A 226783-nucleotide genomic window follows, 5' to 3' on the forward strand; every position below is an offset into this window, starting at 1 on the left:
GTCACGCCGGTCTCCTGGATCGAGACGTCGCCGGGGGTGAGGTACTGGGCGATGGTGAGCTTGAGCGCGGAGAGATCGGGGAAGTCGTAGAGGACCTGCACCGAGCCCTTGCCGAAGGTGGTGCGGCCGATCACCACGGCGCGATCGAGGTTCTTGAGGGCGCCGGAGACGATCTCCGAAGCGGAGGCCGAGCCGCCGTTGACCAGCACGGCGATGGGCAGCGTCTTCTCGAGGGCGTCACCGCTGTCGGTGGCCCGCTTCACCTCGCGGAGCTTGTTGCTCATGCCCACGGTGGTGACGATCGAGCCCTCGTCGACGAAGAGGTCGGAGACCTGGATCGCCTGCTCGAGGAGGCCGCCGGGGTTGCCGCGGAGATCGAGCACGAGGCCCTTGATCTTGCCGCCCGCCTCGGCGCGCATCGCCTTGACGGCGTTCTGCACGTCGCGCGCGGTGTTGCCCTGGAAGTTCTTGATCCGCACGTAGCCCACGTTGCTCGAGAGCAGCTTGTGGACCACCGACTCGATCTCGATGATCGCGCGCGGGATCGACATCACCCGGGGCTCCTTCCAGCCCTTGCGCGCCACCATGATGTCGATCTTGGAGCCCGGCTTGCCGCGCAGGCGCTCCACCGCCTCGGAGAGGTCCATGTTCACGGTGGACTCGTCGCCGATGCGGAGGATGCGGTCCTTCGGCTTGATGCCGTAGGTGAAGGCGGGGGTCGGGTTCTCGGCGGTGCCCTTGAGCACCTTGACCACGGTCAGCTCGCCCTCGCGCATCGAGATGACGAAGCCGAGGCCGCCGAACTCACCCTTGGTGTTGAGGCGCATCTCCTTGAAGTACTCGGGCTTGAGCAGCACCGAGTGCGGATCCAGGGAGGAGAGCATGCCGTTGACCAGGGCGTACTCGATGTTTCGCAGGTCCTCTTCGGGGTGGCCGGCGTCGAGGTTCTTCTGGACGAAGCCCATCACCTGCCCGAGGCGGAGGCTCATCTTGAAGATCGAGTCGACGTCCGTCACCGAGAAGGACGCGGTCTTGCCGCCGACGGTGACCTTGACCGCGCCGGTCTTCACGTCGCCGTCCACCATCACCTCGGGGATCTCCTTCTCCACCGAGTCGAGGGCGTCGACGAGCATCTGCTGCGGGCTGATCCGGGAGGGATCGAAGTAGTTCTCCTTCACGAGGAGGACGACCCGGTTGAAGATCTTGAGGGAGGCGAGGTCGTGGGACCCCTCCTCCTGCGAAGCGGGGGAAGCGGCCCGCGCCTCGGAGAGGACGGGCACGAGGCGGTTCCCCGCAGCGAGACTCCACGCGCCAACGAGGGCGACGAGGGCTGCCGCACGGGCGGCGATTCGGATCATCCTGGGAGCTCCCGGCATCTTGGAAGGTTCGCTCGCGGTCTACCGTGGCGAGTCCACGGCACGATCTCTTGGATCATAGGCAGGGGATCGGGCGCCCTCAAGGAACATGGGCGCACGAACCCCAACCCGGAAAGCCAACAGCGGGTCCCGCGGGAATCCATCCCGAGGTCCCGGTTGCCGGCTGCAACACGCGAATCGACGCAATCCAACCCGGAAGGCGAAAGAAGGCCGCGGGCCCGCTCGAAGGGCGAGCAGCGGCGTGCGGGCGCTGCCTCCGGCTACGCGGGGCGGACCCCGGGTGCGTTCTGCTCGCACCAGGCGATCACCCGGGCGACGGCGCCGCGGCCCTCGTGTTCCTCGAGCTCCTGGATCCCCGTGGGCGAGGTGACGTTCACCTCGGTGAGCTTGCCGCCGATGACGTCGATCCCCACGAAGACGAGTCCGTCGGCCCGGAGCTGCGAGGCGATCGTGCGCACGATGCGCAGATCGTCCTCGTCCAGCGCAGTCCGCGCAGCGCTGCCGCCGAGGTGGAGGTTGTTCCGCTCCTCGCCGGCGCCGTGGACGCGGAGCACCGCGCCCAGCGGCTCGCCGTCGAGGAGGAGGATGCGCTTGTCGCCTGCTGCGGCCTCGGGGAGGTAGACCTGCGCCTCGCAGCGCGCGCCCCGGGGCGTCGCCGCCTCGAGCAGGGCGTTGAGCCCCCGCATCCCCCGCTGCGCGAAGAGGATCCCCTCGCCTGCGTAGCCGGCGAGCGATTTGAGCACCACCTCGCCGTGCTCCTCCACGAAGGCCCGGAGACGGGCCCTGTCGGCGGTGACGAGGGTGGTGGGGCAGACCTCCGGGAAGCGGAGCGCGTAGAGCTTCTCGTTGGCGGCGCGCACGCCTGCCGGATCGTTGAGCACCCGGCAGCGCGCGGGATCGACCCGCTCCAGGATCCAGGTCGCCTCCACGTAGCGGTCGTCGAAGGGCGGATCGGTCCGGAGCCAGACGATGGGGAAGCCGGAGACCTCCCGCCAGCTCGCCTCGCCCTCCCAGCGGAAGGCGCCGCCGCTCGTGGGGACGGCGACCGGCCGGGCCCGGATCACCGGCGTGCCGCCCTCCAGCGAGAGATCGTCCGCCGAGGCGAAGAAGGTGGCGTGGCCCCGGGCCCTCGCCTCGCGCATCAGCGCCCAGGTGGTGTCCTTGTCCGGCGCCGCCTTCTCCAGCGGGTCCATCAGGAAGAGCATCTCCACGGCTGGCTGCCTTTCGCTTGGGAGCAACGCCCCTCCTATAGCGGGGCGCGGCGCCGTCGTCAGCGCTTTGGTGCGCCGCCGCCCGCAGGGATGCCGCCTGCAGCACGAAGCTCGTGGAAGAGGATCGTCGCCCCCACCGTCGCCGCCGGGATGAAGAGCGTGTTGAGCACCGGCACCCACAAGAGCAGGTAGACCGCCGCGCCGAAGCCGAACGTGGTCGCCGGATGGGCGCGGAGGGTCCGGGCCACCTCGCGGAAGCGCCAGCCGAAGCGATTCGCCGGGATGTCCAGGTATTCGAAGGCGAGCCAGAAGATGGTCCAGGCCACCGAGAGCAGGCTCCAGGCTGCGTGACCCGCGCCGGGTAGGAGCCAGAGCGGCAGGAGCAGGGCGTGGCCTGCGAGGAGGAGGCTCACCCGAAGCACCGCCTTGCGCACGCCGGCGGCGGCCTCCGCAGCGAGACGCCCGAGCCCCCCGGCGCCCGGGCCCTGCAGGCCGAGGTGCCGCTCGGTTGCCTCCACCAGCGGATCGGCGAGGGGCGCCGTGACCACCGCGGGCACCGCGGCGACGCCGACCACCAGTCCCACAGCGCCGAGGGCCAGGGCGGCGAGGTACCAGAGCGCCACCAGCCACCCCTCGGGCCTGGTCCAGAGCGCCCCGAGGGCTACGGGCACGCCGAGCAGCAGCCCTGCCACCAGGGCGAGGAGGGAGAGGGCGGTGATCGCCGCCATCGCCAGCGCCCAGCGCCGCAGGGCGGGCACCGCGACGACCAGGTGCAGGGCGTGGAAGGGCAGGGCGAATCCGCCGCCGAAGCCTGCGGCTCGAAGCGGGGCTGGTAGGGGAACGCTCATCGAAAGGGCAGAACGCGCGAAACCGCAGGAACGTTCATACATCCACAGCCACGCCCAGTCGTCCTCCGATTCTTGCTCCCCAAACCTCGCCCCGCTACCTTCCGCCGCCCATGTCCCTCGACCTCGACAAAGACAGCAGCCCGCCGATCTCCTCCCTCGACGACCTGGTCGCGATCTTCCGCCGCGCGGAGCGGCCGAAGAGCGACTGGAAGGTCGGGATGGAGCACGAGAAATTCGGCTTCCTGGGGACCACACCCGAGCCCGTCCCCTACGAGGGGCGCCGGGGGATCCGCACGGTGCTCGAGCGCTTCGAGCGCTACGGCTTCACCCCCTGGGCGGAGGAGGGAAATCCGATCGCCGGCCGCGGCGCCGGGGCCACCCTCTCCCTCGAGCCCGGTGGCCAGCTCGAGCTCTCCGGCAGGCCCTACACCTCCACCCACGCCTGCAGGGACGAACTCCTCCACCACATCGCCCAGGCGAAGGCCATCGGCGCGGAGCTGGGGATCTCCTGGCTCGGCGTGGGCTACCGCCCCTTCGGCACCACCGGCACCGCTCCCTGGATGCCGAAGATCCGCTACGGCGTCATGCGCGAATACCTGCCCACCCGCGGCAGGCTCGCCCTCGACATGATGCTGATGACCTCCACGGTCCAGGCGAATTACGACTTCGACTCCGAGGAGGACATGGCCCGCAAGATGCGCGCGGGCATGGCCGTCTCCTCGATCGTCTCGGCGATCTGGGCCAACTCCTTCCTCGTCGACGGGAAGGATTCCGGCTACGCCAGCTACCGCTACGGCGTCTGGAACGAGGTCGACCCGGATCGCTGCGGCCTGCTCTCCTTCGTCTTCGATCCGGACTTCGGCTACCGGCGCTGGGTCGAGTACGCCCTCGACGTGCCGATGTTCTTCGTGCGGCGGGCGGGGCGCTACATCAAGGCGAACCACCTCACCTTCCGCCGCTACATGGCGGAGGGGCTCGGCGAACACCGCGCCACCATGGGCGATTTCGAGGACCACCTCACCACGCTCTTCCCCGAGGTCCGGCTGAAGACGGTGATCGAGGTCCGGGGGGCGGACGTCGCCGACTCCGAGATGAACGCGGCGCTGGCGGCGATCTGGAAGGGGATCTTCTACGACGCGGACGCCTGTGCAGCAGCGGAGGCCCTCACCGCGGGGATGCGCTTCGAGGAGCGCCTCACCCTGCAGCGGGACGTGGCGCGCCACGGCCTGCGGGCGAGCTGCAGCAAGGGCGGCGTCCTCGACCTCGCCAGGGAGCTCTACCGGATCGCTGCTGCCGGGCTGGAGCGCCAGGCCTGCCGCAACGCTGCGGGGGACGACGAGCGGGTGGTGCTGCGGGCGATCGAGCAGGTGCTCGAATCGGGCCGGTCCCCTGCCGACGTGTGGCGGGCGCGCTGGAACGGCGACCTGGGCGGGGATCCGGCCAAGCTGATCGCGGCGATGGCCTACTGATCGGCAGCACGACCGTCGGAACGCGGCACGCCCGGCTCCTCGGCGAGAGGAGGCGGGCGTTCTCGCACGCAGCTTCAGCCGTTGCGGCGTCTGCTGGCTGCTGCGGCCCTGGGGGCGGCGGCGCGCTTCGGGGTGGCGGTGCTCCGCGCCGCGGTGACGCGGCGGGCCCGCGGCGTCTCCGCCGCAGCGGTGCCGCGGCGCGTCCTGCTCGCCCGGACGAGAACCGGCTCCCCGATCGTCACCACCGGATCGCAGCGCCCCTCGACGAGGAGGGTCGCCTCCCCGCGGAAGCTGTCGATCACGGCGAACCCGGCGTTGCGGCGCCGGGGCCGCACCATCCAGCGGACCTCCTGGCCGGTGCGGACCGTGGTGGAGGCGGCGCCATGGGAGACCACCGCGATCCGGCCGTCCACGAAGATCATGCAGAGGGCGGCCTTGTCGGTGGAGGAGAGTTCGATGTTGTGCTCGCGGCTCATGCGAGCGAAGACGCGCCAGCCCGGAATTTCCCTTCAACCGGCGCGTCGATTTTCTCACGCCCTGTGAATCCGCGGCCTTAGCCGCGCTTCCGCCCCTCGAACCAGCCGGCGTCCACCTGCACCTGCTCCGGGATGCGCTCGCGGCGGGCCCGCGCCTCCTCCCGCCGCACGCTGTAGCGCAGCGGGAAGTCCGCGGGCAGCTCGAGGTTCCGGGGCAGGTAGAGGGTGGCGCAGGCGGGGCCGCCGCCGGCCTTGCCGAAGAGCTCGAAGAGCGGCAACCGCCGCACCGCGAGCCCCTGCTCCCGGAGCATCCCCTCGAAGCCCGCGCTCACGCCGTCGGGCACCAGCACGCCGCGCTCCACCTGCCGGGAGTTGCCGGCGTACTGAGCGACCGCGTCCTCCCTGTCGATCGGCAGGATCGCCCCGGCCTCGAGCGCCGCGGCGACCCGGGTAGCGCCGTCGCCCCAGAGACCGCCCGCGTAGTGCACCAGCCTGGCGCCGCCCGCAGCGGGCCTGGCGCCGAAGTGGACCGTGTCGCCGTGGAAGTGGGGGTAGACGAGCTCCGCGTAGAGCCGCGCCCCTGCCGGCACCCCTGCGAAGTCGGCGGCGTATTGCACGCCCTCCCGCACCGAGCGCTGGGTCTTCGGGGTGGTGTTCTGGTCGTAGTGGCCGGGCACCGTGTAGGTCAGCACCACCCGGTCGCCGACCACCGCCACGTCGGCCATCCCCTCCCAGCGGTGGGGATTCTTCGCCACGGAGAGCTCGTAGCCACCGGCCTCCGCCATCCTGGCGAGGAGGCGCCGGTAGTAGCCCTCCTCCTCGAGGCGGTGGGTGAGCATGTGGGGCAGCAGCGCCCGCATCTTCCGATCCTCGATCACCACCCAGGGGCCGTTGGCGGCGAAGACCCTGCCGGTGAGGACCTGGTCGATCTGGCCGAGGTGGGCGCCGCCGGCGAGGGGCTGGATGTTGCCGGCTGCGTCGACGCGCAGATCGCCCTGGTCGAGGAAGGGGTCGTCCTCCGGCTCGAAATCGAAGAGGGCGTCGCCGCCGAGGGCGAGGATCCCCTCGCAGACCCCGAGCCACTCGTCGTAGGCGGTGCGGGGCGAGTAGCTGAGGTGGGCGACCTCGCTCTTGTAGTTCGCACCGGCCTTGTTGACGGTGACCGGGACGGGCGGGCGGACCACCAGCAGGGAACCGTAGACGTCGTCGAGCACGTTGCGCATGGAGCCTCCCCTTCTCGGTTGCGCCACCTCCCTTAGCAGATGGGAGCGACGAAGGGGCCGCAGCGTGCTGCCCCCGGCGGGTCTTCGGCCGAAATGGAAAGGCCGCCCCGGGGGGCGGCCTTCGCTGCGGTCAGATCAACTCGTAGACCCGCTGCAGGGCGCGGTCGAGGCCGCTCGGATCCGGCCCGCCGGCCTGGGCGAGATCGGGCTTGCCGCCGCCCCTGCCGCCGACCTCGGTGGCGATCTGCTTGATGATGTCGCCGGCCTTGATCCCCTTGGCCACCACGTCCGGGGTCACGGTGACGAGGAGGACCGCCTTGCCGTCCGCCTCGCCGCCCAGGGCGATGAGGCCCGAGCCGATCTTGTCGCGGAGCTTGTCGGCGAGGTCGCGCAGGTCGCGGGCGTCGCCCTCGGCCCTGGTGGCGAGGACGCGGATCCCCTTGATCTCGCGAGCCTGGGAGAGCAGGTCGCCGGATTTGGCCGCGGCGAGCTGCTTGCGGAGGGCGTCGAGCTCCTTCTCCAGATCGCGGGTGCGCTTCTGCGAGGCCTCGATCTTCTCGGCGAGGTCCTCGGGGGCTGCCCGGAGGAGCGCCGCGGCGTTCCGGAGCTCGCGGTCGCGCTGCTGCACGTACTGCAGCGCGCCCTCGCCGCTCACCGCGACGATGCGGCGCACGCCTGCTGCGATCGACGACTCGCTCTGGATCTTGAAGAAGCCGATGTCGCCGGTGCGGGCCACATGGGTACCGCCGCAGAGCTCGCGGGAGGCGGGGTGCACCTGCACCACGCGGACGCGGTCGCCGTATTTCTCGCCGAAGAGCGCCACCGCCCCGGAGGCCCGGGCCTCGTCGAGGGTGAGCTCCTCGGTGCCGGCGCCGGCGTTGTCCCGGATCATCCGGTTGACCCGCTCCTCGATCGTCTCGAGCTCCTCGGGGGCCGGCGCGGCGAAGTGGGTGTAGTCGAAGCGCAGGTAGTCCGGCGCCACCACCGAGCCCGCCTGCTTCACGTGCTCGCCGAGGACGTCCTTGAGCACCCGGTGGAGGAGATGGGTGGCGGAGTGGTTGGCGCGGATCGACTGCCGGCGCTCGCCGTCCACCAGCGCGAGGAGCTCCTCGCCCTCGTGCACCGTGCCCGAGACCACCTTGCCGCGGTGGACGATGAGGTTGGCGGTGGGCTTCTGGGTGTCGTGGATCTCGATCCGCAGCTCGCCCCTGGCGCCGTCGACCGCGGGGCCGGTGAGCGCGCCCTGGTCGCCGACCTGGCCACCGCTCTCGCCGTAGAAGGGGGTGCGGTCGAGGATCACCTCGATCTCCTCGCCGGCCTGCGCGGTCCGGACCCTGCCGCCCCCCTTCACCAGGGCGAGGACCCTGCCGCGGCCCTCGAGGCCGTTGCCCTCGTAGCCAGCGAACTCGGTGTCGCCCAGCTCGTTGGCGAGCTCGAGGTAGAGCGAGCCCACCGCCTCCTGGCCGGAGCCGGCGAAGGAGGAGCGCTCCCGCTGCTCCTCGAGGGCGCGGTTGAAGCCGTCCTCGTCGATGTGGAAGCCGTGCTCCGAGGCGATGATCCGGGTGAGGTCCACCGGAAAGCCGTAGGTGTCGTAGAGCTTGAAGACCACGTCGCCGGGGAGGATGGGATCGCCGCCCTTGCGGGAGTCGATCTCCTCGTTGATCAGGGTGAGGCCGCGGGAGAGGGTGCGGCGGAAGGACTCCTCCTCGTTGCGGGCCACCTCGAGGATGAACTTCTCGCCGTCCACGAGCTCCGGGTAGGCGGCGCCCATCTCGGCCACCACCGCCCTGCAGACTTCGAAGAGGAAGAGCTTGTCGAGGCCGAGGCGGGTGCCGTGGCGAATCGCCCGGCGCATGATCCGGCGGAGCACGTAGCCGCGTCCCTCGTTGGAGGGGAGCACGCCGTCGCCCACGAGGAAGGAGGTGGCGCGGGCGTGGTCGGCGATGACGCGGAGCGAGGTCTTCTGATCCTCGGTGGCCCCGGCGTAGTCGAGGCCCGCCAGCTTCGCCGCAGCGGCGATCACCTTCTGGAGGAGATCGGTGTCGTAGTTGGAGCGCTTGCCCTGCACCACCGCGGCGATGCGCTCGAGGCCTGCGCCGGTGTCGATGGACGGGCGCGGCAGCGGCTTCATGTTGCCGTCGGCATCGCGCTCGAACTGCATGAAGACCAGGTTCCAGATCTCCAGCCAGCGATCGCAGTCGCACGCGACGCCCTGGCACCTTCTGCCGGCCTGCTCCTCGGCGCAGGCGATGTCGGCGCCCTGGAAGTAGTGGATCTCCGAGCACGGGCCGCAGGGGCCGGTGTCGCCCATCATCCAGAAGTTGTCCTTGAGGCCGAGCCGGATGATCCGCTCCTCCTCGACCCCGGCGACCTCGCGCCAGAGCTTGCCCGCCTCGTCGTCCGCGGGGATGGCGTCGGTGCCCTCGAAGATCGAGACGGCGAGCCGCGACCGGTCGAGGCCGAGGGTCCCGGTGACGAACTGCCAGGCGAAGTCGATGGCGTCGCGCTTGAAGTAGTCGCCGAACGAGAAGTTGCCGAGCATCTCGAAGAAGGTGTGGTGCCGCGCGGTGTAGCCCACGTTCTCGAGGTCGTTGTGCTTGCCGCCGGCCCGCACGCACTTCTGGGCGGTGGTCGCGCGGCTGTAATCACGCTTCTCGCGGCCGGTGAAGACGTCCTTGAACGGCACCATGCCTGCGTTGGTGAAGAGCAGGGTGGGATCGTTGGCGGGGACGAGGGACGAGCTGCGGACGGCGCGGTGCCCGCGCTGCTCGAAGAACTGCAGGAAGGCCGAGCGGATCTCGGCGGCGGTGCGAGGGGTGGACATGTCTTGCCTTGCAGGGAGTGGATCGGTCGAAAAGCGCTGGATGGAAAACCCGGCCGGACCCGCGTTCTTCCGCCCGCGGGCCGTCAAGAAGCGGATCCGATAACCGACGGCATCCGGAGCGTCAACGCTGTGGGGCGGGTGGCTCTTCTCCAGCTGCCTCCGCCTCCGCCGCCGCGGGGGCAGGCGCGGCGGCAGCCGGGGGAGCCGTCGGCGCCTCGACCTCCACCCGCCAGCCCTCGCCGGTGCGGACCATCCGGACCCGGTCGGTTTCGCCACCTGCCGTCACCAGCAGGGTGGCGGTCTCCGCCTGCTCCTCGACCACCTCGATCTTCTCGAGCGGCCGGGCGAGCTGCGCGCCCCCGAGGATCACCTGCTTCGGGTCGTCGGGGAGCGCACCGCCGGAGGCCTCGCTCCGCTCCTGCACGAGCTTCGTGAAGCGCTCGCGGGTCGCCGGGGCGAGGAGCTCCCAGGCTGCGTCGGCGTCCCGCTGCTGCACCTTCTCGACGAAGAGCCGGAAGGTGGCCTCGGGATCGCTGGTGTTTTCGCTGCAGGCGGCGGTGGCAGCCGCCGCCGCGAGGGCGAGGGCGAGAAGCAGGTTTCGCATGGCGGCCAACCTACCAGCATCAGGGGGCGTGGCGCCGCAGGAAGAAGGGGCTCGCCCGATAGGCGTCGATCGCCGCGCGGGCCGCCACCTTGAGAACCGCCGCGATCGGCACCGCTGCGAGCAGCCCGATGAAACCGAAGAGCTGGCTGCCCACCGCCAGCGCGACGATCACGATCGACGGTCCGAGCTGCACCTTGCGCCCCATGATCCACGGCGAGATCAGCGCGCCCTCGAGGGTCTGCACCGCGGCGAAGGCGACGACCACCCAGAGCACGTCGATCGGGTTGCCGCCTGCGAGGGCGAGGAGCGAGGCGAGCACGAGGGCGATGGCGCCGCCGAGGAAGGGGACGAGCTCGCCGAGCCCCGCGAGCAGCCCCACCACCAGCGCGAGCGGCACGCCGATGATGGTGAAGGCCAGGGCGTAGAGGGCGCCGGTGATCACCGCCACCAGCAGCTGGCCCCGGATGAAGCCGGAGAGCACCTCGTCGGCCTGGGTGGAGCGCTCGAAGAAGCGGTCGCGCCAGCGGGGGGGCACCAGGTCGGCGCTGCGGTCCACGAAGCGGTGGTAGCCGCGCAGCATGAGGAAGACGAAGATCGGCACGAAGACGATCGCCGAGGCCACGGTGCCCACGCCGCTCGCCGCCCGGCTCGCCCAGTCGGTGAGGGTGGAGGCGCCGGGGAGCGCATCCTGTGCCCGCTGCTCCAGCGAGGAGGAGAAGCGCTCGACGTCGTCCGCGAGGTTGGCGGGGATGCGGTCGCGCAGCCCGTCCCAGACGCCGCGGAGCTGCGACCAGGTCTCCCGCACCATCTCCGGCAGCTCGGCGATCTGCAGCGCCACCGCCGGCGCCATCAGGACCACGATGAGAGCGATGAGGCCCGCTCCGACCAGCGCCACGAGGAGGACGCCGGCGACCCGGGGCACGTGTTTGCGGTGGAGCCAGTCCACCAGCGGGAGCAGGGCGTAGGCGAGGATGGCGCCGAGGAAGAGCATCGTCGCCACGCCCGGGAACCAGAGGTAGACCACCGCCCAGATCAGGATCCCGAAGACGACGGAGGCCGCGAAGGCGAGATCCGCGTGGCGCCTGTCGAGGGAGGGGTTTGCGGGCTGCTCGTCCATCCCGCAAACGATGGTCACCGGCGGGGCGGAAGGCGAGGCCTGGCAGCCAGGTAGATCCAGAGGCCGATCGCGCCCAGGAAGAGGAGCGCCACGACCCAGGTGGTGCGCCCCACCACCCCGACAAGGCGGCGCTTCGCGTCGCGCCAGATCCAGACCACGCCGGTGGCGAGGAGGAGGCCCAGGTTCACCACCGCGGCGAGCAGGAGCGGATCGTCGTTGGCCTGGGCGAGGGTCCCGTCGATCGCCCGCGGCAGCAGGAAGTCGGCCCGCCGCAGCCACACCCAGACGATGCCGATCGCCGGTAGCGAGAGCAGGGCGATGAGCACCACGAGCAGGGTGTTGTCCCTGTCGCCGGGGCCGGGATGGAGGTCGGGCGCGTGCATCGCCCTGCCGACTAGCACAGCGCCGGTGCGCCGTCAGCCGAAGAGGGGGACGCCGCGGCGGCGGAGCTCGCCGAGGAGGAGCGGCATCGGCAGGCCGAGGACGTTGGTCCAATCGCCGTCGATCCGCTCGAAGAGCGCGAGTCCCCGGGCCTCGACCCGGTAGCCACCGGCGCAGCCCTGCCATTCGCCGGTGGCGAGGTAGGCCTCGATCTCCTCCGGACACAGCGCCCGCACGGTGAGCCGCGTCTCCTCGTTGCCGACGAAGGTCCCGCCGGGCCCGAGCACGGCGACGCCGCTCACCAGGGCGTGGGAGCGCCCCGCCATCTCCCCGAGCTGCGCCCGCGCCTCCGCCTCGTCCGCCGGCTTGCCCAGCGCACGGCCGCCCAGGGCCAGCACCTGGTCGGCGCCGATCACGATCGCCCCGGGGTTCCGCTCCGCCACCGCCCGGGCCTTCTGCATCGCGAGGGACTCGGCCTGTGCCACCGGATCCGCCGCCGGATCGAGCTGCTCCTCCACCCCCGGCGCCTCGCAGCGGAAATCGAGCCCCACCTGTTCGAGCAGGGCCCGGCGTGCCGGGGAGGTCGAGGCGAGGACGAGGGTGGGCATCGGAGCTCCTGGCTGGAGGGGTCACTGGCGCATTCACATTATTCGCGGCAGCCCTGCCCCGGATGGTAGCATTCGGCGGCTTCGCTGCAGGCCGAAGGGCAAGGGAGCAAGGTCCCGGGCGCCGGGGCCAAAGGGGGCAGGCGTCGCATGTGGCATCGAACGGATACCCACCGGTATCCGGTGCTCTACGTCGATGACGAACGGAACAACCTGACGGTCTTCCGTCTGGTCTTCTCCGACGAGTTTGCCGTGCGAACCGCCCAGAGCGGCGAGGAGGCCCTGGAGATCCTCGCGTCCGAGCCGATCGCGGTGCTCCTCGCCGATCAGCGCATGCCGGGGATGACCGGCATCACCCTCGCCGAGAAGGTGAAGGAGGCCCACCCCGAGGTGGTGCGGATGATCGTCACCGCCTTCGTCGACACCCGCGCCGCTCTCGACGCGATCAACCGGGGCGAGGTCTACCGCTTCATCTCCAAGCCCTGGCGGGAGGACGAGCTGCGGGCGGTCCTGCGCACCGCCATCGATCTCTTCGCCCTCGGGAGCATGGTCGGCGATCTGCAGCTCAAGATGCTCCGCAGCGAGCGGCTCGCCTCTCTCGGCTTCGCCACCGCAGGCGTCAGCCACGACATGAAGACGCCGCTGGGCACGGTGACGCTCGGCGTCGATCGGCTCGCACGGAAGCTGGGCAAGCTCGAGGAGGCGCAAGGCGCGTCGCCCCTCACCTCCGACATGCACAAGGTCCTCGCCGACTGCAAGGCAGCGGCGAAGCAGCTCAAATCGTTGATCGAGACGATCCGGGTCCACGCCAGGGAACAGCCCGCCCCCACCGAGCGGCTGCGTCCGGCGGAGCTCGCCGAGTCGACCCTGCGTCTCTGCCGCGCCGAGATCCTTTCGCGGGCGCAGCTCTCCTTCGAGCGGGACGAAGCGCCGCCCATCGTGGGCGACCCGGTGCAGCTCGGGCAGGTGCTCCTCAACCTGCTCGTGAACGCGGCGCAGTCGATTCCGCCGGGCGAGCCGGGGCGGCACCGGGTCCGCCTCCGCGTCGGCGGCAGCGAGGGCAGGGCGCTCCTCCAGATCACCGACACCGGCAGGGGCATCACCCCCGAGGTGCTTCCGAAGATCTTCGACCCGTTCTTCACCACCCGCACCGACGAGGGCGGAACCGGCCTCGGCCTCGCGATGGTCCGCGAGATCGTCGACCGGCACGGCGGCACGATCGAGGTGCAGAGCACGCTGGATCGAGGGACCACCGTCTCGGTCTTCCTCCCCGCCGCACCCCAGGACGCCTGACGCCGCTCTCGAAGCGTCACGATAAGGGCGACCGTTGCGGGATAGGATGCGCCGAAACCTCCACCGGAGATCCGGCGATGCCCGACCATCCCTTCTTCCGCGGGCTGCGGCCCACGCTCCACATCGCCCACCGTGGCGGCGCCCTGCTCGCGCCGGAGAACACGCTGGTCGCCTTCGGCGCAGCGGTGGAGCGCTACCGGACGGCGGTGCTCGAGACCGACGTGCAGGTGAGCGCCGACGGCGCCCTCGTCGTCTTCCACGACGACACCGTGGACCGGTGCACCGACGGCGCCGGCAGGGTCGACGCCCTCGACCTCGCGGTGCTGCAGCGCCTCGACGCCGGGTACCGCTTCACTCCCGACGGCGGCGCGACCTTTCCCTTCCGCGGCGCAGGCGTGCGCATCCCCACCCTGCGGGAGGCCCTCCGCGCCTTTCCCTCCCTGCGCTTCAACATCGACTTCAAGCCCGCCAGCGCCGACGCGGCGGGGGCCTTCGTCGATCTCCTCCGCGAGGAGGGTGCGGTGGAGCGGGTCTGCATCGGCTCCGAGCACGACGAGGTGGGCAAGGCCCTGGTGCGGCTCCTCCCCGAGGGCTGCCATTTCTACCCGCGGGATGCGCTCACCGCGGTGGTGATGGCGCTCAAGCTCGGGGCGCCGCCCCCGGCGGACGATCCCTGGCTCGTCCTCGACATGCCGCTCACCTACCAGGGGATGCGCCTCGTCGATGCCGACTTCGTGCGGGCCGCCACCGCCTACGGCCGCTGGGTGAACGTCTGGACCATCGACGACGAGGCGGAGATGCGGCAGTTGGTGCAGGACGGCGTCGGGGGCGTTATGACGGACCGGCCGGACCTTCTCCGCCGGGTGCTGGACGAGCGCCCGGCATGACCGCACGTTGCGGGGTGTTCCGGTAGCGCCGCGGCTCGCGGCCAACCGGCCCGTCGGGCCCTTCCGGAGGCTTCGGAGCAACGATGAGCGTGATGGTGGCGCAGTTTCTCAACCTGGTCTGGATCGTGGTGCTGGTCCGCGTGATCCTCTCCTGGGTCGTCCGCGACCCCGAGAACCCGCTGGTCCGCTTCGTGGGCACCCTGACCGATCCCTGGATGCGGCCGCTGTCGCGCCACCTCACCTTCGGTGGTCTCGATCTCTCGCCGATGGTGGTGCTGATCGGGATCCGGGTGGTGCAGCGGATGCTGCTTTCTGCCTAAGCCGAGCCGCAGGGTAACGTGAACCAGAAGGTGCTGCCCCTGCCGAGCTCGCTCTCCGCCCAGATCCTGCCGCCGTGGGCCTTCACGATCCCGCTGGCGATGGAGAGGCCGAGGCCGGCGCCCGCCCTGCCGCTGGCCCGGACCTGCCAGTAGCGGTCGAAGATGTGGAGGAGGTTCTCCGGGGCGATGCCGGGACCGGTATCCTCCACGCCGATCCGCACCTCGCCGGGAGGCAGGTTGGCGACCAGGCGCACGGTGCCCCCTGCCGGCGTGAACTTCAGCGCGTTGCCGAGGAGGTTGGAGAGGACCTGGAGCACCCGCTCCCGGTCGCAGTCGACCCTGCCGGCACCTTCGTCGATCTCCGCCACCAGGCGGAGCTTCTGCTCGCCGGCGAGGGGCTGGAACATCTCGAGGGCCTCGCCGACCAGGCTGCCGAGGTCGTGGCTGCTCCGCTCGAGCTGCAGCTCCTGCGACTCGATCCGCGAGATGTCGAGGAGGTCGCGGATCAAGTGGTTCATCCGCTCGGCGCTGCGGCGGATCCCCTCCGCCCGGTTGAGGATGCGTTCGCCGAGATCGCCGGGGGGTAGCTTCTTCTTCAGCACCCCGGCGTTGGCCAGGATCGAGGAGAGTGGGTTGCGCAGGTCGTGGGAGACGACCGCGATCATCTCCTCCCTGGCGCGGCTGGCGCGGGACGCCTCCTGGTAGAGGCGGGCGTTGTCCACCGCCAGCGCGGCGCGCTGCGCGAGGTCGGAGGCGAGGGCGAGATCCGCCGGCGCGTAGCGGCGGTTCGACTCGGCGAAGAGGAAGGTCATCGTCCCCAGGGTCTTGCCCGGCACCCGGAGCGGCATCACCAGGGCCGATTTGGCCCCGAGCTCGGTGAACAGCCCGGCGTCGGCGCCGCCCGCTGCCCGGTGGGCGGTGGGATCGTCGACGACGACGGGCTCGCCGGTCCGCAGCACCTGCCCGGCGCCGGGCTCGGCGCCGATGCGGACGATGCGCCGGCCCTTCTGGGCCGCGGCGATCTCGGCGCCGGCGGGGTTCCATTGCGCCATCGCCGATCGCTCCACCGCATCGGGGGCCACCGCGAGATCGACCCAGCACCAATCCGCGAGGTCGGGCACCGCGAGGCGCGCCAGGGTCTCGAGTCGCTCGCCTGCGTCGAGCGGCGCGGCGAAGAGGACCGAGCTCGCCTGATCGAGGAAGGCGAGGCGGCGTTGCGCGGCCTCCGCGTCGGCGCGGGCCTCCTGCTCCCTGGCGAGGAGGCGGGCGTGTTCCGCGTCGAGAGCCGCCCGCGCGGCGAGCTCGCCGATCGCCCGGGCCGCCGCTGCGACCAGGGCCCGGAGCATCACCGGGTCGACGCTGCTGGAGGCGCAGGCGACGGCGCCCACCACCTCGTTGCGAAAGAGGACGGGCACCGCCGCGAGGACGCGGTCGGCGACGATCAGCTCGACCGGCGCAGCCCGGGCGATCGCCTGCAGACCCACCGCATGCCAGGTCGGATCGCCTTCGAGGGTCTCGAAACCGGCGGGCCCGAGCTGCCGGGCGCCATGGCTGGTGTCGAAGAGGGCCACTGCCCCGCCCACCGGATCGAGACAGGCGTGGAGGAGCTCCGCGGCCCGTGCCCAGCCGACGCGCTCGAGGAGGGCGGCGCCGCGCACGGCTTCGTTCCGGCTCGTCTGGCTGGGAATGCGTTCCGTGTGTGCCAATTCCACCCTCGAAGCGCCCGGGAGAGCTCGAATTGTGGAACAGGTGGCAGCCAATTGAAATCCCGCCAGGGGGAGGGCTCAGACGATCTCTGTCAGCTGGCTGGCGATCGCCGGGAGGGGAAGGACCAGATCGGCGAGCCCCTCGTTGATGGCCGCGGCCGGCATCCCGAAGACGTCCGAGGTGGCCTCGTCCTGGGCGACGACGGTGCCGCCCGCCTGGCGGATCGCCCGCAGGCCATCCGCTCCGTCCCGTCCCATCCCGGTGAGCACCAGCCCCAGCGAGGCGGCGCCGAGGGAGCGGGCCATCGACTCGAAGAGGAAGGTGCCGGAGGGGCGGAAGCCGCCGATCGGCGGCGCGTCGGAGAGGAGCACCGCGCCGCCGTCGTGGGAGACGCCGAGGTGGCGGTTGTCCGGGGCGATGTGGACCACGCCGGGCTCGAGACGGGTGCCGTGCTGCGCCACCCGGACGTCGAGCTTCGAGGCGCCGTCGAGCCAGTGGGCGAGGCCCTCGGCAAAGCCGATGGCGATGTGCTGCACCACCAGGACCGGACGGGGAAAATCCCGGGGAAGCGCCGCGAGGATCTTGTGGAGGGCGGCGGGACCGCCGGTGCTGGCGACCACGCCCACCACCTCGGGACGCGCCGCCCTGCGCGGAATCGGCAGCGGGGGAGGCGAAGGCGTCGCCACCGGGGCCTCGCGGCTGCGGCGCACGATCTTCACCCGGGCCATCGCCCTCACGGTGGCGACGAAATGGCGGCTCTCCTGCTCGAATTGGGTGGAGCCGGGGCCGCCGGGCTTGGGGAGGATCGCAAGCGCGCCGGCCCGCAGCGCTTCGAGGGAGACCGCCACGTCGCGGACGTCGAGGCCGGAGACGATCACGATGGGCGTCGGCGCCTCGGTCATGATCCGTTTGGTGGCCTGGAACCCATCCAGATGGGGCATCTGGATGTCCATGGTGATCACGTCCGGTCTGTGGCGACGGGCGAGCTCCACCGCCTCTGCTCCGTCCTGCGCCTCACCCACCACCTCGACCTCCGGGTCGGCGGCCAGCAGCGCTGCGAGGAGGGAACGGGCGGTGGGGGAGTCGTCGGCGACCAGCGCGCGGATCATGCCGATCCCCTACAGGAGCTGTGCCACGGTGTCGAGCAGCCCCTTCTGATCGAAAGCGCTCTTCACGATGTAGGCGTTGGCGCCTGCCTGGAGCCCCCGGGCCCGATCCGCCTCGGTGTCGAGGCTGGTCACCAGCACCACCGGCAGATCCCGGAAGCGGCGGGAGCTCCGCACCGTCTCGGTGAGGGTAAAGCCGTCCATCCGGGGCATCTCCACGTCGGCGACGATGAGATCGGCGCCCTGTTCCTGCAGAAGCTGCCAGGCCTCGGCGCCGTCGACTGCGGCGAGGACCTCGTAGCCCGCTGATTCGAGGATGCTGCGCTCGAGGCTGCGGGTGGTGAGGGAGTCGTCGGCGAGGAGCACCCGGCGCCGCCGTTCCGCAGGGGGCGGGGCGAAGATCTCGGCGAGGCGACGCCCCGGCCTGCCGCCCAGGGTCGCGTCGACGAGGTCCGAGGGCTGCACGATCAGGGCGAGGGCCCCCTCCGGCAGGAGCGCCGCGCCGGAGACGAAGGCCACCCGGCGCAGCCGCCGCCCGAGGGTTTTGACGAGGACCTCGGTCTCGCCGTCGAGGTGCTCCACCGCGTAGGCGGCGCGGCGCTCCCTGGTTCCGATCACCACCACCGGAAACGACGCCTCGGGCACCTCGCGCTCCCGTTCCGGCAGCCCCAGCGTCCCGGCGAGGGAGGCGAGGGCCACCGGGCAGCCGCCGATCTCCACGACCTCGCGCCCCTCCAGCGTGTGGATCGAGTCCCGGGCGATCCGGGCCACGCGCTCCACCGCGCCGCCCGGGACGGCGAGCCGCTCGCCGCCGGCGCGGACCAGGAGCACCCGGCTCGTCCCCAGGGTGAGCGGCACGGTGAGGAGGAAGCGGCTCCCACCGCCGGGACGCCAGCCGAGGGAGACGGAGCCACGCAGCGCCTCGATGCCGCCGCGGACCACGTCGAGGCCGACGCCCCTGCCCGAGATCGCGTCGGCGGTGGACCTGGTGGAGAAGCCGGGGCGGAAGAGGAGCTGCGCCGCCTCGCTGGGACTGGCGGGCGCTTCCAGGCCCGCCCGCTCCGCTGCCCGGCGGATCGCGTCGAGGTCGACGCCCCTGCCGTCGTCCTCGACGCGCACCGCCACCTGATCGCCCCGGAGCTCCGCAGCGACGCGCAACGTGCCGTGGCGCTCCTTGCCGGCGGCTTCGCGTTCGTCCGGGGGCTCGATGCCATGATCGATCGCGTTGCGGAGCAGCTGGAGCAGCGGGTCCCGCAGCCCCTCGGCCACGGCGCGATCGAGGCGCACCGTGCCGCCCCGGAGCTCGAGGCGCACCTCCTTCCCCTCGCTTCGCGCCAGGTCCCTGGTGGCGCGCTCGAGCCCCTCGGTCGCCTGGGCGAAGGGCACCATCCGCACCTCGCGCACGCGGGTCTCGACGGCGCGGGCCACCCGGGAGAGCTCGCGGGCGTCTTCGGTCATGGCGCGCTCGAGGCGTTCGAGGCCGTGGGCGAGCTCCTCCACCGGCAGCGCCAGCTCGTCCAGCATCTCGCGCCAGCGTCCCCGATCGGCAGCCGCCGGGCGCAGGGCGGCGAGGCGCCGCTGCGCCACGTGGCTGCGCTGCGCCACGGCGCGCAGCGGCGAGAGCTGCGCTGCCCGCCGCTCGATCCGTCCCCTGCTGACGAGCAGCTCGCCGCTCCAGGCGACGAGGTCGTCGATCTCCTGGGTGGAGACGCGCAGGGATCCGCCGCGGGGGGCGCCTCCGGGCTCCTCCGCCGGGGGAAGCGGCGGCGGCGCCTCCGCGCGGCTGGGCGCAGCCGCCGCCGGCGCCGCTGCCCCGGGTTGTTCGAGCGCGGCGGCCAGCGCTCCCAGCGCCGCTTCGTCCACCGGCTCGCCGGCCCGCAGCGCCGCAGCGGTGCCCTGCAGCCGATCCGCCAGCTCCAGGAGCAGCTCCAGCCGCCGCCCGTCGAGCGGCGCCTCCCCGTCGCGCACCGCCCCGAGGAGCGCTTCGGCCTTGTGGCAGAGCTGCTCCACCGGCGCGAGGGCCACCGCCCGCGCGGCGCCCTTCAGCGCGTGGGCGATCCGCAGCATCGCGCGGACCGGCTCCGCCACCGGCGCGCCCGGATCCCGCTCGATCGCGAGCAGCTCGCGCTCCAGCGCCGCGCCCTGCTCGGCCAGCTCCTCGGCGAAGGTGGCGAGGAGCCGTCGCTGCAGCTCATCGATTCCCATGGGCCGCCTCGCGGCCAGCACCCAGCATCTCGCGAAGCCGGTTGCCGAGGTTGTTGAGATCCTGGGCCGCCTGCTCGGTCTGCTTCACCGCGTTGAGGTTGGCGGACGCCACCTGGTTGATGTCCTTGATCGCCTGGTGGATCTGCGAGAGGCCGAGGGTCTGCTGCTCGGTGGAGTTGGAGATCGCGGCGGCGGACTGGGCCACGTCCGCGATCACGTCGGCCAGGGTGGCGATGGTCTCGCCGGCGCGGCGCGCCGCCTCCATCGCGGCGTTCATGCTCTTCGACGCCTCCTCGGTGGAGAGCACCGCGCGGTTGGCCATCCGCTGGATCTCGCCGAGGATCCGCCGCACCTGCACCGTGGCCTTCTTCGATTCGTCGGCGAGGCCCTTCACCTCCGCAGCCACCACCGCGAAGCCCTTGCCGTGCTCGCCGGCGCGGGAGGCCTCGATCGCCGCGTTGAGCGCGAGGATGTTGGTCTGCTCCGCGAGCTCGGTGATGGTGGAGACGATCTCGCCGATCGCCTGGGTCTGCTCGGCGAAGGCGAGGATGCTCTCCGCCACCGAATCGGCGCGTCCCTTCGCGGTGTCCATCACGCCGACCACGTCCTCCACCGCACGGCGGCCGGTGCGCCCGGCCTCCTCGCTCTGCTGCGCGGAATCGGCCACGTTGCGCGCCCGCTCCGCCGCTTGTTCGGACGTCTTCTGGACCTCGTCCACCGCGGTGAGGGTCTCGTAGACCGCCGCTGCCTGTTCCTGCGCGCCTGCCGCCTGCTGCGTGGCGCTGGCGAAGATCTGGCCGGAGGCGGAGGCGACCCGCACCGAGGTCTCCTCGATCTCCGCGAGCAAGCCCTCGAGCTGCGCGCGGCCGCGCTGCTCCACGGCGATGTTGTGCTGTAGCTTGTCGGTCATCGTGTCGAAGGCGGCGCCGAGCTGCGCGATCTCGTCGCCGCCCGTGACGTCCGCCCGGAGGCCGAGCTCGCCGCCGGCGATGCGGTTGGCGGTGTCGGCGAGGCGGCGCACCCGCCGGAGCAGGCCGCGGAGGAGATAGGAGACCGCGGTGAAGACGGCGATCGACGCGAGGCCGAAGACGATCTGCAGGCCGCGCAGCCGGTCGAAGTTCGCGTTCATCGCCCGCTCGGCCGCCTCGACTCCCTCGCCCACCCGATCGACGAAGCGTTCGAGGAGCACGACGACCTGTGCCCGCGCGTTCTCGGCGGCCTGCCGGTCCGGGGCGTCGAGCAGGGCCTGGAGCCCGGGCCGGACCTCCTCGCTCCAGGCACGCTGCCGGCTCTCGACGGCGGGGGTCACCGCCGGATCGATCGCGTGCGTGATCGCCTCGGCCTGCGATCCCTCCTGCAGCGCCCGGAAGCGCAGGTCCATCGCTTCGAGCAGCGCCCGCAGCCGGGCAGCGGCGTCCCGCCGCCGCTCCGTCTCGAGGCGGGGGTACGCTTCCGCGAGGTAGAGCATCTCGTAGACGAGCGCGGGGCCCCGTGCGCTGAGCTGGAGCCAATTGGAGTCGTTCCGGATCTCGCGGGCGAGATGGAGGTTCGCCAGCACCAGCAGCAGCGCGAGCAGGAGCAGGCCTGCGTAGGCGGCGCCGAGCTGGAGGCCGAGGCCTCTCGACAGGCGGATGGGGGTGCGCATCGCGTCTCCGTTTCTGGTCAGCCCACGAAGAGCCGGGGATCGTGGAGGAGGCCCTGGGTGTCGAGGACCAGGAGCCCGCCGGGCGCGAGGCCGCGGACCAGCTCCTCCCGCGAGAGCGAGGTGGCTTCGATCGCGGCCTCGTCCACCGCGATCACCTCCTCCACCTCCTCGGCGAGGAGCGCCATTTCGGCGTGATCGCCGCCGATCACCACGAGCCGGTCCGCTGCGTTGCGGGTGTCGAGCCCGAGGACCCGGCGCAGGTCGAAGGCGGCGAGGACCTCGCCTCGGTAGCCGAAGACGCCTGCGACCTGCGGCGGCACGCCGGGGACCGGGGCGAGATCGCGGCGGCGCACCACCTCGATCACGTCGCCGGCGGCGAGGGCGTAGCGCTCGCCGCCGAGGCGGACGACGAGGAGCTCCCGCGCGGTGGCGGCCTCCTCGCGTTCCGCGGAAACGGCGGCGAGGCGGCGCGCCCGTGCCCGCAGGAGCGCCTCGCTGGCAGCGGGATCGCGGCGCCCCTCCAGCGCCTCGCCGAGGGCGTGGAGCCGCTGCCGCAATGCTGCCCAATCCACCTCCGCCATCTCCGCTCCTGGCGCTCCCGGGGGGCGCTACTCGAGGGCGGCGAGCTGCTGCTCGGCCACCACCCGGAGCCGGCCCGCCTTCTCGCCGTCGGAGAGCGGAACCTGCGCATCGGGCGGCGTGGCAGCACAGAGATCCCGCGCTCGTTCGAAGGCCCGCCGTGCGCCGGCGGTGTCGCCGCGGCGCCGCAGCAGCGTGCCGCGGAGGAAGTGGCCCATCACCAGCGAGGGGTCGAGGTAGAGCAGGGAGCGCACCGCCTCGAGCGCCTGCGCGTCGCGACCGAGATCCGCCAGCAACACCGCCCGGAGGTGGACCAGCTCGGTGGCGAAGGGATGGCGGGCGGTCGCCTCCTCGGCAACCCGCAGCGCCCCGGGGAGGTTGCCCCCGTTGGCCAGCGCCCGGATGTGGAGGGCGAGGCTGGCGGGATCGCCTGCGTCGGCAGCGAGGAGCGCCGCCTCGTCGTAGCGCCCGCCAACGAGGGCCTGGCGCGCAGCCTCGCCCGGCGCCGGCTTCTCGAGCGGCGGCGGCACGGGGGCCTGCCGGCGCTGCGGCGGTGGTCGTGGTGCCGGGGCCTGCCGCTGCAGCGGACGGGGCGGGGGCGACGCCACCGCGCGCGCTGTTGCCGGCAGCTGCGGCAGCACCCGCTTGGCCGCCGGCGGCTTCCTCTCCTTGCCGATCGCCGGGCGCCGGTAGAAGATCCCCTCGGGTCGCAGCTCCACCGCGAAGGGCGCGCGGGCGCCCAGCGGTGGATCCGAGGGGCCGGTGACGAGCCAGCCGCCCGGGGCGAGCGCCTCGTAGAGGCGCCGCGCCACCTGCGCCACGCCCTCCGGGCCGAAGTAGATGAGGACGTTGCGGCAGAAGATCAGGTGCTGGCCCCGGGGGTAGGGATCGCTGGCGAGGTTGAGCATCCGGAACCGGACCCGGGCGCGGATCGTCGCGGCGAGGCGGAGCCTCTCGCCCTCCTCGTGCAGCCACGGTCGAACCCAGGCCGCGCCGGGGCCGCGCAGGGACCAGCGCCGGTAGAGCGCCTCGCGGGCCCTGGCGAGGGCGCCGGGGGCGATGTCGGTGCCCAGCACGGCGCTGCGGTGGCCGATCCCCTCCCGTTCGAAGAGGATCGCCAGCGAATAGGCCTCTTCGCCGGAGGAGCAGCCGGCGCTCCAGGCCTGCAGCTCACCGTCCCGGAAGGTGGGGATCACCAGGCGGCGCACCATCTCGAAGTGCGGCAGGTCGCGGAAGAAGTAGGTCTCGCCGACGGTGACCTCGTCGAGGAGCGGATCGAGCGGGAGCCTGCCCGCCGCGAGCTGCGCGGCGTAGATCGAGGGGTCGGCGATCCCCGCCTGCACCATCGCCTTGCGGGCCGCGCTCTCGACCCGCTCGTAGCGGGTGGGCTCGATCGCGAGCCCTGCCCGCACGCGGAGCACCCGTGCCACCTGGTCGAAGGGCCGCTCCATCTACGGCACCCGACCTCCGAGGAAGGCGGCCAGGTCGGCGAGGAGGACCAGCGGTTCCGCCTGCGCCGGAACCCAGGCGACGCCCGGCGCCGCGGGGCCCTGCTCCTCGAGCCGGCTCTCGTCGATGGTGCGGAGCTCCAGGGCCCTGTCGACCCGCAGCGCCGCGAGACGCCCGGCGACGTCGACGAGGATCAGATGCTCGTCGGGATCGACGGGGCGGGGGGCGAGGCCGAGGGCGTTGCCGAGGTCCACGACCGGGACGGCGGCGCCGCGCACGGTGATGGCGCCGTCGACGCCGACCGGGGCGCCGGGGAGCGGCGCCACCTGCACCATCCGCACGATCTCGCGCACGTCGCCCGCGGGGATCGCGCCCCGCCTTCCGCCCACCTCGAAGGCCAGCACCTCCATCCCCCTAGTCGTGGGGACGGGCGGTGCCGGGTGCAAGGATCGGCGGGCGTCAGGGAAGGCGCGGCGCGACGTAGCGGGCGAGGGCGAAGAGATCGTCCCAGTCGAGGTCGAGGAAGTAGACGGCCGTGGTGTCGGTCCGCGCGTCGCCGCGGCGGACCTCGCCGGTGACGGCGATCATCCGCTGCTCGTCGGGCAGCGGGATCTCCACCACCAGCTTCTCGCCGACGCGGTGGTTGCAGCCTTCGAGGAGCACGCCGGTCATCGAGAGGTCGCGGGCCTTGTGGACGAGGACCCGGCCCGCGTCGTGGAGTTTGACCAGGAAACCCGCGGGAACGCGGGGGTGGCGGCGGCCTACTGGCTCGGAGTACATGTGGCGCTCCCTTCAGGCTGACCCTGTTGGGAGAACGCTATCGCCGCCGGGGGGGCCGTCCATTTCCGCCCCTCCGTGGGGTTGTGGAGAAACGATTTGGAGCGCCAGTTCCTCTGCTACCTGCACGGCACGGACGAAGCGGAGTTCCTCCGGCGGATCGAAGCGATCGAGCCGGGGCTGGTGGTGCTGCCCGGCAAATACGCCGACACGGGAGACGCCTCGGCGCTCCTCGCCGATCCGGGCGCCCACGCCTTCCGTCCCGCGGTGCGATCGGTGCGGCGGCTCTACCTCGCCCACCGGGCCCACAGCAGGCAGCTGGTCCTCCACCAGCAGGGCGAGGGACCGAACCGGGGTCTGCATGCCCTCGACGAGCTCCGCTCCGAGGTGATGCAGCTCGAGTTGCCCGCCCCGGCCCACGGCAGGCTCGCACCCGCTCGCCTCTCCGCCAGCGTCCTCGCCTTCGAGGACTACGAGCGGATCCGCAAGGGAGCTGCCTTCGGGCGCTGGGTCGGCAGGGTTCTCCGCTCGCTGGAGGCGGCGCTGCCCCGCAGCTCCGTGGAGTTCGTCCACGTGGCGCCGGGGGCGGTGGCCTTCGCAGCGGGCGGGGGGCAGCTCACCTACCTGGAGGAGCACGTCCTCCCAGCGCCGGACGGGAGACGGCGCCAGGTGCCCCTGGAGCGGATTCGGGGCTGAAGGGGCCCGCACCTCGAGCGCCGGGGCCGGAGGTGGCGACGAGGCAGAGCGACCCCCCGGGGTTGGCCCGCTCGCAGACCGTCCACAACTTACCGATGCGGCGGGGGAAATGGAGGTCGCATGGGTATTCTTGCGTGGATCGTCATCGGCCTGGTTGCAGGCCTCATCGCTAAGGCGATCATGCCGGGCAAGGATCCCGGCGGATTCATCGTGACGACGCTTCTCGGCGTCGCTGGTGCGCTGCTGGGTGGCTGGATCGGCAGCGCGATCACGGGCGCGGGCCTGGAGGGCTTCTCCTTCTGGAGCCTCTTCCTCGCGGTGGTCGGCGCGCTGTTGCTGCTCGCGGTATACCGAATGGCGGTGGGCAGCAGACACCGTCGAGCGACGGTGTAGCGCGGCTGCGTAGGCCGGGCTTACTCGGACCCGCGGAAGGCGACTGCCTTCCGCGGGTTTTTGCGTTCAGAGCTCCTCCGCCCGCTCGCGCGCCTCGCCGGCGAGGGTCGGGTGGCCCTGCGCCAGGGCCGCGTCCGCGCAGCGGGCGTACGCGTCGCGGGCCCGCTCGGTCTCGTCGATGGCAGCGAGGGCGTCGCCCTGCGCCAGCAGCGCCGCGGCGTAGCTCGGGTCCGCGTCGATGCAGCGCTGCAGCGCCTCCACCGCCTCCTCGAAGCGCGCGACCTCGAGCAGGTAGCGCCCCAGGCTGAACCAGGGCAGCGGGCTTTCGGGGAACTCCTCGATCATCTGGCGGTACTGGCGCTCGCGCTCGTCCATCGCTTCCTCGTCGTTGTCGGTGGCCGCTCCTGCGACAGGCGGCGGCGCAACCTACCACGACGGAGGAACGAGAACGGCCGGCACCCAACGGTGCCGGCCGGCCTTTGCTGCGTCCGTGCCGCGGCGATCAGCCGCTCTCGTGCTCCGCGTGGAGATCGGCTGGGGTCACCACCGCGCCCGGTCGCTCCGAGGGAGGCGCGTGGAAGCCCTCCGGCAGCGGGATGTCGACCATGAAGAAGCGCCGATCCGGATGATCCCGCCGCAGCAGCGGCAGCGCCACGTTGTAGACGGGCACGCCGCCGAGGGTGCGGCCCTCCATGGTCCCGTAGTGGGCGTGGCCGTGGAAGCACATCGTCGGCCGGTGGTGATCGATCGGCTCGGAGAGGCGCGAGCTGCCGAGGAAGGGGAAGATCTCCGGGTTCTCCCCGATCACCGTGTCGCGCACCGGCGAATAATGGGTGATCGCGATCTTGATCGGCGCGTCGACCCGGAGGAGCGCGGTCTCCAGCTTGAGGGCCTCCTGCACCGCCTCGTGCACGAAGCCCTTGATCCCCTCCTCGCCGAAGCCCTGCAGCGTGGCCCTGTCGAAGCCGCCGCCGAAGCCCTTCGCCCCGGCGAAGCCCACCATGTGCCCCTTGAGCTCGTAGTGGTCGCCGTCGAGGATGTGGATGCCACCCTCCGCGAGGACGGCGCAGATCTCGTCGGACTTTCCGGCTTCGAAGTCGTGGTTGCCGAGAACGCCGATCTTCTTCGCCCGCACGCCGGACAGGGCCTCGGCCAGCAACTTCGCCTCGTCGACGTGCCCGTGATCGGTGAGATCGCCGCAGAGAAGGAGCGCGTCGCATCCCTGCTCGTTCACCGCATCGACGAGCCGGCGATAGTTGCCGTGTTTGCCGAGCCGGCAGTGCAGGTCACCTACCGCCGCGATCCGCAGCTTCCCGTCGATGGGCACGGAATCCCTCCACTTCCAGGGGCCGGGCGTCGTCGTAGCCCCAGTGCTTCACGTCCACGTCGTACTGCCCGCGGGCGAGGAGCATGCCGCGGCACAGCATCTTCCGCTCCGGCTCGTTCTTCTGCTTCGCGGCCCGGTCGAGCAGCTCGTTCCAGACCCAGTCCGGAACGTGGTCGCGCTGCCCCGGATAGGAGAAGCGGTACATCGTGAGGTGGGCGAGCAGCACCTCCCAGTGGGCGTCGAAGCGCCACATCATGTGCTTCCAATCCATCTGCTTGCCGCGCGCCAGGATGATGTGGTTCACGTCGGCGCCGTCGAAGCGCTCGCGCTCGCAGACGAAGGCCTTCGACCAGATGATCTCCTCGGGCGGCGCCACCAGGATCGGCAGCCCGTGGATCACGCCGGCGTGGGCCCGCGAGAGCCAGAGGTCGTCCACCTCCGCCACGCCGTTGCCGGAGCTGAAGATCAGATCGGCGAAATAGTCGTCGCTCGCGTAGGCCTTCGCGATCCAGACCGGATCGAGCACCGAGGTCTGGAAGCTCACCGATCCCAGGGCCTCCATCGCCCGATCCACGTCCTGCCGCCGCAGGAAGATGTCGAGGTCCTTGGTGTCCCGGTAGATGCCCGTGTACTGGTGCAGCGCGTAGGCGCCTGCGACCACGAAGGGGATCTCCGCGTTCTTCAGCGTCGTGAGCGCGAGCAGGTGCGCGCCGCGCTCGATGGCGGGACGCTGGTCCGGTTGCATCGGCGGCGGCGCCCGCTTCGAGCGGTGCGCATCTACCGCCTCGTGGGGGCCGGCCCCGGCCTGCTGCTCTGCCACGGTCTTCTCGTTGTCGACCTCTGCCACGCCGCCCTCCATGGTCCAGCGAGCCCAATCCCTCCGTGGAAGGTAGGGACGGCGGCGAGAGCCGGCACACGTCCGGCGAGGTCCTGCTATACGTGCCGCCGGTACGGCAAAAGAGACGAGGCGACGACGATGGAGAGGCTTCTCGATCCCCGGGCACAGGAGCAGGCGGTTGCACGTGTCCACGGCCGTGGCGCCCGCAGGGTGCGGGCGGGGCATCCCTGGGTCTTCCGCCCCGACCTCCTCGAGGCGGCGGCAGCCCCCGGCGGCGCCGTCGTCCGGGTGGTGGACGAGACCGGCAATCCCCTGGGCAGAGCCTTCCAGGCTGCCGGCTCGCGGATCGCGCTGCGCATGCTCACCCGCAAGGACGAGCCCTGCGACGAGGCCTTCTTCCAGGGGCGGCTCGAGCGGTCGCTCGCCTTCCGCCGGACGCTCTGGCCCGACGCCGACGCCGGCAGGCTGGTCCACGGCGAATCGGACGGGCTGCCGGGCCTCTTCGTCGATCGCTACGGCGACGCGCTCTCGCTGCAGACCACCAGCGAAGGCGCCGACGTGCTCACCCCGCTCTTCGTGCGCCTGCTGGTCGAGGCCCTCGCCCCCCGGGTGATCGTCGCCAAGAACGACACCAGCGCCCGGGATTTCGAAGGGCTGCAGCGGGGGCAGGGGCTCCTCCACGGCGGTCCCGAGGCGACGACGACCTACCACGAGGGGCCCAATCGCTTCGCCCTCGATCTCCTCGCCGACCTCAAGACCGGCGCCTTCCTCGACCAGCGCGAGAACCACGTCCACGCAGCGGGCTACATGCCGGAGGGCGGCACCGGCCTCGACACCTTCAGCTACCACGGCGGCTTCGCCCTCTCCCTCGCCACCCGCGCGAGCTCGGTGATCGCGGTGGAGGCCGACGAGCAGGCGGCGGCGCGGATCGGCGTCAACGCCCGGGCGAACGGCAGGCCGGTCGAGGCGATCTGCGGCAACTCCTTCGACGTGCTCCGGCAGTTCGAGCGCGAGGGACGCCGCTTCGACGTGGTGGTGATCGACCCGCCTGCGTTCACCAAGCGCAAGGGCGACGTGCAGGCGGCGGAGCGGGCCTACAAGGAGCTCAACCTGCGCGGTCTCAAGCTGGTGAAGCAGGGCGGCGTGCTGATCAGCTGCTCCTGCAGCGGCAAGATGACGCCTGCGCGCTTCGGGGCGATCCTCGACGCGGCGATCGCCGACGCGAAGCGGCCGGTGCAGCAGATCGAGCGGCGCGGCGCGGCGCGGGACCACCCGGTGCTCGTCGGCGTCCCGGAGACCGAGTACCTCAAGTGCTGGGTCTACCGGGTGCTCTGACCCTCGTTCCCCACCACCACCTCGAAGGGGATCTCGGCGGGCTGCGCCGCCTCGTCGGTGAGGAGGCGGAAGCTGCCGCTCCCCGCCGCGTCGAGGGTGAGCTCCAGCGCGCCGGACCAGCGGGTGCCCGGCTCGAGGATCATCGGGAGCTCGCCGGCGAGGGCCGGCTGCGGCCCCTCGGAGAGGACCTCGACGCCGGTGACGGTGAGGGCGGCACAGCCGTCGTTGGCGACAGCGAGCGGCACCGAGACCACCTCGTCCGCCTCGCCGACGAAGCGCACCGCCTCGCAGGGGCCCTCGCCGCCGCAGAGCACCTGGCTCCGGCCCGCGGCGGCGGCGACGATCTCCGCGCTCCAGGGCAGCTCCCGCAGCGATGCGCCCTCGTCCCAGCTGATGGCGATCGAGCCCCGCTGCGGACCGCTCGCCTCGAGGGGCGCGCTGTAGATCGCCGCGCTCCGGGCGGCGCCGAGGGCCTCGATCTCCAGCGAGGCGGGGACGAGGGCGACCGTCTCCTCCGCAGCGGCGAGCTCGACCAGCGTCGGGATCTCACGCTGGTTCGCCAGATCGATCCAGCTCCTGGCGACGCCGCCGGGGCAGGTGGTCCCGAAGTCCACCTCGTCCGGCGCCGCCACCACGCCGCCGGCTCCACCGCCGGTGCCACCGGTACCGCCCATGCCGCCGGTCCCGCCCGTGCCCCCGACACCGCCGACGCCACCCGCACCGCCGCCGCCACCGGCGCCGTCGGGATTCCCCACCTCGGTCCCCACGCAGGCGGAGGCGAGGAGGGCGAGGGCTGCGGCTGCGAGTGGGCGGCGGATCATCGTTTCCATCTCCGGAGGGGCAAGGGCCCCGTTCTACCAGCGAACGGGGGCCCGCCGCCAAGGTTCAGCGGCCGTACCGCAGCTCCCAGAGCCCTTTGGCTTTGGCCCCGAGCTCGATGAATTCGAGACGATCGGGGTCGCCGTCGGCGGTGGCGTCGCCGGCGATCTCGAGCAGATCGGCGAAGCGCGCGCCCTCCGCGAACTGGCTGCGCCGCAGGATCTCCGCGTATTCGGCCACCGCCGCAGCGAAGCGCAGGCTCTCGGGCGCCGCGGTGAACGAGGTGGCGAAACCCGAGACGGAGATGGAGCGCTGCAGCTCGGTGTCGGTGGAATGGTCGGGCTTCTTGTAGCGCAGGGAGACGGTGGCGACGTTGGCGGCGATCGCCCCGGGCTCGTGGACCTCCGGCTTCAGCTCCAGCTCGATGAGGGCGGTGACGTCGTGGCCCGATCCGATGTCGCCGGTGTCGACGCTGGGGTCCTCGAACTGCTCGTCGTCGATCGCGCGGTTCTCGTAGCCGAGGAGGCGGTAGCGGGCCACCGCCTCGGGATCGATCGCCACCTGGATCTTCACGTCCTTCGCGATCACCACCAGGGTGCCGAGCAGATCGCGGCGCAGCACCCGCTCCGCCTCCGCCATCGAGTCGACGTAGGCGTAGTTGCCGTTCCCCTTGTCGGCGAGCTGCTCCATCAGCGCGTCGTTGTAGTTGCCGCTGCCGAAGCCCAGGGTGGTGAGGTAGACGCCGCGGGAGCGGTACTCCTCGATGAGCGCGATCAGGGCGTCGCCGGTGAGGCCGACGTTCAGGTCGCCGTCGGTGCAGAGGATCACGCGGTTGATCCCGTCCTGCGCGAAGTGTTCGCCGGCGAGATCGTAGGCGCTGCGGATCCCCGCCTCGCCGTTGGTGGAGCCGCCGGACCGGAGCTGGTCGATCGCCGTGAGGATCGTCTGGCGCTCCGCCACCGCGGTGGGCTCGAGGACCACGCCGGCGGTCCCGGCGTAGGCGACGAGGCCGATGGTGTCGTCGGGCCGCAGCTCGTCCACCAGCAGCCGCAGGGCCGCCTGCACCAGCGGGAGCTTGTTCGCCTCGCCCATCGAGCCGGAGACGTCGACGAGGAAGACGAGGTTCGCCCGGCCCCGCTCGGGGGCGGCGAGCTCCTTGCCCTTGATGCCGATCCGCAGGAGCTGGAGCCCCTCGCCGAAGGGGGAGGGGGCGCCGTCGAGGTGGACGGCGAAGGCATCCGCAGCGTCGGCAGCAGGGGGCTCGTAGCCGTAGTCGAAGTAGTTGACGTACTCCTCGGTGCGCACGCCGGCGGAGACGGGGAGGGCGCCGGCGGTCACGTCCCGGCGCATGATCGCGTAGCTGGCGGTGTCGACGTCGACGCCGAAGGTGCAGAGGTTGTCCTCCGCCGGGTCGGTGAACTCGTTCTCGCCGTAGGAGGTGTACTGCTCGCCGTCCTGCCAGCTGCCGCCGCCCGTTCCTCCCGCGCCGCCGGCGCCGTTGCCGTCGCCGTTGGTGGGCCAGCCACCACGGCCTGCCAGGTCGCCGGCACCGTCCGCCGCTGCCTCCTCGTCCCCCATGCCGCACGCCGCGAGGGCGAGGGCTGCTGCCATTGCCGTCCAGAGCCGGAACTGTCGCATCGGTCTTCTCCTCGCACGGCGATTCGCCATGCCGCCAAGCATAGAGCCGCCCGCACGGCTGGCGACCTGCCGGGCGGCCCTTTCCGTATCCGAGCCGGAATACGCCCGGCGGCCACGTGCCCCGCCGGTGCGCATCCTCTCCTCGATGCGACGGATCCTCGCCTACTGCGATCTGACCGAGCGCTCCGACGCGGCGCTGCTCCGGGCCGCCCGCCTCGCGCAGCGCCAGGGGGCGGAGCTGGTGATCCTCCACGCCACCGACGGCGACGAGGCGGCGGCCCACGAAGCCCTGGCTGCAGGCCTCGCGGATCTGCCCCTCGAATGCCCGGCGGCGCTCCACGTGGTCCGGGGGCGCCCCTTCGTGGAGATCATCCGGGCCTCGCGCTCCCTCGACGCAGGGCTGGTGGTGGTCGGCGCCCTCGCCGAGTCGGCGGTCCGCGGCTTCGTCCTCGGCAGCACCGCCGAGCGGCTGATCCGCAAGGGCGACAGGCCGGTGCTCGTGGTGAAGAACCCCACCTGGCGGCTCTGGCGGCGGGTCCTGGTGGCCAGCGATTGCTCCGAGACCTCCCTCCGCGCGGCGCGGCTCGCCCTCTCCCTGCGCCCGGATGCGCAGATGACCCTGCTCCACGTAGTCGAGCCGCAGCCCGAGGCCAGGCTCCGCCGCTTCGGCGCCACCGAGCCGGAGCTCCGGGACCTGCGGGAGGAGGCCCTGCAGGCAGGGAGGCAGGCGCTCGATCGCTTCCGGGCCCAGCTCCCGCCGGAGGCCCGGATCGACCTGCTGGTCCAGCAGGGCAGCGCCGTCAACACCATCCCCGACGTCGCCAGGGAGCTGCGGGTGGGGCTGGTCGCCCTCGGGACCCACGGGCGCAGCGGCGCGAGCCACATGCTGCTCGGCTCCGTCGCCGAGAGCGTGGTTCGCGAGGCGCCCTGCGACACGCTCACCGTGCGCCCGGAGGCCTTCCGCTTCGAGCTGCCCTGATCAGCCGAGCAGCGCTTCCCTGGCGAAGGCGGGGAAGTCGGGCCAGCGGCGCTTCTCCTCGAGGCTCTCGGCGTCGAGCTCCACCACCGCGCACTCGCCGCCCTCGTCGCAGGCCTGCAGATCGAGGCAGACGAAATGGGCGCCGTCGACGATGGGCAGGAGCTCCCGGGGCAGCCCCTCGTCCCACATCGCCCGGGCCACCTGGTGCAGCGTCGCCCCCCAGCCTTCGGGATCCTTCGTGCCGAGGAGGAGATCGCCGTCGGCGAGGATCCCGCCGGAGCCGACCTCGAGCATCGCCTTGTAGGACGGCGGCAGGCGCACCTTGAGAAAGCGCTCCGCCGAGGCGATCTCGCCAGGCAGCGCCTCGTCGTAGAGCTCGTGATCGGGATGCTCGAGGAGCGCCTCGCCCACCGCACGTCCTTCGCTGGCGCCCATGCCTTCGCCTCCGCAGGCTTCGAGAAGCGGCGCTTCCTAGCAGATCGCGGCGCCGCTGCGAAGGCCTAGGCGAAGCCGCGCGGATCGGTACACTCCCGCCCGCCGCGCGAGCGGTCCACCCACCCTTCCCCCGCAGGAACCATGCTCGATCTCTCCGGGATGAACCCCCCGCAGCGCCAGGCCGTCGTCACCACCGAGGGCCCCCTGCTCGTCCTCGCCGGGGCGGGATCCGGCAAGACCCGGGTGATCGTCCACCGCATCGCGTACCTGCTGGAGAAGGGCGTCCCCGCCCCCCACATCCTCGCGATGACCTTCACCAACAAGGCCGCCTCCGAGATGAAGGAGCGCGTCGCCCTGCTGGTCTCCTCGCGCCGGGCGAAGGACCTCACCGTCGGCACCTTCCACGCCTTCGGCCTGCAGATCCTCCGGGCGGAGCACGGCCGCCTCGGCTACCCGAAGCAGTTCACCATCGCCGACGCAGGCGATCAGAACGCGCTGGTGAAGCGGGCGATGCGCGAGGTGCGCATCGACGATCGCTCCTTCGATCCGAAGCGGATCCTGGCGCTGATCTCGCTGGCCAAGGGCGAGGGGATCGAGCCGGGGCAGCCGATCTCCAAGCCCACCCGGCCCACGATCTACGGCGAGGAATACGAGCTCATCACCGAGGAGGTCTACCCGCGCTACGAGGCGGGCCTCCGGGCGATGGCGATGGTCGATTTCGACGACCTGATCGGCCTGCCGATCAAGCTCTTCCGCGAGAACGAGCCGCTGCGGATGCGCTACCACGATCGCTTCCGCTACATCTTCGTCGACGAATACCAGGACACGAGCCGCACCCAGCTCGAACTCACCAAGCTCCTCGGCCTGCCGCGGGGCAACGTCTGCGTGGTGGGCGACGACGACCAGGCGATCTACAGCTGGCGCGGCGCCGACGTGGACAACATCCTCCGCTTCCACATCCACTTCCCCGGCGCGAAGGAGGTGCGGCTCGAGCAGAACTACCGCTCCTTCGGCAACATCCTCGAATGCGCCAACGCGGTGATCGAGAAGAACGAGGATCGCAAGGACAAGCGCCTCTTCACCACCGCCGGCCAGGGCGAGAAGGTGCAGGTGGTCACCTGCCCGGTGGAGGAGGCCGAAGCCCGCTACGTCGTCAACGAGATCAAGAAATCGATCGAGAAGGGCAGGCAGCCCGGCGACCACGCGATCCTCTACCGCACCAACCTGCAGTCCCGCGTCTACGAGGAGGCGCTCCGGGCGGAGAACATCAACTACGAGGTGGTGGGCGGCACCGAGTTCTTCGATCGCCGGGAGGTCAAGGACCTGCTCGGCTACCTGCGGCTCTTCGTCAACAACCAGGACGAGGTCTCGCTCCTGCGCATCGTCAACTTTCCCGCCCGCGGCATCGGCGACGCCACGGTGGAGAAGGTGCGCCACCGGGCCACCCTCGAGGGCCTCGGCCTCCTCGCCGCCTTCCGCAAGGCCTCGGAGGGCGCCTGGCCCGAGCTGGAGACGCCGGCGCCGAAGATCGCGGCCTTCGTGGAGCTGGTGGACCGCTACTCGAACAAGCTGATCGAGGGGACCTCCGCCACCCAGATCGCCCGGGAGCTGATCGAGGAGATCGAGCTCAAGGCGGCGATCGCCGCGCAGGTGAGCTCCGCCAAGGCGGCGGAGCGGCGCATCAACACGGTGGAGAGCACGCTCGTCTCGCTGGAGCGCTACGAGAAGCGCGAGGGGAAGAAGGGCACCCTGGCCCAATACCTCGCCCAGCTCACCCTCGACCGGAAGGACGAGGAGAAGGCGCTTCCCGGCGACCGGGTGGTGATGATGACCCTGCACGCCTCCAAGGGCCTCGAGTTCCCCGTGGTCTTCCTCGTGGGCCTCGAGGAGGACCTCCTGCCGCACAAGGGGATCCAGGGGACGCCGCAGAACCTGCCCGAGGAGCGGCGCCTCGCCTACGTGGGCATCACCCGCGCCCGCGAGAAGCTCTTCGTCACCAGGAGCGCCGCCCGGGTGATGCGCGGCAAGGAGGTACCCCGCACACCCTCGCGTTTTTTGCAGGATCTTCCCGAGGGGGCGTACGAGGAGATGGACATCGCCGAGCCAAACGAGGAATCTGAGAAGCGCAGCGAGACGTTCTTCACCGATCTCATCGCCATGCTCTCGAAGGGTTCCTGAATGTTGTCCACAGGGACGAATCGAGAGACCGGTTGCAAGCGGCGATCGCTTGACAACATCCGGTCGATCCTCTAGTAAGCCCGCTTTCGTCGCGCCCGGTAGAACGGGCGAGGGCGGGGCATTGCGAATTTTTGGGGCCCACCGAGAGGTTTGCCCCCCCGAAGAAGCCGAGCATCTGGAGCCAGTCCGATGAACACCCACAGCGCCCAGAAGGGCGAGATCCGCCGCAAGTGGTTCGTGGTGGACGCCAGCGACAAGGTCCTGGGCCGCATGTCGAGCCAGGTCGCGTCCATCCTCAAGGGCAAGCACACGCCGCTCTACACGCCCTCGATCGACACCGGCGACTTCGTGATCGTGATCAACGCCGAGAAGGTGAAGCTCACGGGATCGAAGGAAGACAAGAAGATGTACTACCGCGTCGGCCTCCAGGGCCTGCCGGGCTCGCTCAAGGTCCGCTCTGCGAAGCAGCTTCGCGAGTCGCGCCCCGAGGATCTCGTCAAGAACGCCGTGCGCCGGATGCTTCCGCGCAACGCGCTCGGGCGGAAGATGTTCACCAAGCTGAAGGTCTACGCTGGTCCCACGCACCCGCACGAGGCCCAGCAGCCCCAGGCGCTCGAAATCCGGGCTTAAGGTAAGGGACGAACCATGGCCAGCGTCGAGAAGATGTACGCGACCGGCCGCCGCAAGGAAGCGGTGGCGCGCGTTTGGATTTGGCCCGGTGAGGGCAAGATCACGATCAACAACCGGGACATCGACGACTACTTCGGTCGTGCGACCTCCAAGCTCGTGCTGCGGCAGGCCCTCGAGGTCGTCGAGCAGCTCGACAAGGTCGACGTCCGCGTGAACGTCGCCGGTGGCGGCCTCACCGGCCAGGCCGGCGCGATCCGCCACGGCCTCGCCCGTGCGCTCTCCAAGCTGAACCCGGACTTCCGCCCCGTGCTGAAGAAGGCCGGCTTCATCACCCGTGACCCCCGCGCCGTCGAGCGCAAGAAGTACGGTCAGCCGGGTGCACGCAAGCGCTTCCAGTTCTCCAAGCGCTAGTCCGAAGGCCTTCACCGGCTTCGGATGTCCATGGTCCCTCCGGGGACCGTGGGGAGAAGGCAGGAGGTCGCTTCCCGATGGGAGCGGCCTCGTGCCGTTCCTGGGGCATCCGCTTGGAGTGAAGATTACCGGTTGCCCTGTGGTCGCACCTCGCGCTACAAGGCACCTACCTAACGGGGGGAGAGAGTCCCCCGCTAGCTTCGACCGGGGGGACGGAGCATGGCACGCTTGGGGGCACAGCCCGCGCACAGAGTCTGCGGGCCTCTTCTCGACGCAATCTGCAGCAGCAGCACGCAGCCTTCCGCGCTCGTCGATCCGGCGGGACGGGTGGTGAGCGCGTCGCCGCTCTTCGCCGCGATCGCCGATCGCGAGCCGCTTCTCGGCGGTTTCCTCGGCGACTGCGCGGTGCGCGCAGCGGCGGACGGCGACGCCTGGCTGGACGACGGCTGGCTCGTCGGCCGCGCCTCGGTCCTCACCGGCTCGGTGCTGGTCCTGGTCCAGCTCTTCGGCCCTGCGGTGGTCCGGGCCCGGGTCGCCAGGCTCTACCGCACCTCGCTCTCCGGCAGGGAAGGCGAATGCCTCGCGCTGGCGCTCGAGGGAGCGGAGAACGGCGCCATCGCCGGCCGGCTCGGCGTGCGGCCGGAGACGGTGAAGGTCCACCTCCGCAACGCCTACCGGAAGCTGAACGCCGGCGGCAGGGCGGAGATCCTCGCGCGTCTGGTGGCCTCGCCGTGAGCGTGCTGCGCGAACAGCTGGAGAACGTCCGCCGTCACCTCGGCGCCCGCACCGCGTGGCTCCTGCCCTGCACCGCGGGGCTCCTCGGCCTGGAGGCCCCGATCCGCTGCGGCGGGGGCGCCGAGCCCGGTCCGCTCGCCGAGCTCTTCGGGGACGCGATGCCCGTCCCCGGCAGGACCGGGGGCGAGCTGGCCCAGCGCCTCGCCACGCTCTGCGGCGAGCGGCGCAGGACAGGGGCCCGGCGGATGATGCTCCGGGTGGCCTTGCCGGAGGCCGCCGGCGCCCATCTGCTCCTCGAGCGCGGCGATCTGCCCACCGCCACCGCGGCCCTCGCGCTGGCGCTCGACGCCCTCGCCGCCTGCCTGCGCGCACCGCCGATCGCTGCGGAGACGATGGAGGCGATCCACTTCCTCGCCAGGGACGGGCGGCTCGCAGCGCTGCTCGATCGCAACGGGGCGCCGGTGGCCATCTCGCCGCTGCTGCGGAAGGTGCTGGGCGGCGACAGGGCCGGCAGGCCCTTCCTGCTCTCGGAGCAGCGCCTCGCCTTCTTCGCCCAGCTGCGCAAGCGCCTGCCCGCAACCGGCGACACGGCGTGCGAGGCGGAGGGCTTCGACCTGCCGGGCACGCTCCACCTCCAGCCCCTCGGCGACGGCGCCTACGTCCTCGCGGTGGTGCAGGGCGAGATCGCCAATGCGGCGATGCTGCGCAGCCTCTCCGACGGCGAGGTGACGCCCCGGGAGCTCACCTGCGGCCTCCGCCTCGCCGAGGGGATGAGCTACCGGGAGATCGCCGAGGACCTCGGCGTCTCGCCCGACACCGTGAAGCTCCACCTCCGGGCGCTCTACCAGAAGCTCGGCGTCGACGGTCGCGACGGCCTCGTCGCCCGCGTCGCCGGCCTCGCGCCGCCGCCGCCGCTGGTGCGGGCGATCACCCGCCGCGCCTGAAGCAGGGCCCCGGGCTCGTTCGACGGTGCAGCGTCCGGTGACAGGGCGCTGCACTGGTATGCCGGCGGCAACCTGTTACACTGCGCCATCCCATGCCTCTGGGAGTGAGTCGTCGATGGAGCTCAACGAGATCCTGCAGATAGCGCTGCGCGCCGGCGCATCGGACATCCACCTCAAGGCGGGGCTGCCGCCGATGTTCCGTGTCGACGGCGCCCTGCTGCCCTTGAAGGACGCGCAGCGTCTCCCGCCCGAGGAGATCGCCCGCATGGCCTTCGGGATCATGAACGACTTCCAGAAGGAGCGGTACAAGCAGTTCAACGAGTGCGACCTCGCCTACGGCGTACCCGGCCTGGGGCGCTTCCGCGTCAGCGTCTTCCAGCAGCGCGGCACCACGGGCATCGTCTTCCGCGTGATCCCCTTCCGGATCCAGAGCATCGAGCAGCTGATGCTGCCGAAGGTGCTCGAGAAGATCGCCCTGAGCGAGCGCGGCCTCATCCTCGTCACCGGCACCACCGGTTCGGGCAAGTCGACCACGCTCGCCGCGATGATCGACCACATCAACACGCACGAGACCAACCACGTCATGACCATCGAGGATCCGATCGAGTTCCTCATCCGCGACAAGCGGTCGGTCGTGAACCAGCGCGAGGTCGGCGTCGACACCGTCTCCTTCGGGCAGGCGCTCAAGAGCGCGCTCCGGCAGGATCCGGACGTGATCCTCGTGGGCGAGATGCGCGATCTCGAGACGATCGAGACGGCGCTCACCGCAGCCGAGACCGGCCACCTCGTGCTCTCGACGCTCCACACCCTGGACGCCACCGAGACGATCAACCGCATCGTCTCCGTCTTTCCGCCCTACCAGCAGAAGCAGGTGCGCCTGCAGCTCGGCGCCACCCTCAAGGCGGTGCTCTCGCAGCGCCTCGTCGCGAGGGCGGACGGGCGCGGCCGCGTCCCCGCGGTGGAGGTCCTGCTCTGCACCTCGCGCGTCCGCGAGCTGATCGAGGACAAGGACCGCACCAAGGAGATCCACGACGCGATCGCCCAGGGCCATCTCTCCTACGGGATGCAGACCTTCGATCAGTCGCTGATGCAGCTCCTCAAGGCCAACCTGATCACCTACGACGAGGCCCTGCGGCAGTCGACCAATCGGGACGACTTCGCACTGCGCCTCTCGGGCATCGCCTCCACCTCCGACTCGAAGTGGGATCCCTTCGAGGCCGCGGGCGGGCCGCCGCAGCAGCCCGCCATGCCGGTGCAGAACGCCGTGCCGCCGGGCTACGGCCAGATGCAGCAGCGCGCGCCCCAGGCCCGGCCCGCGGCGCAGCCCGCGCAGCAGCCCGGCGGCACCGCCGACGACGACTTCCAGATCGAGCGCTTCTGATGGAGGAGCAGCGGCGGCCCCGCCGCCGTTCGAGCTACGCCGGCGACGGCGTGGCCCAGCGGCGGCGCCCTGCTGCGGCCGGGGCCGGCCCCGCACGGCGGGAGCGCAAGAAGCGCGAGCCCCTGGGCGATCGCTACGAGCCCGCCCTCGAGCTCTCCTTCGCCTACATCGCCGCGCGGCCCCGCAGCGAGGCGGAGGTGCGCCGGCGCCTCGCCCGCGCCGAGGCGGCGCCAGCGACCATCGATCGGGTGATCGAGCGGCTCGGCGAGCTCCGCTACCTGGACGACGCCGCCTTCGCCAGGGCCCGTGCCGGCAGCCTCGCCAGGCGCGGCTTCGGCCCGCGGGCGATCGCCGTGAAGCTCTCGCAGGCGGGGGTTCGCGGCGAGGCCGCCCGGCAGGGCACGAGCGCGGGGATCGGCGAGGACGAGCGGGAGCTGGCCCGGGCCGCTCTGGAGAAGCGCCTCAAGGGCAGGGCCTTCGCCGCCCTCGACCGCAAGGAGCAGGCGCGGCTCGCCCGGTGGCTTGCAGGCAGGGGGTTCTCCCCCGGCGCGGTGCGGGCCGCCTGCGAGCGCGCCGGATCGTTTGACCCGGATTCTTCGGACGTGTAGGGGATCGCCGCCATGTGCACCCGCCTCGCGGCCACGCTCCTGGCCGCCCTCTGCATCGGTCTCTCCGGCTGCGCCTCCGACGGCGAGGTCGCGCCCGTCTCCTACCGCGACAGCGCCCAGCAGATGTACGAGGAGGGCCTCGAGCAGCTCGAGTCGGGCGACTACATGCAGGCGATCGCCACCTTCGAGGCGGTCCGCAATCGCTTCCCCTACGCCTCCTATGCAGCGCTGGCGGAGCTGCGGGTGGGCGACGCGGAGTTCGAGCGCGGCCAGTACCTGGCGGCGATCGACGTCTTCAAGAACTTCCTCAAGCTCCACCCCTCCCATCCCGAAGCGGACTGGGCGGCGTTCCGGATCGGCGAGTCCCACTACCGGGCGATCCCCTCCGACTTCTTCATCTTCCCGCCGCCGAGCCAGCGCGACACCACCGAGGCCCGCGCCGCCCGCACCACGCTCGAGGATTTCCTCACCGCCTATCCCGAGAGCAAACACGTGCCGCGGGCCCGTGAACTCCTCGAGGAATCGCTGCGGATCCTCGCGCGGCACGAGCTCTACGTCGGCGACTTCTACGCCAGCCGCGACAAGTGGCAGGGCGCCGCCTCCCGTTACGAATACCTGCTCCGCACCTATCCGAGCGTGGGCTACGACGCAGAGGCGACCTTCAAGCTCGTCGACGCGCTCCGCAAGCTCGAGAAGCCCGAGGAGGCCCTCGCGGCGCTGCAGCGCTACCTCGATCGCCACCCGGACGGCAGCGGGGTGGAGCGGGCGCGGGAGTTGATGCAGGAGCTCCGCGGCCAGCCGTGATCCGTCTCCTCCTCGTTCTCTTCGCGCTCGCTGGATGCAGCCAGCTGCAGAGCCCCGACACCCGCGCCAGGGAGGCGGTCGCCGCTGCGGCGGCGGAGGGGTTCTCCCTGCCGCTGGACGGCGCCACCCTCGACGTGCCGCCGGGGCGGCTCACCGCGATCTCGGTCACCACCGCGCCGCTCGGGGAGGGTAAGCTCCGCGGCTTCGCCCGGATCTCGCTCGAGGGGCGCCTCGACGGCATGCCCGTCTCCTACGTGGGCGACGAGCGTTTCGTGGTGGCCTGCGCCGGCAGGTGTGCCCTCGAGGGCCCGCCGGCGCCGCGGCTCGTGGCGCTGCTCGAGGTGCTCCTGCAGCGGCGCGCCGCCCTGGAGGCGGGGGATCGGGAGCGGCTCGCATCGCTCGCCGTCCCCGACGCGCGCCAGCAGATCGCCAGGGCCGATCTGCAGGCTGCAGCGGCGCGGCCCGTCGCCGGCTGGTTCATCCGGATCGATCGCGACGAGGCGATGGTCGGCGAGGCGGCCCCGGGCGCCGGGCAGCGGCAGCTTATCCTGCGCCACGAGCAGGGGAGCTGGCGGCTGGTCTCCGGCCTGCCCTGACGCCGGAGATGTGAGGCCCTGTCCCCATTGCAGCGCGTCGCGGCAAGGGGGTAGTCTGGCGCCTCTTCCAAGTACACGTGCAGCGAACCGCGCGCCGAGGAAAGACCGTGGGCACAGGCAGCAAGGCGTACGCGCTCAAGTTCATCTCCGGCAAATACCAGGGCGGCGAATTTCCCCTGAAGGCCGACAAGGAGATCGTCGTCGGCCGATCCGCCGATCTCGACATGGTCCTCGTCGAGGACATGGTCAGCCGCAAGCACGCGCGGCTCGTCTCCTCCGGCGGCAAGGTGGTCATCGCCGACCTCGGCTCCACCAACGGCACCTTCGTCAACGGCCAGCGGGTCGACGAGCTGGAGCTGAAGGAGGGCGACCGCATCCTCATCGGCACCTCGATCCTGAAGCTCGTGGTGCAGGGCGACGGCGCCCGGTCGATCGACGCCCAGGCGATGAAGAGCGGCATGGGCCACGCCACCCACTTCGCCGGCAGCGGCGTGATGAGCGGCCGGATCGACGAGGTCTCGATCCCCGATCTGCTCCAGCTCTTCGGCGCCTCCCACAAGACCGGCGTGCTGATCGTCACCTCGGCGGGACGCCAGGGCCGGATCTACCTGCGCCAGGGCAAGGTCTTCTACGCGGTGATCGACGAGAACCACGACGTCGGCCCCGAGAAGTCCTTCTACCGGATCGTCACCTGGGACAGCGGCACCTTCGAACTCGCCCGTCCCGAGGAGACCGACTTCCTCGTCGAGCTCGAGGACAGCACCGAATCGCTGCTCATGGAGGCGATGCGCCAGCTCGACGAGATGAAGCGCCTCGAGCTGCCCTCCCGCGAGACCAACCTCGCGCTCCACGTGCCGATGGCCCGGCCCCTGCGCGAGCTCGAAGGCGAGCTCCTCGACGTGGTGCAGCTGGTCCTCGAGGAGGGCTCCGTCGGCGGCGTCCTCGACAAGGCGCCCGGCAGCGACCTCGAGATCGCCGCGGTACTCAAGAAGCTGATCGACGCCAACGTCGTCCGCCGCGCCTGAGAGCGAAGATGCCCGACGCCGAGAAGCTCCGGCTCACCCGCTACAGCCACGGCGCCGGGTGAGCCTGCAAGCTCCGCCCGGCGGAGCTGGCGCAGGTCCTGCGCCGCCTTCCGATGATCGACGATCCCCGGGTCCTCGTGGGTAGCCGCACGAGCGACGACGCGGCCGTGTACCGTCTCGACGCGAAGACCGCGCTGGTGAGCACGGTCGATTTCTTCACGCCGATCGTCGACGACCCGCGGGACTTCGGCCGGATCGCCGCAGCCAACGCCTTCAGCGACGTCTACGCGATGGGCGCACGGCCGCTCTTCGCCCTCTCGATCGTGGGCTTCCCCCGGGACGACCTGCCCCTCGACGTGCTCCACCGGATCCTCGCCGGCGCCTGCGACGTGGCGCGGGAGGCGAAGGCGCCCATCGTCGGCGGCCACTCCATCGACGACAAGGAGCCGAAATTCGGCCTCGCCGTCACCGGCATCGTCCATCCGAAGAAGGTGCGCTCCAACGCAGGCGGCAGGGCGGGGGACGTGCTCGTCCTCACCAAGCCCCTCGGCACCGGCGTGGTCACCACCGGGATCAAGCGGGGCCTCGCCACCGCCCGCGAGGCCCGCGAGGTGACGAAGCTGATGCGCACCTTGAACCGCGCCGGCGCCGAGGTGCTGGCGCCCGTCTGCACCGCCCTCACCGACGTCACCGGCTTCGGGCTCCTCGGCCACCTGAAGAACGTCTGCGCCGCCAGCAGGGTCGGCGCCCGGATCGACGCTGCAGCCGTGCCCTTCCTCCCTGCTGCGCGCAGGCTCGCGGCGGAGGGCGTCGTTCCCGGCGGCACCAGGGCCAACCTCGCCTTCTATGCGAAGTGGGCGCGCTTCGGCGCCGGCGTGGACGAGGCGACGCGGCTCCTCCTCGCCGACGCCCAGACCAACGGCGGCCTCCTCGCCGCGGTGCCGCCGCGCAAGCTCAGGGCGGTGCTCGCGGCGCTCCCGACCGCAGCCGCCATCGGCGAGCTGGCCCCGGGTCCGGTGCGGATCCGGGTGGCGTAGGGCGGCTTCTTCGACGTGGGAAAAGCCCGTGTTATGGTGCCCGCCGCCATGAGGATCCGCCGCATCTTCACCACCCTGGCCCTCGCCGCAGCGGCGCTCGCAGCGCCCCTGGACGCCGCCGCGGCGCGCCCGGACGGCTCGCTGGTGGTGGTGGTCGATCCGGGGCACGGCGGCGACAAGGACGGGGCGATCGGCCCCGGCGGCCTCAAGGAGAAGGAGGTCGCCCTGGCGATCTCCCTGCGCCTCGAGGCGGCGCTCCGCGAGGCGGGCCACGAGGTCATCCTCACCCGCCGCGACGACACCGGCCTCGACCTCGGGCCGCGGATCCAGCTCGCCAACGAGCGCGGCGCCGATCTCTTCGTCAGCGTGCACGCCAACTCGATGCCCACCGCCGAGGCGCGGGCCCGCACGAGCGGCATCGAGACCTACTTCCTCTCCCCCGACGCCACCGACGAGGCTGCAGCAGCGGTGGCGCAGAAGGAGAACAGCGACGACGCAGCGGCGAACGCGCCGAAGGAGCTGGGCGCGGTGGGAATGATCCTCGCCGACCTCGCCCGCTCCGAAGCGCACGTCAATTCGTCGCAGCTCGCCTACGTCCTCCACGAGGCGATCGTCAAAGGCACCGGAGGCCACGATCGCGGCGTGCGCCAGGCGCCCTTCTTCGTGCTCGAGGGCGCGCAGATGCCGGCGGTCCTCCTCGAGGTCGGCTACATCTCCCACCGCACCGAGGCCAGGCGCCTCGCCGACGCCGAGCAGCAGGAGCGGATCGCCCGGGCCGTGGCCCGCGGCATCGAGCGCTTCCGCCGCGACGTGCTCCAGAAGCAGGCCCGCTCCACCCTGGGCGGCAAGCCTGGCGCCGCTGCGCTCCAGCCGTAGAAAGACGGCTCCATCTCCGGAGCGGATCGGGTAGGGTCCGGCCCTTCCGAGACCCAAGCCGCCCGCATCCCAGCGGCCGGCGCTTCGAGCGAAGAGGCCTCGCTCCCGGAGAAGAGATGCGCAAGAGCGGCCGCGGCCCGCGGGATCTCCGCAACGTCGAAATCATCCCCCACTACCTGCGCCACCCCGAGGGTTCGGCCCTGGTCGCCTTCGGCGACACCCGGGTGATCGTCACCGCCTCGGTGGAGGAGAAGGTGCCCTTCCACCTCAAGGAGAGCGGCCGCGGCTGGGTCACCGCCGAGTACGGGATGCTCCCGCGCGCCACCCACACCCGCAGCGGCCGCGAGGCGGCCCGCGGCAAGCAGGGCGGGCGCACCCTCGAGATCCAGCGGCTCATCGGCCGCTCGCTCCGTGCCGCCACCGACACCACACGGCTCGGCACCATGACCCTCACCCTCGACTGCGACGTGATCCAGGCGGACGGCGGCACCCGCACCGCTGCGATCACCGGCGCGTACGTGGCGCTGGCCCTGGCGGTGCGCAAGCTCCGCGCCGACGGGAAGATCAAGAAGGACCCGCTGCTCGCCCCGGTGGCGGCGGTCTCGGTCGGCGTGATCAACGGCACCCCGATGCTCGACCTCGACTACGACGAGGACTCCACCGCCGAGGTCGACATGAACGTGGTCGCCAACGCCGCCGGCGAGATCATCGAGGTGCAGGGCACCGCGGAGGGCAAGCCCTTCGCCCGCGGCACCCTCGACCAGCTCGTCGATCTCGGCCTCGAGGGGATCGGCCGCCTCGTCGAGGCGCAGCGCAAGGCGCTCGAGGGATGAGCCGCTTCGCCCTCGCACCGGAGCGGCGGCACCAGACCATCCGCCGCAACCTGAGCACCGTGGGCCTGGGGCTGCTGCTCTTCGTGGGCTCCCTCGTCGCCCTGCGCTTCCGTCCCGACCGCAGCTCGCTGCTGCTGATCTTCGGCGCTGCCGGCGCGCTCCTGCTGGTGCTGGGGCTGCGCCGCCTGGTGGTGGGGATCCGGCCGGTCACCCTGGGCAAGAGCGCCGTGTGGTTCGGCACCACCGGCGTGCCCCTGGAGCGGATCGAGGCGATCGAGGTGGCGGGGGATCGCCTCGTGATCCTGCGCGAAGGCGGCAGGCGCCACGAGGAGCTGCTGGCGGATCCGTCCCGCGCCGCCTCGGAGATCGCCAGGAGCGCCGGGCTCCGGCCGCCGCGCAAGGGCGGCCCGCAGCGCTGGGAGCGCCGCGCCGCGGAGACGACCCTGGCCGAGGAGAACGAAGCGTGAAGCTGCTGGTCGCCTCCGGCAACAAGAAGAAGCTGGCCGAGCTGCAGGAGCTGGCGCAGGGGCTGACGGTGGAGGTGGTCTCGCCGGCGTCGCTGGGCAAGGAGCTCCCCGAGGTGGAGGAGGACGGCGCCACCTTCGCCGCGAACGCGCGGAAGAAGGCGCTCGCCTTCGCCACGGCCTTCGGGATCCCCACCATCGCCGACGATTCGGGGCTCTGCGTCGACGCCCTCGGCGGCGCGCCGGGCGTCTACAGCGCCCGCTACTCCGGCGAGGAGCCGGTGCCGGATCGCGACGCGCGCAACAACGAGAAGCTCCTCCGGGCGCTGCGCGACGTGCCCGCGGCGTTGCGGGGCGCCTCGTTCCACTGCGCGCTCTGCCTCGCCTTCCCCGACGGCACCACCCGCGAGGTGGAGGGGCGCTGGCCCGGGCAGGTGGCCTTCTCGCCCCGGGGCGCCAACGGCTTCGGCTACGACCCGCTCTTCCTCCTGCCATCGCAGGGGAAGACCTCCGCCGAGCTCTCCACCGAGGAGAAGCACCGGCAGAGCCACCGGGGCAGGGCGATGCAGGCGATGCGGCCGGTGCTCGAGGCGCTGCTCGGGAACGAAGCAGGCCCCCACGAGGCGTAGGAGCGCTCTTCCCCCGGGTACTTCTCGCCTCCGGCGCGGGCCCCCCGGGTACTTCTCGCCTCCGGCGCGGGCCCCCCGGCACTTCTCGCCTCCGGCGTGGTTCCCCACGCCGGAGGCGATCACAGGCTACGCGCTAGCGGTTCCGGCGCTCGCCGGGCCGCTGCCCACCTTCCTCGCTGATCCCGCCGCCCGGCCTGACCGGCTCGCCCCGCGAGACGTCACGGCCCTGCTCCATGTTGCGCCCCTCGGTCTCCCGCTGCGCTTCGCGGCGCAGCTCGTCCGGCCTCTTCCCCTTGTGCTTCGCAGCCATCCCCCACGCTCCTTTTCGCGGCACTTTTTGCTCGCCGCACGAAGAAGCTGTGCACCGTTCGCTCGGCCGGTGAAGCGTCACGCGGGGGCGCCCTGCCCGTGCACGAGGAAGCGGACCTCGTCCCCGCTGGGGGCGAAGCGCCTGCGCATCACCTCGATCGCCGCGGGGTTCTCGTCCACGAGGAGGAAGCGCCTGCCGTGGCGGAGCGCCGCCTCGCCGGTGGTGCCGCTTCCCGCGAAGAAATCGATCACCAGGTCCCCGGGGCGCGAGGAGGCCCGCACGATCCGCTCGAGGATCCCCACCGGCTTCTGCGTGGGATAACCCGTCTTCTCCCTGCCCGTGGGGCTGACGATGGTGTGCCACCAGGTGTCGGTGGGGAGCTTGCCCCGGGCCGCCTTCTCCGGTCCCACCAGCCCGGGCGCCAGGTAGGGGATTCGGTCCACCGCCTCGATGTCGAAGAAGTAGCCGGCGGGCTCCTTCGCGTAGAAGAGGATGTTGTCGTGCTTGGCGGGCCAGCGCTTCTTCGACCGGGCGCCGTAGTCGTAGGCCCAGACGATCTCGTTCACGAAGCAGTCCCGCCCGAAGATCCCGTCGAGGAGCACCTTCACGTAGTGCACCTCGCGGTAGTCGAGGTGCACGTAGAGCGAGCCGCTCGGGGCGAGCAGCCGCCGCGCCTCCCGCAGTCGCGGCTCGAGGAAGCCCAGGTAGTCGTCGAAGCGGTCGCCGTAGGAGGCGGAGGAGAGCTTCTCGGTGCGGTAGCGCACGCCGCCGAAGCCGGTGCGATCCCCTTCGGGATCACGCACGGTCCGCAGCACCTCGCGCTTCTGCTTCTGGCCGGTGTTGAAGGGCGGATCGACGTAGACCAGCTGCGCGCAGCCGTCGGGCAGCTCGCGCAGCACCGCCAGATTCTCGCCGTGGATGACCTGGCCGCAGCCTTCGTGTCCGGACATGGCGGCGCACTCTACACGAAGGGGCAAGGGGGGAATCGCAACCCGGCGATCGGCGTTTCAACGACCCGAGGGTGAATAGCGCTTGCCTCGATCGCGGCTCTGCGCTACATCAGCCGCCGCTTTCGCGGGGTGTGGCGCAGCCTGGTAGCGCACCTGCTTTGGGAGCAGGGTGTCGGAGGTTCGAATCCTCTCGCCCCGACCATTTGCAGCAAACGCCAAGGGTCCCACGGGGCCCGGTGCGGAAGTTGAGCGCCAGTAGCTCAGTTGGATAGAGCAGCGGCCTTCTAAGCCGTAGGTCGAGGGTTCGATTCCTTCCTGGCGCGCCAAAATAGAATATCGAAGTTTGTGGTGAGCGTAGCTCAACTGGCAGAGCACTGGACTGTGACTCCGGGGGTTGTGGGTTCGAGCCCCATCGCTCACCCCATTTTGCAGAAGGCCGGAAGCAGCGGCCGCGTGCCGGGAAACCGGACGCAACGAGAAGAAGGCAGCTTCGAGGCAGGGCGGAAAAAAGCGGTTGACTCCAAGAGCCGCTTCGACTAAACCGCCACCTCGTTCGGGACGGAAACAGCGTCGCCGAGAAAAGCTGAGAAAAGTCGGGTGCGTAGCTCAATTGGCAGAGCAATGGACTCTTAATCCATAGGTTGAAGGTTCGATTCCTTCCGCACTCACCACTTTGGAAACCCCCTGCAGGCAACTGCAGGGGGTTTTCTTTTTTGCGCCGCCGGGAACCTTCCCGGTACCCGGGCGTTTCCTCGCACGAGACCTTTGACGGCAGCGTCGGGTCGTTCTATGGAGCGCCGCAAGGGGCAGGTGGCGGAATTGGTAGACGCGCTGGTCTTAGGAGCCAGTGTCGCAAGGCGTGAGGGTTCGAGTCCCTCCCTGCCCACCATATCGATCGATCGCCGAGGCGGCCTCCGGGCGCGCCTCCCGGCTGCGGCAGCCGGAATGGACCGATCCCTGCTGTGGTTGGGCCACCGATGATCCCCTACTTCGAAGTTCCGCCCCTCTCCCTCGGCCCCCTCGAGCTCCACGCCTTCGGCGCCCTCGCCGCGCTGGGCATCTACGTGGGCGCCCGCCTCGCGGCGAAGGCCGCGCGGACCATCGGCCCCGGCGACGACCTGCCCATCGTCGAGGCGGCCCCCTGGATGGTGGTCGGCGGCGTGATCGGCGGCCACCTCGTCCACGTCCTCGGCTACCACCCGGAGATCCTCGCCACCGAGGGTTGGACCTCGCTGCTCAAGGTCTGGGACGGCCTCTCCTCGATGGGCGGCGTGCTCGGCGGCCTGATCACCATCGTGCTCTTCTTCCGCTGGAAGCGGTGGCGGCTGATCCCCTCCTTGAACGCCCTCGCCCTCGGCATCGCGCCGGGCTGGGGCATCGCCCGCCTGGGCTGCTTCGCCGCCCACGATCACAAGGGCACGCTCACCGACTTCCCCCTGGCCGTGGCCTTCCCGGGCGGCGCCCGCCACGACCTTGGCCTCTACGAGGCGGTGCTCCTCTTCGCCATCGCCGGCGTGCTCTGGCTGCTCGCCAGGAAGCCGCGCCCCGAGGGCTTCCTCATGGGGGTGCTCGCCATCGCCTACGCGGTGCCGCGCTTCTTCATGGACTTCCTCCGGGCCACCGATCTGCCCTTCTCCGACGGGCGCATCGCCGGGCTCACCCCCGCGCAGTACACCGCCTTCCTCCTCGTGGGGATCGGCACCTGGCTGCTGGTGCGCTCGCGCAACCTCCCCGCGATGACGGTGGAGCGGCGGGCAGAGCAGGAAAGCGCCGCAGCGGCCTGACCCGCCCCGGCCTGCACAAGACGAAGGCGCCGAAGGTCCCCGCGGACCGCGGCGCCTTTTTCGATCCGGGGCGCGGCGAAAGCGGGGGTACTCCTTCCGCCGCTGGGGTAGGGTGGCGACCGTTCACCGCGCTTTCCGCGGGGTGGGGGAGAGCCCGCCGGCCTGCTTGACTTCCCGAAGGGCGGCGTCTATTCGGCGGCTTCTTTTAACTCCTCCTCCGATACTGCTACGAGGGTTTGGCTGATGAAGGTCAATGTCGAGACCGTCTCCCCGGTCGAGAAGAAGCTCCTGATCGAGGTCGATGCCGACCGCGTCTCCAACGAGCTCGAGCGCGCCTACCGGGGGCTCTCCCGCAGCGTGCGCGTGCCCGGCTTCCGCCAGGGCAAGGTGCCCCGCCGGATCCTCGAGGCCCGCTACAAGGACCAGGTCGAGCAGGACGTGGTGCAGCACCTCGTCGAGCACACCTGGCGCGAGGCGGTGGACGAGCAGGACCTCTTCCCCGTGGCGCAGCCGGTGGTCTCCCCCGAGCGCCTCGAGCAGGGCAAGCCGTTCAAGTACGAGGCCCGCGTCGAGGTGAAGCCCGAGGTCACCGCGAAGGATTACAAGGGCCTGGAGTACACGGGCACCGAGCCGAAGGTCACCGACGAGATGGTGAACGACGAGCTCGCCCGCATCCAGGAGAGCCTCGCCCAGCTCCAGCCCATCGAGGACCGCCAGACCGCCCAGGTGGGTGATTACGCGATCATCGATCACGAGGGCTTCCTCGGCGAGGAGTCGATCGAGGGTGGCAAGGGCACCGACGTCACGGTCAAGGTCGACGAGGGCTCGCTCCTCGAGGGCAGCGCCCCGATGCTCGCCGGCAAGAACGTGGGCGAGACCGTCGACGCCACCGTCGAGTTCCCGCCCGACTACCAGGACGAGAAGGTCCGCGGGAAGGCCGCCACCTTCAAGCTCACCCTGAAGAGCCTGAAGCGGCGCGACGTCCCGGCCCTCGACGACGAGCTCGCCAAGGATCTCGGCGGCGAGGCCAAGACCCTCGACGAGCTCAAGGCGAAGATCCGCGAGGGGCTCGACACCGCCGAGAAGCAGCGCGCCGACCGCGAGAACCGCGAAGGCCTGCTCAAGGCGCTGGTCGAGAAGAATCCGATCGAGGTGCCCAAGGCCCTCGTCGAGCGCGGCATCGACATGATGGTCGCCGGCGCCGCCGAGCGCTTCCAGCGCCAGGGGCTCGACATCCGCCAGATGGGGCTCGATTTCCGCAAGATCCGCGAGGATCTGCGCGAGAAGGCGACCCAGGAGGTCAAGGCGGCGCTGCTGCTCGAGGCCATCGCCGGGCAGGAGGGCGTCGAGGTCTCCGACTCCGACCTCGCCGACCACTACGCGAAGCTGGCCACCGAGGTGAACATGCCCGAGGCGAAGGTCCGGGCCCACTTCGAGAAGGACGCCGCCGAGATGAACGCGCTCAAGAACCGTCTGCGTGAAGAAAAGACGGTTGCGCTCCTGCAGCGCGAGGCGAAGGTTACCGGCTAGTCTTCTGCACGGTCCTACCCGAGCAGGAGATTCGAGTCCGCCCCCCGGCGCCCTCCGAGGCGCCGGGCCGCCCCTGGAGGAGAGCAAATGAGCTACATCCCGATGCCGTTCGTGGTCGAGCAGACGCACCGCGGCGAACGCTCCTACGACATCTATTCGCGCCTGCTGAAGGACCGGATCATCTTCCTCGGGACCCCCGTGGACGACGACGTGGCGAACGTCATCATCGCCCAGCTCCTCTTCCTGGAGTCCGAGGACCCGGACAAGGACATCAACCTCTACATCAACTCGCCGGGTGGCTCGGTGACCGCGGGCCTCGCGATCTACGACACCATGCAGTACGTGAAGCCGGCGGTTTCCACGATCTGCATGGGCCAGGCCGCCTCGATGGGCGCGCTGCTCCTCTCTGCCGGCGCCGACGGCAAGCGCTACGCGCTCCCCCACGCCCGGATCATGATCCACCAGCCGATGGGCGGCTTCTCCGGCCAGGCCACGGACATCGACATCCAGGCCAAGGAGATCCTCCGGCTGAAGCAGAAGCTGAACGAGATCCTCGTCCACCACACCAAGCAGCCCATCGAGCGGATCGAGAAGGACACCGACCGCGACTACTTCATGGGCGCCGGCGAGGCCAAGGAATACGGCCTGATCGACCAGGTCTACGTCCGCCACCACGTTCCGCCCGGCAAGGAAGGCAAGTAGGCCTTCGGGGCATTCGAGCGGGCGGGAGGACGGTACCTCCGGTTGGATGGACTGGCCTCCCCCCGGTTGTTACCCTCAATGGCATGTGCCGGGGATAGACCCTGGAAGCCGGGAGAGGTGGTTTTGGACAGGCGCGACAGCCACACGCTCTGCTGCTCCTTCTGCGGCAAGTCCCAGAAGGAGGTCAAGAAGCTCATCGCAGGGCCGACGGTCTACATCTGCGACGAGTGCATCGGTCTCTGCAACGACATCATCGCGGAGGAGATCGAGCACGAGGAGCGGAAGGACAAGAAGATCCGCATTCCGCGGCCCAGCGAGATCAAGACGGTCCTCGACGAGTACGTGATCGGCCAGGATCGGGCCAAGAAGATCCTCTCCGTGGCGGTGCACAACCACTACAAGCGGATCGAGCAGAAGGGGAACGCCACCTCTGCGGACGACGTCGAGCTCCAGAAGTCGAACATCCTCCTGCTCGGCCCCACGGGCTCCGGCAAGACGCTGCTCGCCCAGACGCTCGCCCGGCTGCTGAACGTTCCCTTCACCATCGCCGACGCCACCACCCTCACCGAGGCGGGCTACGTCGGCGAGGACGTCGAGAACATCATCGTCAACCTGCTGCAGGCCGCCGACCACGACATCGAGCGGGCGCAGAAGGGCATCGTCTACATCGACGAGATCGACAAGATCGCCCGCAAGAGCGAGAACCCGTCGATCACCCGCGACGTCTCCGGCGAGGGCGTGCAGCAGGCGCTGCTCAAGCTCATCGAGGGCACGGTCGCCAACGTCCCGCCCAAGGGCGGCCGCAAGCACCCGCAGCAGGAATTCCTGCAGGTCGACACCTCGAACATCCTCTTCATCTGCGGCGGCGCCTTCCACGGCCTCGACAAGATCGTCGAGCAGCGGCAGGGCGGCAGGAGCATGGGCTTCGGCGCCGAGGTGAAGAGCAAGCAGGAGAAGAACCAGACCGAGCTGCTGCGCGACGCGCAGCCGCAGGACCTGCTCAAATTCGGCCTGATCCCCGAGTTCATCGGCCGTCTGCCCGTCACCGCCACCCTCGAGGAGCTCGACGAGCCGGCGCTGGTGCAGATCCTCACCGAGCCGAAGAACGCCCTGGTCAAGCAGTACAAGAAGCTGCTCGAGATGGACGGCGTGAACCTCAAGTTCACCGAGGGCGCCCTCCATGCCATCGCCAGGGAAGCGCTGCGCAACAAGGCCGGTGCCCGTGGCCTGCGCTCGGTGGTCGAGGGTGCCATGCTCGACGTGATGTACGACATTCCTTCTCAGAAGACTGCGAGGGAGGTCGTCATCGGTGAAGACGTGATCGCGAAGAAGGAGAAGCCGCTGATCATCTACGAGCAGCAGAAGGCCGAATCGGCGTAGCCGGGGCGTTGGTTTCCCGGTCGAGCTTCGGCCGGCGCCCTTGCTGCTTCGTTCTGCAGCCAGGCCGCCGGCCGGTTTCGTTTCGGCCCGGCCCGCTTCGAGGGCGCACGGGGAAGGTTGTCACCAGAGGGCCTGTTCTCCTGAGGTTCGAAGCAAGCAGTCCGCATGAAGGGGGGGCGCCGGCAAGCCCGGAGCCCACCGCCAGCCCGAGAGGTCCTAGAGCACATGTTCTTCGGCAAAGACGACAAGAAGGGTGGCCCGGCGAAGACGCGCCTCGTTCCGCTGCTCCCGCTGCGGGACATCATCGTCTTCCCCCACATGGTCGTCCCGCTCTTCGTGGGGCGTGAGAAGTCCATCAGCGCCCTCGAAGAGGCCATGGCCCACGACAAGGAGATCCTCCTTGCCGCGCAGAAGAAGGCCAAGACCAACGATCCCGCCCCCGAGGACATCTTCGAGGTCGGTACGCTGGGGACGATCATCCAGCTCCTGCGCCTGCCCGACGGCACTGTGAAGGTCCTCGTCGAGGGCAAGAAGCGCGCCCGCGTCCGGCGCTACCAGCAGACCGAGAGCTTCTTCCTCGCCGAGGCGGAGGAGGTCGAGGAGATCTCCGAGCGCTCCGTCGAGCTCGAAGCGCTCATCCGCTCCGTGCACTCGACCTTCGAGGCGTACGTCAAGCTCAACAAGCGCATCCCGCCCGAGATGCTGGTCTCGGTGGCCTCGATCGACGATCCGGGCCGGCTCTCCGACACCATCGTCGCCCACCTCTCGCTCAAGCTGAACGACAAGCAGTCGATCCTGGAGACCGAGTCGGCAGCGAAGCGCCTCGAGAAGCTCTACGAGCTGATGCAGGGCGAGATCGAGATCCTGCAGGTCGAGAAGAAGATCCGCACCCGCGTCAAGAAGCAGATGGAGAAGACGCAGAAGGAGTACTACCTGAATGAGCAGATGCAGGCCATTCAGAAGGAACTCGGGGAGCGGGACGAGTTCAAGAACGAGGTGCAGGAGCTCGAGGAGCGGATCAAGAACAAGAAGATGTCGAAGGAGGCGACGGTCAAGGTCAAGCGCGAGCTCAAGAAGCTCAAGATGATGAGCCCGATGAGCGCCGAGGCCACCGTCGTCCGCAACTACATCGATTGGATCCTGACGCTGCCCTGGTACGACCAGACCAAGGACAAGCTCGACATCGGCGAGGCGAAGCAGGTTCTCGACGCCGATCACTACGGCCTGAAGAAGCCCAAGGAGCGCATCCTCGAGTACCTCGCGGTGCAGCAGCTCGTGGGCAAGATCAAGGGCCCGGTCCTCTGCCTCGTCGGTCCTCCCGGCGTCGGCAAGACCTCGCTCGGCAAGTCGATCGCCAAGGCCACCGGCCGCAAATTCGTGCGCCTCTCCCTCGGCGGCGTGCGCGACGAGGCCGAGATCCGCGGCCACCGCCGGACCTACATCGGCGCGATGCCCGGCAAGCTGATCCAGTCGATGAAGAAGGCGGGTTCGAACAACCCGGTCTTCCTCCTCGACGAGATCGACAAGATGTCGACCGACTTCCGCGGCGATCCGTCGGCGGCGCTCCTCGAGGTCCTCGACCCCGAGCAGAACGCCACCTTCGGCGACCACTACCTCGACGTCGACTACGACCTGTCGAAGGTGATGTTCATCTGCACCGCGAACACGCTGCACGGGATCCCCGGGCCGCTGCTCGACCGCATGGAGGTGATCCGCCTCGCCGGCTACACCGACCGCGAGAAGCTCCACATCGCCGATCGCTACCTGGTTCCGAAGGCGCTCGAGCAGAACGGTCTCGACGGCGTGGACGTGAAGTTCACCCGCCAGGGCCTGCTCGCCCTCATCCACCACTACACGCGCGAAGCCGGCGTCCGGAAGCTGGAGCAGGAGGTCAACGCGGTCGCCCGCAAGATCGCCCGCCGCGTGCTCAAGGTGGGCAAGGAGAAGAAGTTCGTCGTCTCCTCGAAGATGGTCCCGAAGTACCTCGGGCCCCAGCGCTTCAAGCACGGCATGGCCGAGGCCCACGACCAGGTAGGCCTGGTCACCGGCCTCGCCTGGACCGAGCTGGGCGGCGAGCTCCTCGTCACCGAGGTGACCGCCTTCCCGGGCAAGGGCAAGCTCATCATCACCGGCAAGCTCGGTGAGGTGATGCAGGAGTCGGCGCAGGCGGCGATGAGCTACGTGCGCTCCCGCGCCCCGGTATTCGGCATCGACCGGAAGTTCTTCGACATGACCGACCTGCACATCCACGTGCCGGAAGGCGCCATCCCGAAGGACGGTCCGTCTGCGGGCATCACCATGGCCACCGCGCTCATCTCGGCGTGCACCAAGGTGCCGGTGCGCAAGGACATCGCCATGACCGGCGAGATCACCCTGCGCGGCCGCGTGCTGCCCATCGGCGGTCTCAAGGAGAAGGCGATGGCCGCCTACCGCGGCGGCATCAAGACCATCCTGATCCCGTCGGAGAACGAGAAGGACGTGCGGGAGATCCCCTACGCGGTCCGCAAGATGCTGCAGATCATCCCGGTCGAGCACATGGACCAGGTGCTCCGCCACGCCCTGGTGCTAGACAAGCCGGACGAGTTCTTCCGGCCGATGCCGGTGGAGGACGGGGGCGCGCGTGTCCCCGCCGAGCAGGACGTCGCCTCCGAGCCGGTGATTGGCGCCTGATCCCTTCGCTGCCGCGGGGCCGGTTTGGCCGGCTCCGCGGCGGCGTGTTTCGGTTTGACGGAGAGGCGAGCGGCGCGGTAGAAAGCGCCACCTTTGACCGGGCGCATAGCTCAGCTGGTTAGAGCATCGTCTTTACACGGCGAGGGTCGTAGGTTCGAAACCTACTGCGCCCACCAGCTTTTGTGCGGTGTTAGTTAAGTCGGTTATAACGCCGGCCTGTCACGCCGGAGGCCACGGGTTCGAGTCCCGTACACCGCGCCACATGGAAGCCCCGTAGGTCTTGGATCTACGGGGCTTTCGTTTTTCTGCGGCGGGCGGGGAGCGAGGTTCACGCTCGACGGGCCCGTTCTGCCTCGGCTCTGCAGGTCGCTCGGGAGGTCGGGGCCCCTGCCGCCGTTTCTCTCTTGGCACATGGCCTCGAGATAGCGGCTGGTGTTATCTTCGAAGCCTATGGCAAGCACGGCGAGAAAGAGTGCGAGTCGCGACGGAGCGCGAGCGAAGGCCTTCCTGATCCGGCGGGCGTCCGCCGCTGCGATTCAGCGAGCGCTCGGTGTGACCGCCTCAGACCGCAAGCTCCTCGAGCGGGTCCGCACCAGGAAGGTTGCCGCTACGAGCGCCAAACGCTCTGCCGCCGAAGGGGCGACAAGCAGTCGCAGACGAGTCGCGGGTCCTAAGCGCACCACTACGTCCGCATCGGTCCGCGACTAGGTGTACGGGACAAACGTTCACGTGGCTGCTACGCTAGGCCTGCATGGGACGTCAGCGAACAGCGCCCGAGGGCCCGAACGTCTTTCTCATGTGCCATTTGACTCAGCGTATGAGCGACTTTTCACCGCACTCGTCTCGGGCCTGATCGCGCTCGGCTGCATCCCGCGTTGCGCTATGGAGATTGTGGAGTCCGGAGAAGGGCGCTTGAACCGGATCTACCGCCTTCTCGGTGAGTCGCAGTACTCGATCCACGACCTGAGCCGTGTCCAGGGAAGCACACGTAGACGCGAGGCCCGCTTCAACATGCCTTTCGAGCTCGGCCTCGCCTATTCGCTCAGGAAGGAGAAGCGCACGCACCAATTCCTCATCTTCGAGGAGGTGCGCTACCGGCTAACGAGGACCTTGAGCGATCTCAACGGCTTCGATCCCCAGATCCACGACGGGGAGCCGATGAAGATGCTGCGACTTCTGCGGGGGAGCTTCGTCTCACGCCATCGTCCCAGCATTGAGGACCTTCGTGCTGTCTACCGGGCTTCCCGATCGGCTGTCCGTGCGGCGGCTCGGCTCGAAGGTTTGTCGGTCTTCGACGCGGATGGCTTCCGCTTCCTCTCGGCGGCGGCCAGCCAGGAGGCCGCCGAGCGGGGACTCATCCCCGAGCGCTGACCGCTGTTGTACGAGCGAAAAGGGCTTTACAGCGCTGGTGTTGTTGGCTACAAAGCGCGTCGTTCCGGCAACGGAACGGCTTTGTGCGGTGTTAGTTAAGTCGGTTATAACGCCGGCCTGTCACGCCGGAGGCCACGGGTTCGAGTCCCGTACACCGCGCCAAATGGAGAACCCCGCTGGTAGCTGCCAGCGGGGTTTTTCTTTTTCCGGCAGTGAAGTCGCGCCTTCGTATCCCGCCTCGAATACGGCAAGTCGGGGCAGGGACTGCCCGGTGCCTTCCCGCTGCGGTAGGCTCCCCTCGATCGCCGGCAACGCTCCGTCGAGCGCCGGCCCCGAGGGGGTTCGCCATGTTGCTTCGTCTGCTTCCTTTCGCGCTCTCCGCCCTGGTGCTGTTGCCGTTCGCGGCGCACGCGGAGGAGATGCTCGTCGGCACCACCTGCAGCTCCACGGCGGACTGCCCGCTCGCCTTCGCCTGCGAGACGGTCGACATCCCCTGCTACGACACGCCGGTCGATTGCGAGTGCGCCCCCTGCGAGCCCGACACCGTCTGCGAGCCCTGTGATTGCGGCGGGCGCGAGCAGGGCGGCGGCGGTCCGGACTGCACGACGACGTCGGCGCAGCATTGCGTTTTCCGGCCGCAGAGCTGCACCGCCGATGCGGACTGCACCACGGCGGGCTTCGTCTGCCAGGCGCAGGAGGAGTGCAGCGGCGGTGGCGGCTGCGCCTGCCCCGGCTGCCCCGCAGGCGAGGAGTGTCCGCCCTGCGACTGCGACGACGTGCCGGACGAGGTCGACTGCGTGGTGACCGGCGGCTATTGCCTGCCGCCGCTCGACGCCTGTGAGAGCGACGCGGATTGCACGAACGGCTGGAGCTGCACCGACCTCGGCTACGGCGGCTCCTCCGACGGCAGCTGCGAGATCTGCGAATGCGTCTCCAGCGGCGGCACCGGCGAGCGCGGCGGCGACGACGAGACCGGCGGCGACGGCGGCACGGGCGGCACCGACGAGGGCGACTGCACCTGCAGGCCGTGCGAGGACGATTCGACCTACGCGGCCGAGAGCGTCTGCCTGCCTGCGGGCTGGGATGCGCAGCTCGAGGCGATGATGTCGCACGTCGGCGGTGGCGAGTACGGCGGCGGCGGCACCAGGGGAGAGGACAACGGCGGCGTCGGTGCACCGGAGCAGGCTGCCGGCGACGACGACCTCGAGGACGAGGAGGCGCCGCTGGGCTGCAACGCCGCAGGCGCCGGCGCGGTCTCGCTGCTGCCGCTCGCGACCCTCGGTCTGCTGCGTCGCCGCCGCGGCTGAGGCGTTGGAAGACGGGCGCGCGGTGCTGCCGCGCGCCCGTTTCAGAGCCGGTCGATCAGCCCCACCAGATCGGCGCGCACGCCGGCGGTGAGGAAGAGGAACGAGGCCCACGTCTCGACGGTGTCATCGGAGAGATCGACGCCGCCGCCGTAGACGCGGGTGCGCAGGAAGATCGATGCGTCGTTGCGCTCGTCGAGCGGCAGGCCGATCGAGAGCGCCACGTCGTAGAGCCCGCCATCCGCGTCGCCGATCCCGAAGCTCGACAGGCCGGTCGCCTCGAGGTGCGTGTAGAACGAGGGCGCTGGCCACCAGAAGATCCGGGTGGCCACCGCAGGCACGATCCCGATGTCGCTGCGCTGCGCGTAGGTCGCCCCGTCGCCGCTCCGCAGGGAGACGTAGGCGTTGCGGATCTGCAGCGCGCCGCCGACGTCCCAGGTGAAGGCGTCGCCATCGACCAGGCGGTAGAGGTACGTGCCGCGGTAGCCGTCGAAGGAGTAGGCGCTCTCTACCGTCTCTCCTGCTTCGAAGAGCGTTCCCCGGAAGTTGATCGACTCGTCGAGGGTGGCGGTGGTGTCGATCGGCAGCGGCGCCCAGAGCAGGACGAGCCCGTGGCGCTCCCAGGGCCGCAGCTCGAGCGAGAGGCGGAACGAGTAGAAGAGGTTCTCCTGCTGGTTCACGTCGGCGGCGTCGTAGGTCGTTCCCTCGACGCCGTAGGTGCCCTCGTTGAGCAGCACGTAGAAGGGCCCGTCCTCGAGCTCGAAGATCGCTTCCTCGAGGGGCGAGGCGGCGCGGGCGGGCAGGGCGGCGCAGAGCAGCGCCCCCAGGGCGAGCGGTCGCAGGAGCATCGGCGGATACCTCCGGCGCCACCATGGGGGCCGCAGGGCCGGGCGGCTTCTCCCCGGGCGGGTCGACGGGGCCTCTCCAGGAAGCGGCATCTCGTGCGGGGCGGTGCGTTCTTGCGCCTTTACAGCGCCCGGAATGTTCGCTACAACGCCCGCCGTTCCAGTGATGGAACAGCATGTGCGGTGTTAGTTAAGTCGGTTATAACGCCGGCCTGTCACGCCGGAGGCCACGGGTTCGAGTCCCGTACACCGCGCCACCTGGAAGCCCCGTAGGTCTTCGGACCTACGGGGCTTTCGCTTATCTGCGGCCCGGGAAAAGCGGTGGAAGAGAGTGCGGTAGATAGCGCCTTCGTCGTCGGGCCCGGCGGTGGCCGGTTCGGGGCCGCTCGCGGCTGTCGCCCGCATCGGCAAGGCCAGCACCGTCCCCTCCCGCAGCTCCACCTCGAGCTTCGCCATCTCCCGGCAGCGCGGCACCCAGCCTCGCGCGGTGCGCAGGTCGTGGAGGCGGCGGTCCCGGAAGCCGAGTCGTGCGAGGTGATGGCCGGAAGTTCCGGGTACTGGCGGTCGTAGATGTATGTACCCGTGAGCGCCTCGCCCTGCAGGCCAACAGGCACATCCTTCGTCTCTACGATCTGCATGAGACCGGCGGACCACGCGGCGCGTGGATGCAGCCACTGGATGTCGTCACCAACTTCCAGGAAATGAGACCAGACACGACCGTGGCCGCGATCAACGTGCTGCTCGAGCCAGATGCCGCCACGATTGCAAAAGCACGGGCAACGAACGCTCGGCTGCTGGAGGACTATCCGGCAGGCTTCGCCCTCGATGCCAATCACGCGCCGCACATCACCATTCTCCAACGGTTCGTGCGGGCGGCGGAGCTCGGCGAGCTAGCCAATGCCGTGGCTGGAGTGCTGCGTTCAGAGCAGGCGGCGAAATGGGAATGCAAGGCGACTGGCTACTATGACCTGGCTCACGAGAATCTCGGTTTGCTGGGAATCGTCATCGAACCGACCCAGGAATTGCGTCGACTACAGCAGAAGGTCATCGACGCCGTCGCCCCGTTCGCCGTGGAGAAGGGGACAGGCGCGGCCTTTGCGCCCCGCCCTGACGGCGGGGCGATCAGCCAGCCGACAGTGGAGTACGTGAAGAACTTCGTCGGCCCCCATACCGGCACGAACTATCACCCGCATCTCACCGTCGGCATCGGTACCCGTGCGTTCCTGAACGCCTTGCAAGTGGAGCCATTCGAGCCCTTCATCATCCGGCCCGTATCCGTGAGCCTCTACCAGCTGGGGGATTACGGGGTCGCACAAACAAAACTCCATGGCCTCCACCGCTAACTCCATGGCCTCCACCGCTGTTGATCCGCTCCCCTCCTGGAACGATGGTCCTGCCAAACGTGGGGTCCTCGTGTTCGTCGCCAGGGTGACGACTCGAGGATCGACCGATTTCTTGCCACAGTCGGACCGCATTGCCGTGTTCGACAACGACGGCACGCTCTGGCCCGAGAAGCCGATGCCGTTTCAGGCAGCCTTTGCCATCGACGAGCTGAAGCGATGCACCCGCACCGAGCCCAGGCTCGCTTCGGATCCCATGGTGCAAGCCGCCTTGTCCGGAGACCTCGAAAAGCTCCTGCAAGGCGATCACCTCGATGGCCTGATGCAGGTGTTGGCGCTCACCCATGCAGGCATGACGGTCGACGAGTTTCGCGACGCCGTAGAGGCGTGGTTCAAGTCGGCGAAGCACCCGCGATTTGGGAGGCCCTACGACGAACTCACCTACCAACCGATGCAGGAACTCCTGCGCTATCTGCGGGCAAATGGCTTCAAGAATTTCATTGTCTCCGGTGGCGGCGCAGACTTCATGCGCGTTTGGGTGGAGCGCGTGTACGGCATACCACCGGAGCAGGTGGTCGGTTCGACAGCACGGACGAAATTCGAGCTACGAGAAAGCGGGCCGGTGCTGACAAAGACACTCGATTATCTTTTCGTGAATGACGGGCAGGGCAAGCCATCCGGCATTCATCAATTCATCGGCCGGCGACCCACGGTCTGCGCGGGGAACAGCGACGGCGATCACGCGATGTTGCAATACACCACCCGCAACAACCCGGGCCCTGGTCTCGGCCTGATCCTCCACCATACCGACGACGTTCGCGAATATGCCTATGACGCCGAGACGCAGAGCAGCGGCAAGCTCGTCGAAGCCCTCGAGGAGGCACCCAGGCGCGGCTGGCTCGTCGTGGACATGAAGCAGGACTGGAACGCAATGTTCCACCGAGTTCACGGTTGAGCCTCGGGGGCTGTTCTGCAGGGCCGTGCCCGCGAGGGCCCAGAGCGCACTGGCCCCTCCTCCTGCGTAGATTTTCGAGTCCCGTACACCGCGCCACCTGGAAGCCCCGTAGGTCCTCGGACCTACGGGGCTTTTCCTTTGCCGGCCCGCGATCGCCTCAGAGCGAGCGCAGGTACTCCACCAGGTCGTTCTTGTCGGCCTCTGCGAGGCCGAGGCCGAGCGTCGCGTCGTAGTGGTCGACCACCGCGCGCAAATCGGCGAAGCGGCCGTCGTGGTAGAAGCCGCCCTTCTCCCTGGTGAAGAGGCCGCCGAGCGGCGTGGTGCGGTACATGCCGGTGGGCGAGCGGCTGGCGTGGAAGTCGTCGATGCCGATCTCCGCCGGGTCGTGCAGGTTGTGGCCAGGCTCGCTGAAGACGGGCGGCACGTGGCAGCTGGCACAGCGGCCCTGCTCCTCGAAGACAGCCCGCCCGCGCTCCGCCGCCGCCGCGTCGAAGGAGCCCGCGGGCGGCGTGGGGGCGAGCAGCGAGAGCTGGTAGACGTGCAGGGCGGGCAGGACCGCGGTGATCCGATCCTCCTCCGAGCGGATGTTGCCGAGGCCGAGCCGCGCCGCCACCGGATATTTCTCGGGATCGTCGAGACGCGGATCGTAGAACGTACCGAGCCCGTGCATCTGCGTGTTGGCGACGTAGGCGTTCCAGTAGGTCACGTCGCCGAAGCCCGTATAGGTGGCGAGGTTCACGCCGGCGAGACCGAAGGCAGGCGGGATCACCACCGACGCCGTGGTTCCGTCCGGCTTGAAGGCCTTGCCGTCGAGGACGAGGAGCGCGTCGTAGCGACCGGGGCCCCAGCTCTCGAGCACCTGGCGCACCGTCGCTTCGTCGACCTGGAGCGCGTCGACGAAGAAGCCGAGGTCGGGCGACGCGGCCACGATCGCGCCGACGTTCAGGTCCCGGTTGGCCCAGCCGTCGAGGCGACGGCCGATGCCTGGCGCGAAGGAGTCGTCCACGGTCGAGTGGCAGAACGCGCAGGTGGTGCCGATGGCGGTGAGCGTTCCCGCCTCGTCGAAGAAGCCGCGGACGCCGACCACCGCCTCGGCCTGCAGGAGCGCGAGGGTGGTGGCGGGATCCTCGAGATCCAACTCGCCCGCCTGCAGGGCGGCGACGACCTCGGCAGGGAGCGCCTCCGCGTCCACCTTGAGTCCGAGTCCCAGCGCAGCGGTCGGAGAAACGCCCGGGCCGACGCCGCCGTTCGCCGCGCCGGCGATGGCGCGGTGCAGGCCGAGCGTGCCGCCGAAGAAGCCTTCGCTGCCGAAGGTGTCGAAGCGGAAGACCTCGCGCCCCTCGTCGATGAGGGCGCTGCCTTCACCACCGTCCTCGATCCTGCCGCTGGTCCGGTCGAGTCCGTCCTCGGTGCAGGCACCGAGGAGCAACACGCCCAGAAGAAAAAGCCGTCGCATCACGCCCTCCTTCCCCGGTCGTCGGGGCACCACAAGCTGAGATCTGCGGTCGCAGGAAGGTGACGGGGCGCCACGTGGGGAGGGCGCATCGGCGAGGGCGCCCGCGAGCTGCTTGCCGGCTCGGGTGAGGGCGGGGCGTCCCGGATCCACCCGCACGCTCGGTGTGGATCACGTCCGGTCGACGAGAGAGCGCGCCCTACATCCACCCAGAGGTGCAAGAATCCGCACTTCTTCGTGCTCGTACGGACCGCCATAACCCCGCGCGTTCAGCTCCCGATCGGGAGCTATGTTCGGGGGTTACTCGTGGTGAAATCAGGCAAGGCAGCGGCGCTCCTGCTGGGCGTGCTGCTTTTCGTAGGCACGGCATGCGGCGATGACGGCGCCGGTGGTGGCAAGGGTGGCGCTGGCGGCACGGCAGGCGCCGGTGGCAGCGGCGGAAGCGGCGGAAGCGGCGGAAGCGGCGGAAGCGGCGGCACCGGCGGCACCGGCGGCACCGGCGGCACCGGCGGCGTCGGCGGCGTCGGCGGCGTCGGCGGCGTCGGCGGCACGGGCGGCACGGGTGGCACGGCAGGCACCGAGCCCACGCTCGATGCGAGCCAGATCGAGGTGCTCGCGGCTGCGCCGGGAGCCGACGACACGATCGTCGGCCATGCCGCCGCCGCCACGCGCGCGCAGCAGGTCCACGTCTACGCGGACGAATCGCTCTCCGAGCTGGTGGCGAGCGCCGCCGTCGAAACCGACGGCTCCTTCGCCGCCATCTCCCTCGGCGACAACGAGCGCGCCCGGGTCTTCGTCGTCGCCGAGGGTGAGGACGAGAGCACCAGCGAGGCGGCCGCCTTCGACAACGACATCGCGCCGCCTTCCGTGACGATCACCGGCGCGCCGCCTGCGGCGACCAACGCGGTGGACGCCACCTTCACCTTCGAATCGAACGAGGCCGGCTCCTCCTTCGAATGCGCGCTGGACGGCGAGGCGTTCGCTGCCTGCCCCCAGCCCGCCACCTGGTCCGGACTCGCCGAGGGGCAGCACTCGTTCCAGGTCCGCGCGACCGACGCCGCAGGCAACGCAGGTGACGCCACCTCGCACGGCTGGCGGATCGATCAGACCGCGCCGGAGCTCGAGTTGGCCGGCCTGCCCGAGGGCGGCTCCACCGCCACCGAGCTCGTCGTCACCTTCACCTGCGTCGACGAGGTCTGCACCTTCTCCTGCAGCGTGGACGGCGGCGTTCCGGCAGCGTGCACCTCGCCCTTCACCTGGCAGGACATTGCCGAGGGCGCGCACTCCTTCGCGGTCACCGCCAGCGACGAAGCCGGCAACAGCGCCGAGGCGTCGGGTATCTTCTCGATCGACCGCACCGCACCCACCGTGCGTTTCACCGAGACGCCGCCCGCTTCGTCGAGGAACGAGAATCCTTCGTTCTCCTTCGACTGCAGTGGTGAGGACGGCTGCAGCTTCACCTGCGCGCTCGATGATGCCGCCGCCTTCGCATGCACCTCGCCCCTCGTCGCGGGACCGCTCGCCGAGGGAGCGCATTCCTTCACCGTGCAGGCGGTCGATCCGACTGGCAACGTGAGCGCCACGCTCCGCCACGACTTCACCGTCGACACCACCGCGCCGACGCTCACCATCCTCGAGAATCCGGCCTATCGCAGCACCAGCGCCGCCGCGGTCTTCCAGGTCACGTCGAACGAGGCCGGCAGCACCTTCGAGTGCATGCTCGACACCGGCGCCTGGAACGCCTGTCCCGCTACCACCACCTGGACCGGCCTCGACGACGGCCAGCACACGGCGCGTTTCCGCGCGATCGACGCAGCGGGCAACGTGGGCGCCGCCGTGCTCTACGGCTGGTTCATCGACGCGACCGCCCCCACGATCACCCTCTCGCCCAACACCCCGGCGAACGCACGGGACGGCTGGATCGGCGCCACCTGCAGCGAGAGCGGCTGCACCTACTTCTGCATGCTCCCCGGCAGCAGCACCTTCACCTCCTGTCAGGGCGGTCTCAGCTACGGCAACTTCGCGGACGGCAGCTACACCTTCCAGATCTATGCCGTCGATTCCTTCGGCAACCAGGGCCCCGTCGCCTCGCACACCTGGACGATCGACACCACCCCGCCGGTGGTGCAGGTCACCGGGGCGCCCGACTGGACGGTGGGCGAAACCGACGCCACCTTCACCTTCGGCTGTGAAAACGGCGAGACCTGCATCTTCGCCTGCAGCCTCGACGGCGTGAGCGTCGGCGCCTGCACCTCGCCCCACACCTTCACCAATGTGAGCGAGGGACGGCACGTCTTCACCGTGACGCCCACCGACGCCGCCGGCAACACGGGCACGACGCCCACCACGACCTGGAACGTCGACCTCACGCCGCCCACCGTCCGGATCACGGCGGCGCCCAACGCCGCCGAGTCCGGCACCGACGCCACCTTCGAGTTCGACTGCGGCGGCGAGACCGGCTGCACCTTCGAATGCGCCCTCGACGGCGGGGCGTTCGCTGCGTGCACTTCGCCCGCGAGCTACACCGGGCTCTCCCGCGCAGCCCACGACTTCGCGGTCCGCGCCGCCGACGCGGTGGGGAACGTCTCGGCACCCACCGGCCACGCCTGGTCGATCGAGCGCGCCTTCGCGCAGGCCGACATCGACCGCGAGCACGGCTGCGGCATCAGCACCGCCGGTGAGCTCTGGTGCTGGGGCAACAACGTGAGCGGCCAGATCGGCGACGGCACCACCACCAAGCGGCCCGCGCCGGTGCGCATCGGCACCGCCACGGATTGGGCGGAGGTCGGCGCCGGCACCTACCACAGCTGCGCGCGCAAGACCGACGGCACCGTCTGGTGCTGGGGCGCCGGCTGGGACGGCAGGCTCGGCAACGGCATGAACGGTGGCATGATCCCCTCGCCCAGCCAGGTGGGCACCGACACCGACTGGGCCTCGCTCTCCGTCGGCGGCACGTTCAACTGCGCCACGAAGACCGACGGCACCCTCTGGTGCTGGGGCAGCCTGGGCGGCGTCACGGCGCTGGGCCCCTCGCGGATCCTTGGCCGCAGCGATTGGACCGATCTCGCCGCGGCCTGGGGGCACGCCTGCGCCCGCGCCTCGGACGGCACCCTCTGGTGCTGGGGCAACAACGCCTGGGGCCAGCTGGGGATCGGCACCACCGGCGTCACCCAGCAGGCACCGGTGCAGGTCGGCACCGACACCGACTGGGCCTCGGTCGACGCTGCAGGCAGCACCACCTGCGCCCAGAAGAGCAGCGGCGCGCTCCACTGCTGGGGCGCCAACGAGAGCGGCCAGCTCGGCGACGGCACCTTCTCCGCCCGGAGCCAGCCGGTGGCGGCGGCGGCCTCGCTTACCGTCGGCGCCTACGCCGTCGGCGACTACCAGACCTGCGCCGTCTCCGCCGGTGAGCTCCACTGCTGGGGCGACGGCAGCCAGGGCCAGCTCGGCGACGAGACGATCGCGCGGAGCGCCACGCCGGTCCGCATCGGCACCGCCACCAACTGGTCGCAGCCCCTCGCCGGCGTCTTCCACCTCTGCGGCCTCGACACCGGCGGCATGCTCTCCTGCTGGGGCGGCAACAGCCTCAACCAGCTCGGTATCGGCGCCTACGGCCACACCGGCACGCCCACCTCGGTGATGACCACCGATCCGCTCGCCTCCCTCGAGGCAGGCGACGGGCACACCTGCGCCACCGGCACCGACGGCCAGCTCCGCTGCTGGGGCAGCAACGGCTCCGGGCAGCTCGGCCTCGGCGACACCCGCCCGCGGCAGACGCCGGTGGTGGTGGGGACCGCAACCGACTGGAGCCGGGTGAGCGCAGGCTACGACTTCACCTGCGGCATCCGGGCCGGGACGCTCTGGTGCTGGGGCGCAGATGTCTACGGCTCCACCGGCACCGGCCAGGCCGGCACGACGCCGATGCAGGTCGGCAGCGCGAGCGACTGGAGCCGGATCGCAGCGGGCCACCAGCACGCCTGCGGCATCCGCGCCGGCGAGCTCTACTGCTGGGGGCGCGGCGACGACGGCCAGCTGGGCACCGGCTCCACGTGGACCACCAACCGCTACCCGCTCCGCGTCGGCACCGGCAACAACTGGGCGGAGGTCTACGCGGGCCACAGCCACACCTGCGGCATCCTCGACGACGGCAGCCTCTGGTGCTGGGGCGACAACGGCAACGGGCAGCTCGGCGACAGCAGCCTCAGCAGCCGCACCACGCCGGTGCGAGTCGGCACCGACGTGGGCTGGACCCACGCCAGCCTCGGCCACGAGTTCAGCTGCGGCATCCGCGGCGGCAGCCTCTACTGCTGGGGCGCCAACACCCTCGGCCAGCTCGGCACCGCCTGGGGCTACACCTGGCAGTACAGCCCGACCCTGGTGAACTCGTACGCCGACTGGACCGACGTCTCCGCCGCTTACTGGCATGCGTGCGGCGTCCGCGACGGCAAGTCCTACTGCTGGGGCCAGGCGGCGGGCGGCCTCATGGGCAACGGGCAGATGCAGGGCACCTACCCGACGCCGACGCAGGTGGGGCAGGCGACCGGCTGGCGGGCGATCACCACCGGCGGACACCACAGCTGCGCCCTCCGCGCTGGCGTCGCCGGCAGCGCCTCGTGCTGGGGCGTGAGCTCGATGGGCCGCCTGGGCGACGGCGCCGCCTGGTTCGCGGCGCCTGCAGAGGTCGCGGCCTACTGATCCCGGCCCGTTCCCCCGGCCCCGTTGCAGCGGGGCCGGGGGGACCCCGACGAATCGGCAGCCGCCCGGTTGACCGCCGGCAGCCACCCCCGTACGCTGCGCCCATGCGCCTTGGATTATTTGCAACTGGTCTCCTTGCCTCCACCCTCGCTGGCTGCGGCGTCGGCGGCGCCCCCGACGGCGTGGTCGCCGACTGCAGCAGCCAGGTGGCCCTGCCGCCCGGCGTCTCCACCGACATCCTCTTCGTCGTCGACGACTCGATCTCGATGCGGGAGGAGCAGGAGAAGGTGGCGGCGCAGCTCGAGGCCTTCGTCACCGCGCTGGCGGAGGGCCCCGTCGCCCACGATTTCCGCATCGGCCTGGCGACCACCGGCGTGAGCCAGAACGCCGGCGGCTGCGAGCCCGGCGAGCCCAGCCACTACACGCCCTTCCCCGAGGAGAGCGGCAGGCTCCAGCCGGCGACGCTCCCCGGCGACGAGGGCCCCGGGCCCACCGTCCTCTCCTGGAACGATCCCGACCTGCTCCCGCGCTTCGCCGCCCTCGTGCGCCGTGGCACCTCGGGCTCGGGGCAGGAGATGGGGCTCGAGGCGATGCGCCTCGCCCTCACCGAGCCGCTGGCCACCGAGCAGGGCTTCCTCCGCCCCGGCGCGCGGCTCCTCGTGGTGGTGGTCACCGACGAGGACGATTGCTCCGATCCCACCGGTACCGCCCTCACCCTCGGGCCCCGCTGCGAGGACGTCTCCTGCAGCAGCGACGCCGACTGCGGCGCGGAGGGGAGCTACTGCCTCCCGCACGACGGGCGCCGGGTCTGCTTCCCCAACTTCTGCGAGACGAGCGAGGGCCGCGCGCTCCTCGAGCCGGTGCAGCGCTACGTCGATCTGCTGCAGAACCTCGACGACGGCACGGGGACCGGCCGCAAGCGCGAGACCTACTTCGCGGCGATCGCGCCGATCGACGTGGAGACCGGCGACGCCGCCCGCTGCATCTCCTCCACCGACGAGGCCTCCGGCATCGGCGTCCGCTACCTCGAAGCGGCGGCGGGGATGGGCGAGCGTGGCACCACGGCCTCGATCTGCGCCGACGACTACGGCGCGGCGCTGCAGGAGATCGCCACGCTGGTGCAGGCGCCGCAGGTCCTCGAGCTGGAGGATCCGCCGGCGGACGCACGTCTGCTCCGGGTGGAGCTCGAGCGCGCCGACGGCACCGAGGTGAGCTGCCGCAGCGGCGACGGCTTCAGCTACGAGGCCCCCACCGGCGGGGCCGCCGCCCGGATCACCCTCGAGGGCAAGTGCCGCCTGCAGCACGGCGACCAGATCCGGATCGAGCAGATCTGCGCGGGCTGACCAGCCGGTAGCGCGCCGGGTGCCCCCTGCCGTGGCCTGTGCGCCAGCTCGCCTGGCGTGCAGCTTTTCCCCAGGACCGCTGCTGCGGGGGAGGGGGAGATGGCGAAGGGGGGAGGGGCCGCGCTGGCCGTGGCGCTCGTGCTCTGCCTGGGGGTGCTGCCGAAGGCCGCGCACGCCGCCGAGACGGTGGTCGCGCTCACGTTCGACGACAACCGGACCTCGCAGCTGCAGGTGCTGCCGCTCCTCGAGCGGCACGGCCTGCACGCGACCTTCAACATCATCACCGGACGGGTCGGCGCCTCGGGCTACATGAGCTGGGACGATCTCGCGGCCGTCGCCGCCGCTGGCCACGAGATCGCGGGCCACACGGTGAGCCACCCGGACCTCACCGCCATCTCGCTCGAGGAGGCGCGGCGCGAGATCTGCGAGGGGCGCGAAGCGCTGGTGGCCCACGGCCACTCGCCCGAGACCTTCTGCTATCCCTTCTCCCGCACCTCGCCCGAGGTGCAGGCGCTCGTGGCCGAGTGCGGCTATGCGGCAGCGCAGGTCGCCGCGGGGCTCGGCTGCGCCACCTGCCCGGCGGCAGAATCCCTGCCGCCCCTCAATCCCTTCCGGATCCGCGGGCTCTCCTCCAGCCAGATCACCGAGACGCTGGCCGATCTGCAGGCGCAGGTGATCCGAGCGGAGGAGGCGGGCGGCGGCCTCGTCGTCTTCAAATTCCACCAGATCTGCACGGGCGATTGCGGCACCTACACCACACACCCCGACACCCTCGACGCCTTCTTCGGCTGGCTGGCGGTGCGGGCCGGGCAGGGAACGGTGGTGAAGACATTGGCGAGCGCGCTCCGCGAGGCGGGTGAAGAGCCGCCGCCGCCGGCGACGCAGGAGCGCCCCATCGTCTGGGGTGATTTCTGGCGCTACCACGACGACGGCACCGATCCCGGCTCCGGCTGGAACGTCGCCGCGTATGACGATCGCGGCTGGGCCGAGGGCAGGGGCGAGCTCGGCTACGGCGAACTCGACGAGGCGACCACGCTGCAGCGCACCGATCCGTCGCAGACCAGCGTCTACTTCCGCAAGCGCATCGTCCTCGACCAGGTGCCGGATCGCGCCTTCCTCGAGGTGATCTACGACGACGGCCTCGCGGTCTGGGTGAACGGCAGCCTGATCTTCGCCCGCAACGTGGACCGTGGGCTCGAGCACCGGTTCTACGCCTCCGCCTCCACCGACAACGCCTTCGAGCGGGCGGAGATCCCGCCGGGCGCCTTCGTGGCGGGAGAGAACCAGATCGCGGTGGTGGTGAAGCAGGTGGGGCGGACCTCGCCGGATCTCTCCTTCGATCTGCAGCTGGAGATGGCCTTTCCCTCGAGCCCGCCGGATCCCGCGCTCTTCGTGCGCGCGCCCAACGGCGGGGAGCAGTTCCTCGCCGGGGAGGCGATCGACGTCGCGTGGGACGCGAGCGTTCCGGTGGCCTTCGTCGACATCGACTTCTCCGCCGACGGCGGCGCGAGCTGGACGCCGATCGCCACCCGCCTCGTCAATCGGTCGCCCTACCGATGGACGCTGCCGGAGATCACCACCGAGGCGGCGCTGGTCCGCGTGCGCGATGCGGAGGGGGTGGCCCGGGAGGACGTGAGCGACGCGCCCTTCGCGATCGCCCCGCCGCCCAGCGGGATCACCGAGCAGATCCCCTTCGGCAGCACCTGGCGCTACCACGACGACGGCAGCGATCCCGGCGCCGGCTGGGCGGGCCTCGCCTACGACGACGGCGCCTGGCCGCTGGGCGCAGCCGAGCTGGGCTACGGGGACGGCGACGAGGCGACGGTGCTCCAGCAGCCGAAGCGGACGGCGTTGAGCGTCTACTTCCGCAGGACCTTCCTGGTGGGCGAGCGGATCACCGCTGCCGATCTCCAGGTCCTCTTCGACGACGGCATCGCCGTCTACGTCAACGGGACGCTCGTCTTCTCGCGGAACATCACGCGCTTCGAGCACAACCGGTCGGCGAGCGCCTCCGCCGAGAACGAGGTGGCGGCAGCGAGCATCGCGCTCGATCCCTATCCCTTCGTCAGCGGGGAGAACGTGATCGCGGTGATGGTGAAGCAGGTCGGAAAGAGCTCGCCGGATCTCTCCTTCGACCTCGACCTGCAGCTCACCACGGCGCCGTGATCACTCCTGCTCGACGACGGTGAACTCGACGCGCCGGTTCTTGGCGCGGCCCAGGGCGGTGCGATTCGGGGCGATCGGCTTGTCCTCGCCGAAGCCCTCGCTCGCGAAGCGCTCCTTCGCCACGCCCTTGCCGATCAGGTACTGCACCACCGCCGCGGCGCGCTTGCGGCTCAGCTCGCGGTTGAGGCGGGCGCTGCCCACGTCGTCGGTGTGGCCGTCGATGCGGACGCGCTTCACCTCGGGGTTCTCCTGCAGCACCTTCGCCACCTGGTCGAGGACGCCGAAGGATTCGCGCTTGATGCTGGCGCGGCCGGTGTCGAAGTTGACCGCGCCGCGGAGCTCGATCTTGTCGCCGTCGTAGCGGGCGAGCGGATCGCCCGCGGGGCAGCCCTCCCACTGGGCGGGGCCGTACTCGTCGGGGCACGCGTCCTCGTGGTTCGGGATCTCGTCCCCGTCGGGATCCGGGCAGCCCTCGTACTCGCGGGGGCCCTTCTCGTCGGGGCACATGTCTTCGTCGTCGGCGATGCCGTCCCGATCGTTGTCGGGATCGGGGCAGCCGTCGGAATCCTCGAAGCCGTCGCGATCCTCGCGGACGTCCGGGCAGCGGTCGACGTCATCCTCGATCCCGTCGCCGTCGCGGTCGTGGACCATCCGCTGGTAGCGCACGCCGACGAAGCCGCGGACGCCCTCGCGGCCGAAGCCCGACTCCCCCGAGAGGCCGGTGCCCACGCCGGCGAGGCCCTGGAAGCCCGCGCCGAGATCGCCGCGCAGGCCGACGAGGGCCTCGAGGCCGGTCTTCATCGCGTCGGAATCGGGGCCGTTGAAGGGAGCGCGCGAAGGGGTGCTGCCCACCACCTCGGCGAGTGCGTCCCACCCTTCGCCGAGGAAGGAGGAGGGGAGCGCGTAGGCGCCGGCGAGCGAGAAGCCGATGGCGTCGCCGACATGGAGGTTGAGGAACCGGCCCGCATCGCTGCGGTAGCGGTAGCCGCCGCCGAGGGCGAGGCGCACGGCGCCGAAGCTGCGCTCCGCCACCAGCGACGGCGCCAGCGCGACGCCGCGCTCGCCGAGGAAGCTCTCCTCGTCGCCGGTGGGCAGGCGCACCTCGGCCACCGCGGCGAGGCCCACGCCGTGATCCTCCTGCTGCAGCAGGCGCGCCTTGCCGACGAAGCGGAGGTCGCCGAGGCCTGCGGAGGAGGGCTCGTTCTGCGGGAAGCCCGTCTCGTCCGCGAGGCGGTCGAAGCCGTTCGACTGGACGAGGGTGAGCGGCATGTCGGCGCCGACCTCGAGCCAGTTGGTGAGCGCGTAGCTGCCCATCACATGGAGGTCGAGGCGGTGGGCGAGCAGATCGTCGATCTTCTCGTCGCCGATCTGCAGGGCCATCAAGCCGTGGTGGTAGTCGGCGAGGAGCGAGAGGCCGAAGGAACCGGCAGGCGCGGTGCGCGCGCTCTCCACCGTGAGGAAGGAATCGGCCGTGACGGCGAGCCTGCCACCCACGGGATCGATGCCGCGGGCCAGCGCGTCGTCCGCGGCGGCGCCGGCGGGAAGGCCGGCGATCAGCGAGAGGGCGAGGGCGACAGAGATGCGGGACACGGGGAAGGCTCCTGGAGACGGTCGGTTGCCGGGGAGGCAGCCTACCGCTGGGACGCCTTCAAGTCAAAATACTCAAAGGATGGCTTGGCTGCGCCGCGGAGCAAGCTCGCGCGCGAGCCCTGCCTGGAGCGTGTGAAGAAATCGGTCCGGCAGGGGCCGGCCCGATTTCTTCGCTCACGCGCCGCGCGAGAGACGCTCGCTCTTGCGTTCGCTCCGTCGCCGGCAGAGACGGCGCCGCGCCTTATTCCTCGGGAATCGGCTGCGGGCCCGGAACGATATGGGCGATGTCCGGATCGACGCCGGCAGGCGCGTCGCCGCGGCCTTCCTTCTCCGCCTTGCGCTCCAGACGCTTCTCTTCCTTGCGCGCTGCCTGCTCCTTGCGCGCCTGTTCCTTCTGCCGCTTGCTGAATGACGGTCGTGCGTTCTTTGCCAATGGAGCTCCTGGGTTTTGGGGGCGCGCGGACGTATGGGCACCGACCACGCAAAAATGCGAGGGCCCGCTCGCGCAGACCCTCGCAATCGTACCGGAGGCGAGGCTCCGGCAGGGCGTCAGATCGCCCGAACGTTCGAGGCCTGCAGGCCCTTGGGGCCCTGCTGCACGTCGAACTCCACGCGCTGGCCCTCGGCCAGCGAGCGGAAGCCGTCAGCGTTGATCGCGGTGTGGTGCACGAAGACGTCGCCGCCGTCGTCCTGCGCGATGAATCCGAAGCCCTTCTCGTCGTTGAACCACTTCACGGAACCCTGTGCCATTTTCTTGCTCTTTCTCTAGCTCATGGGGAGCTGGTGTTGATGCCGAGCCGCGACATGCGGGACGGCGGTGCCCCATGTAGTACAGGGTCTTCGAAGTACTTCGGAAGTCGCCTGCAACCACAACGTCGGCGAGCGCGCGGGGGTCGGATGAAGTACCCGACCTGCGCACTCGCATGGAGACAAACGTAGCGGCAGCTGCATTCCTCTCACAGGCGACCCCGGCGGTAAAGCTGCGAATGCGATCGCACCCGGCCGGATGTCCGCCGTCGGGCACTTCGCGCGCCCGACAGAGCGACTTCGCCAGGCGCTTGACCGGGCAGGTGCCCTGCGATGGGCTGCCCGCGTGACCGCACTCGGTTTGATCCACGGACTGGGCTCGATCGGCCCCTTCACGTCGCGCGCCTTCCTCCCCGCATTCGTCATCGCGGCGGTGCTCCGCTGGGGGCCGGAGATCGCGCTCGTCCGCAAGCTCGGCGTGCTCGAGGAGATCGGCGGAGCGCCGACCTGGTTCACCTCCGACGCGAGCCTCTGGATCCTGGGCGTGCTCTCGCTCCTCGAGCTGATCGCCACCCGGAGCGGGGAGGTGCGGCAGTTCCTCGCCGAGTTCGAGGGGTGGATCAAGGCGGGTGCAGCCACCCTGGCACAGGCGGGCGTGCTCAGCGCCACCGAGGAAGCCTTCACCCGCGGTGCCCTCGAGGCCTCGGCTCTGGACTGGATCGCGGCGGTGCCCGTCGGCGCCGGCGTCTACTTCGCGGCGCAAGCGAGGCGCGGGGTGATCGACGTCCTCGACGAGGCCGACGCCGACGACAGCCTCGGCCTCGCCGGCCTGCTCCAATGGGCGGAGGACTTCTGGGCGATCGGCGCCGCGGTCCTCGTGTTGCTCTTCCCGCTGCTGATGCTGGTGATCACCGGCATCGTCCTCGCGTTCCTCTTCGGCCTCCAGTGGGTGGCGAAGAAGCGCGAGCGCCGGAGCCTCTTTCCCTGCACCACCTGCGGCGCAGAGACGTACCGCTGCGCGCTCACCTGCCCGAACCTGCATCCCGTCGAAGCGCCCCACGACGTGGGCTTCCTCGGCAATTGCGTGGGCAGCGCCGCGCGCAGCGGCCACGCCTTCCATCTGCTGGAGAAGCGGCGCTGCCCTCGCTGTGCCACGCGGATCGGCAGCGTCCCGCCCGGCACCAGGTGCCCTGGCTGCACCCTCGGCATCCTCACCGAGCTCCCCACCGGCGCCGATTACGTGCGCCACCTCGATCGCAAGGTGCCGCTGGTCGTCGCCATCTCGCTGCTGCTCTCGGCCGTGCCGATCCTGGGCCTCGTGCCCGGCATCGTCTACTACCGCTTCAGCCTCGTGGCGCCGCTGGCAGGCTACGTGCCGCGTGGCCGCCGCGTCTTCACCCGCTTCCTGCTCCGCGTGGCGCTCGTGGTGATCCTCGCGTTCCAGTGGGTCCCCGGCCTCGGCGCCGCGGTGGTGCCGCTGATGGCCTCGCTCAGCTACGCCTTCTACCGCCGCGGCTTCACCCGCCAGCTCCCCGCCACCGCCGCGCGCTGACCGCACGCCGTGCGGCGCTCACGCCGCGGAGGAGGCGTCCGGCAGGGCGAGGCCGAGGAGGAGCACGTGGCGCAGGCGCCCGGAGGTGGTGCGCTCGAGGTATTGGCAGCGCAGGCGCACGTGCGGTGCGACCCAGCGTGCGCCGGGGATGCGGGGGACGTCGGCGAAGGGGCGCTGCGCGCAGGCCAGGTCGGGGAGCGTCGTTGCCAGCGCGCGGCGGAGGGCGCCGAAGAGGCCGAGGTCGCCCACCGCGACGTAGCGCAGGCCGTCGGCACACGGCTCGCCGAGGAGCAGCGATGCGGGCCCGCCGTCCTCTGCTGCGACCCAGCCGCCGACGCGGAGCTCGATCTGCTTCCAGTTCTTGATCTTCTGCCAGGCGCCGCTGCGGCGGCCGGGCTCGTAGCGGCTGTCGACGCGTTTGGCCACCACGCCCTCGAGGCCGTGCTCGACGGTGAGCGCCTGCAGCAGCGCGCCGCCCTCCGGGCCGAGGTGGTGGGGCGGCACCCAGATCCGCGGGCCGTCGATGCCCAGGTCCTGCAGCCGCTCCTTGCGCTCGCTCCAGCGCACGCCGAGCAGGGAGGCGCCCGCGTCCACGGGCAGGTCGAAGGCGACGAGGCGCACCGGCGCCGCAGCAGCCAGCGCCGCCGCCTTCCGCCCCGACGCGCCGAGCCGTCCCTGCAGCAGCTCGAAGTCGGGTTTGCCGCCGGCGAAGGCGACGATCTCGCCGTCGAGCACGGTGCCAGGGCGGAGCAGCGCCGCCAGCTCCTGCAGCTCGGGAAAGAGCGGGGTGAGGTCGTTCCCCTTGCGGCTCTGCAGCCGCACCTTCCGTCCGTCCCCGTGCACGAGGGCGCGGAAGCCGTCCCACTTCACCTCGTAGGCCCACCGCTCGCCGGCAGGCAGCGCGGTGGCCGATCGGGCGAGCATCGGCTCGATGTCGCGGGGGCGGCTCACCGGAAGACAACACGATGGCCCGCCCGCTTTCATCCGCCGGCGCCCGGTGCACATGCTGGGCGGATGGAGCCGACGCTCATCTACGAGACCGTGCACGGGAGCCGCGCCTACGGCGTCGCCACGGCGACCTCCGACGTCGACGTGCGCGGGGTGATCGTCGGGCCGCCGGCCTGGTACCACGGCTACCGCGGCGGCCCCGAGCAGATCGAGCTCTCGCCCGACCACGTCCGCTACGAGATCCGCAAGCTCTTCCGCCTCCTCGCTGCGAGCAACCCGACGCTGATCGAGGTGCTGTGGACCGCCCCCGCGGACCACCTCGTCTGTACCGCCGCCGGCGAGAAGCTCCTTGCCCTGCGCCAGCTCTTCCTCTCCCGCAAGGTGGAGCGGAGCTTCGCCCACTACGCGATGGCGCAGCTCCGCCGGATCCAGACCCACCGGCGCTGGCTCCTCGTACCGCCACAGGAAGAGCCCCGCCGCGAGGCGTTCGGCCTGCCGCCGAACCGGGGCCTCGCCCGCGAGCAGCAGGGCGCCGCAGAGGCGCTGCTCGCTGCCGGCGAGGAGCTTCCCACCAGCCTGCTCGAGCTCCTCGATCGGGAGAAGCGCTGGCAGGCGGCGCGACGCGAATGGGAAGCGCACCGCAGCTGGCTCCGCAGCCGCAACCCGCAGCGCGCGGAAGCCGAGGCCCGCTTCGGCTACGACACCAAACACGCGATGCACCTGGTGCGCCTGCTGCGCATGGCCCGCGAGATCCTCGCCACCGGGCAGGTGCAGGTGCGGCGCCCCGACCGCGACGAGCTCCTCGCCATCCGCGCCGGCAGCTGGAGCTACGAAGAGCTGGTGGAGCAGGCGGAGTCGCTCTTCGCCGCGGTGGAGGACGCGGCCCGGACCACGACCCTCCCTGCGGCACCCGACGAGGTCCGCCTCGACCAGGCCTGCCAGCGGATCGTCGAGGAGGTCCTCGCAGCCGCAGGTTGAACGGCCAGGGCTTCCACCGACCCCGCCCTCTCCGCTAGAAGGGGCCCGTTTTCCACGCGCGGCGAAACGCCGGGAAGGAGCGGTGGGATGGTGATGGATCGGGTTCCCGTCGTCGACCTGCGGGACTACAGCGAAGGGCAGGGCGAGCGCCGGGCGAAGTTCGTGCGCGTCCTCGGCGAGGGGCTCGAGAAGTTCGGCTTCGTCTCGGTGGTGGGCCACCGCGTCGACGAGCAGCTCCTCGCCAGGGCCTATGCGGTGGCGACGGAGACCTTCGCGCTGCCCACCGAGAACAAGCGCCGCTACGAGACGCCGGAAGACGGCCGCCAGCGTGGCTACACCTCCTTCGGCATCGAGCATGCGAAGTACACCACCGTGCCCGACCTCAAGGAGTTCTGGCACGTGGGCCGCGAGCTCCCCGCCGAGCACCCGCAGCGCCAGTCGGGCGTGGTGCCGGCGAACCGCTTCCCCGAGGAGGTCCCCGCCTTCCGGACCACGATGCTCGAGCTCTTCTCCGGCATCGAGGCCTTCTCCCTCCAGCTCTTCGACGCCATCGGCGAGTACCTCGGCCAGCCCCCGGCCTTCTTCCGGGAGATGGTCCGCGACTCGAACACGCTCCTGCGCGTGATCCACTACCCGGACCTCGGCCCCGACGCGCCGGAGGGCGCGGTCCGCTCCGCCGCCCACGAGGACATCAACCTCCTCACCGTCCTCCCCGCCGCCACGCAGCCGGGCCTCGAGCTGATGACCCGCGACGGCGAGTGGGTGCCCATCGACACGCCGCCGAACGCGATGGTCTGCGACACCGGCGACATGATGGCGCTGCTCACCGCGAACCAGCTGCCCGCCACCACCCATCGCGTGGTCAACCCGCCCGGTGGCAGGGACGGCGGCCGCTACTCGATGCCGGTCTTCCTCCATCCCAACCCGGAGTACGTGATCACGCCGATGAAGCCCGGCTTCGCGGCGCCGGTGAAGACCCGCGACTTCCTCTTCCAGCGCCTCCGCGAGATCGGCCTCACGAAGTAGCCGCCTGCCCCCTGCCTGCACGCTCCCGCTGCGGGCGGCGGCGCTGCCTCCAACCCCCTGCCGGCGCGCCCCACGCTCCCTACCGTCCAACGGGTAGGGAGGTGGGTCATGACGGGCAGGTCGATCATCGCGTTCGGTATCGCAGCGGGCGGTCTGCCCCTGGCGCTGGCCCTGGTCCCCGAGCCCAGCCCGGCCAACCCCGAGCTCGTCCCCGTGGCGCGCCTCGCCACCGAGGCGACGGTGACGCTCCTGCCCTCGCGCTGCGCCGGCGCGGTGGTGGAGGACGATCGCCACGTGGCCACCGTCGCCCATTGCGTCGACGGCGAGCGCCTGCACGTCCGCCTCCACGACGGCCGCACGCTGGGCGCCACCGTCGCCCACCGGGACGAGGCGAAGGACCACGTGATCCTCCGGCTCGACGGCCCGGCCCGGGTCCGTCCCGTTCCGATCGCGGACGAGCTCCCCGCCACGGGCGCCTGGCTCTTCTTCGGGAGCAGGCCCGAGCGCCCGATGCCGCCGCAGGAGGTGGAGGTGACCCGGATCGCCCGCTGCCCCTCGCTGCCCGGCGTGGACGGCGCGATCCACACCACCCTCGACGCGCGGCCCGGCGACTCCGGCTCGCCGCTCCTCGACGAGCGCGGCGCGCTGGCCGGCATGGTCCACGGCGGCGCCCGCTGCCAGATCAGCACCCCGGCGGCAGGCCTCGGCGCCACGCTGCGGACGTTGCAGCCGGCGGGCTGAAGAATCGGGCTTGCACTCCAGGGCCGTCCGCTGTGTATAGCCCCCGGCTGCCAAGGGGAGGACGACCTGGATGATCGGAAAGCTGCTGCAGGCCGAGCTCGAGCACCTGATCGAAGAGGGTGCATGGGAGCAGCTGCGCAGCGAGTTTTCCGAGATCGAGCCGCCGGACATCGCCGACCTGCTCGTCGACATCCCGATCGAGCAGGCGCTCGTCCTCTTCCGCCTGCTGCCGCGTGATCAGAGCGCCGAGGTCTTCTCCTACCTGCCCTTCGAGCGGCAGGAGGAGCTGGTCGAGTCCCTGACCAACGAGCAGGTGCAGGGGATCTTCCGGCGCATGTCGCCGGACGATCGCACCAGGCTCCTCGAGGAGATGCCGGCGGAGGTGACCCGGCGGCTCATCGCCTCGCTGGGCCCCCGCGAATCGCAGCAGGCGCGGCAGCTCCTCGGCTACCCGGAGGACTCCGCCGGCCGCTTCATGACGCCGCGCTACGTGGCGATCCGGCCGGAGATGACGGCGGCGCAGGCGCTCGCCCACATCCGGGCCAACGCCGCCGGCAAGGAGACCCTCGACGTCGTCTTCGTGGTCGACGCGTCGGGGAAGCTCCTCGACGACTTGAACCTCTCCACCCTCGCCCTCGCCAATCCGGACACGCAGGTCTCCGAGCTCGAGGACCGGCCGATGATCTCGATCCCGGCCACCACCAGCAGCGAGGAGCTGGTCCGCACCTTCGAGCGCTACGATCGCTTCGTGATCGCGGTCACGGACGTGGCCGGCAACATGCTCGGCATCATCACTGCCGACGACGTCTTCGATCTCGCCGAGGAGCAGGCCACCGAGGACATCCAGCGCCTCGGCGGCATGGAGGCCCTCGACGAGCCCTACCGCAACGTCTCCGTGTGGCGGATGGTGCAGAAGCGCGGGGCCTGGCTCTCGATCCTCTTCGCCGGGCAGCTCCTCACCGCCACGGTGATGGAGCGCTTCGAGGGGGCGCTCGCGAACGCGCTGGTGCTCGCGGTCTTCATCCCGCTCATCATCTCCAGCGGCGGCAACTCGGGCTCGCAGGCGACCTCCCTCATCATCCGCGCCCTCGCCCTGCAGGAGCTCCGCCTCGGCGACTGGTTCCGGGTGCTGCGCCGCGAATTCGCCACCTCGCTCCTCCTCGGCCTCTGGCTCGGCCTCCTCGGCCTGATCCGGGTGGAGGGCTGGCAGTGGATGGGCTGGGCCGACTACACCGAATATTCGGCGCGGGTGGCTGCCACCATCGGCGTCTCCCTGCTCGGCGTCGTGCTCTGGGGATCGCTGGTGGGCTCGATGCTCCCCTTCGTGCTCAAGCGGATGGGGCTCGATCCCGCCACCTCGTCGGCGCCCTTCGTGGCCACGCTGGTGGACGTCACCGGCCTGCTCATCTACCTCGGGGCGGCGACGCTCTTCCTCACCGGCGCGCTGCTCTGAAGCGGCACGCGGCTACTCGCCCAGCGAGAAGCGCACGATCCCGTCGTCCGCCGCGAGCGCAGAGCCCGCCTCGGCCTGCACCAGCACCAGGACCGCGCCGCCCGCCGCGTCGAAGAAGACGAAGCGCCCCGTCGCGGACCAGCTCCGCCCCTCGCCGGGAAAGGGCGGCAGCGGGCGTGTCGCGGCGTGCTCGAGGGAGATGCGGTCGAAGAGCTCCACTGCTTCGTTGGGCAGCTGGTTGCGGCCGCCCGTCACCGGCAGCGTCGCGATCCTGCCGGCGGCGAGGGAGTCGTCCGCGGATCGCAGCGGCTTCACGCTCATCGAGCCAGCGTAGGTCATGTCCTCGGCCCGGGTATTCGAGGCGTGGAAGACGTTGCCGCAGGCGGTGAGGATCCGCGCGCCGTCCTCGCTGAGCCAGAGGTCGCCGCACATCGGGTAGTCGCCGTGGTAGGGCGAGTCGTATTCGCGGGTGAGCACGCCCTCCGCGATGCCGTACCGTTCGATGTCCGCGGGGCTGAGGCCGTTCTCGGCGCCGTAGATCCGCAGGCCGTCGGGGTGGAGGCGCGCGATCGTGCCCGAGTCGATGCTCCAGCCGTCCGCCTCGTGCACCGTGCCGCTCGAGAGCTCCACGGCCCAGGCGCCGTCGGGCTCGCCGAGGCCCGGGAAGACGTAGGCCCAGCCGTTTGCCGCGAGGACGATCTCGTCGGCGCGCGCGGCAAGGTCGTGGGTCGCCTCGAGGGCCAGCGGCGCGAGGCGCACGATCGAGAGGCTGCCGTCGTGGCCCACCGCGGCGGTGGCGCCACCCGGGGCGATCGAGACGGAGAGCGGCGCCTTCGGCAGCGCGAGGCTCGCCTCCTCCAGCGTCGACGGATCGATCACGTGGAGCAGATTGGGTGCAGCGGAGACCGCCACCAGCTTGTCGTGGGCGCGATCGTATTCGGCGTCGACCAGGTCCCATGCGAAGGGCGTCACGCGTCCCTCGGTACCGCGGGCGTAGCTCTCCACCGCCACGACGTCCGCCGCGCTGCCGCCGTCGGCGGTGGTGGCGGTGAGCTCGAGCAGCCAGCGCCCCGCGCGGTCGGGCACGAAGGAGGGGGTGGCGGTAGCTGCGCCTTCCAGCGTCGCCGCGGCGCCCTCGGGCACCTCGGTGAAGCGCCACGTCCAGGCGAGCGCGCCGCCTGCGGGATCGACGCTCGCCGAGCCGTCGAGGCGAACCGTACCGCCGATCACGGCGAGCTGATCGCTCCCTGCGTCGACGTCGGGCGGGAGCGCCGCAGCCACCACGGTGACGCTGTCCGCCTTGCTCTCGAGCACGCCGTCGTCGACCACGAGGCGGATCACGTAGCTGCCCGGCACGTCGGGAAGGAAGCGCGGGTTGACGATCCGGTCGTCGCCGTCCGTGAAGCGGACGGTGCTCCCCTCGGGGACGCCGGCGAAGGACCAGGCGTAGCCGAGGACGGAGCCTTCCCGATCCTCGCTGCCGCTGCCGTTGAGCACCACCTGCTCGCCCACCAGCACCTGGAGGTCGGCGCCGGCGTCGGCCACGGGCCGGGCGTTGCCGTCCACCACGTCCGGGCCGCCGCGCGTTTCGTCGGACCCGCCGCCGCAGGCGGTAGCGAGCAGAAGGGCGAGGAGCGGAAGGCAGCGGCGCATGTCGTCTCCGGGAGCCAAGGGGGGCTGCCGGTTCTAAGCGACGGTGTGCGGAATCTGCAATCTTCTTGTCGACATGCATGTCACCACATGTGTGAGCGGGTGGGAGGCTGCGCGCCGACCACGCCAGGGCGCTCCCGCACGGTTGCACCACCCCTCCTACGTGCCCATACCTGCCGCGTTCCGCATTCGTAGGGGAGGCACCACGTGGCAGTCGGCCTTCGGGCACATTGGGAGGACGCCGTCGATCTCGACGCCCATCCGCCTCCCTTCGACCGCAACCCCTCCGCCTGGAACCAGCGCGTCCCGATCGCGATCCTGGCAGCGGCGGCTACGGTCATCGCCGCCTACATGGCGCTCTTCCAGGTGGGGCTCATCGACTCGGTCTGGGATCCGGTCTTCGGCGATGGATCGGAGAAGGTGCTCGAGTCGCCGGCGGCGAAGGCGCTCGACGCGGTGCTCCGCGTTCCGGACTCGGCCTTCGGCGCCTTCGGCTACCTGAGCGAAGTGATCCTCTCCCTCGTCGGCTCCACCAGGCGCTGGCAATTCCGGCCGTGGATGGTGCTCCTCTTCGGCCTCGACGTGATCCCGCTCGGCATCGTCTCCGCCATCCTCGTGGTGGTGCAGGGCGTGGTGGTCGGCTCGTGGTGCTTCCCCTGCCTCGTCACCGCGGCGATCTCGCTCGGCCTCGTCTTCCTCGCGTACGACGAGGTCTGGGCCTGTCTCAAATACCTGGCCCGGGTCTGGCGCCGGGTCGATGGGGACAGGAAGAAGTTCTGGGAAGTCTTCTGGGGCAGGGCGTCGCGCGAGGCGTGGGACGTCTCGCTGGGAGAGTGAAGCGATGTGGGCCCGCGTGATCGAGATGATGATCGGGATCTGGCTGGTCTTCAGCCCCTTCGTCTTCGGCCACCACGGCAGCGATCCCTGGCTCGCCTACGGCGACTTCGCCAGCGGGACGCTGCTCGTGTTCTTCGCCTGCCTCTCCTTCAGGCCGAAGACGAAATACGCCCACCTCGCCTCGCTGGCGGTGGTCGCGTGGCTCGTGCTCTTCGGCTATTTCGCCGGCGGCTACCCGTCGGCGCCCGGCTACCAAAACGACATCCTCGTCGGCCTGACGCTGCTGCTGATCGTGATCATCCCCAACCACGCCAGCCAGCCGCCGGAGTCGTGGCGCGCCTTCTTCCGCGACGATCAGGTGAAGCGCACCGGCCTGCCGCCTGCGTGAGGGTCCCCCTCCCTCGGACCGGCGATCAGCGCGGACGAACCGGCAGCGCGATCGGCCGCATCGGCGAGCCGCTGGCGCCACGGAGCTTGAGCGCCGCGCCGATGAAGGCGAATTCGTAGACGCGATCCCGCGCGAGCGCCTCGAGATCGACGACCTCCATGATCGCCACCCCCTGCTCGGCCTCGAGATAGGTGTGGACCGGCACCCAGTTGTCCTCGGTCTCCACGGGGAAGGTCTCGAGGCTCAGGTTGTCGGCGCCGAGGAGCATCGCCCCCTGCTTCTCCACCAGCCACTTCGCCGCATCGAGGCCGATGCCGGGCGGGTTGGCCATGTACTTCTCCTTGTCGCCGATGACCTGCATCCTGCCGGTGCGGATGAAGACCGCGTCGCCCTCCTGCAGCGCGACCCCCTGCTTCTTCAGCGCGCCCTGGAGATCGGCGGGCAGGATCCGGTAGCTCTCCGGGAGCATCGCGACGCCCTTGTAGGCGGCAACGTCGATGAGCACGCCGCGGGCGACGATGGGCGGGAGCTTCTCCGCGCCCGCCTTCTTCCAGCCGAGATCGCCCTGGTGCTCCTCGTGGGAGAAGCCGTTCCACGTCTCGCCGTTCAGGCCGAAGTGGGCGAGGCTGTCGATGTGCGTGCCCGTGTGCGTGTACATCAGCACCGCGTCGCCCGAATAGGAGACGTGCTCGTGCATCTTCCTGCCGAGCTCCAGCGGGTTGTCGACCACGGTGCCCTGCGGCGTGTGGGTCATCCAGATCTGGTAGGTGGGATCGCCGAGCAGCGACCAGCTCGGCATGCCCTTGTGGTACTCGACGCCCAGGTCGTAGACCCTGCCGCCGGCGATGCGCGAGAGGATCGCTGCGCGCGAGGCCTCGGTCATCAGGTTGAGGCGGCCGATCTCGTCGTTCGGACCCCAGGGGCTGCGCGCGGCCTTTGCCGCGCCGACCTTCCGCCCGGCGGGCGAGGGAGCGCCTCCTCCCGCGAGGGCGAGGCCGGGCAGGGCGGCGACCAGAACGACGGCGAGAAATCGCGAAAGCATGGGAGGGCTCCTCTCCGGGCGAGGCCCGGTTCGTGGGTTCGGGAGGAGGGTAGGCCGTTCGCGATTGACGGATAATCGGGGCGATTGCGAATTTACCGTTCATGAAAACGAACGGTGAAAGCCCCTGGCTCGGCGACCTGGCGGTCTTCGCCGCCGTGGCGGAGGCGGAAGGCTTCTCCGCGGCCGCGCGGCGCCTCGGGGTCTCGAAGGCGATGGTGAGCACCGCCGTCGCGCGGCTCGAGGCCCGCCTCGGCGTCCGGCTCTTCCAGCGCACCACCCGCAGGCTCTCGCTCACCGAGGCGGGGCGCGCGGCGCTGCCCCACGTGCAGCGGGCGCTCCTCGCGGCGCAGGACGCGGAGGAGGCGGCGGCGCAGCTGCGGACCTCGCCCCGGGGCACGCTCCGCATCAACGCGCCGATGTCCTTCGGCCTCCTCCACGTGGTGCCGGCGCTCGGCGACTTCGCCAGGGAGTACCCGGAGGTCCGGATCGATCTCGTCCTCGACGATCGCGTGCTCGATCTGGTGGAGGGCGGCTTCGATCTGGCGGTGCGGATCGGCACGCTGCCCGACTCGGCGCTCGTCGCGCAGCGCGTGGGCACCAGCCGCAACGCCCTCGTCGCCCATCCCGACTACCTCGCCCGCCGGGGCACGCCGACCGTGCCGGCGGATCTCGCCGGCCACGACGCGCTCCTCTACTCGCTCGCCTCGACGGGGAGCGATTGGGCCCTCTCGCGTGGCGCGCAGACGGAGGTGGTGCGGATGCGCGGCCCCCTGCAGGCCAACAGCAGCCTCGCCCTGCGGCAGGCGGCGCTGCAGGGCCTGGGGATCGCGCGCATGCCGCTCTTCGCCGTGGGCGAGGATTTGGCGAGCGGGCGGCTCCGCCGCGTGCTGGCGGACTGGCAGCTGCCGGAGCACGGCATCCACGCGATCACCACCGCCCGCGAGCACCTGCCGCCGAAGACCCGCGCCTTCGTCGACTTCTTCCGCACGCGGATCGGCGAGCCTGCCTACTGGGAGCGAATCTAGAGCGCGGTCGCCAGCGAGAGCTGCACCCCGCCGCCGGGCACCGCGCCGCCGCCGAAGATCCAGCCGTCGGGCCGGTGGAGCTCGGGCACCGCCAGGCCGATCGAGGCGCCGACGAGGCCGCCGACGAGCACGTCGGTGGGAAAGTGCATGCCGCCTGCGACCCGCGCCACGCCGACCCCCGCGGTGAGCGCGGTGGCGCCGCCGTAGAGACCGATCCGCTCCCAGGTGGTGAGATCGCCGGAGAGGTCGAAGATCCGCGCTGCGGCGAACGACGCGGTGGCGGTCCACGAGGTGTGGCCGGAGAAGAAGGAGTGGAGATCACCCGCGTCGTCCACGCCCTCCGCATACGAGTAGGGCCGCTGCCGGAGCACGAGCTGCTTGGTGCTGTCTGTGACCATGCCATTCACGAGGAGCGCCTCGGCGAAGATCACCGCGTGGGCGACGACGTTCTCGTCGCGGAGACCGTCGGCGAGGGTGAGCACGCTGCCGAGGGCGAGGGAGCCCACCAGGATCGTGTCGCTGGCGTCGAGCCACGCGCCGCGGACGTGGGTGGGCGCCCAGCCGTCGATGCCGCCGGGTGCGCTGCTGCGCGGTCTGCCGAGGAGCTCGGGATCGGGCGCCGCGCTGGTGAGGCCGAGCCACAGGCCCGCTGCACCTGCGGCGATGCCGCCGTCGACCCAGGGCGAGAATTGGAGCTGCTCCGCCGCCTCGGCCCGCGCGGCGCTCGTGGTCAATACCAGCGCGGCGAGAAGCGCCGCGCATCGCTGGAGGATCCCGGGATGATTCTGCATCTGCGCGGCATCCTATCGTTGGCGCCGGGGCATTGGCCAACAGGCGACAGAGGTAGCGGTGGTGCGACCCTGCACACCGCTGCGTCGCTTGGATCCGCGAGCGCGCGGGCTTTAGCATCGCCGACCTACCCGCAGCCGGAGGCCCGAAGATGCACGTCGAGAACGTGGAGAAGAGGCAGCAGTCCGAGAAGGGGTGGTTCGGAGAGTTCGGGGGGAGCTTCGTTCCGCCGGAATTGCAGGCGGTCCTCGATCACCTCGCCGCGGCGTTCGAGAGGTACAGCGCCGACCCCGAGTTCGATGCGGAGTTCCGTGCATATCTGAAGGATTTCGTGGGCAGGCCCAGCCCGATCACCTTCGCGGAGAACCTCACCCGCGAGCTGGGCGGCGCGCGCATCTACCTGAAGCGCGAGGACCTCAACCACACCGGCGCCCACAAGATCAACAACGTGCTCGGCCAGATCCTCCTCGCGCGCCGCATGGGCGCGAAGCGGATCATCGCCGAGACCGGCGCCGGCCAGCACGGCGTCGCCACCGCGACCGCCTGTGCCATGTTCGACATGGACTGCACCATCTACATGGGCGCCGAGGACACCAGGCGCCAGGCGCTCAACGTCTTCCGGATGGAGCTGCTCGGCGCGAAGGTGGTGCCGGTCGCCAAGGGACAGGGCCGCCTCAAGGACGCGGTGGACGAGGCGCTGGGCGATCTCGTCGCCAACTACGAGAACACCTTCTACCTGCTCGGCTCGGCGGTAGGGCCGCACCCCTTCCCGACGATGGTGAAGTACTTCCAGTCGGTGATCAGCGAGGAGTCGAAGCAGCAGATGCTCGACACGGTGGGCCGCCTCCCCGACGCGGTGATCGCCTGTGCCGGCGGCGGCAGCAACGCCATCGGCGCCTTCGCCCACTACATCGACGAGCCGTCGGTGCGCCTCGTGGGCGTCGAACCCGACCAGGCGCCGACGCTCACCCACGGCGTCCCCGCGGTGATCCACGGCTTCCGCTGCCTCGTGCTCCTCGACGAGCAGGGCAACCCGAAGCCGACCTGGTCGATCGCGGCGGGCCTCGACTACCCGGGCATCGGGCCCGAGCACAGCCACCTCAAGGTGAGCGGCAGGGCCGAGTACCACACGGTGACCAACGAGGAGGTCCTCCAGGCCTTCCAGATCCTCTCGAAGCGAGAAGGGATCATCCCGGCGCTGGAAAGCGCGCACGCGGTGGCCTACGCGCTCGAGCTCGCTCCGACCCTGCCGAAGGATGCGGTGCTCCTGATCAACCTCTCGGGGCGCGGTGACAAGGACGTCGAGCAGGTCTTCAAGATGCTGAAGAAGTAGCGGACGCCCCGGGGGCGGCGGCGTCCGCCCCCGGGCTCCACTCCAGCTCCGCCAGGACGCCGAAGTGGTCGGAGGGCCAGTGGGGGTCGGCCTCGTCGAGGACGACCTCGCAGCGGCGTACCTCCACCTCCGGCGGGCAGAAGACGTAGTCGAGCCTGCGGTCGCCCATCTCTGGATGGCGGTTGAGGCCGTTCCAGGTCGCCCAGGTCGTTCCCGGGCCCGCCGGATGGAGCGTCCGCCAGGCATCCCGGAGCCGCTGCCGGGCCAGCGCGATGGCAGCCTCCCCCTCCTCCGCGTTGAGATCGCCGGCGAGGACCGCCCGCGGTGTCCCATCGCGCCAGGGCGCCGGCGCCACCTCCTCGAGCACGAGGCCGAGCTGCACCAGCCGGGTCTCGGTCTCCTCCGGGCGCCACGAGAGATGGGTGTTCACCAGCTCGATCTCACCGAAGGACGTCTGCACCGAGCAGAGCAGGGCGACGCGCCCGTCGTGGCGGTGGCCGGAGGGAAGGCGCCGGCTCCGCACGCTCACGATGGGCAGCCGGCTCACCGTCGCGAGGCCCCCCTGCTGCGGGCTCATCGTCTCGATCGGATTTCCGTAGGGCGCGAAGGCGCAGAAGTGGTGCCCGATCCCGTCGCCGACGGCGCGGGCCTGGTTGTAGACCCGCGGCTCGTTGTCGACTCCCGAGCCGTAGCGGATGCTCGCCTCCTGGAGGAGGACCACGTCCGGATCGAGGCGGCGCAGCCCCTCGATCACCGCCTGCTCCCGTCCCTCGAACCACCCCGCCGCGAGCCCCTGGAGGTTGAACGTCACCAGCCGGATGCAACCCACCGCTGCCTTCCTCCGCGAGCCGTGCATGGAGCGCTCGTGCCTTCGCGACGGATGAAGCTCCGCCGTGGGGCGTGCGGCGGCAAGGAACACGCGCGCTTTCTTCGCCCCCCGGAAGCGGGGTAGGGTGCCGCCGCTTTCGCGGAGGCCGAGCAGATGGCGATCGGGATCATGGGTGCGATGGAGGAGGAGATCGCCGGGCTGATCGAGGCGATGGGGCCGGACCGTTCCACCAAAAGCCACGGCGGCCGCACCTACCACCGGGGCAGCCTCTTCGGCAGAGAAGCAGTGGTCGTCTTCTCCCGCTGGGGCAAGGTCGCCGCCGCCACCACCGCCACCCATCTGCTCGTCGCCGAGGACGTCCGGGAGATCCTCTTCACCGGCGTTGCGGGCGGCGCCGACCCCGGCCTGCGCGTGGGCGACGTGGTGGTGGCGGCGTCGCTGGTGCAGCACGACATGAACGCGGCGCCGCTCTTTCCCCGCCACGAGATCCCGCTGCTCGGCAGGAGCGCCTTCGCCACCGACGAGGCCCGCACCGCGGCAGCCCTCGCCGCCGCGCGCCGCTTCCTCGCCTCGCCCCCGCAGGCAGGTGCCGCCTTCGGCATCGAGGCACCGCGGGCGGTGCTGGGGGCCATCGCCAGCGGCGACAAATTCTTCGCCGACCGGTCCGAGCTGCTCGAGCTCTGCGGCAGGCTCCCGGGTCTCGCCTGCGTCGAGATGGAGGGCGCCGCTGTGGCGCAGGTCTGCCACGAATACGGCGTTCCCCTCACGGTGATCCGCACCATCTCCGACGCAGCGGACGAGGGGGCGCCCCACGACTTCGCCCGCTTCGTCGCCGACGTGGCGAGCCGCTGGTCGGTGGGGATCCTGCGGGAGCTGCTGGCCGGGACCTGAGCGGGTAGGTGCCCCGGCGGTACACCGTCCCAAGCCTCCCTCCGGATGGGCAGGCGCCGCCCGGCCTGCCCTTGCGGGACGGGGGATCGCGTGCAGCCTGGGGGCATGCCGGAGCGGAAGAGCTGGCCCTCGTTCCGCTACATCGCCGGCGCGGCGGCGACGGTCCTGCTGGTCTGGGCGCTGGCGCAGCTCCTCGGTAGGGCCTCGACGCCGATCTTCCTCTTCGTCGTCGGCGTGCTCCTCGCCTTCCTCCTCCACTATCCGATCGATTTCTTCTCCCGGCTGTTGCCGCGGCCGCTGGCGACGCTCCTCGTGCTGCTGTTGCTCCTCGGGGCGTTCGGCCTGGTGGGCTGGTGGTTCCTGCCCAGGCTCTACCACCAGGCGGCGGTGCTGGTCGGCCGCATCCCCGAGCTGGTCGACAGGGCGACCAATTGGTGGGACGAGCTGCAGCGCCGCGCACCCTTCACCGCGCTGCCCGGCGGCGCCGGCGAGGTGCCGGCCACCATCGAGCAGCAACTGGTCGAGAAGACCGCAGGCCTCGTCTCCAACGCGTTGCCCCTCGCCTTCGGGCTCTTCACCGGGATCATCGCCGCGGTCTTCGTGCTGGGCGTGGCCTTCTTCCTCGCCTTCCGGCCCTCCCTCTACGTGGAGGGGATCCTGCGGCTGGTGCCGCGGCGCCACGAGGACGATGTGCGCGCCTTCGTCCACCGGCTCTTCTTCGTGATCCGCGGGTGGATCGTCGGCGCGCTCCTCTCGATGACCACCGTCGGCAGCCTCACCGCGTTGGGCACCTGGGCGCTCGGCCTCGACAGCTGGCTCTTCCTCGGGACCATCGCCTTCGCTCTCGAGATCGTGCCCTATGCCGGGCCGATCCTCTCGGCGGTGCCGGCGGTGGCGCTCGCCCTCACCCAGTCGCCTGAGCTCGCGATCTACACGACGCTCCTCTACATCGTGATCCAGCAGATCGAGGGGAACGCGGTGACGCCGATCATCATGAAGCGGGCGATCGAGCTGCCGCCGGCCATCCTGCTCCTCTGGCAGATCGCGATGGTGACCGCCTTCGGGATCGTGGCGCTCTTCGTGGCGGCGCCGCTGCTCGCGGTGGTGATGGTGGCGGTGGATCACTTCTACGTGCGCGGGACGCTGCAGAAGGGCGATCCACCGCCACGCAATTAGCCGCCGAAGGCGCTGCAGGCGGTTGCGGCGTCGCAATCCTGCGCCGCCACCGCCGCCTCCCAGCAGAAGCGCTCGTAGCCGTGGAAGCAGCCGGCAAAGCCGGCGGTGTACATGCTGCAATCGATCTGGCACTGGCCGGCTTCGTCGCGGATGCCGCACGCCACCGCCAGATCGCACGCGTCCTCGCAATAGGTGCTGTCCGCCTGCTCCATGCAGCGGGTGCATCCGCCCAGTTCCGCGCAATCGGCAGCGTCGGTGAGGCATTCGGCCAGGGGCTGCGGGGGATCGATCACCGCGCAGGCTTCGGCATCGGCGCCGAGGAGCTCGGTGAGGTTCTCGAGCTGCGGATCGCAGGCGTGGGCACGCTCGCAGAAGGAGGCGCTGCCGCCTGCGCCACCAGCTCCGCCTGCACCGCCCGCTCCGCCTGCACCGCCTGCTCCGCCGGCACCGCCCGCTCCACCGGCACCACCCGCACCACCGGCGCCTCCGTCGCCACCCGAGCCACCGACGCCGCCGACGCCGCCGGCTCCCCCGGCCCCGCCGCCATCGTCCTCCGTGCTGCAGCCGAGCAGGAGCAGCGCTGCCATCGCCATCGTCACGAACTTCCTCATCCAATCCCTCCGGTACGCCCCGCGCGAACCATCGCTGCGGGCAAAGAAAACGCCGGGCTCCCGGTCGAGCGGGAGCCCGGCGAGGTGGAGCGCGGACAGGCGGCGCTCCTGCCGGCCCTTACGGCGCCGGCTGCAGATTGCTCTCGTCGAGATCGAATTCGTAGATGCCGTAGGGCCCCGCCGCGAAGACGATCTTCCTGCCGTCGACCACGATCTCCTGCGGCCATCCCTTCGTCGCGAAATAGGCCTGCGGCCAGGGCGACGCCGGGTTGTCGAGGTTGAAGACGAGCAGGCCGCCGGGAACCTGGAAGAGGGCGCGGCCCGCCCGGGCGTCCTTGAGCGTGGCCCAGCTGTCCACCGGGGTCCGTGCGATCACCGCGAGGTTCGCGGACGCGGCGTCGAGGAGGGTGAGCTGCTGCTGCGTCTGCTGGCTGGAGCGGCCATAGTAGCCGTAGCTCGCGTACCAACCCTCGCGGTGGCTGACGAGGACGTGGCCCGCGCCGTCGAGGTTCACCGAGCTCACCACCTGGTCCGGGAAGCGGCGGTGGGCCTCGAGGATGGCGGTGCTGCCGTTCAGGGAGAGCCGGGCCACCGCCGCCTCGATCTGGGTGCTGCCCCAGACCTGGTCGCGGGTGAAGAGGGTGGTGCCGTCCACCTCGAGGAGCTGGCCCGGCACGTTGACGCCGGTGCCCACCGCGGGGCGCGAGGGGTTGGCGAGGCCGATCCGCCTGGCGAAGAAGCGGACGTAGGGCCTGCTGTCGCCGGGCACGTTGTAGGGCCGCTTGTAGCTCAGCCAGAGATCGCTGCCCCGGGCCACGACGCCGACCGCCTCGTCGTTGCGGGCGCTGGTGATCGGCGCGACGACCTGCGGTGCGTCCGGGTTGGAGAGATCGACCACGTCGACCTCGAAGCGCGACCAGTAGCGCATCGCCGTCTGGTCGCGGCATTCGCGCTGCGTGGTGATCTGCGAGGCGTCGATCGGCTCGCAATCGTAGCTGCTGGTGTCCGCGTCCCAGGTGCACTCGGCGAAGGCGCCGGTGCAGGCGGTCTGGCCGCCCCGGGTCCGGCACATCTCGTACCCGTCGAACCAGGTGCAGCCGTCGGTCATCTCGCCGGAGCAGGTGCCGCGCTCGGTAGGCCAGGTGTAGCAGACCCGCTCGGTGCCGAGGTTCTCCTCCTCGGGCAGGCGGGAGACGAAGGCGAGGGCGTCGCCCACGGAGTGGACCGGCAGATCGCCGTACCAGCCGCCGTAGTAGCCGCCGCAGTCGAAGCAATCCATCTCCGGACCGTAGTAGCCGTAGTAGTAACCGTTGGTCGGATCGATCGCCCGGGTGGTCACGCTGCCGCGGGCGGCGGGCTGCACCGGGTTGGAGAGGTCGTAGACCTGCACCGTGGTCTCCCAGACGTAGGGCCAGGTGCTGGTGTCCACCGGCGTGGTGTGGATCGCTGCGAGGAGGCTGGTGCCGACCTTCTGGAGGAAGGCGCCGTTGGGGATCTCGAAGCTCGCCACGGTCGGGGCGCTGTCGGGATGGCCGGTGCGCTCGATCACCTGCGCCACCGCGGGGCGGGGCTGGGTGTTGTTGCCGTAGTACCAGCGGTACCAATCGTCGGGCGCCTTGAGTCGGACCGCGTGGCTGCCGAAGGCGATCACGTCGGTGTAGTTCGGCGCCAGATCGACCCGCGAGAGCTCGGCGGGCTGGTCGGGATCGGCGATGTCGAAGAGCGAGAGCTCCTGCTGCGAGAGGTTCGCGGCGGTCGCAGCTGCGGGGCGGAAGGAGCGGTGCACCGGGCTGCCGTGGTTCATCAGGCCGCGGCGGGTGAGCGTGCTGTCCGAGAAGGTGAAGATCTGCACGCCGGCGGTATGGGTCTGGGTCTGGGCGTTCCAGCCGCTGAAGGGCAGGAGCACGAGGCCCGTCTCCACCACGTTGCCCGCCTGCACCGCCACCGCGTTCTCGAGGACCGAGAAGGCCCGGTGATCCCAGCTCGCCTCGGACCAGCTGTGGTCGGCGGCGACTTCCGCCCTGGCGACGAGCGGGTTGGGGTTCGAGAGGTTGGTGATGTCGTAGAGGCTCACCGCCATCGTGCGGCCGGCCTGATCGTTGGTGCCGATGCCGACGAGCCGGGTGTCGCCGTGGACCGCGCGGAAGAAGTCGTTCCAGCCGGAGACGATGAACTCGCTCATCTCCGTGGCGTCGCCCTGGGGGGTGATCGAGAAGGCGTGGAAGGGATCGGTCCGGAAGTAGGTGACGAAGAAGGCGCTCTCGTCCATGAAGAGCGTCGCGTAGAGATCCTCGTTGGCGCCGAAGGTCTCGTGATCGAGCCGCCGCAGGTTCTGGATGTCGGTGGCGTCGAAGGTCTCGAGGTGGTTGGCGTTGGAGCTCGAGCCCCAGCTCCTGCTGGAGACCACGCGGAGCACGTCACCGCGGAGGTCCATGTTGAACTGGCTCTCGACCATGCCCTCGGTCTGGATCTCGTCGCCCTCGATCATCGTGCCGTCCGGCCGCGAGATGTCGATGAGCGAGACCAGGCTGCGGTCGGTGTTGTTCTGCCAGTCGTAGCGCGCCACCAGCAGCGCGTTCGGCGTCGCGGCGATGTCGCGGATCCAGCCGCCGAGGTCGAGATCGCTGGCGGCGGTCATCTGGCCCGCGGCGATGCCGAAGCTCTTCACGCGGGTGGTGGTGGTCCACTGGCTCGTGCCCGAGGCGTCCTGGGTATAGCCGTACTCCTGGCTCACCACGTAGAGGGCTTCCTGCCCGCCGCCCTTCACCAGCCGGCTCTTGTAGATCCAGCCGGGGACCACCTCGCGGTCGACCACCGTGGGGTTCGCCGGATCGGCAAGGTCGACGGTGAGGACGACGCCGCCCTGGAAGGTCTCCACCGCGATGTCCTCGCGGCTGCCCCAGTAGCCGCGCCAGTCGTTCATCAGCACGTAGGCGAGGTTGCCGGAGGTGTAGAGCTCCACCGGCGACCCGCTCATCTCGAGGCGGCCCACGATCGCGGGCGCCGAGAGGTTGGCGATGTCGACGACCTGGAGCCCGCGGTAGGCGTTCAGGTTGAGGAGCTTGCCGGCGCCGAAGGTGCGGTAGACGTCGCCCTCCTCGACGGTCTTCTCGCCGCCGTTGCCACCTTCGCCCTCGTCGTCGCCGGAGGAGGGGGCCCCCGAATCGAGATCGTCGCCGCCACTGGAGGCGTTGGTGCCCTGGGAATCGTCGGCGGAGACGAAGGTCGTCGCGCCCGGTTCCGGATCGGGGGTGGCGACGATGCCGTCCCGTACGTTGGCGTCGCTGCACGCCACCGCCAGTACGGCGGCCAGCGCCAGCGCGCCGATCCTCGGAAATGCCTGCATCACTTCCCTCCCTCTCGTGCCGGAAGTGCTCCCCGGCTCACCCCGGATCGAAAGCAAGGCCGGTGCCCGGTGCCGTCCATCGGGCAAGTTGCCGATTTCCCTGGGCCTCCAACTTTGCCGAAGGCCCCTGGCCACGCAAATCCGGCGTTCGGAGGCCCCGCGCCCTCAGAGATTCGAGGCTTCACCTGCCGTGAAGTCGGATCCAGGAACGGCGCCGGCCCGGTGTGCCGCAGCGCACCGGGCCGGCAGGAGGGCGGAGCCGTGGGGACCTCAGCCCAGCTCGGTGAGGACCCGGGTGCCGTAGGGGTTGCCGTCGTGGCCCCTGCCGAAGCTCTCCACGTGCACGCCCACGTTGGCGAGCATGGTCATGTAGAGGTCCGCCACCGGGAACTCGCCGCCCGCGCCCCGGTAGTAGATGTGCCGGCCAGGCCGGACCTCGCCGCCGCCGCGGCCCGCCAGCACCACCGGCTTGTTGATGTGGTGGTGGTTGTTGCCGTCGGAGAGCTCGCTGCTGAAGAGCACGAGGCTGTTGTCGAGGACGCTGCCCTCGCCCTCCTGGATCGCCTTCAGCTTCCCCACCAGATAGGCGAACTGCTCCACCTCCCAGCGATCGATCCGCTTCAGGTGATCGATGTAGCTGTCCTGCTCGCGGTGGTGGGAGAGCTCGTGGTGCCCCTCGCCGACGCCGAGGAAGGAGTAGGCGGTGTTGGTGAAGCCGTTGGCGAGCATGAAGGTGCAGACCCGGGTGAGATCGCATTGGAACGCGAGCGCGATCAGATCGCACATCTGCTGCGCCGTCTCCTGGCGGTTCGCCGCACCGCCCGGCGCAGCGCCTGCGCTGCACGTCTGCTCGCCGGAGGCGGAGATGCGCTGCTCGAGGGTGCGCACGCCGGTGAGGTACTCGTCGAGCTTCTGCCGGTCGTTGGTTCCGAGCCGCGATTGCAGCGTCTTCGCGTCTTCGGAGACGAAGTCGAGGATGCTCTTCTTGTAGCGGTTGCGCCGGGCGATCTGTTCGGCGTTCTCGCCGGGCTGGCCACCGGCGAAGAGCCGGTCGAAGACCAGCCGCGGGTCGACCTCCTTGGCCATAGGCGTCTCGGGACCTGCCCAGGAGATGTTGCTGATGTACGCGCAGCTGTAGCCCGAGTCGCAGGAGCTGGCCTCGACGCTGGGCTCGGCGCCGAGCTCCAGCGAAGCGAAGCGGGTCTGCTTGCCGATCGCCTGCGCCGCCACCTGGTCCGCCGAGATCCCGACCCGCAGCGATCCGTCGCTCGTCTTCACCGGCGGAACGCAGGTGAGGAAGGCGGCGGTGCCGCGGGCGTGGTTGCCGGCGATGACGTCCTCGCCCGGGCGGTTGTCGAGTCCCGAGACGACGAGGATGTCGTCGCGGAAGGGCTCGAGGGGCTGCAGCGTCGGCGTGAAGGCGTAGCCCGTGCCCTCGCCGCTCGGCGTCCAGCTCGGCATGTAGATGCCGTTGGGGACGAAGAAGAAGAGCAGCCGCCGCGGCGTGCCGCCCACCGCCTGTGCCCTGGCGACGGAAGGGACCATCGCGTCGAGCATCGGAAGCGCCATCGCTGCGCCGAGGCCCCGCAGGACCGTCCTCCGGGAGATCTCCCATTTGCGCTTCACTTCGATTCCTCCTGCGCCGCAGCGCGCATCCGGAAGGCCTTGCTGGTGACGATCGCCTTCGCGAGGGCCTGGAAGGTGTTGCCGCCCTTCTCGAAGCGGGCGCTCACTTCCTCGACCGCACAACTGTCGGCGCGGGTGAGGGGCCTGCCGAGGGCGTAGATCATCGCGTGCTGCGCCATGCAGCCGGAGAGCTTGGCGTCGTCGCGCAGCGTCTGCGCGAGCTCGACGGCGCCTTCGAAGATCCGGCCGTCGGGGAGCTCGCCGCGGGGGTCGATCTCGAAGCCCGCCTCGTCCACCGTGCGGAAGACGCCGGTGGGTCCGAAGTTCTCGAGGCCGAAGCCGATCGGATCCATCAGCTGGTGGCACGCGGCGCAGACCGGATCGGAGCGGTGCATCTCCATCTGCTCGCGCACCGAGCCGGTGGGCTTCTCGCCGTCGGGCAGGCCCTCGACGCCGGGTGGCGGCGGTGGCGGCTCCTCGCAGAGGAGCTGCGCGAGCACCCACTTGCCGCGCTTCACCGGCGAGGTCCTGGTGGGGTTCGAGGTGAGCGTGAGGAAGGCGCCGTGGCCGAGGACGCCGCCGCGCTCCGCAGGTGCGGTGATGCGCTGGAAGTCGTCGCCGCTCACCCCGGCGATGCCGTAGTGCTCGGCGAGGCGCCCGTTCACCCAGGTGAACTCTGCGTCGAGCAGATCGAGGAGGCTGCGGTTCTCCGCGAGGATCTCGCCCATCACCAGCGCGGTCTCCCGCTGCATCGCCGCCTGGAGCTCCTCGTCCCAATCGGGGAAGAGCTGCGGATCCGGCGTCGCCGAGGAGAGGGCGCGGGTGGTGAGCCACTGGCCGCCGAAGTTGTCGACCACCGCCTCTGCCCGGGGATCGGCGAGCATCCTGTCGACCTGCTCCTCGAGCCCCTCGTCGCTGTCGAGCTTGCCGCTCTCCGCCGCGAAGAAGAGCTCGTCGTCCGGCATCGTGCTCCACAGGAAATAGGAGAGGCGCGAGGCGAGCTCGTAGCCGTCGAGCTTGCGGACCTCGCCTGCAGCAGGCGCCTTCTCCACGCGGAAGAGGAAGTGGGGCGACATCAGCGTCGCGTGCACGGCCAGGCGCAGGCCCGCGTCGAAATCCTCGCCCTCGCTCTGCGCCAGCTGGAAGAAGCCGAGGAGCTGCGCGAGCTCCTGCTCCGCCACCGGACGCCGCCAGGCCCTGGGAACGAAGCGCTCGAGGACCTGCCTGCCGCAGGCCCCCGCGCCGATGGCGCCGGGGTCGCAGGTGACGAGCTGCGCCCGGGCGCTGCTGCCGGGCTGGAGCGCCGCCTCCGCGAGGTTGGCTGCTGCCTGGTCGTATTTCTCGACCAGGAGCGGCGCCACCGTGAGCACCTCGGCCATGTTGTCGTAGCCGTGGCCGAGGTCGTCGCGGGGAAAGGCGTCCGCCGGACGCAGGTCGACGCCGAGCAGGTCGCGGACCGTGTTGTTGTATTCGGTGCGGTTGAGCCGGTGCAGGGTCTTCGGCCCCGCCTTCACCTCGCACGCACCGGGATCGTCGATCGGCTTCTCCTGCTGGCCGCCGTCCTTCACCACGCTGCACGCGGTGGTACCCCCGACGGCGAGTACCACCGCCGCCAACCATCGCAGCACGCCCATCACCTACCTCCGCCCTGAGCCCAGTGGCTCCGTGACGTGGGTCAAGGTGGGCTGCCGAGCGGCTGGCGACAATCCGCACAATCGAGGGAGCCCGGGTGGGCTTCCGTTGCGCAACCGTGAAGCGGGGCGCCGCCCGGTCAAAGTGGGTCTGGTTTTCCCTGGATGGGGCGCGACAACTCCCTCGCAGGGGCGCCACCGGCGGGGCCCGGTGCGCCGCGCATCGTCACCGCGCCGCGCAGACGTCGGCCCCTGCGTGCCGCACCGAAACGCCCGCCTGCGCCGCCTTGCACACGCTCTCGTAGACCACGCCGTCGCAGCCGCACACCGGCCAGGGATCGCCGTCGGTGCAGAAGAGCGGCCGCGGGCTGCAGACACCGGGCCCCCCGCAGTCGACGCGCTCGCAGTAGCCGTCGGGAAAACAATCGTCGTCGGCGGCGCAGGGGCGCGATGAGTCGCAGCGTGCTGCGGCCGCGTCGGGATCGAGCTCGTGGGCGGTGGTGCCCCACGCGGTGTCGGCGCTCGTCTCGTACCAGAGTCCGTTGCAGCCGCAGACGCGCCCGTCCTCGTCGGGCAGCCAGCCCCGCGCGTCGACGCAGGTGCCGGAAGTGAAGCCGCAGGCGGGCCCGCTCGGCTGGCACACGCCGCCGTCGCAGACGGTGGGAACGGTGCAGACCCAGCCCGGCGAGCAATCCCAGCGCCCCCTGCAGCTGCCGGTGTTGGCGGGCAGCTCGCCGAAGGATCCGAAGACGGCGCTGTCGCGGTAGAGCCAGCCGATCTGCGGATCGGCCGCGCGGACGGCGCGATCGAGGAGCACGCTGTAGATGGTGCCGAGCGGCTGCGGGGCGGTGTGCAGGACCACCTGCTCCGAGCTGGCGCCGGGGGAGACGTCGAGGATCTCCAGCGCCGGCGCGAAGTGGATCGTCTCGGGGCCGAAGGTGGCGAGGTCCGGGACGCGGTTGAAGTCGAGGAGGACTGCGTCCGGCGCCGTCGCCTCCACGCGCTGCAGCAGCCAGGGCAGGAGCAGGGGGAAGGGCACCGGTGTGCCGGTGCCGGCGGAGGTGTTGAGGGCGAGGAGGTGATCGCCCGGCGGCACCTCCTCGCGATCGAGGGCGAATTCGAGGGTGGTCGGCGAGAGGTACGCGGGCCGCACCGGATGGTCGCCGATCCACATCCGGATCTCCGGCGTGAAGCCGCTCCCCTCGATGCGGTGGAACGACTCGATGCCCCAGGTGGCGAAGGGGGGATCGATCGTGGTGATCGCCGGGGGCGAGGGGAGGACGGTGAAGACCGGACCCTCGCCGCGGAGCACCACGCCGTCCCGCACGATCCAGACCGAGACGGGGCCGGTGCGGGCCCCAGCGGGTACGTGGACGAGGAGGCTGGCGCCGTCGTCGCTCGCTTCCTCCGCCCGTGCTGCGGCGCCGCGGAAGCGGACCTCGTTCACCGCCGCGAGGGGCGAGAAATGCTCGCCGGTGATGCGCACGGCGGTTCCGACGATCCCTTCGGCGGGCTCGAGCGCCAGCACCTCCGGGTTCACGAATCGCTCGTCGCCCCCGGCGCCGCCGCTTCCCCCGGCCCCTGCGGCGCCGCCCCCAGCGCCGCCGCCGCCACCGAAACCGCCGCTTCCGCCAGCGCCCGCGGCGCCGCCAGCACCACCTGCGCCCCCGGCACCGCCGCTCCCCTCGACGGAACGGTCGGTCGAGCCGGCACAGCCGGCAAGGAGCGCAAGGAGCGCGAGGAGCGCGAGGAGGAGGGCGAGGCGGGGCATCCCCCGAGGATCTCCGCTTCCGAGCAGCCGGGTCAACGGCCCGGCGATCGGCCTGCCCCGGACGCACCCGCGGTGCCATCGAGGCGCGCGGGAACCAGCGCCCGCGCCAGCGGCGCCAATGCCTCGTGGAAGCCGAAGCGCTCGTTCTCCTCCTGCGAGTGGAGGTCCCGCGGCTCCCGCAGGCGGACCACCACCAGCTTCTTCGCGGGCAGGACGAGCAGGTGCTGTCCCTGCCAGCCGTTGGCGCGGATCCCGTCGGGCTCGAGCCACCAGAGCAGGCCGTAGCGGGGCTGGGCCTGGCTGGGCCGCTGCAGCTCCGCGAGGAAGGCGGCGGAGAGGAGCTGCTTGCCCTGCCAGGTGCCTCCGTCGAGAAGGAGCTGACCAACGGTGGCGAGATCCTCGGCGGCGAGGGCGAGGCCGCCGCTCACGTCGGGCAACCCGACCGCATCCGTGCGCCAATGCCAGCGCGTGATCCCGAGGGGGGCGAAGAGCTCGTCGCCGACGAAGCGATCGAGCGGCTTTCCCGCAAGCTGGCGCACCACCTCCGCGACCAGCTGCACCGTGACGCCGTCGTAGCGGAACGAGGTGCCGGGCGCCGCGACCAGCGGGGCAGCGAGGGCGGTGGCCACGGCGCTCGGGTAGCGCACCTCGGGTGGGCCGAGGCCGCTGCTGTGGGTGAGCACGTGCCGCAGCGTGATCGCACTTCGTCCGTCGTGCGCCCACGTGGGAAAGAAGCGGTGCATCGGCACGTCCAGTGAATCGAGCGCGCCTATCGTGAGCAGCCTCCCCACGGCGAGCGCCGCGACGCTCTTGGTGACCGACTGGGTCCCCACCAGCCGCGGCCTCTCGTCGAACCAGCGCCGCACCGCCTCGCGCCCACCCTGCCGGACCACGATCGCGGTGCTCTGGGTCGCAGCCGCCTCGGCGACGAGGCGTTCGAGGGCGGCGGCGACCAAGGGCGGCTGCGCCGGCTGGGCGCTGGTGCAACCGCCGAGGAGGAGGAGCACGGCGAGGAGGGGAAGGCGCATTCCCCTCCATTAGCATCCCCGCCCCGGGGCTGGGGGAGCCCGGGGCGTGGTTGGCCGGCAGGCGGGCGCGGAGTCGGTTGTCGTGTCGCCGTCTGTCGGATAGCGTTCGGCGCCTACGAGGTCATCGATGAAGCGGTTCGCGGTCGCCCTGGCGTCCCTGCTGGCGGTGTGGTCCCTCCCCGGCCACGCAGCCCCAGCCGATGCTGCAGCACTTCCCAACGCCGATGCGCTCTCGCTGGTCGCGCCGGCCCGCGCGGTGAACCTCGCCGCGCTCCCTGCAGGCGAGCGCGTCCTCCACGAGGAGCGGCGGCTCGGGCTACCCACCTTCGTGTGGGCGGCGTTCGCGCCGCAGCAGCCGGCGGCGTCGGGCAGCTGGGAGCAGGAGGCGTTCGCCCAGGTCCAGCGCCACGCGAGCCTCTATCGCCTCGACGACGGCGACCTCGCCGGCCTGCGCCTCCGCAGCCTCCACGACACGGGGCGCGGGGCAGTGGTGGTCTCCTTCGGCCGCGACGTCGACGAGATCCCGATCTTCCGTGACCAGCTCCGCGTCGTCTTCGATCGCAAGGGCAGACTGGTGGCGCTCTCCGGATACGTTTCGCCGGAGGAGCCGGTCCACACGGGCTTCGATCTCGATCCCACCGCCGCCCTCGCCATCGCCGCCGCGGATCTCGGCAGCCCCAGCGCCGCCACCGACTTCCGCGCCGCTGGCACCGACGAGGCGGGCTTCGCCCTCTTCGAGGCACCGGGCCTCGATCGCGAGGCACGGATCCGCCCGGTCTGGTTCCACCTGCCCGGTGGGCTCCTCCCTGCCTGGCACCTCGAGCTGGAGATCGGCCCCGCCCACCACGCCTGGGTGATCGACGCCGTCGAGGGCGCCGTCCTCTACCGGCGCAACCTGGTGCAGTCGCACGCCTACCGGGTCTGGGCGGATCCTTCCGCAGGCAACCTGCCCTTCGACGGACCGCAGGGGAGCGCGGGCTCGCCCCATCCCACCGCGCAGCCCGACGGCTTCCAGGCGAGCCCGACCGCGCCGGCGCGGATCGATCTGCTCCACGGCCCGATCTCCACCGGCGATCCCTGGCTGCCCACCGATGCGGTGGCGACCACCGGCAACAACGTCGACGCCTACGCCGACTTCGATCCGCCGGACGGCAAGGGCCCGGACGACCTCCGCCCCTCCACCACCAGCGCCGGCGTCTTCGACCGCATCTACGACGTGGAGCGCGATCCCGAGGCGAACGACGCGCAATCGATGGCGGCGGCGACCCACCTCTTCTACGTCTCCAACTGGCTCCACGACTGGTTCTACGACGCGGGCTTCGACGAGGCGGCGGGCAACGCCCAGGCCGACAACTACGGCCGCGGCGGCGCCGCCGGCGATCGCCTCCTCGCCGAAGCGCAGGACTGGAGCGGCTACAACAACGCCAGCATGGGCACGCCGGCGGACGGCGGCAGGCCGCGGATGCAGATGCACCGCTTCGCCGCCAACTTCCAGCGCTGGCTGCAGGTCACCGCGCCGGAGAGCGCCGCAGCCTACTACGGCGTGGGCCTCGCCGCCTTCGGTCCGCAGGTCTTCGACGTGAGCGGCCCGCTGGTGGTGATGGACGACGGCAACGGCGACACCACCGACGGCTGCGAGACGCCGACGGGCGATCTCACCGGCGCCATCGTCTACGTGGATCGCGGCATCTGTCCCTTCTCCGAGAAGGCCAGGCGCGTCGAGGACGCCGGCGGCATCGGCATCGTCATCGGAAACAACGAGGACGGCGGCGCCCCGGGGATGAGCGGCGAGGAGGAGTGGATCACCATCCCCGTCGTCTCGGTGAGCCAGAACGACGGCAACACCCTGCGCGGCAGCAGCGGCCTCACCGTGCGGCTCTTCCGCGAGAAGGCGATCGATCGCGACAGCGCCCTCGACACCAGCGTCGTGGCCCACGAGTTCACCCACATGGTGAGCAGCCGCCTCATCGGCGATGCAGCGGGCCTCGGCAACAACCAGGGCGGATCGATGGGCGAGGGCTGGAGCGATTTCGCCGCGCTCCTCTTCCTCGTGCGCGAGGAGGACGCGCAGGTGGCGAGCAACGCCGCGTTCGGCGGGACCTACGCCATCGGCACCTGGGTGAGCAGCGGTGGCGGCAACCGCGGCTACTACTACGGCATGCGCCGCTATCCCTACTCGGTGGATTTCGGCAAGAACCCGCTCACCTTCGGCCTGATCGAGAACGACGTGCAGCTCCCCTCCACCGCGCCCTACGCCTGGGGCCGGAGCGGCAGGTGGAACGCCGAGGTGCACCGCTCCGGCGAGGTGTGGGCGACGATGCTCTGGGAGTGCTACGTGGCGCTCCTTCGCGACGGCAGCCTCGCCTTCCCCGAGGCGCGGCAGCGGATGCTCGAACTCCTCGTCGCCAGCCTCAAGATCACTCCGAGCGATCCCACCTTCCTCGAGGCGCGCGACGCGATGCTCGCGGCTGCCTGGGCGAGCGATCCCGCCGAGTACGCGCTCTTCCTCGAGGCCTTCGCCCGCAGGGGCGCGGGCCTGCGGGCGGTGGCGCCGGAGCGCTGGTCCCACGACCACGCCGGCGTGGTGGAGAGCTTCGAGGCGGGCTACGACGTAGGCCTCGTCTCCGCGCGGATCGACGACGCGCAGGCGGGCTGCGATGCCGACGGCATCCTCGACGCGGGCGAGGCGGGGCAGCTCGTGCTCGTGCTCCGCAACGACGGCATCGGCGCCCTCGAGTCGGCAACCGTCACCGTGACCTCCCCGACCGCTGGCCTCCAGCTCGGCGGCACGGTGCAGCTGCCGGCGCTGCAGCCGCTGCAGACCACCGAGATCGCGGTGCCGATCTCCCTCGACACAGCGACCGAGGCGCTGCTCCTCGATCTCGAGATCGTGGTGGACGATCCCCGGCTCGAAGCGCCGCGCACCTTCGCCTGGGGGACCTGGGGCCACTTCGACGAGCGCCCCGCCGCGAGCAGCGAGGACTCGATGGAAGGCGCCCGCGACGTGTGGCGCACCGCCGGCGACGCATCCCTCGCGGACGCGCCGTGGCGCCGGATCTACGTGGCGGGGGCGGGCTGGCGCTGGCTCGGCCCCACCGTGGGGCTGCGCGCGGACCAGTCGCTGGTGACGCCGACGCTGCTGGCGAGCGACGAGGTGCCGCTGCGCCTCCACTTCCGCCATCGCTTCGCCTTCGAGGAGCGCGAGGGCGCCGCCGACGGCGCCGTGGTCGAGATCAGCACCGACGGGATGACCTGGGAGCCGGTGGCTGCCGGCTACAACGGCAGCCTCGACAACCGCAGCTCCAACCCGCTGGCGGGCAGGGAGGCCTTCGTCGGCAGGAGCGCGGGCTGGCCTGCGCTGGAAGAGGTGAGCGTCGACCTGGGCACGGCCTACGCCGGCGAGGCGGTGCGGATCCGCTTCCGTGTCGGGAGCGACGCGGCGATCGGCGGTCACGGCTGGGAGGTCGACGACGTCCGGCTCGAGGGGATCGCGAACCTTCCCTTCCCGGCGCCGACGCCCGAGAGCGGCAACTGCGAAAACAGCGCGCCGGTGGCGGTGATCGTCGCGCCGGCGGCGATCGACGAGCGCAACCAGACCCTGATCGAGGGCGGCGGCAGCTACGACGTCGATTGGGATCCGCTCACCTGGCGCTGGAGCCAACTCCAGGGCCCCGCGGTGACCTGGGTCGACATGACCAGCCCGGTCGCCCGCTTCTTCGCGCCCGAGGTGCTGGAGGACGAGCCGATCGTGCTGCAGCTCGAGGTGAGCGACGGCACGCTGGTCGACTCGACCACCGCGACGCTCATGGTGCGCCAGGTGAACCGCGTGCCGCAGGCGACGGTGGTTGCGCCCGCCGAGGTGGCGGTGGGCGAGGTCGCCGTGCTCGACGGCAGCGCCAGCGCCGACGCGGACGGCGATCCGATCACCTTCCGCTGGACCCAGGTGGCAGGCCGCCTGGTGGAGCTCGACGACGAGACGGCGCCGGCGCCCCGCTTCACCGCGCCGATGGTGCTGGGCTCTCTCCACTTCACCCTCGTGGTCTCCGACGGCGAGGCCGAGAGCGAGGCCGCCGACGTCGTCGTCGCGGTGGTGCCGGAGAACCGGCCGCCCACCGCGGTGGCGGGGCCTGCGATCACCGGTGACGAGCGCAGCCGCGTGCAGCTCGTCGAGGGGGGCGGCACCGATCCCGACGGCGACGAGCTCGGCTGGCAGTGGAGCCAGGTGTCGGGCACCGAGGCGCTGATCGAGGATCCGAGCGCGCAGGAGCCCTTCGTCCTGCTCCCCGACGTCGACGGAGACGAGGTCCTCGTCTTCGCCCTGGTGGCCACCGACGGCAGGCTCGAGAGCGAGCCCGCCCTCGTCGAGGTCCACGTCCGCGAGGTGAACCGGGCGCCGGTGGTGGTGACGCTGCCGCACCTCGACGCGGTCCTCGGCAGGGACGTGGTCATCGACGCCGCCGCCTCCGAGGATCCCGACGGGGAGCCGATCACCTTCGCCTTCCGGCAGCTCGAGGGGCCGCACGTGGATCTCGAGATCCTCGAGGGCGGGCGCGCCCGCTTTCGCGCTCCTTCGGATCCGGCGCTCCTCCTCTTCGAGGTGACGGCAAGCGATCCCCGCGGCGGCGTCGGCGCCGCCGACGTGAGCGTGCGGGTGGCCGAGACCCCGGTGAAGCCGAGCGGCTGCGGCTGCAGCGGCGCAGGGCCCTCCGCCGCCGTGCAGCTCGCAGGCTGGGCGGTGGTCGCAGCGGCGCTGCGCCGGAAGCGCCGGTAGCCCTCCGCACGGGGCGGGAGCCCGCCCCCTGCCACCGAGCTTTCGTCGCGTCGCTTCCGGGCCGTCGGCTCGCCGCCGCCGGCCCGTCACCGGCGCCGTGGATGCTCCTCTCCACCGAACGAGAGGAGAGGACCATGGCCCGCTACGAAGTGCGCTCGCTCCGGCAGGACGATTTCGCCAGGCTGATGCAGCTCGAAGAGGAAGTCTTCGGTGCGGACGGGGAGACCCTGCTCGGCCCCTATTACGTTCGCCTCTGCTGCGAGTTCTTCGCCGACACCTGCTTCGTCGCCCTCGATCGCGGCAGGCCCGTCGGTTACCTCCTCTGCTTCGTCCGCGATCGCGAAGCCTATTGCACCACCCTCGGTGTGCTGCCCGCCTACCAGGGCACCCGCGTCGTGCACCAGCTGCTCCAGGCCTTCGTCCGCTCCATCCTCGTGCGCGACGTCGACAGCTGCTGGTTCACGGTGAAGGCCGACAACGCGCCGGCACGGGCCCTCCACGCCACCCTCGGCGCCAAGGAAGTGGGCACCCGCCACGACTTCTACGGCGCAGGCGACGATCGGATCGTCTCGCGGATCGATCGCGAAGCATTCGACAGGCTGAAGAGCCGCTACGAGCGCCTCGGCTTCGTCGACGGCAGGAAGCAGCGCCCGCTGCAGGTGGAGGCGGCGTGAGGTCCGCCGCCGTCGATTGGGGCGGCGCCTTCCGCCTCGGCGGGACGCTCTCCCGTGCAGCCTTCCGCGTGCTGGAGGGGATCGGCAGCGCCCGCCTCGACGCCCACGACGCCGCGCCTGCCATCGCCCGGCGCAAGCGCGCCGCTGCCCTCCGCGCCGTGCTGGCGGAGCTCTGCAGGATCCACCGGATCGACACCGTGCTTCGCGGCAGGATCCCCGAGGCCCCTGCGGTGCTGGTGGCGAACCACTCGAGCTACCTCGACCCGATGGTCCTCGCCGGCCTCGTCCCCGCGGCGCCGATCGCCAAGCGCGAGGTCGCCGACTGGCCGGTGATCGGAAGCGGCGCCAGGAGCCTCGGCGTGCTCTTCGTCGACCGCTCGGATCCCTTCTCCGGCGCCGCCGTGCTCCGTGAGGCGCTCCGCTGCCTCGAGGCCGGCGTGCACGTGCTCTGCTTTCCCGAAGGGACAACCACCACCGGCGAAACGCTGCTTCCCTTCCACCGCGGCCTCTTCGGCGCCGCCCGCCTCGCCGGCGTTCCCATCGTCCCCATCGCCCTCGGCTACGAGGATCCGTCCCTCTGCTGGGTGGGCGACGACGACTTCCTGCCCCACTACCTGCGCACCACCGCGCGCCACCGCACCGGCGCCCACGTCTCGATCGGTGCGCCGATCGAGGCCCGTGCCTGCAGCACCGCCGAGGCGCTCGCGATCGAGGCCCACTGGCGGATCAACGATCTCCTCGCCGGCAGCTGCCGGTAGCCGAAGGGGAAGCGATGTCCCAGCAGCCAGCAGCCCACTACCTGCGCCACGGCCAGATCCCCTTCTTCCGCCTCCCCTGCGCCTCCTTCGCCGATCCTTCGGCCTACGCCGGCGCCGGCGCCGAGGCGGTGCTCCTCGGCGTGCCCTGGGACGGCGGCACCACCTACCAGCCCGGCGCGCGGCTCGCGCCCTGGGAGTTGCGCCGGGTGAGCGCGCTGGTGCAGCGCTTCCACCCGGTCCACGGCATCGACGTCTTCGGCACGATCGCCGCGCTCGACGGCGGCAACGTCGCGGTCTCGCCCTTCGACGCAGCGGCGATGCGGGAGCGGGTGGAGGCGGAGGTCGCCGCGGTGGTCGCCGCAGGCGCTGCGCCATTCGTCGTCGGAGGTGATCATTCGGTCGCGCTCCCGGCCCTGCGCGCGGCTGCGGCACGGCACGGCCCGCTGGCGGTGGTCCACGTCGACGCCCATTCCGACACCAGCACGGGCGATCTGTGGGGCGACGAGTTCCACCACGGCACGCCGCTGCGCCACGCGCTCGCCGAAGGGCTGGTGGCGGAGGGGCAGCTCCACCAGCTCGGCCTCCGCGGCGCCTGGGGCGGGGCGGACGACTTCGCCTTCGCCAGTGGCCACGGCGCGCGGATCTTTCCGATCGAGGCGATCGCCGAGCGCGGGATCGCCTTCGTGATGGCGGAGGTCCGCGAGCGGATCGGCGAGCGGCCGACCTGGCTCACCTTCGACGTCGACGGCATCGATCCGGCGTTTGCCCCGGGAACCGGCACCCCGGTCCCCGGCGGCCTCACCTCGCGGGAGGCGCTGCACCTGGTCCGCGGCCTCGCCGGCGTGCGGCTCGTGGGCATGGATCTCGTCGAGATCGCCCCGCCGCTCGATCACGCCGACATGACCTGCCACCTGGGCGCATCGCTCCTCTTCGAGGGTCTCGCGCTCCTCGCCTTGCGCAAGGCACGCGGTTAGTCGCCGACGACGAACGACGCGAGGTGCGCGGGGACCAGCGGCGTCACGCCGAGGGCCCGCACCTCGCGGGGGAAGTCGTGCACGCCGGTACCGGGCAGCGTGCGCAGCGGCAGGTCGAGGCCTCGGAAGAAGTCGTCGAAATGGCTGGCGACGAGGAGCCCCGGTCGCAGGGCGCCCGCGAGCCGCTCGAGATAGCCCGGCGTGAAGCGCCTGCCGGCGAGGCAGGCGAGGACCGCGTCGGCCCGCAGGCCCTGCAGCGCGCCGTCGACGATCCCCGCAGAGCCTGCGTGGTAGAGCGAGGCGCCTTGCGCCTCCACGTGGATCCCGAAGACGCCGCCGTCGACCCAACCCGCCGCCCGCATCGGCAGCCGGGGCGGCTCGTCCAGGCAGCCGGCGAAGAGCATCCGCCCGAAGGCCCACCTGCCGTGGACCGAGGGGACGAGGCGCACGTTGAAGGGGCCCAGCCGGAGGCGCGCGCCGTCCGGCGGCACCTCGCGGAGCTGCGCCTCCGGCACGCCTGCAGCGCGGGCAACCAGGCACAACGTGCGCGAGCCCACGAGGAGCGCGTCGTCGCGCCTGGCGATCGCCGGCGCGTCGAGGGCGTGGTCGTAGTGGGCGTGGCCGCAGATCACGTAGTCGACCCGTGGGATCCAGCGATCGATCGCCGCCCGATCCGGCTCCAGCGGCGCGAAGGCCACCCGGTGGAGCGCGCAGCGGGTGGCGAAGGGATCGAGGAGCAGCGTCCTGCCTTCCGCTTCGACGGCGAAGGCGGCGCAGCCGAGCCAGGTGATCCTCACCGCCGCTTCCAGCGCAGATGGGCCTCGGCGCTCTCGCCGCTGGCGGTGCGGTGGACGGTGAGATCGATGGGCCCCTGCGCGCCGTCGAGCGGCAACACCGCGCGGAACCTGCCGCCACCGAGGCCGTCCGCGGGGAGCCTGGCGAGGAGGCGGAAGTCGTCGGCGAAGGCGAGCAGCTCCACCGGCGCGTCGTCGCTTGCGGGCAGCCCGTCCTCCCAGGCGAAGGCGGCCTCCACGTGCAGCGTGCCGTCCCGCTCCGCAGCGGCGATGCGGCCCACCGGCACGTCCCTGCCGACGAGGGCGTCGTTCGACATCCCCGCGAGGCGCCGCGCCGCCTCGGCGGTGGCCTCCGCCACTTGCGCCAGCGCCTGCGCGTCCACCGTCTCCGGGAGATCGCCTTCGGTGTGGTAGTGCGGCGTGTCGCAGACGGTGCAGAGGGCGCCGAGCCCCGCCATGTAGTAGGGCCAGACGTCGGCGGGGATGTAGCCACCGAGGAGATCCGGCGCCGAGGCCATCGGCCCTGCCACCTCGTAGCAGGCGGCGAGGCCGCTCGCCTCCGCCGCCTCGTTGCACCCCAGCGCGGAGGTGACGGCCAGCGCCCGCATCATCGCCTCGCGGGAGGCGGGCATCTCCAGATCGATCAGGGCGCCGGGCCCCCTGCCGCGGTGGCGCACCCGGTGCCAGGCGCCGAGGAGGCCGAGCTCCTCGCCGTCGAAGGCGACGAGCTCCACCGGGGAGCGCGGGCCCTTGCGGATCAGGTGCTCGGCGACGGCGATCAGGCCGGCGCAGCCGCTGGCGTTGTCCACCGCGCCGGGGCCCCACGCGTCGTAGTGGGCGCCGACCTCGATGCCGCGCCGCGAGCCCGGGCCCTCCACCGTCGCCACCAGGTTGCGGCCGGTGGCTTCTGCGTGGAGCGCGTCGACGAAGAGCTCGAGTCGGAGCGTGCCGCCCGCAGCCCGCTCGAGGAGCCGCTCGCCGGTCTCGTTTCCCACCGCGATGCAGGGAATGGGGCCGGGGCCCTCCCAGGCCTCGCGGACGGAGCCGTCCTGGATCCGGTCGTCGGGTGCGGTGCAGACGAGCACCATCGCCGCTGCGCCTGCATCCACGCAGGCGCGGTATTGCGCCTGCCGGTGGCGGAGCAGGTCGCGGCGCACCAGCACGATCGCGCCCTGCACCTCGGGGCGATCGGCCAGATCGTCCTCGCCGATCCCGCCGTCGAGAGCGGTGGCGGCGACCGCGCCGGCGCCGGCATAGGCGAGGGGCAGGTGCCGCAGCTGCCTGCCGTCGAGGAGCAGCGCCGACGAGGCGACGCTGCAGCGGAGGAAGCGGAAGCTCTCCTCGCGGACCGCGAGGCCGAGGCGGCGGAACGCACGTTCGAGCTCGCCTGCTGCGGCGGCGCTCCCGGGAGAGCCGCAGGAGCGATCGCCGACGGCGACGAGCCGCTCGATGTGGTGGACGAGGCCAGCGGGATCCGTTGCCTTCACGCAGCGCTCCTTGCACGGATTGCGCTTCCACCATCCTCCCGCCAGGTGGCGAACGGATGGCTGCGCTGCGCGGCAGGAGGCCGCTCCCGGTGGGGAAGCGGTCGGCAGTGGACTTCAGCCGCCGATCACCTCGACCGAGATGCTCTCCTCGTTGGCGCCGTCGAGGACCACCCGCAGGCAGCTGCGCCCCGAGCCTGCACCCCAGAGCACGAAGGCGGGGGCGTTCTCCACCGGATCGTCGTCGTCGTCCTCGTAGGCCTCGTAGCCCTCGTGCCAGTGGCGATCCTCGAGAGCCGGCGCCACGCCGACGATCGAGGGATCGCAGGGCCAGAGCTCCACCTTCGGCGGATCCTCCATCGGATCGTCGCCGTCCATCGCCACCGCCTTCACCGCCAGCGCGCTGCCCTCGTAGAGCTGGACGTGGCGGCGGGTCGCCGAGAAGGAGCGGGGCGGCTGGGTGAGCCGGTCGAAGCGCAGGTGGGTGTATTCCTCGCCGCACGCTGCGGTGGCGAGGGGCAGGAAGAGCAGAAGCAGGGAACGTTTCACGGGCCCACCTCCACGTGCACGGGGATCTCGCGCACCGCATCGCCGGCGCGGACGAAGAGGGTGGCGCTGCCGGCGGCCAGCGGCTCGAGATGCGCCACGTTGTCGCCGAGGGCCGCCTCGACCGCGACGATCCCCGCCGGCTCCACCGAGAAGCCCCACGGCGCCGAGCCGGCGAGCACGTCGCCGTCCGCTGCGACGGGGTAGCCGAAGAGGCCGATCCGTTCCCCGGCGCCGATCACCACCTGCGCGAGCGGCTCGATCGCCCAGGGATCGGCGGTGAGCTGCTGCGAAGGCGCCGTGCCCTGGAGCTGTCCCGCCTCGGCGCGCACCAGCTCGATCGAGTCGATCGCCTCGCCGTCGAGGTGGAAGAAATCGCGGACGACGCCGACGTGATCGACCGCCAGCACCGCCGCCGGCCCCTGGCGGAGGAAGGCGAAGCGGCCGCGGGAGAACGCGAGGCGGCCGGGGGCAGCCGATTCGACGTAGCTGCTCCCGAGGGCCGTGTCGTCGTAGTCGACGGCGAAGGGGGCGCCGATGGCGAGGCGCGGCTTGTTGCCGTAATGCCAGGGGGACTCGCACCAGGCGTCGGTGTTGCCGGCGCAGCGGTAGGCGAATGCGCCGTTGCCGAGCTCACCGGGGGAGCTGCCCTCGAGGCCGCAGGCGGCGGTGCCCGCGGCGAGGAGAAGGAGCGGTAGCGATCGCGAATGTTTCATGGACCCTCCGGGCACCGGTGTTTTGCAACCGGCATGCCTTGCGCAAGGTCCTGAAATCACTGGCCGCCGGCGAAGACGGTCCCGGTGGGTGCGACAGCGGTGTCACGAGCGCCGTCGCGATCCCTCCTCGAGGCGGGGGAGCGCCCGCAGGCAGCGGACGCCCTGCCGATCAGACCGTCGCGCTGCGCCGGGCCTTCGCCTGCGCCCACGCGCCGCCCACCGCGGCGCCGAGGAAGATGCCGAGGTCGGCGACGACGATCAGCAGGCCGGCGCCGAGGCCGGCGAGCAGGCCCCAGCCACCCAGGTTGAAGGCGGCGAGCAGGAGCCAGAGTCCGAGGGCCACCACCACCGCCGGCAGGATCGCGGCGGTCAGCGCCCTGCCCACGCTGCCGACCCGGTAGCCGCCCACCAGGCCGCCGATGAGGCCGTTGAGCAGCGGGAGCCAGAAGAGCACGAGGGTGAGGCCCACCATCCAGAGCGAGCCCACGACGACGTTGTCGCGGTCGCGCTTGCGCTGGGTGAGGGCGGTGTCGGTGCGGGGCGTCGGCTGCATCTCTTCCTCCTTCCCCGGAAAATGGGGGCTGCGAACCCCGATGGCCTGCCTGCCCGCACTTGCCTCGGGCGGCGTGGCGAGGGAGCCTGTTCGGACGAGGGGGCGCCATGATCGAGATCGCACGCCACGAGGAAGGGCCGGTGCGGATCACCGATACCGCGCTGATCACGCCGGCCGGCAGGTGGCCGCTGCTCGTCGTCGGGCCGGCGCGGTTGCGCTGGGTGGAGCCGGACGTCTCCTGGCTGCAGCTCGTCTTCATGGCAGCGATCATCGCCCTCGGTCTCGGCGCCAGGGCCTCGTGGCACGGGGAGCCCCACGGCCTGCCGGTCCTCGGCGCAGGGCTCCTGCTCCTCGTCCTCGGCTTCTGGGGCGCTTCGCACCGCCGCCCCTCGGTGGCGCTGCTCATCGAGGTGGACGGCGCCGTGATCGAAGCCTGGCGGAGCGAGGACGAGGAGGCGGTACAGCGCGTGCTCACCGCCCTCGAGGAGGCGCGGGTCCTCGTCGCTGCGCCTGCTGCACGCGCTTAGAGAGCCGCCTCTTCCGCCGCCGCCTCGAGCTGCTGGGCGAAGTAGGTGGCCGCGTGCTGCGCCACCTCCTCCAGCGTGCCCGGCTCCTCGAAGAGATGGGTCGCCCCGGGGATGATCCGCAGCTCCACCGGCGCGTGCATCCGGGCCATCGCCTCCTGGTTGAGCTCGATCACGGGCTCGTCCCTGCCGCCGACGAGGAGCAGCGTCGGCGCCTGCACCTGGGAGAGGGCGTCGCCGGCGAGATCAGGCCTGCCGCCACGGGAGACCACCGCATGCACCAGCTGCGGTCGTGCTGCTGCCGTCACCAGCGCCGCGGCGGCGCCGGTGCTCGAGCCGAAGGTGCCGATCGGGAGGCCGCGGGTCGCGTCGTAGGCGGCGAGCCAGTCCGCTGCGCCGACGAGGCGCTCGGCGAGGAGGCGGATGTCGAAGCGAAGGTGCCGCGTCACCAGATCGATCTCCTCCTCGTGGGCGGTGAGCAGATCGATGAGCAGGGTGGCGAGGCCCGCGTCGCGGAGCACCCTGGCGACGTAGCGATTGCGCGGGCTGAAGCGGCTCGAGCCGCTGCCGTGGGCGAAAAGGACCACGCCCTTCGGCCGGTCGGGAAGACCCAGCGATCCCTCCAGCGTCACCGGCCCCGCGTCGACCTGGACCTCACGTTCCTCGCCGTTCATCTCCGCACCTCCGCTTCCCGCCTGCGTTCCCGCCGCTGGCGCAGCCGCGGCAGCGGCCGGGTGTTGCGCACGTCGGCGGCCTCCAGCCACCCGCGGCGCGCCACCCAGACGCCGTAGCGCAGGTTGGCCAGATGGCTTGCAATGTGCGCATCGGAATCGATCACCACCTGCACCCCCGCTGCACGGGCGAGCTTGCAGGCCTCGTCGGTGAGGTCGAGGCGATCGGGCATGGCGTTGATCTCCAGGGCCACGCCGCGGGCCGCCGCCTCCTCGAGGACGACGTGCAGATCGAAGGGGTAGGGGTCGCGCTTGCCGATCTGCCTGCCACTGGGGTGGCCGATCACGTCGACCACGCCGGAGCGGATGGCGCGGACGAGGCGCTCGGTCGTACGCCGCGCCGGATCGCGGAAGTGGGAGTGGATGCTCGCCACCACCCAGTCCAGCTCGGCGAGGAGCTCCACCGGGAGGTCGAGGGAGCCGTCCGGGAGGATGTCGACCTCGACGCCGGTGAGGAGGCGCGGCCTGCCGCGCAGCTTGCGATCGAGGGCGCGCACCGCGGCCATCTCGCGGCGCAGCCCCGCCTCGTCGAGGCCCAGCGGGCGCGCTCGCGAGTGGTCGGTGATGGCGAGATATTCGCGCCCCAGCCGCCGCGCCTCCGCAGCCAGCTCCTCGAGGCTGGCCTTCGCGTCGGAGGAGGCCCTGCTGTGGACGTGGAGATCGCCACGGACGTCCGCCTCCTCCACGAGGACGGGCAGGAGCCCCTTCTCCGCCGCCTCGATCTCGCCGTCGGCCTCCCGCAGCTCCGGCGGGATCCAGGGCAGGCCCACCGCTGCGAAGACCTCCGCCTCGGTGGCGCCGCCGAGCCGCTGGCCCGCCCGATCGAAGACGCCGTATTCGCTGATCTTGAGGCCCCGTTTCACCGCCCGCGCGCGGATCTCGATGTTGTGGCGCTTGCTGCCGGTGAAATAGTGGAGCGCGGCGCCCCACGATTCCGGCGGCAGCACCCGCAGGTCGACCTGCAGCCCTGCGCGCAGGCGGACCGAGCTCTTCGTCTCGCCGCTGGCCAGCACCGCCTCCACGCCAGGCAGGGAGACGAAGGCGCGCATCACCGCCCACGGGCGCTCGGAGCAGACGAGCAGATCGAGGTCGCCCACCGTCTCCCGCCGGCGGCGCAGCGAGCCGGCAGGCTCCGCCCGCACCACGCCGGGGACCTTGCGCAGCCGCTGGAGCAATCCATCCGCGTAGAAGACCGCGCGGTGCAGCGGCAGCCTGCTGCCCCGGCCCCGGTAGCGATCGATCGCGTCGCGGATCCCCTTGCAGCGCACCGGGCCCATCCGCGGCAGCGTCTGCAGCGAGCCGTCCCTGCACGCAGCATCGAGGCCCGCGAGATCGGTGATGCCGAGCTTCTTCCACACCGCGGCCACGGTGCGGGGCCCGACCCCCTCGAGGCGGAGGAGCTCGAGGACGCCGAGGGGCACCTGCCTGGCGAGCTCGTCGTGTTCGTGGAAATGGCCGGTGGTGAGGAGCTCGCCGACGTGCTCGGCGATCCCCTTTCCCACGGCCGGGAGCCGGGTGAGCTCGTCGCGGCGCCAGAGCTCGGCCACCGGCTCGGGCAGCGTGTCGAGCACCTGCGCTGCCTGCCGGTAGGCCCGCACCTTGAAAGGATTGCCGCCGGTCAGCTCGAGGATGTCCGCCATCTCGGTGAGCAGCCTGGCGACGTCGGCGTTTTCCACTGCGAATCCTCCGGCGGTTCCCTGGAAAAATAGGGCGTGCCGGAGGATCGTCCGCGCGCCGGGCGCCGGCGCGCTTGCGATTCAGATCGCCTGGTTGACGCCGAGGCCGACTTCGGTGTCGACGCCGAAGACCTGGAGGATGCGGCGGGCGTGGTGATCGAGGCCCACCAGCTGCACCTTCAGCTTGCTCTGGTTGCGATCGGCCAGCCACATCGCCAGCACCGAGAGGGCGACGTCGTCGGCGTGGCCGATCTTGGAGAAGTCGAGCACCAGCTCCTGCGTCCCCAGCCCGAGGATCCGATCGCGCAGCTCGTAGGCAGCGCTCCGGTCCAGCGATCCCCCCACCCGCAGGCAGACGTTCCCCGCCGGCATCCGCTCTTCCTCGATCGAAAGCGTTTCCATCCCGTGCCTCCCTGGTTGCCTGCATGGGAGCGTAGGCCCGGACCCCGGGCACAGGAAGGTAGGCAAGCGGCGGCGCGGCACGTCCTGCCCGACGCGATGTTTGCATCAGGACGCTGTGCTACGGTGCGCCCCTTTTTGCGGAGGGCACGATGGAGACGCTGCCATGGATGGGCCTCGGGCTCAGCACCAATCTGGGGCCCCGGGACCGCCCCGATCCCTGGCTGCTCCACGACACGGCGCCGGGCCTCTTCGACTTCGTCGAATACAGTGCACCGCTGCGGATCGAGGAGGCGCGCGCGCAGGCGGCCCGCTTCTCCGCCCTCTGGGATCGGCGGGCCGAGCTGCCGGCGATCTTCCACCCGGTGCACCTCAACCTCTGGGGTCCCGCCCTGGAGTCGGAGGAGAACCTCGCGGCGCTCGCCGAGCACCTGCGCGCGATCGGCTCGCCGTGGGTCGGGAACGACGTGGGCTGGTGGCACCACCGTGACGCGCCCTTTCCCGGCTATCTCTACGTGGTGCCGCCCCTGACCCGTGCGGCGGTGGCGCAATGCGCCGCACACGCCGTCCACGTGCAGGCGGCGATCGACGTGCCGCTCCTCCTCGAGAACCCGGCGGTGCTCTTCCGCAACGGCGACCTCCACGTCCTCGATTTCATGGCGGCGCTCCACCGCGAGACGGGGGCGCCGCTCCTCCTCGACCTGGGCCACCTCCTCGCCTACCAGCTCGTGCACGGCCACGAGCCCGGCACCGGACTCGACGGTTTCCCCCTCGATCGCGTCGCCGAGATCCACATCGCCGGCGGCGTGATCACCGCCCGCGGCGAGCGGCGGTTCTACGTCGACGATCACGGGCAGCCGGTGCGCGAGGAGCTCTTCGCGATGCTCGAAGGGATCCTGCCCCGGTGCACCGGCCTGAAGGCGCTCACCTTCGAGGCCGACGGCCATCCGGAGCCGGTGGCCCGGCAGACCCTGCAGCGCCTCCGCTCCCTCGTCCCGGCGCTGGCGCCGTCGCCGTCCGAGGCGCCCGGCGAGCACCGCGGACCGGTCGTGATCCAGCCCGGCGTCCTCGCCGAGGCGGAGCGGGACGCCTGGGCGCTCTTCGATCTCGTCCACGCCGAGCGCGGCTCGACCGGGGATCCCGAAGGCGTGCGGGCAGACGCGGACTTCCGGCTCGCGGTGATCGCGCAGCAGCTCGATCGGGAGTGGCCGCTCACCCGCGCCCTCGCTGCAGGGGATCGCGAGGCTTTGCAGGCCTTCGCCGCGTCGGCGGAATACCGCAGCCGCTACGAGGGGACGGGCAAGGACCTCGGCGCGGTCTTCGCCGCGTGGGCGAGGCGCCGGATCCGCGAGAGTCGCATCGCCGGCGGCGAGGTGGCGCTGGCGTTCGAGTCCTGGTGCCACGGCCTGCTCCACCGCGCCGCCGGCGCACTGCAGGAGGGGGCGATCGCGCTGGCGCCTGGGATCGCCGCCGGCACCTTCCCGGCGGATCTCTCCGAGCTCGTCTTCGCCGCCCGTGCGCTGCGGCGGCACCTCGTCGACCGCGCCGTCGCCAGCGGCCTCTACGAGGCGAGCGGCCTCGACGCGCTGGGGCAGGCCGCCGTTCGTGCGCAGCCCGGGGCCTGGCCGGTGCTGGTGCGCCGGCGGGAGGGGGCGCTGGAGGTGGAGCCGATCGACGCGTCGCTGCTGCGTCTGCTCCGGCTCGCAGGCACCGGCGCCGTGCCGGAGGGTCTCGCGCCTGCGGACCGCGCGACGCTCGAGCGCGCGGTGGCCGCGGGGCTGCTCCGCGTCGGCGCCGCTTGAGGAACGACGAAGGCCGCGCCCGTCCGAGCGCGGCCTTCGTCTCGATGGGTTCGAATCAGAGCTGGTTGACGGCGCCCGGCGTCGGCGTGGTGCAGAACGCCCAGTCGACGCTGGCGTCGTTCGCATCCTCGCCGTTGGGCATCCGGCAGAGCGAGCCCTCCGTCAGGTTGCTGTCCTCTGCGGTGGTGGCGGTCCCCTCCACCAGGTTGTAGCGCGTCCCCGCGGGGAACATGCTCAGCCGCGTCGCGCCGATCGAGCCCTCGTAGCTGAGCGAGTCGATGATGCTGCGGGTGTTGGTGTTGACGAGCGCGACGCCGCCGTAGACGTCGAGCAGGTTGTCGGTGAGGCTGTTGTTGAAGAGCAGGGTGTAGTGGGCGCCCGGCGCCACCGACATGCCCTGGCTTCCCAGCACCATGTACTCGCCCGGCTGCAGCTGGGAGACGTTGGGGTTGAAGTAGAAGAACGCCTGGTCGGTGCCGTCCTGCTCGTTGCCGTCGACGAGGTAGACCGCGTAGTCGAGGAGATCGATGGCGACGTTGGTCCCGTTGTAGATCTCGACGAACTCCGCCGCGTCGGGGCTGCCGACGTTGTCGTAGTCGACCTCGTTGATCACGAAGCCCGGGGGCGGCAGGAGGACGCAGGGGCCGAAGAGCGGGCAGCCATAGCCCGCCTCGATCGTGCCGCAATCCGCTGCGCAGCCGTCACCGTCGACGGCGTTGCCGTCGTCGCAGACCTCGCCGCCGGTGACCATGCTGTCGCCGCAGGTGGGCTCGTCGGTGGCGATTTCGATCCGGTAGCTCTCGGGGACGTTGGCGGTGGAGGTCGAAGCGATGAAGAAGACCTGCTGGTTCGGCTCGATCCGCAGGTTGATCTCGCTCCGCCTCGGGTTGCCGGGGATGTGGTCGTTGCCGAGGATGCAATCGGTGGGGCCGCCCTGCGAGGTGAGCGGGCTCACGTAGGCGTGGAGGTAACCTCCCGTGGTCCAGTCCACGCTGGCGGTGACCGTCTGTCCGAAGCCGCTGGCGTTGATCACCTCGTAGGCGTCGCGCCGCGCAGCGTGGGCAGGCCCGAGCTCGCAGGAATTGCTCGCCACCGTCCAGATCGGATCAGCGTGGCCCACGAGGCCCTGGATCTGGTGCTTGCTGCCCGGAGCCTTCAGCTCGATCACACACGAGCCGCTGCAGCCGTCGCCGCCGGCGGTGTTGTTGTCGTCGCAGCTCTCGCTCCCCTCGACGAAACCGTCGCCGCAGCGGATCTCGTGGCAGGGCGAGCCCGGGATCCTGCAGGACCAGCCTGCCTCCACCTGGCAGGTGTGGCTGCAGCCGTCGCCGCCGAAGGCGTCGCCGTCGTCGCAGGTCTCGCCACCTGCAGCGTCGAGGACGCCGTCGCCGCAGGTGATCTCGTGGCAGCCGGTCTCGTCGCAGGCCCAGCCTGCCTCGACCCGGCAATTGGCGCAGCCGTCGTCGCCGGCGGGCGTGCCGTCGTCGCACAGCTCGCCCTCGTCGATCACCTGGTCGCCGCAGCGGGGGGCGCTGCAGTCGGTGCGGCAGGCGTCCGGCGCCGTGTCGCTGTTGCCGTCGCCGTCGTCGCAGGCCTCGCCCCTGTCGTGGATCCCGTCGCCGCAGTTGAAGCGCAGGCAGGCGGGGGTGCAGGCCGCCGAGCCGCCTTCGCCGTCGTCGCAATCCTCGCCCTCGTCGATCACGAGATCGCCGCAGGTGGCGAGCTTGCAGGTGGTGCGGCAGGCATCGCCCGTGGTGTCGCTGTTGGCAGCGCCGTCGTCGCAGGCCTCGCCGCTGTCGACCACGCCGTCGCCGCAGCGGGCGGGCTGGCAATCGGTGCGACAGCCGTCGACGGCCGCGTCGCTGTTGCCGTCGCCCTCGTCGCAGAGCTCGCCGCCGTCGATCACCCGGTCGCCGCAGCGGGCGTCGGTGCAATCGGTCCTGCAGGCGTCGGGTCGCGTGTCGCTGTTGTCGGCGCCGGTGTCGCACGCCTCGCCGGCCTGGAGCTCGCCGTCGCCGCAGAAGGGCGCCGTGCTTCCGCCGGCACCACCCGCGCCACCCGTGCCGCCCGCGGCGCCAGCGCCGGCGCTCCCGCCCGCGCCACCGGTCCCACCGACCGGCCCGTTCGCCTTCTCGTCGCTCGCACAGGCTGCGAGCGCCACCGCCGCGATGCACGCCAGCACCGCCGGGGCCCCTCCGAAACGCTTCATCGCTGCCCTCCCAGGCGGGCCCGGGAGGGCCCGACGGCGCGCATCCTAGGAGCCACTCCGAGTGAAAGGCAAGAGCGCTTCCGTGGAATTCGGCAACGGATTTACGAGGGCCGTGGTGTTATGCCTCACGTGCCGCAGAAATCCGTCATGCAGCCTCGCCCCGGTTGCCGAAGCGGCGCGGCCCCTCGTCGAATCCTGCCCGCGCCATCGCCTCCGCCACGTGGCGCCGGACCTGCGCCCGGTAGTCGTCCGACTCGTAGGCGCCCTTCGCGTAGGCAGCCCCGTAGCGTTCGTGGAGCCAGGGGGCGTTCTCCCGGAGCCAGGGAAAGAAGCGCTTCTTCGCGCTGGAGCGGAGGAAGAGGACGTTGGAGTGCGCGAAGCTCGCTCCCGCCTGCTTCGCCCGCACGAGGAGCGCGGTGAGATGGTCGACACCGTCGGTGAGGCCGGGAAGGATCGGCGCCACGATGAGCCCGCAGGTGACGCCAGCGGCGCTGAGCCGCTCCATCGCCCGGAAGCGGCGTTCCGGCACCGGCGCCCGCCGTTCGAGGGCCCGGAGGAGATCGCGGTCGAGGCTGATGCAGGAGGTGAGGACCCGGAGCGGATGGCGGCGGGCGAGGGAGGCGAGGAGCTCCACGTCCCGCTCGATCAGCCCGCTCTTGCTGATGAGGGAGATGGGGATGTCCCGATAGGGGAGAAGCCCCTCGAGGATCCGCCGGGTGATCCCGAAGCGCCGCTCCGCCGGCTGGTAGGGGTCGGTGGCGGTGCCGATGGCGATGCCGTGGCCGAGGACGTCCTTGCGCTTCAGCTCCCGCCGCATCACCTCCGGCGCGTTGCTCTTGACGAAGATCCGGCGCTCGAAATCCTCCCAGTGGGCGAGCTCCAGGAATTCGTGGGTGTAGCGGGCGTAGCAATAGGCGCAGCCGAATTCGCAGCCGCGGTAGGGGTTGACGGTGAAGACGTCCCTCATCCGCGTGCCCTGCGACCAGTTGAGGATCGACCGGCAGGTCATCTCCACGTAGGCGGTGGCGTTCGCCTCGTCGAGGACGGCGCCGTCGGTGGCGCCGGGGGCGGGACCGGGTGCTCCGGCGAAGGCGAAGGAGAGCTGGGGCAGGGGGATCTTCATGCTGAACAACCGTACAGCATGAGCTTGCCCCGGGGAAGGCCCGCTCCCCGTCGGGAGGAGCGGGCCCCGTGGCTCACGGCAGCGTGGGCAGGGTGGGAACCAGCGGGTGGCAGCCGGAGAGATCGATCCGCGCCCCCTCGTCCGCCTGCACCGTGGTGCAGGTCGAGGGGCAGAGGTGCACGGTGCCGGCGTCGACGTAGTAGCCGTCCGCGCCGGCGCACGCCGCTGCGTCGGCGACCTGCGGCAGCACCAGGATCCCGCCGCTGCTCGGGGTCCACTCCACCTCGAGGGTCGCCAGCGCCGGCTGGCCGTCGCCCACCGGCAGCGCCACGCTGCAGTCGAGGCGGACGTTCTCGACCACGTGATCGGCGATCGCCCGGAAGATCACGTCGAAGTGGGCGTACTCGCAGATCGGGAAGCGAAGCCCGCCGGAGCGCCGGCTGAGCTCCTGGTATTCGGTGCCTGCTGCCATCACGGTGCCGCCGCAGAGCTGGGTCTGGAGCGGATCGGCGGGCTCCCACGCCGCGGAGATCGGCGCGTTCTGGGCGAGGCCGACGATGCTGTGCCAGGTGTAGTTGCGCGCGGTGGCGTCGCCGAAATGCGCGGAGGAGAGCGCGAAGAGCGAGGTCTCGAAGCTGCTCGCGGAGAGCGACGCCTCGTCGTCGGTGATCTCGACGAAGACCTTCTGCGATCCGGCGCGCAGCCATTGGCCCCAGCCCGGCTCGATCCAGGTGTTCCGGCCGCGGCGTCGCACCTGGTCGTGGAAGCGGTCGAGGACGATGTCGAGCGAGTCGTGGCTGCCCACCTCGACGTCGAGCTGGAAGAAGTTGGCGGTGTTGGCTGGCTGCGAGGGGATCGGGTTGCAGTCGGTCCCGCTCAAGGGGGACGAGATGCAGATCGACTCGTCGGGATTCACCTCGCCGTGCTTCGAGAGGAAGATCACCCGGTAGTCGATGCCGCTCTGCCCGATGATCTGGGAGAAGTTGGAGTTGATGTTGTTCTGGATGGCGACGATCTCGTCGGCCATGCTCCCCGAGTTGTCGACGACGAAGACGATGTCGACCGGCGGCGCCGTGCCGCCACCGCTGCTCGTCCAGGGATAGAGCGAGCGGGGCCCGAGGGTGGTGAGGGGCTGCGTCGCCTCGGCGGTGCAGGCGTCCGCCGTGACGGTGAGGGTGGCGGCGCCGTTGGGCTCGAAGGCGTGGGTGACGGCGCTGGTCGAGTCGACCGTGCCGGCGACGCCGTCGAGCTCCCAGGCCCAGCTCGTCACCGGCCCGCCCGCCGCATCGGTGGAGGCGCTGCCGTCGAGCTGGACGGTATCGCCCTCGCAGACGATGGCGTGGCCGATCAGGTCGATGTCGGCGAGGGGCCGGCTGCGCACGCCGAGGCGCTGGACGGCGGAGGCGCTGCAGCCGAAGGCGTCCCGCACCGTGAGTCGGGCCTGCTGGCCGTCGGCGGGGACGAAGGACCCGCTCCCGTCGCCGGCGGCGTCGACGCTTCCGTCACCGTCGAGATCCCAATCCCACGCAGCCACCGGGCCTCCGTCCGCGTCCTGCGAGCTGCCGCCGGAGAGCGCCACGCTCTCGCCGGCGCAGACCGAATCGCCCCCTGCCGCAAAGTCGATCCGCGCGGTGGGCAGCTGCCGCGTGGCGAGCGATCGAGCGGCGCTCGCCGTGCAGCCGAGCGCGTCGGTCACGGTGAGGCGGACCTGCTGCCCGTCCACCGGCTGGAGCGCGCCGGTGTTGGCGCCGCTGCGATCGACGACCCCGTCGCTCTCCAGATCCCAGGACCAGGACGCGACCGCATTGCCGTCCACGTCGCTCGAGCCGCTGCCGTCCAGCTCGACGCTGCCCCCCTCGCAGACGAGCGGTGCCCCTGCCGCGAATCCGATCGCCGCCGTCGGCAGGCCCCGAACCGACACCGTCTCCTCGGCAGACGCGGTGCAGCCGAGGCCATCGGTCACCGTGAGCCGCACCGTCTGCCCGGCGACGGGGACGATCGCGCCCGAAGAGGAGCCGCTCCGATCCGCCGTGCCGTCCGCCTCCAGATCCCAGGACCAGCTCGCCACCGGGTTGCCGTCCACGTCGCGGGATCCGCTCCCGTCGAGGGCGACCGACCCCCCGGCGCAGATCGCCGCGCCACCGCTGGTGAAGACCATCGAGGCGACCGGCGGCGCCCGCACGCCGAGGGTCTGCGCCGCCGCTCCCACGCAGCCGTTGCTGTCGGTCACCTCGAGGCGGACGCGCTGGCCATCCTGCGGCAGGATCGGCCCCGAACCGACGCCGCTGCGATCACCTGCCCCGTCGTCGTCCACGTCCCACGACCAGGCGACGACCGAGGCCCCGCTGCCGCCGGTCGAGGCGGCGCCGTCGAGCTCCACCACGCTGCCCTCGCAGACCAGCGAGCCGCCGGAGGCAAAGCCGATCCGCGCCACCGGATGAGCCCAGGTTCCGAGCGACTGCTCGGTGCTCCCCACGCAACCGAGGGCGTCGGTCACGGTGAGCCGCACCCGCTGCCCGTCGACCGGGACGAAGGTGCCGGTGTTGGCGCCGGCGCGATCGATGGTGCCGTCCGCCTGCAGATCCCAGGACCACGAGGCCACCGGGCTCCCGTCCGCGTCCCGCGAGCCGTCGCCGTGGAGCGCCACCACCGCGCCGGCGCAGACGTTGGGTCCGCCTGCGGCGAAGGCGATCGTGGGCGTGGGCAACGCCCGCACCTCCAGCTGCCGGGACGCCGCCGCCGTGCACCCGTTCGCGTCGGCGACCACGAGGCGCACCTCCTGGCCCGGCGCGGGAACGAAGGGCGGGGTGCTCGCAGCTGCCGCGTCGATCGTCCCGTCGCCGTCGACGTCCCAGCCCCAGCTGGCGACGGGGGCGCCGGTCGCATCGCGGGAGCCGCTGCCGTCGAGGACGACAGCGGTGCCGGCGCAGGTGAGCGGCGCGCCAGCGAGAAAGTCGATCTGCGGCACCGGTGGCCCCCAGGTGCCGAAGGTCCTGGTGGCTGCGGCGCTGCAGCCCGCAGCGTCCGAGACCAGGAGACGGACCTCCTGCCCGTGCGTGGGCGTGAAGCGGAGCGAGGCGGCGTCGCCGTCCGCCGCGCCGTCGCCGTCGAGGTCCCAGCCGTAGCTGGCGACGGGGTTGCCGTCCGCATCCCGGGAGCCGGCGCCGTCCACCTCGACCTCCGCGCCGCTGCAGACCTGCTCCGCGCCCTCGCGCAAGGCGAGGACCGCGCTGGGCAGGGCGCGAACCGCCAGCGTTCGCTCCGCGGTGGCAGTGCAGCCTTCTGCGTCGGTGGCGCTGAGGCGGACGAGCTGCCCGTCCACGGGAACGAAGGCGCCGCTGTCGGCGCCGGAGGCGTCGACGGTCCCGTCGCCGTCGAGGTCCCAGGCGATCGAGCCCAGCGGCGCACCGTCCGCGTCCCGGGACGCAGAGGCGTCGAGCCGGGCCTCGTCGCCGGCGCAGATCCCTGCGCCACCGGCGACGAAGTCGATGGCGAGGGCGGGAAGCGCCCGCCGCCCGACGGTCACCGTCGTCTCCGCGGTCCGGCCCATGGCGTCGCGCACCGTCGCGGTGTAGGTCGTCGCCACGTCGCCGGTGGCCACCGGCGTGGCGCTCTGCGGATCGTCGAGACCTGCAGCGGGCGCCCAGGACCACTGGTAGGGCGGGACGCCGCCGGTGGCCTCGGCCTGGAGCCGCACCGCGTCGCCGGCGCAGCCGGTGCCGCCGCTCGCCGCAGCCGCCAGGAGGGTGCCCGGGGTCGGTTCCGCCTCCGGCGCCTCGCCTTCCTGCGGCGCCTCCGGCACCACCACCGGGAAGAAGGCCACGCGCTCCAGCCCCGGCTTTCCCTCCGGCGGAAACGCGAAATCGATCAGCCGATCCTCGCCGCAGCCTCCGAGTACTCCGACGAGGCCCACCAGCGCGCAGACGCGCGCCCCCCACCTGCCAGCCATCTCTCACCCCCGACGCCGCCGTCCACCGACTTCGGCAGGAGGGTAGGGAGCGCGCCGGCGGGCGCGGAACCGACAGCTCGGGGCGCCGCGCTTCGACACGCCTCCGATCTCACTCGTTGTAGCGGAATCGCCTCCCACGACCACGGGAAGCGCCGGCTTTCCCTGGGAGGCTGCGGCGGAGATCTCCCATGCCGATGGGATCAGGGTGCTGCTGCGGTCGGCTCCTCGCCGCGCTCGATCCGCCGTCGGGCCAGGTATTCGAGCACCTCCTGATCGCTGGTCTGCGAGAAGTCCTCGTACCAGGCACCGACCGCGTGGAAGAGCGGCGGCTCGTGGAGGCAGACCAGCTCGTCCACCTCGTGGCGCAGGGCCGCCACCGACTCCGGCGCGCCGACCGGCACCGCGAGGAGGAGACGGGCCGGGTGGAGCCGCCGCAGGGAGCGCGTGGCCGCCCGGGTGGTGACGCCGGTGGCGATCCCGTCGTCGACGAGGACGACGTAGCGCCCGTGGACGTCCGGGAGCCGATCGATGCCCCGGTAGATGAGGAGGCGGCGGTGGAGCTCCCGGGTCTCGTCCTCGACCACCGGCTGGAGGTCCTCGTCCTTGAGTCCCAGCAGCGCCAGCGAGTTCTCGTCGATCACGCTCACCCCCGGGGCGATGGCGCCGATCCCGAGCTCCGGCTGCATCGGGGCCCCGAGCTTCCGGGCCACCGCCACGTCGAGGGGCGCGTCGAGCGCCCTGGCCACCTCGTAGGCCACCGGAACGCCGCCCCTGGGCAGGCCGAGGACGATCAGGTCCTCGCCGCGCAGATGGGACAGCGCCTCCGCCAGCTTCCTGCCGGCTTCGATGCGGTCGCGAAACACCATCGGTGGGCCCTCCTCGTGCTTCTCCCCCGACGGTGCCCACCATTTCGGGGGCTCGCAACGGCGCGCATCCGGCAGGCGTGGCCGGGGGCGCCCGCTCCCCCCTTTGCCCTTTACACACGCAGGCGGATCGGTTATCCCCCCGCCCCAACTGTTCCAAAAGATTGACGAAAAAGTGGAGCGGTTCCACGGGGCATCGTTTATTGTGTGATGCCCGACTGATTTCCGCACGCTCTGGAGTCGCACCAGATGGGATCCGGATCAGAGTCCCTCCCCAGCCACAACCTGCCCTTCGTCGAGGAGATGTACGCCCGTTTCCTCGAGGACGAGGCCTCGGTCGACGAGTCGTGGCGCAACTATTTCCGCAGCCTCGGTGAGCGCGTCACCCCCAGCGCCCCCGCCTTCCAGGCCCGGAGCATCTTCGCGCCCCGGGGCAACGGGGTGGCGGTCGCCAGCGACTCCGAGCGCCGGCTGGCGCAGGCGGCGCGGCAGGATCGCGTCGCGCAGCTGGTGCAGGCCTACCGCCTCCGCGGCCACCTCTTCGCCAAGCTCGATCCCCTCGGGATCCAGCCCACCACGCCGGCGCCGCATTTCGCGCTGGAGCGCTTCGGGCTGAACGAGGGCGACCTCGACAAGACCTTCACCGCGGGCGGCCTGCGCGGCACCCTCCGCGAGATCATCGGCCACCTCGAGGAGACCTACTGCCGGACCATCGGCGTGGAGCTCTCCCACATCGAGGACGATCGGATCCTCGAGTGGCTCGAGGACCGGATGGAGTCGACCCAGAACCACGTGAGCCTCGAGCGCGAGGACCAGCTGCAGGTTCTGACCAAGCTCACCGACGCCGAGATCTTCGAGCAGTTCCTCCACACGAGCTTCGTCGGGGCCAAGCGCTTCTCGCTCGAGGGCGCCGAGAGCTTCATCCCGATGATGGAGCTGATCATCGCGCGCGCCGCGCAAGCCGACGTGCGCGAGGTCGTGATCGGCATGGCGCACCGTGGCCGCCTCAACGTGCTGGCCAACGTGATGGGCATGCCCTACCGCGAGATCTTCGCGGAGTTCGCCGACGAGGACCCGAACCTCTACATCGGCCGCGGCGACGTGAAGTACCACCTCGGCTACTCGGCCGACCGGGAGATCGCGGGCAAGAAGGTCCACCTCTCGCTCTCGTTCAACCCGAGCCATCTCGAGTTCGTCGACGCCGTGGTGCAGGGCCGCGTCCGCGCCAAGCAGGACCGCCGCGGGGACGAGGCGCGCACCGGCGTGATGCCCATCGTCGTCCACGGCGATGCGGCGATCGCGGGGCAGGGCATCGTCGCCGAGCTCTTCAACATGGCGAACCTGCCCGGCTACCGGGTGGGCGGCACCATCCACGTCGTGATCAACAACCAGGTCGGCTTCACCACCGACCCGGAGGAGTCGCGCTCCACCCGCTACGCCACCGACATCGCCAAGATGCTGCAGATCCCCATCTTCCACGTGAACGGTGAGGATCCCGAGAGCGTGGTGCAGGTGGTGCAGATGGCGGTCGACTTCCGCGCGAAGTTCGGCACCGACGTGGTGATCGACCTCTACTCCTACCGCAAGCACGGCCACAACGAGGGTGACGAGCCGAGCTTCACCCAGCCCCAGCTCTACGAGGTGATCCGCAAGCACCCGTCGGTGCGCGATCAGTTCGTTCGCAAGCTGGTGGAGATGGGCCTCGTCAGCCGCGAGCAGGCTGACGAGATCGCCCAGGCCCGCCGCAAGGTCCTCGACGACCAGCTCGCCGAGGCCCGCAACGGGCACAAGCGCAAGCGGCCCTCCGCGATGGCAGGCCTCTGGGCCCGTTACGCCGGTGGCTACGAGCGCGACACCGCCGACGTCCCCACCGGCGTGCCGGTGGAAGAGCTCCGCTACCTCGCCGAGCGCCTCGTCACCGTCCCCGAAGGCTTCACGCCGCACCCGAAGGTGGTCCGCCTCCTCGACCAGCGGCGGGAGATGGGCGAGGGCAAGCGCGCGCTCGACTGGGGCATGGGCGAGGCGATGGCCTTCGCCAGCCTGGTCACCGGCGGCGCCCGGGTGCGCCTCTCCGGCCAGGACGTGGAGCGTGGCACCTTCAGCCACCGCCACTCGGTCCTGCACGACGTCAAGACGGGCGGCGAGTATTGCGCGCTCAACCACCTGCGCCAGGGGCAGGCGAAGTTCGAGGCCCGCAACAGCCCGCTCTCCGAGACCTCGGTCCTCGGCTTCGAGTACGGCTACAGCCTCGACACGCCCGACGGCCTGACCATCTGGGAGGCGCAGTTCGGCGACTTCGCCAACGCCGCGCAGGTGATCATCGACCAGTTCATCGTCTCCGGCGAGGACAAGTGGCACCGCCTATCCGGCGTGACGCTGCTCCTGCCCCACGGCTTCGAGGGGCAGGGCCCGGAGCACTCCTCCGCCCGGCTCGATCGCTGGCTCGCGCTCTGCGCCGAGGACAACATCCAGGTGGCCAACGTCACCACGCCCGCGCAGATCTTCCATCTGCTCCGGCGTCAGGTGCTGCGGCCCTACCGCAAGCCCCTGGTGGTGATGTCGCCCAAGAGCCTGCTCCGCCACCCGGAGGCGGTCTCGCCCCTCGAGGATCTGGCGAACGGCAGCTTCGAGCGCGTCCTGGCCGACTCGCTCTTCGCCGGCGGCGAGGGTGATCCCGCGAAGGTCCGCCGCGTGCTCCTCTGCACCGGCAAGGTCTTCTACGAGCTCCTCGCCGAGCGGCGGAACACCGGCCGCGACGACGTGGCCATCGTCCGCGTCGAGCAGCTCTACCCGACGCCGCTCGAGGAGATCGAGGCGCAGCTCGCGCGCTTCCCGAACATGAGCGAGCTGGTCTGGGTGCAGGAGGAGCCGCGCAACCACGGCGCCTGGCTGCACATGTGGTCGCAGCTCACCCAGAGCGGGCTGCTCCGCGTCCCCCTCGCCCACGTGACCCGGCCCGCCAGCGCGAGCCCCGCCACCGGCTCGGGCTCGAGCCACAAGTTGGAGCAGCGCCGCCTCCTCGAGGCCGCCTTCGCCCCGATGAAGTACCCCACGCCCTGAAACGCTCAGGGCCCCGCGCGGCCTGCGCCGCCCCAGCAGGCCGCCGAGGAGTTTGCAGATCATGGTGAACGTCACCGTTCCTTCCCTCGGCGAATCGATCGTCGAAGCAGCGATCGAAAAGTGGACCAAGAAGCCGGGTGAGTACGTCTCCAAGGGCGAGACCGTCGTCACGGTGGAGAGCGACAAGGCGACCCTCGAGGTCCCGGCCCCGGTGGGCGGCATCCTGCGCAACGTCCTCAAGAAGGACGGCGACCAGGTCCGCATCGGCGAGGCGATCGGCGAGATCGAGGAGTCGGAGAAGCCCGCAGCAGGCGCCGCTGCACCTGCAGCCGCTGCAGCACCTGCTGCCGCTCCCGCTGCCCCGGCTCCCACCGCCGCGCCCGTGGCCCAGCCCGCTGCTGGCACGCCGAGCGGCCCCGCTGCCCGCCGCCTCGCTGCAGAGTCCGGCGTCTCGATCGACCAGGTCGGGGGTACCGGCCCCGGCGGCCGCGTCCTCAAGGAGGACGTGATGCGCGTGGTCGAGGGCGGCGCAGCCCCGGCGCAGGCCCGTGCCGAGGCCCCTGCCATCGCCCCGGCGCCTTCCGCCGTCGGTCCCCGCGAGGAGCAGGCGGTGGCGATGACGCCGATGCGGCGCACCATCGCCCGGCGCCTGGTGGAAGCGCAGCAGAACGCAGCGATGCTGACGACCTTCAACGAGGTCGACATGTCGCAGGCGATGGCGTTGCGCAGCCGCTACCAGGAGGCGTTCACGAAGAAGTACGGCATCAAGCTCGGCTTCATGTCCTTCTTCGTGAAGGCGGCGGTCGAGGCGCTCAAGGCCTTCCCGCTCGTCAACGCCGAGATCCGCGGCAGCGACATCGTCTACAAGAACTACTACGACGTCGGTGTTGCGGTCGGCGGCGGCAAGGGCCTCACCGTTCCGGTGATCCGCGACGCGGATGCGCTCTCCTTCGCGCAGACCGAGCAGGTGATCGCCGACCTCGGCGCCCGCGCCAAGGCCAACAAGATCAAGCTGGAGGAGCTGCAGGGCGGCACCTTCACGATCTCGAACGGCGGCATCTACGGCTCGATGCTCTCGACGCCGATCCTCAACCCGCCCCAGAGCGGCATCCTCGGGATGCACAACATCCAGAAGCGCGCCGTGGTGGTGGACGACCAGATCGTGATCCGCCCGATGATGTACCTGGCGCTCTCCTACGACCACCGCATCGTCGACGGCCGCGAGGCCGTGCAGTTCCTCGTGCGGATCAAGGAGTGCATCGAGAACCCGGAGCGGATCCTCCTCGAGGTCTGATCGGGCGCTCGCACGCCCGGTGCGTGACGGAAGAGGCCGCCTGCTCCCCCTCGGAGCGGCGGCCTTTTTCTATTTGCATCTGTCGATTCCGCGACGGCTAAGATGCGTGGCATGAACAAGATCAACGTGGCGGTTGCGCTCCTGCTCGCGGGCAGCGCTCTCGTGGCATGCGGTACCGATTCGAACGGGAACGGCAACGGCGGCGCCGGCGGGGCGGGTGGCGCTGGTGGTGCCGGCGGAGCCGGAGGTACCGGCGGGCAGGTCGCTTGCGCTGCAGAAGGCAGCGGGCTGCTGCAGGTGACGATCAGCGGCCTGCCGCAGGGCGTGGACGGCGACGTCGAGATCGAGGGCGTGGTGGTGAAGAGCTCCACCGAGCTGCAGCTCGACGGTGGCGACGTGACCGTCGAGGCCCGCGACGTGACGCAGGACGCGCCGATCGTCCGGCCGCTCTTCCGCGCCACCACCATGACCCAGACCGTCTGCATCGAGGACGAGCAGACGAGCACCGTCGAGATCGTCTACGAGCAGGTGCCGAGCAGCGAGAAGCTCTGGGCCACCACGAAGAACGAGGATCCGCACGTGGTCGCCTTCGCCGCGGACCTCCTCGGTGCCACGGCGACGCCGGTGCCCACGGTGGCCCTCGACGCCACCACCGCAGCCGGGACCGGCGCGCCTGCTTCGATCACCTTCGACCGGGACGGCAACCTCTGGGCGGCCTACGCCTCGGGCGAGCTGCGCCGCTTCCCCGCGGCGTCGATCGGCGCCAGCGGCGAGCCGGAGGCCGACGTGGTGATCACCGGCTTCGGCGGCGGCCTTCCCGGCCCCACGGCCCTCGCCTTCGACGCAGCGGGCAACCTCTGGGTGGCGATCACCGTGGAGGACCGGGTGGTTCGCTACACGCCGGCGCAGATCGCCTCGACCGGTGAACCCGAGCCGGCGGTCTCCCTCGGCGACGCCGCCACCCTCGACGGACCGCGCGGCCTCGCCTTCGACGCCGCGGGCAACCTCTGGGTCGCCACCGCCGGGAACGTGCTCGTCCGCTACGACGCGAGCCGGCTGGAGGCCTCGACCACCGAAGCAGCCGACGCGATCCTCGAGCCGATGGACACCGGGGGCAGCGCCCGCCTCGCGGGCGCCTCGAGCCTCGCCTTCGATGCCGACGGCAACCTCTGGGCGAGTTTCTTCGGGCCCAACGTGGTGGGCCGCATCGACGCGGCCGACCTCGCCGCCACCGGTGAGGAGCAGGTGATCCCGTCGGTGAAGCTCGAGATCGGCCTTTTTGCGCTGCTGAACGGCCTGGCGTTCGACGAGTCGGGCGGGCTCTGGGTGGCGCTCGGCCCGGAAGGCGTGGCCCGTTACGAAGCCGCGTCGCTCGCCGCTGGCGGCGACCAAAGCCCCGACACGGTGCTTGGCGGGATCAATCTGCCGTGCGTGGCCTTCTTCCCGGCGCCCCGGGATCTGCCGCTCTTCCACGCCGTCCCCTGATCGTCTGCAGCACCTTTGCTTCACCGCCGCTGCCGTCGCCCGAACATTGGGTTGACGGCAGCGGCGCGTTGGACCATGTACCGCCGGACCCCCGTGGAGGAGCTGTCGTGGATACGTTCGACCTGGTGGTGATCGGTGCTGGACCCGGCGGTTACGTCGCGGCGATTCGTGCGGCGCAGCTGGGCATGAAGGTGGCGTGCGTGGAGAAGGTGAAGGCCCTGGGCGGCACCTGCCTCCGCGTCGGCTGCATCCCCTCGAAGGCGCTCCTCGAGGCGAGCCACGTCTACGCCCTCAACAAGCACGGCGCCGAGAAGTTCGGCGTGAAGGTGACGGGCCTCGAGCTCGATCTCCCCACGATGCTGGCCCACAAGGACGCGGTGGTGAAGGCCAACACCGGCGGCGTCGACGGCCTCTTCCTCAAGAACAAGGTGAAGCGCTTCTTCGGCATGGGCCGGATCGACGCGCCCGGGAAGGTGACGGTCACCGCCGCCGACGGCAGCGAGCAGCAGCTCGAGGCGAAGAACGTCCTCGTCGCCACCGGCTCCGTCCCCTCGCTCATCCCCGGCGTGGAGCTCGACCGGGAGATCGTCGGCACCTCCGACGAGGCGATCGACTACCAGGCGGTGCCCCGCCGGATGGTGGTGATCGGCGGCGGCGTCATCGGCCTCGAGCTGGGCTCGGTGTGGAGCCGCCTCGGCGCCGAGGTCACCGTGGTCGAGTACCTGCCGCGGCTGATGGCGGGCATGGACGACGAGCTCGCCGCTGCGGCCCTCAAGATCTTCACCGCCCAGGGCCTCAAATTCCGCCTCGGCTGCCGCGTGCAGTCGGCGAAGGCCGTGAACGGCGTGGGCCGGGTCACCTTCATCGACGCCGACGGCACCGAGCAGACCCTCGAGGCGGAGAAGGTGCTGGTGGCGGTGGGCCGCAGGCCCTTCACCGACGGCCTCGGCCTCGAGAAGGCCGGCGTGAAGATCGACAACCGCGGCCGGGTCGAGATCGACGATCACTTCCGCACCAACGTGCCGGGGATCTGGGCGATCGGCGACGTGGTGCGCGGCGCGATGCTCGCCCACAAGGCCGAGGAGGAGGGCGTCGCCGCGGTGGAGTTCATGGCGGGCAAGGCCGGCCACGTGAACTACGACGCGATCCCCAACGTGGTCTACACCGACCCGGAGATCGCCTCGGTGGGCAAGACCGAGGAGGAGCTCGAGGCAGCAGGTGTGCCGTACAAGAAGGGCGCCTTCCCCTTCAAGTTCAACGGCCGCGCCCGCGCCATGAACGCGGTGGACGGCTTCGCCAAGATCCTCGCCCACGAGAAGACCGACCGGATCCTCGGCGCCCACATCATCGGGCCGCAGGCCGGCCACCTCATCGCCGAAATGGCCGTGGCGGTGGAGATGATGGCCTCCTCCGAGGACATCGCCCGCTCCAGCCACGCCCACCCGACCCTCGCCGAGGTCCTCAAGGAAGCGGCGATGGCGGTGGAGAAGCGCGCCATCCACCAGTGACGCCCGGGCCGCAGCGCCGCGCTTGAAGGAAGGGGCCCCACGGGGCCCCTTCGCCGTCGTGTGCATTTCGATGTCAGACCCCCGAGGTATGGCTCATGGCCTCCGGGGGGAACCATGCCTGCACTCGATCACGAAGCGCTGTTGCAACTCTTCCGCAACCAGCCGGGCCTCGTGGCGGAGCTGCTCCGGTCGGCCCAGGAGCAGGAACTGCCTCTGGGGGAGGCGCGGCCCACCGAGACCGACCTCACGCAGGTCCTACCGACCGAGTACCGGGCGGACCTCGTCATTGCGCTTGGTGGCGTGCGCCTCGTCGTCGAGGTGCAGATGAGCCGGGATCCGAAGAAGCGCTGGTCATGGCCGCTCTACGTCTCCGCGCTGCGAGCGAAGGAGCGGTGCCCGGTGCTCCTTGTCGTCGTGACGACCAGGCCGGAGGTGGCGTCGTGGGCACGCAAGCCGATCGAGCTGGGGAACCTCGATTCCCACCTCGTGCCTGCGGTCTTGGCACCGGAAGCCGTCCCGCGGGTCGTGGACTTCGAAGCGGCCCGGGCGAATCCGGAGCTGGCGGTCCTCTCGGCGCTGGCCCACGCAGAGGAGGCAGGGGGTGGCGACGTCGCGTTCGCGGCGCTGGTAGCGGCTGCCGGTCTCGATCCGGATCGAGCCCTATTCTATGGTGATCTGGTGCTGCGTTCCCTCGGGGAAGCGGCCCGGTCGGTGCTGGAGGAACTCATGTCGAGCGGACGGTACGAGTACCAGAGCGACTTCGCCCGCAAATACTACGAGCAGGGGCTTTCGGCAGGAGCGAACGAGGGCCGGACGGAGGGCCGCGCGGAGGGCCGGGCGGAAGCATCCGCGCACGCCGTGCTGACGGTCCTCACCAGACGCGGTCTGCCCCCGTCGGACGAGCAGCGCGCCCGCATCACCAGCTGCCGCGACCTCGCGCTGCTCGACCAGTGGCTCGAGCGCTCCCTCGAGGTCACCTCCGTCGACGACCTCTTCCGCTGACGAGCGAAGCCCGCTTGCGCCGGCCCCGCAGGGGCCCAACCGTGATCGGGATGGCAAGGCGCACGAGCGGCAGCCGCAGGGCAGCACGCCCGGCCTCGTCGGCACGGTCGGCGAAGCTCCCGGCGTACGAGGCGAATCGCGATTTCTCGGTCACACCCGAGCCCGCGCCGGGCGCGGCGATGGAGCCTGCCGAGCGCCCGAGCTTCGTGGTCCACAAACACGACGCCACCCGGCTCCACTACGACCTCCGCCTCGAGATCGCCGGGGCGCTGGCCTCCTGGTCGGTGCCCAAGGGGCCGAGCTACGACCCGTCGACCAGGCGACTCGCCGTGCAGACGGAGGATCATCCCCTCGAATACGGCACCTTCGAGGGACGCATCCCCGACGGCGAGTACGGCGCCGGCGACTCGCTCCTCTGGGATCGCGGCAGCTGGGAGACCGTCCCCGCCGGCGAAGCGGAGAAGCAGCGGGCCAAGGGCCACCTGCACATCCGCCTCGACGGCGAGAAGCTCAAAGGCGATTGGCACCTCGTGCGCAGCCGCAGGGAGGAGGGTGGCAAGCAGCAATGGCTGCTCTTCAAGGCGAAGGACGAGACCGCCGATCCCGCCTGGGACGTCCTCGCCGAGCGGCCGGAGTCGGTGATCTCCGGCCGCGCCGTCACCCGCGGCCCCGAGCGCAAGGCCGCGCTATCGCAGCGCAGGCCGCCGCCGGAGAAGCTCCTCGAGGGCGTCTTCCCGCCGATGCTCGCGCAGCTCGCCGGCGCGCCGCCGACGCCGGATCGCGACTGGCTCTACGAACTCAAATACGACGGCTTCCGCGCGCTCTGCGCCCTGGCCAACGGCCGCGTCGCCATCTGGAGCCGCAATGGCCTCGACCTTGCCCGCCGCTTCCCCCACCTGGCGGAAGCGCTCGCGAAGATCGTCGTCGGCGAGGCGATCCTCGACGGGGAGATCGCCGTGCTCGATCCCCGGGGCGCGCCGCGCTTCGAGCTGCTGCAGAAGGGGCACGACGATCGCGCGATCTTCTTCGGCTTCGACCTGCTCCGCCTCGACGGCGAGGACCTGCGAAAGAAACCCCTCGAGCACCGCCGCGATCTGCTGGTGAGCCTGCTCTCCAACGTGCCCGACACCTTGCGCGTGTCGGAGATCCTCGACGAGAAGGGGCTCTCGGCGCTGCAGGAGGCGGGGGAGCGCGGCTTCGAGGGGATCATCGCCAAGCGCCGCGGATCCCATTACGAGGGGCGCCGCTCCCCCTGCTGGAAGAAGGTGAAGGTCCTCGCCAGCCAGGAGGTGGCGGTGGTCGGCTTCACCCGCACCACCACCGGCGCCGACGCCATCGGCGCGCTCCTCGTCGCGGTGCGGGAGGGCGACGGCTACGCCTTCGCCGGCAAGGTCGGCACCGGCTTCACCTCGAAGCAGCGGGCGCAGCTCTTCGTGGCGTTGGCGCCGCTCGCTGCAAAGAAGCCCACCGCCAGCGGCGCCCCGCGCACGAAGGGCTACACCTGGGTCGAGCCCCGCCTCGTGGCGCAGGTGCGCTTCACCGAGTGGACCGCCGACGGCAAGCTCCGCCACCCCTCGTTCCAGGGGATCCGCGACGACAAGCGGCCGGAGGAATGCACCCGCGAGGAATCACCCGCTGCAGCGGCGCAGGAGCGGGTGCTCGTCGCCACAGGCTCGGCGGCGGAGGTGAAGCTCACCAACCCCGGCCGCGTCCTCTGGCCCCGGGACCGGATCAGCAAGAGCGACCTCGCCGACTATCTCGCCCGGGTGGCGGCGCCGATGCTCCGCGCCCTCGCCGATCGGCCCCTCGCCCTGGAGCATTGGCCGAAGGGGATCGACGAGCCGAGCTGGTACCAGCAGAACGTCGGCGACGACGCGGAGGCCTGGATGACGCTGGTGGAGACGCCGACCCGCACCAGCCAGCGCATCGTCCGCCACCTCGTGGCCGATCGCCCCGAGGCGCTGCGCTGGCTCGCGCAATTCGCGGTGATCACCACGCACATGTGGTCCTCCCGCTCGGTGCACCTCACCCAGCCGGACTGGGTGGTCTTCGATCTCGATCCGGCGGACGGGAAGGGCTTCGCCCAGGTGATCGAAGCGGCCCACGCGCTCCACACCCTCCTCGACGCGCTCTCCCTGCCGAGCGTGCCCAAGACCTCGGGCAAGCGCGGCCTCCACGTCCTCGTGCCGCTCCTGCCCGGCCACACCCACGACGACGCGGTGGCCTTCGCCTTGCGGGTAGGCGCCGCCGTCGCCGAGGTGCTCCCCTCGGTGACGCTGGAGCGGAGCAAGGCCCAGCGGCAGGGGCGCCTCTACCTCGACTGCCTCCAGAACGGCTATGGCAAGACGATCGTCGCCCCCTACACCCCGCGGGCGGTGGACGGCGCGCCGGTCGCGGCGCCGCTGCGCTGGAGCGAGGTGGACCACGGCCTCGATCCCCGCGACTTCAGCATGCGCACCATGCCGGAGCGGCTGGCGAAGGAGGGCGATCTCTTCCGCCCGGCGCTGGAGCAGGGCGTCCGGCTACCGCACTTGCGCTGAAGCGAGCTGGCGAGCGAGCGCCGGCACGCTGCGGTGGCGGCACGCCGTCGCCAGCTTGATCGGCGATGGCTTCGCGCATTCCGGACGACGCCGACGACGTGGAGCTCGAGGTCGGCGGCAAGCAGGTGGAGCTCACCAACCTGCGCAAACCCTTCTGGCCCGACCTCGGGATCACCAAGGGCGATCTCCTCCGCTACTACGAGGAGATGGCGCCGGTGCTCCTGCCCCACCTGAAGGATCGCGCGATGGTGATGAAGCGCTATCCCCATGGCTGGCAGGGGAATTTCTTCTTCATGAAGCGAACCCCGTCCCACGCCCCCGCCTGGATCGAGACCTGCCGGATCCACCACCGCTCCGGCAACGTGATCGACTTCCCGATGGTGCAGGACCTCGCCTCGCTCCTCTGGGTGATCAACCTCGGCTGCATCGACTTGAACCCGTGGTACAGCCGCTGCGACGACGTCGACCGGCCCGACTACCTCCACTTCGACCTCGACCCGGTGAAGGGGGCCACCTTCGCCACGGTGCGGGAGGCGGCGCTCCGGGTGCGGGAGCTCCTCGAGGCGCTGGGGATGGAGGTCTTCGCGAAGACCACCGGCTCGAAGGGGATGCACCTCTACGTGCCGATCGAGCGGGGCCCCACCCAGAAGCAGGTCTGGACCTTCGCCAAGGCCTTCGCGCTCGAGGTGGAGAAGCGCTGGCCCGGGATCGCCACCGCGGTCTACGAGGTGGCGGCGCGGCCCAGGGGCCGGGTGCTGGTGGACTACAACCAGAACCGGTGGGGGAGCACGCTCGCCTCGGTCTACTCGGTGCGGCCGAAGCCGTACGCCACGGTCTCCACGCCGGTGACCTGGGCGGAGGTGGAGGACGGCGTGGAGATCGAGGATTTCACCCTCGCCAACGTGCCGGCGAGGGTGCGGGATCGGGGCGAGCTCTGGGCGCCACCCACCGGGGGCAGCCGCTTCGACCTCGCCCCGCTCCTCGGCGCCGCGGCGCGAACCGCGGCGCGGAGCTGAGGCTTCAGGAGAAGTTCGAGCCGCCCTGCGCGCCGACGTTCATCGGCCGGGCGCCGTAGCCGCCCTCGGACTTACCGGGCATGTTGCCCCCGCTCTGCAAGCTCTCCCGCAGATCCTTGCCCGCCCGCGGGGCCAGCATCAGCCCGAGCACGGTCCCAACCGCCACGCCGCCGAGGACGAGGCCCAGGGCGCCGAAGAAGCGGGTGGAGGCGCTGGCGCGGCGGCGTAATCCCATCAGCGCCAGCGCGTCGTTCATGTCGTAGTCCGCGAGATCGCGCATCTTCTTGGCAACGGCGAGGCCGGCGAGGGCCTTCTTGGCGTTCATGTCCATCTCTCCTCCGAAGGGGCGCTCGAGGTGACGCTCGGTCGCTCGGAGAGGAAGGTAGGGAGCCTGCCATCGAGCTGCTACCCGCCCTCCGTAGGGTGGAGAAGCTGCCTGCCGGGAAGCAGATTGCACCCGGCAGGCGTTACCCTGTAGACAAGCGTCCGGTACGCCGTTTCGCGAGGTTTCCCATGTTCGGCATGCGTGGCAGTGAGCTCCTGATCATCTTCGCCGTGATCCTCCTTCTCTTCGGCGCCACCCGGCTGCCTGCCCTCGGCAAGGCGCTCGGCGAGGGCCTGAAGAACTTCAAGAAGGGGATCAACACCGCTGGTGAGGACGAGGTCTCCGAGACCGACGCCAAGCCCAAGGTCTGATCGCAGGCTGCAGCGCTTGCAACGCCCACCCCCGAGGCCTACACCCGGGCCGACGCGAGGGGGGTCGTATGAAGGCGCATACCGAGTACCTCTGGTTCGAGACGACCGAGCGCCGCGAGCTGGTCCGTCTCACCGACACCGTCGAGCGGATCGTGCGGGAGAGCGGGGTGCGCGAGGGCTTCGTCCTCGTCTCCGCTGCATCACCGCCGCGGTCTTCGTCAACGACGACGAGCCGGGACTGCACGAGGACATTTGGGAGTGGCTGCAGAAGCTCGCTCCCGCAGGCCCCGCCTACCGGCACCACCGCACCGGCGAGGACAACGGCGACGCCCACCTGAAGTCGATGCTGGTCGGTCACGGGGTGATCGTGCCGATCACGAAGGGCAAGCTCGACCTCGGTCCCTGGCAGCGGATCTTCTACGCCGAGTTCGACGGGCAGCGCCGCAAGCGGCTCATCGTCAAGGTGCTCGGCGCCTGAATTTGCGGCGGTGGCCGCCCGCCGTGCGTGTTATCGATCCTCGCATGACCGACATGCGCGAACGGGCAGCGGCGTACGTCCGCGAGCTCCAGGACCGGATCTGCAAGGCACTCGAGGACCTCGACGGCGGCGCCCGCTTCCGGGAGGACCGCTGGGAACGGGAGGGCGGCGGCGGCGGGATCAGCCGCGTCCTCGAGAAGGGCTCGCTCTTCGAGAAGGCCGGCGTCAACACCAGCGTCGTCTACGGCGAGGTGCCGGAGACGCTCTCGGGCCAGCTCAAGGGGAGCGGCGGCGAGTTCTACGCCACCGGCGTCTCCCTCGTGCTCCACCCGCGCAACCCGCACGTGCCCACCGTCCACGCCAACTTCCGCTTCATGACCCGGGGCGAGGGCGCCTGGTTCGGCGGCGGCGCGGATCTCACCCCCTACTTCCCGCACAAATCGGACGTGCGCCACTTCCACGGAACCCTCAAGGCCGCCTGCGACGCGCACGATCCGGCCTTCTACCCGCGCTTCAAGAAGTGGTGCGACGACTACTTCTACCTGCCCCACCGCGAGGAGATGCGCGGCGTCGGCGGCATCTTCTTCGACGAGCTCCCTGCGGACGAGGCCCACTTCGACTTCCTCCGGAGCGCCGGCGACGCCTTCCTCCCGGCCTACCTGCCCATCGCCGAGCGGCGGATGGGCACGCCGTGGAACGACCGGGAGCGGGCCTGGCAGCTGATCCGGCGGGGACGCTACGTCGAGTTCAACCTCGTCTACGACCGCGGCACGATCTTCGGCCTCCGCTCGCAGGGGCGCACCGAATCGATCCTGATGTCGCTGCCGCCGCAGGCGAGCTGGGCCTACGACCACCACCCGCTCCCCGGCTCGCCGGAGGAGCAGGCGCTGGCCTTCTACCAGCCGGGCAACGCCTGGGCCTGAACGCCCGCGAGCCCAGCGCCGGCAGCAACGAGAAGAGCCGCCCGACCAGGAGTCGAGCGGTTCTTCTTCGACCACCCGTGCCTTCGCTTCAGAAGGAGCCGGTGAGCTGCAGGTAGGCGAAGGCGGGATCCGGCGACTTGCCGTCCGCTGCGGTGTCGTCGAGGAAGTCGCCGGCGAAGAGCTGCGAGTAGCCGAGCAGCGCGCCGAAGCCCTTCGTGATGTTCCAGTTGAGAGTGAGGTCGAGCTCGGTGCCGACGTTGCTCGCGTCGCTCTCCATCGCCGCCGCGCGGTCACGCAGGGGCAGACCGCTGGCCCGGTAGAAGGTGTCCTCCGTCTCGGTGCGGCCGAGGAGGTGGACGGTGGCCTGGAAGGCCACCGGCGCCACCGGGCTGAAGCCCGCGCCGAAGTAGATGTCCTGCAGGTTCTTCCACGAGGCCAGGTCGATCAGGCCGTATTTGTCGTGGTTGGTGGGGTAGAGGTTCTCGAAGGTCCCCCACTTCTCGTCGCCAGCGTCGCTGTCGCCCGAGGCCATGTCGTAGCCGACGAGGAGCTTCGGTGCGGTGGCCACCGCGAAGGTGTAGTCGGCTGCTGCGTGGAGGGCGAAGGCGGCGACGTCGAGGTCGCCGCGGTTGCCGGTCTGCCAGGCGAACTCGCCGTTGAGGTGGAGCCCCTGCACGGGCCTCGCGTCGACGCGCACGCCGGGGGTGTAGATCTGCAGGTCCTCGCCGCCGGGGAAGCGGTCGGCATCCAGGGCGCCGTCGTCGTCGCTGTCGATCCTGCCGCCGCGGTCGTAGAGGCCGAAGACATAGGCGTCGACTGTGAGGAGCGGGGTGGCGCTCCAGCTGCCGTAGAGGCCGGCGAAATCGTCGCCGGGCGTCCGGGCGAAGTCGTTCCAGGGATCGGCGTGGAGGCGGGTGTAGAAGGCGTCGAAGCGGAAGTCGCCGACGTTCGCCTTCGCCAGCACGCCGTCGAAGGCGCGGCCCACGTTGTCCCAGCCGAGGGGACCGACGAGGCGCTGGTCGCCGTAGGCGAGCTCCATCCTGCCGACGCGCAGCGCGACCGGAACCCCCTCGACGTCGTGGATCTCGACCCAGCCCTGGCGCAGCGCGATGTTGTTCAGGCTGGAGGTGGTGGTGAGCTCCTGGCCGAAGAGGCGGGCGTCCTGGAGCTGGGCGTAGAAGGAGAGGTTCTCGGTGGGTCTGGCGTCGATGCCGAGGCGGGTGCGGAGCAGGAGGCGCTCCCCGTCCTGCCAGCTCCTGGCACCGGTGCGCACGGCGCCCGAATCGAGGTCGAGCTCGGAGAGCCCCTCGCCGCGGGCGCGCACCTCGCCGTGCACTTCGATCGGCGGCGGGGCAGGGGGCGGTGTCGTCTCGACGGGGGCGGTGGCTGCAAGCAATGCGAGAAGAGGCGTCATTTGGCGGACCTCCGGGTCCCTTGGTTCGACACCCCGCGGATAGGGCCCTGCGCCTGCTGAGCAAGCGCAGGCAGCGGCGCCAAGGCTTTGGACAGCGGGGCATAAGGCAGATTTCACGAGATCCCGGACCCGGAACGCCTTGACGAAGGTGGGGGGCGAGCGTAGGTGCCACCAAAGGCCGCGCGCCCAACGCGCGCCACCGGAGGGAACCCCACGTGAACGATCGCTTCCTCCGCGCCTGCAGGCGCGAGCCCGTCGACACCACGCCGATCTGGATCATGCGCCAGGCGGGCCGCTACCTCCCCCAGTACCGGGCGGTCCGCGGCAAGACCACCTTCCTCGGCCTCTGCAAGACGCCGGAGCTCGCGGCGGAAGTGACGGTCCAGCCCATCGACTTCCTCGACGTCGACGCAGCGATCCTCTTCTCGGACATCCTCATCCCCGTCGAGGCGATGGGCGTCCCCCTCGAATTCCACGAGAACGAGGGGCCGGTGCTGCCGCAGCCGGTCAAGACCGCTGCCGACGTGCAGAAGCTCGACGTCTTCGATCCCACCGACCGCACCCCCTTCACCCTCGAGGCGATCCGCCAGACGGTGCAGGCGCTGCACGGCAGGGTGCCGCTCATCGGCTTCGCCGGCGCGCCCTTCACCCTCGCGGCCTACATGGTCGAGGGCGGCGGCTCGAAGAGCTGGCTCGGCGTGAAGCGGATGATGCGGCAGGAGCCGCAGCTCGCCCACCAGCTCTTCGGCAAGATCACCGAGACCATCGCCCAGTACCTGCTGGCGCAGGTGGAGGCGGGCTGCAAGGCGGTGCAGATCTTCGATTCGTGGGGCGGCGAGCTCGGCCCAGAGGATTTCGAGATCTGGACGCTGCCCTACGTGCAGCGGATCGTGCAGGCGGTGAAGGCGAAGCACCCCGAGGTGCCGGTGATCTACTTCGGCACCGGGATGAGCACGCTGCTCACCCGGATGAAGAAGACCGGCGCCGACGTGATCGGCCTCGACTGGCGGATCGAGATCGACGTCGCGAGGAGCATCCTCGGCGACGACGTGGCGGTGCAGGGCAACCTCGATCCCACCGCGCTCTTCCTCCCGAAGGAGGAGATCACCCGGCGCGTCGAGGAGATCATCCGCCGCAACGGCGGCAAGAACGGCCACATCTTCAACCTCGGCCACGGGATCACCCCGCCGACCGATCCGGAGATGGCAAGGCACCTCGTCTCCGAGGTGCACCGGCTCGGGCGTCGGAGCTAGCGTGCGGGTTGCGATCGTCGGCGGCGGCATCTCGGGGCTCGCGCTCGCGGAGCGCCTCGCAGCGGAGGGCGCAGAGCCCATCGTCCTCGAGGCGGACGATCGCATCGGCGGCAAGGTCGGCTCCTTCCGCAAGGACGGCTTTCTCCTCGAGGCCGGGCCCAACGGCTTCCTCGACAAGGAGCCGAAGACGCTGGAGCTGGCCGATCGCCTCGGCCTCGGCGGCGCGCTCCACCGCGCCGACCGGGCGGCGGAGCGGCGCTGGATCCACCTGCGCGGCGGCCTGCGCGAGGTGCCGACGAAGCCGCCGGCCTTCCTCGCCTCCGACCTCCTGCCCTGGTCGGCGAAGCTCCGCATCGCCGGCGAACTCTTCACGCCGCGCAAGCCCGCGGGCAAGGACGAGTCGATCGCCGAATTCGGCAGGCGCCACCTCGGGCGCCGCGCCACCAGCGATCTGCTCGGCGCCATGGTCCTCGGGATCTACGGCGGCGACGTGGAGAAGCTCTCGCTCCAGAGCTGCTTTCCGCGGATGGCGCAGCTCGAGGCGGAGCACCGCTCGCTCCTCCTCGCGATGATCCGGATCCAGCGGGAGAGGCGGAAGGCGCTGGGGCCCGCAGGGCCGGTCCCCGCCAACGCCGGCGGTCCCTCGGGGCCCTCCGGCACGCTCACTTCCTGCGAGGGCGGCCTCGGCGGCTACGTGGGCAGGCTGGCGGAGCGGCTCGGCGACGTGGTCCACACCGGCACCGCCGTCGATCGGCTCGAGCGTGCAGGCGGCAGGTGGCGGCTCCACACCAGCAAGCGGGGCGAGGGCGCCGAGCTCGAGGTGGACGCGGTGGCGCTGGCCACGCCGGCGGACGTCACCGGCAGGCTGGTGGCGCCGCTCGATGCCTCGCTCGCCGAGCTGGCACAGGCGATCCCCTACGTGCCGATGGCGGTGGTCCATCTCGCCTGGCCGAAGGAGCGGATCCGCCACCCGCTCGACGGCTTCGGCTTCCTGATCCCGCCGGGCGAGGGGAAGCGGATCCTCGGGGCCATCTTCATCTCCACGCTCTTTCCCTGGCGGGCGCCGCCGGGGCAGGCGCTCTTCACCGTGATGGTCGGCGGCGCGGTGCGGCCCGAGCTCGCCCTGGGCTCCGAGGCGAGCATCGGCCAGCTCGCCCGGGAGGAGCTGGCGGCCATCGTCGGCGCCGCCGGGGATCCCTCGCTCCTCGAGGTGGTGCGCTGGGAGCGGGCGATCCCGCAGTACCACGTGGGCCACGAGGCGAAGCGGCAGGCGGCGGAAGGCCGCGTGGCGCAGCACCCCGGCCTCTTCCTCGCCGGCAACGCGTGGAAGGGGATCGGCTTCAACGACTGCATCGCCGCTGCGCCGGAGCTCACGGCGCGCATCCTCGGCGATCAGCGGGTCGGCGCGCTGTCGGTGAGCTCGTAGCCGGCCAGGTGCCCCGCCATCGCGCCGAGGGCCACTGCCGTGCCCTGCGCTTCCGTGCCCGCAGTGAGCAGGCCGAGGGTGAGGCCGCCCGCGACGCCGCCGAGGAGGCTGGCGATGAAGTTGCCGTTGCCGCCGGCGAGGTGGCCGCCCAGGGTGGTGCCGGTGGCGCCGCCGAGCACGGCGCCGATGAGCGCGCCCATGCCGACGTTATCCATGCAATCGAAGCCATCGTCACGCCCGCACGTCGAGCTGCCCACGGCGGCGCCGACGGCCATGCCGGCGAAACCGACGGTGAGCGCGCCACCCGCCTCGGCGGCGAGGCGCACCGCCGTGTGGGGGCGATCCGGCGGCAAATCCTCCGCGACCTCATTGCTGCCTGCAGGCACCCAGGCACCTTCCGCGGAGGCGGGCGCCGCGCGCTGCTGCAGCACCGGCATCTCGAACGAGAGCCCGTCGGCCAGCGTCGGCGGTGCCGTGGTGAGCGAAAGGGCGAGCAGCGGCAAGGAGAGCGTCGGCATTGTGAAAGCATACGTCACGCCCGACCCCGGGGGCGACCGCCTACGCGGGGTAGGCGCAGGGCGCCTCGTCGGAGATCTCGTAGCCGATGACGGTGCCGACGAGTCCGTCAACCAGTCCGGCCAGAACACCGATGCGTTCCGTGCAGCTTTCCGCCGACACCCCTTGTCGGGTAGGCTGCGGGGCAAGTTCGGGTGGGGGAGTCGGTAAACCGTGCCACGCATTCTCGTCGTCGACGACACACGGTCCGCACAGGAAGAGCTCGTGCGCCTCCTGGCAGGCGCGGGTCACCAGACCGACGCGGTCGGAGACGGCCTCGCTGCCGTCAAGGCGGCGCGTTCCGAGCCCTTCGATCTGGTGGTGCTCGACCTCGTCCTGCCCGGCCTCGACGGCCTGCAGGTGCTGCGGATGATCAAGCAGCACGCCTCCGAGGACGACCACCTGCCGGTGCTCCTCACCTCGGTGCGCGGCGACGTGGCCTCCCGGGTCGAGGGCCTGCGCCTCGGCGCCGACGATTTCCTCGCCAGGCCCTTCGACGGGCAGGAGCTGCTCGCCCGCGTCGACGGGCTCCTCCGGATCAAGGCGATGCACGATCGCATCGCCGGGGCAAAGCGCGAGCTGGAGCGCCTCTCCTCCACCGACAGCCTCACCGGCCTCTACAACCACCGCTTCCTCGAGCGGCGGCTCCGCGAGGAATTCCTCCGGGCGCAGCGCTACCGCAACGAGCTCGCGCTGGCGGTGATCGATCTCGATCACTTCAAGCAGGTGAACGACGGCTACGGCCACCTCGCCGGCGACGAGGTCCTCCGCGAGTTTGCGCAGCTGTTGCGGGAGGAGGTCCGCGAGACCGACTTCATCGCGCGCTACGGCGGCGAGGAGTTCGTGATGCTCCTGCCCGAGACGGCGCTCGACGGCGCGGCGGCGGTGCTGCGCCGGGTGCAGGAGGAGATGGCGGGCCGCCGTTTCGGCGCGCCCTACGCCTCGCTCCAGGTGACCTGCAGCGCCGGGATCGCGCTCTTTCCTGGCGCGGGGATCCAGAGCCCCGAGGAGCTGCTGCGCTGCGCCGACAACGCGCTCTACGAGGCGAAGCGCACGGGCCGCAACCGCTTCTGCTGCTACGGCATGGCTTCCTGAGGCTCGATGGCGCGGATTGCGCCGTTGGCCCCGTCGGCAACGTAGATCGTGCCGTCCGCTCCCAGGGCGAGCCCGAGCGGTAGCGGCAGCGACGCATCGAACGCGGCGCCGTCCACCAGCCCCGAGCGGCCGGAGCCGGCGAAGGTCCCCACCTCCGTCGTGGCTGCGCTGGCTCCCGGCACCACGCGGCGGATCCGGTAGTTGGTCGGTTCCGAGAGGAGGAGCGCCTCGCCGTCCCAGAGGAGTCCTGCCTGCGGCGCGAGGAGGGCCACCGTTCCCGGCCCGTCGAGCCAGCCGACCCTGCCGCCGGCCAGCGTGGTCACCTGCCGATCGACACCGCGGGCGACGGACACCAGCTTCGCGTTGCCGCTCGCCACCGCGTAGATCGTCCCGTCCTCCCGCGCCGCCACCGCGGTGGGATAGCTGAAGCGCGCGGTGAGCGCGGGGCCGTCCACGTCGCCGCCCACCGTGCCCGCCACCGTGCGCACCTGCCACGAGCCGCGCTCGATGGCGCGGATCCGGTGGTTGCCCGCATCGGCGACGAGGATGTCGCTGGTCAGCGGATCGATGGCGAGACCCATCGGCAGGAAGAAGCGCGCCTCGTCGCCGGCGCCGTCGGCGCTGCCGCGCTGGCCCATCGATCCGGCGACGGTGATCACCGTGCGCTGCGGATCGTTCAGGATCTTCCGGATGCAGTGGTTGTAGGTGTCGGCGACGATCACGTCACCGTTCTCGTCGGCGATCACCGCGGTGGGCGAGAAGAAGCGCGCTTGCGCGCCGGGTACGCCGTCGTAGGCCGGGTTGTTGGAGAGCTGGCCGTCGCCGGCGAGCACGCTCACCCTTCGCTGCGGCGCCGGCCCCACGTGGAGGATCCGGTGCTGCCGCGGCTCCGCCACGGCGAGGCTGCCGTCGGGGAGCTCCACCACCGAGGAGGGGGCCTCGAGGCCCGTCACCACCGTCCGCACCGCTGCGGCGAAGGGGCCTTCCGGATCGGCTTCTTCGGGAAGCGGCCCCTCACCCACGCCCCGCGGCACCGGGATCCCCAGCGCCCGCTCGATCACGTTGGCGGTCATCCGCTCCACCCGCGGATCGGCGAGGCCGGGCTTGCCCAGCCCGTGGGCCCACTCGATCGTTCCGCTCGAGAAGACCAGCGCGCCCGAGGGCGCCTCGTACCAGCCCGTCTCGGAGAGGCCGGGTTTTCCCTCCGCGTCGAGGGTGGGGGAGCGCGCGAGCACGGTGAAGCCCTGCGGCGTGGCGCCGTTGTCGAAGGTGCGGTCGTATTCGTAGCCGACGAGCCGCTGGAGCACGTCGCCGTCCCGGAGCCCCGTCCCCTCGAAGAGGAAGGCGTCGGCGTCGCCGACGACGAAGGGCGCGCTCAGCAGCGACCACGACTCGTACATCACGCCGAGGAGCCCGTTCTCCGGCCGGTCGACCTCGGGATCGCGGAAGCGGGCGGTGACGTCGTGCTGCACGGGGTCGTCGCCGCTTCGGCCCTTGTAGCAGACCATCACCCGCGGGTTGTTCGGCGCAGCGAATTCCTCGAAGCGCACCTTCCAATAGGCGGTGTTGGCGCTGAAGAAGAGCAGGTCGGTGCCGCGGTCGCGGGCGATCTCGACCGCGTCGCGCATCTCGCCGGACCAGTACTCGTCGTGCCCCACCGAGAGATAGGCGCCGCGGCGCCCGAGGAGCGAGGGGCCCCGGGCGTGGAGATCGAGGTTGGTGGCGTAGGTCACGTCGTAGCCATGGCGCTCGAGGAAGCGCGCCATGTGCACCTCGTAGCGCAAGAGCTGCCCGGTGCCCTGATCGCCGTCGTAGGGCCGGTCGAAGCCGACGTGGGTGGCGCGGCCCAGCGGCAGCGTCCCGGTCGCGTCGGCGTAGAGCGAGGTGCCGCCCCAGGTGTTGTAGGCCTGGTAGGTGGTGACCGCCGCCTGGAAGAGCAGATCCGCCCGGCGGTCGTCGGTGATCACCAGGGGGATGAAGCGGGTGTAGCCATCGTCCCGCTCCATCCGGATCGCGTAGAGCCCCGAGACCCACGCCTGCTGCACGGTGAAGGAGAAGGCCGTCTCCCAATCGCAGCGCACCAGCCCCGTGGTCGCGTCGGGGGGGCAGGGGGGCTGCGGCTCCACCTCCACCGGTCCGCCTTCCGCCACCAGCCTGGCGCCGTCGCCGCCGTACCAGCCGAAGCGGTAGAGCCGCCAGCTCGCGGTGCGGGCCGCGCTCGCGTGGAGCTTCACCTCCACCACGTCGCCGGCCTCGGCGGTGGCCCTGCTGGCGTAGCCCTCGATCTGCCGGTTCCAGGCGTCGTAGGTGTCGTCCCACGTGGGATCGCCCGGCAGCGCGTTCTCCTCGGGGATCGGGTTGTGGCGCACCGGCGATCCCCGCGGGGGATCGACCGCCGGCAGGGCGGGCGGCGCCGGTGGCCGGACCTCGGGCCGCACCAGCGGCGGGTCCGACGGCGCCTGCTGCAGCGGCGGGGAATCGACCAGCTTCGGATCGCTGCAGGCTGCGAGCAGCGCGAGAACGAGTGCGGGCAGCTGTGGGCGCATCGGCCCCAAGCTGCGTCCGGGGGGCTTGCACGACAAGCGCTGCGCTGCCTTTGCACGCGCGTCGTGCAGCGACTATTCGTCCTGCCCCTCGCGGATCTTTTCCCGCAGGTGGCGGAGGCGCTCGCCGATCTGCCGCTCCAGCCCCTGATCCGAAGGCTCGTAGTAGGTCCGGCCCAGGAGTTTCTCGGGCAGGTATTGCTCGGCGACGTGGTGGCCGGGGTAGTCGTGCGGGTAGCGGTAGCCCTTGCCGTAGCCGAGCCCCTTCATCAGCCCGGTGGGCGCGTTGCGGATGTGCATCGGCACCGGCAGCGGGCCGTGGGCGTTCACGTCTGCCTTCGCGGCCCCGTAGGCCTTGTAGCTCGCGTTCGATTTGGGGGCGGAGGCGAGGTAGCAGATCGCCATCGAGATCGGGATCCAGCCCTCGGGCCAGCCCACGAATTCGAAGGCCTGCCTGCAATCGTTGGCGACGGTGAGGGCTCTCGGGTCGGCGAGCCCCACGTCCTCCGCCGCGAAGATCACCATGCGCCGGATCACGAAGCGGGGATCCTCGCCTGCCTCGAGCATGCGCGCCGCGTAGTAGAGCGCCGCGTCGGGATCGCTGCCCCGCATCGATTTGATGAAGGCGGAGACGACGTCGTAGTGCTGCTCGCCTGCCTTGTCGTAGAGGAGCGAGCGCCGCGCGATCGCCTCCTCCGCGTCGGCGAGGGTGAGCTTGCGATCGGGCCGCGCCGCAGCGGAGGCAGCGGCGACCTCGAGGGCGGAGAGGGCCCGGCGCGCGTCGCCGAAGGCCGCCTGCGCGAGGTGGCGGATCGCCTCGGGCTCTTCCTCGAGGTGCAGCGTGCCGAGGCCGCGGGACTCGTCGCGGAGCGCGCGTTCGAGGAGCTCGTGCAGATCGTCCTCGTTGAGCGCCTGGAGCACGTAGACCCGGGCCCGGGAGAGGAGCGCCGAGTTCAGGGCGAAGGAGGGGTTCTCGGTGGTGGCGCCGATCAAGGTCACCGTGCCCCGCTCGACGTGCGGGAGGAACGCGTCCTGCTGCGCCTTGTTGAAGCGGTGGATCTCGTCGACGAAGAGCAGCGTGCGGCCGCCACCCCGGCGCCTGCGCTCCTGCGCCTCGGCGATGATCGCACGCACGTCGGCGACGCCGCCGAGCACGGCGCTGAAGGGAACGAAGGCGCTCTTCGTCGCCTCGGCGATCACCCGCGCCAGCGTGGTCTTCCCGCTTCCCGGCGGGCCCCAGAGGATCATCGAGGGGACCTCGTCCCGCTCGATCGCCCGGCGCAGGAGGTGGCCCTCGCCGATGAGGTGCTTCTGCCCGACGATCTCGTCGAGGCCGGTGGGGCGCATCCGCTCGGCGAGGGGCGCTGCCGGCTCGGTCCCCGCCGGGCCAGGCGCCGGCATCGTGCCCTTGCGGGGCGGGCGTCGCCCGCCACCGCCGCCGCCCCCACCACCGGCGCCGCCGGAGAGATCGCGCTGATCACTGCTCATGCGTCGCATCTTACCGCGCGTGCTACCATCCGGCGCCATGCCCGAGCGTCACCAGCGCGTGGGGATCATCCCGCGCAAGAGCCATCCCGCCGCCCTCGAAGCCGCCCGCCAGCTCTGTTCCTGGCTCGGCGCACGGGGGCGCGAGGTCTATCTCGAGGACTCGATCGAAGGCGACTATGCCGGGACGCGCCTGGGCGCAGCCGAGCTGCGGCAGACGATCGACTTCCTCGTGGTCCTCGGCGGAGACGGAACGTTGATCCACGCGGCCTCGGTCCTCGCCGGCAAACCGATCCCGATCTTCGGCGTCAACATGGGCTCCCTCGGCTTCATGACCGAGATCCCGGTGAGCGAGATGCTCCCGGCCCTCGAGGAGGCCCTCGAGGGACGCTACGCGGTGAGCGAGCGGATGAAGCTCGACGCGGCGCTCTACCGCGGCGACGGGCCGCCGCTGGTGCGGCAGCAGGTGCTGAACGACGTGGTGATCAGCAAGGGCGCGCTGGCCCGGATCGCCGATCTCGACGTCAGCTTCGACGGCAAGCCGGTCACCCTCTACAAGGCCGACGGGATCATCGTCGCCACCCCGACCGGCTCCACCGCCTACTCGCTCTCCGCCGGCGGGCCGATCCTCTACCCCTCCCTCGACGCCGTGGTGCTGGCGCCGATCTGCCCCCACACCCTGACCCAGCGGCCGATCGTGGTGCCGCCGGACCGGGCCATCGGGATCGTCCTCCAGTCGGACAACGGCGAGGTCTTCCTCACCCTCGACGGCCAGTCGGGCCTCGCGATGGAGCGGGGGGACCGGGTCGAGGTGGTGCGCTCCGCGGACCGGGTGCTCCTCGTCAACAACCCGCGCCTCGACTACTTCTCGATCCTCCGGGCCAAGCTGCGCTGGGGGCTGCGCTGACCGGGCAACGGGAGATCACAGGTCCGCCGGGGCGCCTTTTCGCCAATGTCAGACCCCTCTGCTAAGACGCAGATCATCCGTTCAGGTGAACGGTTGAGCAGAGGAGGCTTCCGATGCTGGCTGCGTTGCGAATCGAATCCCTGGCAATCCTCTCGTCCCTCGAGGTCCGCTTCGACCGGGGCTTGAACGTCCTCACCGGCGAGACCGGCGCCGGCAAATCGATGCTGGTGGACGCCCTGGCGCTGCTCCTCGGCGGGAGGGCCGACCCCGGCGCGATCCGGGCCGGCTGCGACGAGGCGGTGGTGGAGGGGCTCTTCGTGGGGACGGGCCTGGGGGAGCGGGCCGCTGCCCACGGCCTCCCCGCCGAGGGCGACGAGCTCCTCGTCCGCCGCACCATCTCCCGGAACGGCAGGAGCCGGGTCCACGTCAACGGCGCCCTGGCCACGGTCTCGCTCCTCGGCGGGCTCACCCGCGGGCTGGTCGATCTCTGCGGCCAGCACGAGCACATCTCGCTGCTCAAGCGGGAGCGGCACCTGGAGCTCCTCGACGGTTATGCGGGGATCGAGGCGGCGCGCCTCGCCTACGAGCGCCGCTACGCCGAGCTCCTCCGGCTGATCCGCGAGCGGGACGAGCTCCTCGCCGCGGCGCAGGAGCGGATCCGGCGCAGGGAGTGGCTCGAATTCCAGCTCAAGGAGCTGGACGAGGTGGCGCCGGAGGCGGGGGAGGACGAGCGGCTCGCAGAGGAGCGGCGGCTCCTCGCCTCCACCGAGCGGCTCCGGGAAGTGGCGGCCTCGGTGGAGAACGCGATCTACGCGGGGGAGGGCGCCGCTGCCGATCTGGTGGCGAGCGCGCTCCGGCGCCTCGAGGAGGCGGCGCGCCTCGACGAGCGGCTCACCGCGCCGGTGCAGCTCCTCGGATCGGCACGGGCGGAGCTGGACGAGGCGGGGCGGGTGCTGGGGCGCTACGCCTCGGGGCTCGGCGGCGACCCCGCCCGGCTGGCCGAGATCGACGAGCGGCTCGAGAGCCTGCGGCGCGTGGCCCGCAAGCATGGCGGCAGCCTCGCCGCAGCGCGGGAGCGCCAGGCCGAGATGCGGGGGGAGCTCGAGCGGCTCGGCGGCGAGGAGAGCCGCGCCGGATCCCTCGACGAGACGATCGAGCGGCTGGGCCGGGAGGTCCGCGCCGACGCGGCCCGGCTCTCGGCGGAGCGCCGCGCCGCTGCCGGTCGCTTCGGCGCGGCGGTGGGGGAGGAGCTGGTGCGGCTCGGCCTCGGCAAGGCCTCCCTCGGCGTCGGCTTCTCTCCAGCGGAGGGGATCGTCCTCGACGAGGAGCAGGTCGGGCCCCGGGGCCTCGAGGAGGCGGAATTCTTCTTCTCCGCCAACGCAGGGGAGGAGGAGCGGCCGCTGGTCCGGGCCGCGAGCGGCGGCGAGCTCTCCCGGGTCCTCCTCGCCCTGAAGCGTGTCCTCTCCCACGCCGATCCCGTGGGGATCTGGGTCTTCGACGAGGTCGACGCCGGGATCAGCGGCGCCACCGGTCTGGTGGTGGGGCAGATGCTCCGGCAGATCGCACGGGAGCGGCAGGTGCTCTGCGTCACCCACCTGCCCCAGGTGGCGGCCCATGCAGACGTGCACCTCCACGTCTCCAAGGAGGTGGTGGGCGAGCGGACCCACGGGAAGGTCGAGGTGCTCGGCGACGGCGAGGCCCGGCAGCGGAGCCTCGCGCGGATGCTCTCCGGGAGCGAGGAGCGGCCGGCAGCCCTCGCCGCTGCGGCGGAGCTCCTCGAGACCGTGCGCGAACGTCCTACACGCAGGCGCCGCCGTGCTGCATGAAAGCCGAAATACTCCACGGCGGTGCCCGCGCGGTACGGCATACTGTCTTGCCGCCGCAGCGCATTTGCAGCTAGGTTCCCGCCGTTTTGCGGGCCCGGTGCGCGAGCGCGAGAGAGAGGGCCGGACGGAGCGCATGAGGATTCGGTGCGTTGGACAGACCGACGTCGGCAGGCGGCGCGAGCGCAACGAAGATGCGTTCCTGATCGACGAATCCCTCGGGCTCTTCGTCGTCGCCGACGGCATGGGCGGCCACGCCGGCGGGGACATCGCCTCTCGTCTCGCGGTGGAGACGGTGGGATCGGTGCTGCGCGAGGCAGCCGCCGATCCCAGCGGCCCCTTCGCGGCGGAGGCGCCGCTGCCCGAGTCGCCGCTGCCGGATCTCCTCCGCAGCGCCGTGGAGAAGGGCTGCGCGGCGATCTTCCGGCGGGCGCAGGAAGAGCCGGAGCTCTCCGGCATGGGGACCACCGTCACCGCGCTGCTGCTGCGGGAGGCCGACGCCTTCTTCGCCCACGTGGGCGACAGCAGGGCCTACCTGGTGCGCGCCGACCTGATCCAGCAGATCTCCGAGGACCACTCCTTCGTCCACGAGCAGGTGAAGGCCGGGGTGATCACCGCCGAAGAGGCGCGTTACTCGCGGTTCAAGAACATCATCACCCGCTCGGTGGGCTTCGAGGAGCAGGTCCTGGTCGACCTGATGGGCCTCGTCGCCGAGCCCGGTGACGTCTTCGTCCTCTGCTCCGACGGCCTCGCCAACCTGGTCGAGGATCACGAGATCCACGACCTCGCCAGGGAGAAACCCCTCGAGGATCTCCCGGCGGCGCTCGTCGATCTCGCCAACGAGCGGGGCGGCGACGACAACATCACCGTCGTCGCGGTCCGCCTCGAGAGCTGATCCCACCCGGAGCTGTCGCCCCGAGCTGCCAGAGGGCCGTGTGCAATCGAGGTGCGCCCGTGTGCGCCGAGGGCGCACTTCCAGTTGCCTTTCGGGGCGGATCGGGCGGCTTTCAAGTTGACGTCCAACATTTGGCTCGCCTAGCGTCCATCCCTTCGCCCGCCTGGCCGGTTGGCGGCAGCGCCCGGTGCCTAGATTGTCCACCGGGACTGCCGCTGCTGGACGAGGCCGGGGGCGACGAAGGAAGCGGAGGACGCTTGGCAAACCGCACGTACACGTTGATGGTGATCCCGGACCGGGACTCGCACACCCGCAGGTACCGGGTGCAGACGCGCTGGCTGGTCCGCGGCGGTGTTGCCCTGGGGCTGGTGCTGCTCGCCCTCGCCGGGGCCGGGATCCACTACGCGAGTGTTCTCGACCGGCTCGGTGAGAACCGGCTGCTCCGCGACGAGAACACCCAGCTCCGGACCCAGCTCCGGCTGGTGCAGGAGAAGATCGTCCACATCGACGAGACCCTCGACCGCGTGGAGCGCTTCGACCAGAAGCTGCGCGCGATCACCGCCCTCGACGATACCGAGCGCGGCCTTCCCATCGGCCCGGTGGACGGTCCGCAGGGCGAGGAGGAGCCAGGGGCGGAGCAGGCCGGCATCGGCGGCAACGAGCCCGACGAGGCGATCGACGATCGCCTCGAGTCGCTGGTGGAGGAGGCGGCGCGCAACGAGCGCAGCCTGGCCGAGCTCCATCGCTACTTCGAGGACCAGCGCAGCCTCCTCGCCTCCACCCCGTCGGTGTGGCCCGCCCGTGGCTGGGTCACCTCGGATTTCGGCCTCCGGGTCGATCCCTATACGGCGGAGCGGGTGATGCACCGGGGGATGGACATCGCCAACCGGCCGGGTACGCCGGTAATCGCGCCCGCCGACGGCGTGGTGGTCTATGCCGGCGTGGAGGGGGGCTACGGCAAGGTCCTCGTCGTCGACCACGGCTACGGCGTGAAGACCCGCTACGGCCACCTCGCCGATTTCGCCGTCCGGCTGGGCGAGCGGGTGAAGCGCGGGCAGAAGCTCGGCGGCGTGGGCAATACCGGGCGCTCGACCGGCCCCCACCTCCACTACGAGGTCCGGGTCAACGGCATCCCCGAGAACCCCCGCAAATTCCTCCTCGAGTAGCGGGCGAGCGCCGGCCCGGAAATCCCCGGGCCTCCACCGCCGTTCTACGCTGCAAGGCTGCAAGACCTTTGCGGGCCCCGCGGAAAGCCTCCGTGGGGCCCGTTCGATCGAAATGGCGGTCCACTCGCCGGGGGACTTTTCAATTTCGGTCTGTTACTAGTTCGCGGTTCGACGCAGCGCTGCCGCTGTGGCCTCCGCACCCGGGAAAACCCAGATGTTCGACTCCATCGTCAAGAAGTTCATCGGGACCAAGAACCAGCGCGAGCTGAACAAGCTCAAGCCGCTGGTGGCCCGCGTCAACGAGCTCGAGCCACGGATGAAGGCCCTCAAGGACGAGGACTTCGCCACGCAGACCGCCGCGTGGAAGCAGGAGGTGGCCAACGGCCGCGCCCTCGACGACCTCCTCCCGGAGGCCTTCGCCGCCTGCCGCGAGGCGGCGTTCCGCGTCCTCGGCCAGCGCCACTTCGACGTGCAGCTCATCGGCGGCATGGTCCTCCACTCCGGCCGCATCGCCGAGATGCGCACCGGTGAAGGCAAGACCCTCACCGCGACGCTCCCCTCCTACCTGAACGCGCTCGAGAACCGCGGCGTCCACGTCGTCACCGTGAACGACTACCTGGCCCGCCGCGACTCGGAGTGGATGGGCCGCGTCCACCACTTCCTCGGCCTGCAGGTCGGCTGCGTGCTCCACGGTCTCACCGACGCCCAGCGCCAGGCCGCCTACGGCTCGGACATCACCTACGGCCAGAACAACGAGTTCGGCTTCGATTACCTCCGCGACAACATGAAGTTCCGGCTCTCGCAGTACGTGCAGCGCGAGCTCAACTTCGCCATCGTCGACGAGGTGGACTCGATCCTCATCGACGAGGCCCGCACCCCGCTGATCATCTCCGGTCCCTCCGACGAGGCCACCGACCTCTACGGCAAGATCGACCGGGTGATCCCGGGCCTGGTCCGCGACACCGACTACACCATCGACGAGAAGGCCCGGTCGGTGATGCTCACCGACGACGGCATCGAGAAGCTCGAGAGCCGCCTCGCCATCCCGAACCTCTACGATCCCTCCGAGATCGAGACCCTCCACCACATCGAGCAGGCCCTGCGCGCCCACACGCTCTACCGGCGCGACAAGGACTACGTGGTGAAGGACGGCGAGGTGCAGATCGTCGACGAGTTCACCGGCCGCCTGATGCCGGGCCGCCGCTGGTCCGACGGCCTCCACCAGGCGATCGAGGCCAAGGAAGGTGTGAAGATCGAGGCCGAGAACCAGACCCTCGCCACGATCTCCTTCCAGAACTACTTCCGCATGTACACGAAGCTGTCCGGCATGACCGGTACGGCAGATACGGAAGCGCCCGAGTTCGCCTCGACCTACAACCTCGACGTGGTGGTGATCCCCACCAACCGGCCGATCCTCCGCAAGGACGAGGAGGACGTGGTCTACAAGACCGAGCGCGAGAAGTTCAACGCGGTGGCCGAATACATCGGCGAGCTGAACACGAAGGGCCAGCCGGTCCTCGTCGGCACCGTCTCCATCGCCAAGAGCGAGGCGCTCTCCACGCTGCTGAAGAAGCGCGGCGTGCCCCACGAGGTCCTCAACGCCAAGCAGCACGAGCGCGAGGCGAACATCGTCGCGCAGGCGGGCTCGCGGGGCGCGGTCACCATCGCCACCAACATGGCGGGCCGCGGTACCGACATCATCCTCGGCGGCAACGCCGAGGCCCGCGCGATGCAGGAACTCGGCCCCGCGCCGATCCTCCTGGTCAACGAGGACGGCACCCCCGGCGAGACCCCCGAGGAATTCGCCGCCCGGCAGGCTGCCTACGACGCGCGCAAGATCGAGCTCACGAAGAAGTACGAGGAGGAGGTCGCCCGGGAGCGCGACGAGGTGAAGCAGGCCGGTGGTCTCTTCATCCTCGGCACCGAGCGCCACGAGAGCCGCCGCATCGACAACCAGCTCCGTGGCCGCGCCGGCCGCCAGGGCGATCCCGGCGGCAGCCGCTTCTTCCTCTCGCTCGAAGACGATCTGATGCGGATCTTCGCCAGCGATCGCATCTCGCGGATCATGGAAACCCTCGGCATGAAGGAGGGCGAACAGATCGAGCACAAGTGGCTCACGCGGTCGATCGAGAGCGCGCAGAAGCGGGTCGAAGGCCACCACTTCGACGCCCGCAAGAACCTGCTCGAGTACGACAACGTGATGAACCAGCAGCGCAAGACGATCTACCGGATGCGCCGGGAGGTCCTCGCCTGCGGTGCCGATCGTCCGCTCGTGGAGTTCGACGAGGATCCGAAGACCAAGAAGAAGACCCGCATCGAGAAGGTCTTCTCCTGGGAGGATCAGCAGGAGCGCGTCCTCGACTTCTTCGAGGAGGTGATCCTCAACCTCGCCGGCACCCACCTCCCGGAGAAGGGTGACCAGGACTACGAGGGGATGAGGGAAGGGGTGCGCGAGCAGTTCGGCATCGACTTCGAGATCGCCCCCGGCACCCCGCGCGCCGAGATCGAGGAGAAGCTCTTCGAGGCGGTGGAGCAGACCTGGAAGCAGAAGGAAGAGCACCTCGGGATGGACACCGACGGTGTCCCGGTCCTCCGGAAGTTCGAGCAGTGGCTCTCGCTCCAGGCGATCGACACCCTCTGGAAGGACCACCTCCTCCAGATGGATCACCTGCGCCAGGGCATCGGCCTTCGCGGCTACGGCCAGAAGGATCCGAAGGCCGAGTACAAGAAGGAAGGCTTCAACTACTTCCAGCAGATGATCTACCGGATCAAGGAGCAGGTCACCCGTGAGCTCTTCCGGATCCAGGTGGTGAGCAAGGAGGAGCGCGAGCGCCAGGAGGCTGCAGCCCGCGCCGCCGCCGACCTCGAACGGAAGATCGCCGAGCAGCGCAAGCGCCAGCGGATGGTGGAGAGCCACGCCGACGTAGCCACCGCCAACGCCGGCAGCGGCACCCAGCCCACGCCGAGCCAGGCGCAGGCCGCTTCCGCAGCCGCCTCGGCGCCGCAGCCCCAGACGCCGGTGACGCGCGAGGGCCCCAAGGTCGGTCGCAACGACCCCTGCCCCTGCGGCTCGGGCAAGAAGTTCAAGAAGTGCCACGGCGCCAGCGAGGAAGCCGGCGCCTGATCGCGCTGCCTTCCCGGCGCTGAAGCGAGAAAGCCCCCGTTGCCAGCTGGCAGCGGGGGCTTTCTCTTTGGCGCTTCGGGTCGGTCAGGGCTGCAGCGGCAGCCGCCAGACGCCGGCCTGGTACGAGGCGACGAGGAACTCGCCGTCGGTCGCGATCAGCTCGTAGAGATCGGCCTCGAACTCGCTGGTCTCGGCGCTGCGCTGCGCCCAGGTGGCGCCGCCGTCGGCGGAGGCCCAGATCCCCTCGTCCGCTGCGACGGCGCCCGGTCGGTCGAGGAGGACGAGCAGCTCGTCGCCCACCTCGATCAGCGAGGCGGCCACCGACGGCCTCCACGGCGGGCCGTCGCTCCCAGGCTCCGCGGGAGGCGTCTCGAGGAGCGGCGCCGGCGCACCGGCCAGCGGCTCCCAGGTAGCGCCGCCGTCCGCGGAGGCGTAGAGTCCCGGCGCGATCCCGCCCATCTCGAAGAGCGCCACCAGCCGATCGCCGTGCTCCACCACCGCCCGCAGCGTCGCCGGGAAGCTGCCCTGCTGCAGCTCGATCCGCGGCGAACCGAGCGGGCCCTCCCAGATCCCGTTGGCGCCCACCGAGCGGAAGAGGCCCGAGCGCACCGAGGTGAAGAGGGTGCCGCCTGCGGCGAAGACGCCGTTGCACGGCTCGTAGAGCTGCTCCATCAGGTTCGCGCCGGCCGTGGGCAGCCCCTGCCGCGCGGCACGCCAGGTCGCCCCGCCGTCGACGGAGTGGAGGATCCCGACGCTGGTCGATTCGTTGGCCCCCTCGGATCCCTCGACCCGCTCGAGGCCGCCGGTGCAATACCAGAGGCCGGTATCGTCGGCATGGAGCCCGACCACGTTGCGGGGCTGGTTGCCGGCGGTGCCGTTGTAGTGCGGCATGCCGGAGGCCAGCGGCGTCCAGCTCCTGCAGCCGTCGCCGGAGCGCCACATGCCGAAGTGGGCGGTGCCGATCCAGAGCTGCCCCTCGTGGAGTTCGAGGGTGCCGAGGCCGTCGTAGCCGATCTTCTCGCCGGGGTTCTCGACGGGCTTCGGGCAGACCTCCCAGGTGCGTCCGCCGTCGTCGCTGCGCTGGATCATGGTGCCGTCGACGATCGCCCAGGTGCTCGCGCCGTCGCTCACCATCGACCACGCGCTCCCGCGCACCGGCCCCTGCGCGTGCACCTCGAAGGCGCCGCTCGCCTCGTTCCAGCGCTCGAGCACGCCGCTGTCGGTGGTGCGGAAGACGCCGTCGGGGCCGATCGAGGCGGCCCTGGTGACGAAGCCGTTGCGCAACCCCGGGTCGAAGAGATCCCACGAGCCGTCGGGGTTGCGGAGCCTGGTGGCGCCGCCGCCGGAGTTGAGGAAGAAGAGCCCCTCCGGCGCCATCCCCAGCCAGGACTTCGAGAGGGCGGGGACCTGGAGGAAGGTGCCGTCGTCCCAGCTGGCGCCGCCGTCGTGGCTCACCCAGGCGTTGGGAAGGATCTGGTTGCCGGTGCTCTCCTCGCTGAAGCCGAAGAGCGAGCCCCGCCACTCGAGGAGCGGCTGCCGGCCGATTCGCACCGGCGGCACGAGCTCCTCCCAGCTCCTGCCGCCGTCGCTGGAGAGGAGGGTGGCGCCGTGGACGTCGACGCCGGAGATGGTCTCCTCGCCAGGGACCAGCGAGGTCAGCTGGACGTCGAGCTCCTCCCAGGCGATCGCGTCGGGGCTGTAGCGGACCGCTGGGCCCTGCTCGCCCTGGTAGAGGATCCAGACCTCGCTGCCACGGGCCTGGATCGTCGAGGCGAGGATCGGCTCGGTGGTCCAGCTCTCCCCCCAATTCCGCGACGAGAAGACGACGCCACCGGCGTTGCGGACGAAGAGGGTGTTGCCGGCGATCACCACCTGGTCCTGGCGCAGCGAGGGCAGCGCCGCCGACGGGGTCCAGGTGGCGCCGCCGTCCTGCGAGACGAGGACGTGGGTGTAGCCGGAGACGGCGATGCGCTCGCCGCTCACCGCCATCGCGATGGCGAAGCCGAAGCTGCCGGGGCCGGTGGGCGCCTCCCACGCAGCAGGGGCGGGCTTCACGACGCAGCTGCCGGCGCTGCAGATCGCCGCGCCTTCGCAATCGGCGTCGGCGGTGCAGGCCTGCGGCTCGGGATCCGGTCGCTGGCTGCCGGGGGGAGCGGCTTCGCTGCCACAGGCGGCGGCTGCCCAGCAGAGCAGGGGGAGCAGGAGATTGCGCTTCACGGCTGCACCTCGATCGTCCAAGAGAAGGTCGCCTCGCCCTCGAGGCCGACCCGGTCGGTTGCGGTCACGGTCACCGAGCGGGGGCCCGGGGCGACGTCCTCGAGCTCCCACGGCGAGCTGCACGGCGCCGGATCCTGCAGATCGAGCGCGCAGGTGAAGGTGCAAGGCTCGCCCTCGCAGGCGAACTCGAACGAAGCGGAGGTGGCGGTGGTGACCTCCCCGGGCGTTGCGTCGAAGCGCACCGCCGGCGCGGTGTCGTCCACGGTGAAGGGGACGGCGAAGGGCGCGCTGGCATTGCCGACCCAGTCGGTGGCGATCACCTCGAAGAGATGGGGGCCCTCGGCGAGGCCGGCGAGGAGCACAGGCGACTCGCAGAGCGCGAAGGGCGATCCGTCGAGGCTGCAGGAGAGCGGGCAGATCCGCTGCTCGTCGCAGGCGAAGGCGATGGTGGTCGCGGGCTCGCGGAAGGCGGCGGGGGGAAGCTGCTCGAAGATCACGCCGGGTGGCGTGAGGTCGATCTCCCATTGCCAGCGGTGGCGTCGCTCGTTGCCGATGGCGTCGATCGCCTTGATCCAGAGGACCCACTCTCCCTCGCCGAGCTCGCCGAAGGTGTGGGGCGAGGTGCAGGGCTCGTAGAGCTCCTCGTCGCCGAGGGCGCAGAAGGTCTGGCAGCCCTCCTCGAGGCAGACGAACTCCCACACCGGCGCGGGATCGTTGCTGAAGAGGCCGGGCCCCCCGCGGCGCTCCACCTCCGGGCCGGCGGTGTCGATCGTCCAGCTGTAGGTCGCCGGCTCGCTGGTGCTGCCGTCGAGGATCGCACGGACCTGGAAATGGGCCTGGCCGTCCGTGTTGCCGACCACGTGCGGCGAGGTGCACGGCAGCCAGCGATCCCCCACGTCGCCGCATTCGAAGCGCGCCCCCGGCACGCTCGAGAAGCGGAAGGTGGCGCTGGAGCTGTTCGACGGATCGGGCGGAACCTCGTCGAGGGAGATCGGCGGCGCCTCCAGCTCGACCGACCAGACGTGGATCGCCGGCTCGCCCGGATTGCCAGCGGCGTCGGTGGCGCGGACGCGGAGCTGGTGCTGTCCCTGATCGAGGGCCTGGGTGCGGAAGGGCGAGGTGCAGTCGGCGTAGACGCCTCCGTCGAGGCCGCAGGCGAAGGTGCACGGCGCCTCGTCGCAGGCGAAGTCGAAGCGTGCCTCCCGCTCCGGGCCGTTGGCGGGCGGTGCGGCGAGGAAGGTGACGGCAGGGCCCTGCACGTCGTTGGCGAGGACCACCGGCTCGCTCCGTCCGGCGGTGGTCTCGGCGACGAGCCAGATGCGTTCGTGGCGGTTGTCGCCGATCTCGAGCGGCGCGAAGCCGCCGTCCGCTGCCGCGGTGGTCGTGGCGACCGGCGCGGCGAGGGCCGCTTCGCCAAAGACGACGACGTGGCTGCTCGGGGGCACCGCACCCGGCAGGCCACGGAGCCGATCGGCGCTGCCGGGGGCGCGGGCTTCGACGACGATTCGCGTGGCGTCCACCACCACCGCATGCGCCTGCCCGCCGCCGCGCGCCGCCTCCCCGCATCCCGCGGCGCCGAGCGCCAGGCCCACGACCGCCAGCAAGAATGTTCCGATTCGCATTCGCCCTCCTGCCGGCAGGGGTGGCCTGCCGTATTCTCGGGCGGAGTATCAGCGGAACCGGGGGTCGTGTTTAGGTTCGAGAATCCGAAAGCAGCGGCGCTTCGCTCCCGGTGCGGGCGTATACCGAAAGCTGCAGCCCCGGTGCCCCGTATACCCGCGGAGAATGCGAAATTTCGCGCGGCCTTCGCCCTCGTGACGCGAGGAAGCCCCCGGGCCTTACGGCCACCGGGGGCTTCGGCGCAGCCGTCGCTGCGGATCAGAGGAAGTAGATCCGCGCGGTGAAGAGGGCGTGGGTGCTGAGGAGCGAGGCATCCACCTCGATATCCGGCTGCTGCCCTTCCGGCTCCGGATCGAACTCGACCTCCGGCTCGCCCAGGTCGACGTAGTTGAGCTGCGCTTCGATCCCGAGGCTGAAGTTCGGGGTGAGGAAGGCCTCGCCGCCCACCGCCGCGCCGATCCAGAAATCGGTGGAGGTGACCTTCGTCGTCTGGGAGTCCTCCTCCTCGCCGAAGCGGACGGACTCCTTCTCCTCGCTCGAACGGAAGATCACGCCGAGCTTCGGCCCGAAGTAGATCCGCGTCCGCTCCTCCACCGGCACCGACCAGGCGATCCCGCCGCCGAGGCGGAAGGCGCTGGTGTCGAGCTCGAAGCTCTCGCGATCCCCTTCGAAGGAGAAGGTCTCCTCGGCGCTGGTCGCCAGGTAGCCGAACTCCGGCTCGATCCGCAGCGCGCCGAACCACATCGGCACGCTCACGTTGGAGAAGCCCACCGGCAGGAAGGTGACTCGCTCGCTGCCCACGAGGTTGATGTTGGCGACGTCGACGCTGCCGCCGATGCCGATCCGGAACGGCTTCTCCTCCTGCGCGGCGGCGGAAAGGGGCAGGGCGGCGAGGAGGGCGGGCAGGGCCCAGCGGGCGATGCGCATCGGGTCGGTCCTTTGCTGTGGGTGTGAGCGCATTCGACAGCCGGGGAGCCGCCCTTGTCGAGCGGGAGCCTGTGAAAAACCCCGCTTCCGCCGCTGGCCGCTTCGGCTAGAGTGCGCGGCTTTCGGGCAGCAGGAGGAGAGCGATGGCAGGCGACGTTCCGGTGGTGCAGGGAGTTCGGTGGGGCGCGGTGGAGGCGGGGATCCGCAAGCGCGGCGGCCTCGATCTCGGCCTCGTGCTCTGCACCTGGCCCGCTGCCTCCGCGGCGGTCTTTACCCAGTGCGAGGCGGCTGCGGCGCCGGTCCTCCTCTCGAAGGCCCGGGTGCGCCGGGGCAAGACCGCCGCCATCCTCGTCAACGCCGGCTGCGCCAACGCCTGCACCTCGGACGGCATGGAGGTCGCAGAGGAGTCGACCGCTGCCGTCGCCGACGTGGCGGGCTGCAAGGAGAACCAGGTCCTCGTCGCCTCCACCGGCGTCATCGGCCAGCGCCTCCCCGCCCACAAGATCGTCGAGGCGATGCCCGCCCTGGTGGGCGACGCCAGCGAGGACGGCCTCGACCGCTTCGCCCGGGCGATCATGACCACCGACACCTTCCCCAAGGTGAGCGGGCGCTCCTTCGGAAAGGCCACGGTCGCCGGCTGCTCCAAGGGCGCCGGGATGATCATGCCGAACATGGCCACCATGCTCGGCTTCCTCGCCACCGACGCCCACGTGCCGCCGGCGGACCTGCGCCTCCTCCTCAAGGCCGTGGCCCACGACACCTTCAACGCCATCACCGTCGACGGCGACACCTCCACCAACGACTCGCTCTTCCTCCTCGCCACCGGCGCCTCCGGCGTGGTGGCGGAGACCGGCTCCCGGACCTTCAAGCAGCTGGAGAAGGCGCTGCGCGAGGTGTGCACCGATCTGGCCACCTCGATCGCCCGCGACGGCGAGGGCGCCACCAAGCTGATCAAGGTGCGGGTCGAGGGGGCCAGGCACGAGCGGGACGCCGACGCCGTGGCCCGCCGCATCGCCAACTCGCCGCTGGTGAAGACGGCGATGCACGCAGCCGACGCCAACTGGGGCCGCATCGTCGCCGCCGCCGGCACCGCAGGCGTCCGCTTCGACGCCGACAAGCTCGAGGTCCGGATCGGGCCCGCGGTGATGTGCAAGCGCGGCGTGGCCACCGCCCCCGAGAACGAGGTGGAGGCGACCCGGCACCTGCAGGGCCGGGAGGTCGAGGTCCTGGTGAAGCTCGGGGCCGGCAAGGCCGCCCGGACCATCTGGACCTGCGATTTCTCGGCGGCGTACGTGAAGATCAACGCCGAGTACCGGACCTGACGGCCCTTCCATCGGTCGCCCGACCGATGGACATACGATCGGGGCGGCCTCGTCGGAGGCAGATCCGGCGCCCCACTTCTGTTGATCCATTGGGCGTGGTCGTGCTATGCGACCCCGCCCTCGCCGTTTTCCGGCTTCGTCCGGAGACCGAGGCAATCACTCACACGCCGGATGGCCGACCAGCGGTGCCCCCGAGAACCCGGGGGTCTGGCGGCACCCACGGCGTGGCGGAAACAACCGAAAGGAAGCACCACGTGGAGACGACCGAGAACATGAACCAGCAGGCGGGCGGCGAGGCCACCGAGTCGATGGCCGCCCCCATGGCAGCCGCTGCTGCCGGCACCACGATCAGCATGAAGGCGCTGCTCGAGGCCGGTGTGCACTTCGGCCACCAGACCCGCCGCTGGAACCCGAAGATGAAGCCCTTCATCTTCGGTGCCCGGAACGGCATCTACATCATCGACCTCCAGAAGACCGTCCGCCTCGCCCGCGGCGCCTTCCGCTTCGTCGCCGAGATTGTCGGCCGCGGCGGCAGCGTCCTCTTCGTGGGCACCAAGAAGCAGGCCCAGGACGTGATCACCGAGGAGGCGAAGCGCTGCAACCAGTACTACGTCACCAACCGGTGGCTCGGCGGCACGCTCACCAACTTCAAGACCGTCAAGCAGGGCATCGACCGCCTCAAGACCATCGAGAAGATGGCCGAGGACGGCACCTACGAGAAGCTGCCGAAGAAGGAGGTCGCCCTCCTCGAGCGCGAGCGCGAGAAGCTCGAGAAGAACATCGGCGGCATCAAGGACATGACCCGCCTTCCTTCGGTGATCTTCGTGGTCGACCCGAAGAAGGAGCACCTGGCGATCCACGAGGCGAACCGCCTCGGCATCCCGGTGGTCGCCGTCGTCGACACCAACTGCGATCCCGAGGGCATCGACTACGTCATCCCGGGCAACGACGACGCCATCCGCTCGATCCGCCTCTTCGCCGGCAAGGTCGCCGACGCCACCCTCGAGGGCATGGCGCGCTACGCCGCCCACCGCCACGAGCGCGGTGACGAGGACACCCGCGAGGCCCGCGAGGGTCGCGAGGACGAGGGTCGTGGCGACCGCCGTGGCCCCCGCGGTGACCGTGGCGACCGCCGCGGTCCCGGTGGCGGCCGTGGTCCCGGTGGCCGTGGCCCCGGTGGCGCCGGCGGCCGTGGTCCCGGCGGCGCCGGTGGCGAGCGCCGTGGCCCCGCCGTCGAGGTGGTGCGCCGTGGCGCAGCTCCCGCAGCAGAGGCGACCGCCACCGAGGGTGGCGAGGGCAGCTCCGAGCAGTCGGAGTAAGCAGCTCCCCTCCTCGCAAGACCTTCGCGACGCGGCCTGCGGGCCGCGTCGCCCGTTTTTCCTTCCTCACCGAAATCTTGAGGTGAAGCATGGCTGAAGTTACCGCTGCTGCGGTCAAGGAGCTCCGCGAGAAGACCGGCGCGGGCATGATGGACTGCAAGAAGGCGCTCGGCGAGACGGGCGGCGACATCGAGAAGGCCGTCGACTGGCTCCGCCAGAAGGGCCTCTCCGCCGCTGCCAAGAAGGCCGGCCGCGCCGCCACCGAGGGCGCCGTCGCCAGCTACATCCACGGCAACGGCAAGATCGGCGTGCTCGTCGAGGTGAACTGCGAGACCGACTTCGTGGCGCGCAACGACGCGTTCCAGGATCTGGTCAAGGACATCGCGATGCACATCGCCGCCGCTGCGCCGGTGGTGGTCCGCCGCGAGGAGCTCCCCGCCGACATGCTCGAGCGCGAGCTCGACGTCTACCGCGGCCAGCTCAAGGAGCAGGGCAAGCCCGAGAAGATCTGGGACAAGATCCTCGAGGGCAAGAAGGACAAGTACTACTCGGACGTCTGCCTCCTCGAGCAGGCCTTCGTGAAGGATCCGGACAAGAAGGTCCAGGACCTGGTCAACGAGGCGGTCGCCAAGATCGGTGAGAACATCACCATCCGCCGCTTCGCCCGCTTCGTGCTGGGCGAGGGCCTCGAGAAGAAGTCCGAGGACTTCGCCGCCGAGATCGCCAAGACCGCCGGCCTCGCGTAAGGCCGCCGTCCAGGGCGAGAAGCGAACGGCCCGCCTCCCTCCGGGGAGCGCGGGCCGTCGTCGTCTCGGGGGAGGTGATCCCGGCCGGTCCCGGGCCACATCTGCAGCCGCGGGAGGGGTGGGGCGGATCGCATCCGGCCAATTCCGGGGGACTGGAGACGATCCGCCCGCCCCTCCTGCAGTTCTACCGCAGCACTGCAGCCAGGCGAAGCCACCCGCCGTGCGGAGGCGGACAGGGGACGGATCGCGCCTTGACCCCCCACGGTGCGCACGCTACAAACCGCCCGCATTGCCAGCGGGGAAAACACAATGGCCGAGCCGAAGTACAAGCGCATCCTCCTCAAGCTCTCGGGCGAAGCGTTGATGGGGGAGGGCAAGTACGGCATCGACACCAACACGCTCTCCCAGATCGCTTCCGAGGTGAAGGAAGTGATCGAGCTCGGCGTCGAGGTCGCCCTCGTCATCGGCGGCGGCAACATCTTCCGCGGCGTCTCCGGCGCAGCCAAGGGCATGGACCGCTCCAGCGCCGACTACATGGGCATGCTGGCCACGGTCATCAACTCCCTGGCGCTCCAGGACGCCCTCGAGAAGATCGACGTGAGCACCCGGGTGCAGTCGGCGATCGAGATGCGCCAGGTGGCCGAGCCCTACATCCGCCGCCGCGCCAGCCGCCACCTCGAGAAGCACCGGGTGGTGATCTTCGCCGCCGGCACCGGCAACCCCTTCTTCACCACCGACACCGCAGCCGCGCTGCGTGCGATGGAGATCCGCGCCGACGTGATGCTCAAGGCCACCAAGGTCGACGGTGTCTACACGGCCGATCCCATGAAGGACAAGAGCGCGCGGCGCTACGCCACCTTGAGCTACATGGACGTGCTCCAGAAGGAGCTCAAGGTGATGGACGCCACCGCGGTGTCGCTCTGCATGGACAACGACATGCCGCTCGTCGTCTTCGACCTCACCAGCCCCGGCAACGTGCTGCGTGTGGTCAAGGGCGAGGACGTCGGCACGCTCGTGGGCAAGATCCCCACGAACATCGCTTGAAGGAGCTTTGAAGCCATGGCGGACGTGATCAACGACTTCAAGGGCCGGGTCGAGAAGACCCTCGACGACCTCCGGCGCGAGCTCTCCAAGATCCGCACCGGTCGCGCCAACGCGGCGATGCTCGACGGCGTGCAGGTCGAGTCCTACGGCGCGAAGATGCCCCTCAACGCCGCTGCCACGGTGAGCGTCCCCGACGCCCGCACCATCGTGATCAAGCCCTATGACAAGTCGCAGATCCCTGCGATCGAGAAGGGGATCAACGAGGCGCAGATCGGCATCACCCCGCAGAACGACGGCACGGTGATCCGCCTGCCGGTGCCTCCCCTCACCGAGGAGCGCCGCAAGGAGATCGCCAAGCAGGTGAAGACCAAGGGCGAGGAGCACAAGGTCGCCGTCCGCAACCTGCGCCGCGACGCCAACGAGTCGGTCAAGGGCCAGACCAAGAACGGCGAGATCTCCGAGGACGACGAGAAGCGCCTTCTCGATCAGGTCCAGAAGGAGACCGACGGCGGCATCGCGAAGATCGACGAGATCGTCGCCAAGAAGCAGAAGGAGGTCATGGAGATCTGATCGGGCCCTTTGCAGGCTCGTGATGTTCTCCCGCGATGGCGGCTCGACGTACCGATCGAGCGGAACGTCTCCTCGACCTGGTGAGCTTCTTCCTCGCCGCAGCCGGAAGGCCTGCGTCGTGGGAGGAGCTCCAGGACGCCTTCCCCGATTATGCGGAAGGCAGCGAGGATGCCCGCCTTCGCAAATTCGAGCGGGACAAGGCCGAGCTCCTCGAGCTCGGCGTGCCCGTCGAGTACCAGCCGCCCGAAGGTGGTGAGCCGGGCGGCTACCTCGTCCCCAGGGACCAGTACTACCTGCGCGATCTCTCGCTCGCGCCCGAGGAACTCACCCTCCTCACCGTCGCCGGCTCCGCTGCGCTGCAGCAGCCCGACTTCCCCTTCCGTGCAGACCTGGCCCACGCCCTCGACAAGCTGCTCTTCGTGCAGCAGGGGGCGACGCGCGCCGTGCAGGCGCCGGTGGTCCACCTGCCGGGGCAGGGGGCGCGGGCGGGTGTGGTCGAGGCGCTCGGTCGCGCGGTGGCTGCCCGCAAAGACGTCACCCTCCGCTACCGATCGTTCCGCGGCGAGGAGACGGCGCGCACGGTGTCGCCGTGGGGGCTCGCGTGGCGGCGGGGGGCGTGGTTCGTCGTGGGGCATTGCCACCTGCGAGAGGGCCCGAGGACCTTCCAGGCGGAGCGGATCCTCGCCCTCGAGGTGAACGCCTCGCGGCCGAAGCAGACCGATTTCGTCGTGCCCCCGGGGTTCGACGTGGCGGCGTACGTGGGCCGGGCGCCGTGGCAGTACGCGGTGCACGGCGCCGAAGAGGTGGAGGTGCGGCTCGACGCCGAGGTGGCGCTGCTGGCGCGGGGGCGCTTCGGCGCCGACGCGCAGGTCGAGGCCCTGGCCGACGGCGCGGTGCGGGTGTTGCTCTCGGTGCGCAACCGCGAGGCGGTGGTGCGCGAGGTGCTCGCGCTGGCGCCGCATGCAGAGGTGATCGCGCCGCCGTCGCTGCGGGCGCAGGTCGAGCGGATCGCTTCGGCGATCGCCGCCGTGCACGAGCGTGAGGCGGGGCCGGTCGAGCGGGTGGCGACGGCGGCGGTAGAGGCACCTGCCGAGAAGCCGGCGGTGAAGGGCACGCCGTCCGCCGGTGCCGTAGAGCTGCAGGAGCGGATCCGCCGGGCTTTGTTCCTGATCCCGTGGGCGGTGCGCCACCGCGGCTGCACCGTCGAGGAGCTCGCCGCTGCGGCGCACCTTACGCCCGACGAGGTGCTCGCCGAGATCGACTTCCTCCGGCTCATCGGCCGCCCGCCCTTCTCGCCGGCGGAGATGGTCGACATCGACGTCATCGACGGCAGGGTCGAGGTCTTCCTCCCGCAGGGGCTCTCCCGGCCGCCTTCGCTCACGCCGCTGGAAGCCGCGGCCCTCGACGCCGCTGCGTCGGCACTCGCCACCGAGGGCGGCGAGGCGCTGGCGAGCGCGCGCCAGAAGCTCCGCGCCGCGGTGCCTCCCGCTGCACGCCCGCGCTTCGACGATCTCGCCGGCCGGGTGCGGCTCGCGCCGGCGGGCCTCGATCCCGAGACCGCGCGGGTGATCGATCGCGCCATCGCCGATCGCCGCGAGCTCCAGTTCACCTACTGGACCGCGGCCCGCGCCGAGGCCTCGCGCCGCACCGTGCGCCCGCTCGAGCGCGTGCTCCACCAGGGCTATTGGTACCTGCACGCCTGGTGCTGCGACCGGCGCGACAGGCGCCTTTTCCGCTTCGACCGCGCCGTCGACTTCGCGCCCACCGATCGCACCTTCGTGCCCCGCGCCATCGACGAGAAGGCCCGCTTCGCCGCGGCCTCCCTCTACGCCCCCAGCGATCGCGCCGTGCCCTGCTCGGTGGTGATCGCCCCCGGCCCCTGGGCCACCGACGAGACCGCCCGCCGCCTCGGCGCCGCCACCTGGCAGCACCGCGGCGACGGCAGCCTGCTGCTCGAGTTGCAGGCCGACGGCAGCGCCTATCCCGTCGCCGCCGTGCTCACCCTTGCTGGCAGCGCCGAGCTCCTCGCTCCGTCTGGCCTGCGCACCCGCGTCGCCGAGGTGGCCCGCGCCGTCGCCCACCGCCACACGTAGCCTGCGTCACGGTGCCGGTGGCCCCTCGAGTACCAGTTCGAGCACCTGGCGCTCGTGCGGGACATCCTCGAGCGGTCCGCACGCCGCGTCTTCGGTCGGCTGGAGGAATGCGCTTTGCAGGATCAGCCGCAGCGGATGGAGCCCTGGCTCGGTCGGCGAAGCCTGATCCCACTCGAGGGTCGCGACATGGTCGGCATGTCCGCGATAGACATACGGGCTCGGGTTCGAACCAAGCTGCACCTGCTCGTCACCACGGAATGCGAGCAGCGCCATTCGCGACTCAGCCGCGACCGCGCCCATCAGCGGTGCGAACCGTAGACGCAGGCGTCGCGGCGTGCTGGACCACGGAATGACGTAGGGGAGCCGCTCGCCGGTTACCGCGTCCTCGAATTCTACCGTTCGGTAGTCGGGCGCAGGGAGTTGGACGAGTGGTTGCTCCTGAACGTCCGGAAACTCGGTGCCGTTGACCATGAGCGCAAACGACCAACCGTGGGTCAGCGGGAGGCCGAGAGGCCGGTTGGGGTCGGAATGCACGGGGTCGACGGCGCGGATCATCGCGAGCAGTGCGCCCGTGTGCGCACCAGTCGGAATGTCCACGGTGGGGACCTCGACACGGAGCCGCAGCTCCTCTAGATCGCCCTGCCGCAGCTGCGTCACGTACGAGAGCGCGGTCTCACCGTCGTAGCGGGCGGGAACAACCCGCCCGTCAACGAGAAACACCAGGCTGACGTCCGTGTGGCTTCCGCTGAATTTCGAGCCGAGCCCCAGGATGGTATCGATGACGATCGGTTCCTCCCCCGTGATCCAGTAGCTCCCGAACCACCGGCCACAATTCGCCTCGGGAGATGGGATGGCCTGGAAGTAATGCTTCGTTGACCGGTTGGGCCCCGAGCGGGGGATGCACTCACATGCAGTCGGCTCTTTGAACGGCGGAGGGGGAGGTGGCCCCCCGCTCCCGCCCACGCCGAGCGAACCACCGGCACCGCCCCCGCCCGAGCCGCCCTCGGCTAGAGAACCAAGGCGGTCGCCTCCGCAGCCAGCGACGAGCGCCAGGACCCATAGGAGGGGAAAAACTCGCAGCTTAGGCCCGCCACTCATGGGGTGTAGTCGTAATCACTGGCGCCGGCCGTGTAGGACTCGCCGTAGTGGACGCCCTGGATGGAGACGTAGACCGGAGGCACGGCCTTCTGCTCCCAGAGTAGCACCTCGACCGATACCTGATCCGTATCGTGAGCCTCCGCGTAGCCGGGGATTGGCGTCCCGTCGACCGAAGCCAGGATGTCTACCCAAAGGTAGTTGTCCCGGGGGACATCGCGGGTGCAGGGATAGGGCAGCGGAACCGGGCCGGGCGCGTAGCAAATGGCAGGTTCGGTCGGCGAATAGCTCGCATCGAACTCGATCGTCGTACCCGTCGCGAGGACGGTCTCGCACGGACCAATGACGGAGCAGGGAACCGAGAACGTATCAGTCCGGAGCCGGCCCTCGACGCGGTACAGCGGCGGGACGGCTCCTCCGTCGTCCGGGAGGATGATCGATCGGTGCGTGTACTGGGCGGGATCGAGGCATCCGTCGTGCACGCAGATGTCGATGCCGGCGACTTTGACGGTGCCGCTCTCGCCACCGAGCATGCGCAGCACGACCGCCTCAGCCTCGTGGAACTTGCCGTCCTTGTAGTAGTAAGGCTTGCCGAGAACCTCGACGTTGAGCTCGTAGCCGACGACGACACCGCTCTTCAGGACCGGCAGCGCGTTGAATTGCGTCTGCATGTGGTTGACGAAATCAGCGAGCGTCAGGAATTCGGGCCCGGTGGCAGGAAGCGTCACGAGACCGTTTACGCCCCGCGCATCGACAATGAAGGTTCCAGCCGGCCCGAAGCTCGTCTGGACCTCCTTCATCGGATACCAGGTCTCAGGGTCGGAAGCGAAGGCCGAGGCGGGGAGGGCACACACACACACACACATGCAGATCGCAGTCAACAGCGTTCTCATCGTCTTCTCCGGTCGTAACTGAAGCGGGCACCGTGAGTCTCGCATGTGCACTCGTCTGCTACGCAACGCCCCGGAAAGGGGCAGTTGGCAGCGTGGGATAGAGGCGGCTCGGCAGTTCGAGCCACGCTTCGCCGGCCCCATTACCTCCGCAAAGTCGTGACCCCTCCCGTGCATCGACATGCGGCTGTTTGCAGTTTTCTCCAGCGTCAGGCCTCTTCGTCATCCGTCAGATTCACGCGCCCGATGGGCCGGATGACGCGCGCGACGGAGCGAAGAACTCTCGGTTCGCACGGGTCCTCCGTCTGCCACGCCAGGCATTCCAGCGTCAGCGTCCACACCTGCTCGATCCGCTCCTCCATCGGCGAGAGGGGCGGTGTCGCGGCACCTGCGGGGCGCTGCCGCTCGCGTATGACGCGGACCGTGCGAGGCCTGCCCGAACGTTCGTCGCTCACGTTTTGGAGGATAGCGCACGAGCCGACCGGCAGCAGTGTCCTCGTCTAGTTGCACCTGGGCAGGCGGCCGGCTCGTCCGCCGAGGGCCTCGCCGACGCGGCGGAGCAGCTGCCGGGTCTGCGCCTCGTGGGGCTGCAGGTCGGTCTCGAAGAGTGCTGGGGGCACCAGTGCCGCCAGCCCGTCGAGCCTCTCGACGTGTGCGGCCAGCGCCTCGTGCAGATCGGCGGCCGACGGCGGGCAGCGCTTCGCCGCCTCGGTGAGCAGCCAGAGCTGCTCGTGGATCCCGCGGATCACGAGGAAGGCCCGGTCGCGCACCGCGTCTGGCTGGCCGGCGCAGGCGCGGGTCGTGCGCTGCCCGGCGCCGTGGCAGTCGTAGACCACGCAGCCGCCGCATCCACGCGCGGCGAGCTCGGCGTGGATCGCACAGCGATCGTCCCCGGTGAGGTTGGGGCAGCGCACCCCCGCCGGCTTGTCGAAGGCGAAGTCCTCGCCCCGCTCGAACGACGGCGCCACGCAGCAGAGGGCTGCACAGGCGGCACAATCGGCGACGAGATCGGAGGGACGAACCACGGGAACACCTCGGCGCGCCGGCGCGCACCCGGCGGGCGTACCGCGGAACGCCCTGGTTGAAAAGGGCAACGGTCCTTGCGCAGCGGCACGGCGGGCCTAACGGCAGACGAGCCGGGAGGTTCCCATGAGCCTGCACAGCTGGCGGCGGCCCGACGCAGCGAAGAGTCCCCTCGAGGGGCCGGTGGCGATCCTCGGCCTCGGCGACGTCCACCGCGGAGACGACGGGCTCGGACCCGCGGTGATCCGGCAGCTCCGCGCGCGCTACCTCTTCGACGAAGACGCCGTCCGGATCGGGGACGAGAGCGCACCCGGTTTCGACTTCGGCACCTTCTTCGCCGGCGTACGGGCGGTGATCCTCATCGGCGCGGTCCACGACGCGCTCGAGGGCCCGGGCACGCTGCGCTGGTTCCGGCGGGACACCTTCCGTGCACCGGGCCCGCGCCGCGCCCTCGAGCGCTTCGGCGATCTGCAGGATGACTTCCTCCTCCTCGGCGCGGTTCCCGGATGCCTCGATGCGACGACCGGCCTGACGCCGCAAGTACACGCGGCGGTGCCGCTCCTCGTGCAGGGGGCGATCGTCGAGCTGGAGCGGCTCGGGGTGCGGGCGAGGCAGCGTCGCGGCGCGAAGGGCGAGGCCGGGCCCACCCAGAAGCACATCTAACGCCGTCGTGCGCACCCGCGACAGGGGCGGGCGCGCGAGGCGGGGCGGGGAGGCGGCGAGCCGCAGCGAAGGCTCGCCGCCTCTTTTTTTTCTCCAACGATTCGCGTCGGTTGGGCGCCGCGAGGTGGCCTCCCCAACGCTGACCCTCGTTCCGGGGTGGAGCCGTCTTTCGCGAATGGAGCGAGGCTGGGGACTCCAGCCACCCGCAGCCCACGGAGCGAACGATGCCCGGCAGGCGCATCGACATCACCGGCGTCGTGCAGGGCGTGGGGTTCCGCCCCTGGGTCGCCAGAATCGCCAGGGCCCAGGGACTCGTCGGCAGCGTCCGCAACCACGCCGCCGGGGTGACCATCGAGGCCGCCGGGAGCGACGAATCCCTCGCCCGCTTCCTCGAGCGCTTGCGCCACGAGGCGCCGGCGGCGGCGCGGCTCGAGCGCATCACCGATGCGCCGGCGAACGTGGTGGCGGCGGACTTCGCCATCGTCGCGAGCGGCGCCGGCCAGAAGCGTGTCTCGGTGCCGCCCGATCTCGCCACCTGCCCCGACTGCCTCGCGGAGATCCTCGACCCCGCCGACAGGCGCCACGGCTACGCCTTCACCAACTGCACCGCCTGCGGGCCGCGCTTCACCGTCGCGGTGGACGTTCCCTGGGATCGCCCGAACACCTCGATGGCGGGCTTTCCGCTCTGCGCCGACTGCGCCAGCGAATACGGCGACGAAACCGACCGGCGCTACCACGCCGAGCCCATCGCCTGCCCAACCTGCGGCCCGCGCCTCTCCCTCCTCGACGAGCGCGGCGCGGCGATCCCCTGCGCCGATCCAATCGCCGAAGCCGCCACCTGCCTGCAGAACGGCGGCATCGTCGCCATCAAGGGCCTCGGCGGCTTCCACCTCGCCTGCGACGCCACCAACGAAGAGGCGGTGCTCCAGCTCCGCCAGCGCAAGCACCGCGAGGCGAAGCCCCTGGCGGTGATGGTGGCGGGCCCCGACGAAGCCACCGACCTCGCCTTCCTCGGCGACACCGAGTGGGCCCTGCTCCAGTCGACGGAGCGCCCCATCGTCCTCGCCAGGCGCCACCGCAACAGCAGGCTCGCGCCCTCGGTGGCGCCGGACACGCAGCTGGTCGGCCTGCTCCTGCCCTACACGCCGCTCCACCACCTGCTCGTCGCCAGCGTGGGCCTGCCGCTGGTGATGACCTCCGGCAACCGCGCCGACGAGCCGATCGCCATCGACAACGACGAGGCGGTGCGGCGGCTCTCCGGCATCGCCGACCGCTTCCTCGTGCACGACCGCCCCATCGCTTCCCGCTGCGACGACTCGGTGGCCCGGGCGATCGCCGGGGCGCCGGTGGTGATGCGCAGGGCCCGGGGCTGGGTGCCGCGGGCGATCCCGCTGCCCGCCGCCGTCACCCAGCCGATCCTCGCCTGCGGCGCCCAGCTCAAGAACACCTTCTGCCTCGCGGTGGGCGACCAGGCGGTGCTCGGTCCGCACGGCGGCGATCTCGACCACCTCGAGGCCTTCGCCGCCTGGGAGGAGGCGATCGATCGGATGGAGCGCTTCCTCGGCGTCCGACCCGAGGTGGTCGCCCACGATCTCCACCCCGACTACCTCTCCACCCGCTACGCGGAAGGAAGGCCCGGCCGGCGCATCGCCGTGCAGCACCACCACGCCCACGCGGCGGCGGCCCTCGCCGAGCACGGCCTCGAGCGCGCGCTCGCCCTCACCTGGGACGGCACCGGCCTGGGGCCCGACGGCAGCGCCTGGGGCGGCGAGCTCCTCCTCGCCACGCGGGCTTCCTTCGAGCGGGTGGCCACCTTCCGGCCGGTGCGCCTCGCCGGCGGCGAGCGGGCGATCCGGGAGCCGTGGCGGGTGGCGCTGGCGCTGGTCGACGACGCGATGCCGCACGCGCCGCTGGAGAAGCTCCTGCCCCACGTCGCCCCCCGCGAGATCGAGGCGGTGCGGCAGCTCCTCCGGGCTGGCGTGAACAGCCCCGCCGCCCACGGCGTCGGCCGCCTCTTCGACGCAGCAGGGAGCCTCGTCCTCGGCCTCGACCACGCCCGCTACGAAGGGCAGGTGGCGATGGCGCTGGAGACCGCCGCGGATCCCTGGGAGCGGGCCCACTATCCCTTCGCGATCCTCGACGCGGCGATGCCCTGGCAGATCGATCTGCGCGAGGGCGTGCGGGCGCTGGTGAGCGATCGCCTCGCCGGCCTCTCGGCGAAGCTCCTCGCGGCGCGCTGGCACGAGACCCTCGTCGCTGCAGGCGCCGCCGTGGTGCGCCGGGCGCTGGCCCATTACGGCTCGATGCCGGTGGTGGGGAGCGGCGGCTGCTTCCAGAACGCCCGGCTCGCCGCCGGGATCCGCACCGCCCTGGGGGGCAGGCTTTCGTTGCACCGCGAGGTGCCGCCGGGAGACGGCGGCATCGCGCTCGGACAGGTGGTCGTCGCCGCAGCGGCGATCGCCGCGAAATAGGGGGAGGAACCATGTGCCTCGGTGTGCCCGGCAAGGTGCTGCAGATCGACGGGATGGATGCCACCGTCGACTTCTTCGGCATGCGCAAACGGATCCGCTTGGACATCGTCGACGTGCCGGTCGCGGTGGGCGACTACGTCCTCAACCACGTCGGCTTCGCGATCCGCCGCATCCCCGAGGAGGACGTCGCGGAGACGCTGGCGCTCTTCGACACCATCCTCGGCGGACCCGAACCCGAAGACGACCTGATGGTCGCCGACGTCCTCGGCGAGATCGACGCAGCGGGCGAGAGCCCGACGAACGACTTCCGCAGCACCGGGGGCGCGCCCGACGCGTGTCCCGTCTTCCTCCCGCAGCAGCCGCAGAAGGAGAGCAGCGATGAATGACCTGCAGCAGCTCCGCTTCCGCGACCCCGCGCGCGCCGAGGCGCTGGGCGAGGCGATCCACGAGGTCTGCTCCGAGATCGGCCGGGATCCGATCACGCTGATGCACGTCTGCGGCAGCCACGAGCAGGCGATCGCGCGCTTCGGCCTGCGCACGGGCCTGCCCAAGAATCTCGACGTGATCATGGGCCCCGGCTGCCCGGTCTGCATCACCGATCTGCCCGAGGTGGACGAGGGCGTGGCGCTCGCGCTGCAGGGGGTGAAGGTCTGCACCTACGGCGACATGCTCCGGGTGCCGGGGACGTCGCTCTCCCTCAACGACGCCATGGCCCGCGGCGGCAACGTGGCGGTGGTCTACAGCCCCTCGCAAGCAATCGAGATCGCCCGCAAGACGGAGGAGCAGGTGGTCTTCTTCGCCACCGGCTTCGAGACCACCGCGGTCACCACCGCTGCGGCGCTCCTCGCAGGCGACGTGCCCGAGAACTTCTCGATCCTCTCGGCCCACAAATACATTCCCCCGGCGATGGAGATCGTGGCCACGATGCCCGGCTCGCGGATCGAGGGTTTCCTCGCTGCGGGGCACGCAGCGGCGATCACCGGCAGCGGCCTCTTCGAGCCGCTGGCCCGGAAGCACCGGATGCCGATCGTGGTGGCGGGCTTCGAGCCCCTCGACATCCTCGCCGCCGTGCTCGAGCTCCTGGTTCTGGTGCGCGACGGCAGGAACGAGGTGGCGAACCTCTACCCCCGCTGCGTCTCGGCGCAAGGGAACCTGCCGGCGCAGAAGATCCTCTGGCAGGTCTTCGAGCTGGAGCAGGGCTGGTGGCGCGGCATCGCCGACATCCCCGACGGCAACCTCCGGCTCCGCGACACCTACGCCCATCTCGACGCACGCAAGCGCTTCGACATCGACATCAAGAAGCTCTGGAGCCACGCGCCCCACGAGCTGGCGGCGCAATGCGTCTGCGGCGACATCATGGCGGGCAAATGCCAGCCCACCGACTGCGGGCTCTACGGGACGAAGTGCACGCCGGACGCGCCGGTGGGCGCGTGCATGGTCTCGAGCGAGGGCGCCTGCCGCATCTGGCAGCAATACGGCGGCAGGCCGGATCTCTCGGAGGTGGGGTGATGGGCGAGACGATCGTTCGCAAGGAGGGCGCAGGCGGCAAGGCGATGCGCCGCCTCATCGAGTCGGTCTTCGTCGAGGGGCTGGCCAAACCCGTCGACGGCATCGGCCTCGCCGCCCTCGACGACGGCGCGGCGCTGCGGGTCGGCGACCGGCACCTCGTCGTCACCACCGACTCCCACGTGGTGAAGCCGATCTTCTTCGCCGGCGGCGACATCGGCAGGCTCTCGATCTCGGGCACGGTGAACGACCTGGCGATGATGGGCTGCACCGAGCCGCTGGCGCTCACCTGCGCGGTGATCCTCGAGGAGGGATTCAAGCGCAGCGACCTCGAGCGGATCCTCCGCTCGATGCGCGAGGCGGCGGACGAGGCCGGGGTGACGGTGGTCACCGGCGACACCAAGGTGATGGGCAGGGGGGAACTCGACGGCATTGCCCTGAACACCACCGGCGTCGGATTCGTGCAGCGGCCCGTTCCCGACAACGGCCTGCGGCCCGGCGACAGGATCATCATTACCGGCACCGTAGGCGATCACGGCTTCACCATCCTCACCGCCCGGCACGGGCTCGCGCTCGAGGGCGACCTGCGATCCGACGTGGCGCCGATCAACGGGCTCGTCGCCGCGGCGCTTGCTGCAGGCGGCGAGGACGTGGTGGCGATGAAGGATCCCACCCGCGGCGGCCTCTCCTCGGCGCTCCACGAGATGGGCGGCAAGAGCCGGGTCGGCATCCTGCTCCGCGAGCCCGATCTGCCGGTGCGGGCGGAGGTGCGGGCGGCCTCGGAGCTCCTCGGGATCGATCCGCTGGTGGCAGCCAACGAGGGCAAGGCGGTGATCGGCGTGCGGCCGCAGGCAGCCGACCGGGTCCTCGCCGCGCTGCGGGCCCATCCGCTGGGGCGCGAGGCGGCGATCGTGGCCACCTGCATCGAGGAGCGGCCCGGCAACGTGATCCTCGACACCGGCTTCGGCAAACGGCTCCTCGCCGAGATCGAGGGTGATCCGATGCCGCGGATCTGCTGAGGGGGCCATGCACGAGTACTCGATCGTCGAAGCGATCATCGGGCGGATCGAAGAGGAGGTCCGCAGGCAGAACGCCACCGCGGTCCACCGGGTCGAGATCCGGGTGGGGGATCTCGCCGGGGTGGAGCGGGAGCTCCTCGCCTCCGCCTGGGAGACGTTCAAGGCGGGGAGCTGCTGCGCCAACACGGCGCTGGTGATCCACGGGCGCGCGGCGCGGTGGGGCTGCAGCGGCTGCGACCGGAGGATCGAGGCGGGTGGCGACCTGCAATGTCCAACGTGCGGCGGAGCGGCCCGCCTGGTGGAGGGCGCCGAGCTTCTCCTCGAGCGAATCGAATTGGAGGTGGCCTGATGTGTACCGACTGCGGATGTGGCGACACCGAGCTGGTGCCGGTCGAGGTGCACGAGCGGATCCTCGCCGGCAACGATCGCGACGCGGCCCACAACCGGGCGCATTTCGTCGAGTACGGCGTCTTCGCCGTGAACCTGATGGGCTCCCCCGGCGCCGGGAAGACGGCGCTGCTGGAGGCGACCGCCAGGGCGCGGCCGGGGACGAGGATCGGCGGGGTGAGCGGCGATCTCGCCACCGACAACGACGCACGGCGGCTTTCGGCGGCGGGGATCCGTGCGGCGTCGATCACCACCGGCACCGCCTGCCACCTCGACGCGAAGATGGTCCACCACGCCCTGCACGACGTGGCGCTGGCGGACCTCGATCTCTTCTTCATCGAGAACGTGGGCAACCTCGTCTGCCCGGCGATCTACGACCTCGGCCAGGCGGTGAACGTGGTGGCGCTCTCGGTGACCGAGGGGGAGGACAAGCCGCTCAAATACCCGGTGATGTTCAAGGCGGCGGATCTCGTCCTGCTCACGAAATGCGATCTCCTTCCCCACCTGCAGGTCGACGTGGAGCGGATCCGCGAGGGGCTGGCGAAGGTGATGCCCGAGCCGCGGCTGATCGAGATCGCCGCCACCACCGGCCAGGGGATCGACGAGTGGGTCGCCTGGCTCGAGGAGCGGGCGCTGGCGTCGGGGATCCGCCGGGCGGGCTGATGGCGTACGGACCGGTGCGGTTCCCCGCACTATCGGCGACTGGCGCCGCGATGCGAATCTGCGCTCGTACTCGCGGTCTCGGGAGCCGTGCATGCGCCAGCTCGTCCCCTTCGTCTCTGCTGCTCTCTTCGCCGTCGTGGTCGCTGGCTGTGGCGCAGCGGATCCGATCTGTGGCGACCAGCTCGGCCATGGCTGCGGCGCGGGAACCGGCGGCGGCGGTGGTGACGATGGTGGCGGCGAGGACGACGGCTACGGCCAGCGCTGCCAGGCTGCCTGTGATCACCTCGCGAACTGCGGCGCGGCGCTCGGTGTGAACCGCGGCGATTGCTACAGGGCCTGCCACGCCGAGTCGATCGACGAGGCGACCATCGCCTGCTTCTCCGTGGTGCAGTGCACGCTGCAGGCCTTCTATGCCTGCAACCCGATCCCCGCCAGCGCCGCCTGCGTGGCGGCCTGCGCCCACGTCTACGACGACTGCGGTCATTCCCTCGGCAACCCCGGCTTCGATCGCACCACCTGCGAGCGCATCTGCACCGACGACGCCGATGCGACCGCCGAGCTGACCGATTGCCTCGCGGGCTACGACTGCACCGACGCCGGGCTGCGGAACTGCTTCCTCCTCTGAAGCGTCGCTTCAGCCCGCGCGGTGCCGCTCCGCCCAGCGCTCGAGCAGCTCGCGCTCGCGACCCGAGGTGAGGTCGTTCACGATGGGCACGCCCACCTTTCGTCCCTGCGGTTGCGGCACCTGCTGCAGCCAGGCCCAGGTGTCGCGGGCCGTCTCGGCGAGGGGCCGGAAGCGCAGGCCGTGGGCGATCGCCTTGCGCACGTCCCGGCGCATGAAGCCCTGCGCCTCCGGCGGGATCCAGAAGGGCACGCCGTCCATCGGCCTCGTCCCCTCGGCAGCCAGGAACTCGTGTGAAACCCAGACCGGCTGCGCGTCGCTGCCGAGCGCCGTGCCGAGCGTGCCGAGGAATTCGCCGAAGCGATGGGGCCGCACCGGGCCGGTGGCGTTGAAGGCGCCGGCGGTGCCACGCGCCGCGGCCTCCACCAGCCATGCGGCGAGATCGCGGACATCGATCAGCTGCAGGGGATCGCGCGGCATGCCGGGGGCGAGGAAGGCGTCGCCCGCCGCTACGCGCCGCACCCAGTGGTTGAATCGGTCGACCTGATCCCAGGGGCCGACGATGAGCCCTGCGCGCGCCTGTAGCGCCCGGCCCGGGAAGTGCTCCTCCACCACCTGCTCGCACGCAGCCTTGAGCGCGCCGTAGTCCCGCGGAACGTCTTCGGAGGCGGGGTCCTCCAGCACCGCGAGCGGCGCATCCTCGGCGAGGTCGGGGGTGACGAGGTCCGGGTAGACGGAGAGGCTGGAGACGAAGACGTAGTGGCCCACGCTTCCTGCGAGGAGCGCCGCGCTCTGTCGGACGACGCGGGGGACGTAGCCCGAGGTGTCGATCACCGCGTCCCAGCTCCTGCCGCGCAGGGCATCGAGCCTGCCGTCCCGATCGCCGTGGAGCTCCTCCACCTGCGGAAAGAGGCCGGGCGTCGTACCGCGGGTGAAGGTGGTGACCTCGTGGCCACGCTCGAGGGCGGCTTCGACGACGTGGCGACCGAGAAAGATGGTTCCGCCGAGGACGAGCAGGCGCATGGGGCGACCTCCTGGCCCCGAGCATAAGCGCCGCCCGCCTCAAGTGGAGATATGGGGCACCAACACGGTCAGGAACGTCGTCACCACGACGAAGACGGCGGCGACGACGATCAACCCGCCGCGTGTATGCAGGTCGTCGATCTTCGTCGAGACGCCGGCGAGGAAAAGCGTCGCCGCATAAAGCACGAGCATCAGGACGAAGTTGGTGGCGATCGCGTTGGCGAGCTTGCCCTTCTCGATCGCCGCCTCTGCCTCGTCGGCGAGGCCGGCCGCCTGCTGTGCGGCGAGGGGCCGGTAGGAGGGGAGGAGGAAGGGGGAACCCGGCGGAACCGGCGGCATCCCCGCCTCCTCCTCCACCCGGGCCAGGTCGGCCCACTCCTCGAAGGCGGGGCGGAACTCCTCCCGGAAGCGGCGCTGGAGAAAGCCCGCGAGCCGGCGATCCTCCTGGCTGACGGCAGCAAGCCACTGGGTCCAGAGCGCGACGTCCACCTGCGCCTGCGCCGACGCCCGGGTCGAGGCCCGGAGCGATTCCGCCCGGAGCGTGCCGCCCCGGACGAATTCGATCGCCTGGATGCTTCCCCACCAGGCCGAGCGCCAAGCGCAGAAGGCGGAGCCCAGCGCGGCTAGGCCGAGGATCACCGTGGCGATGATCTCGAGCAGATGCTTCCGGCGCTCGTAGGCGTCGCTGGTGGGAACGTAGGCTGCCATGGCGATCCCCCGGGCGCCCCGGGGGCGGGGCGCGGGGTAGCGATGTGCACGGGACGGCTGCGGTGCAGCCCCTCGGCTCCTCGGGCCTGCGTGCAGTTCTTGCCGCCGACCTTCTCGACGCCCAGAATCGCCTCGAAAGAGGTGTTCGATGCGTCGTTTTCTCCCTGCATTCCTGGTCGTCGCCGCCTGCGCGGGCACACCCGAGGCAGCTGCCACGCCGGATCCCTGCGACACGCTCGAGGGGGCGAGCTTCGCCTCGGCGGAATTTCTCCCCGGCGGTCTCTCGGAGCCGGGGCGCCCGCCGATCCCGATGCGCTGGACCATCGAATTCCGCGACGGCGCCTTCGCCTGGATCTACACCGACATCGCCGAGTCGGGACCCTACACCTGCAAGGACGGCGTCGTGCAGGCCAGCAGCCCAGCCGGCGACCGCGAGGGCAAACTCGAGGGGGACGAGCTCCTCTGGCAGGGGAAGCGCTACGTGCGGGTGGCCCCGGCGGAAGCGCCGGGCCACCAGCACGAGCACGAGTAGCCGCTATTCGGCGGGCGCCGCCGGGACGAGCTCCTGCTGCGGCGCCCCGTCGTCGTCGGGCTTGCGGGCGAAGCGCCCCTGCAAGTCGGCGAAGAGCGAGTACGCCACCGGCACGATGAGCAGCGTGATCAGCAGCGAGAGCAGCTGGCCGCCGACGATCACCTTGGCCAGCGCCGCGCGGGAAGCGGCGCCTGCGCCCTGCGCGATGGTCATCGGCGCCATCGCCGCGATCAGCGTCAGCGTCGTCATCAGGATCGGCCGGAGCCGCGCCCGGTTCGCCTCGAGGATCGCCTCCCGCAGGCCCATCCCCCGCTCGATGAGCTGGTTGGTGTAGTCGACCTGGAGGATGCCGTTCTTCTTCACGATGCCGAGCAGCATGAAGAGGCCGAACGCCGAATAGACGTTCAGGGTCTCGCCGGTGAGGATGAGCGAGAGGAGCGCGAAGGGCAGGGTGAGCGGCAGCGCGAGCAGGATCGTCACCGGGTGGAGGAAGCTCTCGAACTGCGCCGCCAGCACCATGTAGACGAAGACCAGCGAGAGGACGAGGGCCATGGCGAAGTCCGACGCGGTCTCCTCCATCGCCTCGGCGGTGCCCACGAATTTCACGTCGTAGCCCGGCGGCATCTCCAGCCCCTGCACCAGCTCCTTCGCCCGCGCCACCGCGTCGCCCAGCGCCACGCCGGGGGCGGGGTTGGAGGAGACGAAGACCTGGCGCACGCCGTCGAGGCGGAGGATGAGCGTGGGCCCCTTCGCCTCCTCGAGCCTGGCCACGTTCTCCAGCGGCACGGTGCCGCCGCTGGCGGTGCGCAGGGGGAGCTGCCCCACCGCCTCGATCGAGTCGCGGTTGGCGTCCTTCACCCGCAGCCAGACGTCGTAGCGCTCGTCGCCCTCGCGGTAGGCGGAGACGATCTCGCCGCCGACCATGGTGCGCAGCGATTCGGCGACGGTGCGGGCGTCGATGCCGAGGTCCGCTGCCTTGAAGCGGTCGAGGACGACGCGCACCTCGGGGAGGCGATCCGCCGCGGGGCTGAAGACGTCGACGAAGTGGGGATCGCCGCGCATCTCCTTGACCAGCCTGCCCACGTATTCTTCGAGGCGGGGCAGCTCGGGCCCGCGCAGGCCGAAGCGGAGCTTGCCGCCGTAGCCGCCGCCGCCCAGCCCCACGTTGCCCAGCGAGCGAACGGTGGAGCGGAGGTCCGGGTACTTCGAGAAGATCCCGCGGGCGGCGAGCATCGCCTCCTCCTGCGAGACGTCCCGGTCCTCGAGGGGATGCATGCCGACGTAGACCGTGGCGCGCGTCGCCACGCCCGATCCGCCGCGGGTGTCGCCGATCGAAGCGAGCACGTCCTTCACGCCCGGGACCTCGGCGATCTGCGGCTCGATCGCCGCGAGGATGGCGTTGGCCGCGTCGAAGGAGGTGCCGGTGGGCAGCTCCACCGAGACCTCGAACTCGCTCTGGTCGTCCTCGGGGACGAAGTCCTTCTTCACCAACGAAAAGAGCGGCACCGTGGAGGCCACGATGAGGAGCGAGATCCCCACCACCACCAGCCGGTGATCGAGGGACCAGCGCACCATCCGCACGTAGTGCCCGTCGAGCCAGCCGCTGATCCGATCCGGCAATGCCTTCCAGCCGGTGCGCTCGACGTGCTCGACCTCGTGTTTGCCGAGGAAGCGCGAGGCGAGCATCGGGGTGAGCGAGAGCGAGATGAAGAGCGAGACCAGCACCGCCACCGCCACGGTGACGCCGTACGAGGAGAAGAGCCTGCCCACCTGCCCGGTCATGAAGGCGACGGGGAGGAAGATCACCACCAGCGAGAGGGTGGTGGCGGTGACCGCCAGCGCGATCTCCTTCGTGCCGTCGATGGCGGCGCGGAACGCCGGGATCTTCCGCTCCACCATGTGGCGGTGGATGTTCTCGATCACCACGATGGCGTCGTCGATGACGATGCCCACCGCCAGGGTGAGGGCGAGCAGGGTGATGTTGTTGAGGGTGAAGCCCAGCGCCTTCATCGCCGTGAAGGTGGCGACGAGGGACGCCGGGATCGCCACAGCGGCGATGAGCGTGGAGCGGAGCGAGCCCATGAAGACGAGCACCGCCAGCGAGGCGAGGATGCCGCCCATCACCAGGTGGAAGCGCACCTCGTTCGCGCTCTCCTCGACGAAAACCGAATTGTCGCGGAGCACGAGCACTTCGCTGCCCGCAGGGAGCGAAGCCTTCACCAGATCGAGGCGCTCCTTGATCGCATCCGCGGTGGAGACGAGGTTGGCGCCGCTCTGCTTCTGGATGGTGAGGGTCACCGCCTCGCGGCGGTTGAGGCGGGAGACGCCGCGGGGCTCCTCGGTGCCGTCCTCCACCGTGGCCACGTCGCGCAGCAGCACCGGCGCACCGGCGCGGGTGGTGATCACCAGGTCGCCGAAGCCCTTCACGTGCTCCACGCGGGCCATGGTGCGGAGCACGTCCTCGCGGGCGCCGCGGGTGAGGCGGCCGCCGGGGATCTCCACGTTCTGCGCCTGGAGCGCCCGCTTCACGTCGGGGGCGGTGAGCTCGTAGGCGGCGAGGCGCTGCGCGTCGAGCCAGACGTTGACGGCGCGCCTGCGGCCACCTTCGATGGTGACCTGCCCCACGCCGGGGGCGGTGGAGAGCAGATCCTTCACCCGGGTCTCGGCGAACTCGGTCAGCTCCCGCAGCGACTGCGGGCCGCTGATCGCCACCGCGAGGATCGGCGTCGCCTCCGCGTCGAAGTTGGAGACGAAGGGCGGATCCGTCCCCTCGGGCAGGCGCCCCAGCACCGTCCCCAGCTTGTCGCGGACGTCCTGCACGGCGACGTCGGGATCGCGCTCCAGCGAGAAGGTGATGATGATGAAGGAGAAGCCCTCGCGGTTGATCGAGCGCATCTCCTCGATGCCGGAGATGGTGTTGAGCTGCTCCTCGATCGGCTGGGTGACGGCGCTCTCCACCTCCTCCGGGCCCGCGCCGGGCAGGGCGGTGAAGACGGTGACGGTGGGGTATTCGACGTCGGGGAGGAGATCGACGCCGAGCTGCCGGTAGGAGATGAGGCCGAGCACCACCAGCGCCACCGAGAGCATGGTGGCGAAGACCGGTCGCTTGACCGAGAGCTCCGCGAGGTTCATTCGGCGGCTCCCGTCTCGACCACCTGCACCGGGGCGCCGTCGAAGAGGCGGGCGATGCCGGTGACGATCACGCGGTCGCCTTCCGCCAGCGCCCCCTGCACCAGCGCGTCGCCCTCGCGCTTGCGCAGCACCTCGACCTTGCGCTCGGCGGCCTTGCCGTCGGCGAGCACGTAGAGCTTGGTCACGCCGGCGAGCGAGCTCACCGCCGTCTCGGGCACCGCGAAGACCTGCTCGTCGTTGCCGAGGAGGATCCGCGCCCTGGCGAAGAGGCCCGCCTTCAGCCTGCCGTCCTCGTTGGCGAAGACCGCCTCGACCGGGAAGGTGCGCGACTCGGCAGCCACCAGCGGACCGACGCGGGAGACCTCGCCCTGCCGCGTGCCCCCGGAGGCATCGACCTCGACGTCCACGCGCATCGCGCGCTGCACCTCGCCGGCGTAGCGCTCGGCCACGTCGCCCCGCATCTTCAGCGGGTGGGTCACCACCACCACCGCGACCGCCTGGCCCGCCTTCACGTATTCGCCGACCGAGACCATGCGGCGCGCCACCACGCCCTGCACCGGCGAGCGGATCGACGCGTCGCCGAGCTGCTTGCGCGAGAGGCCCCACGCGGCGCGCCTGCCTTTCGCCTGGGCGAAGCCCGAGCGCGCCTCCTCGAGGGCGCTCTGCAGCGCGGCGTCGGCGACCCGCTCCCTGGTGGCCAGCGCGTCGAGCTCGCCCTGTGCGAGCAGGCCGCGCTTCATCAGCTCCTCGCCGCGGACGAGGTTCCGCTTCGCCTCGGCGAGATCCGCCTCGGCCCGCCGCACCGCCGCGTGCTTCTCCGGCTGGAAGTGGTCGAGACCGTCCTGGCCGACGCCGAGGCGCGCCAGCGCCTGCAGGTAGTCGGCGTGGGCCTGCTCGTTGCGCAGCCGCAGCTCCGAGGCGGCGATCTGCACCAGGGTCCCGCCTGCGTCGACCTTGTCGCCGAGGTCGGCGAGGATCTTCTCCACCCTGCCGTCCACTTCCGCGGAGACGGTGATCTCCTCGGCGCCGCCGAGGGTGCCGGTGAACTCCACCAGCCGCTCGACCTGCTCCGCCGCCACGGGCTTCACCTGCACCGAGACGGGACCGCCCTGCTTGCGGCCGCCGCCGTCGGCGCCGCCGCCGGAGCAGGCGGCGAGGAGGATCAGGGCGAGGGCGATCGGGATCCAGCGAACCAAGTTTGCCTCCAACTCCAGAGCACGTGCTGTGAGCGCCGGCGCGCCGCCATCCTGCCTGCAGCGCCGGCCTCGCGTCGACGAGCGGCCTGCCGGGCGTTCGTTCAGGGAATGCCGCTCCACCTGCCGAGGAGCCGCTCGAGCTGCGCCGCCGCCACCGAGACGTCGAGGGCGCTGCGCACCCGATCGGCCCTGGCGCCGGCGAGCTCCGCCTGCGCGTCGGCGAGCTCGAGCACGTCGCCCAGCCCCGTCTCGTAGCGTCCTTCGGCGAGGCGCAGGCCTTCCGCCGCGGCGTCTTCGCGGCGCTGCGCCGCCTCGAGCCGCGCCCGCGCCTGGTGGAGCGAGAGCCCGCCCGACTCGCCCTCGAGCCGGGCCGAGCGGCGCTGCGCCTCGAGCCGCGCCTGCGCCGCCTCCAGATCCGCGCGGGCGGCGCGCACGCGGCCGAGATCCGCGCCGCCGGTGATGAGCGGCACGGTGAGCTGCACGGTGGCGGTCCATCCCGGCCCCAGATCACCTGGGTCGATGCCGCGGAGCCCCAGGGTCCCGAGGGCGGCGAGCTCCGGGTACCACTCCGCCCAGGCGGCATCGAGGGCCTGCGCCGCCGCCTCCACCCGCGCCCTGGCGGCGACGATCTCCGGCCGCTTCTCCACCGCTGCGTCGAGGGACGCCTGCAGCTCGGAGGGCGATTCGAAGCCGCGGGGCGCCGGCGCCACCAGCTCCGCCTCTGGCGGCAGCGCCGCGAGGCCGCAGGCGTTGGCGAGCTCCGCCCTGGCGATGTCGCGGGCGTTCTCCGCCTGCACCAGCGCGTAGGCGGCGTTCGCTACCTCCACCTCGGCGCGGCGCACGTCGTATTGCGGCCTTAGGCCGACCTCGGCCCGGGCCCGGGCCAGGTCGAGGTGGGCGCTCGCCCGGCGCTCGGCCTCGGCGAAGGATTCGACCAGCTCGCCTGCTGCGACGGCGGTGCGGTAGGCAGCCTCCGCGCCGATGTCGACGAGCTCGGTGGCGAGGATCGCCTCGGCCGCCGCCGCCTCCTCGAAGGCGACCGCCGCCTGGTGGGCGTTGAGCGTCCTGCCGAAATCCCAGATCTGCTGGCGGAGGGTGAGGCCGAGGCCCCAGAGCTCGAACTCCGCCGGGCCGAAGACCCGGCTGGTGGAAGAGACCGGCGATCCGCCGCCGACGCCGCCGCGGCCGGCGGTGACGCCGATCGATCCGCGGGAGGCGAAATAGCTCGCGTCGCCGACCACCTGGGGCAGGAAGGGCGAGAGGGCGATGGCGGAGCGGGCCTTCGCGGCGGCGGCCTCGGCGCGCGCGGCGGCGAGGGTGGGGTGGTCCTCGCCGGCAGCTGCCCTGCATTCCTGCAGGGTGAAGGGCGCCGCAACCACGGGTGTAGGGGCGAGAGAGACCGCCAGCAGAGCGGAGAGGATGATTCCAGCGCGCAACGACGACTCCGCGTGTTCGGGGCTGGCGGGTCGTAACAAGCGCTTGCCCGCACCGCAAGTCGAAGCGGCCCCGGCGGAATCAGCGCGTCGTCGCCCCCACCACCCGGCGCAGGGCCCACGCCGTGCCGGCGCCGTAGGCGAGGTGGGCGAGGAGCGCCTTCACGTGGACGCCCGGCGGATAGCGGTTGGGCCACGACGCGATCCGCAGCAGCGGCAGGATGCCGTTGTCGTTCACCGCCCAGACCAGCGCACCGAAGGCGAGCCCCTGGCCGATCGTCGGCCGGGGCAGCACCAGCGACAGCAGGCCGCCCCAGACGGCGCCGACGCCGAAGTGGACGAGGTTGCCCGCCTGCTTCTTCTGCGCCTTGCTCAGCGAACGACGGCCGAGTCCCCGGGCGATCCGGCGGGCGGTGGTCTCGGTGGCGGGCTCGCCCTTCGCCTCGGGCTCCGGCGGATACTCCGGCTTCTTGCGGGGCTGCGGCCCCTCGGGGATGGAAAGGCGCGGCACCAGCCGGGTCTGCGCCGCGGTCATCACCGCGGTGCCCGCCAGACCGGCGAGCACGCCCTCGCCGACGAGGGCCCAGGGCGGCAGCGTGCTGCGACGGTTGCGGAAGCGTTCGAGCTCCATCGGAAACCTCCCTCGCCCAAGGGTAGGGATCCGACCCGTTCGTGGACTACGCCCTGCCGGCGCCGGTGCGGATGCTCGCCGGATGGACCTGGGAGGCTGGGAGGAATGGGGCCGGCTGCTGGCTGCGGTGGGGGCCGGCGGCGCGCTCGGCCTGCGGGCGGAGCTGCAGGCCCGGCCGGCGGGGCTGCGCACCCACATCCTCGTCGCCGTCGGCTCCGCGGTCTTCTGCCTCACCGCCGGGCCCTTCCTCGACGACGACTTCAGCGATCCGCTCCGCGCGCTGCAGGGCGTCGCCTCCGGCATCGGCCTCGTCGCCGCCGCCACCGTGCTCAAGCGCGAGCGTGGGGTCTCGGGCCTCACCACCGCCGCCTCGATCTGGCTCGCTGCGGCGCTCGGTTGCGACGCCGCGCTGGGCAGACCGCTGCGCGCCTTCGTGCTCGGCGTGCTCTTCGCCGCCTTGAGCCAGCTGCTGCGGGTGGTGGAGCGGCGCTGGCTCGGGCACGACCGCGACAGCCCGCCCTGAAAACGAAGCGGGGCCCCGCCGTTTCGGCAGGGCCTCGTCACGCTGCTGCGATCAGGCCGCCTGCGCCGCGTCCTTCTGCTCGGTGGCTGCTGCCGCCGGGGCCTTGCGGGCCGACTTCGGCTTTGCGTTCCAGATCCGCAGGCAGAGCAGCGCGCCGAGGATCGCGAAGGGAGCGAGGAAGAGCGGCCAATAGCTCCAGCTCCGCGAGGTGAGGAAGCCGAGGGCGAGCGACTGCACCGCGGTGCCGAGGTAGACGAAGCCGTCGATCACGCCGGTGGCGGTGGCGGCGGCGCGGCGTCCGCCGAAGTCCATGGTGGCGGTGCCCGAGAGCAGGCCGTGCACGCCGATCACCGAGAGGCTGAGGAGGAAGACCAGCGCGCCCAGCCACCAGGGGCTGATCGGCAGCACCGGCTGCGCGGCGAGCTTGCGGCCGTCGCCGGCGCGCATCACCGGGGCGGGATCGGGAAGATCGAGCGCGAGCCTCTCGCCGCCGCGGAGCACGGTGGCAGCGATCACGCCCGGGGCAGCCGTCGCGCCGGGGGCGATCCTGCTCGAGCAGGTGCAGGCCGCCGCATCCCAGCCGGAGTCGGTGCACTGCGCGGGGACGCAGGCCACCGCGCTGCGCACGTCGGCCCAGCCCGCGACCTCCTGCCCTGCGATCGCGAGGATCCTGTCGCCGGCGACGAGGCCGCTCTTCGGATCGGCGCTGCCCACCTCGTTGGTCGCAGGGGCGAGGGCGAAGATCATCCCGATCGTGCAGAGGGCGAGGAAGAAGTAGAGCCCCGCGGCGGCGGGGCCACGGCGGCTCTGGAAGAAGAGGTCCGAGACCCAGCCGGCGACGTTGCCGCCGATGACGCCCGCAATGAAGAGCAGGCCGCCCCAGCCGCCCTGGAAGAAGGGGGCGAGGAAGGCGAGGCTCGCCGCCACCGCGAAGGCGCCGCGGCGCCTGCCGCTGGCGTGCGCAGCCAGCAGGCCGGAGACGGCCGCGACACCGAAGCAGGTGAAGAGCAGGCCGAGGTTGTCCCAGGAGCCGCGCATGAAGACGTGCTCCTTCGGCAGCACCCAGACCTCGCTGGCGTAGATCGGGAACCAGTGCATCACGCCGTTGCGGAGCACGCCGGTGCAGAACTCGATCCCGGCCACGGTGAGGATCACCGGGTTGGTCAGGAGGCGGCGGAAGACCTCGCGGGTGGGGAGCGGCGCCGCGTCCTCCTCGCCGGAGGAGGCGTCGCCGGTGTCGAAGTCGGTGAAGCCCGCCTTGCCGGGGCTGTCGCGGAGGAGGAAGAACTCCACCACCGCCATCACGCCGAGAAGGAGCGAGGGCGCGAGGAAGACCACCCACTGGCTGGGCTTGCCCTCCCAGATCTGCGCGGCGGTGCCGAGGAGCCAGCCGTTCACCGTGAAGGCGAGGAAGATGCCCGAGGAGATCATCGTCCCGAAGATCCCCGAGAAGCCGCCGCGCTCGGTGACGTGGAACCAGTGGGCGTTCACCTTGACGATCGAGACCGCGGCGAAGCTCTGGAAGTACATGTTCGCTGCATAGAGCGCGCTGAAGACCAGCAGCAGCGGCGCCTCCGCGGCGCTCCCCGTGGAGAGGACGTGCTGCAGGTAGAGGCCCATGGCGCCGTTCGCCACCATCGAGCCCAAAGCGGCGATGAGCATGCCCCTGCGCCCGCCGAAGCGATCCACCAGTGGCCCGTTGAGCAGGAAGGCCAGCGCGTAGGTGAACGTGCCCGCGCCGAAGATGACGCCGAAGTCCTCCTTGGTCATCAGGTCGCCGAGGGAGGTCTTCGCCACCGTCAGGTTGTAGCGGCCCATGTAGAGCAGCGCGTACGTGAGCCCGAGGGGGAACCAGTTGAGGAAGCGGCGGAGCCGGTAGCCGGCGGGATGGGCGTGCATCGGGGCGGAGGATGCGGCGATCGGGGCTGCGGCCATGCTCGAACTCCTGGCACCGGCGGTCGGGCCGCGCGCAACCTACCCCCGAGACGAGAGGCGGTTCAACAGGGCCCCGCCGCAGGGCCGAGCCGTTCCCGTCCATGCTTGCCGCCGGGCAGATTTCACCGGGAGCGCGCAGGTTGCAACTGCCACATGCAGCAGGAGGGAAATCCAATGGCACGTCGGATCTACGCAGTTCTCGCAGCGGCCTTGCTCGCGGCGCCGCTCGCCGCGTCGGCGCAGGGGCAGGCAGGTCAGGAGCAGCAGGAGCAGCAGAAGCAGCAGCAGCAGGCGGAGAAGCAGGAGAAGCAGAGGTACCAGCAGGAGGTGGCGAAGGCCGATCAGGAACGCCAGAAGGCTGCCGATCAGGCAGGCAGGGAGGCGGACGCCGGTGACGTTCTTGCGCAGCTCCACGAGATCAACCAGCTCGAGATCCAGTCGGCCTCGAAGGCGCTGGAGAAGGCGGAGAGCCCGGAGGTGAAGGAGGCAGCGCAGCAGCTGCTCGTCGACCACCAGCAGCTCGAGCAGCAGATCATGCGGGTGGCGCAGCAGGAGAACATCCAGTTCGACACCGAGGCGAACTTCACCGACGCAGCGATCGACCGCAGCATGAAGCAGGCCCAGCAGGACATGGAGCAGCTGAGCGGCAAGGAGTGGGAGGCGGCGTGGCTCGCCGGGCAGGACGACATGCACCGCTACACCGTCGCGGTGCTCGAGCTCGGCCAGCAGGCGAACATCGAGAGCCAGGCCGTGAAGGATCTCCTCGAGAAGGCCCAGCCCAAGGTCGAGCAGCACCAGGCCACCGCGGAGCGGCTGCTCAAGAGCGAGTTCCAGGTCGCGCAGGAGCAGCCGACGCAGCAGGGCGGCTGATCCCGTCCCCACGCGGACACCGGTTTTGCTAGCTTGCCGCGCCGATGGAAACCGAGATCCTCGAGGTTCGCGAAGGCGCGGCAGGTGAGCGGGCGGTGTCCCGGGCCGCAGCGCTCCTGCGCGCAGGGCGCCTGGTGGCCTTCCCCACCGAGACCGTCTACGGGCTGGGCGCCCTCGCGCTCGAGCCCGGGGCGGTCCGGGGCATCTTCGCGGCCAAGGAGCGGCCGGCGTTCAATCCGCTCATCGTGCACGTGCCCTCGGCAGCGGAGGCGCGGCAGGTGGTGGCGGGCTGGCCCGACGTCGCGGAGCTGCTGGCGCGGGCCTTCTGGCCCGGGCCGCTCACCTTCGTGCTCCCGCGGGCGGCAGGCGTGCCCGACGAGATCACCGCCGGCCTTCCCGCCGTGGCGGTGCGCGCCCCGGCCCATCCCGTCGCCCAGCGGCTCCTCGCTGCGGTGGGCGCCCCCATCGCCGCCCCCAGCGCCAACCGCTACACCACCATCTCCCCCACCACCGCCGAGCACGTGCGCAAGAGCCTCGGCGGCAGGATCGACGCCATCCTCGACGGCGGCGCCACCCCCGTGGGCATCGAGTCGACCGTGCTCGACCTCACCGGCCCCGTGCCCGTGCTCCTCCGCCCCGGCGCCGTCTCCCGCGACGAGATCGCCGCCGTCGTCGGCAGGGTCGAGCTGCGCGGCGAGGGCCCCGCCGAAGGCGCGGCCCGTCCCTCACCGGGCCTGGTCAAACGCCACTATGCCCCCGACGCCCGCGTCACCCTCTTCGCCCCGGGCCACCTGCCCGGCGTGCCGGCGGATGCCCGCGTCGGCGTCATCGCCCGCCACGCCCAGCCGCTGGGGGTGGAGGTGGCCACCTGGCTTCACCTCCCCGACGAGCCCGCAGGCTTCGCCCGCCAGATCTACGGCGCCCTCCACGCGCTGGAGGACGCCCGGGTGACCGACGTCTTCCTCGAGGAGACGCCTGCTGACCCCGCGTGGGCCGGCGTCCGCGACAGGCTCCAGCGCGCTGCGGGCTGATCGCCCGCGCCACCAACGGCTGCCTCGGGAACGGCACGTCACCGTGCCGCTGTCGAAGCAGCGATGACCGCATGTAGATGGCACCTGCGTGCGGATCACCCACTTCTCGGTGCAGGGCAACCACCTCCACCTCATCGTCGAGGCGAGCGGGGCGGCGGCGCTCTCCAGCGCGATGCAGGGGCTGGCGATCCGGATGGCGAAGGGGATCAACAAGCTGATGGGGCGGGCAGGGAAGGTCTTCGCCGATCGCTTCCATGCCCACGCCCTGGGCTCGCCGACGGAGGCGCGGAACGCGATCGACTACGTGCTCGGCAACGCGCGCATCCACGCGGCGCGGCAGGGGCGGGTGGGGCACACGGGGCCGGACCGCTTCGCCGCTGCGCCGGCGCAGCTCGAGGGCGCGCACGCCTTCTGGCGTTCCTTCGACGACGGCGGCCCGCCGATCGCGAAGCCGCGGAGCTGGCTGCTGCAGCATGGATGGAAGCTGGCGAAGCAGCGGCGCGGCGCGCCGGCCTTCGCCTTCCCCTGAAAATAGATGACGCCGCGCCACCCGATGAGCGGGAGGTGGCGCGGCGTCGGATTCCGTCACCGGGGACGGAAATTGGCTGGGGCGGCGGAGGCCGCCCCCGCCATCAGTAGCGAATGATCTGGTACCCCTCCGCCACCAGCCTGGCGAGCTCGTCGATCCCGTTGGGCACCACCGCCACCTGCGGGCTCGTCTTCTTCGGGTCGATGTCGAATTTCTTCAGCGCCTGGCCGCACGCGACCATGCGGACGCCGCCTTCCTTCGCGGCGCGGGCGTGCGCGCGCACGCTCTCGGGCACGGCCGAGACCGACGGATCGAGCGCGACCACCGAGCGCCCGTAGGCGAGCCAGACCACGTCCGAGAGGTGCTTGCTCTTCGTCGCCCCGAGGGCGTGGCGGAACGAGCTGGAGAGGGTGCCGATGTCTTCGAGGCCGGTGGTGGCGACGAAGACGAGCTTGCCCTTCTTCGCGGGCTCCGCCGTCTCCGCGGCCTGTGCTGCGAGGGGGAGGGCGGCGACGCCGACGAGCAGGAAGAAGAGAGCGAGGAGCTTTCGCATGGAGCAGATCCTTTCGAGTGGAGAGAGCGATCAGTTCTGGGTACGGAGCACGGGCGGCAGGTCGGTGCCGACCACGCGCCCCTCGCGCGCGACCGCGATGCCGGGGTTGGCGGCGAGATAGCGGCGCACCGCCTCGTGGGCGTCGATGGAGAGGACCTTCGTCTCCTGCGCGCCGGGCATGCGGCAGAGCATGTCGGGCGTGTCGCCCTCCCGCTCGCAGGCGGCGACGGTGTAGAGGCGATCCGGATCGAGGGGCTCGCCGTTCACCTCGATCGCCTGGACGCGCTCGCCCTTCGGCGCGGCGGCACGGAAGCGGACCGTCATGCCGGAGGGGCGCGGGAGCCAGCCGCCGAAGCGCTTCTCGGGGTTGGGCGAGAAGACGTTCTCGAGCTCCTGCTCCCAGAACGCGCGGAGCTGCCTGCCGGTGACCTTGCCGACCTTGAGGTTGGTGACGATCGGGTAGAAGTCCCAGAGGTGCTTCTCGCGCACCGCGCCTGCGGGCAGCGGCGCGCCGAAGCGGAAGCCGTTGGAGAGGCCGATCTCCGCGCCGGTGCCTGCGCGCACCGCGTCGGAGAGGAAGTTGTCGAGGGTGGTCTCCACCACGTCGTAGCGCTCGAGCTGCGCCCCGATGGTGCCGATGGGCTGGTCGAGCTTCGCGCGCAGCGGCTCCAGGGTCGCGTCCACCAGCGCCTTCACCTCGGGCTTCTCGGGGAAGTTCGATGCGGTGAGCTCGATCAGCTCCCAGCGCTTGTCGACGACGACGCCGTCGCGGACGAAGAGATCGAGCCTGCCGAGGAAGGAGCCGAAGGCGCCGGGCTCGACGATCCAGGTGCCGTTCTTCTCGATCGGCTCGTAGGTGCGCTCGTGCGTGTCGCCGGAGAGATGCACGTCGACGCCCGGGACACGCTCCGCCAGCGCCACCGCCTTGGAGAGACCGAGGTGCGTGGCGAGGAGCACCACCTCCGCGCCCTCCTTCTGCCGCACCTGCTGCACCAACTCGGGAAGCTCCGCCGCGCCGTCGTAGGCGAGGCCGGTGCTGTAGGCGGGGGGCTGGCGCTTCGGCACGTCGGGATCGGTATAGCCGACCACGCCGATGCGGACGCCGCCGACCTCCTGCACGTGGTAGGGGTCGAAGATCCGCTCGCCGGTCTCCTGGTCGCGCACGTTGGCGGCGATCCAGGGGTGCTTCGTCTCACCGGTGCGCCGTGCCATCACCTCCGGCCCGTAGGCCACCTCCCAGTTGCCGGGGACCGCCGCGTCGAAGCCAATGGCGTCGAGCGGGCCGACGACCGCCTCGCCCTTCGTCATCGCCGCTGCGGCCGAGCCCTGGAAGGTATCGCCAGCGTCGAGGACGAGGACCTCGCCGTTTCGCTCCGCGCGGATCCGATCGATCGCGGTGGCGACCCGGGCGAAGCCACCCGCCATCTCGACCCGCTCCTCGCCGTCGTGCCAGAAGCGCTCGAGATGCGGCTCGAGCTGCGCGTGGAGATCGGCGACGTAGACGATGGTGACCTGCTTCGTCTCGGGCTCCTCGGCGCGCTTCGCGACGGAGGGGGCGGCACAGGAGCTGGCGAAAAGCGTTGCGGCGGTGCTGGCGACGAGCCATCGGTTCATGGGGCTTCCTCTCGTGAAGGCGGGAGAAGGGGCGGGCCGGGGTGGGGTTGCAGTGGCGGTGACACGGCGCCGGTCCGAGGAAGTTCCCTGCGGCGGAAAAAACTTCGGGGGAGGGGCTTGCGGAACCGGGAAGGTTGGTTTCGTTTCCCTGCTCTGCATCGGAGGTATCTTTTGCAGACGAACGACTCGACGATGCAGCCAGCGCAGCCGACCAAACCCCGGGCCTGGGAAGAAGCGCTCTTCGGCATGCGGACCGCGGAGCTGGGCAAGGTCGTGCCCGGCGTTCTCCTCGCCCTCGGCATCGCGATCGGGGCGAGCTTCCTCGCCGACGCGCTCGGCGCCGCGGTGCTCCGCTTCCAGGGCCTCGATCCCGCGGGGCGGGGCAGCCCGATCTCCGCCATCTCGGTGGCGGTGGTCCTCGGCCTGATCCTGGCCAACGTGGTCGATCTGCCCAAGATCTTCGGCGCGGGCCTCGGCTTCTCGGTGAAGAAGATCCTCCGCCTCGGGATCATCCTCGTCGGCATCAAGCTCTCGGTGATCGACGTGCTCCAGGTCGGCGCCATCGGCATCCCGATCGTGGTGGCGCTCGTCCTCTTCGCCCTCGCCGCCACCTTGTGGATCGCGAAGCGCGCGGGCCTGAGCAACCAGCTCGGCTCCCTGGCAGCGGCCTCGACGGCGATCTGCGGGATCACCGCCACCGTCGCCATCGCGCCGAGCATCGAGGCGGACGACAAGGAGGTCGCCTACACGGTGGCCAACGTCACCCTCTTCGGCCTCTTCGGGATGCTCGCCTACCCCTACCTCGCCCACTTCCTCTTCGGCGACGCCTCGTCCTCCGCGGGCCTCTTCCTCGGCACCGCCATCCACGACACCTCGCAGGTGATGGGCGCGGCCCTCTCCTACAAGGAGGTCTTCGCGGACGAGCGGGCGATGCAGGTGGCGACGGTGGCCAAGCTCACCCGCAACGCGCTCCTGGTGGCGGTGGTGCCCTTCCTCGCCTTCCTCCACGCCAGGCGCGCGGGCCACGCCGGCAAAAAGGTGCCGCTCGCGAAGCTCTTTCCGGTCTTCGTCCTCGGCTTCCTCGCCCTCTCGCTCGTCCGCACCCTGGGCGACGTCGGGCTGCAGGGCGGGGGGCTCGCCCTCGGCGCGTGGGACGCGGCGAGCTGGAAGTCGATGGCGAAGTTCATCGGGGAGAAGAGCGCCACGGTCGCCCTCGGCACCGCGCTCGCCGCCGTGGGCCTGACCACGCGGCTCTCGGTCTTCAAGAAGCTGGGGCTGAAGCCCTTCTTCGTGGGGCTCTCCGCCGCGCTCATCGTCGGCGTGGCCGCGCTCGCGCTCGCCGCGCTGGCGGGGCCCTTCGTCGGCTGATCGCTTCGCCGCGCCCCAGGGGCTGCGGCGAAGCGCCAAAAAGAAAAGGCCGATCCGGAGAACCGGATCGGCCTTTCGCACTTTTGGTGGAGCTGAGGGGGATCGAACCCCTGACCTCTAGAGTGCGATTCTAGCGCTCTCCCAGCTGAGCTACAGCCCCAGAACCGCGGCGGAATGACCCGCCTGCGAAGTGGCGCGGAACCTATAGATCCACCCCGTAGGTGTCAAGGCGCTTTCTTCCGCGATCCAGCTTTTTCTTCGGCACCACACCGCCGCGCAGCGGCCGCCCAGGGGCCACCTCGATCTCACAACGGGTGCGAGATGTCGGTGCGCGTAGGCGTTCGATTGGGCAGCCGTTCAATTGACAGCCCACCCCTCCGCTGCTAGGTACAAGTTCTCGCTTTTTGCAGTCTTTTTCGCGCCGACGCCCACCAAGACGGGCCCGGGTGTGGTCCCGAAAAATGGCCGACAAGAATTCCGCTCCGAAGCCCACGCCTGCAGAGCTGGCTGCCCTCGAACACGCCTTTGCGTCGGATCCCGCCTCCGATGCCCATCTCGCCCTCGCCGACGCCTATCTCTCGATGGGCCGCTTCATGGAAGCGATGGTGGTGGCGAAGAAGGGCGTGCGCGCGCATCCCGACAAGCCGGAGGGCCGCGTCCTCCTCGCCCGGGTCTACGCCGCGCAGAACAAGGACAAGAAGGCCCTCGACGAGATCAAGCCCGCGCTCGAGATCGAGCCGGCCCACGAGGCGGCGTTGCGCCTCGCGGTGGATCTCTTCGTCCGCGGCGGCGACCGCCCCGCAGCCGAGATCGCGGTGCGCGTCGCTGCCGATGCGGCGCCCGGTGATGCTGCCGTCGCAGCGATCGCAGCCGAGTACGACCTGCCGCTTCCCCAGGCCCCCGTGGTGGAGGAGCCGCCGGCGCCCGCACCGGAGCCGGTGGCCGCCGCGCCCGCGGAGAGCACCCCGGCAGCTCCGCCGGTGCTCGCGCCGGTGCTCGCGCCGGTCTCCGCGGCGCCGCCCGTGCTCCCGCCGCAGGAGGCTCCCGCCGCCCCTCCGGTGGAGGTGGTGAAGTTCGCCGCGCCTGCCCCCGCGCCGGTCCAGCAGGCGCCGGCCCCCGCTCCTGCTCCCGCGCCGGTCGTGTTCGACACCCGCCGCTGGGAGGAGGACGAGGACGAGGAGCCGCGCGCCTCCGCCCAGAGCGCGAAGCGCGGGCTGGTCAGCCTCGTGGTCACCGTGGTCGTGCTGGTGATCGGCCTCGGCGGCTGGTTCGGGTACACCCGCTGGCGGGCCGAGCGCGATCGCGAGATCGAGAAGCTCCTCACCAGGACCAACGACGAGATCCGCAAGGACACCTACGCCTCCTACAAGGACGCGAGCGAGGCCGCCGCGGAGATCCTCGAGCTCGAGCCAGACAACTACGTGGCCCACGCCTACCTGGCGTACATCGCCGCGCTGCGCTGGGGCGAGCAGGGCGAGGGCGACGATTTCAAGCGCCGCGCGCTGCAGCATCTCGAGGACGCCCGCGACGCCGGCGAGGACCACAGCCGTATCCTCGCCGCCGACGCCTACGTGCGCTTCTTCTCCGGCGAGGCGAAGCAGGCGGAGGAGGAGCTCGAGAAGGTCCTCTCCCAGCAGAAGTCCGGCCTGCTCTACACCACCCTCGGCATCATCCAGATGTGGAGCGGCGAGCTGGACAGGGCGGCGCTCAGCCTCAAGGAGGCGCAGAAGCTCGAGCCCAACAGCGTGCGCGTCCTCGCGGCGCTGGGCCAGCTCAACCGCCGTCGCGGCATGGACGGCGACGCCTGGACCCTCTACGACACCGCGCTGCGCATCGACAAGGAGCACGCCGACTCGCTCCTCGGCAAGGCGCTGCTCATCCTCGACGCCAACGAGGCCGACATGGCCCGCGCCGATCGCGACCGCCTCCTCGAGGAGGCCGGCGCGCAGATCGGCAAGGTCCTCGGCCTGCCCGACGGCGCGATCTCGGCCCGGCAGCTGGCGCTCGCGAAGTTCGCGAAGGCGCAGCTCCTCTTCGCGCAGGGCAAGCGCCCCGAGGGGCAGAAGCTCGAGGAGGAGGCCTTCACCCTCGATCCGAGCAACCCCGACACCCGCCTGATGCGGGGCCGGCGGCTGCTGCGCGACGGGGAGATCGATCGGGCCGTCGCGGAGATCCGCGAGGCGATCAAGATCGATGACCGCCGCGCCTCCTTCTACGTCGATCTCTCCAGGGCGCTCCTCGCGAAGCAGGGTGGGGCGAAGGAGGCGGTCTCCGCGCTCCAGACCGCCCTCGAGACCTTCCCGAAGAGCAGCCGGATCCACGTGCTCCTCGGCGACGCCTGGCGCGCCGTCCCCGACATCGACAAGGCCCGCGCCTCCTACGAGAAGGCGATCGAGGTCGACGGGGGCAAGATGCCCGAGGCCCGCGCCAAGCTCGGCCAGATCTGGCGGGAGAAGCGCGAGTTCGCCAAGGCCCGCGAGGAGCTCGAGAAGGCGCTGCAGGAGTTCGGCCTGGCGGCGACCGGCCCGAACCTCGCGCTCGCCCTCACCGAGCTGGGCCGCGTCCTCGAGGAGGGCCCCAGTCCCGACCTGACCGCGGCGTTCGAGCGCTACGCACGGGCGACCCGGATCTCCGAGACCTACGCGCCGCCCTACTACTTCCTCGGGCGGATGTCCGCAGCTGCGGGCCAGCGCGACCGCGACCAGCGCAAGCAGGCGGTCGACGCGCTGGAGATGTACCTGAAGCTCGATCCCCGCGGCAGCAACGCGGACGACGCCCGCACGCTGCTCGCGCGGATGCGCTGAGGTAGCAGCCAGCCCGGGCCTGCCGATGGGCGGGCCCGGGGCCTTCCGGGACCCGGAAAAGAAAAGCGGCCGAGGCAGCACCGGAAGGTGCGCATCGGCCGCTCGTCGTTTCGGTGCCGAAAGAACCCGGGCTCAGAAGTCCTCGTCGGACTCCTCTTCGTCGCCGCCGAGGTCTTCTTCCTCGTCGCTCTCGAAGCCCTCGTCCTCCTCGACACCCTCCTCGCGCTCCTCGGATTCCTCCTGGTTGCGGGGCTTGGGCGCCGCTGCAGCCGCCGCGGCAGCTGCCTTCTTCGACACCTTGGGCGGCTCCTTGAGAGCCGGGCTCTCGCGCTGATCCGCGCCGCACTTCGGGCAGATCGGAGCGGGCTTCTTCAAGTCGTAGAACTTGGTCTCGCACTTCCAACAGCTGTGCCGGGTGCCGAGATCTCTCGCTGGGCTCATGGATGGCTTCCCCTGCGTGCGCGCACGAAAAGTCGGTGTGGCCGCTTACGGCACGGGATCCAACAAGTCAAGGACAACCCCTCCTCCCCGGCGGCGCTTCGTGTACTATCCGCGCCATGCGTTTTGCCTGTGAGTCCTGCCTGACGCGCTACACCCTGGCCGACGAGAAGGTGCAGGGTCGGGTCCTCAAGATCCGCTGCAAGAATTGCGGCACCGTGATGGTGGTGCGCGATCCGGCCCTTGCCCAGCCCGAGCCCGCGACCTTCGGCGACGAGGCCACCCGGACCCTCTCCGCCTCGGAGGCGATGCGGCTGGCGGCTGCAGCAGGCGCCGCTGCGCCCAGCGCCTTCGACCAGGTCGGCGGCCCGCCGGCGGAGCCTGCTTGGGACGAGCAGGCCACCCGGACCATGGACGCCGCCGAGGCGCAGCGTCTCGCCAGGGCCGAGGAGCCCGGCGCCGAATGGTACGCGATGCGCAACGGCGAGCAGCTCGGGCCGATGTCCCGGGACGAGCTCGCGATGGAGCTCGCGAGCGGCGGCCTCACCGCGCGCAACTACGTCTGGCGCGAGGGGATGGGAGATTGGCAGCGGCTCGAGGGCGTCGACGAGCTGGTTGCGCTCCTCCCCGCAGCGACGGCACCTGCCGCGGCGCTGCCCGTCGCCGCGGAGGAGCCGCCGGTGGAGGAGGCGCCGCCGGTGGAGGAGGGGCCGCTCGATCCCGCGGCGCTCTTCTCCGGCAACGAGACCGAGTCGACGCCGGCGGAGCCCACCCCTGCAGTCCCAGCGCCCGCGGCGGCCCCGAAGCCGAGTGCCCCAGCGGCGCCGGGCTGGACCATGGCCGACGCCGGCGCCCCGCGCGCAGCGCCGGGCCGGGCAGCGACCGCCACCGCGCCGGCGAAGGAGGGCACCGGCTCCAGCCGCGTGGTGCGCCTCGTCGCCGCCGGCGTGATTCTCGCTGCGCTCTTCGCCGCGGCCGCCTTCTTCCTGCTGCCGGCTGCGCCTGCGTCTGCGCCGGCGCCTTCGGAGGCCACCGGCGCGGCGGCGACGGGAAGCGGCCCGGTGCGGCTCGGCGCGATCGACCTGCCCGCCGGCGCCTCCCTCGCCGGCAACGCGGTGCGCTCCGCCCTGGCCACCCGCCTGCCGGGCTACTCGCGCTGCGTGCTCGATCACACCTCCACCGGCAACCGCCCCGGCAGCGTCACCGTCCGTGCGGTGGTGGCGCCCACCGGCGTGGTCACCACCGCCTCGGTCGCCGACGGCGGCGGGGAGCTCGGTGTCTGCCTCGCCGATCGCACCCGCGACGTCCGCTTCCCCGCCTTCGAGGGCGAGCCCCTCGAGCTCACGGTGCCGCTCGTCATCGCCGGCAAGTGACGCTTCGCGAGGCGCTGGCGCATCGGGCGAGCAGGGCTACCTGAACCCCGCGCGGCGCGGCGGATGGCAGCCCCGTGGTCATCTTGCACCGCGTCATGCCCGCCCTTAGGATGCGCCCCCTCATGCCCGAAGATCTCCAGCACCTCGTCGAGCTCGTCGCCGAGCGGATCCGCGCGTTTCCCGCAGCGGCAGCCCCGCGGCGCGTGCAGCGCCCGCTCCCGACCAACCCCCGGGAGATCGCCCCCTTCATCGACCACACCCTGCTGCGCGCCGACGCCACCGCGGCGGAGGTGGAGACGCTCTGCGCCGAGGCGGCGCGGCACGGCTTCGCCACCGTCTGCGTCAACGGCTCGCAGGTGGAGCGCGCCGCCAGGGCCCTCGCCGGCAGCGAGGTGAAGCCGATCGCCGTGGTGGGCTTTCCCCTGGGGGCCATGACCCCGGAGGCCAAGGCCTTCGAGACCGCGGACGCGGTGCGGCGGGGCGCCCGCGAGATCGACATGGTGGTCCACGTCGGCGCGCTCAAATCCCGGGACTACGCCACCGTCCACCGCGACATCGCGGCGGTGGTGGCAGCGGCGCGGCCCTGGCCGGTGAAGGTGATCCTCGAGACCTCGCTCCTCGACGACGAGCAGAAGCTCCTGGCCTGCGCCCTCTCCAAGGCTGCAGGCGCCGCCTTCGTGAAGACCTCCACGGGCTTCGGCGGCGGCGGCGCCACCGAGGCGGACGTGGCGCTGCTGCGCAGGGCGGTCGGCGACGACCTCGGCGTCAAGGCCTCCGGCGGCGTCCGCACCGCCGAGGATGCGATGCGGATGCTCCGCGCCGGCGCCGACCGGATCGGCGCCTCGGCGTCGGTGGCGATCGTCGAGGGAACGCTGCCCGAGGGCGGCGGTTACTGACGGGCAAACGCCGGAAATGAAGCCGGACGCCGGGCCGTTCGGCACGAAAGCAGCCCGCCGAGCGATCGATCGGCGCGCCTCCCGACATGGGCAGGTGTGCCGTTGAGCGGCAAGGCCCTGCGTGGTACCCGAGGAGCGATGCGCGCCTACGAGCTGATCAAGCGGAAGAGGGACGGCGGTCGGCTCGAGCCTGCCGAGATCGCCTCCTTCATCGCGGCCTATACGAGCGGCGAGGTTCCCGACTACCAGGCGGCGGCGATGGCGATGGCCATCTTCTTCCGCGGCCTGGACGAGGCGGAGCTCGGCGCCTGGACCCGCGCCATGCTCGAGAGCGGCGACGTCCTCGATCTCTCCGATATCCCGGGCGTGAAGGTGGACAAGCACTCCACCGGCGGCGTCGGCGACAAGATCTCCATCCCCCTGGTGCCGCTGGTCGTCGCCTGCGGGGTGAAGGTGCCGATGATGGCGGGGCGCGGCCTCGGCCACACCGGCGGCACCATCGACAAGCTGGAATCGATCAGCGGCTTCCGGGTCGACGTGGGCGTTGAGGAGTTCCGCCGGCTCGTCCGCGAGATCGGCGTCGGGCTCATCGGCCAGACCGAGCGCCTCGCCCCTGCGGATCGCAAGCTCTACGCCCTGCGCGACGCCACCGCGACGGTGGAGTCGATCCCGCTCATCGCCTCCTCGATCATGTCCAAGAAGCTGGCGGAAGGCGCCGACGCCCTCGTCCTCGACGTGAAGGTGGGGCAGGGCGCCTTCATGAAGACGCAGGATCAGGCCCGCCTGCTCGCGCAGACCATGGTCGGCATCGGCAAGGAGATGGGCCGGCAGGTGGTGGCCCGCCTCACCGACATGCACGAGCCCCTGGGCACCACGGTGGGCAACGCCCTCGAGATCATGGAGTCGATCGAGATCCTCCGGGGCAGCGGCCCGAAGGACACCACCGCGCTCACCCTCGAGCTCGGCGCGGAGATGCTCGTTCTGGCCGGGGTTGCCGAGGATTTCGACGACGCCCGCGAGAGGCTGCGGGCCGCCGTCGCCGACGGCAGCGGCCTCGCCGCCTTCCGCCGGATGGTCGAGGCGCAGGGGGGCGACCCCGGGCAGATCGACGACCCGACGCGCCTGCCGAGGGCACCGCACGTCGTGGAGATCCCCTCGCCGCACGCCGGCTTCGTCTCCGACATCCGCGCCGAGGAGATCGGCCACGCAGCCGTGATGCTCGGCGCCGGTCGCGCCCGCAAGGAGGACGCGATCGACCTCGCCGTCGGCTTCGTCCTCCGCAAGAAGATGGGCGACCGGGTGGAGCGGGGTGAAGCGATCGCGCTGGCCCACGTCCGTGATCCGGAGAAGGCGAAGCCCGCGCTCTCGCGCTTCGCCGCTGCGTACGATTTCGCCGGGGAGCCGCCGGCGCCCCGCCCGCTCTTCCTCGAGCGGATCGCCTGAAACGAACGACCCACGGAGAGAACGACATGCCCCTGCTGCTCGCCCTGCTCGCCGTCCTCATCGCCCTGCCCGCGGCAGCGGCCGAAGTGCCGAAGAAGTGGCACGCGTCGATGCAGGAGCAGATGCTCCGGGATCAGAAGCTCGTCCAGACCCTCACCGGCGACATCGACGGCGACGGCAAGGAGGAGTGGATCTCCGTCGGCGAGCCCACCGGCAAGCTCGCCAACAACGTCTCGATCGCCATCTTCGAGCCGGCGAAGGGCAAGCAGCCCCCGAAGCTCCGCTTCGCGCAGCGCCTGCAGGGCAAGGGGCTAGAGCGCGCCGGCGCGGTGGTGAGGAAGATCTCGCCCATCGGCAACGGCGTGGTGCTGGTCGGCGCCGCGCCCTCGCAGGTCGGCGACAGCGACTTCACCCTCCAGATCTACGGCTGGAACGGGAAGATGTTCCGGCCGCTTGTGCCCGAGATCATCGACTTCCGCAGCCAGGGCGGCTTCTCGATCGAGGACGTCGATCCCTCCACCCCCGGCGACGAGGTGGTGGCCTGGACCTACCTGCGCGGCGATCGCGAGCAGCTCTTCGATCAGCACCACTACGCCTACGTGATCTACCGCTGGGACGGCATCCGCTGGGTCGGTCCGCAGCGCGAGAGCCAGAGCCCCGAGAAGCTGCCGGGCCCCGAGGCTGCAGGCCGCCTCGCCGGCGCGAAGAAGGGCGATCTCCGCCGCCAGATGCCGCGGGTCGCCGAGGTTCCCTGACCATGCAGTCCGAATTGATCGAGCAGCTCGACGCAGTCGCCACGCTCCTTCGCTCCCGCACCGACCTGAGGCCCGACGTGGGCATCATCCTGGGCTCGGGGCTGGGCGCCTTCGCCGATTCCTTCACCGACGCCACCGTGATCCCCTACGAGGAGATCCCGGGCTTTCCCACCTCCAGCGTCCCGGGCCACGCGGGGCGGCTGGTGATCGGCAGGCTCGGCGACGCGGTGGTGGTGGCGATGCAGGGGCGCGTCCACTTCTACGAGGGCTATTCGCCGGCGCAGGTCGCCTTCCCCGCCCGCGTGCTCTGCAGGCTCGGGATCAAGACGCTGGTGGTGACCAATGCAGCCGGCGGGATCCGCCGGGATCTCGCGCCCGGCGACCTGATGCGGATCACCGACCACATCAACCTCGGCACCATGAACCCGCTGCACGGCCCCAACGACGCGCGCCTCGGGCCGCGCTTTCCCGACATGAGCACCGCCTACGACACGACGCTGGGCGGGCTCCTCGACGAGGTGGCGGCTGGGCTCGGCGCCGATCTGCGGGCGGGCGTCTACTGCTTCCTCTCCGGCCCAACCTACGAGACGCCGGCGGAGATCCGCATGCTCCGCGTCCTCGGCGCCGACGCGGTGGGGATGAGCACCGTGCCCGAGGTGATCGCCGCGGCGCACATGGGTGTGCCGGTGGTGGGGATCTCCTGCATCACCAACTTCGCCGCCGGCATCGGCGACAAGCCCCTGAGCCACGAGGAGGTGGCGCAGGTGGCGGAGCAGGTGAAGGATCGCTTCACCGCGCTCCTCTCGGCCTTCCTGCCTGCAGCTGCACGGCACCGGCGCGGCTAACGTCGGGGAGCGAGCAGCGAGCGGCGCCGGAGAATTGCCAGCGGCGCGGCGGGCTTTATGCTCGCCGCCCATGGCAACCCGCAAGAAGACCGCAGCAGCCCCGCGGCGCAAGGCCACGGCGGCTCCCCGCCGGGACACCGCGACGAAGCCCAGGCCCGGCAAGCCCAGCCCGGCGCGGATGGAGCGACTGCTCACCTCCGCGCTCGCGGTGCGGCAGCGGGCCTACGCGCCCTACTCGAAATTCCAGGTGGGCGCCGCCGTCCTCGGCGACGACGGCCGCATCTACGCCGGCTGCAACGTCGAGAACAGCTCCTACGGCCTCTGCCTCTGCGCCGAGCGCAACGCGATGGGGCAGGCGATCGCCCGCGGCGCCACCAAAGTCCTCGCCGCCGCGGTCGTCGCCCCGTCCGCGCGGCCCACGCCGCCCTGCGGCATGTGCCTGCAGTCCTTCGCCGAGCTCGCCGAGGGCGACATCCCCATCCTGCTCGCCAACCCGCAGGGCGATCGGGAGGAGCTGCACCTGGGCGATCTCCTCCCCCACCGCTTCGACCGGAGCTACCTGCCGGGCAAGCGTTAGACGCGGGTGCCCTTCGGCGTGGAGGGCACCGCCGGCGTGGTGGGTGTCCGCCGGGTCTCGAGCCGGTGCGTCTTGCGGTGGATCAGGTGGTCCACGCTGATCGCGCCGCCGCCGAGGATCAGCAACGCCAGCAGCGAGCCGACGTTGACGAGATTGAACTCGAAGCCCGGTCCACCCGGGCCCAGCACGAAGAAGCCGTTGGGCAGGTGCACCACGAGGAGGGCCACCAGCTGCACCACGAAGTTGGCGAGCGCCGAGAGCCTGGTGAAGAAGCCGAGGATCAGGCCGGCGCCACCCACCGTTTCGACCAGGCCCACGAGGCCCACCCAGAAGCTGGCGGGAACGATCCCCATGTCGGTGAAGCCCTGCACCGCTGCCGAGAAGCCGAGCAGCTTGTTCAGACCGTGGGCCAGCAGCATCGGCCCCACCGTGAGCCGCAGCACCAGCGGCGCCGCCACGTAGGCGCGCTCCAGCGCCCAGGCCGCGGTTCGCGAGCGCACGGTGAAGGGGCGCTCTGCACGTGCTTCCGCCATCGGAACCTCCCGGGAATCGTTGGCCTCGAGATCGCAAGCTCTGGATCGGGCGAGGAGCGCGCAAGGCTCGGCGGGACGGGGCGCCGCTTCCCCGCAGGGCAGGTGGGCAGGCAGCCCGCGTGGTAGACCAGAGCGATGGACCAGCTGATCGTCGATGCAACGGTGGTCACTCTCGATCCCGCCCGCCGCATCCTCCACGGCGCCGACGTCCTCGTCCGCGGGGGCCGGATCGAGGCGGTGGGCGGCGGGGCTGCGGCGCAGGCGGCTGCAGGCGCCGAGCGGATCCGGGCGAGCGGCAAGGCGCTCATCCCCGGGCTCGTGCAGGCCCACGTCCACCTCTGCCAGACCCTCTTCCGCAACCGGGCCGACGGCCTCGAGCTCCTCGATTGGCTGCGGCAGCGGATCTGGCCCTTCGAGGCGGCCCACGACGAGCGCTCCCTCGACGCTTCCGCCCGGCTCGGGATCGCCGAGCTGATCCGCGGCGGCACCACCGCGATCCTCGACATGGGCACCGCCCGCCACACCGACGTGATCTTCGAAGCTGCGGAAGGTGCGGGTTTTCGCCTCACCGGCGGCAAGGCCCACATGGATCACGGCGCCGATCTGCCCGCCGGCCTGCGGGAGGCGACCGAGGCGTCGCTGCGGGAGGCGGAGGCGCTCTGCGGGCGCTGGCACGGCAAGGGGCTCGCCCGCTATGCCTTCGCGCCGCGCTTCGTCCTCTCCTGCAGCGACGGGCTGCTGCGGGAGGTGGCGCAGCTCGCACGGCGGCTGGGCGCGCGCCTCCACACCCACGCCAGCGAGAACGCGGCGGAGGGCGAGGCGGTGCGGGAGCGCTTCGGCGCCCCGAACATCGAGGTGCTGCACCGCTTCGGCCTCACCGGCAGCGACGTGGCCCTGGCCCATTGCGTCTGGCCGACCGAGGGGGAGGTGGAGCTCCTGCGCGCGACGGGCAGCCACGTGGTCCACTGCCCCGCGTCCAACCTGAAGCTCGCCAGTGGGATCGCGCCGATCCCCGATTTCCTCGCGCGCGGGATCCACGTGGCCCTCGGCGCCGACGGCGCTCCCTGCAACAACGACCTCGACGCCTTCGTCGAGATGCGTCTCGCGGCGCTGCTCCACAAGCCGCGCTTCGGGCCCGGGGCGATGCCGGCGGCGCAGGTCCTCGAGCTGGCGACGCTGGGTGGCGCCAGGGCCCTCGGCCTCGAAGCGGAGATCGGATCGATCGAGCCGGGCAAGCGCGCCGACCTCGCGCTCGTCGATCTGCAGCGCCTGCACACCACGCCGATTGGCGACGACGTCTGTGGCGCGATCGTCCATGCTGCACGTTCGAGCGACGTCACCGACGTCTGGATCGAGGGGAGGCGGGTGCTGCGGGATCGTGCGCTCACCACCCTCGACGAGGAGCGGATCGTCGCCACCGCCCGATCCGAGTCCGACCGGATCGCGCAGACCCTCTAGCGGAGCGAGTCGATGGATCACGCAGCCCACGGTGCCGGTGGGGCACCCGTCGCAGCAGCGGGCGGATTGTCCGAGCTCTTCGAGACGATCTTCGCCAACCAGACCTTCATGCCCCACGGGCATTGCTATTTCTGGACGCCCTCGCTGCTGTGGCTCCACTTCTCCACCGACCTGCTGATCGGGCTGGCCTACGTCTCGATCTCGATCACGCTGTGGTGGCTGGTGAAGCGGATCAACCTGCCCTTCCACTCGATGTTCCTCGCCTTCGGGCTCTTCATCGCGGCGTGCGGCTTCACCCACTTCATGGCGGTGTGGACGATCTGGGTGCCGAACTACTGGCTCTCCGGCTTCGTCAAGGCGGTGACCGCCATCGCCTCGGTGGCGACGGGCATGCTGCTCTTTCCGCTGATGCCGCGGATCGAGTCGCTGGTGCGTTCCGCGGAGCTGGCGGAAGCCCGCAGGCTGGAGCTGCTCGAGAAGAACAAGAAGCTCGAGGAGCTCTACCGCCACGTGCAGGAGGCGGACGCTGCGCGGGCGCGCTTCTTCGCCAACGTGAGCCACGAGCTGCGCACGCCGCTGGCGCTCATCCTCGGGCCCGCCGAGCGGATGCACGAGACTGCCAGCGACGAGCGGGACCGCCGGGATCTCGAGGTGATCGAGCGCAACGCGAGGACGCTGCTCAAGCACGTGAACGAGCTCCTCGACGTGGCGCGCCTCGAGGCGGGCAAGCTCGCCGCCTCGTTCGCGCGCATCGACCTCGCGCAGCTCGTCCGGATCGCCTCGGCGCATTTCGACGGCCTCGCCGCCGACCGGAAGATCCGGCTGCTGCGCGAGATCCCCGAGGGGCTCGAAGCCGAGGTCGACGCCGACAAGATCGAGCGCGTGGTCCTCAACCTGCTCTCCAACGCGTTCAAAATCGTTCCGGTTGGAGGCACGGTGCGCGTGCGTCTCACCGCGGAGGGCGGTCGCGCCATGGTCGAGGTCGCCGACAGCGGCCCCGGCGTGCCGGTGGAGAAGCGGCAGGCGATCTTCCAGCGCTTCGCCACCGGCGAGAGCGCCGCGACGCGGCAGTACGGGGGCATCGGTCTCGGGCTCGCCATCGCCGAGGAATTCGTGCGGCTCCACGGGGGCAGCATCGAGGTGGGCGACGCGCCCGAGGGCGGCGCGCTCTTCCGCTTCGAGGTGCCGCTGCGGGCCTCGTCGGACGTGGCGGTAGCCGAGGCGGCGGAGGCGCTCGCGGCGCCGGAGGTGCCGGTGGAGCTGCTCGTACCGACGAGCGCCGCCGAGGCGGCGGAGCAGCAGGCGGTCGGGGAGGGCGAGGCGCTCGTCCTCGTCGTGGAGGACAACCCCGACCTGCGCCGCTTCGTCTGCGAGACGCTCAAGGAGCGCTACGGGGTCGTCGTCGCCGCCGACGGCGCCGAGGGGCTCGAGAAGGCGCTCGCGCTTCGGCCCGATCTGGTGGTGAGCGACGTGATGATGCCGCGCATGGGCGGCGACGAGCTGCTCCGGCAGGCGCGGCAGCACCGGGAGCTCGACGGCACCCCCTTCCTTCTGCTCACCGCGAAGGCGGACGAGGAGCTGCGGGCGCGCATGCTTCGCGAAGGGGCCCAGGACTACCTGACCAAGCCCTTCGCCGTGGAGGAGCTCCGCGCCCGGGTGGGCAACCTGGTCGCGATGAAGCGCACCCGCGACAGGCTGCAGCAGGAGCTGGCGAGCCAGCTCGTCGATCTCGAGGCCCTGGCGGCAGAGGTGGGTTTGCGGCGGCGCCAGCTGGAGGAGGCACTCGAGCAGGCCCGCGAGGCGCGGGACCGGGCGGAGGTCGCCGATCAGGCGAAGAGCACCTTCCTCGGCCTCTGCTCCCACGAGCTGCGCACGCCGCTGACCAGCATCGATTTCTACCTGGAGGCGCTGCGGCGGAGGGGGCTCGACGAGCGGCAGGCGACGGTGGTGGAGAAGATCGAGAGCTCCTCGCGCAGGCTCCACGGGCTGATCGAATCGCTGCTCGAATACGTGCGGGTCGAGACCGAGCGCCTCGTGGTGGTCGCCGAGCCGATCGATCTCCGGGCGCTGGCAGCGGACGTACTCGCCGGGCTCGAGCCCGAGGCGCGGGCCCGCTCGCTCGAGCTCCGGCTCGAGAGCGGCGCGCTGCCCACCTTCCACGGCGACGAGCGGATCGTCCGGCGCATCCTCGCCAACCTGGCGGACAACGCCCTGCGCTACACCGAGCGCGGCCTGGTGGAGGTGCGGCTCTCCCGCGAGGCGGAGCTGCAGCGGATCGAGGTGCGCGACACCGGGCCGGGGATCGCCCCCGAGCTGCTCGGGCGGATCTTCGATCCCTTCGTGCAGCTCGAGCCGATCGAGCACAAACACGAGCCGGGCTTCGGCCTCGGGCTCTCGCTGGTGCGGCGGCTGGTCGACGCGCTGGGCGGCACCATCGAGGTGGAGTCGGTGGTCGGCGAGGGGAGCCGCTTCGTGGTGCTGCTGCCCGATGCTTCGAAGCGCTAGGCGGCGGTGGGGAGCTGCGCCAGCAGCTTCTCCAGCGCCTCGACGCGGAAGGGCTTCACCAGGAAGCCCGCGGCCCCTGCGGACTTCGCCGCCTCCTCGACATTGTTCCGGGCGGAGAGGATGAGGACGGGCGTCTTCACGCCGCCTGCGTCGAGGCGGCGCTTCACCTCGAGGCCGTCGATCCCCGGCATCATCAGATCGAGCAGGATCGCGTCGAAGCTGCCGGCCTCCGCCACGCGGAGCCCCTCTACCGCGGATGCGGCGGTGGTCACCTCGTGGTCGAGCTCCAGCACCAGCTCGAGGCTCTCGAGGATCGCCCGGTCGTCGTCGATGATCAGCAGTTTCATTCCGCGGCGCCTGCTTTCCCTCGCCCAATAGTGGGGATCCGGCGGGTCGAATGCCAGATTTCTACGCCGCGGCGTTCGTCGGGGCCCAGACACCCGGAGCGTGGGCCCGGGGCCTGGCTGCTTCGTTGACGGCGCTTGCCGGTTGGCATACGTGGGCCGGATGGAGATCTACCGCTCGATCGCAGAGGCCCACGGCAACCTGCCGAACAGCGCCGTGGCGATCGGCAATTTCGACGGCGTCCACCTCGGCCACCGGCGTCTGCTCGACACCGCGAAGGCGCTCGCCCGCGCCGCGGGGAGCAAGGCGGCGCTGCTCACCTTCGAGCCCCATCCGGCGTCGGTGCTCTCGCCGCACTTCGCGCCGGCACGGATCGCCTCGGTGCCCCGCAAGCTCCAGCTCCTCGAGGAGGCCGGCCTCGACGCGGTGGTCCTCCAGCCCTTCGACAAGGCCTACGCCGGCAGCACCGCCGAGGATTTCGTCGGCAGGGATCTGGTGCAGGGGCTCCAGGCCGCCGACGTGGTGGTCGGCCACGACTTCACCTTCGGCAAGGGGCGGTCGGGCAACGTGGCCATGCTCGCGGCGCTCGCCGGCGAGGCGGCCCGGGTCCACACCGTGCCGGCGGTGACGGTCGACGGCCTGGTGGTCTCGTCGTCGAAGATCCGAGAATTCGTCCTCGAGGGGCGGGTGAGCCAGGCCTGGCGGCTGCTCGGGCGGCCCTTCCTCCTCGACGGCACGGTGGTGCCGGGGCGGGGCAGGGGCCGGACCATCGGCATCCCCACCGCCAACGTGGCCCCCGATACCGAGCTCCAGCCTGCGAGCGGCGTCTACGCGGTGGTGGCTGCGGTGGAGGGGCTGCCCGGGGTGATCGGCGGCGCCGCCAACGTCGGCGTGAAGCCGACCTTCGGCACCGAGGAGCGGACCGTGGAGGTCCATCTCTTCGACGTGAGCGCCGACATCTACGGCAGGCGGGTCGCCGTGGGCTTCCTCGAGCGGCTGCGCGGCGAGCACCGCTTCGCCGGGCCCGCGGAGCTGGTGGCGCAGATCCACAAGGACATCGAGGCCGCCCGCTCCATCGTGGAGCGGCAGGGGGCGCTTCGATTCGGCCCGGTGCCGGCGCCCTGAGCGTGTCGCAGCGGCGGCTACTCAGGGTGTGGCAGGGCGGGCCCACGTCCGCCCACAGGGACGCGCAAATTGCGGTCAATCCAGCGGTTTTCGCCCCTGCCGACAAGTTGACCCCACCCCATTGCCCCAGTATCCTGCCCGCGACTTTGCACTCGGGGGGAACCGTCCGCGCGCAGCCCGAAGGGGGAAGGCTGCTTGCTGCCGGTTCACGAACACAGGGGTACGTCCACCATGTCGGGACGGTTGGGTGAGCTGCTCGTTCGCGAGAATCTGATCTCGCTGCAGCAGCTGCAGAAGGCGCAGGACGAGGCACGCAAGTCGGGACAGCGCATCGGTTCGGCGCTGATCAAGAGCGGGGTCATCGAGGAGACCAAGCTCACCGAGTTCCTCAGCCGCCAGTACGGCGTGCCGGCGATCAATCTCAAGGATTTCGAGATCGAGGACGAGGTCCTCCGGCTCGTTCCGCGCGAAGTCTGCGAGAAATACCAGCTCATCCCCGTCAACCGCGCCGGCGCCTCGCTCATCGTGGCGATGGCCGATCCGTCGAACATCTTCGCGGTCGACGACCTCAAATTCCTCACCAGCTACAACATCGAGGCGGTGGTCGCTTCCGAGGTCGCCATCCGTGAGGCGATCGAGAAGTGCTACGGCCAGCCGATGCCGTCCTACGAGGACGTGCTCGGGGATTTCGACGAGAGCGAGATCTCGGTCGAGTACGGGCACGACGACGACATCGTCGACCTGGAGAAGGCCGCCGACGAAGCGCCGGTGGTGCGCCTCGTCAACCTGATCCTCCTCGACGCGATCAAGAAGGGCGCCTCCGATATCCACGTCGAGCCCTACGAGAAGAGCTTCCGGGTCCGGTACCGCGTCGACGGCGTGCTCTACGAGGTGATGAAGCCGCCGATGAAGCTCAAGAACGCGATCATCTCGCGTCTCAAGATCATGTCGGAGCTCGACATCGCCGAGCGGCGCCTGCCGCAGGACGGCCGCATCAAGCTGAAGCTGGGCAAGGGCAAGGAGATGGACTTCCGTGTCTCCGTCTGCCCCACGCTCTTCGGCGAGAAGGTCGTGCTCCGTCTGCTCGACAAGTCGAACCTGCAGCTCGACATGACCAAGCTCGGCTTCGAGGAGCAGCAGCTGCAGTGGTTCAACGAGGCGATCGCCAGGCCCTACGGCATGTGCCTCGTCACCGGCCCCACCGGTTCGGGTAAGACCACCACGCTCTACTCGGCCCTCGGCAAGCTCAACGAGACCTCCGACAACATCTCCACCGCGGAAGACCCGGTCGAATTCAACTTCTTCGGCATCAACCAGGTGCAGATGCACGAAGAGATCGGCCTCAACTTCGCCGCGGCGTTGCGCTCCTTCCTCCGCCAGGATCCCGACATCATCATGGTCGGTGAGATTCGAGACTTCGAGACGGCGGAGATCGCGGTCAAGGCGGCGCTCACCGGCCACCTCGTGCTCTCGACCCTCCACACCAACGACGCCCCGGGGACGGTCTCCCGTCTGCTCAACATGGGCATCGAGCCCTTCCTCGTGACCTCGTCGGTCAACGTGATCGTCGCCCAGCGTCTGGCCCGCAGGCTCTGCCAGAACTGCAAGAAGCCGGCGGAGATCGGCGACCAGGCGCTGCTCGACATCGGCGTGCCGGCGGAGGAGATCGGGTCCTTCACCGTCTACGAGCCGGGCGGCTGCGATACCTGCAACGGCCGCGGCTACAAGGGCCGTGTCGCTCTGTACGAGGTGATGCCGTTCTGGGACGGGCTCAAGGAGCTCGTGATCAACGGCGCCTCCACCGCGGAGCTCAAGCAGGAGGCGATCCGCCTCGGCATGCTCACGCTGCGCATGGCCGGCATCAACAAGCTCAAGTCGGGCATGACGTCGATCGAAGAGGTCGTCGGCAACACCGCTCCCGACCGGTTCTGATTTCCCGGGGTCCCTAGATGGCCAATCTGCACCAGCTTCTGAAGGCGATGGTCGAGAAGGGCGCTTCCGACCTCCACATCACCACCGGCTCGCCGCCGCAGCTGCGCATCGACGGCAAGCTCGTGCCGCTGAAGACGACGCCGCTGACGCCGGTGGAGACCAAGCAGCTCTGCTACTCGATCCTCACCGATGCACAGAAGCATCGGTTCGAGGAGGAGAACGAGCTCGATCTCTCCTTCGGCGTGAAGGCGCTGTCGCGCTTCCGCGCCAACGTCTTCATGCAGCGCGGCGCGGTGGCGGGCGCGTTCCGGACGATCCCCTTCAAGATCCTCTCGTTCGCCGAGTTGGGGCTGCCGCCGGTGGTCTCGACCTTCGCCGAGAAGCCGCGCGGGCTCGTACTGATCACCGGGCCGACGGGCTCCGGGAAGTCGACCACGCTCGCGTCGATCATCGACAAGATCAACACCGACCGGCACGACCACATCATCACGATCGAGGATCCGATCGAGTACCTGCATCCGCACAAGAACTGCCTCGTGAACCAGCGCGAGGTGGGGGCGGATACGGCGTCGTTCAAGAAGGCGCTCAAGTACATCCTGCGCCAGGATCCCGACGTGGTGCTGGTCGGCGAGATGCGCGACCAGGAGACGGTGGAGGCGGCGCTGACCATTGCCGAGACCGGTCATCTCGCCTTCGCGACGCTGCACACCAACTCCTGTGTGCAGACCATCAACCGCATCCTCGACATCTTCCCGCCCTTCCAGCAGGACCAGGTGCGAGCGCAGCTATCGTTCACGCTCGAGGGTGTCGTGACCCAGAACCTGCTGCCCAGGGCCGGCGGGCCGGGCCGCGTGCTCGCGCTCGAGATCATGGTGCCCAACCCCGCGATCCGGAATCTGATCCGCGAGGACAAGCTGCACCAGGTCTACAGCCAGATGCAGGTGGGCCAGAACAAGTTCCAGATGCAGACCTTCAACCAGTCCCTGGCGGCGCTGGTGCAGAAGCGCCTCATCACCATGGACGAGGCGATGGGGCGGTCGTCCGACCAGGACGAGCTGCGGAACATCCTGAGCCAGGCGGCGATGGGTGCGCGGACCGGGGCGGTGCGGACCACCTGATCCGCTCGCTTCCTCGACAGTTTTTGAACCTTTGATAGATTGCCGGGGCATCCCGGAGGTGGCGAGATGGCCGGTCCCGCAGCGTCGACGACGACCAAGCAGGCGCCCAAGAAGCAGGCGCCGAAGCTCCCGACCTACAAATGGACGGCCAAGACCCGCACCGGCGAGGAAAAGGCCGGCGAGATGGAGGCCGCGGACGTCGACGCGGTCAATGCACGGTTGCGCCAGATGGGCATGCAGCCGGTGCAGGTGAAGAAGAAGCCGGTCGAGATCCACATCAAGATCCCGGGGATCGGCGGGCCGACGAAGAAGGACCTCGTCATCTTCACCCGGCAGTTCTCGACGATGATCGATGCGGGTCTGCCGATCGTGCAGGCGCTCGATATCCTCGCGAACCAGATGGACAACCTGGAGTTCCGGGCGGTCCTGAAGGACGTGAAGGAGCGGGTCGAGACGGGGTCGACGTTTGCGGATTCGCTCAGCCATCACCCGAAGGTCTTCGACACACTGTATGTGCAGCTGGTTCGGGCGGGCGAGCTCGGCGGTATTCTCGATACGATCTTGAATCGGCTCGCGGTCTACATCGAGAAGGCCGAGAAGCTGAAGAGCAAGGTCAAGGGGGCGATGGTCTACCCGTCGATCGTCTTGATCGTCGCGGTTGGCTGCGTCGCCATCCTCCTGCTCTACGTCACGCCTGTCTTCGAGAAGATGTTCAAGGACTTCGGCGGCACGATGCCGGGGCCGACCCAGATCGTCATCGACATGTCGCACTTCCTACAGGACACCATCCTGTACATCGTCGGCGGCATCGTGGTCTTCGCGGTGGCTCTCGCGCGAGCGCTACGGACAGAAAAGGGGAAGGAAGCGTTCGACCGGTTCATTCTCCAGGTTCCGGTCATTGGCAACGTGCTGCGGAAGGTTGCGGTTGCTCGATTCACGCGCACCCTCGGCACCATGCTCTCTTCGGGCGTGCCCATTCTCGACTCGCTCGAAGTGACGGCTCGAACCGCGGGCAACTTCGTGGTCGAGAAGGCCGTACGCTACACCCGAGACCGTATCTCCGAAGGCAAGACCATCGCCGTGCCGCTGGCTGAAACCAACGTGTTTCCGCCGATGGTGGTGCAGATGATCGGCGTCGGCGAGGCGACTGGCGCGATGGACGCCATGCTCAACAAGATCGCCGACTTCTACGATGAAGAAGTCGATGCCGCTGTTGCAGCACTCACGGCGATGATCGAGCCCTTTTTGATGGTGTTCCTCGGCGGAATCGTCGGCTTCTTCCTCATCGCGATGTACATGCCGATCTTCACCATGGCTGAGGGCATCAAGTAGCCCACCTGCAGAGGATCGACGTGCTCGACGCGAACGCCGCGCTTCCTGCGGTGGCAGGAGAAGCCACCGCAGAGGGCGGCGCCCATCATCTCGACGGGGAACAGGCCGAGCTGCATCGCCGCCTGCTCTGGCTGGCTGCGTTTCGTGTCGCGGCGGTGACGGTGCTCGTGGGCACCACCGCCGTCATCACCTTCAAGGGTGGCGAGCCGCTCGGCGGGCGCAGCACCATCTCGCTCTCCAGCCTCGCCGTCGGCACCAACCTCCTGCAGATCGGCGTCGTCCTGCTGCTTCGGCTCAAGCGGCGGCTGCGGGAGCTGGCGCTGGTGCAGATCGTTGGCGACGTCGCCTTCGCGGCCGCGCTCGTCTACCTCACCGGCGGCGCCGAGTCCCTCTTCACCTTCCTCTACCTGCTCGCCGTGGTGAACGGCGGCATCCTGCTCGCGCGGCAGGGGGCGTGGTTCGCCGCGAGCGCGGCCTTCTTCGCGCACATCACCCTGGTGCTGGTGATGCAGTTCGGCTGGATCGCTCCCGCCGAGGGAAACGTCACGGCGCTCGGCTGGGCCGACCTCTACCAGGTGATTTTCACCCACGGCGCCGCCTTTGGCCTCACCGCCGTCGTAGCGTCGTACGTCGCTGGCCAGCTCGAGCGGGCGGGGGCCCGGGCCGAGGTGGCAGAGGAGAGCCTGAGCAAGCTCGGGGCGCTGCACGACGCGATCGTTCGCTCGATCTCGTCGGGCATCGTGACCACCGACGAGGACCACGGGGTCAGCTTCATCAACCGGGCAGGCGAGGACATCCTCGGAACCCGCTTCGAGACCCTGCGCGGCGAGCCGCTCGACCGCATCTTTCCGGTGCTCGGGACGGCGCTGGGCCGCGCGCGAGATACGCTGCAGCGCCTCGAGTGCACCTGGCAGCGGCCCGACGGCTCCACCCGGGTACTGGGCTTCACCATCAACCCGCTGATCGACGGAGAGGGGCGACGCCTCGGTACCTCCGCCGTTTTCCAGGACCTGACCCCCTTTCGCGACCTCGAAGCGCGGGCTGCCCGATCGGAGCGACTGGCGACGGTGGGTGAGCTCTCCGCGGGTCTCGCCCACGAGCTGCGGAATCCGCTCGCCTCGATGTCCGGCTCGATCGAGATGCTCGCAGCGAGCAGGACCCAGGGCGAGGAGGACCAGCGCCTCTTCGACATCGTGCTGCGGGAAGCCGATCGCTTGAACAGCCTGGTCACCGACTTCCTGGCCTTCGCGCGCCCCGCAGCGCCCGAGGCCCGCGACCTCTCCCTGCCGGAGCTGCTCGGCGAGGTGATGCACGTCTTCTCCGCCGATCCGCGGCTGGCGCGCTTTCGCCTCGAGAGCGAGATCGCCGATGCCCACGCCCGCATCGATCCGGCGCAGATCAAGCAGGTCCTCTGGAACCTGCTCCTCAACGCGGCGCAGGCCTCCGGGACGGATGGCACCCTCGTGCTCCGCTGCGGGCCGGGGCAGAGCGCTGGCACGGCCTTCATCGCCGTGCAGGACGCCGGTTGCGGCATCGAGCCCGAGCTCCTCGCGCGCATCTTCGACCCCTTCTTCACCACCAAGGCGCAGGGCACCGGCCTGGGGCTCGCGACCGTGCACCGCATCGTCGAGTCCCACGGGGGGCAGATCGAGGTGCAAAGCACCCCGGGCGTCGGCACCTGCTTCACCCTGGTCCTGCCCGCGCCTGCGGAGGAGAGCTGATGGCCCGGATCCTGGTCGTCGACGACGAACGATCGATGCGCGAGATGCTCGAGATCCTGCTGCGCAAGGCGGGCCACTCGGTGGTGCTCGAGGAGGACGGGCCGTCTGCGTGCGCCCGGGTCGCGGAGGAGGAGTTCGACCTCGTCGTCTCCGACCTGCGCATCGGCAGGCACTCCGGCATCGAGGTCCTCGAACGCACCAAAGCCGTGTGGCCGCACACCGAGGTGGTGATCATCACCGCCTTCGCTGCCACCGAGAACGCGGTGCAGGCGATGAAGCTCGGCGCCTATGACTACGTGATCAAGCCGTTCAAGGTGGACGAGCTGCTCGTCGTCGTCGGCAAGGCGCTCGAGAAGCGCGCCATCGTCCGGGAGAACGTGTCGCTCAAGCTGCAGCTCGGCGAGCGGACGCGGGTCGGCGGCCTGCTGGGCAAGAGTGTGGCGATGCGGGAGCTCTTCTCGCTCGTCACGCGGGTCGCCGCGGCGCGGACCACGGTGCTCGTCACCGGCGAGAGCGGCGTCGGCAAGGAGCTCGTCGCCAGGGCGATCCACGAGCGGAGCCCGCGGGCCGAGAAGGAGTTCGTCGCCGTCAACTGCGGCGCGATCCCCGAGGGGCTGATCGAGAGCGAGCTCTTCGGCCACGAGCGCGGCGCATTCACCGGCGCCAACCACGCCAAGCCCGGCCTCTTCGAGGTGGCGCACGGCGGCACGCTCTTCCTCGACGAAATCGGAGAGCTACCGCTGCAGGTGCAGGTGAAACTGCTGCGGGCCTTGCAGCAGCGCACCATCCGTAGCGTGGGCGGCGTCAAGGACGTCGAGGTCGACGTGCGCATCGTCGCCGCCACCAACCGTGACCTGGCGGAAGAGGTGAGGGCGGGGCGGTTCCGCGAGGATCTCTTCTACCGGTTGAACGTCATTGGCCTGAAGGTGCCACCGCTGCGCGAGCGCCGGGAGGACGTGCTGCTTCTCGCCGAGCACTTCCTGCGCCGCTTCGGCGAAGAGCAGGGGCGGGAACTCCACCTCTCGCGCGAGGCGCAGGCCGCCTTGCTCGACTATGACTTCCCGGGAAATGTGCGCGAACTCGAGAACCTGATGGAGCGGGCGGCGACGCTCTCCGAGCAGGGGCTCATCGATCCCGACGTCTATCCGGCGCAGGTTCGGGGCCGCGAGGGCTCCGCCGCGTCGGTGGCGGCGCCGATGGCAGGGGAGGGGATCCCGCCGCAGTTCGACCTGCAGGCGTGGCTCGACGCCTGCGAGCGGCAGATGCTCGAGAAGGCCCTGGCGCAGACCGGCGGAAACAAGACCGAAGCCGCCCGGGTCCTGGGGATCACCTTCCGCAGCATCCGCTATCGCCTCGCCAAGCTGCAGATGGAGACGCCGCAGGGCTCCACCGAGGCGGAGCCGAACTAGGGGATTGGATCCGCAGGGACGAGCGTCGTCGCGGCGGTGGGGGCGCAGTTCTCGTCCTGGTTGCGCGGCGGCCGGATTCGGGGTGTCGGGGCTGCTGCGTTCGGCTGCTCGGCGGCGGCCCGCGCGCTCAGAGGCGCGGTGCCGCTGCGCTGCGCCACCGTGACCTCGAGCATCACGAAGGGTACCTCGGTTCGCAGCGCCTCGAAGTCACCGGCGACCAGAGCGGCGTGATCCGAGAAGCCGAGTCGCACCGCTTCCTGGAGCTCTTGCAGTGCGGGCTCCGGCTCGTCGAGCTGCGCCAGGGCGCGGGCATGCTCGAAGCGCCCGAGCGCATCTTCGGGGTGGGCTGCGACGAATCGCGCGAACAGCGCCTCCGCTGCCCGGGAATCCCCCTGTGCACCCCGGAGCAGCCCGAGGTTGTAGAGCGCCTTCGGATGGGTTTCGTCCGCCTCCAAGGCTCGCAGGAAAGCAACGGCAGCTCCCTCGAAATCGCCGGCGCGGGCCCGCTCGAGGCCCGCATCGGCGTCCCGATCGGCTGCGTTCCCGCACCCGACGAGCAGCAGCACGGCGATCAGCCCGCGGAAGGCGCCGTTCATCAGAACGTCTCCCGCCAGGAGACGACGCGCGGCAGCACAGCTGTGGTGGGAGCGAAGGAGTTGGCGTTCGGTCCCTGGCCATCGCTGTTCGTAATGCCCTGCTGCATTGGGCCGTCCTCGCCCGCGACGTAGATATTGCCGTCGGCGGCGACAGGGGCGGACGGCGGCTGCTCGCCAGCATAGAGCGTGATGCTGTAGCGGTTGCCGTTGGCTTCGAACCCGTCGCACTCGCTGCAGGCGGTATCGTTGGTCACGTCGAGGCACCAGAGGCGCGCGACGCCCTCCTTCGAGCACTGGTCACCGGGCGGCGACCAGGTGGTGTAGATGATCCAGTCATCGCCGTTCGACTGCCGGGAGAAGATCGGGGCGCCGAGAAGGCGCGGCTTCTGGCCCTGGTCGTTGTCGTTGACCGTCCACCAGCTATTCGCGCCGCAGACGATAGCCGAACCCGAAGGGCAGGTGGATGAACCCGTGTCGGTGAAGATGCGGGCGTCGATGTCCCAGTAGTTGCCGTTGTTGCGCTGCTGGTCCGGATCGTCCCCGCTGTTCACGCCGCTGCCGAGGACGGTCATCACCCGGTCCCGGAAGGTATCGGTCGAGCGGGGCGGGACACCGAAGGCGGTCGGATGGGTGGCGAGGATGCGCTGGCCCGCCATCGAGCTCACGAGACAGAGATCGGTGCCGTTGCGGTGGCCGATGCTGGCAAGCGTCGTGCTCGTATCGCCGAAATAGATGCGGGCCAACCCACCATCCCAGCCGGCCACGTAGGCGGCGTCGATCAAGCCATTCATGTCGCTGTCGACGGCAGGAATATCGGCGACGGCAGCCTTCTGGTTGTCGAAGGTGAAGGACTTCAACACCTCGCCGTTCGCAACGTCGAGGACCCACGAGTAGGCACCCTCGGCACCCTGTCCGATGCCGTCGCCGTGGTCCGGGTAGGCGCCGTCGTAGTTCAAATTCAGCCAGCCAAACGACTTCTTGGTGCCGTGGAGGACCGACCCCTTGTTGCTGGTGGTGATCGAAGAGCAGGTCCCACCACCGCCGGTGCTGTATTTGGGGCAGTTGTGATGGTCAGTGTTGTAACCGCTTCCCATCATCGTGAGCCACTTGGGCACGCCGTCGAAGTTGACCAGGCCGATGAACGGGAGCGACCAGCTCTTGCCCATGGCCACCGAGCTGGTGGAGGTGGGCTGGTAGGTGAATTCCCACAGCGCCTGCATCGGCTTGCCCTGATCGGTGCGTGAGCAGGCCATCGTTCCGTCGGAATTGCGGAATGGCGCCATCGGATCCGTGACGTCCAGGGTCACGTACCAGGAGCCGCCCCAGCCCTGGCCACAGTGGAGGAGCGTGCGCCAGCCACAGTAGGCCTTGTGCTGCTCGGAGGCGCTGAGCTGCCAGGGCCACTTCCAGTTGGTCTCGTCGCAGGTGGTGAACGAGGTGTCGATCTGGACGTCGGTGAAGCGGCAGGAGAGATCCTGTGAGTAGAAGCGCTGCCGGCCGCCTTCGACAGCCACCAGCGTCTTCGCCAGCATGTTCGCCGGCAGGTACGCCCAGGCCTCGTCGCCCGGGCGGTAGCGCGGGGTGCCGCCGCAGTTGTCGCCGAGCGGCGGGTCACCGGCGTAAACGTCGTTGCCGGCGTGGAAGGCATGGATCATGCCGTCGTTCGCGCCCACGTAGATCATCTCCGGGCGCTTCTTGAACATCTGCTTGAAATAGGGATAGGCGCGATCACGGTAATAGCGTTCGGGGGCTTCAACCACCGCCGTGGACGAATGGTAGATGTCACCGAGGTCCCAGTCGCGGATCGCTCCCTCACCGTGCAGCCACTTGAGGATCTTGGCGAGCTGGAGGTTGGTGGGGCTTTGCAGGGTGCTGCTGGTCACCGATTCCGGCAGGCCGGTGGGCAGCTCGCTGCTGTCCATGGCGTCAGACACCCGAGGCACGTAGGCCTCCCACGCCGTGCGCAGGGCCTGCACCGAACTCGAGGATCCGAGGTAGGCCTCCAGCGTCGAGAGGCCCAGCAGGTTCAGCGAGCCCCAATTGGTGTGGTCGCTGGTGGGGACGTAGCTATCGAGGTTGAGCCGTTGGGTGCTGGTGATCGGGATGGTGACCGCGCCCTCATTGCCCGTGGTGGGCGTGCGCTTGGTCCCCATGACGCCGGTGTAGATGTGGCGGCTCGCCATGCCGTACGTGTTGCGCTTCGGGCGTTGGGTGAGAATCTCGCCGGCCTCGAAGATGCAAGCCTGGTTCTTCGAGCCGCTGAACGTCCGGTCGGTCGAGGTGATGTCGCAGGAGTCCAGCACCGTGTCGTTGTTGTAGGTGAGAAACTCCCACTGGTTGCTGTTGGGCGTCTTCTCCTTGAAGAGCCGCAGTGCGTACAGGCGCCCCTTGGTCTTGCTGAGGTGCTTGACCTTGTCGTTGTTGGGCAGCGTGGTCTCGACGAAGCTGTCGCTGACGAGTTGGAAACCGCCCCAGGTCATGTAGTTGCTTGCGATGCGATCGATCTCGGTGCCCTCGAGGTGCACCGTTGCAATGATCGGATCGGCGCCCGAGTAGCGGGTCACCGTGTCGGTGGTGCAGCCCTCGCGGAACACGCTGTACAGGTAATCCGCTCCGGCGCGCACCGGCAGCGCGACGAGCGCCGCGAGCAGCAGGGGAAGGGATCGCTCGGTGATTCTGAAGCCCATCGCTTGCTCCTGCCTCAGTTGAAAATAAGGCTGATGTCGGAAACGACCGGAATGGTCGAGCTGCCGCCGAGCGGTCCCGTCGACTTCTGGCCCTGCTCGGTCGGCCCGCCGCCGCCGCCGGGGCTTGCCTCGACCAGCGCGTGGAGATTCGCCCGGCCGACGACGTTGCCGCCGCTCATCACCTGCCCGCGGATCAGGACCAGGGTGGTGTCGGCGATCGCCGGCTGATTCGGGTCGCGAAGCACCTGGTAACGGGGCTGCAGCACCTCGTTGCGAGGGCCGCGCACCTCCGGGAGCCACTGCCAAGCGTCAACGCCCGCCCCATCGTTGCCGATGTAGAAGCCGTTCGCAGCAGGCGTGGCGGGCTGCTGGAGCCCCATGAAGTGGTGCACGCCCGCTTCCGCGGCGGTGAGCGCCTGGCGACGCATCAGGCGGGAGGTCGCGGTGCCCTCTTCACCGATGCTCGACATCACCGCGGTGGCGCCGACGATCGCCAGCACCACCAAGATGAGCATGCCGATGAGGAGGCTGAATCCTCGCTCGTTCTTCGGGAGCATCGTGCGTCTCCTAGCCATCCACGAGGAAGCGGGAGAGCGGCTTGATCTCGACGATGGTCTCGAACGAGTAGAGCTGCGCCGTCCCGTTGGCGGGGTTGTTGTCCAAGTCGAAGCCATCCCGCACGTTCGCCCGCTCACGGGGAGCGGCTACCTTGAAGGCGACGCGGACGGTCCGAATGCGGTTGCGATCGAGAAGGTAGCGGAGCTGCGAGGTGGCGTCGGTGGGCGACAAATTCGCGCTCGGCGTGCCCTCGACCGGCGTATTGACAATCGGGCTGGTCACGGCCGTCGTTGTCTCCAGTCCGACCACCTGCGCGGTATAGCCCGACGGCATGTAGGGCGGGGCGTTCGGCGCATCGTTCGGGTAGCCCGCAGGAACCGCACGCGAGAAAAGGTTGACCGGTGGGGTCAGGAACCAGTCGCCAGCGGTGGTGTTCCGGCTCACAAGGGCCGCGGCGCCGTTGAACTCGCCGCTCCTGGTGAGCAGCTGGTACATGAACAGCGAATAGTCGTAACGGTGGTCGATGTCCGCGGGATCCGCCGGGTTGAACCGCATTGCATCGTCGAGGACCACGTTGTCCAGCAGCACGGCCACCGTGGTGGGCACCGCGGCGCCTGCCAGCGTGAAGCCGAAGGGATTGGTCACCCGCTCGATCCGGCCCAGCACCGCGTTCCGGTTGTTGCCGACCGCCTTCGGATCGGCCCAGCCCTCGTAGGGGACGAAGCGAAAGGTGACGGCGTTCTCGGGATCGTCCGTGAAGGCCTTCGTGGGGGCGGGCGGCGTGTCGTCCGAGGTGAAGCGGCTGCCGTCGCCTGCATCCACCCAGGCATTGCGCGCGATGCTCACCCGCCAGGGATGCGGGTCGAGGACAGCCGCACAGTTCCAGACCGTGGGCGTGAAGGTCGTTGCGCCCAGGCAGGAGCCCGACAGCCTGCCGAACGAGTCGCCGGCGGTGCGGATGTCGCGGGCCATCACCTCGAGTGCCACGCGGGCGGCGCCGACCACTTCGTCGGCTTCCTGCTGGCGGGCGGAGGCGCTCTGGACGCCGTTGAGCGCGACGAAGCCCCCCATGACCACGAGGAGGGAGATCGCGCCTGCAATCATCAGCTCGAGCAGCGTGAAGCCGCTCGGCCTGCTGCGGCGGTTGGTTCTCACGTGGCTGCCCCCGCGTGCAGGATGTCGCTGATTGACCAGGAGACCCACCTGCCATCCGCGCCGCGCCAGAGCACACGAATCCGTGCCTCAGCCGAGTTGATCGGGATGCCGATGCGGTTGTTCCCTCGGGCATCCTGAATACCCGCCACGTTGAGCTCGTAGCAGACGAGATAGGTCTGCCCCTCCCGCTGGAAGGGGAAGGGACCGTAGTCGTACGTGAAGCCGTCGTTCAACGTGGCCGGCTGGCATGCCGCGGTCGCCGAGGGCGCCGCTGGTGCAACCTCGTGCGGCAGCACGTCGAACTTCCAAGCGTCAGCCGCCACGTAGGCCGGGTTGCTCTCCGCCATCGCGTCGAACCGAATCTCCGTTCGCAGGCGCTCCAACACCTCGGTCGCCAGCTGTTGCGCCGTGGTCTGTTTGCGCGCTTCCGTGCCCCGATCGATCGAGATCTTGAGCATCGGCAGCGTCGCCGCCACGCCGACCGCCAGCACCGCCATCGCGACCATCACCTCGATGAGCGAGAAGCCTCGTGCCTTCATTTGCATGCCCACCTGGTGCCGGTCGCGATCGGCCGGTAGATCTGCGAGCGGCCTGAGACGTTCCGGATGCCCACCGCCACCGTGTTCTCCCGGGTCGGATTGCGAGCCGAGGTAAAGGAGATAGTCGCACCCTGGCTCCCTGCGACGGTCGCCACCTCGCCGCTAGGAAAGACCCGAACAACGTTCGCGAGTGTAGCCGCGTCGGGGGCGCCGGCGCACATCGAGCAATTGGGGAGGGCCTGCAGCCCGGCGGTCTGCTCCTCCGCGCAGCGGATGTCGTTCGCGGTGCCGCCGGTGCCGAGCGTAATGCCTGGGTACTCGTCGAGGCACAGCCGGTCGTAGACGGTCGCCGTGCCGCCAGCCAACGGGACGTCCTGCAGCGTGATGCTGGGGCTGCAGCCCGCCGCACCGTCAGCGCTCACCCGCAGCTCGACCGGCCGATTCAGTCGCGCCGCGAGCGCCGACGCCTCTCGGCTCTTCTGCAGCGTCCACCTCGCCACGGCACGCGCCCGCCACCCGGGCAGGGTTGCATCGATGCGCCACACGGTGACGCCGGCAAGTATGCCGGCGATTGCGACCGCCAGCATGAGCTCGATCAGCGTGAATCCTCGTCGAGATCGCATTTTCGTTCGCTTAAGCAGATTTCGTGCCACCAAACGAGTGATTCAGCGGTCGTTCTGGCCTTCGTTCCTCCGCACCATCTAGCACCGGATCGCAAAAAATGCGTACGGGCATCCGCTTCAGCCTCGGGCGACGTAGCGCGAGTCGGTACCGAAAACCCAGCGGAGGAAAAAGCCTTGGCGACAACGACCTCAAGTGCTTCCCGAGCCCGGCTCTTCAGACGATGCGGTTACACGGGGCGGCACGATGTAAGCCTCGGCTGCTGACACAACGGCCTAGCTGCGTACGTCTTCATCTTGAAAAGGCGTAGCGCCAAAGACGGGAGTGTAGTGTCCCGACGTAGTCAAGACAGTGGCGCAGGTGGAGATGGGTTCGGTTGAACGCCATGTCTCCAGGCTCCTACACCGCGTGAGCAGCTCCTTCTCCTGCTCGAGCTCTGCCTCGCGAGCCCTCTTGCTCGAGCCCCGCTCGATCATCTTCTCGATCCCCGCAAGCGCCTCGTCGCGCCAGCTCTCGATCGTGGAGGGGTATACGCCGTACCTCATGGCCAGCGGGTCGACCGAAGCCTTGCCCGCGAGCAACTGCAGGACGGCTTCGCGCCGATCCTCTGCGCCTCTGCGACCGGGCCTGCCCCGACGGACATCAGGGGAGTTGGAGGTGGTGTCGAGCTCGGTGCCCGTCTCGGGCGCCGAGGAGGGGGAGGATGCTTCGTGCTTCTTTTGCTTGCGCCTCATGCGCCTATCTCTACCCGCTCCGCCGGAGGATCAGCGAGTCCGAGGCTGTCAACCTGGACGGCGGGAACGCCGTAGCAGCTTCCGGTGGAGCGGGTCCTAATCTAAGCGAAGCTGCGACCAGAGTAGGAGTTCAGGGCGATATAACGACCTCGGCACGCCGAACTCTAGCCGAGGTCTCGCTTGGCGAAGATGGTGCCGGCGACCGTCAGCAGAACGAGACCGTAGGCGGCTGCATACGCCATCCCCAGCAGCACGCTATCGGTCAGAATCGCCTGTCCATGGACCAGTCTCCCGAGCGGGTCCAGCAGACTGAAGTCGGGTAGCATGCGGTAGAGAATCTCACCGATCCCGCGCATCACCGGCGATTCGCTCTGACCCATGAAATAGCGGAGGTCGGACGAGAGATAGCCCGCAACCGTCACGCCGATCGTCCCAATTAGTGCCACGGTCGAGGAGACGAAGGTGGAAAGCGCCACGGCGATCGTAGCAACCAAGCCAAGTCGAATGAGCAGCATTACCCAGGTGAGTGCGTAGTCGCCCCACGAGAATAGCCTCCCGCCCTCCTCAAGGTCGGCGTAAACGGCGATAGCAACGGTGGCAGCAGCCATCATTAGCGAGGCATTCAGCCAAGTGGTCACGAGGACCCCGGCGAACTTACCGGCGATGTAGGTCGAGCGCTCAATCGGCTTGGCCAGCACTGGAAACACCAGGCGGCGGTCGACTTCGCGGCTGATGGCGGTGATGCCTAGCAGGGTGGCGGTAACCACGCCGGCGAAGGTCACGCTACTGAGCGACATGTCGGTCACGATGCGCAGGCGGTAGCCGAGCGTGAGGTTTGAAAGCACGACGGAGAGCGCCACCAGGCCGAAGCTGAAAGCAACCAGCCCGTAAAGGATTCGATCGCGGAGGGCTTCAGCCAACGTGACGGAGGCCAGTGATGCGATGCCAACCAATCGCTGATTCATCGAAGTCCCATGTCTAGTTGTCGGAACGAGCGGTGCGGACGGGCCTGCTCAAGCGCTTGCCCTCTGGCGGTTCGATCTGGCCGGTCGACGGATCGTAGCGGTAGGGCGAGCCACTTGGGGAAACCGGGACTGCCACCAGCCCCCGTCCCACGAGTTCGTCGAGATCGGGCGGCGGTGCGCCGAATTGCGCTTTGTACTGGGCGATCAGGTCCTCTAGACGCACGAGGTCCCGCTCGATCCGGAGTTCGAGCAAACGCTCCTCGAGCCTTTCGCGAAGTCCCGGTTCGTCCGTCGAGAGCAGGAGGTTCTCGAAATAGGCCACGGCAGCATCTGCCTGCCCGGCAGCTGATGAAAGGCGTGCAACCATCTCACGCACAAGATTCGGCGCACCCGGGACCGCTGCGGCCCGCTGGAGGTAGCTCGCGCCCGTGGCGAGATCGTTCCGCTCGTACCAGTGGTTGAAGGCGAGGTAAAAAGGAAGCTGCCAGCGATCCCCGACGTTGTGCATGCCCTTCGCGAGGATGGCATCCGATTCGTCGAGCCGTTTTGCCGAGTTGAGGGCGACACCTGCCGCCTGGTACGCATAGCCGTAGAGTGGATCCACGTCGGTAATCAGGTCCGCGAGTTCGAAGGCCTGTGGCAGACCGTCGCGCATTGCTTCAGGGCTGCCAATGTATTGCACGAACCGTAGCCAGTAGGCATCCGCCAAGGTCACCTGCTGGCCAAGCGCAAGCAGACGTACGCTCGGGCCATCGGGGAGAAAAAGGCGGTAGCCACCATCAGTGCCAGCGTCGGCCTGGCGGGCTACGAGGATACGCTGGGCCGAATAGGCCGCGTAGCCTGCGGAAACGATGGTGACCATGACAGCGAGGTGCTGGAGGAACGCCCTGGGCATTTCGAGGATGATGTCCGATGCGCAGCTCTGGAACAAGAACGGAGCGATCGAGCCCCTGCCAAAGGAGACTCGACGCAGACGCAAAGGGCCGGGTCGCGAGCGACCCGGCCCTTTCCGAGGCGATGGAATGCTTGCTTAGAAGTCGTCCTCGGGGGTAGCGAGGAACGTGCGCTCAACGTTGTTGGTCTCGTCGGCGGCGATGCTCCAGGCCTCAATCGACGCGTTGGTGCAGATCGCGTTCACCGCAGGCGGAACGGCGGCGGCGGTGGGCGCGGGCTTGCCGTAGATCCAGCAGGAAACGTTCGTGTCGCCGCTGCCGTCAACGTCACCCAGTGCAGTAATCGTGAAGTCGGTCGCACCCGGCGCTGCCGCAGTCGTGTCGACGTCGTACTGGAA

The 226783-nt window shown here is 70.7% G+C and carries 193 protein-coding genes and 10 tRNA genes (2 of these 203 running past the window's edge); 115 read left to right on the forward strand and 88 right to left on the reverse strand.

Annotated features, from left to right (window positions below):
• The 3 genes from ACESMR_RS02085 to ACESMR_RS02095 form a co-directional block, all read right to left on the reverse strand.
• Positions 1 to 1358: the 5' portion of an MXAN_5808 family serine peptidase gene (locus ACESMR_RS02085; protein WP_373044646.1), read on the reverse strand. The gene continues 1759 nt to the left of window position 1, outside the view; only the first 1358 of its 3117 coding nucleotides appear in the window; it begins with the start codon at positions 1356 to 1358; its stop codon lies beyond the left edge, outside the window.
• Between the two features lie 278 nt (positions 1359 to 1636).
• Positions 1637 to 2581, reverse strand: coding sequence for a glutathione synthase (gene gshB, locus ACESMR_RS02090; protein WP_373045211.1), 945 nt, complete (start codon positions 2579 to 2581; stop codon positions 1637 to 1639).
• A 65-nt stretch (positions 2582 to 2646) separates the two neighbouring features.
• The gene (locus tag ACESMR_RS02095; RefSeq protein ID WP_373044648.1) at positions 2647 to 3435 is read right to left on the reverse strand and encodes an EI24 domain-containing protein; all 789 of its coding nucleotides are present in this window, start codon (positions 3433 to 3435) and stop codon (positions 2647 to 2649) included.
• A gap of 110 nt (positions 3436 to 3545) precedes the next feature.
• Here ACESMR_RS02095 and ACESMR_RS02100 point away from each other — a divergent pair, with 110 nt between their 5' ends.
• Positions 3546 to 4904, forward strand: a complete 1359-nt coding sequence (locus ACESMR_RS02100; protein WP_373044650.1) for a glutamate--cysteine ligase — start codon at positions 3546 to 3548, stop codon at positions 4902 to 4904.
• A gap of 74 nt (positions 4905 to 4978) precedes the next feature.
• Here the strand turns inward: ACESMR_RS02100 and ACESMR_RS02105 are convergent, their stop codons facing one another.
• The 7 genes from ACESMR_RS02105 to ACESMR_RS02135 all read right to left on the reverse strand — a co-directional run bounded on the left by ACESMR_RS02105 (position 4979) and on the right by ACESMR_RS02135 (position 12137).
• Positions 4979 to 5380: a hypothetical protein gene (locus tag ACESMR_RS02105; RefSeq protein WP_373044652.1), complete on the reverse strand. Its 402-nt coding sequence runs from the start codon at positions 5378 to 5380 to the stop codon at positions 4979 to 4981.
• 77 nt (positions 5381 to 5457) lie between these two features.
• Entirely contained in the window at positions 5458 to 6603 is a 1146-nt protein-coding gene (locus tag ACESMR_RS02110; protein ID WP_373044654.1) for a hypothetical protein, read from the reverse strand.
• 130 nt (positions 6604 to 6733) lie between these two features.
• On the reverse strand, positions 6734 to 9427 hold the full coding sequence (gene alaS, locus ACESMR_RS02115; RefSeq protein ID WP_373044656.1) for an alanine--tRNA ligase: 2694 nt from the start codon (positions 9425 to 9427) through the stop codon (positions 6734 to 6736).
• A 121-nt stretch (positions 9428 to 9548) separates the two neighbouring features.
• The gene (locus tag ACESMR_RS02120; protein ID WP_373044657.1) at positions 9549 to 10031 is read right to left on the reverse strand and encodes a hypothetical protein; all 483 of its coding nucleotides are present in this window, start codon (positions 10029 to 10031) and stop codon (positions 9549 to 9551) included.
• Between the two features lie 19 nt (positions 10032 to 10050).
• Positions 10051 to 11148 carry an AI-2E family transporter gene (locus ACESMR_RS02125; protein WP_373044659.1) on the reverse strand — a complete coding sequence of 366 codons (1098 nt, stop codon included), beginning with the start codon at positions 11146 to 11148 and terminating at the stop codon, positions 10051 to 10053.
• 14 nt (positions 11149 to 11162) lie between these two features.
• Positions 11163 to 11531: a hypothetical protein gene (locus tag ACESMR_RS02130; RefSeq protein WP_373044661.1), complete on the reverse strand. Its 369-nt coding sequence runs from the start codon at positions 11529 to 11531 to the stop codon at positions 11163 to 11165.
• Positions 11532 to 11564: 33 nt separating this feature from the next.
• Positions 11565 to 12137 carry a Maf family protein gene (locus tag ACESMR_RS02135; RefSeq protein WP_373044663.1) on the reverse strand — a complete coding sequence of 191 codons (573 nt, stop codon included), beginning with the start codon at positions 12135 to 12137 and terminating at the stop codon, positions 11565 to 11567.
• Between the two features lie 147 nt (positions 12138 to 12284).
• Here ACESMR_RS02135 and ACESMR_RS02140 point away from each other — a divergent pair, with 147 nt between their 5' ends.
• From ACESMR_RS02140 to ACESMR_RS02150, 3 genes are all read left to right on the forward strand, one after another.
• The gene (locus ACESMR_RS02140; protein ID WP_373044665.1) at positions 12285 to 13427 is read left to right on the forward strand and encodes a sensor histidine kinase; all 1143 of its coding nucleotides are present in this window, start codon (positions 12285 to 12287) and stop codon (positions 13425 to 13427) included.
• Between the two features lie 77 nt (positions 13428 to 13504).
• The gene (locus tag ACESMR_RS02145; RefSeq protein ID WP_373044667.1) at positions 13505 to 14314 is read left to right on the forward strand and encodes a glycerophosphodiester phosphodiesterase; all 810 of its coding nucleotides are present in this window, start codon (positions 13505 to 13507) and stop codon (positions 14312 to 14314) included.
• Positions 14315 to 14397: 83 nt separating this feature from the next.
• A complete protein-coding gene (locus tag ACESMR_RS02150; protein WP_373044669.1) occupies positions 14398 to 14634 on the forward strand; it encodes a YggT family protein in 237 nt (78 codons plus the stop codon).
• Here ACESMR_RS02150 and ACESMR_RS02155 read toward each other — a convergent pair.
• The 8 genes from ACESMR_RS02155 to ACESMR_RS02190 form a co-directional block, all read right to left on the reverse strand.
• Positions 14631 to 16292 carry a sensor histidine kinase gene (locus ACESMR_RS02155; RefSeq protein WP_373044671.1) on the reverse strand — a complete coding sequence of 554 codons (1662 nt, stop codon included), beginning with the start codon at positions 16290 to 16292 and terminating at the stop codon, positions 14631 to 14633. The genes ACESMR_RS02150 and ACESMR_RS02155 overlap by 4 nt on opposite strands.
• 126 nt (positions 16293 to 16418) lie before the next feature.
• Positions 16419 to 17450, reverse strand: a complete 1032-nt coding sequence (gene cheB, locus ACESMR_RS02160; RefSeq protein ID WP_373044673.1) for a chemotaxis-specific protein-glutamate methyltransferase CheB — start codon at positions 17448 to 17450, stop codon at positions 16419 to 16421.
• A 9-nt stretch (positions 17451 to 17459) separates the two neighbouring features.
• The gene (locus tag ACESMR_RS02165; RefSeq protein ID WP_373044675.1) at positions 17460 to 19652 is read right to left on the reverse strand and encodes a response regulator; all 2193 of its coding nucleotides are present in this window, start codon (positions 19650 to 19652) and stop codon (positions 17460 to 17462) included.
• A complete protein-coding gene (locus ACESMR_RS02170; RefSeq protein WP_373044677.1) occupies positions 19639 to 21297 on the reverse strand; it encodes a methyl-accepting chemotaxis protein in 1659 nt (552 codons plus the stop codon). The genes ACESMR_RS02165 and ACESMR_RS02170 overlap by 14 nt, the downstream gene beginning before the upstream one ends.
• A 17-nt stretch (positions 21298 to 21314) precedes the next feature.
• Entirely contained in the window at positions 21315 to 21878 is a 564-nt protein-coding gene (locus ACESMR_RS02175) for a chemotaxis protein CheW (RefSeq protein WP_373044679.1), read from the reverse strand.
• 27 nt (positions 21879 to 21905) lie between these two features.
• Positions 21906 to 23327, reverse strand: a complete 1422-nt coding sequence (locus ACESMR_RS02180) for a CheR family methyltransferase (RefSeq protein ID WP_373044681.1) — start codon at positions 23325 to 23327, stop codon at positions 21906 to 21908.
• Positions 23328 to 23735 (reverse strand): chemotaxis protein CheW, encoded by a 408-nt coding sequence (locus ACESMR_RS02185; RefSeq protein ID WP_373044682.1) that lies wholly within the window; start codon positions 23733 to 23735, stop codon positions 23328 to 23330.
• 49 nt (positions 23736 to 23784) lie between these two features.
• The gene (locus tag ACESMR_RS02190) at positions 23785 to 24105 is read right to left on the reverse strand and encodes a PilZ domain-containing protein (RefSeq protein WP_373044684.1); all 321 of its coding nucleotides are present in this window, start codon (positions 24103 to 24105) and stop codon (positions 23785 to 23787) included.
• Positions 24106 to 24201: 96 nt separating this feature from the next.
• Between ACESMR_RS02190 and ACESMR_RS02195 the strand changes: the two genes are divergently transcribed.
• Together ACESMR_RS02195 and ACESMR_RS02200 are read left to right on the forward strand one after the other, a co-directional pair.
• On the forward strand, positions 24202 to 24798 hold the full coding sequence (locus ACESMR_RS02195; RefSeq protein ID WP_373044686.1) for a hypothetical protein: 597 nt from the start codon (positions 24202 to 24204) through the stop codon (positions 24796 to 24798).
• 120 nt (positions 24799 to 24918) lie between these two features.
• Positions 24919 to 25191: a GlsB/YeaQ/YmgE family stress response membrane protein gene (locus ACESMR_RS02200; protein WP_373044687.1), complete on the forward strand. Its 273-nt coding sequence runs from the start codon at positions 24919 to 24921 to the stop codon at positions 25189 to 25191.
• A gap of 66 nt (positions 25192 to 25257) precedes the next feature.
• Here ACESMR_RS02200 and ACESMR_RS02205 read toward each other — a convergent pair whose 3' ends face one another.
• The 3 genes from ACESMR_RS02205 to ACESMR_RS02215 form a co-directional block, all read right to left on the reverse strand.
• Positions 25258 to 25566 (reverse strand): tetratricopeptide repeat protein, encoded by a 309-nt coding sequence (locus tag ACESMR_RS02205; protein ID WP_373044689.1) that lies wholly within the window; start codon positions 25564 to 25566, stop codon positions 25258 to 25260.
• Positions 25567 to 25693: 127 nt separating this feature from the next.
• The gene (locus tag ACESMR_RS02210) at positions 25694 to 26518 is read right to left on the reverse strand and encodes a metallophosphoesterase (RefSeq protein ID WP_373044690.1); all 825 of its coding nucleotides are present in this window, start codon (positions 26516 to 26518) and stop codon (positions 25694 to 25696) included.
• Positions 26478 to 27365: a hypothetical protein gene (locus ACESMR_RS02215; RefSeq protein ID WP_373044692.1), complete on the reverse strand. Its 888-nt coding sequence runs from the start codon at positions 27363 to 27365 to the stop codon at positions 26478 to 26480. The genes ACESMR_RS02210 and ACESMR_RS02215 overlap by 41 nt, the downstream gene beginning before the upstream one ends.
• Before the next feature lie 129 nt (positions 27366 to 27494).
• Here ACESMR_RS02215 and ACESMR_RS02220 point away from each other — a divergent pair, with 129 nt between their 5' ends.
• On the forward strand, positions 27495 to 28691 hold the full coding sequence (locus ACESMR_RS02220; RefSeq protein ID WP_373044694.1) for a class I SAM-dependent rRNA methyltransferase: 1197 nt from the start codon (positions 27495 to 27497) through the stop codon (positions 28689 to 28691).
• Here ACESMR_RS02220 and ACESMR_RS02225 read toward each other — a convergent pair.
• Entirely contained in the window at positions 28676 to 29512 is an 837-nt protein-coding gene (locus ACESMR_RS02225) for a hypothetical protein (protein ID WP_373044695.1), read from the reverse strand. The two genes, ACESMR_RS02220 and ACESMR_RS02225, sit on opposite strands and share 16 nt — an antisense overlap.
• Positions 29513 to 29576: 64 nt before the next feature.
• Positions 29577 to 31148, reverse strand: a complete 1572-nt coding sequence (locus ACESMR_RS02230) for a vWA domain-containing protein (RefSeq protein ID WP_373044697.1) — start codon at positions 31146 to 31148, stop codon at positions 29577 to 29579.
• A 127-nt stretch (positions 31149 to 31275) separates the two neighbouring features.
• Between ACESMR_RS02230 and ACESMR_RS02235 the strand changes: the two genes are divergently transcribed.
• Complete coding sequence (locus tag ACESMR_RS02235; RefSeq protein ID WP_373044699.1) at positions 31276 to 32127, forward strand: universal stress protein; 852 nt, start codon at positions 31276 to 31278, stop codon at positions 32125 to 32127.
• Here the strand turns inward: ACESMR_RS02235 and ACESMR_RS02240 are convergent, their stop codons facing one another.
• On the reverse strand, positions 32128 to 32562 hold the full coding sequence (locus ACESMR_RS02240) for an SMI1/KNR4 family protein (protein WP_373044700.1): 435 nt from the start codon (positions 32560 to 32562) through the stop codon (positions 32128 to 32130).
• A gap of 141 nt (positions 32563 to 32703) precedes the next feature.
• Between ACESMR_RS02240 and ACESMR_RS02245 the strand changes: the two genes are divergently transcribed.
• From ACESMR_RS02245 to rdgB, 15 genes are all read left to right on the forward strand, one after another.
• Positions 32704 to 34740, forward strand: a complete 2037-nt coding sequence (locus ACESMR_RS02245; protein WP_373044702.1) for an ATP-dependent helicase — start codon at positions 32704 to 32706, stop codon at positions 34738 to 34740.
• A 189-nt stretch (positions 34741 to 34929) separates the two neighbouring features.
• Positions 34930 to 35370: a 50S ribosomal protein L13 gene (gene rplM / locus ACESMR_RS02250; protein ID WP_373044704.1), complete on the forward strand. Its 441-nt coding sequence runs from the start codon at positions 34930 to 34932 to the stop codon at positions 35368 to 35370.
• Positions 35371 to 35385: 15 nt separating this feature from the next.
• Complete coding sequence (rpsI, locus tag ACESMR_RS02255; RefSeq protein WP_373044706.1) at positions 35386 to 35781, forward strand: 30S ribosomal protein S9; 396 nt, start codon at positions 35386 to 35388, stop codon at positions 35779 to 35781.
• A 330-nt stretch (positions 35782 to 36111) separates the two neighbouring features.
• On the forward strand, positions 36112 to 36516 hold the full coding sequence (locus ACESMR_RS02260) for a helix-turn-helix transcriptional regulator (RefSeq protein WP_373044708.1): 405 nt from the start codon (positions 36112 to 36114) through the stop codon (positions 36514 to 36516).
• A complete protein-coding gene (locus tag ACESMR_RS02265; RefSeq protein ID WP_373044709.1) occupies positions 36513 to 37460 on the forward strand; it encodes a helix-turn-helix transcriptional regulator in 948 nt (315 codons plus the stop codon). The genes ACESMR_RS02260 and ACESMR_RS02265 overlap by 4 nt, the downstream gene beginning before the upstream one ends.
• Before the next feature lie 115 nt (positions 37461 to 37575).
• The gene (locus ACESMR_RS02270) at positions 37576 to 38841 is read left to right on the forward strand and encodes a type IV pilus twitching motility protein PilT (RefSeq protein ID WP_373044710.1); all 1266 of its coding nucleotides are present in this window, start codon (positions 37576 to 37578) and stop codon (positions 38839 to 38841) included.
• The gene (locus ACESMR_RS02275; RefSeq protein WP_373044712.1) at positions 38841 to 39449 is read left to right on the forward strand and encodes a regulatory protein RecX; all 609 of its coding nucleotides are present in this window, start codon (positions 38841 to 38843) and stop codon (positions 39447 to 39449) included. The genes ACESMR_RS02270 and ACESMR_RS02275 overlap by 1 nt, the downstream gene beginning before the upstream one ends.
• Before the next feature lie 12 nt (positions 39450 to 39461).
• Positions 39462 to 40253 (forward strand): outer membrane protein assembly factor BamD, encoded by a 792-nt coding sequence (locus ACESMR_RS02280; RefSeq protein WP_373044714.1) that lies wholly within the window; start codon positions 39462 to 39464, stop codon positions 40251 to 40253.
• The gene (locus ACESMR_RS02285; protein WP_373044716.1) at positions 40250 to 40849 is read left to right on the forward strand and encodes a hypothetical protein; all 600 of its coding nucleotides are present in this window, start codon (positions 40250 to 40252) and stop codon (positions 40847 to 40849) included. Before ACESMR_RS02280 ends, ACESMR_RS02285 begins: the two co-directional genes overlap by 4 nt.
• 107 nt (positions 40850 to 40956) lie before the next feature.
• On the forward strand, positions 40957 to 41874 hold the full coding sequence (locus ACESMR_RS02290) for a DUF4388 domain-containing protein (protein WP_373044717.1): 918 nt from the start codon (positions 40957 to 40959) through the stop codon (positions 41872 to 41874).
• Positions 41875 to 41882: 8 nt separating this feature from the next.
• On the forward strand, positions 41883 to 42911 hold the full coding sequence (gene selD / locus ACESMR_RS02295) for a selenide, water dikinase SelD (protein ID WP_373044719.1): 1029 nt from the start codon (positions 41883 to 41885) through the stop codon (positions 42909 to 42911).
• Positions 42912 to 42959: 48 nt separating this feature from the next.
• The gene (locus ACESMR_RS02300) at positions 42960 to 43787 is read left to right on the forward strand and encodes an N-acetylmuramoyl-L-alanine amidase (protein WP_373044721.1); all 828 of its coding nucleotides are present in this window, start codon (positions 42960 to 42962) and stop codon (positions 43785 to 43787) included.
• A 116-nt stretch (positions 43788 to 43903) separates the two neighbouring features.
• Positions 43904 to 44620 carry a ribonuclease PH gene (rph, locus tag ACESMR_RS02305; RefSeq protein ID WP_373044723.1) on the forward strand — a complete coding sequence of 239 codons (717 nt, stop codon included), beginning with the start codon at positions 43904 to 43906 and terminating at the stop codon, positions 44618 to 44620.
• Positions 44617 to 45087, forward strand: a complete 471-nt coding sequence (locus ACESMR_RS02310; RefSeq protein WP_373044725.1) for a hypothetical protein — start codon at positions 44617 to 44619, stop codon at positions 45085 to 45087. Before rph ends, ACESMR_RS02310 begins: the two co-directional genes overlap by 4 nt.
• Entirely contained in the window at positions 45084 to 45713 is a 630-nt protein-coding gene (gene rdgB / locus ACESMR_RS02315; protein ID WP_373044727.1) for an RdgB/HAM1 family non-canonical purine NTP pyrophosphatase, read from the forward strand. Before ACESMR_RS02310 ends, rdgB begins: the two co-directional genes overlap by 4 nt.
• Positions 45714 to 45846: 133 nt before the next feature.
• Here rdgB and ACESMR_RS02320 read toward each other — a convergent pair whose 3' ends face one another.
• Positions 45847 to 46023, reverse strand: coding sequence for a hypothetical protein (locus ACESMR_RS02320; protein WP_373044728.1), 177 nt, complete (start codon positions 46021 to 46023; stop codon positions 45847 to 45849).
• Positions 46024 to 46100: 77 nt separating this feature from the next.
• Complete coding sequence (locus ACESMR_RS02325) at positions 46101 to 46973, reverse strand: DNA-methyltransferase (RefSeq protein WP_373044730.1); 873 nt, start codon at positions 46971 to 46973, stop codon at positions 46101 to 46103.
• Positions 46974 to 47098: 125 nt separating this feature from the next.
• On the opposite strand from ACESMR_RS02325, the gene ACESMR_RS02330 reads away from it, so the two are divergent.
• The 15 genes from ACESMR_RS02330 to ACESMR_RS02400 all read left to right on the forward strand — a co-directional run bounded on the left by ACESMR_RS02330 (position 47099) and on the right by ACESMR_RS02400 (position 57717).
• Positions 47099 to 47175, forward strand: a tRNA-Pro gene (locus tag ACESMR_RS02330).
• A gap of 47 nt (positions 47176 to 47222) precedes the next feature.
• A tRNA-Arg gene (locus ACESMR_RS02335) sits at positions 47223 to 47299 on the forward strand.
• Positions 47300 to 47321: 22 nt separating this feature from the next.
• A tRNA-His gene (locus tag ACESMR_RS02340) sits at positions 47322 to 47397 on the forward strand.
• A 171-nt stretch (positions 47398 to 47568) separates the two neighbouring features.
• A tRNA-Lys gene (locus tag ACESMR_RS02345) sits at positions 47569 to 47644 on the forward strand.
• Positions 47645 to 47777: 133 nt separating this feature from the next.
• Positions 47778 to 47862, forward strand: a tRNA-Leu gene (locus ACESMR_RS02350).
• Positions 47863 to 47950: 88 nt separating this feature from the next.
• The gene (locus ACESMR_RS02355; RefSeq protein ID WP_373044731.1) at positions 47951 to 48757 is read left to right on the forward strand and encodes a prolipoprotein diacylglyceryl transferase; all 807 of its coding nucleotides are present in this window, start codon (positions 47951 to 47953) and stop codon (positions 48755 to 48757) included.
• 243 nt (positions 48758 to 49000) lie between these two features.
• The gene (tig, locus tag ACESMR_RS02360) at positions 49001 to 50287 is read left to right on the forward strand and encodes a trigger factor (protein WP_373044733.1); all 1287 of its coding nucleotides are present in this window, start codon (positions 49001 to 49003) and stop codon (positions 50285 to 50287) included.
• A gap of 87 nt (positions 50288 to 50374) precedes the next feature.
• Positions 50375 to 50989, forward strand: a complete 615-nt coding sequence (clpP, locus tag ACESMR_RS02365; RefSeq protein ID WP_373044735.1) for an ATP-dependent Clp endopeptidase proteolytic subunit ClpP — start codon at positions 50375 to 50377, stop codon at positions 50987 to 50989.
• A 78-nt stretch (positions 50990 to 51067) separates the two neighbouring features.
• A complete protein-coding gene (gene clpX / locus ACESMR_RS02370) occupies positions 51068 to 52369 on the forward strand; it encodes an ATP-dependent Clp protease ATP-binding subunit ClpX (protein ID WP_373044737.1) in 1302 nt (433 codons plus the stop codon).
• A gap of 225 nt (positions 52370 to 52594) precedes the next feature.
• Positions 52595 to 55039, forward strand: coding sequence for an endopeptidase La (gene lon / locus ACESMR_RS02375; protein ID WP_373044739.1), 2445 nt, complete (start codon positions 52595 to 52597; stop codon positions 55037 to 55039).
• A gap of 99 nt (positions 55040 to 55138) precedes the next feature.
• Positions 55139 to 55215, forward strand: a tRNA-Val gene (locus ACESMR_RS02380).
• Between the two features lie 8 nt (positions 55216 to 55223).
• A tRNA-Asp gene (locus tag ACESMR_RS02385) sits at positions 55224 to 55300 on the forward strand.
• Between the two features lie 651 nt (positions 55301 to 55951).
• Entirely contained in the window at positions 55952 to 56410 is a 459-nt protein-coding gene (locus tag ACESMR_RS02390; RefSeq protein ID WP_373044740.1) for a hypothetical protein, read from the forward strand.
• A gap of 85 nt (positions 56411 to 56495) precedes the next feature.
• Positions 56496 to 56572: transfer RNA gene (locus tag ACESMR_RS02395), tRNA-Asp, on the forward strand.
• A gap of 185 nt (positions 56573 to 56757) precedes the next feature.
• On the forward strand, positions 56758 to 57717 hold the full coding sequence (locus ACESMR_RS02400) for an MYXO-CTERM sorting domain-containing protein (RefSeq protein WP_373044741.1): 960 nt from the start codon (positions 56758 to 56760) through the stop codon (positions 57715 to 57717).
• 41 nt (positions 57718 to 57758) lie between these two features.
• On the opposite strand, the gene ACESMR_RS02405 is transcribed toward ACESMR_RS02400, so the two are convergent.
• A complete protein-coding gene (locus tag ACESMR_RS02405; protein WP_373044743.1) occupies positions 57759 to 58562 on the reverse strand; it encodes a hypothetical protein in 804 nt (267 codons plus the stop codon).
• A gap of 177 nt (positions 58563 to 58739) precedes the next feature.
• On the opposite strand from ACESMR_RS02405, the gene ACESMR_RS02410 reads away from it, so the two are divergent.
• From ACESMR_RS02410 to ACESMR_RS02420, 3 genes are all read left to right on the forward strand, one after another.
• Positions 58740 to 58816 (forward strand) — tRNA-Asp (locus ACESMR_RS02410).
• Between the two features lie 270 nt (positions 58817 to 59086).
• On the forward strand, positions 59087 to 59902 hold the full coding sequence (locus ACESMR_RS02415; RefSeq protein ID WP_373044745.1) for a 2'-5' RNA ligase family protein: 816 nt from the start codon (positions 59087 to 59089) through the stop codon (positions 59900 to 59902).
• On the forward strand, positions 59886 to 60854 hold the full coding sequence (locus tag ACESMR_RS02420) for an HAD family hydrolase (RefSeq protein WP_373044747.1): 969 nt from the start codon (positions 59886 to 59888) through the stop codon (positions 60852 to 60854). The genes ACESMR_RS02415 and ACESMR_RS02420 overlap by 17 nt, the downstream gene beginning before the upstream one ends.
• A 157-nt stretch (positions 60855 to 61011) precedes the next feature.
• On the opposite strand, the gene ACESMR_RS02425 is transcribed toward ACESMR_RS02420, so the two are convergent.
• A complete protein-coding gene (locus tag ACESMR_RS02425) occupies positions 61012 to 62310 on the reverse strand; it encodes a hypothetical protein (RefSeq protein ID WP_373044749.1) in 1299 nt (432 codons plus the stop codon).
• A 306-nt stretch (positions 62311 to 62616) separates the two neighbouring features.
• On the opposite strand from ACESMR_RS02425, the gene ACESMR_RS02430 reads away from it, so the two are divergent.
• The 3 genes from ACESMR_RS02430 to ACESMR_RS02440 all read left to right on the forward strand — a co-directional run bounded on the left by ACESMR_RS02430 (position 62617) and on the right by ACESMR_RS02440 (position 70511).
• Positions 62617 to 67002 (forward strand): hypothetical protein, encoded by a 4386-nt coding sequence (locus tag ACESMR_RS02430; RefSeq protein ID WP_373044751.1) that lies wholly within the window; start codon positions 62617 to 62619, stop codon positions 67000 to 67002.
• 104 nt (positions 67003 to 67106) lie between these two features.
• Positions 67107 to 68345 (forward strand): vWA domain-containing protein, encoded by a 1239-nt coding sequence (locus ACESMR_RS02435; protein ID WP_373044753.1) that lies wholly within the window; start codon positions 67107 to 67109, stop codon positions 68343 to 68345.
• A gap of 99 nt (positions 68346 to 68444) precedes the next feature.
• The gene (locus tag ACESMR_RS02440) at positions 68445 to 70511 is read left to right on the forward strand and encodes a polysaccharide deacetylase family protein (protein ID WP_373044755.1); all 2067 of its coding nucleotides are present in this window, start codon (positions 68445 to 68447) and stop codon (positions 70509 to 70511) included.
• Here the strand turns inward: ACESMR_RS02440 and ACESMR_RS02445 are convergent, their stop codons facing one another.
• From ACESMR_RS02445 to ACESMR_RS02455, 3 genes are all read right to left on the reverse strand, one after another.
• Complete coding sequence (locus tag ACESMR_RS02445; RefSeq protein WP_373044757.1) at positions 70512 to 72101, reverse strand: OmpA family protein; 1590 nt, start codon at positions 72099 to 72101, stop codon at positions 70512 to 70514. It abuts the gene before it with no gap.
• A gap of 241 nt (positions 72102 to 72342) precedes the next feature.
• Complete coding sequence (locus ACESMR_RS02450; RefSeq protein ID WP_373044759.1) at positions 72343 to 72534, reverse strand: hypothetical protein; 192 nt, start codon at positions 72532 to 72534, stop codon at positions 72343 to 72345.
• A 116-nt stretch (positions 72535 to 72650) separates the two neighbouring features.
• The gene (locus ACESMR_RS02455; protein WP_373044760.1) at positions 72651 to 72851 is read right to left on the reverse strand and encodes a cold-shock protein; all 201 of its coding nucleotides are present in this window, start codon (positions 72849 to 72851) and stop codon (positions 72651 to 72653) included.
• 343 nt (positions 72852 to 73194) lie between these two features.
• On the opposite strand from ACESMR_RS02455, the gene ACESMR_RS02460 reads away from it, so the two are divergent.
• Entirely contained in the window at positions 73195 to 74400 is a 1206-nt protein-coding gene (locus tag ACESMR_RS02460; protein ID WP_373044761.1) for a hypothetical protein, read from the forward strand.
• 18 nt (positions 74401 to 74418) lie between these two features.
• Here ACESMR_RS02460 and ACESMR_RS02465 read toward each other — a convergent pair whose 3' ends face one another.
• Complete coding sequence (locus ACESMR_RS02465; protein ID WP_373044763.1) at positions 74419 to 75351, reverse strand: hypothetical protein; 933 nt, start codon at positions 75349 to 75351, stop codon at positions 74419 to 74421.
• A 63-nt stretch (positions 75352 to 75414) separates the two neighbouring features.
• Here ACESMR_RS02465 and ACESMR_RS02470 point away from each other — a divergent pair, with 63 nt between their 5' ends.
• From ACESMR_RS02470 to mgtE, 4 genes are all read left to right on the forward strand, one after another.
• Complete coding sequence (locus ACESMR_RS02470; protein ID WP_373044765.1) at positions 75415 to 76326, forward strand: DNA polymerase beta superfamily protein; 912 nt, start codon at positions 75415 to 75417, stop codon at positions 76324 to 76326.
• A gap of 87 nt (positions 76327 to 76413) precedes the next feature.
• Entirely contained in the window at positions 76414 to 77352 is a 939-nt protein-coding gene (locus ACESMR_RS02475; protein WP_373044767.1) for an isopenicillin N synthase family dioxygenase, read from the forward strand.
• A 108-nt stretch (positions 77353 to 77460) separates the two neighbouring features.
• Positions 77461 to 78093: a serine protease gene (locus ACESMR_RS02480; RefSeq protein WP_373044768.1), complete on the forward strand. Its 633-nt coding sequence runs from the start codon at positions 77461 to 77463 to the stop codon at positions 78091 to 78093.
• 70 nt (positions 78094 to 78163) lie between these two features.
• Positions 78164 to 79546 (forward strand): magnesium transporter, encoded by a 1383-nt coding sequence (mgtE, locus tag ACESMR_RS02485; protein WP_373044770.1) that lies wholly within the window; start codon positions 78164 to 78166, stop codon positions 79544 to 79546.
• Positions 79547 to 79558: 12 nt separating this feature from the next.
• Here the strand turns inward: mgtE and ACESMR_RS02490 are convergent, their stop codons facing one another.
• Positions 79559 to 81199 carry a PKD domain-containing protein gene (locus ACESMR_RS02490; RefSeq protein ID WP_373044772.1) on the reverse strand — a complete coding sequence of 547 codons (1641 nt, stop codon included), beginning with the start codon at positions 81197 to 81199 and terminating at the stop codon, positions 79559 to 79561.
• Between the two features lie 204 nt (positions 81200 to 81403).
• Between ACESMR_RS02490 and ACESMR_RS02495 the strand changes: the two genes are divergently transcribed.
• Positions 81404 to 82033: a vitamin K epoxide reductase family protein gene (locus ACESMR_RS02495; RefSeq protein ID WP_373044774.1), complete on the forward strand. Its 630-nt coding sequence runs from the start codon at positions 81404 to 81406 to the stop codon at positions 82031 to 82033.
• 4 nt (positions 82034 to 82037) lie between these two features.
• Positions 82038 to 82421, forward strand: a complete 384-nt coding sequence (locus ACESMR_RS02500) for a hypothetical protein (protein ID WP_373044776.1) — start codon at positions 82038 to 82040, stop codon at positions 82419 to 82421.
• Positions 82422 to 82446: 25 nt separating this feature from the next.
• Here the strand turns inward: ACESMR_RS02500 and ACESMR_RS02505 are convergent, their stop codons facing one another.
• The gene (locus tag ACESMR_RS02505) at positions 82447 to 83463 is read right to left on the reverse strand and encodes a cyclase family protein (RefSeq protein ID WP_373044778.1); all 1017 of its coding nucleotides are present in this window, start codon (positions 83461 to 83463) and stop codon (positions 82447 to 82449) included.
• A gap of 101 nt (positions 83464 to 83564) precedes the next feature.
• Between ACESMR_RS02505 and ACESMR_RS02510 the strand changes: the two genes are divergently transcribed.
• A complete protein-coding gene (locus ACESMR_RS02510) occupies positions 83565 to 84488 on the forward strand; it encodes a LysR family transcriptional regulator (protein WP_373044780.1) in 924 nt (307 codons plus the stop codon).
• On the opposite strand, the gene ACESMR_RS02515 is transcribed toward ACESMR_RS02510, so the two are convergent.
• Positions 84485 to 85279 (reverse strand): phosphatase PAP2 family protein, encoded by a 795-nt coding sequence (locus ACESMR_RS02515; protein ID WP_373044782.1) that lies wholly within the window; start codon positions 85277 to 85279, stop codon positions 84485 to 84487. The genes ACESMR_RS02510 and ACESMR_RS02515 overlap by 4 nt on opposite strands.
• A 149-nt stretch (positions 85280 to 85428) precedes the next feature.
• Here ACESMR_RS02515 and trpB point away from each other — a divergent pair, with 149 nt between their 5' ends.
• Complete coding sequence (gene trpB, locus ACESMR_RS02520) at positions 85429 to 86610, forward strand: tryptophan synthase subunit beta (RefSeq protein ID WP_373044784.1); 1182 nt, start codon at positions 85429 to 85431, stop codon at positions 86608 to 86610.
• On the opposite strand, the gene ACESMR_RS02525 is transcribed toward trpB, so the two are convergent.
• Positions 86591 to 87439, reverse strand: a complete 849-nt coding sequence (locus ACESMR_RS02525; RefSeq protein ID WP_373044786.1) for an endonuclease/exonuclease/phosphatase family protein — start codon at positions 87437 to 87439, stop codon at positions 86591 to 86593. The genes trpB and ACESMR_RS02525 overlap by 20 nt on opposite strands.
• A 153-nt stretch (positions 87440 to 87592) precedes the next feature.
• Between ACESMR_RS02525 and ACESMR_RS02530 the strand changes: the two genes are divergently transcribed.
• Positions 87593 to 88330, forward strand: a complete 738-nt coding sequence (locus ACESMR_RS02530) for a 5'-methylthioadenosine/adenosylhomocysteine nucleosidase (RefSeq protein WP_373044788.1) — start codon at positions 87593 to 87595, stop codon at positions 88328 to 88330.
• 105 nt (positions 88331 to 88435) lie between these two features.
• On the forward strand, positions 88436 to 89506 hold the full coding sequence (locus tag ACESMR_RS02535) for an AI-2E family transporter (RefSeq protein ID WP_373044790.1): 1071 nt from the start codon (positions 88436 to 88438) through the stop codon (positions 89504 to 89506).
• Here the strand turns inward: ACESMR_RS02535 and ACESMR_RS02540 are convergent.
• From ACESMR_RS02540 to ACESMR_RS02565, 6 genes are all read right to left on the reverse strand, one after another.
• Positions 89503 to 90117, reverse strand: a complete 615-nt coding sequence (locus ACESMR_RS02540; protein WP_373044792.1) for a hypothetical protein — start codon at positions 90115 to 90117, stop codon at positions 89503 to 89505. The two genes, ACESMR_RS02535 and ACESMR_RS02540, sit on opposite strands and share 4 nt — an antisense overlap.
• A 118-nt stretch (positions 90118 to 90235) precedes the next feature.
• Complete coding sequence (locus ACESMR_RS02545) at positions 90236 to 93463, reverse strand: beta-propeller domain-containing protein (RefSeq protein WP_373044793.1); 3228 nt, start codon at positions 93461 to 93463, stop codon at positions 90236 to 90238.
• A gap of 270 nt (positions 93464 to 93733) precedes the next feature.
• On the reverse strand, positions 93734 to 95089 hold the full coding sequence (locus tag ACESMR_RS02550; protein ID WP_373044795.1) for a DUF1552 domain-containing protein: 1356 nt from the start codon (positions 95087 to 95089) through the stop codon (positions 93734 to 93736).
• Positions 95086 to 96723: a DUF1592 domain-containing protein gene (locus tag ACESMR_RS02555; RefSeq protein WP_373044796.1), complete on the reverse strand. Its 1638-nt coding sequence runs from the start codon at positions 96721 to 96723 to the stop codon at positions 95086 to 95088. Before ACESMR_RS02555 ends, ACESMR_RS02550 begins: the two co-directional genes overlap by 4 nt.
• A gap of 223 nt (positions 96724 to 96946) precedes the next feature.
• Complete coding sequence (locus ACESMR_RS02560; protein WP_373044797.1) at positions 96947 to 98491, reverse strand: IPT/TIG domain-containing protein; 1545 nt, start codon at positions 98489 to 98491, stop codon at positions 96947 to 96949.
• A gap of 32 nt (positions 98492 to 98523) precedes the next feature.
• Positions 98524 to 99519 carry a serine hydrolase domain-containing protein gene (locus ACESMR_RS02565; protein ID WP_373044798.1) on the reverse strand — a complete coding sequence of 332 codons (996 nt, stop codon included), beginning with the start codon at positions 99517 to 99519 and terminating at the stop codon, positions 98524 to 98526.
• Between the two features lie 127 nt (positions 99520 to 99646).
• On the opposite strand from ACESMR_RS02565, the gene ACESMR_RS02570 reads away from it, so the two are divergent.
• From ACESMR_RS02570 to speB, 4 genes are all read left to right on the forward strand, one after another.
• Positions 99647 to 104290, forward strand: a complete 4644-nt coding sequence (locus tag ACESMR_RS02570; RefSeq protein WP_373044799.1) for a myxosortase-dependent M36 family metallopeptidase — start codon at positions 99647 to 99649, stop codon at positions 104288 to 104290.
• A gap of 134 nt (positions 104291 to 104424) precedes the next feature.
• Positions 104425 to 104964: a GNAT family N-acetyltransferase gene (locus tag ACESMR_RS02575; RefSeq protein WP_373044800.1), complete on the forward strand. Its 540-nt coding sequence runs from the start codon at positions 104425 to 104427 to the stop codon at positions 104962 to 104964.
• Positions 104961 to 105722 (forward strand): lysophospholipid acyltransferase family protein, encoded by a 762-nt coding sequence (locus ACESMR_RS02580; RefSeq protein WP_373044802.1) that lies wholly within the window; start codon positions 104961 to 104963, stop codon positions 105720 to 105722. The genes ACESMR_RS02575 and ACESMR_RS02580 overlap by 4 nt, the downstream gene beginning before the upstream one ends.
• A 14-nt stretch (positions 105723 to 105736) precedes the next feature.
• Positions 105737 to 106696: an agmatinase gene (gene speB / locus ACESMR_RS02585; RefSeq protein ID WP_373044803.1), complete on the forward strand. Its 960-nt coding sequence runs from the start codon at positions 105737 to 105739 to the stop codon at positions 106694 to 106696.
• Here speB and ACESMR_RS02590 read toward each other — a convergent pair.
• From ACESMR_RS02590 to ACESMR_RS02610, 5 genes are all read right to left on the reverse strand, one after another.
• Positions 106693 to 107493, reverse strand: coding sequence for an MBL fold metallo-hydrolase (locus tag ACESMR_RS02590; protein WP_373044805.1), 801 nt, complete (start codon positions 107491 to 107493; stop codon positions 106693 to 106695). The two genes, speB and ACESMR_RS02590, sit on opposite strands and share 4 nt — an antisense overlap.
• The gene (locus tag ACESMR_RS02595; RefSeq protein ID WP_373044806.1) at positions 107490 to 108977 is read right to left on the reverse strand and encodes a M28 family peptidase; all 1488 of its coding nucleotides are present in this window, start codon (positions 108975 to 108977) and stop codon (positions 107490 to 107492) included. Before ACESMR_RS02595 ends, ACESMR_RS02590 begins: the two co-directional genes overlap by 4 nt.
• A gap of 114 nt (positions 108978 to 109091) precedes the next feature.
• The gene (locus ACESMR_RS02600; protein ID WP_373044807.1) at positions 109092 to 109523 is read right to left on the reverse strand and encodes a hypothetical protein; all 432 of its coding nucleotides are present in this window, start codon (positions 109521 to 109523) and stop codon (positions 109092 to 109094) included.
• A complete protein-coding gene (locus ACESMR_RS02605; RefSeq protein ID WP_373044809.1) occupies positions 109520 to 110236 on the reverse strand; it encodes a hypothetical protein in 717 nt (238 codons plus the stop codon). The genes ACESMR_RS02600 and ACESMR_RS02605 overlap by 4 nt, the downstream gene beginning before the upstream one ends.
• A 169-nt stretch (positions 110237 to 110405) precedes the next feature.
• The gene (locus tag ACESMR_RS02610; protein ID WP_373044810.1) at positions 110406 to 110789 is read right to left on the reverse strand and encodes a hypothetical protein; all 384 of its coding nucleotides are present in this window, start codon (positions 110787 to 110789) and stop codon (positions 110406 to 110408) included.
• 107 nt (positions 110790 to 110896) lie between these two features.
• Between ACESMR_RS02610 and ACESMR_RS02615 the strand changes: the two genes are divergently transcribed.
• Complete coding sequence (locus ACESMR_RS02615) at positions 110897 to 111316, forward strand: DUF6232 family protein (RefSeq protein WP_373044811.1); 420 nt, start codon at positions 110897 to 110899, stop codon at positions 111314 to 111316.
• Here ACESMR_RS02615 and ACESMR_RS02620 read toward each other — a convergent pair.
• From ACESMR_RS02620 to ACESMR_RS02630, 3 genes are all read right to left on the reverse strand, one after another.
• A complete protein-coding gene (locus ACESMR_RS02620) occupies positions 111313 to 111987 on the reverse strand; it encodes a dienelactone hydrolase family protein (protein WP_373044812.1) in 675 nt (224 codons plus the stop codon). The two genes, ACESMR_RS02615 and ACESMR_RS02620, sit on opposite strands and share 4 nt — an antisense overlap.
• Positions 111984 to 113720, reverse strand: a complete 1737-nt coding sequence (gene polX / locus ACESMR_RS02625) for a DNA polymerase/3'-5' exonuclease PolX (protein WP_373044813.1) — start codon at positions 113718 to 113720, stop codon at positions 111984 to 111986. Before polX ends, ACESMR_RS02620 begins: the two co-directional genes overlap by 4 nt.
• Before the next feature lie 81 nt (positions 113721 to 113801).
• Positions 113802 to 114122: a lipid asymmetry maintenance protein MlaB gene (locus ACESMR_RS02630; protein ID WP_373044815.1), complete on the reverse strand. Its 321-nt coding sequence runs from the start codon at positions 114120 to 114122 to the stop codon at positions 113802 to 113804.
• Positions 114123 to 114271: 149 nt separating this feature from the next.
• Here ACESMR_RS02630 and ACESMR_RS02635 point away from each other — a divergent pair, with 149 nt between their 5' ends.
• The gene (locus tag ACESMR_RS02635; RefSeq protein WP_373044816.1) at positions 114272 to 115921 is read left to right on the forward strand and encodes a DUF692 family multinuclear iron-containing protein; all 1650 of its coding nucleotides are present in this window, start codon (positions 114272 to 114274) and stop codon (positions 115919 to 115921) included.
• Positions 115922 to 115976: 55 nt separating this feature from the next.
• Here the strand turns inward: ACESMR_RS02635 and ACESMR_RS02640 are convergent, their stop codons facing one another.
• The 4 genes from ACESMR_RS02640 to ACESMR_RS02655 all read right to left on the reverse strand — a co-directional run bounded on the left by ACESMR_RS02640 (position 115977) and on the right by ACESMR_RS02655 (position 124068).
• Entirely contained in the window at positions 115977 to 118130 is a 2154-nt protein-coding gene (locus ACESMR_RS02640) for a DUF4215 domain-containing protein (protein WP_373044818.1), read from the reverse strand.
• Positions 118131 to 118275: 145 nt separating this feature from the next.
• Positions 118276 to 119253 (reverse strand): SPL family radical SAM protein, encoded by a 978-nt coding sequence (locus ACESMR_RS02645; protein WP_373044819.1) that lies wholly within the window; start codon positions 119251 to 119253, stop codon positions 118276 to 118278.
• Between the two features lie 73 nt (positions 119254 to 119326).
• Positions 119327 to 123202, reverse strand: coding sequence for a PKD domain-containing protein (locus ACESMR_RS02650; protein WP_373044820.1), 3876 nt, complete (start codon positions 123200 to 123202; stop codon positions 119327 to 119329).
• 200 nt (positions 123203 to 123402) lie between these two features.
• A complete protein-coding gene (locus tag ACESMR_RS02655; RefSeq protein WP_373044822.1) occupies positions 123403 to 124068 on the reverse strand; it encodes a phosphoribosyltransferase in 666 nt (221 codons plus the stop codon).
• Between the two features lie 246 nt (positions 124069 to 124314).
• Between ACESMR_RS02655 and ACESMR_RS02660 the strand changes: the two genes are divergently transcribed.
• The 7 genes from ACESMR_RS02660 to ligD (ACESMR_RS02690) all read left to right on the forward strand — a co-directional run bounded on the left by ACESMR_RS02660 (position 124315) and on the right by ligD (ACESMR_RS02690) (position 135970).
• The gene (locus ACESMR_RS02660) at positions 124315 to 127125 is read left to right on the forward strand and encodes a 2-oxoglutarate dehydrogenase E1 component (protein ID WP_373044823.1); all 2811 of its coding nucleotides are present in this window, start codon (positions 124315 to 124317) and stop codon (positions 127123 to 127125) included.
• Between the two features lie 58 nt (positions 127126 to 127183).
• Positions 127184 to 128419 carry a 2-oxoglutarate dehydrogenase complex dihydrolipoyllysine-residue succinyltransferase gene (odhB, locus tag ACESMR_RS02665; RefSeq protein ID WP_373045213.1) on the forward strand — a complete coding sequence of 412 codons (1236 nt, stop codon included), beginning with the start codon at positions 127184 to 127186 and terminating at the stop codon, positions 128417 to 128419.
• 111 nt (positions 128420 to 128530) lie between these two features.
• A complete protein-coding gene (locus ACESMR_RS02670) occupies positions 128531 to 129904 on the forward strand; it encodes a hypothetical protein (RefSeq protein WP_373044824.1) in 1374 nt (457 codons plus the stop codon).
• 107 nt (positions 129905 to 130011) lie between these two features.
• Positions 130012 to 131412: a dihydrolipoyl dehydrogenase gene (lpdA, locus tag ACESMR_RS02675; protein WP_373044826.1), complete on the forward strand. Its 1401-nt coding sequence runs from the start codon at positions 130012 to 130014 to the stop codon at positions 131410 to 131412.
• A 114-nt stretch (positions 131413 to 131526) separates the two neighbouring features.
• Complete coding sequence (locus ACESMR_RS02680) at positions 131527 to 132414, forward strand: hypothetical protein (RefSeq protein WP_373044827.1); 888 nt, start codon at positions 131527 to 131529, stop codon at positions 132412 to 132414.
• A 50-nt stretch (positions 132415 to 132464) separates the two neighbouring features.
• On the forward strand, positions 132465 to 134954 hold the full coding sequence (gene ligD / locus ACESMR_RS02685) for a DNA ligase D (RefSeq protein WP_373044828.1): 2490 nt from the start codon (positions 132465 to 132467) through the stop codon (positions 134952 to 134954).
• A 65-nt stretch (positions 134955 to 135019) separates the two neighbouring features.
• Positions 135020 to 135970, forward strand: a complete 951-nt coding sequence (gene ligD / locus ACESMR_RS02690; RefSeq protein ID WP_373044830.1) for a non-homologous end-joining DNA ligase — start codon at positions 135020 to 135022, stop codon at positions 135968 to 135970.
• A 4-nt stretch (positions 135971 to 135974) separates the two neighbouring features.
• Here ligD (ACESMR_RS02690) and ACESMR_RS02695 read toward each other — a convergent pair whose 3' ends face one another.
• The gene (locus ACESMR_RS02695; RefSeq protein ID WP_373044831.1) at positions 135975 to 136295 is read right to left on the reverse strand and encodes a hypothetical protein; all 321 of its coding nucleotides are present in this window, start codon (positions 136293 to 136295) and stop codon (positions 135975 to 135977) included.
• A gap of 188 nt (positions 136296 to 136483) precedes the next feature.
• Between ACESMR_RS02695 and ACESMR_RS02700 the strand changes: the two genes are divergently transcribed.
• The 4 genes from ACESMR_RS02700 to hemF all read left to right on the forward strand — a co-directional run bounded on the left by ACESMR_RS02700 (position 136484) and on the right by hemF (position 138067).
• Positions 136484 to 136666 carry a twin-arginine translocase TatA/TatE family subunit gene (locus tag ACESMR_RS02700; RefSeq protein WP_373044833.1) on the forward strand — a complete coding sequence of 61 codons (183 nt, stop codon included), beginning with the start codon at positions 136484 to 136486 and terminating at the stop codon, positions 136664 to 136666.
• Between the two features lie 68 nt (positions 136667 to 136734).
• Positions 136735 to 137004 (forward strand): hypothetical protein, encoded by a 270-nt coding sequence (locus ACESMR_RS02705; RefSeq protein ID WP_373045234.1) that lies wholly within the window; start codon positions 136735 to 136737, stop codon positions 137002 to 137004.
• Positions 136917 to 137144: a secondary thiamine-phosphate synthase enzyme YjbQ gene (locus ACESMR_RS02710; protein WP_373045214.1), complete on the forward strand. Its 228-nt coding sequence runs from the start codon at positions 136917 to 136919 to the stop codon at positions 137142 to 137144. The genes ACESMR_RS02705 and ACESMR_RS02710 overlap by 88 nt, the downstream gene beginning before the upstream one ends.
• 44 nt (positions 137145 to 137188) lie before the next feature.
• A complete protein-coding gene (hemF, locus tag ACESMR_RS02715; protein ID WP_373044834.1) occupies positions 137189 to 138067 on the forward strand; it encodes an oxygen-dependent coproporphyrinogen oxidase in 879 nt (292 codons plus the stop codon).
• A gap of 88 nt (positions 138068 to 138155) precedes the next feature.
• Here hemF and ACESMR_RS02720 read toward each other — a convergent pair whose 3' ends face one another.
• A complete protein-coding gene (locus tag ACESMR_RS02720) occupies positions 138156 to 139481 on the reverse strand; it encodes an alginate export family protein (RefSeq protein ID WP_373044835.1) in 1326 nt (441 codons plus the stop codon).
• A gap of 215 nt (positions 139482 to 139696) precedes the next feature.
• On the opposite strand from ACESMR_RS02720, the gene hemE reads away from it, so the two are divergent.
• Complete coding sequence (gene hemE / locus ACESMR_RS02725) at positions 139697 to 140734, forward strand: uroporphyrinogen decarboxylase (RefSeq protein WP_373044837.1); 1038 nt, start codon at positions 139697 to 139699, stop codon at positions 140732 to 140734.
• Between the two features lies 1 nt (position 140735).
• On the forward strand, positions 140736 to 142160 hold the full coding sequence (gene hemG, locus ACESMR_RS02730) for a protoporphyrinogen oxidase (protein WP_373044838.1): 1425 nt from the start codon (positions 140736 to 140738) through the stop codon (positions 142158 to 142160).
• Here hemG and ACESMR_RS02735 read toward each other — a convergent pair.
• A complete protein-coding gene (locus ACESMR_RS02735; RefSeq protein WP_373044839.1) occupies positions 142127 to 142678 on the reverse strand; it encodes a hypothetical protein in 552 nt (183 codons plus the stop codon). The genes hemG and ACESMR_RS02735 overlap by 34 nt on opposite strands.
• A gap of 211 nt (positions 142679 to 142889) precedes the next feature.
• Here ACESMR_RS02735 and ACESMR_RS02740 point away from each other — a divergent pair, with 211 nt between their 5' ends.
• Positions 142890 to 143810, forward strand: a complete 921-nt coding sequence (locus ACESMR_RS02740) for a diguanylate cyclase (RefSeq protein ID WP_373044841.1) — start codon at positions 142890 to 142892, stop codon at positions 143808 to 143810.
• On the opposite strand, the gene ACESMR_RS02745 is transcribed toward ACESMR_RS02740, so the two are convergent.
• Together ACESMR_RS02745 and ACESMR_RS02750 are read right to left on the reverse strand one after the other, a co-directional pair.
• Complete coding sequence (locus ACESMR_RS02745) at positions 143792 to 146356, reverse strand: N,N-dimethylformamidase beta subunit family domain-containing protein (protein WP_373044842.1); 2565 nt, start codon at positions 146354 to 146356, stop codon at positions 143792 to 143794. The two genes, ACESMR_RS02740 and ACESMR_RS02745, sit on opposite strands and share 19 nt — an antisense overlap.
• A 72-nt stretch (positions 146357 to 146428) precedes the next feature.
• Positions 146429 to 147754, reverse strand: a complete 1326-nt coding sequence (locus tag ACESMR_RS02750; RefSeq protein ID WP_373045216.1) for a replication-associated recombination protein A — start codon at positions 147752 to 147754, stop codon at positions 146429 to 146431.
• A 124-nt stretch (positions 147755 to 147878) separates the two neighbouring features.
• On the opposite strand from ACESMR_RS02750, the gene ACESMR_RS02755 reads away from it, so the two are divergent.
• The 5 genes from ACESMR_RS02755 to secA all read left to right on the forward strand — a co-directional run bounded on the left by ACESMR_RS02755 (position 147879) and on the right by secA (position 155753).
• Positions 147879 to 148745: an NAD(+)/NADH kinase gene (locus ACESMR_RS02755; RefSeq protein ID WP_373044844.1), complete on the forward strand. Its 867-nt coding sequence runs from the start codon at positions 147879 to 147881 to the stop codon at positions 148743 to 148745.
• Between the two features lie 113 nt (positions 148746 to 148858).
• Positions 148859 to 150571: a DNA repair protein RecN gene (recN, locus tag ACESMR_RS02760; protein ID WP_373044845.1), complete on the forward strand. Its 1713-nt coding sequence runs from the start codon at positions 148859 to 148861 to the stop codon at positions 150569 to 150571.
• A 133-nt stretch (positions 150572 to 150704) separates the two neighbouring features.
• A complete protein-coding gene (locus ACESMR_RS02765) occupies positions 150705 to 151463 on the forward strand; it encodes a Stp1/IreP family PP2C-type Ser/Thr phosphatase (RefSeq protein ID WP_373044848.1) in 759 nt (252 codons plus the stop codon).
• A 257-nt stretch (positions 151464 to 151720) separates the two neighbouring features.
• Positions 151721 to 152629 (forward strand): M23 family metallopeptidase, encoded by a 909-nt coding sequence (locus ACESMR_RS02770; RefSeq protein ID WP_373044850.1) that lies wholly within the window; start codon positions 151721 to 151723, stop codon positions 152627 to 152629.
• Between the two features lie 214 nt (positions 152630 to 152843).
• Positions 152844 to 155753 carry a preprotein translocase subunit SecA gene (secA, locus tag ACESMR_RS02775; protein WP_373044852.1) on the forward strand — a complete coding sequence of 970 codons (2910 nt, stop codon included), beginning with the start codon at positions 152844 to 152846 and terminating at the stop codon, positions 155751 to 155753.
• An 84-nt stretch (positions 155754 to 155837) separates the two neighbouring features.
• On the opposite strand, the gene ACESMR_RS02780 is transcribed toward secA, so the two are convergent.
• From ACESMR_RS02780 to ACESMR_RS02790, 3 genes are all read right to left on the reverse strand, one after another.
• Positions 155838 to 157970: a WD40/YVTN/BNR-like repeat-containing protein gene (locus ACESMR_RS02780; RefSeq protein WP_373044853.1), complete on the reverse strand. Its 2133-nt coding sequence runs from the start codon at positions 157968 to 157970 to the stop codon at positions 155838 to 155840.
• On the reverse strand, positions 157967 to 159592 hold the full coding sequence (locus ACESMR_RS02785) for a hypothetical protein (protein ID WP_373044854.1): 1626 nt from the start codon (positions 159590 to 159592) through the stop codon (positions 157967 to 157969). The genes ACESMR_RS02780 and ACESMR_RS02785 overlap by 4 nt, the downstream gene beginning before the upstream one ends.
• A gap of 256 nt (positions 159593 to 159848) precedes the next feature.
• A complete protein-coding gene (locus tag ACESMR_RS02790) occupies positions 159849 to 160517 on the reverse strand; it encodes an outer membrane beta-barrel protein (protein WP_373044856.1) in 669 nt (222 codons plus the stop codon).
• 143 nt (positions 160518 to 160660) lie between these two features.
• Here ACESMR_RS02790 and argJ point away from each other — a divergent pair, with 143 nt between their 5' ends.
• From argJ to ACESMR_RS02820, 6 genes are all read left to right on the forward strand, one after another.
• Positions 160661 to 161839 (forward strand): bifunctional glutamate N-acetyltransferase/amino-acid acetyltransferase ArgJ, encoded by a 1179-nt coding sequence (argJ, locus tag ACESMR_RS02795; protein ID WP_373044857.1) that lies wholly within the window; start codon positions 160661 to 160663, stop codon positions 161837 to 161839.
• 320 nt (positions 161840 to 162159) lie between these two features.
• Positions 162160 to 163158, forward strand: a complete 999-nt coding sequence (rpsB, locus tag ACESMR_RS02800) for a 30S ribosomal protein S2 (RefSeq protein ID WP_373045217.1) — start codon at positions 162160 to 162162, stop codon at positions 163156 to 163158.
• An 89-nt stretch (positions 163159 to 163247) separates the two neighbouring features.
• The gene (tsf, locus tag ACESMR_RS02805; RefSeq protein WP_373044858.1) at positions 163248 to 163904 is read left to right on the forward strand and encodes a translation elongation factor Ts; all 657 of its coding nucleotides are present in this window, start codon (positions 163248 to 163250) and stop codon (positions 163902 to 163904) included.
• Between the two features lie 309 nt (positions 163905 to 164213).
• Positions 164214 to 164948, forward strand: a complete 735-nt coding sequence (gene pyrH / locus ACESMR_RS02810; RefSeq protein WP_373044860.1) for a UMP kinase — start codon at positions 164214 to 164216, stop codon at positions 164946 to 164948.
• 15 nt (positions 164949 to 164963) lie between these two features.
• Positions 164964 to 165518, forward strand: a complete 555-nt coding sequence (frr, locus tag ACESMR_RS02815) for a ribosome recycling factor (protein ID WP_373044861.1) — start codon at positions 164964 to 164966, stop codon at positions 165516 to 165518.
• A gap of 35 nt (positions 165519 to 165553) precedes the next feature.
• Positions 165554 to 167611, forward strand: coding sequence for a helix-turn-helix transcriptional regulator (locus ACESMR_RS02820; protein ID WP_373044862.1), 2058 nt, complete (start codon positions 165554 to 165556; stop codon positions 167609 to 167611).
• A 6-nt stretch (positions 167612 to 167617) separates the two neighbouring features.
• On the opposite strand, the gene ACESMR_RS02825 is transcribed toward ACESMR_RS02820, so the two are convergent.
• The 3 genes from ACESMR_RS02825 to ACESMR_RS02835 all read right to left on the reverse strand — a co-directional run bounded on the left by ACESMR_RS02825 (position 167618) and on the right by ACESMR_RS02835 (position 170621).
• Complete coding sequence (locus tag ACESMR_RS02825; protein ID WP_373044863.1) at positions 167618 to 168331, reverse strand: hypothetical protein; 714 nt, start codon at positions 168329 to 168331, stop codon at positions 167618 to 167620.
• 374 nt (positions 168332 to 168705) lie between these two features.
• A complete protein-coding gene (locus ACESMR_RS02830; RefSeq protein ID WP_373044865.1) occupies positions 168706 to 169506 on the reverse strand; it encodes a hypothetical protein in 801 nt (266 codons plus the stop codon).
• Positions 169507 to 170096: 590 nt separating this feature from the next.
• A complete protein-coding gene (locus ACESMR_RS02835; RefSeq protein ID WP_373044866.1) occupies positions 170097 to 170621 on the reverse strand; it encodes a hypothetical protein in 525 nt (174 codons plus the stop codon).
• A gap of 124 nt (positions 170622 to 170745) precedes the next feature.
• Here ACESMR_RS02835 and ACESMR_RS02840 point away from each other — a divergent pair, with 124 nt between their 5' ends.
• From ACESMR_RS02840 to ACESMR_RS02875, 8 genes are all read left to right on the forward strand, one after another.
• Positions 170746 to 171282: a hydrogenase maturation protease gene (locus ACESMR_RS02840; protein ID WP_373044868.1), complete on the forward strand. Its 537-nt coding sequence runs from the start codon at positions 170746 to 170748 to the stop codon at positions 171280 to 171282.
• 224 nt (positions 171283 to 171506) lie between these two features.
• Positions 171507 to 173753 (forward strand): carbamoyltransferase HypF, encoded by a 2247-nt coding sequence (gene hypF / locus ACESMR_RS02845; protein ID WP_373044869.1) that lies wholly within the window; start codon positions 171507 to 171509, stop codon positions 173751 to 173753.
• A gap of 11 nt (positions 173754 to 173764) precedes the next feature.
• Positions 173765 to 174139 carry a HypC/HybG/HupF family hydrogenase formation chaperone gene (locus tag ACESMR_RS02850; protein ID WP_373044871.1) on the forward strand — a complete coding sequence of 125 codons (375 nt, stop codon included), beginning with the start codon at positions 173765 to 173767 and terminating at the stop codon, positions 174137 to 174139.
• The gene (gene hypD, locus ACESMR_RS02855) at positions 174132 to 175262 is read left to right on the forward strand and encodes a hydrogenase formation protein HypD (protein ID WP_373044872.1); all 1131 of its coding nucleotides are present in this window, start codon (positions 174132 to 174134) and stop codon (positions 175260 to 175262) included. Before ACESMR_RS02850 ends, hypD begins: the two co-directional genes overlap by 8 nt.
• Positions 175262 to 176278 (forward strand): hydrogenase expression/formation protein HypE, encoded by a 1017-nt coding sequence (hypE, locus tag ACESMR_RS02860; RefSeq protein ID WP_373044874.1) that lies wholly within the window; start codon positions 175262 to 175264, stop codon positions 176276 to 176278. The genes hypD and hypE overlap by 1 nt, the downstream gene beginning before the upstream one ends.
• A gap of 7 nt (positions 176279 to 176285) precedes the next feature.
• Entirely contained in the window at positions 176286 to 176627 is a 342-nt protein-coding gene (locus tag ACESMR_RS02865) for a hydrogenase maturation nickel metallochaperone HypA (RefSeq protein WP_373044875.1), read from the forward strand.
• Positions 176627 to 177328 (forward strand): hydrogenase nickel incorporation protein HypB, encoded by a 702-nt coding sequence (gene hypB / locus ACESMR_RS02870; protein WP_373044877.1) that lies wholly within the window; start codon positions 176627 to 176629, stop codon positions 177326 to 177328. Before ACESMR_RS02865 ends, hypB begins: the two co-directional genes overlap by 1 nt.
• Before the next feature lie 91 nt (positions 177329 to 177419).
• Positions 177420 to 177953, forward strand: a complete 534-nt coding sequence (locus tag ACESMR_RS02875) for a hypothetical protein (RefSeq protein ID WP_373044879.1) — start codon at positions 177420 to 177422, stop codon at positions 177951 to 177953.
• Between the two features lie 9 nt (positions 177954 to 177962).
• Here ACESMR_RS02875 and ACESMR_RS02880 read toward each other — a convergent pair whose 3' ends face one another.
• Positions 177963 to 178973: an NAD-dependent epimerase/dehydratase family protein gene (locus ACESMR_RS02880; RefSeq protein WP_373044881.1), complete on the reverse strand. Its 1011-nt coding sequence runs from the start codon at positions 178971 to 178973 to the stop codon at positions 177963 to 177965.
• A gap of 39 nt (positions 178974 to 179012) precedes the next feature.
• Positions 179013 to 179681: a hypothetical protein gene (locus tag ACESMR_RS02885; RefSeq protein ID WP_373044883.1), complete on the reverse strand. Its 669-nt coding sequence runs from the start codon at positions 179679 to 179681 to the stop codon at positions 179013 to 179015.
• 148 nt (positions 179682 to 179829) lie between these two features.
• Here ACESMR_RS02885 and ACESMR_RS02890 point away from each other — a divergent pair, with 148 nt between their 5' ends.
• Positions 179830 to 180213, forward strand: coding sequence for a hypothetical protein (locus ACESMR_RS02890; RefSeq protein ID WP_373044885.1), 384 nt, complete (start codon positions 179830 to 179832; stop codon positions 180211 to 180213).
• Between the two features lie 3 nt (positions 180214 to 180216).
• Here the strand turns inward: ACESMR_RS02890 and ACESMR_RS02895 are convergent, their stop codons facing one another.
• From ACESMR_RS02895 to ACESMR_RS02910, 4 genes are all read right to left on the reverse strand, one after another.
• A complete protein-coding gene (locus tag ACESMR_RS02895) occupies positions 180217 to 183345 on the reverse strand; it encodes an efflux RND transporter permease subunit (protein WP_373044887.1) in 3129 nt (1042 codons plus the stop codon).
• On the reverse strand, positions 183342 to 184541 hold the full coding sequence (locus ACESMR_RS02900; RefSeq protein WP_373044889.1) for an efflux RND transporter periplasmic adaptor subunit: 1200 nt from the start codon (positions 184539 to 184541) through the stop codon (positions 183342 to 183344). The genes ACESMR_RS02895 and ACESMR_RS02900 overlap by 4 nt, the downstream gene beginning before the upstream one ends.
• A 101-nt stretch (positions 184542 to 184642) precedes the next feature.
• Entirely contained in the window at positions 184643 to 185977 is a 1335-nt protein-coding gene (locus ACESMR_RS02905; RefSeq protein ID WP_373044891.1) for a TolC family protein, read from the reverse strand.
• Between the two features lie 79 nt (positions 185978 to 186056).
• Entirely contained in the window at positions 186057 to 186605 is a 549-nt protein-coding gene (locus ACESMR_RS02910; RefSeq protein ID WP_373044893.1) for a hypothetical protein, read from the reverse strand.
• Between the two features lie 82 nt (positions 186606 to 186687).
• On the opposite strand from ACESMR_RS02910, the gene ACESMR_RS02915 reads away from it, so the two are divergent.
• Complete coding sequence (locus ACESMR_RS02915) at positions 186688 to 187128, forward strand: MgtC/SapB family protein (RefSeq protein WP_373044894.1); 441 nt, start codon at positions 186688 to 186690, stop codon at positions 187126 to 187128.
• 51 nt (positions 187129 to 187179) lie between these two features.
• On the opposite strand, the gene ACESMR_RS02920 is transcribed toward ACESMR_RS02915, so the two are convergent.
• Positions 187180 to 189063, reverse strand: a complete 1884-nt coding sequence (locus ACESMR_RS02920; RefSeq protein WP_373044896.1) for an MFS transporter — start codon at positions 189061 to 189063, stop codon at positions 187180 to 187182.
• A 174-nt stretch (positions 189064 to 189237) separates the two neighbouring features.
• On the opposite strand from ACESMR_RS02920, the gene ACESMR_RS02925 reads away from it, so the two are divergent.
• The 3 genes from ACESMR_RS02925 to ACESMR_RS02935 all read left to right on the forward strand — a co-directional run bounded on the left by ACESMR_RS02925 (position 189238) and on the right by ACESMR_RS02935 (position 191493).
• Positions 189238 to 189933, forward strand: coding sequence for a DUF4142 domain-containing protein (locus ACESMR_RS02925; protein WP_373044898.1), 696 nt, complete (start codon positions 189238 to 189240; stop codon positions 189931 to 189933).
• Between the two features lie 44 nt (positions 189934 to 189977).
• Positions 189978 to 190964 (forward strand): L-threonylcarbamoyladenylate synthase, encoded by a 987-nt coding sequence (locus ACESMR_RS02930; protein WP_373044900.1) that lies wholly within the window; start codon positions 189978 to 189980, stop codon positions 190962 to 190964.
• 88 nt (positions 190965 to 191052) lie between these two features.
• The gene (locus ACESMR_RS02935; RefSeq protein WP_373044902.1) at positions 191053 to 191493 is read left to right on the forward strand and encodes a hypothetical protein; all 441 of its coding nucleotides are present in this window, start codon (positions 191053 to 191055) and stop codon (positions 191491 to 191493) included.
• Between the two features lie 103 nt (positions 191494 to 191596).
• Here ACESMR_RS02935 and ACESMR_RS02940 read toward each other — a convergent pair whose 3' ends face one another.
• Positions 191597 to 192046: a DsrE family protein gene (locus ACESMR_RS02940; RefSeq protein WP_373044904.1), complete on the reverse strand. Its 450-nt coding sequence runs from the start codon at positions 192044 to 192046 to the stop codon at positions 191597 to 191599.
• 30 nt (positions 192047 to 192076) lie between these two features.
• Positions 192077 to 193660: a bifunctional metallophosphatase/5'-nucleotidase gene (locus ACESMR_RS02945; protein WP_373044905.1), complete on the reverse strand. Its 1584-nt coding sequence runs from the start codon at positions 193658 to 193660 to the stop codon at positions 192077 to 192079.
• Positions 193661 to 193831: 171 nt separating this feature from the next.
• On the opposite strand from ACESMR_RS02945, the gene ACESMR_RS02950 reads away from it, so the two are divergent.
• Positions 193832 to 195028 (forward strand): YeiH family protein, encoded by a 1197-nt coding sequence (locus tag ACESMR_RS02950; protein WP_373044907.1) that lies wholly within the window; start codon positions 193832 to 193834, stop codon positions 195026 to 195028.
• A gap of 84 nt (positions 195029 to 195112) precedes the next feature.
• On the opposite strand, the gene ACESMR_RS02955 is transcribed toward ACESMR_RS02950, so the two are convergent.
• Positions 195113 to 195188, reverse strand: a tRNA-Ala gene (locus ACESMR_RS02955).
• A 301-nt stretch (positions 195189 to 195489) separates the two neighbouring features.
• On the opposite strand from ACESMR_RS02955, the gene ACESMR_RS02960 reads away from it, so the two are divergent.
• The gene (locus ACESMR_RS02960) at positions 195490 to 197832 is read left to right on the forward strand and encodes a tetratricopeptide repeat protein (RefSeq protein ID WP_373044909.1); all 2343 of its coding nucleotides are present in this window, start codon (positions 195490 to 195492) and stop codon (positions 197830 to 197832) included.
• 132 nt (positions 197833 to 197964) lie between these two features.
• Here the strand turns inward: ACESMR_RS02960 and ACESMR_RS02965 are convergent, their stop codons facing one another.
• A complete protein-coding gene (locus ACESMR_RS02965; RefSeq protein ID WP_373044911.1) occupies positions 197965 to 198273 on the reverse strand; it encodes an FYDLN acid domain-containing protein in 309 nt (102 codons plus the stop codon).
• Between the two features lie 116 nt (positions 198274 to 198389).
• Here ACESMR_RS02965 and ACESMR_RS02970 point away from each other — a divergent pair, with 116 nt between their 5' ends.
• The 6 genes from ACESMR_RS02970 to ACESMR_RS02995 all read left to right on the forward strand — a co-directional run bounded on the left by ACESMR_RS02970 (position 198390) and on the right by ACESMR_RS02995 (position 204159).
• Complete coding sequence (locus ACESMR_RS02970) at positions 198390 to 199643, forward strand: GYF domain-containing protein (protein ID WP_373044913.1); 1254 nt, start codon at positions 198390 to 198392, stop codon at positions 199641 to 199643.
• 122 nt (positions 199644 to 199765) lie between these two features.
• Complete coding sequence (deoC, locus tag ACESMR_RS02975; protein WP_373044915.1) at positions 199766 to 200539, forward strand: deoxyribose-phosphate aldolase; 774 nt, start codon at positions 199766 to 199768, stop codon at positions 200537 to 200539.
• A gap of 138 nt (positions 200540 to 200677) precedes the next feature.
• Positions 200678 to 201982: a thymidine phosphorylase gene (locus tag ACESMR_RS02980; RefSeq protein ID WP_373044917.1), complete on the forward strand. Its 1305-nt coding sequence runs from the start codon at positions 200678 to 200680 to the stop codon at positions 201980 to 201982.
• A 26-nt stretch (positions 201983 to 202008) separates the two neighbouring features.
• Positions 202009 to 202737, forward strand: a complete 729-nt coding sequence (locus tag ACESMR_RS02985; protein ID WP_373044918.1) for a hypothetical protein — start codon at positions 202009 to 202011, stop codon at positions 202735 to 202737.
• A gap of 2 nt (positions 202738 to 202739) precedes the next feature.
• The gene (locus ACESMR_RS02990) at positions 202740 to 203582 is read left to right on the forward strand and encodes a purine-nucleoside phosphorylase (protein WP_373044920.1); all 843 of its coding nucleotides are present in this window, start codon (positions 202740 to 202742) and stop codon (positions 203580 to 203582) included.
• A gap of 70 nt (positions 203583 to 203652) precedes the next feature.
• On the forward strand, positions 203653 to 204159 hold the full coding sequence (locus ACESMR_RS02995) for a cytidine deaminase (protein WP_373044921.1): 507 nt from the start codon (positions 203653 to 203655) through the stop codon (positions 204157 to 204159).
• Here ACESMR_RS02995 and ACESMR_RS03000 read toward each other — a convergent pair.
• Positions 204156 to 204692 (reverse strand): DoxX family protein, encoded by a 537-nt coding sequence (locus ACESMR_RS03000; protein WP_373044923.1) that lies wholly within the window; start codon positions 204690 to 204692, stop codon positions 204156 to 204158. The two genes, ACESMR_RS02995 and ACESMR_RS03000, sit on opposite strands and share 4 nt — an antisense overlap.
• A 135-nt stretch (positions 204693 to 204827) precedes the next feature.
• Here ACESMR_RS03000 and ACESMR_RS03005 point away from each other — a divergent pair, with 135 nt between their 5' ends.
• Both ACESMR_RS03005 and ACESMR_RS03010 read left to right on the forward strand, forming a co-directional pair.
• The gene (locus ACESMR_RS03005) at positions 204828 to 206150 is read left to right on the forward strand and encodes a 5'-deoxyadenosine deaminase (protein WP_373044925.1); all 1323 of its coding nucleotides are present in this window, start codon (positions 204828 to 204830) and stop codon (positions 206148 to 206150) included.
• 12 nt (positions 206151 to 206162) lie between these two features.
• Positions 206163 to 208655, forward strand: a complete 2493-nt coding sequence (locus ACESMR_RS03010) for an ATP-binding protein (protein ID WP_373044926.1) — start codon at positions 206163 to 206165, stop codon at positions 208653 to 208655.
• On the opposite strand, the gene ACESMR_RS03015 is transcribed toward ACESMR_RS03010, so the two are convergent.
• A complete protein-coding gene (locus ACESMR_RS03015) occupies positions 208652 to 209002 on the reverse strand; it encodes a response regulator transcription factor (protein WP_373044928.1) in 351 nt (116 codons plus the stop codon). The two genes, ACESMR_RS03010 and ACESMR_RS03015, sit on opposite strands and share 4 nt — an antisense overlap.
• Positions 209003 to 209162: 160 nt before the next feature.
• Between ACESMR_RS03015 and ACESMR_RS03020 the strand changes: the two genes are divergently transcribed.
• The 6 genes from ACESMR_RS03020 (at position 209163) to ACESMR_RS03045 (ending at position 217637) form a co-directional block, all read left to right on the forward strand.
• A complete protein-coding gene (locus ACESMR_RS03020; protein ID WP_373044930.1) occupies positions 209163 to 210125 on the forward strand; it encodes a bifunctional riboflavin kinase/FAD synthetase in 963 nt (320 codons plus the stop codon).
• 231 nt (positions 210126 to 210356) lie between these two features.
• On the forward strand, positions 210357 to 212057 hold the full coding sequence (pilB, locus tag ACESMR_RS03025; RefSeq protein ID WP_373044932.1) for a type IV-A pilus assembly ATPase PilB: 1701 nt from the start codon (positions 210357 to 210359) through the stop codon (positions 212055 to 212057).
• Between the two features lie 17 nt (positions 212058 to 212074).
• Positions 212075 to 213175, forward strand: coding sequence for a type IV pilus twitching motility protein PilT (locus ACESMR_RS03030; protein ID WP_373044933.1), 1101 nt, complete (start codon positions 212075 to 212077; stop codon positions 213173 to 213175).
• 66 nt (positions 213176 to 213241) lie between these two features.
• Positions 213242 to 214507 carry a type II secretion system F family protein gene (locus ACESMR_RS03035; protein ID WP_373044935.1) on the forward strand — a complete coding sequence of 422 codons (1266 nt, stop codon included), beginning with the start codon at positions 213242 to 213244 and terminating at the stop codon, positions 214505 to 214507.
• Between the two features lie 20 nt (positions 214508 to 214527).
• A complete protein-coding gene (locus ACESMR_RS03040) occupies positions 214528 to 216228 on the forward strand; it encodes a two-component system sensor histidine kinase NtrB (protein WP_373044937.1) in 1701 nt (566 codons plus the stop codon).
• Entirely contained in the window at positions 216228 to 217637 is a 1410-nt protein-coding gene (locus tag ACESMR_RS03045) for a sigma-54-dependent transcriptional regulator (RefSeq protein WP_373044938.1), read from the forward strand. The genes ACESMR_RS03040 and ACESMR_RS03045 overlap by 1 nt, the downstream gene beginning before the upstream one ends.
• Here ACESMR_RS03045 and ACESMR_RS03050 read toward each other — a convergent pair.
• From ACESMR_RS03050 to ACESMR_RS03095, 10 genes are all read right to left on the reverse strand, one after another.
• The gene (locus tag ACESMR_RS03050) at positions 217634 to 218233 is read right to left on the reverse strand and encodes a tetratricopeptide repeat protein (RefSeq protein WP_373044939.1); all 600 of its coding nucleotides are present in this window, start codon (positions 218231 to 218233) and stop codon (positions 217634 to 217636) included. The genes ACESMR_RS03045 and ACESMR_RS03050 overlap by 4 nt on opposite strands.
• Positions 218233 to 220920 (reverse strand): hypothetical protein, encoded by a 2688-nt coding sequence (locus tag ACESMR_RS03055; protein ID WP_373044941.1) that lies wholly within the window; start codon positions 220918 to 220920, stop codon positions 218233 to 218235. The genes ACESMR_RS03050 and ACESMR_RS03055 overlap by 1 nt, the downstream gene beginning before the upstream one ends.
• A 14-nt stretch (positions 220921 to 220934) precedes the next feature.
• The gene (locus ACESMR_RS03060; RefSeq protein WP_373044943.1) at positions 220935 to 221477 is read right to left on the reverse strand and encodes a hypothetical protein; all 543 of its coding nucleotides are present in this window, start codon (positions 221475 to 221477) and stop codon (positions 220935 to 220937) included.
• A 10-nt stretch (positions 221478 to 221487) separates the two neighbouring features.
• Positions 221488 to 222681, reverse strand: coding sequence for a type II secretion system protein J (locus tag ACESMR_RS03065; protein WP_373044944.1), 1194 nt, complete (start codon positions 222679 to 222681; stop codon positions 221488 to 221490).
• Positions 222630 to 223172: a prepilin-type N-terminal cleavage/methylation domain-containing protein gene (locus tag ACESMR_RS03070; RefSeq protein WP_373044946.1), complete on the reverse strand. Its 543-nt coding sequence runs from the start codon at positions 223170 to 223172 to the stop codon at positions 222630 to 222632. Before ACESMR_RS03070 ends, ACESMR_RS03065 begins: the two co-directional genes overlap by 52 nt.
• Positions 223169 to 223825, reverse strand: coding sequence for a Tfp pilus assembly protein FimT/FimU (locus tag ACESMR_RS03075; RefSeq protein ID WP_373044948.1), 657 nt, complete (start codon positions 223823 to 223825; stop codon positions 223169 to 223171). The genes ACESMR_RS03070 and ACESMR_RS03075 overlap by 4 nt, the downstream gene beginning before the upstream one ends.
• A 243-nt stretch (positions 223826 to 224068) precedes the next feature.
• Positions 224069 to 224527 (reverse strand): transposase, encoded by a 459-nt coding sequence (locus tag ACESMR_RS03080; protein WP_373044950.1) that lies wholly within the window; start codon positions 224525 to 224527, stop codon positions 224069 to 224071.
• A gap of 164 nt (positions 224528 to 224691) precedes the next feature.
• Complete coding sequence (locus ACESMR_RS03085) at positions 224692 to 225492, reverse strand: ABC transporter permease (protein WP_373044951.1); 801 nt, start codon at positions 225490 to 225492, stop codon at positions 224692 to 224694.
• Between the two features lie 13 nt (positions 225493 to 225505).
• Entirely contained in the window at positions 225506 to 226423 is a 918-nt protein-coding gene (locus tag ACESMR_RS03090; RefSeq protein ID WP_373044953.1) for a hypothetical protein, read from the reverse strand.
• Positions 226424 to 226522: 99 nt separating this feature from the next.
• Positions 226523 to 226783, reverse strand: partial view of a type IV pilin protein gene (locus tag ACESMR_RS03095; RefSeq protein ID WP_373044954.1) — the 3' portion only. Its footprint extends 309 nt past the window's final position; the window shows 261 of its 570 coding nt (coding positions 310-570); its start codon lies off the right edge, out of view; its stop codon occupies positions 226523 to 226525.

It is taken from the genome of Vulgatibacter sp., assembly GCF_041687135.1.
Lineage (GTDB): Bacteria > Myxococcota > Myxococcia > Myxococcales > Vulgatibacteraceae > JAWLCN01.

Bases quoted from the DNA above. Each gene is read 5' to 3' on its own strand.
- gshB (WP_373045211.1), bottom strand. From the start codon at position 2,581: ATGCTCTTCCTGATGGACCCGCTGGAGAAGGCGGCGCCGGACAAGGAC.
- ACESMR_RS02095 (WP_373044648.1), bottom strand. From the start codon at position 3,435: ATGAGCGTTCCCCTACCAGCCCCGCTTCGAGCCGCAGGCTTCGGCGGC.
- ACESMR_RS02100 (WP_373044650.1), top strand. From the start codon at position 3,546: ATGTCCCTCGACCTCGACAAAGACAGCAGCCCGCCGATCTCCTCCCTC.
- ACESMR_RS02105 (WP_373044652.1), bottom strand. From the start codon at position 5,380: ATGAGCCGCGAGCACAACATCGAACTCTCCTCCACCGACAAGGCCGCC.
- ACESMR_RS02110 (WP_373044654.1), bottom strand. From the start codon at position 6,603: ATGCGCAACGTGCTCGACGACGTCTACGGTTCCCTGCTGGTGGTCCGC.
- alaS (WP_373044656.1), bottom strand. From the start codon at position 9,427: ATGTCCACCCCTCGCACCGCCGCCGAGATCCGCTCGGCCTTCCTGCAG.
- ACESMR_RS02120 (WP_373044657.1), bottom strand. From the start codon at position 10,031: ATGCGAAACCTGCTTCTCGCCCTCGCCCTCGCGGCGGCGGCTGCCACC.
- ACESMR_RS02125 (WP_373044659.1), bottom strand. From the start codon at position 11,148: ATGGACGAGCAGCCCGCAAACCCCTCCCTCGACAGGCGCCACGCGGAT.
- ACESMR_RS02130 (WP_373044661.1), bottom strand. From the start codon at position 11,531: ATGCACGCGCCCGACCTCCATCCCGGCCCCGGCGACAGGGACAACACC.
- ACESMR_RS02135 (WP_373044663.1), bottom strand. From the start codon at position 12,137: ATGCCCACCCTCGTCCTCGCCTCGACCTCCCCGGCACGCCGGGCCCTG.
- ACESMR_RS02140 (WP_373044665.1), top strand. From the start codon at position 12,285: ATGTGGCATCGAACGGATACCCACCGGTATCCGGTGCTCTACGTCGAT.
- ACESMR_RS02145 (WP_373044667.1), top strand. From the start codon at position 13,505: ATGCCCGACCATCCCTTCTTCCGCGGGCTGCGGCCCACGCTCCACATC.
- ACESMR_RS02150 (WP_373044669.1), top strand. From the start codon at position 14,398: ATGAGCGTGATGGTGGCGCAGTTTCTCAACCTGGTCTGGATCGTGGTG.
- cheB (WP_373044673.1), bottom strand. From the start codon at position 17,450: ATGATCCGCGCGCTGGTCGCCGACGACTCCCCCACCGCCCGTTCCCTC.
- ACESMR_RS02165 (WP_373044675.1), bottom strand. From the start codon at position 19,652: ATGGGAATCGATGAGCTGCAGCGACGGCTCCTCGCCACCTTCGCCGAG.
- ACESMR_RS02170 (WP_373044677.1), bottom strand. From the start codon at position 21,297: ATGCGCACCCCCATCCGCCTGTCGAGAGGCCTCGGCCTCCAGCTCGGC.
- ACESMR_RS02175 (WP_373044679.1), bottom strand. From the start codon at position 21,878: ATGGCGGAGGTGGATTGGGCAGCATTGCGGCAGCGGCTCCACGCCCTC.
- ACESMR_RS02180 (WP_373044681.1), bottom strand. From the start codon at position 23,327: ATGGAGCGGCCCTTCGACCAGGTGGCACGGGTGCTCCGCGTGCGGGCA.
- ACESMR_RS02185 (WP_373044682.1), bottom strand. From the start codon at position 23,735: ATGGAGGTGCTGGCCTTCGAGGTGGGCGGAAGGCGGGGCGCGATCCCC.
- ACESMR_RS02190 (WP_373044684.1), bottom strand. From the start codon at position 24,105: ATGTACTCCGAGCCAGTAGGCCGCCGCCACCCCCGCGTTCCCGCGGGT.
- ACESMR_RS02200 (WP_373044687.1), top strand. From the start codon at position 24,919: ATGGGTATTCTTGCGTGGATCGTCATCGGCCTGGTTGCAGGCCTCATC.
- ACESMR_RS02205 (WP_373044689.1), bottom strand. From the start codon at position 25,566: ATGGACGAGCGCGAGCGCCAGTACCGCCAGATGATCGAGGAGTTCCCC.
- ACESMR_RS02220 (WP_373044694.1), top strand. From the start codon at position 27,495: ATGGAGAGGCTTCTCGATCCCCGGGCACAGGAGCAGGCGGTTGCACGT.
- ACESMR_RS02225 (WP_373044695.1), bottom strand. From the start codon at position 29,512: ATGATCCGCCGCCCACTCGCAGCCGCAGCCCTCGCCCTCCTCGCCTCC.
- ACESMR_RS02230 (WP_373044697.1), bottom strand. From the start codon at position 31,148: ATGCGACAGTTCCGGCTCTGGACGGCAATGGCAGCAGCCCTCGCCCTC.
- ACESMR_RS02240 (WP_373044700.1), bottom strand. From the start codon at position 32,562: ATGGGCGCCAGCGAAGGACGTGCGGTGGGCGAGGCGCTCCTCGAGCAT.
- ACESMR_RS02245 (WP_373044702.1), top strand. From the start codon at position 32,704: ATGCTCGATCTCTCCGGGATGAACCCCCCGCAGCGCCAGGCCGTCGTC.
- rplM (WP_373044704.1), top strand. From the start codon at position 34,930: ATGAACACCCACAGCGCCCAGAAGGGCGAGATCCGCCGCAAGTGGTTC.
- rpsI (WP_373044706.1), top strand. From the start codon at position 35,386: ATGGCCAGCGTCGAGAAGATGTACGCGACCGGCCGCCGCAAGGAAGCG.
- ACESMR_RS02270 (WP_373044710.1), top strand. From the start codon at position 37,576: ATGGAGCTCAACGAGATCCTGCAGATAGCGCTGCGCGCCGGCGCATCG.
- ACESMR_RS02275 (WP_373044712.1), top strand. From the start codon at position 38,841: ATGGAGGAGCAGCGGCGGCCCCGCCGCCGTTCGAGCTACGCCGGCGAC.
- ACESMR_RS02280 (WP_373044714.1), top strand. From the start codon at position 39,462: ATGTGCACCCGCCTCGCGGCCACGCTCCTGGCCGCCCTCTGCATCGGT.
- ACESMR_RS02300 (WP_373044721.1), top strand. From the start codon at position 42,960: ATGAGGATCCGCCGCATCTTCACCACCCTGGCCCTCGCCGCAGCGGCG.
- rph (WP_373044723.1), top strand. From the start codon at position 43,904: ATGCGCAAGAGCGGCCGCGGCCCGCGGGATCTCCGCAACGTCGAAATC.
- ACESMR_RS02310 (WP_373044725.1), top strand. From the start codon at position 44,617: ATGAGCCGCTTCGCCCTCGCACCGGAGCGGCGGCACCAGACCATCCGC.
- ACESMR_RS02320 (WP_373044728.1), bottom strand. From the start codon at position 46,023: ATGGCTGCGAAGCACAAGGGGAAGAGGCCGGACGAGCTGCGCCGCGAA.
- ACESMR_RS02325 (WP_373044730.1), bottom strand. From the start codon at position 46,973: ATGTCCGGACACGAAGGCTGCGGCCAGGTCATCCACGGCGAGAATCTG.
- ACESMR_RS02355 (WP_373044731.1), top strand. From the start codon at position 47,951: ATGATCCCCTACTTCGAAGTTCCGCCCCTCTCCCTCGGCCCCCTCGAG.
- tig (WP_373044733.1), top strand. From the start codon at position 49,001: ATGAAGGTCAATGTCGAGACCGTCTCCCCGGTCGAGAAGAAGCTCCTG.
- clpP (WP_373044735.1), top strand. From the start codon at position 50,375: ATGAGCTACATCCCGATGCCGTTCGTGGTCGAGCAGACGCACCGCGGC.
- clpX (WP_373044737.1), top strand. From the start codon at position 51,068: ATGGCATGTGCCGGGGATAGACCCTGGAAGCCGGGAGAGGTGGTTTTG.
- lon (WP_373044739.1), top strand. From the start codon at position 52,595: ATGTTCTTCGGCAAAGACGACAAGAAGGGTGGCCCGGCGAAGACGCGC.
- ACESMR_RS02400 (WP_373044741.1), top strand. From the start codon at position 56,758: ATGTTGCTTCGTCTGCTTCCTTTCGCGCTCTCCGCCCTGGTGCTGTTG.
- ACESMR_RS02405 (WP_373044743.1), bottom strand. From the start codon at position 58,562: ATGCTCCTGCGACCGCTCGCCCTGGGGGCGCTGCTCTGCGCCGCCCTG.
- ACESMR_RS02420 (WP_373044747.1), top strand. From the start codon at position 59,886: ATGGCCTCCACCGCTAACTCCATGGCCTCCACCGCTGTTGATCCGCTC.
- ACESMR_RS02425 (WP_373044749.1), bottom strand. From the start codon at position 62,310: ATGCGACGGCTTTTTCTTCTGGGCGTGTTGCTCCTCGGTGCCTGCACC.
- ACESMR_RS02435 (WP_373044753.1), top strand. From the start codon at position 67,107: ATGCGCCTTGGATTATTTGCAACTGGTCTCCTTGCCTCCACCCTCGCT.
- ACESMR_RS02440 (WP_373044755.1), top strand. From the start codon at position 68,445: ATGGCGAAGGGGGGAGGGGCCGCGCTGGCCGTGGCGCTCGTGCTCTGC.
- ACESMR_RS02455 (WP_373044760.1), bottom strand. From the start codon at position 72,851: ATGGCACAGGGTTCCGTGAAGTGGTTCAACGACGAGAAGGGCTTCGGA.
- ACESMR_RS02470 (WP_373044765.1), top strand. From the start codon at position 75,415: ATGGAGCCGACGCTCATCTACGAGACCGTGCACGGGAGCCGCGCCTAC.
- ACESMR_RS02475 (WP_373044767.1), top strand. From the start codon at position 76,414: ATGGTGATGGATCGGGTTCCCGTCGTCGACCTGCGGGACTACAGCGAA.
- ACESMR_RS02480 (WP_373044768.1), top strand. From the start codon at position 77,461: ATGACGGGCAGGTCGATCATCGCGTTCGGTATCGCAGCGGGCGGTCTG.
- mgtE (WP_373044770.1), top strand. From the start codon at position 78,164: ATGATCGGAAAGCTGCTGCAGGCCGAGCTCGAGCACCTGATCGAAGAG.
- ACESMR_RS02490 (WP_373044772.1), bottom strand. From the start codon at position 81,199: ATGCGCCGCTGCCTTCCGCTCCTCGCCCTTCTGCTCGCTACCGCCTGC.
- ACESMR_RS02500 (WP_373044776.1), top strand. From the start codon at position 82,038: ATGTGGGCCCGCGTGATCGAGATGATGATCGGGATCTGGCTGGTCTTC.
- ACESMR_RS02505 (WP_373044778.1), bottom strand. From the start codon at position 83,463: ATGCTTTCGCGATTTCTCGCCGTCGTTCTGGTCGCCGCCCTGCCCGGC.
- ACESMR_RS02510 (WP_373044780.1), top strand. From the start codon at position 83,565: ATGAAAACGAACGGTGAAAGCCCCTGGCTCGGCGACCTGGCGGTCTTC.
- ACESMR_RS02515 (WP_373044782.1), bottom strand. From the start codon at position 85,279: ATGCAGAATCATCCCGGGATCCTCCAGCGATGCGCGGCGCTTCTCGCC.
- trpB (WP_373044784.1), top strand. From the start codon at position 85,429: ATGCACGTCGAGAACGTGGAGAAGAGGCAGCAGTCCGAGAAGGGGTGG.
- ACESMR_RS02530 (WP_373044788.1), top strand. From the start codon at position 87,593: ATGGCGATCGGGATCATGGGTGCGATGGAGGAGGAGATCGCCGGGCTG.
- ACESMR_RS02535 (WP_373044790.1), top strand. From the start codon at position 88,436: ATGCCGGAGCGGAAGAGCTGGCCCTCGTTCCGCTACATCGCCGGCGCG.
- ACESMR_RS02540 (WP_373044792.1), bottom strand. From the start codon at position 90,117: ATGAGGAAGTTCGTGACGATGGCGATGGCAGCGCTGCTCCTGCTCGGC.
- ACESMR_RS02545 (WP_373044793.1), bottom strand. From the start codon at position 93,463: ATGCAGGCATTTCCGAGGATCGGCGCGCTGGCGCTGGCCGCCGTACTG.
- ACESMR_RS02555 (WP_373044796.1), bottom strand. From the start codon at position 96,723: ATGGGCGTGCTGCGATGGTTGGCGGCGGTGGTACTCGCCGTCGGGGGT.
- ACESMR_RS02560 (WP_373044797.1), bottom strand. From the start codon at position 98,491: ATGCCCCGCCTCGCCCTCCTCCTCGCGCTCCTCGCGCTCCTTGCGCTC.
- ACESMR_RS02565 (WP_373044798.1), bottom strand. From the start codon at position 99,519: ATGCGCCTTCCCCTCCTCGCCGTGCTCCTCCTCCTCGGCGGTTGCACC.
- ACESMR_RS02570 (WP_373044799.1), top strand. From the start codon at position 99,647: ATGAAGCGGTTCGCGGTCGCCCTGGCGTCCCTGCTGGCGGTGTGGTCC.
- ACESMR_RS02575 (WP_373044800.1), top strand. From the start codon at position 104,425: ATGGCCCGCTACGAAGTGCGCTCGCTCCGGCAGGACGATTTCGCCAGG.
- speB (WP_373044803.1), top strand. From the start codon at position 105,737: ATGTCCCAGCAGCCAGCAGCCCACTACCTGCGCCACGGCCAGATCCCC.
- ACESMR_RS02605 (WP_373044809.1), bottom strand. From the start codon at position 110,236: ATGAAACATTCGCGATCGCTACCGCTCCTTCTCCTCGCCGCGGGCACC.
- ACESMR_RS02610 (WP_373044810.1), bottom strand. From the start codon at position 110,789: ATGCAGCCGACGCCCCGCACCGACACCGCCCTCACCCAGCGCAAGCGC.
- ACESMR_RS02615 (WP_373044811.1), top strand. From the start codon at position 110,897: ATGATCGAGATCGCACGCCACGAGGAAGGGCCGGTGCGGATCACCGAT.
- ACESMR_RS02620 (WP_373044812.1), bottom strand. From the start codon at position 111,987: ATGAACGGCGAGGAACGTGAGGTCCAGGTCGACGCGGGGCCGGTGACG.
- ACESMR_RS02630 (WP_373044815.1), bottom strand. From the start codon at position 114,122: ATGGAAACGCTTTCGATCGAGGAAGAGCGGATGCCGGCGGGGAACGTC.
- ACESMR_RS02635 (WP_373044816.1), top strand. From the start codon at position 114,272: ATGGAGACGCTGCCATGGATGGGCCTCGGGCTCAGCACCAATCTGGGG.
- ACESMR_RS02640 (WP_373044818.1), bottom strand. From the start codon at position 118,130: ATGAAGCGTTTCGGAGGGGCCCCGGCGGTGCTGGCGTGCATCGCGGCG.
- ACESMR_RS02645 (WP_373044819.1), bottom strand. From the start codon at position 119,253: ATGAAGATCCCCCTGCCCCAGCTCTCCTTCGCCTTCGCCGGAGCACCC.
- ACESMR_RS02650 (WP_373044820.1), bottom strand. From the start codon at position 123,202: ATGGCTGGCAGGTGGGGGGCGCGCGTCTGCGCGCTGGTGGGCCTCGTC.
- ACESMR_RS02655 (WP_373044822.1), bottom strand. From the start codon at position 124,068: ATGGTGTTTCGCGACCGCATCGAAGCCGGCAGGAAGCTGGCGGAGGCG.
- ACESMR_RS02660 (WP_373044823.1), top strand. From the start codon at position 124,315: ATGGGATCCGGATCAGAGTCCCTCCCCAGCCACAACCTGCCCTTCGTC.
- ACESMR_RS02670 (WP_373044824.1), top strand. From the start codon at position 128,531: ATGAACAAGATCAACGTGGCGGTTGCGCTCCTGCTCGCGGGCAGCGCT.
- ACESMR_RS02680 (WP_373044827.1), top strand. From the start codon at position 131,527: ATGCCTGCACTCGATCACGAAGCGCTGTTGCAACTCTTCCGCAACCAG.
- ligD (WP_373044828.1), top strand. From the start codon at position 132,465: ATGGCAAGGCGCACGAGCGGCAGCCGCAGGGCAGCACGCCCGGCCTCG.
- ligD (WP_373044830.1), top strand. From the start codon at position 135,020: ATGGCTTCGCGCATTCCGGACGACGCCGACGACGTGGAGCTCGAGGTC.
- ACESMR_RS02695 (WP_373044831.1), bottom strand. From the start codon at position 136,295: ATGAACGCCAAGAAGGCCCTCGCCGGCCTCGCCGTTGCCAAGAAGATG.
- ACESMR_RS02700 (WP_373044833.1), top strand. From the start codon at position 136,484: ATGTTCGGCATGCGTGGCAGTGAGCTCCTGATCATCTTCGCCGTGATC.
- ACESMR_RS02705 (WP_373045234.1), top strand. From the start codon at position 136,735: ATGAAGGCGCATACCGAGTACCTCTGGTTCGAGACGACCGAGCGCCGC.
- hemF (WP_373044834.1), top strand. From the start codon at position 137,189: ATGACCGACATGCGCGAACGGGCAGCGGCGTACGTCCGCGAGCTCCAG.
- ACESMR_RS02720 (WP_373044835.1), bottom strand. From the start codon at position 139,481: ATGACGCCTCTTCTCGCATTGCTTGCAGCCACCGCCCCCGTCGAGACG.
- ACESMR_RS02735 (WP_373044839.1), bottom strand. From the start codon at position 142,678: ATGCCGACGCTCTCCTTGCCGCTGCTCGCCCTTTCGCTCACCACGGCA.
- ACESMR_RS02745 (WP_373044842.1), bottom strand. From the start codon at position 146,356: ATGCGCCCACAGCTGCCCGCACTCGTTCTCGCGCTGCTCGCAGCCTGC.
- ACESMR_RS02750 (WP_373045216.1), bottom strand. From the start codon at position 147,754: ATGCCGGCGCCTGGCCCGGCGGGGACCGAGCCGGCAGCGCCCCTCGCC.
- ACESMR_RS02755 (WP_373044844.1), top strand. From the start codon at position 147,879: ATGCCCGAGCGTCACCAGCGCGTGGGGATCATCCCGCGCAAGAGCCAT.
- recN (WP_373044845.1), top strand. From the start codon at position 148,859: ATGCTGGCTGCGTTGCGAATCGAATCCCTGGCAATCCTCTCGTCCCTC.
- ACESMR_RS02765 (WP_373044848.1), top strand. From the start codon at position 150,705: ATGAGGATTCGGTGCGTTGGACAGACCGACGTCGGCAGGCGGCGCGAG.
- secA (WP_373044852.1), top strand. From the start codon at position 152,844: ATGTTCGACTCCATCGTCAAGAAGTTCATCGGGACCAAGAACCAGCGC.
- ACESMR_RS02785 (WP_373044854.1), bottom strand. From the start codon at position 159,592: ATGCGAATCGGAACATTCTTGCTGGCGGTCGTGGGCCTGGCGCTCGGC.
- ACESMR_RS02790 (WP_373044856.1), bottom strand. From the start codon at position 160,517: ATGCGCATCGCCCGCTGGGCCCTGCCCGCCCTCCTCGCCGCCCTGCCC.
- argJ (WP_373044857.1), top strand. From the start codon at position 160,661: ATGGCAGGCGACGTTCCGGTGGTGCAGGGAGTTCGGTGGGGCGCGGTG.
- rpsB (WP_373045217.1), top strand. From the start codon at position 162,160: ATGGCAGCCGCTGCTGCCGGCACCACGATCAGCATGAAGGCGCTGCTC.
- tsf (WP_373044858.1), top strand. From the start codon at position 163,248: ATGGCTGAAGTTACCGCTGCTGCGGTCAAGGAGCTCCGCGAGAAGACC.
- pyrH (WP_373044860.1), top strand. From the start codon at position 164,214: ATGGCCGAGCCGAAGTACAAGCGCATCCTCCTCAAGCTCTCGGGCGAA.
- frr (WP_373044861.1), top strand. From the start codon at position 164,964: ATGGCGGACGTGATCAACGACTTCAAGGGCCGGGTCGAGAAGACCCTC.
- ACESMR_RS02820 (WP_373044862.1), top strand. From the start codon at position 165,554: ATGGCGGCTCGACGTACCGATCGAGCGGAACGTCTCCTCGACCTGGTG.
- ACESMR_RS02830 (WP_373044865.1), bottom strand. From the start codon at position 169,506: ATGAAGGAGGTCCAGACGAGCTTCGGGCCGGCTGGAACCTTCATTGTC.
- ACESMR_RS02840 (WP_373044868.1), top strand. From the start codon at position 170,746: ATGAGCCTGCACAGCTGGCGGCGGCCCGACGCAGCGAAGAGTCCCCTC.
- hypF (WP_373044869.1), top strand. From the start codon at position 171,507: ATGCCCGGCAGGCGCATCGACATCACCGGCGTCGTGCAGGGCGTGGGG.
- ACESMR_RS02850 (WP_373044871.1), top strand. From the start codon at position 173,765: ATGTGCCTCGGTGTGCCCGGCAAGGTGCTGCAGATCGACGGGATGGAT.
- hypD (WP_373044872.1), top strand. From the start codon at position 174,132: ATGAATGACCTGCAGCAGCTCCGCTTCCGCGACCCCGCGCGCGCCGAG.
- hypE (WP_373044874.1), top strand. From the start codon at position 175,262: ATGGGCGAGACGATCGTTCGCAAGGAGGGCGCAGGCGGCAAGGCGATG.
- ACESMR_RS02865 (WP_373044875.1), top strand. From the start codon at position 176,286: ATGCACGAGTACTCGATCGTCGAAGCGATCATCGGGCGGATCGAAGAG.
- hypB (WP_373044877.1), top strand. From the start codon at position 176,627: ATGTGTACCGACTGCGGATGTGGCGACACCGAGCTGGTGCCGGTCGAG.
- ACESMR_RS02875 (WP_373044879.1), top strand. From the start codon at position 177,420: ATGCGCCAGCTCGTCCCCTTCGTCTCTGCTGCTCTCTTCGCCGTCGTG.
- ACESMR_RS02880 (WP_373044881.1), bottom strand. From the start codon at position 178,973: ATGCGCCTGCTCGTCCTCGGCGGAACCATCTTTCTCGGTCGCCACGTC.
- ACESMR_RS02885 (WP_373044883.1), bottom strand. From the start codon at position 179,681: ATGGCAGCCTACGTTCCCACCAGCGACGCCTACGAGCGCCGGAAGCAT.
- ACESMR_RS02890 (WP_373044885.1), top strand. From the start codon at position 179,830: ATGCGTCGTTTTCTCCCTGCATTCCTGGTCGTCGCCGCCTGCGCGGGC.
- ACESMR_RS02895 (WP_373044887.1), bottom strand. From the start codon at position 183,345: ATGAACCTCGCGGAGCTCTCGGTCAAGCGACCGGTCTTCGCCACCATG.
- ACESMR_RS02910 (WP_373044893.1), bottom strand. From the start codon at position 186,605: ATGGAGCTCGAACGCTTCCGCAACCGTCGCAGCACGCTGCCGCCCTGG.
- ACESMR_RS02915 (WP_373044894.1), top strand. From the start codon at position 186,688: ATGGACCTGGGAGGCTGGGAGGAATGGGGCCGGCTGCTGGCTGCGGTG.
- ACESMR_RS02920 (WP_373044896.1), bottom strand. From the start codon at position 189,063: ATGGCCGCAGCCCCGATCGCCGCATCCTCCGCCCCGATGCACGCCCAT.
- ACESMR_RS02925 (WP_373044898.1), top strand. From the start codon at position 189,238: ATGGCACGTCGGATCTACGCAGTTCTCGCAGCGGCCTTGCTCGCGGCG.
- ACESMR_RS02930 (WP_373044900.1), top strand. From the start codon at position 189,978: ATGGAAACCGAGATCCTCGAGGTTCGCGAAGGCGCGGCAGGTGAGCGG.
- ACESMR_RS02940 (WP_373044904.1), bottom strand. From the start codon at position 192,046: ATGCGAAAGCTCCTCGCTCTCTTCTTCCTGCTCGTCGGCGTCGCCGCC.
- ACESMR_RS02945 (WP_373044905.1), bottom strand. From the start codon at position 193,660: ATGAACCGATGGCTCGTCGCCAGCACCGCCGCAACGCTTTTCGCCAGC.
- ACESMR_RS02960 (WP_373044909.1), top strand. From the start codon at position 195,490: ATGGCCGACAAGAATTCCGCTCCGAAGCCCACGCCTGCAGAGCTGGCT.
- ACESMR_RS02965 (WP_373044911.1), bottom strand. From the start codon at position 198,273: ATGAGCCCAGCGAGAGATCTCGGCACCCGGCACAGCTGTTGGAAGTGC.
- ACESMR_RS02970 (WP_373044913.1), top strand. From the start codon at position 198,390: ATGCGTTTTGCCTGTGAGTCCTGCCTGACGCGCTACACCCTGGCCGAC.
- deoC (WP_373044915.1), top strand. From the start codon at position 199,766: ATGCCCGAAGATCTCCAGCACCTCGTCGAGCTCGTCGCCGAGCGGATC.
- ACESMR_RS02980 (WP_373044917.1), top strand. From the start codon at position 200,678: ATGCGCGCCTACGAGCTGATCAAGCGGAAGAGGGACGGCGGTCGGCTC.
- ACESMR_RS02985 (WP_373044918.1), top strand. From the start codon at position 202,009: ATGCCCCTGCTGCTCGCCCTGCTCGCCGTCCTCATCGCCCTGCCCGCG.
- ACESMR_RS02990 (WP_373044920.1), top strand. From the start codon at position 202,740: ATGCAGTCCGAATTGATCGAGCAGCTCGACGCAGTCGCCACGCTCCTT.
- ACESMR_RS02995 (WP_373044921.1), top strand. From the start codon at position 203,653: ATGGCAACCCGCAAGAAGACCGCAGCAGCCCCGCGGCGCAAGGCCACG.
- ACESMR_RS03000 (WP_373044923.1), bottom strand. From the start codon at position 204,692: ATGGCGGAAGCACGTGCAGAGCGCCCCTTCACCGTGCGCTCGCGAACC.
- ACESMR_RS03005 (WP_373044925.1), top strand. From the start codon at position 204,828: ATGGACCAGCTGATCGTCGATGCAACGGTGGTCACTCTCGATCCCGCC.
- ACESMR_RS03010 (WP_373044926.1), top strand. From the start codon at position 206,163: ATGGATCACGCAGCCCACGGTGCCGGTGGGGCACCCGTCGCAGCAGCG.
- ACESMR_RS03015 (WP_373044928.1), bottom strand. From the start codon at position 209,002: ATGAAACTGCTGATCATCGACGACGACCGGGCGATCCTCGAGAGCCTC.
- ACESMR_RS03020 (WP_373044930.1), top strand. From the start codon at position 209,163: ATGGAGATCTACCGCTCGATCGCAGAGGCCCACGGCAACCTGCCGAAC.
- pilB (WP_373044932.1), top strand. From the start codon at position 210,357: ATGTCGGGACGGTTGGGTGAGCTGCTCGTTCGCGAGAATCTGATCTCG.
- ACESMR_RS03030 (WP_373044933.1), top strand. From the start codon at position 212,075: ATGGCCAATCTGCACCAGCTTCTGAAGGCGATGGTCGAGAAGGGCGCT.
- ACESMR_RS03035 (WP_373044935.1), top strand. From the start codon at position 213,242: ATGGCCGGTCCCGCAGCGTCGACGACGACCAAGCAGGCGCCCAAGAAG.
- ACESMR_RS03045 (WP_373044938.1), top strand. From the start codon at position 216,228: ATGGCCCGGATCCTGGTCGTCGACGACGAACGATCGATGCGCGAGATG.
- ACESMR_RS03050 (WP_373044939.1), bottom strand. From the start codon at position 218,233: ATGAACGGCGCCTTCCGCGGGCTGATCGCCGTGCTGCTGCTCGTCGGG.
- ACESMR_RS03055 (WP_373044941.1), bottom strand. From the start codon at position 220,920: ATGGGCTTCAGAATCACCGAGCGATCCCTTCCCCTGCTGCTCGCGGCG.
- ACESMR_RS03060 (WP_373044943.1), bottom strand. From the start codon at position 221,477: ATGCTCCCGAAGAACGAGCGAGGATTCAGCCTCCTCATCGGCATGCTC.
- ACESMR_RS03070 (WP_373044946.1), bottom strand. From the start codon at position 223,172: ATGAAGGCACGAGGCTTCTCGCTCATCGAGGTGATGGTCGCGATGGCG.
- ACESMR_RS03080 (WP_373044950.1), bottom strand. From the start codon at position 224,527: ATGAGGCGCAAGCAAAAGAAGCACGAAGCATCCTCCCCCTCCTCGGCG.
- ACESMR_RS03085 (WP_373044951.1), bottom strand. From the start codon at position 225,492: ATGAATCAGCGATTGGTTGGCATCGCATCACTGGCCTCCGTCACGTTG.